Consider the following 230686-nt stretch of genomic DNA (forward strand, 5'->3'; position numbering starts at 1 on the left):
GAAGCTGGGCGTGGAGGTGGCCTACCTCGGGCCGGGTTCGTTGGTGCCCAAATACGGCCCGGCCACCATCCGCCGCTTCACCAACTACGACGAGGCTATGGCCTGGGGACCCGATTTCGTGTACCTGCTGCGGGTGCAGATGGAGCGCCAGGACGTGCAGTTTTTCCCGAGCCTGCGCGAGTACCACCGCATCTACGGCATCACCAACACCCGCCTGGAGGACATCCGCCAGCGGGGCCTCTACATCATGCATCCCGGCCCCGTCAACCGGGGCGTGGAGCTCTGCGACGCCGTGATGGACTATGAGCGCAGCCTCATCAACAACCAGGCAGAAAACGGCATTGCCGTGCGCATGGCCGTGCTCAACTGGCTCACGCCCGGCGGCGACCTGCCCAAGCGCGAACCGGCGTACGCCAGCCGGTCCGGGGCTGCCCCGGCGCTGGTAATGCCCTGAGCGCCGCCCGCGTTTTTTATCTTCTGCTAACCGCATTTCCTTCTCCCACCTTGCCCGCTAACAGCCCTTCTCTCCCCATGATTCTGCTTCAAAACACCCGCATCGCCTCCGAAAACTCCCCCGTGCTTGTTGAAGGCGATGTGCTGATTGTCGAAGGAGTCATCCAGCAAATCGGCCCCGGCCTGGCCGTGCCGGAGGGTGCCCGCGTCATCGACGCCCGCGGCCGCATTCTGATGCCGGCCATGTTTGATGCCCACGTGCACTTCCGCGCTCCGGGCTTCGAGAACAAGGAAACCATCACCACGGGCAGCGAGGCGGCCATCAACGGCGGCGTGACCGGCGTGGTGATGATGCCCAACACCCGCCCGGCCATCGACTCGTCGGCGGTGGTGTCTACGGTGCTGGAAAGCGCCAAGCGCAAGTCCCGGATTCCGGTGTATACCTCCGGCTGCGTCACCAAAGACCGCGAAGGCAAGGAGCTGGCCGAAATCGACGGCATGCGCCTGCTCGGGGTGACGATGCTCACCGACGACGGCGACACCACCGGCGACCCGGCCGTGCTGCTGCGGGCCATGCAGTATGCCACCGAGTTCGGCATGTTCTTCGCCAGCCACTGCGAGGTGCCGGAGCTGGCCGGGCCGCGCGCCATCAACGAAGGCGTGATGAGCTACCGGCTGGGCATCAAAGGCTCGCCGGCCTGCGCCGAGGAAATCATCATCGACCGCGACATCCGGCTGGCCCGGGCGGCAGGGGCGCACGTGCACATCCAGCACGTGTCCAGCAAGATGGGCATGGAAACCATTAAGTGGTGGAAGTCGCGCGGCGACGTGAAGGTAACGGCCGAGGTAGCCCCGCACCACCTGCTGTTCACCGAGGAGCACATCGGCGACTACGACACCAACTACAAGATGAACCCGCCGCTGCGCACCCAGGCCGACTGCGACGCGCTGCTGGAAGGGCTCAAGGAAGGCGTATTCGACCTCATTGCCACCGACCACGCCCCGCACACGCCCTTCGAAAAAGCCCAGGACTTCATCAGCGCCCCCAACGGCATCACCGGCCTGGAAACGGCCCTGGTGTCGCTCTACCACTTCTTCGTGCGGCCCGAGAAATTCGGCTGGGACCTAGTGGTGAAGCGGTACTCCGCGGAGCCCCGCCGCCTGATGGGCCTGCCAGTGCCCACCATCGAAGTGGGCCAGCCGGCCGAGTGCCTGCTGTTCGACACCGAAGCCGAAACCACTTTCACCAAGGAGTTCATGAAGTCCAAATCCCAGAACACGCCCTTCATCAACCAGACGCTGCAAGGCCGGGTAGATGTGGTGATTCTGGGCACGGAAATACTGCTGGAGCGGGAAGCCACGGTGGCCGTCGGCTAGTTGAAACACAGAACGTCATACTGAGCGCAGCCGAAGCATCTCTACCGCTTCGTTGAGCTTAACCAGGTCGTGTCTGAAAACTCCAAAACGGTCATGCTGAGCTTGCCGAAGCATCTCTACCTCATACCAACTCACTTGTTGAGAACGAAGCGGTAGAGATGCTTCGATAAGCGGACGCCAGATGAGGCATGACAACCAAGTAACCTCTATGAGTAACACCCTTCCTTCTTCCGATACTCCCGCCTCCGACAAATCCTTGGTGGGTGTGGTGATGGGCTCCAGCAGCGACTGGGAAACCATGAAACACGCCGTGCAGATTCTCACGCAGTTTGGCGTAGCCCACGAGGCCCGCGTGGTGTCGGCCCACCGCATGCCCGACGACCTGTTTGCCTACGCCGAGCAGGCCGAGCCGCGGGGCCTGCAGGCCATCATTGCCGGCGCGGGTGGCGCGGCCCATCTGCCGGGCATGCTGGCCGCCAAAACCACCGTGCCCGTGCTGGGCGTGCCCGTGGCCAGCCGCCACCTGCAGGGCGTCGATTCGCTGCACAGCATCGTGCAGATGCCGAAAGGAATTCCCGTGGCCACGTTTGCCATCGGCGAGGCCGGGGCCGCCAACGCGGCGCTGTTTGCCGTGAGCCAGCTGGCCCTGCACGATGCCCGCTTGGCCGCCAAACTCCACACCTTCCGGGCTGAGCAAACCGCAGCCGCCCGGGCCATGACGCTGCCAGTATGAGTATGAGCAAGGCTCCTGACATGACCCCCGTTTTCCCCGGCAGCACCGACGCCGCCGGCCGGCCGGCCACGCTGGGCGTGCTGGGCGGCGGCCAGCTGGGCCGCATGCTGGTGCACGCCGCTCAGCGCCTGGGCTACCGCACCGCCGTGCTGGAGCCCGACCCGCAAAGCCCCGCCGGGCTGGTGAGCCACCACCACATTCAGACCAGCTACGACGACCCGACCGGGCTGGCACAACTGGCTGACCTGTGCCAGGCCATCACCACCGAGTTTGAAAACGTGCCCGCCGCGGTGCTGCACACGCTGGCCCAGGCCCGCCCCGTGGCTCCGGCCGCGGCCGCCGTAGCCATTGCCCAGGACCGTATCGAGGAAAAAGCGCACTTCGCGGCCTGCGCCGCCGTGTCGGGGGTGACGTGCGCGCCCTACGCCGTGCTGGAGACGGAAGCCCAGCTGCAGGCCGTGCAAAACGAGCGGCCCGACCTGCTGCCCGGCATCCTGAAAACGGCGCGCCTGGGCTACGACGGTAAGGGCCAGATCCGGGTGAAAACCGCGGAGGAGTTGGCCGCCGCCTGGGCGGAGCTGGGCAGCGTGGCTTGCGTGCTGGAAAAGATGCTGCCACTCACGGCCGAGTGCTCGGTGCTGGTGGCGCGCGGCTGGGACGGGCAGGTAGTGAGCTTTGCGCCCCAGCGCAACATGCACGTGGCCGGCATTCTGGCCGTGACGCACGCCTACGAAGGCGCATTGCCGCCGGCATTGGCCGAGCAGGCCCGCGCCGCCGCCGTGGCCATTGCCGGGCACATCGGCTACGTGGGGGTGCTGTGCGTGGAGTTTTTTGTGGTAGCCGATGGCAGTGAGCACGGCGGCCTGGTGGTAAACGAAATGGCCCCGCGTCCCCACAACAGCGGCCACTACACCATAGATGCCTGCGACGCCTCGCAGTTCGACCTGCAGGTGCGCACCATGGCGGGCCTGCCCTTGCTGCCGCCCCGCCAGCACTCCCCGGCCATCATGCTCAACCTGCTCGGCGACGTGTGGCTGGACACCCAGGACCAGCAGCAGGAGCCCGACTGGACTGCCGTGCTGGCGCTGCCGGGCACGCACCTGCACCTCTACGGCAAGCAGCAGGCCCGCGCCGGCCGCAAAATGGGCCACCTGACCATCACTGGCCCGACGGTGGACGGCGTCCGAACCGTGGCGCGCCAGGCGGCGGCGCTGCTGGGCCTGCCGGGCCAGGACGACATCTAGCTACCGTTTAGGTCAGCAAAATTTTCAATAAACGAACAGTCAGGCTTCGGCAAGCTCACCCTGACGTTCTGCCTACGTTCCTACATCATGACGCAAACAGTAAAACTCATCCTCGAAGACGGCACCGAAATCGAGGGCCAGTCGTTCGGCGCCTTCACCTCGGCCGCCGGCGAAGTGGTGTTCAGCACGGCCATGACCGGCTACCCCGAAAACCTCACCGACCCGTCGTTCGCCGGCCAGATTCTGGTGCTTACCTACCCCATGGTGGGCAACTACGGCGTGCCCGGCGAGGAGCTGTATGAGTCGATTTCGAAGATTTTCGAGTCCGACAAAATTCACATTGCCGGGCTGGTAGTGAACTACTACTCCGAGGAGCACAGCCACTGGAACGCCGCCAAAAGCCTCGGCGATTGGCTGAAGGAGTACAACATCCCCGGCATCTTCGGCGTCGATACCCGCATGCTCACCAAGAAGTTGCGCGAGAAAGGCGCCCTGCTGGGCAAAATCGTGGCTGAAACCGACGTGCCTCTGCACGACCCCAACCTCGACAACCTAGTGGCGCAGGTGAGCCCGGCCGGCGTGCAGCACTACGGCCACGGCCAACACAAAATCGTGCTCGTGGACTGCGGCACCAAAACCAACATCATCCGCTGCTTTCTGGAGCGCGACGTGGAGCTGATTCGGGTGCCCTGGGACTACGATTTCACGACCCTCAATTACGATGGCCTGTTCCTGAGCAACGGCCCCGGCGACCCCAAAATGTGCGAAGCCACCATTCAGCACCTCCAGAAAGCCCTGCAACAGGACAAGCCGATTTTCGGCATCTGCCTGGGCAGCCAACTCATGGGCCTGGCGGCGGGCGGCGACACCTTCAAGCTAAAATACGGCCACCGCAGCCACAACCAGCCCGTGAAGCTCACCGGCACCCAGCGCTGCTACATCACCAGCCAAAACCACGGCTTCGCGGTGGATACCGAAACCCTGCCCGCCGAGTGGGATATGCTGTTCGAAAACCTGAACGACGGCACCTGCGAAGGCATCAAGCACAAAACCAAGCCCTTCTTCTCCACCCAGTTTCACCCCGAAGCCGCCGGCGGCCCGCAGGACACGGAGTTTCTGTTTGATGACTTTTTGAAAGCGGTAGGGGAGTATAAGGCTGCTAAATAAATATGCGCTTCCTCAAAGTTCGTCCACTGTATTGTTCGCTATTAGTCTCTCTTATAACTATAGTGAATGGCTGTAAACAGGAAACGAAATTTGACAGGCATCAGTGGTCCTATAGAGGCGATATAGGAAGTTTCCCGCACCGTGAGCGAATGGTTGATGATTTAGTTAAACACCATCAACTAAAGGGACTTACTTACGCGCAACTTCTTGATTCGCTGGGTGAGCCTTCAAACTATGGTGAGCCTGAAGGCACACTTCGGTACTTAATCGTCGAAGATTTCGAATCAGATATCGACCCTGTACATGGCAAAACACTCGACCTGACACTGGGACCAGATTCAGTTATAACCTCTTATAAAATATCGGAGTGGTAGCAGAATTGAATCACGTCTACTCAACCTAAACAAAGAGAATGTTGGCGCTTGCGCCTTAACTGCACGAAATGAACAAACCCAACAAAGTTCTCATCCTTGGTTCCGGCGCCCTCAAAATTGGCGAAGCCGGGGAGTTCGATTATTCCGGCTCGCAGGCCCTCAAGGCGCTGAAGGAGGAAGGCATCCGCACCATCCTCATCAACCCCAACATTGCCACCGTGCAGACGTCGGACAACATTGCCGACGACGTATACTTCCTGCCCGTGACGCCCTACTTCGTGGAGGAAGTCATCAAAAAAGAGCAGCCCGATGGCATTCTGGTGGCCTTTGGCGGCCAAACGGCGCTGAACTGCGCCGTGGCCCTGTACCGCGCCGGCGTGTTCGAGAAGTATAACGTGAAGGTGCTGGGCACGCCTGTGCAGAGCATCATCGACACCGAGGACCGGGACATCTTCAAGGAGAAGCTGGAGCAGATTGGCGTGCTCTCGGCCCGCAGCGTGGCCGTGACGACGATGGACGACGCGCTGGCGGCGGCCGAGAAAATCGGCTTCCCCATCATCGTGCGGGCGGCGTTTGCGCTGGGCGGCCTAGGCAGCGGCTTCGCCAACAATATGGACGAGCTGCGGGCCCTGGCCCAGAAATCCTTCACCACTTCCGACCAGATTCTGGTGGAAGAATCGCTGAAGGGCTGGAAAGAAGTGGAGTACGAAGTGGTGCGCGATGCCTATGATAACTGCATCACGGTCTGTAACATGGAGAACTTCGACCCCATCGGCATCCACACCGGCGAGAGTATCGTGGTGGCCCCGTCGCAGACGCTGAGCAACCGCGAGTACCACAAGCTGCGCAGCATCGGCATCAAGACCATTCGCCACCTGGGCATCGTAGGCGAGTGCAACATTCAGTACGCCCTCGACCCCGTTTCGGAGGATTACCGCGTGATTGAGGTGAATGCGCGCCTCTCCCGCTCCTCGGCGCTGGCCTCGAAAGCCACGGGCTACCCGCTGGCCTTCGTGGCTGCCAAGCTGAGCCTGGGCTACTCGCTGGCCGAGCTGAAAAACAGCGTGACGCAGACCACCTCGGCCTTCTTCGAGCCGGCCCTCGACTACGTGGTGGTGAAACTGCCGCGCTGGGACCTGGGCAAGTTCGCGGGTGTTAACCGCCAGATTGGCAGCGCTATGAAGAGCGTGGGCGAGGTGATGGCCATCGGTAAATCCTTCGAGGAAGCCATCCAGAAAGGCCTGCGGATGCTGGACACCGGCAAGCGCGGCTTCGTGGCCAACCGCCCCGAGGACGAGCTGAATAACGCCGCCATCGACCAGCTCCTAAGCGAGCCGAACGAGGAGCGCATCTTCGCCATCAACAGCGCTTTCGAGGCTGGCTATACGCTGGAGCAGGTGCACGAGCTGACCAAGATTGACCACTGGTTTTTGCAGCGTTTGCACACTATTTTCGAGCTGGGCAATCAGCTCGCCGCTGGCCGTAGCGCGGGCGTGAATGGGCTGGAAACCAACCTGCTGCGCGACGTGAAAAAGGCTGGTTTCTCCGACCAGCAGATTGCCGTGAAGCTGCTGGGCGAAGGCGACGCCACGCACGGCACCAAAGCCGACGAGCTGCTGGTGCGGGCCCGCCGCAAGGCCTTGGGCGTGCTGCCCGTGGTGAAGCAGATTGACACGCTGGCGGCCGAATTCCCGGCCAAAACCAACTACCTCTACACCACTTACCACGGCACCGAAAACGACCTGACGCGCGAAACCGAGAAGTCGGTGGTGGTGCTGGGCTCGGGTGTGTACCGCATCGGCTCGTCGGTGGAGTTTGACTGGTGCGGCGTGCAGGCCGTGCAAACGGCATCGGCCGAGGGCTACAAAACCATCATCATCAACTACAACCCCGAAACCGTATCGACCGACTACGACGTGTCGGACCGGCTGTATTTCGAGGAGCTTAGCTTCGAACGGGTGATGGACATCTTGGACTTTGAGCAGCCCGGCGGCGTGATTCTAAGCACCGGCGGCCAGATTCCCAACAACCTCGCCACCCGCCTGGCCGATGCCCACGCGCCCATTCTGGGCACCGCGCCGGCCCGTATCGACGAGGCTGAGAACCGCCACAAGTTCTCCAGCATCATGGACGAGCTGGGCATCGGCCAGCCGCGCTGGAAGGAGCTGACCTCGCTGGCTGCGATGCAGGAATTCGTGCGCGAAGTCGGTTTTCCGGTGCTCATCCGGCCGAGCTACGTGCTGTCGGGCGCGGCCATGAACGTGGTGTCCAACAACTTCGAGCTGGAAGAATTCCTGAAAACGGCCGTCGAGGTGAGCGCCGAATACCCGGTGGTGGTATCCGAGTTCATCCAGGAAGCCAAGGAAATCGAGCTAGATGCGGTGGCCGACCACGGCGACATCGTGAGCTACGCCATTTCCGAGCACGTGGAGTTTGCCGGCGTGCACTCTGGCGACGCCACCATGTACTACCCGCCCCAACGGGTGTACGTGGGCACCATCCGCAAGCTGAAAATCATCGCCGAGAAGATTGCCAAGCGCTACGAAATCAGCGGCCCGTTCAACATTCAGTTCCTGGAAAAAAATGGTGAAATCCGGGTGATTGAATGCAACATCCGCGCCTCGCGCAGCTACCCGTTCGTGTCGAAAATATCGGGCAACAACCTCATCAAAAAGGCTACCCAGGTGCTGCTCGGCAAACACGTAGAACGCGACGAAAGCGAGCGGGTGTACGACCTGCCCTTCGTGGGCGTGAAGGCCCCGCAGTTCTCCTTCACCCGCCTGCCCGGCGCCGACCCGGTGCTGCGCGTGGACATGGTGAGCACCGGCGAAGTCGGCTGCCTGGGCGACACCGCCGAGGAAGCGCTACTGAAATCGATGCTGAGCGTGGGCTACAAAATCCCGCAGAAATCGGTACTGATTTCCGGCGGCCCCATCATCTCCAAAGTGGCCCTACTCGCGCCCGCCGCGCTGCTCATCAAAAAGGGCTACACCGTGTACGCCACGCAGGGCACGCACCGCTTCTTCGCCGAAAACGGCATCCCGAGCAGCCTCCTCTTCTGGCCAGATGAGCTGCAGGAGCCCAACGTGCTGACCTACCTGAAGGAAAAGAAAATCGACCTAGTCATCAACATCCCCAAAAACCTGTCGAAAGGCGAGCTGGATAACGACTACAAAATCCGCCGCACGTCCGTGGATTTCGGCGTCGGTTTGCTGACGAATGCGCGGCTGGCGAAGGCGTTTATTCAGGCTTTCTGCTCGCTGGAAATGAAGGATTTGAAGATTAAGAGCTGGAACGAGTATAAGGCGATGTAGCGCGAAGCTCCTGCTTCGCGTATCGTTGCAGTATGGACTCAAGAAACATCTACATTTCAAGCCAACATAAATTAAACGGCCTCACATGGTCCGACTTGATTTATGTTGGCTTGAATCATGAAAAGGCGGATGAATACAGAGCGGATAAAGTAGCTGAATACGCTCATGCACTGTTTGATGAGTCGGAAATCCATGTTGTTTTAGGACGTCACGACTCACATTTAGCGCTGCTGGATGACGCATTGAGAAACGTGAGCACATGGCTAAAAACGACTGATGTGTTGCTTTGCAACAAGTCTTTTTCCAAGGCGATGAAGCTCTATAAAATCGGCGTCATGGATTACGGCAAAAAGTTGCTTTAACTCGTTTTTGATATGGGCCACAAAAATGTCTGTTTCAATTGCTGCAATGCCTTTAATGTGCCTTATGAAGGTATTCGCGCAATAGTTTGCAATACATGCGGTGTCCCAATGATTCAATTACCGCACAGATTTCGACCACCCAAAAAGAGTGAAGCTGCTAAATGGGAAACTGTGAAATTCCTGATTGAGAATGGGTTTCCATATCAACACGTTTATCATCGGGACGAGACGCAAAACCATTACAATCGGGTCGAATACCCTGAGAGTATGAGAGAAGCAGCGGAATTTATTGTCAAGTATAAATCTCAGGCAAAGAAGCCTACAAAATGAAAAACTTCACCTCTTTCGCCGATGCAGGCGACTATAAAGCCCTGTTGCAGCAGGCCCTCGACATCAAGGCCAACCCCTACGGCTACCAGCACATCGGGCGCAACAAAACCGTCGGCCTCATATTCTTCAACCCCAGCCTACGCACCCGGCTCAGTTCGGTGAAGGCGGCCTACAACCTGGGCGCGCAAGCTTGGGTGCTCAACGCTGGGGCCGACTCCTGGACCCTGGAAATGGCCGACGGGGCCGTAATGAATGGCGGCACCCAGGAGCACATCAAAGACGCCATTGCGGTGATGAGCCAGTACTGCGACGTGCTGGGCGTGCGCACTTTCCCCACCCTCAAGGACAAGGCTGAGGACTATGGCGAGGTCGTGTTCAACAAGATTCTGCAGTACGCCACCGTACCCGTCATCAGCCTGGAAAGCGCCACCCTGCACCCGCTACAGAGCTTCGCCGACCTGATTACGGTGGCCGAAACCAAGCGGAAAGAGCGCGTGAAAGTAGTGCTCACCTGGGCTCCGCACGTGCGCGCCCTGCCCCAGTGCGTGCCCAACTCGTTCTGCGACTGGTTCTCGGAAATCGACTGGGTTGACTTCGTCATCACCCACCCCGAGGGCTACGAGTTGGACCCCAAATTCACCAAAGGCGCCCGCATCGAATACGACCAGAAGAAGGCCCTGGAAGGCGCCGACTACGTGCAGGCCAAAAACTGGAGCAGCTACCAGCAGTACGGCCAGGTGCTGGGCAACGACCCTGCCTGGATGCTCACCCCCGAGCACATGGCCCTCACCGACAGCGCCAAATTTCTGCATTGCCTGCCCGTGCGCCGCAACGTGGAAGTGTCCGACGCCGTGCTCGATGCGCCTGGCTCGCTCATCATCCAAGAAGCCGGCAACCGCACCATTTCCATGCAAACTGTGCTGCACGAGCTGCTGAAGTAATGGCAAGCAAGAGAAGTGAATTTTATATAGATTTTTATGTATATTAACAGGCTGGCTGGTTGGTGCCTGCCTGCGCTTCACTTAACTGCCTAGCCATGAAAATGCCAGCTGTCTGCGTCCTGTTGCTACTGCTAGCCGGGGCTGCCTTCGCGCAAACGGTGCCTCCTCCGCCAAGCCCACCCGCCACGCCGGTGCTCACAGACTCAGTGCGCAAGCCAACACCGCCCGATGCTACCATGCAGCAGGGAACCATGGCTTCGCCGGCCCCGGCTGAGCCGCAACCAACTAAAGTGAAGGAGAAGCGCAAACGCACCCGGATGCGCACCACCCCCAACTTTCCGGAATAGATTAACCTGATTGCCAGCCACCAGAAAGACCGGGCTACTCTGCGGGGCAGCCCGGCCTTTCTGGTAGAGGTACCGGCTGAATACGGCTGCCCGAGCCGGTGCCAAACGCGTATGGCTGGGCGTTTGGTGGGTTGAATCAGATGGTTTTTTTTTGCTGGTCAGCTTGGGCGCAAGATGCTGGCTGCATGGCTGTACTGCGGCATTTGAGGTAGCGGTGAGCCGGCGGCGCCAGGGGCAATGTTCAGCTCAAGCTGAACCATGAGAAGCAAAGTTGCGTTAGAGGCTATTCAAAAGACAGCCAAGCGGCTGACTTAAGTAGTTCACCTTCAACTTGATTTACATGAAAAAGCTACTTGCTATTGCCGCCGTGCTCGTAACCGGTATGTCTGCTGCCAACGCCCAGACCACCAACACCACCACCACGACCACGGTGCCGACTCAACAGAGCACGACCACCACGATGCCGGATCCGGCGAACGGAACCATTAACTCCACGACCACTACGGTGCCGGCTACCACCACCACCGTTGAAACGCAGTCCAGCACCAGCGTAAGCCCATCGGCTACCACCATCCCGGCGGATGCCAAGGTAAAAGACAAGAAGAAGAAGCGGAAAGTGAAAACCGATTCCAACTAAGCAGACCGGATAATTCCCGCGTTCTTGCCTGAGCCCGGCTGCATTTAGTGCGGCCGGGCTTTCTTTTTGTTTGCCGATGGCCGTTGCCGTTCGCACCTTTAGCCAGCCAAAACCGGCCCTTATGAACGACCCGGAAATCCGCGCCCTGCTGTACCCACTGCTGCCGGGTGGCGTGTACATTGATGAGCTGCCCACCGGCACCACCCGCGCCGACGTCGTGCACATCACGCCGGACTTTCTGCATGGCTACGAGGTGAAAGGCGACGCCGACACGCTGCAGCGCGTGCCCAATCAGTTGCGCTGCTACGCTGAGGTGTATGATTTCGTGACGTTTGTGGTGACGGAAAAGCACCTGCCCAAGCTGCTGCCGCTGCTGCCCGACTGGGTGGGCGTGCTGGTGGTGGTAGGGGAGGAGCTGCGCCCGCACCGCGCCGCCCGCTACAATGCCACCGTAGAGCCCGCGCCGCTGGCCAGCCTGCTGCTGCTGGAAGAGGTGAAGCAGTTTCTGCTGGCCCGCGGCCTGCACGGCGTGAGCAGCCTGCGCCGGGCGGAGGTGCTGCATTTTCTGCGCACCACGCAGCTGGTTCCGCTGTCCAGCCTGGCCCGCTACGTGCGCGAGCGGCTGATGGCGCGCCTACCCGAGCGCATGGCCGCCCGCGCCGAGCGCAAGGAGGAACGGCAGCGGCTGGCCGGACTGCGCAAGCGGCGCCAGGCCCGCAAAGCTGCCCGCAAGAAAGCCCGACCCGCGCCGGCCGCCACCAAACCTGCCAAAAAGGCCCCCAAGTCTAAAGGCTGAGCGTGAGCTGCTTGCCGATGAAATCTTCCGGCGTTTCGAGGTTGGACAGCGAAACTCCCAGAAGCCGCACGCCTTTGGGCAGCGGCTGGCAGCCCTGCACCAGCTCCTGGCTGATCTGAGCCAGAGCGGCCATACTGGCCAGCGGCGCCGGCAGTGTTCGGCTGCGCGTAATCTGCTGGAAGTCGGCGTACTTGACCTTGAGTGTGAGCGTGCGGCCCAGCAAGCCGGTGCGCTGGCAGTAGTCCCACACCGAATCCAGGCAGGGCTGCAGGCCTTCGAGTAGCTCTTGCAGCTTGTGCAGGTCCTCGGCGAAGGTGGTTTCGGAGCCTACCGACTTGCGCACCCGGTCGGGCACGACGGGGCGGTGGTCTTGGGCCCGGGCAATGAGGTAGTAGTGCCCGCCGGCCTTGCCAAAGTGCTGGCGTAGAAACGCCTCCGACTGCTGCCTCAGGTCCAGCCCGCTGAAGATGCCCAGCTGATTGAGCCGCGCCGCCGTGGCCGGCCCGATGCCGTGAAACTCGCCCACCCGCAGCTGCGCCACAAACGCCAGCCCCTGCTCGGGCCGAATCACGAACTGACCGTTGGGCTTGCGGTGGTCGGAGGCCAGCTTCGCCAGAAACTTGTTGTAGCTGACGCCCGCCGAGGCCGTCAGCTGGGTCTGGCGCAGGATTTCGGCCCGGATTTCGCGCGCCACCTGTGTAGCCAGCGCAATGCCTTTCAGGTTCTCGGTGACGTCGAGGTAGGCTTCATCCAACGAAAGCGGCTCGATGAGCGGCGTGTATTCGGCAAAAATGGCCCGAATCTGCCGCGACACTTCCTTGTACACCTCGAAGCGCGGCTTCACGAACACCAGCTCCGGGCACTTGCGCAGCGCCGTGCTGGAGGGCATGGCCGAGCGCACCCCAAACTGCCGGGCCTCGTAACTCGCCGCCGCCACCACGCCCCGGGCCCGCGAGCCACCCACGGCCACGGGCTTGCCGCGCAGCGCCGGGTTGTCGCGCTGCTCCACGGAAGCGTAAAACGCGTCCATGTCGAGGTGAATGATTTTGCGGTTTTCGGACGAGGTGTCCACGGCTGATACCTTACGGCTTGGTCTTAAAATACATGGTGCCCGGGCGCAATTGTCGCTGTAGAGGTTCCAGTTTCATGGTACGGCGGCGCTCGTCCAGCTTGTCGAACTCCGCTGTCGGCAACAACGAGTCTACGGTTTCGCCGGAAGGGCGCACTACCCGGGCCGACTGCGTGCCATACTGCTGAGGCTGCCCTTGATTGAGCAATGCCCGGTCAAGGTAAGTGGCGTAATCGGCGGCCGGCAGCCCTTTGGCTTTATAAAGGGCCTCTACGCAGGGCAAATACCGCAGCTGTACGGAATCCGGAGCATGCTGGAGCAATAGAAAAGCAGTTCCGGCTGCTTCGGCACCGGCCTGGGTTAGTGCGGGCCAGCCGTGGCGGCGCTCCAGCTGCTGAAAGGCCGCCAGCCGCGCAGCATCCTGCCGCAGCAGCCAGCGGTTGGCCGTATCCGCTGCGGTTGAGTTGAATCCATGTTGCCGGAACACTGCAAAAATAGCCTGGCGGTCTTGCCAGTCAGCGGCGCTGAGCGAGTCGAGTGTGGCCGCAAGAGCCGGAGACGCCAAACGGGCTGCGTGCCGGGTCGGCCGGGTGCAGGCCGCCAGCAGCAGGGTTATAACAAGCAAGCGGGCAGTCATGGGGAAAACATAAAAATCGGCTCGGTTTATCTGAAGTAGCGGCTAAACTTAGGAGCCGCTGGTTGTGCGCGTCAGTCCTGCACCGGCTCCAGCGGTACCGGCTGCGGCGCGGCTTTCGGCTTGCGGCTCACCAGGAACACGCCCCCGAAAATCAGCAGCGCCTGCCAGGCCCGGTCCCAGGTCAGCACGTCTTTGCCCAGGCTCACGGCAATGAGTACGGCCAGAGCCGGCTGCAGGTAGATGTAGGCGCCCAGCAGGGCAGGGGAGGCGTATTTCAGGGCCCAGTTGTTGAGCAGGTAGGCCAGAATCGTGAGGCAAATCACCATGTAGGCAATGGCGGCCCAGATGCTGGCTGGGAAGCTGGCGTAGTCGGGCTGCTGCACCTGCTGCCAGCCGGCCGGCACCGCCAGGAAGGCGCCCACCAGAAAGATGCGCGCCAGCACCGTGAACGGGTGGTACTTGCGCATCAGCGGCATCACCAGCACTAGATACACCCCAAATGCGGTGGCGTTGAGCAGAATGTAGACGTTGCCCAACAGCCCGTCCTGCCCGCCGGCCGCCACCGGGCCTTTGCTCAGGATAATGCTGGCCGCGCCGGCGCCCGCCAGAGCTATGCCCGCCAGTCGGGGCAGCGTCAGCCGCTCGCCTAGCAGCACCGCCGAGGCCAGCACCGTCACGACCGGTGCAATGGTCTGGATGAGCGAGGCGTTGATGGGCGAGGTCAGGTTGAGGCCCGAGAAGAACAGCAGCTGGTTCAGCCCGATGCCCAGGATGCCGCACGCCACGGCTCGCAGCTGGTCGGCGCGGCCGGTGATGCGGTCCTGCGGCGCCACCAGCCGGCTCAGGATGCCGAAAAACACCGTCGCGCCCACCACGCGCAGCAGCACCAGCCCAAACGGGCCCATGTACTGCGGCATCACATCCTTGGAAATACTGTAGTTGGCGGCGTAGATCAGCGCCACCACAAAGAGGGCCGAGTGGACCTTAGCGGAATTTTTCATTGGGGCGAATGTAGCGTAAGCTTTAGCTTGCGCCGTAACCCATACGTACTAGGGCAAACCCACGGCCACGCCGTTTCATCTCCTTCCGGCGCAAGCTGAAGCTTACGCCCCCCTCTACTATGTCCACCGGTTCCCTTTTCGATTCTGACCCCACGCCGGCCTTTATTCCGCCGGCTGCGGCCAACGCGCCGTTGGCCGAGCGCCGCCGCCCCCGCACGCTTGAGGAATATGCCGGGCAGCAGCACCTCATCGGGCCCGAGGGCGTGCTGCGTCGCTACCTCAATGCCGGCCGCCTGCCCAGCCTGATTCTGTGGGGCCCGCCTGGCGTGGGTAAAACCACCCTGGCCAACCTGCTGGCGCAGGAGTTGGGCAAGCCGTTTGCCTCGCTCAGCGCCGTGAATGCCGGCGTGAAAGACGTGCGCGAGGTGATAGAGCGCGCCCGCAAGCAGCGCGGTACGGTGCTGTTTATTGATGAAATCCACCGCTTCAGCAAAAGCCAGCAGGACGCCCTGCTGGGTGCCGTAGAGCAGGGCATCGTCACGCTCATCGGGGCCACCACCGAAAACCCCTCGTTTGAGGTGATTCCGGCCGTGCTGAGCCGGGCGCAGGTGTACGTGTTGGAGCCCCTGAGCAAGGAAGTGCTGACCGGCCTGGTCGATAAGGCCCTGGCCGAGGACGCGCAGCTGCAGCAGCGCAAGGTGCGGATGCAGGAGTACGGCGCGCTGCTCACCATCTCGGGTGGTGATGCGCGCAAGCTGCTCAACCTGCTGGAAATTGTGGTGGAAGCCAGCCGCCCCGACCCCCAAACCGGCGAAGTCGTCATCACCGACGAGGGCGTGCAGCAGCTGGCCCAGCAGCACCTCGCCCGCTACGACAAAGGCGGCGAAATGCACTACGACGTCATTTCGGCCTTCATCAAGAGCATCCGCGGCTCCGACCCTAACGCCGCGCTCTACTACCTGGCCGTGATGCTGGAAGGCGGCGAGGATGCCAAGTTCATTGCCCGCCGCCTGCTCATCCTGGCTTCTGAAGACGTGGGCCTGGCCAACCCCAACGCCCTGATTCTGGCCCAGAGCTGCTTCCAGGCCATTGCCGTGATTGGCATGCCCGAGGGTGACATTATCCTGGGGCAGACCGTGGTGTACCTCGCCACCTCGCCCAAGAGCAATGCCAGCTACAAGGCCATCCGGGAGGCGCGGGCGCTGGTGCGGCAGCAGGGCGTGCAGCCGGTGCCCATTCCGCTGCGCAACGCGCCCACCAAACTCATGAAAGACCTCGGCTACGGCGGCCAGTACCAGTACTCGCACGACTACCCCGGCAATTTTGCCTATCAGGAGTTCTTGCCCGAGGCCCTCAGCGGCACCGTGTTCTACCACCCCGGCCACAACCCCGCCGAAGCCAAAGCCCAAGAGCGCCTGCGCCAGCTCTGGGGCGAGAAATACGGCTATTAATCACAGATTTTGCAGATTTTTCGCTGATTACGCAGATGTAGGATCGATATAGAACAGCCCTAATCTGGCGGCTTTTACATCAATCCTACATCTGCGTAATCAGCGAAAAATCTGCAAAATCTGTGATTTAAAAGCCACCAATCCAAGCCACACAGGCAGCCGAATCAATATCTTGCCGTCTGGTTGTTATATCGAAAGCAAAACGCTGTGTGCGCCGTCTGCATCTGCGTAATCAGCGAAAAATCTGCAAAACCTGTGATTCATGAGACAATTCTTTAAGTACGTGCTGGCCACGCTCACCGGCCTGTTCGTGTTCGGGGTGCTGGGCTTTGTGCTGCTGATCGGCTTCGTGGCCGCGCTGGCCTCGTCCGACACCGAAGTAACCGTGGCCAGCGACTCGGTGCTGGAGCTCAAGCTCGACAAGCCGATTGCCGAGCGCGAAAGCCGCACCTCGTTCGGCTCCATCGTCAGCTCCCAGGCCGATAACATCGGCCTCGACAACCTGAAAGCCACCCTGCGCCGCGCCAAAAACGACTCCGACATCAAGGGCATTTTCCTGAATGTAGAGCTGGTGCAGGCCGGCATGGCTTCGCTGGAGGAAGTGCGCGACGCGCTGCTGGACTTCAAGAAGTCGGGCAAGTTTGTGGTGGCCTACGCCGATGCGCAGTCGGAGAAGAGCTACTACCTCACGTCCGTCGCCGACCGCATCTACCTCAATCCGCAGGGCACGCTGGAGTTCAACGGCCTCAGCTCCGAGACGATGTACTACAAAAACCTGTTCGAGAAGGCCGGCATTCAGCCCCAGATCTTCCGGGTGGGCTCGTTTAAGAGCGCCGTGGAGCCGTTTTTCCGCGAAAACATGTCGGATTCGGCCCGCCTGCAGACTTCGTCGTTCCTGAACTCCATCAACGACTTCATGCTGGGCCACATTGCCACGGCCCGCAAAATCGCGCCCCAGCGCCTGAAAACCATCAGCGACTCGATGCTGGTGCACAACGCCGACGACGCCAAGCGCCTCGGCCTCGTTACCAACCTCGGCTACTACGACCAGGCCCTCGACTACATGAAGGGCAAGCTGGGCGTGGAGAAAGACGAGAAGCTGAGCCTCGTAAGCCTCACCGACTATAGTAAGGCCGACGACGAGGAAAGCAGCAGCGGCAGCAGCCGGATTGCCGTTATCTACGCCGAGGGTGACATCGTGACCGGAAAGGGCGGCAGTAGCAGCATCGGCAGCACCCGCTTCGCCGAGGCTATCCGCAAAGCCCGTCTCGACGACAAGGTGAAGGCCGTGGTGCTGCGCGTGAACTCGCCCGGCGGCTCATCGCTGGCTTCCGACATTATCTACCGCGAAGTGCTGCTCACCAAGAAGGTGAAGCCGATTATCTGCTCGATGTCGGATGTGGCGGCTTCGGGCGGCTACTTCATTGCCATGGGCTGCGACACCATTGTGGCCCACCCGAATACCATCACCGGCAGCATCGGCGTATTCGGCGTGCTGCCTAACATTCAGCCTCTGCTGCGCGACAAGCTGGGCGTGACGACGGACCGCGTTACAACGGGCAAATTCTCGGATTTCCCCACCATCACGCGCCCGCTCACGGCCTTCGAGCAGAGCCAGTTCCAGAACGAAATCAACCGCATTTACGCCGACTTCACCACAAAAGCCGCCCAGGGCCGCAACATGCCCGTGGAGCGGCTGCGCGGCTATGCTTCCGGCCGCGTATGGTCGGGCTCCGAAGCCAAGGCCCGCGGCCTCGTTGACGTGCTCGGCTCCATGGACGACGCGCTGCGTATTGCGGCCCGCCGCGCCAAGCTCAAGGAAGGCGACTACACGCTGCAGGCGCTGCCACGCCAGAAGTCGTTCATGGAAAACATCTTCAGCGGCATCAACGAGGAAGTGCGCATGAGCCTGGTAAAGCAGGAAATGGGCCCGCTGTTTCCGGTGTACGAGCAGTACAAGAAACTCTCGGAAATGAAAGGCGCCCAGGCGCGCATGCCGTTTGAGCTGAATATCCAGTAACCCTGTTGACCGTCATGCAGAGCGGAGCGAAGCATCTCGCCAGTGTAGTAATTCTACCACACTGGCGAGATGCTTCGCTCCGCTCTGCATGACGGTCTTTTTTACATACGACATACCCACAATGCAACACCTCCACGAAGCCGCCAACCATATCCGCCCGCTGCTGCAGGGCTTTGAGCCCGAGTTCGGCATCATCCTCGGCACTGGTCTGGGCGCGCTGGTCAAGGACCTGACCATTCACCACACCATCCCGTACGCCAGCATCCCGAACTTTCCGGTTTCGACGGTGGAAAGCCACTCCGGCAACCTGCTGGCCGCCGAGCTGGGCGGCCGTAAGGTGCTGGTGATGCAGGGCCGCTTTCACTTCTACGAAGGCTACACCATGGAGCAGGTGGTGCTGCCCGTGCGCGTGATGAAGATGCTGGGCATCCGGAAGCTGTTCGTGAGCAACGCCGCCGGCGGTCTGCACCCCGACATGAACTACTCGGACCTGATGCTCATCGACGACCACATCAACCTGCAGCCTAGCAACCCGCTCATCGGCAAAAACCTCGACGAGCTAGGCGCCCGCTTCCCCGACATGCTGGAGCCCTACGATGCCCGCCTGCTGCGCCAGGCTGAGGAAGCGGCCCGCAGCCTCGGCTTCGCTGATAAGGTGCGGCGCGGCGTGTACGTGAGCGTACCCGGCCCCATGCTGGAAACGCCCGCCGAGTACCGCTACTTGCGCACCATCGGGGCCGATGCGGTGGGCATGAGCACCGTGCCCGAGGTGATTGCTGCCGTGCACATGGGTTTGCCGGTGCTGGCCATCAGCGTCATCACCGACCTGTGCTCGCCGGGCAAGCTCAAGCGGGTGGAAATAGCCGACATCCTGCGCGTAGCCGCCGACGCCGAGCCCCGCCTCACGGCGCTGCTACAGGCCGTCATCGCGCAGCAGGACTAACGCGTATGTAGCACAGGCTTCAGCCTGTGCCCGCTGGCGCCCGGAACTGCCATAAGGGCAACAAAAAACGGCCGCTGCATGATGCAGCGGCCGTTTTTGTGTCGTAGGGTCGGGCAGCGTTAAGGCTGGGCGGAGAAGGTATACACTTCCTGTTGATTGTTCTTGTTGAGCGCGCCGTACTGCAGGCCGGTTTCGGAGATGCTGACGAGGTTGTACTGGTGGTCGTCGCCTTTTTGGTCGGTGAAGTGCAGGATGGTGTTGCCGCTCATCAGCATCCAAGTGCCGGCGTAGGTGGTGCCGTTCACGAACTGGTTTTCGGTGTAGGTGCCATCGGTACGGAACGTGAGGCTAAACCGGTCTTTGATGGCCGTGCCGGTGCTGGTGACCTGGTTGTTTTCCCGGATTTCATCGAGGCGCCAGCTGCCGGTTGTGAGGGTTTTGATGGGGTCGAAGGAGGGCGTGGGGTCGTCTTCCTGGCAGCTGCTAAAGGCAAAGCTGAGTACGGCCAGTAAGCAGATCAGTCGGGTAATGTAAGGTAAGCGCATCGGGCAAGGAATGGATAGAAGTGGAAGGATATAACGTAGAGTAAGTCTGGCTCAGGAACGTTGTATGCCGACGAATTTTTATTGCCGCCGTGCGCCGGCCGCTACGGAATAATAATCTGCTTCCGGTCATAGCTGAGTACCGTGAACACGCCCACGCCGCCCTGCACCGTGCTTTTGATGGCCGAGGGCTGCGCAAACGGGTTGCCGTTGGCGTTGCGCGCATCGTTCACCGACTGCCGGAACAGGAAGTAAGGCCGGTCGAGGTGGTAGAGCGTGACCAGCAGTGTGTCGCCAGGATCGAAGCGGTAGCTGGTACCGAGCGTGTACGTTTTGCCGTCGTTGAGGCGGTCTTCCACGTCATAGTCGATTTCCGGCTCCCGGGAGATACTGTCGCGGTGAATCTGCAGGCGGTAGTAGTCGCCCAGGCCGGCCGGGTCGCGGAAGTTGGTGAGGACGTAAGCCTCGCGGCGGGCGGGCGGCAGGTCGTTGAACTTGTATTCCAGCGAGTCGATGGGCACGCGCGTGGGCACGGTGGCCGTGCCGGTGAGGCGGCGGCCCTTGGTGTCGACCACTTCCAGGCTGAACACGTCGCCGGGGCGGGCCACTAGTGGCCGCCGGCCCATGTGGGTGTAGCCTTTACCGGTTACGGGGTCGACGCCTGGGAAGAAGCGCATCACCTCTACCTGCCCGTTGGCCAGGGTAAGGCGCACGGTCACGTCAGCGGGCAGCACAGGCTCGGGGCTGGCCAGGTAGGGCACGGTTTCTGTCACGGTGAGGCGCGGAATCTGGCCGTCTTCGAGGTAGCACTCGGCCACCAGCTGGGCTGGAATGGCAGGCAGCTCCACGTCGATATCCTTCTGCAGGTCGCAGGAGGCCGTGAGCCCGGCCAGCGCCAGCAAACCGGCGGTGGTGCGCAAAGCGGATAAGCGGTTCATAATACCAAGCATAAGCGAAGAGCGAAGAAGAACAGGAGCGAGCGGCAAAGCGGCAGCAGCAGCGAAGCAACTCAGCCCAAAACGAGCCGCCTACAAAATCCGTGCAATCCGAAAAATCCGGTTGAATCCGTGATTAGAACTTGAAGTTGTAGGTGACGGCCGGAATGGTTGGGAACAGCGACACCTGCCGGGCGCGGTAGCTGGTAACTGGCGTGTTGTCGCCACCGGCCCGCACCTGGTCGAAGTACACGAAATAGGGGTTGCGGCGGTTGTAGGCATTGTAGACGCTGAATGTCAGGTCGGATTCCGGCACCCAGCGGTTGGGCTTCAGCTTCCACACCACCCCCAAATCCAGGCGGTTATAGGGCGCGAGGCGGTAGGTGTTGCGGTCGGGGTACACCGGCACCGCCGACAGGTCGCCGCCGAAGATGTCCTGCACGGCAAAGCGGGCGGCGGGCAGGGTGGTGGCGTTGCCGGTGGTGTACACAAACGAGCCGGTGAGGTTGAGGCGCTCTGTGAGCTGGTGCAGCACCACCACCGTCAGGTTGTGGCGGCGGTCGTAGCTGGGGTAGAACACGCGGCCCTCGTTGATACCGGTGGTGCCGCGCTGGGGCAGAAACTGGCGCTTGCTCCAGCTGAGCGTATAGCCAATCCAGCCGGTGGTGCGGCCGGTTTTCTTTTCCAGGTACAGCTCGTTGCCGTAGGCCCAGCCCTTGCCGAACAGGAACTCCGAGTCCAGGTCGGGGTTCACGAACAGCTGGGCGCCGTCCTTGAAATCCACCTGGTTCTGCGCCCACTTGTAGTACACCTCGTTGGTGAGTAGGTATTTGCCGCTTCCAAGAAGGAAGCTCACGCCGCCGGCCACCTGCTGGGCCCGCTGCGGCTTCACCGATAGCCTTGACGGGTACCAGATATCCGTTGGCAGCGTGGCGCCGGAGTTCGTGACGAGGTGCACGTACTGGTACATCAGGGCGTAGCTGGCCTTGAGCGAGGTTTTGGGCGTAAGTGAGTAGCGCGCCGACCCACGCGGCTCCAGCCCGCCGTAGCTGTTGGAGCCGCTCTGGAAACCGCTCAGGCGCAGGCCGTATTCCAGCTGCAGCTTGTCGGTGGCCTTGAAGTTGTCGGAGGCGTAGAGGCCGCCTTCCAGGCCGCGGTAGGCCACGTCGGAGCCGATGCTCAGGCGCCCATCTGAAGAGCCGGCCTGTAAGCGGCCCACCCCGAAGCGGTGATTGATGAGCTGGGCCCCAAACTTGAAAGCGTGCCGGTCGTTGGGCGTGTAGTCGAGGTCGGAGCGCAGGGCCAGGTCCCGGATGTCGGAGGCCAGGTTGAAGCTGAACTGGTCGAGCTTGTTGGTGACGTCGTACTTGTAGTTGGTGTAGGAGGCGGTGGTATTCAGAAACAGGCGTTTATTGAACACATGGCTCCAGCGGGCGGCGCCCAGCGTGTTGCCCCAGCTGAAGTTGAAGTCAAAACCGCCCTGCGAGCCGAACCCGAAGACGTCGCGCCCCAGGTAGCCGCTCAGAAACACCTGGTCTTTGTCGCCGAGCGTGTAGTTGGCCTTGGCGTTGAAATCGTAGAAGTAGTAATCGGGAATGGGGTTGAAGTCGGGATTGTCTTCGCTGGCTTTGTTGATCTGGCGCGTGAAAACGTCGAAGTACGTGCGCCGCCCCGAGAGCAGAAACGAGCCTTTGTCTTTCACAATCGGTCCTTCCACAGTTAAGCGCGACGAAATCAGGCCAATGCCGCCGCTCGTGACGGTTTTCTGCTTGTTGCCCTCACGCATCTTCACGTCAATCACCGACGACAGGCGCCCGCCATACTGCGCCGGGAAGCCGCCTTTGTACAGATCCACGCTCTGCACGGCATCGGGGTTGAATACCGAAAACAGCCCGAACAAGTGAGCCGGGTTGTACACTACGGCATCGTCGACGAGCACCAGGTTCTGGTCGGAGGAGCCGCCGCGCACGAACAGGCCGGAAGTGCCTTCGCCGCCGTTTTGCACGCCAGGCTTGAGCTGCAGGGTTTTCAAAAGGTCCACTTCCCCAAATAAGGCGGGCAGCAGCTTGGCCTCGGCGGCCGTGAGGCGCTCCACGCTCATCTGGGTGGTTTGCAGCTTCTGCTCCAGCGTGCCCGAGCCTTCCACCACCACCTCGCCCAGCGTGTTGCTGCTCTCGGCCAGCGTGAACGAGAGGCGCTGGGCGCGCGTCAGGTTTAGGTCGCGGGTCTGGCTCTGGTAGCCGATGAAGGAGATGACCAGCTGATGCCGGCCTGCTGGCAACAGGAATGAGTAGAAGCCGGTGGAATCGGCCGTGGCACCGGAAGCCAGGGCCGGCACGGCTACCGAAGCGCCCGGCAGCGGGCCGCGGCTGGCGTCGCGGATGTAGCCGCTAAGCCGGTACCGCTCCTGGGCCTGCGCCGCCGAACTGCCCGCCACGCTCCACAACCATAGTATTCCAATCAGATATGAAAAGTAGCGCATAGGTGAAAAGCAGGACGGAGGCAGCAAAGGTACGCGCCCCGCACTGCCCAACACCGGGCCCTACCAGATGGTTTGTCGGCGGGCTTCCCCTCACCCGCTTAGGATGCGCCTAACTTAGAAAAGGTTGTACGGCCTGCGTCAGCTGGCCAGCCGGCACGGCACCAGCCTGCCGCCACACCGGCTGGCCCTTATGAAATAGAATCAGCGTGGGGATGCTCTGCACGCGGAACTGCTGGGCCGCGGCGGGGTTGCGGTCTACATCAATCTTGATGACTTTGAGCTTGCCCTGGTGCTGCTGCGCTACCTGCTCCAGCACGGGGGCCATAGTTTTGCACGGGCCGCACCAGTCGGCGTAAAAATCTACCAGCACGGGCATGCCGGGGCTGTTTATGAGCTCGGAGAATGATTTCTTAGGCATGAGGAAAAGACGGAAAGTAAATGGGAAGCGGCAACTGCTGCCAACGCTCTGATACGTAATCCGGCGTCCGGTGGCAAACCTCAGCCATAAAAAAGGCCCGCAGCCGAAGCTGCGGGCCTTTACGCACAGTAGCCTGCCGGGCGGCTAAGGCTTTTTCTGCTCGATTACGGACACGTCGTTGGCAGTTTCAGGCAGCGAGAACTTGCCACCCACCACTTTCTTGCCACCCACTTGGCATTCCCAGCTGTAGCGCCCGGGCAGGGCCCGCGCCGCCTCGCCGGTCTGGGTTTTGAAATAGTCGGGCTCCGAGGGCTCGGAAGGGAAGATAACATCGACGCCATTCTGGCCACCTGCCACCTGCTTCACCAAAATGTATTCTTTGCCGGTGGTCTGGTTGGTCACTACGAACTTGGCCGTGTAGCCTCCCAATTGCCCAAACTTGTCCATGACGCCCAGCTTAAGGTAGGGGTCAGTGGATACCATCCAGGTCTGGGCATGCGCCTCGGAAGGAGCCAGGCACCACAGCGCCACCAGCAGGCCCGCCCCCCGCAGCAGCGACGACAGATGATGGAAAGGAGAGGAAGTAGAAATGCGCATGGGCAACAAGGTAAAAGTGAAGTGTATCAAAGGAAGATGCCAAAAGGGAAAAAAACGAGAATACAGCCTTCTGACTGTCTGTATCCCAATCAAATATAGAAGTATTTCGACACGTGCTGTATGACCAAATTTTATTTTTCAGAGTTTTTTTATCTCTGCTGTCTTCGGAAACCGGTCCTGGTTTTTGGCGGTTTCACAGCTGTCTATGTCCCGTCGTCGTCGCCAAGTTGCTCCCCTTCCGTTGCCAGGCCCGCGTGCTGAGGCTGTTGAAACCCGCTGCGGACTTTGCGAGCGGGAAGTGCAGCACACCTCGCGCCATCATCTGGTGCCGCGCGAGGAAGGAGGCCGCCACGGCCCCACCGTACCGCTCTGCCAGCCGTGCCACAGCACCGTCCATCTGCTGCTCGACAACCGCGAGCTGGCCCGCCGCTACTGCACTATCGAGCTGCTGCAAGGCGCCGAGGAGCTGCAGAAGTACCTGCACTGGGTGCGCCGCAGCAAAGTGGAGCGCATCCGCAACCGGCGGGGCAGGAGGTGATTTTTGGGATGGGGGTGATGGGGTAATGAGGGGATGGGATGATGAGGTGGAACGTCATTCCGAGCTTGCGAGGAATCTCGCGTGCTGACGTTGAGGGCGTGTCCGGCGTTTGTGGATAGGCCAGCTTACTCATGCAGCCGCTATGCATTATCGGGGGGTGAGCAGCCCGTTTCACGTCCCAACGTGGCTAGGCGTGTAGATTTGCCCCACAACGTCAGCACGCGAGATTCCTCGCAAGCTCGGAATGACGGTCTTCCTTTACCTGTCACCTCATCACCTCATCCCCTCATCACCTCATCCCCTCATCACTATTTTGCATCCCCGATACTTCGTTCCGTTTCAGCAGCTGCGGCAGCAGCCGACCATTGTAGTGGACAGCACCGGGCTGGGGGCGTCCCTCACGCTGGCGCACTGGCGCGGCGCGGCCACGCCCGAGCCCCTGCGCGACGACACCAGCGCCGGCTCGGTGCTTCGGGCCCTGCGCCAGCCTCACACGCCCGGGCTGGCCGCCGCCGCCGTCACGGCCAATCATTTTGACGTGGATGGCTTTGTGGGCGTCTGGGCGCTGCTGAACCCGGAGCTGGCGCTGCAGCACGAGGAATTATTGCGCCTGGTGGCTACGCTGGGCGATTTTCGGGAGCTGGACTGGCAGCACCCGCAGGCGCACCACGCCCTGCAGCTGGTATGCTGGCTGAATGCTGAGGAGAAAGCCCGGTTCTATGAGCCGTTTGGCGCCCCGGCCCGCCGCCGCCGCGAAGATGAGGCTTCGGCCGAGAAGTTTGCATGGTTTCTGCCCCGTTTCGCGGCCGTGCTGCACAACCCGGCCCCGTACCGGGCCGTCTGGGAGCCGGAATACCAGCGGGTGCTGCAGGCCGTAGCCGTGCTGCACAGCGCCGCCACCACCGTGCGCCGCTACCCGCAAATCGGGCTGACGGTGGTGCACACGCCGGAGCCGCTGCCGTACTACGCCCTGTTCAGCGCCAGCCGTGGCACTGATATGGTGCTGAGCCTCTACGACGGCCAGCGCTACGAATTCGAGTACAAATACACCACCTGGATCGACCTGGAAAGCCGCCCGACGCTGCCGCGCCTGCCCCTGGATGCCCTAGCGGCCCGCCTCAATGCGCTGGAAGCCACCCCGCGCCGCTGGACCCATGACGGCATCACCGACACCGGCCCGCTATTGCGCCTGAGCGGCAAAGGCCTCACCAAGCCCCAGCGCTACGCCGACCCCGACCAGCGCCCGATTTATGCTTCGTCTATTCCTGCCGAAGAACTGGAGCAGGAAGTAGTACGGTTTTTCGAGGCCGGCTACGCCGATATCGAACCCCGGCGGTACTGGAGTTGGGCGGAGATAAGGGCGGTAAAATAGCCAACTGTCATTCCGAGCGGAGCGAGGAATCTGGGATTATGTCGCTGAACGGCATTTCTCGGATTCCTCACTCGACCCGGGATGACAGGCTACAATGCTCCATTGAACCCCACGACCTGCAGGGAGCTGATGCCGCCGGCCCCTTTCCGCACGCTGATCTGGGTGCTGACGCGCTCCTGCAGGGCCTCCACGTGCGAGATGATGCCGATGGTTTTGCCGGTGCCCTGCAGCATTTCCAGCGCCGAAAGCGCAATGTCCAGCGTGTCGGGGTCGAGGGTGCCGAAGCCTTCGTCAATGAACAGCGTGTCGATCTGGGTTTTGCGGCCGGCCAGCTCCGAGAGGCCCAGCGCCAGCGCCAGACTCACCAGAAAACTTTCCCCACCCGACAGCGAATTCATGGTGCGCACCGCGCCGGCCTGGTACTCGTCCTGGATGAGCAGGTCGAGGTGCTGGTCGGGGTTGCGCAGGATGCGGTAGCGGTCGGAGAAGCGGTGCAGGTGGCGGTTGGCCAGGTCCACGAGGCGGGCCAGGGTAAGGCCCTGGGCAAACTCGCTGAACTTCTTGCCGTCGGCCGAGCCAATCAGCTCGGCCAGCTGCCGCCAGCGGCGCGCTTCCTGCTGCTGGGTTTCCAGCTGGGCGGCCAGCGTGGCGTGGCGCTCCTGGCCGGCGCGGTGGCTGCCCAGGCGCTCCTGGCGCTGGCCCAGTTGCTGATTGAGCGTAGCCAACTGCTGGCTGCTGGTTTCCAGGTGATGGTTCAGAGCGTCTAGCGGCTCGATGGTGAGGGCACGGGCTTCTTCCTGCTGCAACTGCTGCTCGGTTTCCAGCAGGGTGCGGGCGGCCAAAGCCACTTCCTGATCGTGGCGGCTGAGCTGCGCCTGCAGGGTGGCCGCTTCAGATTCGGGCAAAAGCAGGGCCGGCAGGGTGGCCGGGTCGGGGGAGAGGCCGGCGGCCTGCAGGGCCTGCGTGAGGGCCGCCGTGCTGGCGGCGTGAGCCTGCTGCTGCTGCCGGGTGTCGTGGGTGAGCTGCTGCAGGCGGGCCGCCGCCACGGTGGCGGCCGTGTCGTGCTGCTGAAACTGCTGCTCGGCCTGCTGGCGCTGGGTTTCGGTGGTGCGCACAGCCTGCTCCAGGCGCTGGCGCACGGCGGCAAGGTCGGCATCGGGCAGTAGGGCGTGGCGCTGCTGCTGCCGGGCCTGCATAGCGGCGTTCTGGTCCAGCAAGGCCTGCTTGCGGGCGCTCAGCCAAGCCTGCAGCTCCTGCCGGGCAGCCTCCGAGGTGTCGGCTTCCACGCTCACGCCACTCAGCTCCTGCCGCGACTGGGCCAGCTGCTGCTTTGTCGTTTCAAACTCGCTGATGCGTTGGCGGGCTTGCTCCATCAGAGCGCGGCCGTTCTCGTCGGCAAACGGCAGCCCGAAGCTCTGTGCCTGGCTTACCACCATGTCGCGGGCGGCGGGCATGCGCTCTTCGGCATCTTGGAGCTCCTTTTCCAGCTGCGCTACGGCCTGGGCGTAGTCATGGTGCTGGCGCTGAGCAGCCTCCTGGTGGGTGTGGGCCTGCTGCACCTGCTGCTCGGCGGTGGCGCACTGCTGCTGCAGATGCTTGAGCTGTTGCAGCAGTTGCTTGATGGTTTCGGCGGCTTCCTTCTCGGCCGTTTCGGGGAGTAGCTGAATGGTAGCTGAGGTGCCAGGAGCCGTTTCGGGCACTGCCTGCTCCAGCATCGTGACGTAGGTGTTAAGGCGGTTGAAGCGGGTGCCCAGGGCCCGCACGCGCTGGCTGAGCTCTTCTTCCCGCTGCCGCTCCCGCTGAAATGAGTCTTCGCTCACGCCCAGCACGCCCGCCAGATACGGGTGCTCCAGGGAACCGCACACCGGGCAGGGCTGGCCAGCTTCCAGCAGCTGGCGGGTGTCGGTGTGCGACAGGATGAGCTGCTGCATGTGCAGGCTGCGGCGCAAATCGTCCCAATGCTGCTGCTCACGCTCCTGTTGCTGGTGAAGCGCCTGCACGTGGTGGCGCAGCTGTAGCAGCCAGTTGTGGCAGGCGGTGGCGGTAGAGTGGTACTGCGTTGCCGAGGCGGCCAACTGGCCGCGGGCCGCCTCAGCAGCCTGCTGATGCGTGGCCGCCTGCGTGGCCGCCTGCCCAGCCCGCAGCCGGGCTTCGTGCAGGCGCTGGCGTAGCTGGCCCAGCTCCGCCTTGAGGTATTCCCAGTGCTGCAGGTTAGCGGAAAGTTCAGGCAGGCCATTGGCCAGCTCACCAACGGTAGCGTGCAGCAGCAGCCATTTGTCGAGGTCCCGGACTTGCTCCTGCAGCAAGCGCGCCCTTGTGCCAGCCTGCTCGGCTGCTGCTTTCAGACGTTTGCACTGCTCGTTTTGAGCTTCATACTCGGTTTTGCCCTGTCCCAACAGGCGGCGTGCTTCCGCTATCTGGTGGTCCAGTAGCTCGGCTTCGCGCAGCTTAGGGTCCTGCTCGGAGCGGAGGTGGGTGGCCTGATCGTAGGCGAGGCGGGCGGCAGTGCGGGTGGCTTCGGCGGTGGCGCGGCGCAGCTCCAGCTGCGGCAGCTGCGTCTGGAGCTGCTGGGTTTCCTGGTGCAGGCGGCCGAGTTGGGCTTCCAACTGGCGCAATAGGGCGTAGTCGGTGGCGAAGGGCGCGGCTTGCTGATGCAGGGCCAGGCGCTGGCGCAGCGGGGCCAGCGTTTCGGCCTGCCCATTTAGCTGGTGCTGGCGCTGCTGGGTGGCCAGCACGCTGCGGTGCAGCTCCTGCAGCCGCAGGTGCCACTGCCGCGCCTCGCGCAGCTGCTCCTGGGCGGCGGTGGCGGTGGCCAGCTGCTGGGTGAGCTCCTGCGCTTCGCCTTCCAGAAACGCCACTTCCTCCGCCGATAGCAGCGTGACGCCCGCCAGCCCGGCGCGCAGCTGCTCTACCTGCTGGGTTTCCTGCTTGGCCCGCTCGAAGGCCGCCCGCGAGATGTCGGAGTACTTTTTGGTGTCGGTGATTTTCTCCAGCAGCTGAGCCCGCTCGCCGGCCGGCGCCTTCAGAAAGCGGGTGAAGTCGCCTTGGGCCAGCAGTACCGAGCGCAGAAACTGCTTGTATTCCAGGCCGCTCAGCTCGGCTACGCGCACGGGTACCTGCCGCTTCATTTCCTCGATGAGGGGCCAGGTTTCGGTGCCGTCGTCGGCCGTTTTTCGCTCGCTCAGCTCCATGCTGGGGGGCTGCAGATTGCCTTCGGGCCGCTTGCGGGCCCGGTACTGGCCCCACTTGGAGCGGTAGTGCTGGCCGTTCACCTCAAACTCCACTTCGGCCCAGCTCTCGCCGGTGCCGTGGCTCATCACGTGCTCGGGGCCGGTGGCCTCGTGGCGCGGCACCTGCCCGTAGAGGGCCAGCGTAATGGCGTCGAGGATGGTGGTTTTGCCCGCGCCGGTCGGCCCGGTGATGGCAAACAAGCCCGCGTCCGAGAGGGGCGTCTGGCTGAAATCTACGGTATGCTCGCCGCGCAGGGAGTTGAGGTTGAAGAAACGGACGCGGAGGATTTTCATGAGAAAGCAAAGCCAGGGCCGGCACGGTAGTTCACCAAGCCCAATTAGCCGGCAAGATACGGCTTGCAGGCCAGGGTAGGGCCTGAATGTTGGTTGCTTTCCGTTTGTGCAAGCACCGCCGACACACGTTATTTGAACCTCCACCCAGCCTCAGACTCACATGGCCAAAAAGCAGGAAGACCTCAAAAACGAAGCAGTCAGGAAGTATGCTTTCCTGCAGGAAATGACGGAGGATACCTATTTCCCCAAACAGCTGGTAGACAAGGGTAAAGCGGTTTTGGTGGCGCTGTGCTTTTCCATCGAACAGCAGCAACCCAAGGAGCTGGATGAACTATACGAACTGACCCACGCGGCCACCGACAAATTCAACGATCTGCAGGAGGCATTCGAGGAGGCGGATAGTGAGATAGAGACGGGGGCAAGAGAATGTATTGCAGCGGATTTCGACTTCATCGCAAAGGCGTACGGCTTCGCTGAGGCGGATCTGGAAGAGCTGATTGCTACCAGAGAATGGTAGCGCCCTTAAGCTGCGTCCACCTGCGTCTGCCCGGAGCGAAACATGCGGGCCTAGTGAATCGGAAGCTTTCTGCTTTTTCACGAACTCACTGCCTTCCCCAAAGCCGATGAACCGTCTACCGCTTGCCATGTTGCTTTTGCTGCTTGCTGGGGCCTGTGCGCCGGTGCGTCCCGTTTCGGCCGTCGCTACATCGGCTTACGCGCCGGTTTCGCCGGAGCTCTACGCCACCATTGCCCGGCAGGACAGCCTCCTGTTCGCGGCGTTCAACCGCCACGACCTCGCGCAGCTGCAAACCTACTTCGCCGAAGACTTGGAGTTCTATCACGACAAAGGCGGCCTGGCTGATTTCCAGCAATCCATGGAGGGCTTCCGGCGCCTGTTCGAGCAAAACAAAACCACCGGCCTGAACCGCCAGCTGATGCCCGGCACCCTGGAAGTGTATCCCATCAACGGCTATGGCGCCGTAGAAACCTACCAGCACCGGTTCTGCCACGTCGAAAACGGCAAGGACGACTGTGGCACGTTCAAGAACATGATGGTGTGGCGCCTGAATGAGGGGCGGTGGCAGGTGACGCGGGTAGTGAGCTACAACCACTAAGGCGCCCGGCCGCACGCCTGCCAGTGCACCTGCCCGGCACGGCCGCGCGGCCGCAATCAGCCACAAAAAAGCCCCACTCCGAAGCCAATGGCAATCCAGAGTGGGGCTTTTCTGTATAGGCAGCAGGCTGCTTACAGATTCGGATTGAAGCTGGGGGCGCTGACGCCCTTCTTTTTGTTGCGGTTGTAGAGGTACGCCGCGCCGGCGGCCAGCAGCGCGCCGGTAGCCAGCTTGCGGCCAACGCCACCCGACCGGGCAACATTGCCATACGTGTCGGAAGTGGGGTGCACGGCTTTTCTGCTGCCGAACAGGCCTGCTAGCAGGCCACCTAATGTACCGCTGGGGCGGTCAGAACCGAAGATGCTCATGAGTCACAGGAAAATGAGTGGAGGCTGTATAACGCAAGCCAGCGGCCGGCGGTTGCTCCTTGCCATCGTATTCACATACTCTCCAGCAGCTCATCAAAGGTGCGCAGCAGCTCGGCGCGGCCGGCTTCGGGCTCGGCGGCGAGGCGCTGGCCGAACACTTCGCGCTCCGTGAAGTCATGCAGGCTGGGCGTGAGGGGTTCGTCGGTGTCGGTGTCGTCAGGGCCGAGGGCGCGGAGCTTGATCAGACGCAGGTGGCGGCGGGCCAGCACCTCCAGTTGCTGGCGGTCCAGGGTCTGAATAACCTGCAGCAGCGCGTCGGCCACTTCCAGCTGCGTAAGCTCTGAGTGGATCTGCACATCGGCCCAGGCCGGGAGCAGGTAGCCGGCGTTGTCGTAGGTGGTGAGGCCCTGCGTGACTTCCTCCAGTGTGCCGTGGAAGCGCACCAGCCGCCGGGCGCCCGGCACCAGCAACGGCTGCAGACCCGCCAGCTTGCCCCCAGCAAAATCCAGCAGCAGCACTTCCTTCGGATGATCCAGCTCGGAAAACGACAACGCAATTGGGGAGCCCGAGTAGCGGATATGCTCCCGCCCGCCCACGCGCTGCGGCCGGTGCAGGTGGCCCAGCGCCACGTAGTCGAACACGGCAGGGAAGTGGTCGGCCGTCACCTGGCCCAGGTTGCCGACGTGGATGGTGCGCTCGGAGTCGGAGGGGGCGGCGCCGGCGGCGTAGAGGTGGCCGGTAGCCAGCACGGGCAGGCCCAGGTCTTTAAGCTGCCACACTTTCTCTACTTCGGCGAGGCGGGCGTAGTGGTCGGCAATGCCTTGTTTGATGCGGGCTTCGCGCTCTTCGGCGGTTTCGCCGGGCACCGAGAGGCGCACATCCCGGTCGCGCAGGAAAGGCACGGCGCACACCACCAGGCCGGGCTGGCCGGCGGCGTCATCCAGCACCAGCACTTGGTCGTCGAAGCAGTCGGGCACGCAGCCGACTACGTGCACACGCAGGTGGCGCAGCAGCCGGGCCGGGGCGTTGAGCGTAGCCGGCGAATCGTGGTTGCCGCCCACCACCACAATGTCGCGGCAGCCGGTGTCGCGGATGTTGAGCAGAAAGGAGTAGTACAGCTCCAGGGCCTGATTGGAAGGCGAGCCGGTATCAAAAATGTCGCCGGCAATCACCAGCACTTCCACCTGCTGCTCCCGGATGGTCGTCACCAGCCAGTTCAGGAAGTGGCGGTGCTCGTCGGTGCGCTCGTGGCCCTGGATGAAGCGCTGGCCCAAGTGCCAGTCGGCGGTGTGTAGTACGCGCATATATCGAAGTCCCACAACAAAGTAGTGGCCATAAAACGCAAAGGCCCGCGGAGGTCGTTCCCCCTGCGAGCCTCTGCGTTTTGTTGCCGCTACTCTATTGCGGGAGAAATTTAGTGAACTGCCTGAGGCTGAAATGACGTAATAGCCTCCCCCAGATCATATACCGTAGTTCCGGGCAGAGCCGCCTGCACGATGCTGGAGCCGGCCGCCGAGCGGTAGCCGCCAGCGCAGTGCACCAGCACGGGCTTATCGGTTGGGATTTCTTGGGCCCGCTCGCGCAGCTCGGGCAGCGGAATCACTAGGGCATTGTCGAAAACGGGCTGCTGGGCTTCGGTGCGGTTGCGGATATCCACGATGGTGAAGTCCTGAGGCTGCTGGCGTACTTGCTCAACCTTCACGGCCGGCGAAGTAGCCGGCATCTCACGTGGCGTCAGAATAGCGCCACGCACGTTGCCTTCATAACCGATTTTGGCGGTTTTGCGGATCACGGTGTCCAGCGCAATCTGCGAATCGGCCAGCAGGTAGAACGGCTCCTGCGGCCCGATGATGGAGCCCAGCCAGGTTTCAAACTTGCCGCCGTCCATCAGGTTGATGGCGCCGGGCAGGTGGCCGGCCCGGAACTCGGCGGCGGGCCGGGTGTCAATCAGCAAAACGCCCGGCTCCAGCTCGGCATCCGGAAACAGCCGCGGCACAGCCCGCACGCTGTCCTCGAAGGGCAGCGCGCCCAAGCGGTTGAGCACCACGTCGTGCCCGAAGTACTTGGGCATGAACGGCTGGTCTTCAAGCAGCACTTTGATAAACTCGGCCTCCGACATCGGCTGCAGGGCGTAGTTGGTTTTCACCTCCTTGCCGATGGTGCTGTCGAGGTCGGTGCTGGTGGTTTTGCCGCACAGCGAGCCGGGGCCGTGCGCCGGGTAGACCTTGGTGGTGGCGGGCAGGGTCATGAGTTTCTCGCGGGTGCTGTGGTAGAGCTGGGCCGCCAGGGCCTCGCGGCTGTGGCCGCCCACCAGGTCAGACTCGCGCAGGTCGGGGCGGCCTACGTCGCCCACAAACAGGGTGTCGCCGGTGAATACGGCACGGGTCTGGGCCAGCTCGTCCATGAGCAGCACGCTGATGGAGTCAGGCGAGTGGCCGGGGGTGTTGAGGGCGTGCAGCTCCATGGTGCCCAGCGTAATCCGGTCACCATCGTCGAAGGTTTCGTGCGGATACGTGGCCTTCACCAGCTTGCTTACATAGATAGTGGCGCCGGTTTCCTGGGAGATTTCCAGGTGGCTGCTCACGAAGTCGGCGTGGGGGTGGGTTTCAATAACGGCCACGATCTGGGCGTCGTGCTCGTCGGCGAAATCGTAGTAGGGCTGCGGGTCGCGGGCCGGGTCGATGATGGCTACCTGGCGGCCGCTGCGGATGGCGTAGCTGGCGTGGGCCAGGCCTTTGTCGTAGAACTGCTGAATTTGTACCGAGCCGGTACTACTGGGCAGAGGACTCATGGGGTGGAGGATGTGGTGGAGCCGCCACGAAGGCGTACTTCTTCAAATATATCACCCGAAGGTAAGTGGAACAAGCAGAAGCCGGCCGGGGCCGCCGCTGGCGGCGGGCGTTTTCGGGGCCGAAAGCCAGCCGGGCGGGCATTCGGCCAGTACAAAAAAATCCCCGGCCGGTGTGGGTCGGGGATTTTTGAGCGGTTTACCAGCGGCTTAGCTTTTTTGCTTGGTGCGGCCTTCCTTGCGCTTTTCCTGGCGGTCTTCGCGCATTTGGCTGTACTTGGCGTATTGCTCGGCCGTGAACACGCCTTTCAACTGGGCATCGTATTTTTCCTGCACGGCTTTCAGCTCCTGGCCGGCTCCTTTGCGGTTGTCAGCGGAGGCGTATTTGCCGCGCAGGGCCTGCAGCTCTTGGTTTTCGGCCAGGGCAATGGTCTGCACTTTGGCGCTCTGCTCGGCGGAAAGGGCCAGTTGCTGGGTGAGGCGCTTGGTTTGCATTTCGGCCCGCTGCTCGGGCGTGCGGGCGGCGTCCTGCATGCGGCCCGCGCCCATGCGGGAGGTGGGAGCGGGAGTGGTTTGGGCGGAAGCAGCGCTGGCCGACAGGGCAACGGCGGCAAGCAGAACAAGCATCTTTTTCATGGCAGTGAAGTCTATGTGGGCGGTTACGGCCGGTTAGAGTGGCGGCGGGCGCCGGAGTTTAATCCGGCCCCTGCCGCGCCTGCTAATCGGGAGTTGCTAGCTTACCAAGCACAGAATCGCCTATATTCGGGGCCTCGCAACGGCTTGCAGGCCGTTGGTATCATGGTTACACCTCTACACTTTCCTCTCTCTCCAAACCTGTATGGCAAATATTTTCGCCAAAAAACCGCTGGCCCAGCTGCTGGGCGAGGCTAATTCCACCGGGCACGGCACGCTGAAGCGCACGCTGGGCGCCGGCAACCTGGTGGCCCTGGGCGTGGGTGCCATCATCGGCGCCGGCCTGTTTGTGCGCACGGCCGCCGCCGCTGCTCAGGCCTCTGGTCCGGGCGTGACGCTGGCCTTCATCGTGGCCGCCATCGGCTGCGTATTTGCCGGCCTCTGCTACGCCGAGTTTGCCGCCATGATTCCGATTGCCGGCTCGGCCTACACCTACGCCTACACCACCATGGGCGAGTTTGTGGCCTGGATTATCGGCTGGGCCCTGATCATGGAATACGCCCTCGGGGCCGCCACCGTGAGTATTGCCTGGAGTGAATACCTCAATAAGCTGCTGGAAGTCTTTGGCACCAGTATACCGTACAACCTAAGCCACTCGCCCTTCGAAAGCGCGGTAGTTGACGGCGTAATGCAGCACGGCATCATCAACCTGCCGGCGCTGCTGGTGATTGTGGCTCTGTCGCTGCTGCTCATCAAAGGCACCCAGGAGTCGGCCATGTTCAACGCCATTGTGGTGTTCCTGAAAGTGGCTATCGTGCTGGTATTCATTGCGGTGGGCTGGCAGTTTATCAACCCCGCCAACCACTCGCCGTACCTGATTCCCGACAATGCCGAGCCTGTGAAAAACGCAGCCGGCGTGGTAGTACGCGAGTACACTGCTTGGAACAAGCATGGCTGGGGTGGCGTGCTGGGTGGCGCGGCCATCGTGTTCTTCGCCTTCATCGGGTTTGATGCCGTGAGCACCGCGGCCCAGGAAGCCAAGAATCCTAAGCGCGACATGCCCATCGGTATCCTCGGCTCGCTGGCCGTGTGCACCGTGCTCTACATCCTGTTCGGCCACGTGCTGACGGGCGTTGCCAACTGGCGCGAATTTGCCGACCCGGCCCTTGGCGGCGAGGCTTCCGTAACCTACGCCATCAAGGCCCACATGCCCGGCTACGAGTGGCTGAGCACGGCCGTGACGGTGGCTATTCTGCTGGGTTTCTCGTCCGTAATTCTGGTGATGTTGATGGGCCAGAGCCGCGTGTTCTTCTCGATGGCTAAGGATGGCCTGATGCCCAAAGCATTTTCCGAGCTGCACCCGCGCTTCGGTACGCCTTACAAATCCAACATTGCGCTGCTGATCTTCGTGGGTGGTTTTGCGGCCTTCGTACCCGGCTCCCTAGCCGGCGACCTGACCTCGTTCGGTACGCTGCTGGCCTTCGTGCTGGTATCGGCCGGCATCTGGATCATGCGCCGCTCCGACCCCGCGCAGCACCGTCCGTTCCGGGCGCCGCTTTCGTCGCCGTCGTTCCCGCTGGTGCCCGTGATGGGTGTGCTGGTGTGCACGAGCATGATTCTGGCCCTCGACTCGTTCACGCTGAAAGTGGCGTTGGGCTGGATGATCCTCGGCTTCATCGTGTACTTCCTCTACGGCAAGCGCAACTCCATGCTGCAGAAAGGCATTGTGGTAATGCCAACTGAAATGGACGAGCAAGCCTTCATCGAGCCTGACAAAGACAACCGCTAACCTTGCGCTTGTAAACTAAAAAAGCCTGCCCGGATGTGCATCCGGGCAGGCTTTTTTTATGCTCTTCGCTTATCTGAAGCGCCTATTTCTTGTCGGCTGCCGAGGCCGCTTTTACCTCGCTTTGCAGCTTGAGCACCCGGTCGCCGTTGTCCTGCACGATAACTAAAGCTGGATTTTCCGGCGTGCCATTGCGGGTTATTTCGGCGCCCTTCAACTTGCGCGTGACGCTTTCCTTGTGGGTTTCCTCGATTTTGCCGGTGGCCGTACCGGTGCCGTATTTCCAGGTGACAGTGGTGCCTTTACGCATAATGGGAGAGGGGCAGAAGTGAGAACAGGAAGCAGGCGCCCCGCCGCAGCGGGCGGGCCTGTTGCAGGAGTGTACTGCGGAGCGAAGACAGATGTTGCCGGCCGGGTCCGGCTTTTAATCGCGAAAGTTGTATATATGCCTGTTAGTTTGATGCTTGCAGGGTGGGCCGCCTGAGCTGATGGCCGTTGCGTTGGTCGGGTTGCCGCTGCCGGGCCCCGCTGCCAGCACTGCCGCCCTGGCCCTGGCTTTTGCCATCTGCCCGGCCCGCCGCGGCAGATGGTTTCATCACGGTACGCTCGTCCACGATGCTATGCGCGAATCCTTAGTCGTTATCTGGCTTTTGTGCAGCACTGCCGTGGGCAGCCTGGCGGCCCGGCAGCCCAGCGCCCGCGCCGACAGCCTGCAGCGCCTGCTAGCCACCACGCCCCCCGACACCACGCGGGTACACCTGCTGATGCTGCTGGCCTGGGACCGGACCGACGACGACCCGCTGGCCGCCGTGCGCTACGGCCGCCAGTGCCTGCGCCTGGCCCGGCAGCTTGGGTTCAAAACCGGAGAATGCCGGGCGCTGCTTATGCTGGGCTGGGCCTTTCTGCGCAGCGGCAACTACCCCACGGCCGTGCAGACGCAGCTGCAGGCGCGGCGTCTGGCCGAGGCAATTCCATACGCGGGCGGCATCATCCACGCGGATAATGCGCTGGGCTACGCCTACGCCGAACAGGGCCGGTACCCGTCGGCGCTGCGTTACTACTTCCGGGCCATTGCCTTGGCCCGGCAGCGCCATGACCACGTACTGCTTACCCCGATTCTGGGCAACGTGGGGCAGGCCTACCTGGAGCAGGGCCGGCTGGATTCGGCGTGGCATTACACTTGGGAAGGCTACCGCTACGACCTGCGCTACCACGACCAGCACAGCGAAATCGGCGACCTGTCGCTGCTGGGCGACATTGCGGCGCGGCGTGGGCAGCAGCTGGAGGCCCGGCGCTACTACCTGCGCTCCATTGCCCGGTCGGTGGGAATGCCGGTGTCGTACGCGCTGTGCCGCTCCTATCTGGGGCTGGCCCGGCTGGCGCAGGTGCAGCAGCCCCACCAGATGCTGGCCTACGCCCGGCAGGCGCTGCTGGCCAGTGAGCAGGGGCGCTACGCCAAAGGCGTGTTCGAGGCCAGCGGCTACCTGGCCCAGATGATGGCCGCCCGCGGCGACAGCGCCCAGGCCTACCGGTATCTGGCAATGGCGGCCGGCACCCGCGATAGTCTGTTCAGCCACAGCCGGCAGGTGCAGATTCAGGCCCTGGATTTCAGCGAATATCTGCGGCAGCAGACCCTAGCCGAGCAAAGCCGCCAAGCCACGGCGGCCCGCCGGCAGTACTGGGGGCGGGTGGCGCTGCTGCTGCTGGCGGGCAGTATCGGGGGAATTTATCTGCTGCTGAACCGGCGCCGGCTGCAGCAGCAGGTGGCGTTTGCGCAGGAGCGCCAGCAGCTGGAGCGGCGGCGGGCAGAGGAAGTGCTGGCCGCCGAAGAGCGGGAGCGAAGACGCATCGGCGCCGACCTGCACGATGGGCTGGGCCAGCTGCTGAGCGTGGTGAAGCTCAACCTGGGCGCCCTGCGCAACGAGCTGGAACCCAGCCTCCGGAAAAGCCAGCGGCAGCAGTTTGGGGCGGCGCTGGATGTGGTGGACGAGTCGGTGCGGGAGGTGCGCGGCATCTCGCACAACCTCGCGCCCTACGTGCTCATCAAGCGCGGCCTGGCCGAAGCCGTGCGCAGCTTCCTTGACAAAATCGGCTGTGCCAGCCGCCTCCATATCGAGTTTGAAGCGCTGGGCCTAGAAGAGCGGCTCGACCCGGCCGTAGAGCTAGTGGTGTTTCGGGTGGTGCAGGAGCTGGTGCAGAACATCCTCAAGCACGCCCAGGCTACCACCCTGTCGGTGCAGCTGCTGCGCCAGCCGCACCGCCTGACGGTGCTGGTGGAAGACAACGGCGTGGGCTTTTGCCCAACCAGCCTGGCGGGCCAGCCGAATGCCGGTATCGGCCTGCGCAATATCGAGTCCCGCGTGGCGTACCTATCGGGCACGGTACATATCGACTCCCGACCCGGCCGAGGCACCAGCACCACGGTGGAAATACCGCTGGGCCCGGCAGGTGCCGCCGGACGCGGGCAGGCGCGGCCGGACAGGTTGAAAACGTAGTCTGATTCCCGTATCTTCCTTGATTACGGTGCTTTACCTGCCGGCTCAGGCACCACTGCCGATAAACCCGTTCGGCGGCAGGTCTGCTGCAATCTGCTCCTATGAACGACTCCCTGCTTTCCCCCGCCCGTACGCATGTGCTGCTGGCCGACGACCATCCGCTGGTGATTGAAGGCATCAAGATGCTGCTGCGGCAGGAGCATGATATCCGGGTAGTGGCCCAGGCAACCACCGGTGCCGAGGCCCTGCGCTGCCTGCACAGCCACCCCGAGGTAAGCGTGGCCATCGTAGACCTGAACATGCCCAACATGAGCGGCGTGGAGCTTACCCGCCAGATTCACCGCCAGCGCCCCGATGTGCGGGTGCTGGCCCTGAGCATGTTCTACGATCATGCCTCCGTGACGGAGGTGCTGGAGGCCGGCGGGGCGGGGTATCTGCTGAAGAATACCAGCAAAGCCGAGCTGAGCGAGGCCATTCGGGTGGTGGCGGCCGGCAACACCTTTTTCAGCCCGGAGGTGGGGGCCATGCTGCTGCAGAACATGCAGGCATCTGCCAAAAAGCGCGCTACCGCCGCCGCCGGCCAGCCGGTGGAGCTCACCAGCCGCGAGAAAGAAGTGCTGCAGCTCGTGGCCCGCGAGTTTTCCAACGCTCACATTGCCGAGCAGCTCTTTATCAGTGAGCGAACCGTGGAAACCCACCGCAGAAATATCCTGGCCAAAACCAACTGCAAGTCGGTGGTGGGGCTGATCCAGTATGCGCTGCGCCACCGGCTGATCAGTTAGCGCCCCTGGTTTTTTCGGGCATGGTAGGAGGCGCAAGGTGATGTAAAGGCTGCATAAAGCATATCCGAAATCGGGAGGGAGGCCGGTTGGCAGCGCGTAAAGTGCATGAATTGAGCTGTATGGGACTTTGTTAAGTCCGTGCCAGCACGTAGCCACGCCTACGTGCTGGCACGGAGAATAATATACGGGAGAGTCGGTATTTATACTTATTTGATAAAAAATTTACCTTAGCATCATTCAATCGAATGATAATATCTTTACATTTGAAACGATGATCAGAAAAAGCGTCTGCTGCGTCTGATCGGTTGCTTTCCCTCCGCTCAAACCTCTCTGCACCACGAAAACAAACTTTACACCATGGCTTCAAAAATCCTCTCCTTCATCTGTCACGTCCCCGGCATGATGCCCGGGATTTACCCATCTACTTCTATGCCCGCCACACCAAAGCCCGAGCGCAAAGCCGAACAGAAGCCCCAGAGCAGCGGCCATTTTACCGCCATTTATGAGAACGACCGGTTCGTTCGCTTCAAGTATATCCACAACGCTCAGTAGTCGCTCCGGGCCAGCGCCCGTAGCTTGATTGAGATGCGCCGCACTCCTGCTGAAGGGGGGCGGCGCGCTGCTTTTCGGCGGCCGCAGGGTTTTGCCCTAACTTGCGGGCCCTACCTTCCGTTCTGTTGCCCATGATTCAGCTGTCGTTCCGTTTCTCTCTGGTTGCTTTCTTGATTTCATGGCTGTGCGCTGGCCCGCTTCAGGCCCAGTACGCCGAAACCGCCCCCGAGGAAAACGCCTGGTACGGCATTGTGGCCCGCAGCAGCGGCCGCTCGCTCGATGTCAGCAAAGGCTCGCAGGACCCCGGCGCCGCGGTGGTGCAGTGGGAGTTCACCCATCCCAACAGCCAGCAATGGCGCTTTGTGCGGGTGGCGGCCGGCAGCGACTACTACCGCATCGAGGCGCGCCACAGCGGCAAGTGCCTGACCGTAGACAAGCCCGACGAAAACGCGCCGCTGGTGCAGCGGCCGTGGTCGGGCAGCTTCTACCAGCAGTGGAAGCTGGTGCCCGGCGGCCCCATTGGCAGCGTGCAGCTGGTGGTGCGCGGCAACGAGAAGTGCGCCGCCATTGCCAATTCCGACAAGTTCAACGGCACACCAGTGGTGGTGCAGCGCCCCCAAAACCGCGCTACGCAGCAATGGCGGCTGTTCAAGCTGCGCCTCAACGTGGATGCCTCGCAGCCTGGCTACGGCACTCCCGAGCCGGTGGCGGCCCTGAACACGCCCGGCAACGAACTGCACCCGGTGCTGGCCCCGGATGGCAGCGCGCTGTACTTCACCCGCACCCGCTTCGCCGGCAACACCGAGGGCAACACCGAGTCGGGCGACGCCTGGGTGAGTGCCTCCGCCGACCAGGGCCGCACCTGGGGCCCGGCCACCCGCCTCGACGCCCTCAATACGCCCCAGCACAACGGCGTGATGGCCGTGATGGGGCCGCAGGGCAGCCGGCTGCTGGTGCGTGGCACGTATGAGCGCGACAACAGCTTCCGCGACGAAAGCGCCTCAACAGTGGCGCGTAGCTTGGGCAAGGGCAGCCGGCCGGCTCCGCTGGAAATAGCCAACTACTACACCACCGGCCCGGCCACGTCGTTTTTTATGACGCCCGATGAGAAGGTGCTGCTGCTCTCGCTGGAGCGCAGCGACTCGCAGGGCGCCAACGACCTGTACGTCAGCCAGCCCGCCGCCGACGGCATCTGGAGTGAGCCGCGCAGCCTAGGCAGCGCCATCAACTCGCCGGGCTTCGAGTTTGCGCCCTGGCTGGCGCCCGATGGCAAAACGCTTTACTTCAGCTCCTACGGCCACGCTGGTTTCGGCAGCTCCGATATTTTCGTGAGCACCCGCCTCGACGACTCCTGGACGCGCTGGAGCGAGCCGCGTAACCTCGGCACGCCGCTCAACGGGCCCGGCTTCGACGCCTACTTCTCGCTCACGGCCGACGGCAAGCAGGCGTACTACGCCTCGGCCCGCACGCCCAACGGCCCCGCCGACCTCTACCGCACTGCCGCCGGCGTGCCCCCCACAGCCGCGCCTGCCGACTCTACGGCGCCGGCAGTGGCCGTGACGCCGCCCGCTGCCGCGCCGCGCACCCTGCTGACCGGCCGCGTGCTCAACGCCAAAACCCGCGAGCTGCTGGCTGCCGAAGTGAAAGTCATCCGGCTCGACAACGACATTGCCTTCAACGCCACCGGCCGCAGCGCGGCGGGCAGCGGCGCGTTTCAGCTGACGTTGCCAGCGGGCCGCTACCGGGTGGCGGCCACCAGCCCCGGCTTCCTCACGGCCACCGACACGGTACGCATGACTGGCTCGCGCACCATTGATCTGCTGCTGGTGCCGGCCGCCGTGGGCTCCAGCCTGGAGCTGCCCACGTTGATTTTCGCCCAGGGCAAGTACACCATGCTGCCGGCCTCCTACGCCGAGCTCAACCGCCTGGCCCGCACCCTGGCCGACAACCCCACCGTGAACATCCGTCTGGAAGGCCACACCGACAACCAGGGCAACGCCGACCTCAACCAGAAGCTCTCCGAAGACCGGGTGGCTGAGGTGCGCCGCTACCTCATCACGCGCGGCGTGCCCGAGCGCCGCCTCAGCGTGGTAGGCTACGGCGGCAGCAAGCCCCGCGCCAGCAACGACAAAGAAGAAACCCGCCGCCTCAACCGCCGCGTAGAATTCACGATTGTGAAGTAAGCTGGATGAGTGGAGTGATGGGTTGGTGGGTTTTCAAGTAGCCGAACAACTGAACATTCGTTATCCGACCACAATCCGCCATCCACCACATGCGCGCTACCATTCTTCGCCAGCTTGATCTGCCTAATCTGCCGTCCGCGTCGGGGGTGGAAATAGTGGGCGGTACGGTGTACGTTATCGGCGACGACTCGCCTTTGCTGTATCAGTTTGAGGCGGCGGAGCTGCAGCCCGGCCAGCACATCACGTTGTTCGATACGGCGCACTTCAGCACCGGGCGTATTGCCAAAACCCTCAAGCCCGACCTGGAGTGCCTGACGGCCCTGACCGACCCGCGCACCCATGAAACGGGGCTGCTAGCCTTTGGCTCGGGCGCTACCTCGGCGCGGGAAGGCGGTTTCTGGGTGCCGCTGGCAGACCAGCAGGCAGCCAGCACGGTGTATCCGGTGAGTATGGCCGGCCTGTATGCACGGCTGCGGGAGCTGCTGCCAGCGGGCGTCACGCTCAACCTGGAGGCGGCGGCGGCCAGCGCCACGGAGCTGCTGCTGTTTCAGCGTACGGTGGGGTCGGCGGCCGGCAACCTGCTGTTCCGGCTACCGCTAGCGGCCGTGCTCGATTACCTGCACCACCGCACTGCCCAGGTGCCGCCCGTGCAGGCCACCCACGTAGCGCTGCCAACTATTGAGGGACTGCCGGCCGGCTTTTCCGGCGGCACATTCCTCGAAGAGCTGCTGTTCGTGACGGCTTCGGTGGAAGACACCCAGGATGCCGTGCTGGATGGCACCGTGCTGGGCAGCTTCGTGGGGGTGCTGGATGCGCGGCACCCGGGCACCAAACCCGCCACGTTTGTGCAGCTGGCGCTGCCCGACGGCCAGCCTTACCGGGGCAAGGTGGAAAGCGTAGCCGTACGCCGCCGCTCCGGTCCCGGCCGCTACGAGCTGCTGCTCGTCACCGACGACGACCAGGGCGGCTCCACGGCCGTCATCGTGGACTTTCAGGCCTGAAAAAGTAGGACTTTTGGGGAGGAGAAAGAAGACGGTAATTTATCTGACGGATAGTGCTTTGGCGGGAATTTGCAGGGGGGGGATGGTGTTGAAATTCAGTGCTGTTTTTCGCCTGAAATTTCTCTTCGATGATTGTCTTCAACACCTGTTTTCTGTACCCAGTGAGTGCCGTGCAGCTGCAGGAGCAGCAGGGGATTCTGCCCCGGGAGTTTCTGCAGAGCATTGAGCTGCTGCGGCCCTTTCTGGAAAAGGAAAAAGCCTACGGCGACGTGTGCGCCACCACCGTAACCTCGCCTCTGGGCCGCAACCTGCTGGTGTACTACCGCAAATCGTACTCTTCCGACAGCGGTTTCGTGGTCGAGATTCTGGACGCGGAGGTAGTACAGCCGCTGGCCCAGGTGGCGTAAACGCCCGTCTTTTTACAAATGTCATCCTGAGTGAAGCGAAGGACCTCGTCACGCCTGTATAACTGCCGCAAACAGTTGTTCAAGCGTGGTAAGGTCCTTTGCTTCACTCAGGATGACGGTTGCTTTTGGGCTGATTCAGGACCCGCGCTTCCAGATGAAGCCGTCCAGCACGTAGTGCGTGGCCTGGGGCAGGGCCAGCAGCGGCACCAGCAGCGTGAGGCCCCAGGCGTCGGATACGGTCGGCAGCTGCTGAAACCACCCGAACACGCCGGCATGCTCGCGCCACACCAGCCCGTCCCAGAGGCCCTCTTCCAGTAGCGCCAGCCCAGCCAGCACGCCCAGAAACAGGGCCACGCCGTAGCGCCCGTGCCACCAGGCCCGCGCCGCCGGAGCCGTAGTGGGCGCCGGCTCACTGGCCGCCCACACCAGCGCCAGGTACGGAATGCCGTGCGCCACCACGTTGAGTAGGGTAAAGGTCAGGTCGCCGTTGAAGAGCACGATGCCGACGTACCATGATGCGGCCGTGCCGAGCAACAGCAGGTTGCGGGGCCAGTTGACGACACTCGAGCGGCGCCACAGCCACAGCTCTTTGATGGCGTAAGCAGTCAGCAGGGCCAGGTACAGGCCGGTCAGCAGCTGGCGGCCGGCTGGCCAGTCGGCTTGCACGAAGTCGCCGGGCACGAACCAGTTGAAGTGGCGCCCCGGCGCCAGGTGCCACCACAGCAGCGGGTAGAGCGTGGCAGCGTAAATCAGCACCGTGTCGAGGTGGCGGGCGAGGGGCGGGGCGGGCTCGTGGCGGGCATAGAGGCGCAGGAAGCCGTACTGCTGGCGCACGAAGTGAAACACGGCCGCGTAGGCCAGCACCCGCCAGAACCACAGCGCGCCGCCCAGCCCGTACAAGGCCACGCCGGCCGCGTAACAACCTAGCGGCACCGTCCACAGCAGCGTGCGGAACCGCTGCCGCCGCGCCCAATCGAAATAGGTACGAAACAGGGTGCTGTACACGTGCGCCACATCTACCAGCACCACCAGCGCCACCCAGGCCCACACTGGCATCTGGGTGGTGGTGCGGGCCGTGGTGGGCAGGGCCGCCACGGCCGCCAGCGCCAGAAACGGCGGCCCCAGAATCCAGAGTCCATCAAACGCCGCAGAGCGAATCCAGGGCTGGCGGCGGGGCGCAACGGCAGGCGGTGACAGTACGGGCATGATGGCAGAAAACCAGAAGGTGGCCGAAAATACGGCTTTTTGAACAGGCTGGTGGGTAGAAATCGGCGTGCCTAACTGGCCGCCAGCACCTCCCCGGCAGCGCGCAGCCCCTGGTAGAAGCCTTCCTCGAAGATGGACATGCCACTGAGGTCAGTGTGGGCGAAAAACAGCTTATGCTGCCAGGGCTGCGCGGCCGCCGGCCGGGCCACACCCCACACGAACCCGGGCGTGGGCGCCACCATGCCGTGGCCCCACACCCACACGTCGGCGCGCTGCACTAAAGGCGTGAGGCCGGGATGGGCGGTTTCCAGCTCGGTGAGGGCGCGGCGCACCCATTCGTCATAGCTGGTTTGGTAGGCCTGGCGGCGGGCCGCAATGGGGTCAGCGGCGGGCAGCGGCAGATACCAGGTGAGCACCAGCAGCTCGGCTCCGGGCTGGCGCAGCTCCTGGTGGCGGGCACTTACGTAGCCCACCGAAGCGGTGCCGTAGAGCACGTTGTCCCAGCTTAGCGGCTGGCCGGGGCCTTGCGGCAGCTCCGTCACGGTCAGGTTCACGACCACCCACGGCGCCCGGTGGCAGGGCAGGGCGCGGTGCGCGGCGGCGGGCAGCGTGGTCAGCAGCCGCTCGGTGATGAACAGCGGCGTGGCTATGATGACGCGGCGCGCCTGCACGCGGGTGCTGCGGTGCTGCACCACGTCGTAGCAATCCACGGCCAAACCCTCAGCGGTGTCGTGCAAAGCGTAGGCGACGGTGTTGGGCAGGATGGGGGAGGTGGCCTGGCGGCGCAGCTGCTCGGCCAGGAAGCCGTTGCCCTCGGGCCAGGTCAGCACGTCGGCGGCGGTGGCGTTGTGGGCGCGGCCCTTGCGCGCCGCAAAGTAGTGCAGCCCCGCCCACGCCGACACCTGGGCCGTGGTGGCGCCGTAGTCGTCCTGGCAGCTGTAGTTGAGGTACCAGCGCAGGTGCGGGCTGCTGAAGCCCTGTGCGTCCAGGTAGGCGTCAAACGGCTGCTCGTCGAGGCGCTGAAACTGCGGGTCCTGGGAGCATTCCTGCACCGGAATCCGAAAGGCGTCGCGCCCATCCTGCCCCACAGCTTTGCGCAACTCCTCAATCAGCTGGAAGAAGCGGGTAATCTGCTGCTTTTCCTCGGCGGGCACGCCCAGCTCCGGCACCAGGCCGTTTTGCCATTGACCGCGCAGGTACAGGCGTTCCTCGGGGTCGTGGCAGAGGTGGTACTCGTTGTAGATGGGCAGGCCCGAGGCTGGGTGCGTGCCGGTGATGACGCTGGCTTCCTGCAGAAACCCCAGCAGCGCGTGGTTGCGCGGGTCGGGCACGGGCAGGTAGTGGGCGCCCCAGGGGTAGGCGGCGCTGGCGTTGCGGCCGGCGCGGGAGTTGCCGCCGGGCGCTTCATCCAGCTCCACCAGCAGCACCTGCTCGGGGCGCAAGCCTTGGCGCTGCAGCTCGCGCCGGGCCGCCAGACCGGCAATGCCGCCGCCCACAATCAGCACATCCACGGTCTGGGTGCGGGTGGGCGCGGGCAGGCGGGCGGAGTCGCGCAGGAGGTGGCCGGTGGCGTGGTTGGCGCCGTGCAGACTGCCCCGGATGTGGCTGCGCCCGGTGCCCGGCGCGCAGGAGTGCAGCCCCGCCAGCGGCGCCAGCAGCAGCCCCGCCCCACTCAGCGCGGCCCGTTGCAGAAAGTGTCGGCGGGAAGACATTTTTTAGTGCTTGGTGCTTAGTTGTTAGTGCTTAGGGAATAGGCACGGTGTAGAGACGCAATATTTCGCGTCTCGTCGTTGCTGAGGTTGGCCGTTCTACGCCGTCGTTGCTGATTGCTGGCCGTTGTATGCCGCCGTTCAACGACGAGACTCCAACTATTGCCTCTCTACACCGTGCCTAAGCCCCAGGCCCTAAACCCTAAAAATTCAATGCGTGTACGGCCCCCAGTCTTCCTCAAAATAGCGGACCAGGGCCTGGTTGTTGAGCTGATTGATATCGGTGGGGACTTCGGCCATGTCGGGTGGGAAGTCCAGCATCTGGCGGATGGTGACGGGCGTGACGTAGCGCAGGCCGCGCGGCAGCGGACCGGCGTCGGGGCGCCAGTGGGCGTTTTCGCCCGCCAGTACGTAGCCCCATTCGCCAAAGGAAGGCACGTAGCAATGGTAGGGCGTGGTGTGGAAGCCGGCCGCCTGCAGCGTGTGCGCAATGCACCAGAAAGACTGCCGCGCCACGTAGGGCGAGGTGCTTTGCACCACCAGCTTACCGCCCGGCGCCAGCAGCCGGTGCAACTCCTGGTAGAACGCCGCCGAGTACAGCTTGCCGATGGAGTAGTTGGCCGGGTCCGGGAAGTCGATGATCAGGCAGTCGTAGCGGGTGGTGTCCTGGCGCACCCACTGGTAGGCGTCGCCGTTGATGACTTCCACCCGGGGGCTGAAAAAGGCGCGCTTGTTCAGGGCCGTCAGCAGCTGATTCTGCTTGAATAGCTGAGTCATGCCCGCGTCCAGGTCCACGAGGCGGATTTTCAGCTGCGGGTACTTGAGCAGCTCGCGCACCGCCAGGCCGTCGCCGCCGCCCAGCACCAGCACGCGGCGCGCCTTGGGCAGGGCTTGCATGGCGGGGTGCACCAGGGCCTCGTGGTAGCGGTACTCGTCCTGGGAGCTGAACTGCAGGTTGCCGTTCAGAAACAGGCGCAGCTCGCGCTGGTTTTTGGTGAGTACGATGCGCTGATACTGCGTGCTTTTGGCGTAAATCACTTGGTCCTGAAAGGCCAGGGTTTCGGTGTAGCGCTGGATGCGGCCGGCGTAGGCGAACGTGACGGCCAGCGCCAGCAGCGCCACGCCCATCAGGGCGGCGAAGCCGCGGCGGTAGGGGCGGGTTTCGGGGAAGCGGTACAGCGCCACGGCCGCCACCACCACGTTCAGCGTGCCAAACAGCAGCGACGTGCGCATCAGCCCCAGCTGCGGCACCAGCACCAATGGGAAAATCAATGAGGCCAGCAGCGCCCCGATGTAGTCGACGGTGAACACGCGCGACACTAGGTCCTTGAACTCGTAGCGGTTTTCCAGAATCCGCATCAGCAGCGGAATTTCCAGCCCCACCAGAATGCCCGTGAGGCCCACCAGCGCGTACAGAATCAGCCGGAACGAGGCTACGTATTCGAACAGCACGAACAGCAGCGGCGCCGAAAAGCCGCCCACCAGCCCCACCAGAATTTCCAGCTGGATAAACCACTTCAGCAGCGGCCCGCCCAGGTACCTCGACAGCCACGAGCCTACGCCCATCGAAAACAGGTAGGCCCCGATGATGGTGGAAAACTGCGTGACCGAGTCGCCGAGCAGGTACGAGGCCAGCGTGCCCGCAATCAACTCGTAAATCAGCCCGCAGGTGGCAATGACGAACACCGAGCCCAGCAACAGCACCGACTGCGCCTCCTGCCGCGCCGTGCCGCGCCGCACCGGTCCGGGCGCTTCGGCGGTGGCGTTACCCATGAATGGCCGAGCTGATAATCAACGCCACGGCAATCATAAACGCCGCGCCCAGAATGGCCAGGGCCGTGTTGTGCTCCTCCACAATCTCCTTCCAGAGCATGCGGGGCGAGAGTTTTTCGATGACAACGAACGACAGCACCAGAATCAGAATGCCCAGCACCGAATAGATGACGGAGGCAATGATAAGCTTGAAGTTGAGGTATTCCATGAATCTAGGTGATTTTTGGTGATGAGGTGATGAGGTGAATGGGGATGAGGTGACACATGCTAGGGGAGTGGTATGGGGGGATGAGGTGACACGTGGTAGGCAGAGTCTGTGCGACTTTGAGTGGGGTGCTGTGACGACGCCGGTGAAAAAATGATAGCCCGGCTGATTGGCTCCGCAGACGAGCCCAACTCTGCACAGCCCTGTCACCCCATCACCTCATCCCCATTCACCCCATCACCTCATCCCAATTCACCTCATCACCTAATTACTTATGATAAAATCGGGCGTGGCCGCCGCGGGAGCTGGTGGTGCGGCTGCCTTCGGGATTTTCGTTGTCGTCGCCGAGCAGGCGCACGCCGTTGAGGCCGGCCCACAGAAACACGCCGTAAATCAGCAGCGCCACCACCGCGTAGTAGCGGATGGCCGATAGGGAGCGGAGAAAGTCCATAGGAAGCGGGCGTTAGGAGTTGTCGGTGGGGCCGTAGTCGCTGTTTTGCCAGCGGGTGGCGTCGTGGGAGTGGCGCCGCCAGTACTGCACGGCCGGGTACAGCGCCAGCAGCAGCAGCGCCAGTATCCCGTTGGATTGCAGCGGTGTGTGCTGGCTGGCCGTGAGGCGCAGCGGCAAATCCATGCCGTTTTCCGTGACGGGGTAGAGCGTGAGGTGGTAGCGGCCCGACGGGATGCCCGCCAGCGTGGCTTCCTGGTCGGTGTCGCCTTCGCGCCAGGTTTCGCCTTGCTCCACGCCGGTGTAGAACTCCAGGTTTTTGGTGAATTCGTAGCTCTGGCCGGTGCGCTCGTTTACCAGCGTCACGGGCACTTCCAGCCACTGGTTGTAGAGCGTTGTGGAGGCCAGCTCGAACTGCAGCGCCGCCGGCCCCGTCACCTCAAACGGCTTCGACACCAACACCGTGTTGCTGCCCGCGGCCATGGCCTCGGAGGCCGCCGGGCTCACCTCGCCGCCTGGCGACGCCCGGCCCGTGGAAAACTCCTCGCGCAGCAGCTGCTTTTCGGGTTTGATGAACAGCAGCGCCAGCTGCGTAAGTACCACCAGCAGCATCATCAGCAAGCTGAAAGTGCGCAGCGTCGGCCAGGTAGTCTGGCCCGGCGCGGGTTGCACAGCGCCCACGCCACTGCGGTACGGCAATGAGTCGCGCGGCACGCCGAAAGCCGTGGCTACTTCGCCGGGTTCCAGATGTTCGCCCTTGTACCATTTTGCCGGGCCTTTGCCAGGTTCTTTCTCCCGTACCAGCATCCGAGGCGGCGCAATGTATTCGGTGATGGTCAGATGCGCATCGTCGCGAAAGTCCCAGTCGAACTCACCGGCCGCGTACAATACTCTCGGCTGATAGCTGTTGTAGATGTGGTAGTCGTCCTCCACCTCATCAATGTACGCGCCGCGGCCGGTAGCGTGGCCGATGACCCGGTAGTCGCGGCCGGCGGGCTCCAGCAGCAGCCAGTGACCCTCGTACACGGCCAGCTGGCAGTAAGCGCCCGTTTGCTCGTGGCGCAGCATATACTCCTGCCACTGGTAGGCGGCGTGTTTTTCGCGGCGCAGTTGGAAGCCCAGCACCCGGTAGGGCTGGCCCCGCAAGGTGCCTACCGTGCCCAGTGGCAGCATAATGGGCAGCGTGGAGTCGCCTTGAAACTTCCCCAGAATCAGAGGTTTTGCGGCGCGGTCGTCGGCCTCGAAATAGGTGTGGCACTCCGGGCACACGAAAAAGGCGCTGTTGAGCTGGTCGAAGTAGGGCACGCTGTGCTGGCAGCGCGGGCACGGCAGCTGGGCCGGCGCGACAGGGGCGGTAGTGGTTTCGCTCATCGGCGCACTTCCGTTTTGGTGAGTTCGGTGCCCTCGAAGAACGAGAGTGTGGCGGCGTATAGCTGCCGGGCGCGGTCGGCGTTGTCGCGCTGGTAGTTGCTTAGAAACACGTCGAAGGTGGCGCGGCCGTGCTCGGGCCAGGTGTGGATGCTCAGGTGCGACTCGGTGAGGGCCAGCACGGCCGTAAACGAGCTATTCGGGAACCGGTGGTAGGCGGCGCCCACCTCCTGCAAGCCCAGCGCCGCCACCTGCGCCTCGAAGAAGCGGCGGCAGGCGTCCATATCGGTGAGAGGGCCGGCGGCGGCCGCAAAGGTGGCCAGCACGTGCAGGCCCGGGGAATAGTCAGACATAGAGTATAATGCGGCCAGGATGGCCGAGTGCCCCGCGTGGCGGCGCCCGGCTACGGGCAATATTACACAGTTGGCCCTGAACCGCCCAAGGCCCGCGCCGTATTTGTGGAGCGTTGCCAGTAGCGCGAAGCTTTTGCTTCGCGCATCGTTGGAGTATTCGCGCATAGTTGGCGTAACTGAGCAAGTACACATTGCCCAAGTAAGCTGGGCTGTTCAACGACCCGCGACGCAAACGCTTTGCGCTCCACTACCTTTCGGCCCTCAAACTCCTCCACCCATCCCAATACCCACTTTTTATGCAGCAGAACTTCCGGCTTGAGCACGACTTTCTGGGCGAGCGTGAAATTCCCGCCACCGCCTACTACGGCATCCAGACGCTGCGGGCCCTCGAAAACTTCTACATCACGGGCATTCCGCTGAAAGTGGAGCCGCTGTTTGTGCAGGCGCTGGCCTTCGTGAAAAAAGCCGCCGCTCTCACCAACCGCGACTTGGGCGTGCTGCCCGCGCCCATTGCTGACGCCATTGCCCAGGCCTGCGACCGGGTAGCCACCGGCGAGTTCGACGGCGAGTTCCTGACTGACATGATTCAGGGCGGGGCCGGCACTTCCGTGAACATGAACGCCAACGAGGTGATTGCCAACGTGGCGCTGGAAATCATGGGCCACGAGAAAGGCCAGTACGAGTTCTGCCACCCCAACAACCACGTCAACTGCTCGCAAAGCACCAACGACGCCTACCCCACGGCCTTTCGTATTGCGCTCAGCAACAAGCTGGTGGGCTACAGCGCCGTGCTCGGGGAGCTGGCCGAAGCCTTTGCCGCCAAAGGCACCGAGTTCCGCGACATCCTCAAAATGGGCCGCACCCAACTCCAAGACGCCGTGCCGATGAGCATGGGCGACGAGTTCCGGGCCTTCGCCACCAACCTGCGCGAGGAGCTGCTGCGCATCGAAGACTCGCGCCGCCTGATTTCGGAAATCAACATGGGCGCCACCGCCATCGGCACCCGCGTGAATGCCCCGGAAGGCTACGCCGAGCTGGTGACGGAGCACCTGCGCACCATCACCGGCCTCGACCTGAGCCTGGCCGGCGACTTGATTGAAGCCACCTACGATACCGGCGCCTACGTGCAGCTCTCGGGCGTGCTGAAGCGCACGGCCGTGAAGCTGAGCAAGATCTGCAACGATTTGCGCCTGCTGTCCTCGGGCCCGCGCTGCGGCATCAACGAAATCAATTTGCCGGCGCTGCAGCCCGGCTCCAGCATCATGCCCGGCAAAGTGAACCCCGTGGTGCCCGAGGTGGTGAACCAGACGGCGTTCTACGTCATCGGGGCCGACCTCACGGTGACCATGGCCGCCGAGGCCGGCCAGCTGCAACTCAACGTCATGGAGCCGGTTATCAGCTTCGCGCTCTTCACCAGCATCAGCTACATGACCAACGCCTGCCGCACCCTGCGCGAGAAGTGCGTGGTGGGCATCACGGCCAACAAGGAGCACGCCGAAAGCCTCGTGCGCAACAGCATCGGCATCGTCACGCAGCTCAACCCCGTGCTGGGCTACGAGGCTTCGGCCGAAATTGCCAAAGAGGCCCTCAAAACCGGCAAATCCGTCTACGATATTGCCGTTACGGAGCGCCAGCTGCTCACGCAGGAGAAGTGGGACGAAATCTTCACCTTCGAAAACCTGATCCGGCCGGGCTTCATTCGCTAGCCCGGGTTGCGGAGGTCTGCCGGTCCGGCGGCTTTTCCAGTCGTCGGACCGGCCGCGGGGTGTCTTAAAAGTCGATTGAAGCTCCTTGACCGTCATGCTGAGCTTGTCGAAGCATCTCTACCGCTTCGTTGCAGCGCCATTTACCAACGTCAGCACGCGAGATTCTTTGCGCTGCTCGGAATGACGTACCAACGAAGCGGTAGAGATGCTTCGGCAGGCTCAGCATGACGTTCTGGAGTTTCCAGACACAGTAATGGTTTTCTCTCTCTCGCCAATTCGTTTCTGATGGCTGCTTCCATTTCCTCCACAAACCCTGCTGCCTCCGCCGGCCAGCCGGAACCGGTTCGCGTGACCGACTTTGGCCGCACGGCGGAAGGCGCCACGGCCCAGCTCTACACGCTCCGCAATGCGCACGGCCTGCAGGTGAGCATCACGAATTACGGCGGCACCATCACGCAGCTGCTCGTACCCGACAGGGCCGGGCAGCTGAGCGACGTGGTGCTGGGGTTCGACAGTCTGGCCGGCTACCAGAGCCCGGCGTACCGCAAGGCCGGCCCGTATTTCGGCGCGCTGATCGGGCGCTACGCCAACCGCATTGCCGGCGGCCGGTTTCAGCTCAACGGCCAGCAGTATACGCTGGCCACCAACAACAACGGCAACGCCCTGCACGGCGGCCTCCGCGGCTTCGACAAGGTGCTGTGGCAGGCCGAGCCCGGCAGCAGCCCCGCCGGCCCGACGCTGCGCCTGACCTACCTGAGCCCCAACGGCGAGGAAGGCTACCCTGGCAATTTGCGCGTAACGGTGACCTACACGCTCACCCACGACAACGCCCTGCAGCTCGACTACACCGCCATCACCGACCAGGCCACGCCCGTCAACCTCACCAACCACACCTATTTCAATCTGGCGCTGGGGCGTAATGCGGACGTGCTGAACCACGAAGTGCAGTTAGCGGCTGACCGTTACACGGTGGTGAATGACAGCCAGATTCCGACCGGCGAGCAGCGCCCGGTGGCCGGTACGCCCTTCGACTTCACCGCACCCCAGGCCATCGGCAGCCGGATTGCGCAGGTGCCCGGCGGCTACGACCACAACTGGGTGTTGCGCCAGCCCGCCGGCCTGCACCCGGCAGCTTCCGTGTACGAGCCCACCACCGGCCGCACGCTGGAGGTAACCACCAGCCAGCCCGGCGTGCAGTTCTACACCGCCAATTTTCTGGATGGCTCTCTGACCGGCAAAGCCGGCATTACCTACGGCCAGCACGCCGGCCTGTGCCTGGAAACCCAGCATTTCCCCGATTCGCCCAACCAGCCCACGTTCCCGAACACCATCCTGGAGCCGGGCCAGACGTTTTCCGCCACCACCGTCTACCGCTTTGGCGTGCGCTCTAAATAAAACAGGCACCCGCTACGGCCGTACCGACGACTCGCGGGGCAGCAGCTGGGGCGGCAGCACCACGCGGCGGGGCTGATGCTCGACGGTGCCTACTTCCAGAATCTCCAGAAACAGCCGCACCGCTTCCTGGCCCATTTGCTCGCAGCGCTGGTCTACGGAAGTCAGGCGAGGCTCGGTGAAGGAGGTGAAGATTTCGTTGCTGAAGCCGGCCAGCAGCATATCCTGCGGCACTTGCAGGCCATGCGCCTTAAGCGTTTGCAGCGCCCCGACCAGAGAAAAGTCGCTGGCCGAGAACAGGCCGTCGGGGCGCTGGGCGGGCGGCAAAGCCAGCAGCTGGGCCATGCCGGCGGTGCCGTCGGCCAGCTTCATGTCGGAGGTGATGACGAGGGCGTCGTCTTCGGGCAGGCCGTAGGTGTTCAGGGCTGCCAGGTAGCCCAGGCGGCGGTTGCGGTAGATGTTCAGGTGCTGGGGGCCGGCAAAGTGGGCAATGCGGCGGCAGCCCTGCTCGATGAGGTGCGTGGTGGCCTGGTAGGCGCCCTGGTAGTCGTCGAGCACCACGGCGTTGACGTTGGGTGTTTCCAGCATCCTATCGAAAAACACCAGCGGAATGCCGCGCTTACGGACTTTTTCGAAGTGGCGCGTGTCGTGGGTGGTGCGCGACAACGACACCAGAATGCCCTCCACCTGCGCGTTGATCAGCGTGTCTATGTTGCTCTTTTCCTGCTCTACTTCCTCGTTCGACTGGCAGATCATCACCCGGAAGCCGGCCTTGCTGGCCACCGTTTCGATGCCGTGCACCACCGACGCGAAGAACGTGCCCTCAATGTGCGGCACCAGCACGCCCAGCAGCTTGCTGCGCCCGGTGCGCAGGCTGGCCGCCAAGTGGTTGGGGTGGTAGTTGAACTGCTCCGCCAGCTCCTGCACCCGCTGCCGGGTGGCCGCGCTGATGGTGGTGTGGTTGTTGAGCGCCCGCGAAACAGTGGAGGGCGACAAGTTCAGCGCCTTGGCCAGATCGGCAATAGAAGCGCGGTGGTTCTGCACGGCAAGCGAGGGAAAGGGAAGAGAATTAAAGATTAAAAATGAAGAATTAAAAATAAACCGGCGGCCGGGCAAGTAGCGCGAACCTGTAGCGCGAAGCCTTTGCTTCGCGTTTTGTTGCGAAAATAGCTTCCGGTTTCCGGCCACGAAGAGCTGTAGCGCGAAGCCTTTGCTTCGCGTTTCGCTGCCCGATGCTGCGTTGCTCAACGAAACGCGAAGCAAAGGCTTCGCGCTACTTAGCTACCAGAACTTCACGTACAGGGCCGAAATCAGCAGCAGGATTACGGTGATGAGGGCCAGCTGCCGCGGCGCCACCCGGAACATGCCTTTCTCCAGGTGCAGGGCCTTGGGGTTCACGGCCGGGCCGGTCAGGCTGATGAGCGCCATCAGGGCCACGGTCAGGAAAAACGACCAGCCCATGCTCACCAGAAACGGCACTTCCAGCATGCCTTTGGCATTGCGGAAAGCGGTGTAGAAGATGGTTTCGGCGCCCAGCAGGCGCGGAGCCAGGTCGTTGAAGAACAGCGAGAAGCCGAAGCCGCCCAGCATGCCCGCCACGGCCGCCGTAGCGGTGGTGCGCTTCCAGAACATACCCAGCAGAAACACCGCCACGATGCCGGGCGAAATGTAGCCGGTGTACTTCTGCACGAACGTGAAGCCGCCGTTGCCGCCCACGCCCAGCAAATCTTCCCAGGTGAAGCTGATGGCCAGCAGCATGGCCAGCAGCACCGTCAGGCGGCCCACCCACACCAGCTTCGCCTCCGTGGCCTGCGGGTTGAGGTAGCGGCGGTAGATGTCGAGGGTGAAGATGGTGGAAATGGAGTTGGCTTTGCCGGCCAGCGAGGCCACAATGGCCGCTGTGAGGGCCGCCAGCGAAAGTCCCTTCAACCCATTCGGCAGGAAGGTGAGGATGGCCGAGTAGGCGTTGTCGGGATTCACGCCGGCCCCGCCGGCGCTCATTTCGGCCTGCAGGCTGCCGTTCTGGTGCAGCACGTAGGCCGCAATGCCGGGCAGCACCACCACCAGCGGCATAATCAGCTTCAGTAGGGCCGCGAACAGGATGCCGGTGCGGGCCGTGTTGAGGTTGGCACCCAACGCCCGCTGCGTGATGTACTGGTTGCAGCCCCAGTAGTTGAGGTTGGCCACCCACTGGCCGCCGGCGTACATCACCAAACCCGGCAGCGCCAAGTACTTGCTCACGTATTCCTGCGACGAGTTGGGCGTGGGCTTGGCGAAAATCATGTGAAAATGGTCGTCGGCGGAGTGCAGCAACGTCTGGAAGCCGGCAATGGCGCTGTGGCCCAGCCCGAACTTCTCGCTCACCAGCGTGAGAGCCAGGTAGCTGGTGGCCAGGCCGCCGAGCAGCAGCACCGCCACCTGAATCACGTCGGTGTAGCCCACCACCTTCATGCCGCCCAGCGTGATGATGAGCGCAAACACGGCCAGCCCCACCAGAATCAGGTGGAAGCTGCCGCCGTCGGCGCTACCCACCAGGTTGTTGATGGCCAGGGCTCCGAGGTAGAGAATCACGGTCAGGTTCACGGCCACGTACAGAAACAGCCAGAAGATGCTCATAATCAGGCTGAGCGTGGCGTTGTAGCGCTGCTCCAGAAACTGCGGCATCGTGTAGATTTTCTGCCGCAGGTAAATCGGCATAAAGAACACGGCCACGAACAGCAGCACAATGGCTGCCACCCACTCGTAGGCCGCCACCGCCAGCCCCTGCGTGAAGCCCGCCCCGGAAGTGCCGATAAACTGCTCGGCTGAGATGTTGGAGGCAATCATGCTGGCCCCGATGGCCCACCACGTCAGCGAGCCTTCGGCCAGGAAGTAGTCCTTGGAATCCAGCTCCTTGCTTTGCTTGCGCTTGTAGATATAATACCCGTAGCCCGACACCCCCAGCAGGTAGAACAGGAACACTAGAAGGTCGAAAGTTGTCAGGCCGTTGCGCATCAGAGAGGAAGGGTGGGAAACAGGGGAGGGGAGAAGGGAAGCAGAGCAGGGACAGCGCAGTTTGCGCTACGCTGCGGGACGGTACTAGTGCTAAGTAACAGAATTAGCGGCAGCTGCCTTGTAGTGCACTTCCGGCTGGGCCCGCAGCTGCTCGGCGGCCCATTCCGGCGTGATGTCGCGCTGGGCGTTGGCCAGCAGCTCGTAGCCCACCATAAACTTGCGCACCGTGGCCGAGCGCAGCAGCGGCGGGAAGAAGTGCATGTGCAGGTGCCACTCGGGGTACGCCGGGCCATCGGTGGGCCGCTGGTGCAAGCCGGCCGAGTACGGAAACGAGGTCTGGAACAGGTTGTCGTAGCGGATGGTGAGGCGCTGGAGGGCGTCGGCGAAGGCGTCTTTCTCGGCTTCGCTGAGCTGGGTGAGGTCCTGCACGGCGCGGCGCGGCAGTAGCAGCGCCTCGAAGGGCCAGCTGGCCCAGAACGGCACCAGCGCCACCCAGTGCGCGTTTTCCAGCACCACGCGGCTTTGCTCGGCCAGCTCCAGGGCCAGGTAGTCGGCGAGCAGCGTGCGGCCGTGCTCCTGGAAATAGGCCAGCTGCTGGCGGCTCTCCTTGGCCGGCTCGCCGGGCACGGTGCGCTGCGCCCATATCTGGCCGTGCGGGTGCGGGTTCGAGCAGCCCATCACGGCGCCCTTGTTCTCGAAAATCTGCACGTAGCCGATATCGGGGCGGGCGGCCAGCTCCCGGAACTGCTCGGTCCAGACGTCCACCACGCGGCGCAGGTCGGCTACCGGCATTTCGGGCAGCGTCAGGTCGTGGCGGGGCGAAAAGCAGATGACACGGCCCAGGCCACTCTCGGCCTCGGCCCGCAGCAGTCCGCCTTGGTTGAGCGAACCAGCCGGCGCATCCTCGCGCAGGGCCGCAAAGTCGTTGTCGAACACGAAGGTGCCGCGGTAGTCGGGGTTCTGGTCGCCGTTCACGCGGCCGTTGCCGGGGCAGAGGTAGCAGGTCGGGTCGTGGGCGGGGCGACTAGCCGTGTCGGGCGCTTCCTGCTGGCCCTGCCAGGGCCGTAGCGCCCGGTGCGGCGACACCAGCAGCCACTCCCCGTTCAGCGGATTATAGCGTCGGTGCGGCTGCTGGGCCAGGTCGAAAGTAGCGGGTGAGGACATGGTAGCGGGGTAGAGCGGGTGTCGGAGAGGTTTGAGAAAATTTCAGAACGTCATGCTGAGCTTGCCGAAGCATCTCTACCGCTTCGTTGCAACAGTATTCAGGCGAAGCGGTAGAGATGCTTCGGCAAGCTCAGCATGACGTTCTTCTTTCATCCTTACAGCACTGAAACCCCGCCGACTATAGTGGTCTGGTAGGTTTCGAGCGGGCGGCCCAGGTGCTGTTGAAACGCGGCGCTGGTGGCGGCAATGAAGCCCGGCACGGCCGCGGCTGGCACCAGGTTGATAGTGCAGCCCCCGAAGCCGCCGCCCATCATGCGCGCGCCCAGCACGGCGGGCTGGCCCTGGGCCAGCTCCACCAGCAAGTCCAGCTCGGGGCAGCTCACCTGGTAGTCGTCGCGCAGGCCGGCGTGCGAGGCGTACATCTGTTGCCCGAAAGCGGCCATGTTGCCGGCCGCCAGGTGCTGGCCGGCTGTTTCCACACGCTGGTTTTCTTCCACCACGTAGCGGCAGCGGCGGTACACCACCTCGCCCAGCTCGGTCTGGTGTTGAGTTAGCTGCGCCAGCGTGGCATCGCGCAGACTGCGTACCTGCGGGTAGTAGCGGTTGAGCACGGCCACGCCCTGCCCGCACTCCTGGCGGCGCGTGTTGTACTCGGAGCTGGCCAGGCTGTGCTTCACGCCCGAGTTGCAGAGCACCAGGTGGTAAGCCGCCGAATCGAAGGGAAAATACTGGTACTCCAATGAGCGGCAATCCAGGCGCACCACCTGGCCCGCCTGCCCGAATAAGCTGGCGAACTGGTCCATGACACCGCACTGCACGCCGGCAAACTCGTGCTCGGCCTGCTGGGCAAGGCGGGCCAGCTCCAGCCGGCTAAGCTCTAGGTGCAGCAGCTCGTTGAGGGCGAAAGCCAGGCCGCATTCCACGGCGGCGGAAGAAGAGAGGCCCGCGCCCATCGGCACGTTGCCCCCGAACACGCAGTCGAATCCGGGCACCGCCACGCCGCGCCGTTGCAGCTGGGCCACTACGCCCAGCAGGTAGTTGGCCCAGAGCGTAGCGCCGGGCTGTAGCGGCGCCGCGCCTAGCGGCAGCTCGCAGGCTTCAGCTTTGTCCAGGGAGAACAGCCGCGCCGAATTAAGCCCGTTGAGGGCCACCGCAAACACGATTTCCTTATCGATAGCCGCCGGCAGCACGAAGCCTTCGTTGTAATCGGTGTGCTCCCCAATGAGGTTCACCCGCCCCGGTGCCCTGACCAGCAATGGGTTAGTGCCGTAGCGGTGCTGAAAGGATGCAAGAACGCGCTGTGCCAACATAGCAGGGTCTAGTAATGAATCTGGGAGGTAACAGATGACTGCAAATCTATGCAATCGATTGCAAAAGCAAAACCGTTCTGCTGTAACGCGTGGAATTTCTTGTCGTATTTGCTCTGTTTAGCCTGCCTGAGTATTCGTGTGAGAGCCCCGGATAGCTCTTGCTATCTGGAATCCATAGAGGCCATAACAATCAGCCCGCTGTAGGTATAGAATGTTCATGAAACCAGTCGGTTGACCCGGGTTTAGAACAGTAAAAACTAGTTCTAAAAAGCTAGTCCCCTCCTTGGAAAGGAGGGGTTAGGGGTGGTTGATTCGTTGAACATCCACTAGGAATTAGCTTTAGTGAACGTTCTGGCGCAAGGTCAACCACCCCTAGCCCCTCCTTTCCAAGGAGGGGAACTAGCTTTCTAACTCTAGCGCTTGTTCTCCGCAACCTTGGTAATCAGTATGTATGCATTTGAAAAAAAGTTAGATGTGAGAAGCCGTGAAAGGTCGTGTTGGGATTATGGCTGGCGTTTCTATCTTTATGCAATCGTTTGCAAAATCGGTTTCATACTGCTTCTGCCTACTTTTCCTACCAATCCCGCTCCTGCATGTCCCGTGTTCTTTGTCGTATTCTTGGCCTGACCGCGCTGGTGGCCAGCGCGTGGTCCGCTGCCGCGCAAACTCCTGCCGCCACCCCGCTGCCTGCCGGCGACGTGGTGGTGGACAGCCGCGGCGTGATGCGCTGGCAGCAGAATAAGCAGGAAGTGGCCTTGTTCGGGGTGAACTACACGGCCCCGTTTGCCCACGCCTACCGGGCCCATCAGGCGGTGGGGGCCAACCTCGAAAAGGCCATCGAGCAGGATGTGTACCATCTCTCGCGCCTGGGCGTGGATGCGTTCCGGGTGCACGTCTGGGACGTGGAAATCACCGATACGCTGGGCAATCTGCAGGCCAACGAGCACCTGCGCCTGTTCGATTACCTGGTGGCCCAGCTCAAGCAGCGCGGCATCAAGCTGGTGCTCACGCCCATTGCCTACTGGAACAACGGCTACCCGGAGCGCGACTCGGGCACTGGCTTTTCCAGCATCTATTCCAAGCTGCAGGCCTACCGCAACCCACGCGCCATCCAAGCCCAGGAAAACTACCTGACCCAGTTCCTCAACCACCGCAACCCCTACACCCAGCAGCTCTACCGCGACGACCCCGACATCATCGCCTACGAGGTTTGCAACGAGCCCAAATACCAGGCGCCGGCCGCCGAGGTGACGGCCTTTGCCAACCGCATGGTGGCCGCCATGCGCGCCACCGGCTACCGCAAGCCCATCTTCTATAACATTGCCGAGAACCCGGAGTTGAGCGAAGCCATCCTGGAGGCCAACGTGGAGGGCCTCACGTTTCAGTGGTACCCGGCCGGGCTGGTGAGCGGCCACACGCTGCGCGGCAACCTGCTGCCCCACGTCGACCAGTACCCGATTCCGTTCCGCGCCGACGCCCGGTTTCAGCGCCGCGCCAAGCTGATTTACGAGTTTGAGTCGGCCGATATTATCCAGCCGGTGATGTACCCGTTTATGGCTCGCAGCTTTCGCGAAGCCGGGTTTCAGTGGGCCACGCAGTTTGCCTACGACCCGCTGGCCATTGCCCACGCCAACACCGAGTACCAGACCCACTACCTCAACCTGGCCTACACGCCCGGCAAGGCCATCAGCCTGCTCATTGCGGGCAAGGTATTCCGCCAGACGCGGCGGGAGCAGCCGTTTCAGCGCTACCCCGCCGATTCTACGTTCGGTGCGTTTCGGGTGAGCTACCGCGAAGGGTTGAGCGAGATGAACACCGACGAGGAGTTTTATTACACCACTTCCACCCAAACCCGTGCCCGGCGCCCGGCGCGGCTGCGCCACCTGGCCGGCGTGGGCAGCTCGCCGCTGGTGCAGTATGGCGGTACCGGCGCGTACTTCCTCGACCGGCTGGCCCCGGGCGTGTGGCGGCTGGAGGTGCTGCCCGACGCGGTAGCCATCCGCGACCCGTTCGAGACGGCCTCGCTGCAGAAAACCGTCACCCAGATCTTGTGGAACGACCAGCCGCTGCGCCTCATGCTGCCGGAGCTGGGCGAGGCGTTCAGCCTGCGCGGCCTCAACGCCGGCAACACCGCGCAGTTCCAAGCCACGGCGGGTCGCCTGACCGTGCGGCCGGGCGTGTACCTGGTAGCGGCGGCCGGCAAAAACACTGCCGCCTGGACGCCGGACTCACGGCTGGGCCCGCTACGGCTGGGCGAGTTTGCGGCACCCGCCCCCACAGCCCTCGGGCCGCAGGTACGGCACACGCCCGTGCCCCAGGCCACAGCTGGCCGGCCCCTCACCATCCGGGCCACGCTCACGGGCCTCACGCCCGCCGACAGCGTGTTTCTGGTGGCCCAGCACTACTACGGGCGCACCGTGCGGCTACCCATGCAGCGGCCCGCCTACGCCACCGTGGAAGCCACCGTGCCGGCCGAGCTGACCTACGCCGGCCAGCTTCGCTACTGGATTGAGCTGCGGCAGAACGGCCGCCCGCGCACTTTCCCGGGCAACGTCAGCGGTGCGCCGCGCGACTGGGACTACTTTGCGCGGGAGCGGTGGGAGGTGGCGCTGGTGGGACCCAAAGCCCCGCTCGACCTGTTCCGGGCCGCCACCGACCAGGACCGGGTGGAAGCCCGCGCCCTGGCCCGCAACGCCTGGACCGACTACGTCACCACCGAGGCCACCGGCGCCCTGGCGCTGCGTTTCGTGCAAAGCAACCAGCCCGCCGCACCGGCCGCCGTTGCGGCTGGCCCGGCTGCCAGCCTGCGCGTGTACTTCGCCGACAAGCTGCTGGGTCGCCCGACTGACGTGGCAGGCTTCCGGGAAGTGGTGGTGCGCGCCCGCGCCAGCCAGCCGGTGGGCGCGCAGCTGGTGCTGGCCACCAAAGATGCCGCAGCGTTTGTGGCCCCGCTGGCCCTCAGCACCGAAATGCAGGAAGTCCGGGTGCCGCTCAGCGCCTTCCGGGCCGGGCCGCTGTTGCTGAGTCCGCGGCCATACCCGGGCTTTCTGCCGCTGCAGTTCCAGTCGGCCGCCGCTGCTACGCCCCTGAAACTGGCTGATGCGGAAGTGCTGCAGCTGCTACTCGACGCCGTTCCGGCCGGCGGCAGCGCTCCGGCGTACGTGGACATCGAGTCGGTGCAGCTGCGGTAGCAGCCGGCCTAGTTTGCGTGGGCTTGCTAGAGCAAGCGTAGCTTGGAACTGCATACGGCAGCTTCGGCCGGCACGGGCGCTGTAAGCTGCTGGTAGCGCACCAAGGCTTCGAGGCAGAAGGACGTAGTCAGTTCTTCCGAACCCCAGCCCAACAGGCGTTTGGGGCCGCCGTAGTAGAGCAGCCAGCGGGGCCACTCGCCATGCTCGCCCTGGGTTTGCTGAATGTAGCGCACGGCCGGAGCCAGCTCGGCCGGGTAGCTGCCTAGGTTCAGCAGGCTGCACACGGCCCAGGCGGTATCGGCCAGGGTTTCGCCCAGACGGCCGTCGGGTTTGGCCTGGGCCAGAATCCGGTCGATGATGGGCTGGCGTATGGGCTCCAGCTGCGTGATACCGATGTGGTAGCAGCGCGTGAACGAGTAGTACACGAAAAATGGGTCGAGGTACCACAGGTCGCAGGTGCCTTCCTGCTTTTGGGCAATGATGCGCAGCAGGAAGGCAATAACTGGCTGCGTCTCGGGAATGTCGCCCAGGTAATACAGCGCGTTGGCGTTGACCACACCGTCCACGTCGTTACGGCTGGCTTCCACCCCGCGCCAGAACAGCAGGCTTTTCACCGGGTGCAGCAGCTCGCGGGCCGCCACCCGCCAGAAGGTGCGGTTGGGCACCCAGCGCAGGCGCAGCAGAAACCAAGAGTAAAACAGCCCCTCGTGGTTGCGGTTGGCCAAAATCAGCGGCACGTTGGTTGGTACCGGGCAGGCAACGCCCCGCGCCCGCAGCACCGCCGACACGCAGGCCGTGTCGTCGATGTCGAGCGGGCAGAGGTGGCGCAGGTGGTGCAGGTTGGTAAAATGATTCCACAGGCCGCCGTGGTTCATCTGATTGCGCATAAACTCGGTGGCCTGGCTCAGCATTTCATCTGCCAGGGCGCTTTGCTTCTCGGCGTGCAGCAGGCAATGCGCCACCAGGGCCGTGGGAAACACGGCGCTGTCGGCGTAGCGCCAGCCCTGCATGGGCAGCTCGAGGGCGCAATACACGGCAAACTGCCCGTCGGCCAGCTGGCGCCGGTGCAGATAGGTCAGAGCCCGCTCAATAGCCGGGTTGAGGTCGGAGGGCGCGGAAGCGACGGGGGCCAAGGGAAGCGGTTCGGGTTGCATGATACGGCAGGAAGAACTAAGAAAGCGGAGACGGATATCAGGCACGATAGATAAGAAAAGCAGCTTAGCCGGTAGGCGGGCGAAACAGGGGGCTAAGGCGTTTTGAACTTCTGCCAGAAGTATTGTGCTCTACAAATACAGGGCGCAATCTTACGTATTATTTTAGGAAGAATTAAAGTGATCGTGTCGAGTTGTGGCCGATAATTGTAAATTATTTCTTTACTTTGTACAAAGTAAAGAGCTGCGGCTTATCGGCGACGATCCGTCATTCTTATCTTAGCTACAATTTAGTATAATGGCACGAGTACAAGCTCCGGCTGCCTTGGGTTTCAGTGGTCAGTTAGCTGAAATAGCTCGGGTGCAGGATTGGTGGAGTTGCAAATTTTCGCCGGTTCTGGCTACGTTTTACGCTTCTGCCTGCCTGGCCGGCATAACGGTGTGGCCTTTGCTGCCTAAGCTGCTGCTGCTGCTGCTGAGTCTCACGGTGGGCGCCACCTACGTCAGCGTCATCAACGACTGGACCGACCAGGCCGACGACCAAGCCGGCGGCAAATATAACCGGGTGGCCAACAAGCCCACCGTTTTCCCGATGGCGCTGCTGGTGCTCTGCCTGGGCACGGGCCTGGTGCTGGGCGTGTATTTCTGGCACACCAGCCCACTCAGTGGCATGCTGTACCTGGGCTCGTGGGTGGCGTTTTCCTGTTATTCCCTGCCCCCCATCCGGCTGAAAAAGCGGGGCCTGGCCGGGGTTCTGTCCGATGCCTCGGGCTCCCACCTGTTTCCCCAGCTGCTCACCGTCTCCCTGGTTTCGGCCTGGACCAGCCATCCGCTGCCGGGCCTGTGGTATGCTGCCGTGGGCGTGTGGGCCCTGGCCTGTGGCATCCGCAACATCTTGCTGCACCAGCTCGACGACGTGGAGGCCGATGCGCAGGCCGGCGTCAGTACCTGGGTAAGCTTGCGCGGCGCCCGGTTTGCCCAGCGTTTCGGGCAATACGTGGTGTTTCCAATTGAAGTGCTGGCCTTTGGCACCATGCTGGTGCTGAGCCAGCAGATCTGGCCGGTGCTGCTGCTGGGTGTGTATGCCGCCATGGAAGCCTTTAAGTGGCGCCTCTGGAGCAGTCCGCCCCGGGTGCTCCAGCCCAATTCCCGCATCCTGCTGGGCGAGTACTACGAGGTGTTCTACCCCCTGGCCTTCGTGCTGGTCCTGAGCCTGCGCCACCCCATCGATGGGTGGGTGCTAGCCTTGCACCTGTTGCTATTCGGTCTGCGCTTCTGGCAAACCGTGTACCTCTTTGGCTGGGCCGGCTCGCTGGTTGTCCGCAAAGTAATGAGCCGCCTGGCCTAGCTGGCGCTAACGGCCACCAGATTCAGCAGTTTCTGGGCCAGCAGCCGCGGAGCATCTGTCGGCACGGTGGCCCGGGCCTGCCGGGCAGCCTCGGCCCCGAGACGCGGCCAAGCTGCCTGAGCTGCCCAGGCCCGCTCCAGGGCTTCATCGAGGGCCGACACGGTAGCGGCGGCGGCCAGAAACCCGGTTACTTCGTCGGTCAGCAGCTCGGCGATGCCGCCGGCATCGGCCGCAATAGTGGGCCGCCCCGACAGCATGGCCTCGACCAAAGCCAGGGGCAGGCCCTCGTGGCGTGAGGGCAATATCAGCGCGTGGTGGCTGCGCCAGATGCCCGCCACGTCGGAGGTATGGCCGCCGAAGCTCACCTTATCCTGCAAGCCCAGAAAGGCAATCATCTCCTGAATAGCGGCCTCATCCGGGCCATCTCCATACAGGGTAACGTGCACGGCCCGTTGCCGCCACTTCGGCTGCGCCAGGACCTGCAAAAGCAGGTCCTGGCCTTTGTCGGGCACGTGCAGGCGGGCCACGCACGCCAGCTGCACCACCTCGGCAGCAGTAGGAGGGGGCCACGCCAGTTCTCCCGCGAAGGGTACGTTGTAGGGGTTCCAGACCACCTCCGCCTCCGGCAGCCGCATACCCAGCTGCAGCTCCGTCAGCTCCAGGTTGTGGCGCGACACGAAGTAGCACCGCTGGGCCAGCCGGTAAATTTCCTGCACCAAGCCCCGCTCCAGGTCGGGGGGCAGAAAAAAGTCAATGGCTTTCTGCGACAACAGCACGTAGGGCAGGCCCATGCTGCGGCACACGTCGGCCAGCACAAACCCGTCGTAGTTGGAGCCCTGCGAAATAACGGTGAGCTGGGGCTCCAGGGCGCGCAGGCCCCGCTTGAGCAGCTGCTGGCTGATTTTGCGCCAGGTATACTGTCGGCGGTAGGGCAGCAGCCGGTTGGTAATGCGCTTGCGTAGCGTCACGGCCGGGGTAAGGTCGGTAATGGGGCAGCCGGCCGCGCGCAGGGCTACCAGGCGAGGGTGGTTGGCATTCACATTGGTTTTGAAGGCCCGCACCGTGTGCCCTGCCTGGGCCAGCAGCAGCGCCGTGCCGGACCACAGTTCTTCACTGCCTCCCCATTCGCCGGAGCAGGAACTGACAAACGCAATACGGAGGGACGAAGCAGCAACGGTGGCTGTGACGACGGAATGGGTCACGAAATGGGTAGGCACACGGATGTAAACAAGAAAGCAGGATAACAGACTAGCTCCTCCTGCCGCCAAAAAGCAAAAATCAAGAGGCTATATCCTTCAAATATACGGCTACCCAACGGAAGCGGGAAATGGTTTATGCTGTTTCAGCCCGCTACTGCGTTTGGTGGCCGTTACGCACCCTGTAAGAGTGTATACTAACCCATCAGTGGTAGTACTGATGGTTTGTAGCAGCCAGTTCAGCAATAATACCCCCTGCACCTCGCCCGAAAGCTGCCTTCTTCACAGGTTCATTTTTGCTCGTACGACGACTGCCTAGCAGTGACCTCACGCATTCATTGCACAAGCCAGAGGCGCTAGAGCAGCTGGATATGCTGTAAGTAAGGGTAGTCATCATCTGAGCGACAACAGTACTCCGCTCGAGAAGGCCCATAAGTTGCTGGGCAACCTCGGTCCGACCATGATGGCACTGCTGCACTGCCCGCACATCTCGTCACGGTGGTAAACAAAGGTGAGGTGGTCTAGGCTGTGTCTGAAAATGGGTGTTCCGTATCTTAGAAGCTGTTTAAGTTAGCTTGGTGAGTCGTCGGATGTTGGCTAGGTATAGCCAAGCGTTGGCGTGCTGGGTTTTTCGTTCGTAGTCTTTGGCCAAACGGCGGTTGGTACCGGCCCAAGCAATGCTGCGTTCCACGACCCAGCGCTTGGCGTGGATAAAAAAGCGGCCTTTATCGGCCACTACGCCCATCGGCACCTGTGCCTGCAGGCCTCGGCCCGCCAAGTGCTGGCGGAAGCGGCGGCCAAAGCCGCCGTCCACGAACACGGTCTGCAGCCGGTCAAGCAACTCGCTGCCCAGCGCCAGTGCGTCCCAGAGGCGGGCGGCGCTGGCTCCATCGTGGCAGTGGGCCGCCATGACGCAGCAAGTAAGCAGGTTGCCCAGCGTGTCGACCAGAAAGAAGCGCTTGCGGCCCTTGATGCGTTTGCCCGCGTCGTAGCCCACTTGGCAGGTGCTGGTGGCCGTGTTCTTCACGCTTTGACTGTCGAGGATGGCCGCCCTGGGCTGGGCATTTTTTTTACCCGCTCGCGGGCTTCCAGCGTCAAACAACCACTCACTCGCTGCCAAGTGCCATCGGCAGTCCACTTACTGAAATAATAGTACACCGTAGGCCAGGGAGGGAAGTCTGCCGGCACGTCGCGCCACACACAACCGTTTTTGAGCACGTAGAAGATGCCATCTACCACCGCACGCAGCGGCCACTTACTCGTGCGCTGCACCACGGATAAGGGCGCTAGCTTCGTCCACTGACGCTCCGTCAAGTCTGAACTATACCGCTTCTGCTGCATCCAGCAAAGCTAATCCCGGCTGATTAACTTAAACAGCTTCTGAGGCAGGCTTCGAGCGGAGCGGCATTACCATCTTCAACCAAGCTGGCAAGATGCGCGACCTCACGGCCATCGTGGCTGATCTGAGCACCAAAACGGCGGGTATGAATGACAAGCAGCGCCAGGCATTCCTGTCCGGGTTGGGGCTGGATGCGCAGGCCGCCGCCTTTTCGGTGCTGGCGCAGAACAGTGGCCAGCTCAACGAGTTCACGAAGGCCACTACCAACAGCACGGGCGAGATGGATCAGGCGTTGAAGAACAGCGCCAACATGTCGGATCGTATTGCGGGCTTCATGAACAGGATGAAGGCCGTCATGCTCAGCCTGGGTTACCGGCTGCTGCCTTACGTCAACTATGGGCTGGATGTACTGGATGCCGGCTTTACGTGGGTAGGCGAGAACCTGAACGGCATCAAGGCTATTGCGGAGGGCTTGGGCGCAGGCATTGCCGTGATACTGGCCAGCATGGCTGCTCAGGTTATCTGGACTGGCGTGGGTCGCTAGCATGGTGGCCAGCGTGGGCGCCACTTTCCTACTGGAATATGCCCTGCTAGCCATCCGCACTGCCATTTTCAACATTCCCATAGTGGGCTGGATTGCCGCGGCTATTGCCGGCTTTGTGGCGCTGTATCAAAGCTCCTCGACTTTCCGGGCTGTGCTGGCGGGTATTGGTAGCGTGCTGCTTTCCCTCTGGGACTCTATCAAGCTGTTGGGGCTGGCCATAGCCAACATCTTCAACCCGGCAGCCTTCGCGGCCAACATGGCCCGGTTCGTTGTGGCAGTTCGCAACCTCGACATCAAAGGCAGCTTTAACAAGGGCTACGACGATTCGATGGCCGCCAGTAAGGCAGCGGAGGCGACTGGTGGCCCGAAGAAGTCGGTGCTGTCGCCATTCAACGCGCCGCCACCGGCGCCCGGTGGTGGTGGCTCTGGCGGTGGCAAGCTGAAGGGCGGGCTGAAGGCCGTGACGGACGGCGGCCGTCAGGTGCGCAATGTGATGGTAACCATCAACGGCGGCCTGGTGAAGGATGTGAAAATCATTACGAGCACCAACCAGGCCAGCAAAGCTGAGCTGGAAGACTTCATTAAGGAAACTCTCATCCGGGCCGTGAGTGGCGCGGAGCAAGCCCTACAGTAATGGCCGAACGCAATCCTCTCGACTTATACCGCAAGCATTTTGGCTTTGTGGGCCTGCCATGTCCTGGCACTCGGGCAGAGCAGGCGCGGGTGGATATTCTCCGGTCGGCGGATATCCAGAAGCGCGACGCAGCTACTATTGCCCGGCAGAGCGCCGCCCCGGCTCACTACCTGGGCACGCCCATTTTCATGCCTGTGACGCTGGACGGGTTCACGCTGCCGTTTGAGCCGCTGGTGGAAATCAGCGTGAGCAAGAGCATCGTGCGGACGCCACTGGCCGGCTACGACGGCACCGTGAAGGAGAACATGGGCCTGGACGATTACGCCATTGCCATCCGGGGCGTGGTGCTGAATGAAGACAGCGACGATTACCCGGAGACGCAGGTGCTCCAGCTGCGCAACCTGTTCAAGAAAAAGCAAAGCCTGGACATCGTGTGCCCGCTGTTGGGCCTGTTCAACATCACCCGGATTGCGCTGGAAAACCTGCGTTTGCCAGCGGAGGAAGGCGTTTTGCACTACCAGCCTTACAAGTTTACCGGCTACAGCGACTTCGATGCGGAGCTACTGTTGCGGGATGATCTGGAAAAACTACTCCCTACCAATGTACTCGTTCAACGCTAGAGTCACCATCGGCCAGTTCGATGCCAGCCTGGCGCTGTCGGAGTTCGAGGCCACCAGCTCGTGGAAGAGCATCGGCGACAGCGCCACGCTGAAGCTGGGCGGTCTGCGCACGCGCCTGGAGAAGTAGATCACAACCGGTATGCGGGTGAAAGTGGAAATGGGCTGCGACGGCCAGTATTTCCCGGAGTTTGAGGGCTACGTCGCGGAAGTGATGCCCAACGTGCCCTTCAGCCTGCGTCTGGAGGATGCCGCCTACCAGCTGAAGCATGAAACCGTGAATAAGGCCTGGAAGAGCATCAGCCTGAAGGAAGTGCTGCGCTACCTCTACGACGGCCCCGTGAGCCTGAGCGTGCCCGACGTGACGCTGGCGCCGTTCCGGCTGGACCGCGTGAGCAAGTACAAGGCGCTGGAAAAGCTGAAGGAGGAGTTTGGCCTGACTATCTATTTCCGGGGTGCCACGCTGTTTGCGGGCCTGGCCTATACTGATAAGCAGGCAAAGGACGTGGTGCTCTACCGCCTCACGGGCGACGCGGCCCGCCAGTTGCCGCCCAACGTGGTGGAAGCCGACCTGACCTATAAGCGCCGCGATGGGGGTGCGTGCCATCAGTATCCTGCGCAGCAACACACGTCTGGAGGCCAAAGTAGGCGATGAAGACGGCGACCAGACCACGATGCACTTCTACAACGTGACTTCGGAAGCAGCGCTGAAGAAGATGGCTACCGAAAAGCTGGGCCTGATGAAGTTCGAGGGCTACCGTGGCAGCCTTACCACGTTCGGGCTGCCGCGAGTAGAGCATGGCATGGCATGGCATGGCATGGCTGCGCAGCTGCGTGATCCGCTTTACCCGGATCCGGGGTACTCGCAGCTACTTTCGGAAAGCTCCTAACTTCTTGATTTACTATCCATTAACTCCGCGTTTCAGAGTAGGTAGTAACGTCTTGGTGACAGCACTAAGTTTTACTCGTTTTCGCCCATCAGTTTCACGTCGTAGCGGGCCGCCACGTCCAGCTGCAGGTTGCGCAGCTGCTGCGAGTCCTGGGCCAGCATTTCCATCAGCACCAGCATCCGGTCGTACGCCTCGTCCCGGTTGGCCGGGATGCTGCGCGTGAGCAGCGCCTGCACGTGCCAGATTTCCCGCACATCCTTCTGCGGCAGCACAAACGGGTCGTAGTAGCGGTTATCCGAGAGCAGTTCCAGCGGCTCGTTTTTCTTCACCGGCCCGCGCAACCGCTTCACCGTCACCAGCTCGTCGGTAATCACCACGTACACGTGCTTGGGCTGAATCAAATCCAGCCGCTCCGTAATAGTGGCAATAACCAGGTCGCCCTGGTTGATGATCGGCTGCATGCTGTCCCCGGCCACCTCGAAGGCCCGCACCGTGCGGCCCTTGTAGCCTGGCACGCTGATGGTATCCAGCGGTGCGGAGGCTTCCTGGCCCTGGGCCCGCGCCAGCATATAGCCGCCCTGCGCCTTGATGCCCCACACGCTGATAAGCTCCTCGCCGCTGGCGTCCACGGCCACGGCGTAGGGGATGCCCGGATAAGCTGCCGCCGGCGCTGCCGGCTCGTCCCGTACCATCGGCCCGTCCCCGCGCATCAGCCACTCGGCGCTCAGCTCCGGAAACTGGTTGAGGATGTCCATTAAAGTTTCGTAGCCGGGCTTCGACTTATTCTGGACTAGTTTGTACAACTTTTGGGGACCCTCGTAGCCCAGTTTCGCCGCCAGACTATAGGCGGAAAGGCTATAATGCTGCAAAATAGCGCTGATACGGTCCCCGACTTGCATTTCTTGTGCCACTATTTTTGCTGTTTTGGTGTAGACTTTTGTTGTGTAAATCAAGTTTGTTCGCCAGGTTTGTACGACTAAGGTCTAAACAAAGATACAAAACAGCAAACAAAATAGAATAATTGGCAAAGAAGATTTCGGAGCTGCGGGCCACCTTGCCCAAGCGCAACGACTACGCCCGCCGCACGGTCGAGTATCTGGCCGCCCGGGGGCAGGAGTTTTCCAAGCAGCAGGTCTACAACGTGCTCAGCGGCCGCTACCACAACGCCGACGTGGCCTTTATCTGCGTGGTGGAAGAGGAGCGCAAGCGCATTGCCGACCTGGAGAAGCGCGTCACCAAAGTCACCGCCGCCTAGCCATGCAGCACGCCATCCTGGTTTCCGAACAAGAGTGGCAGCAGCTGCTCTCCGACGTGCAGGCTCTGAAAGCTGCCACCCCCGCGCCACCCCCGCCCGCGCCCGACCGCATCCTCACGGTCCGGGAAGCCGCCGCCTTCCTGCGCCTCACCCCCGAAGGCCTGCGCAAAGCCCGCCGCAAGGGCCGCGTGCAGGGCGTGCGCATCAACGAGAAGTTCTGGTGCTTCTGCCTCTCCGAGCTCGTGCGCTACCTGCGCCGCTACCACCGCCTGCCCCTGGAAGGGGAGGAGGCAGCGGCGCTGCTGATCCCAGCTGCCTAATCGTCTTCATCGTCTACCCGCGCCGGCGCTTATCGGCCACTGCGGGCTGCTGCTACCCGATGCCAATCTATTCTGCTATGTCCCAGCTACTGCCAGTTGTCGGCCCCGACAACCCCGCGCTTCAGTCCCTTATCACCGTGCAGAAGGCCAAAATCAAGGAAGGCCAGCTTACCTGCGAGTTTACCGAGCAGCGCACCGCCGACGCGCCACCCCGTGCCTTCGCCCTGACTTGCCACGAGCCCGTCCACCCTGACCTGCTGCACTGCCTCACTCGCCTGGTGCCCCACCTCTGCCTGCTCACCGAGCAGCTGCTGGAAACGCCTGATTTCTGGCCCGACGAGGCCGAGGAGCTGCCCGCGCTGTTTCGTCTCTTCACCGTCACGGGCTTCTCGCTCAGTAAGGCCGGCGCCGGCATCACCCTCATCGGCCGCCGCGAGCTGGCCGGCGGCAAAGTGCTCAACCTCACCAGCCCCCACGTGGCCTTCGACGACGAAACCCCCGGCGCCTATTCCTACGCCGGCCTGCTCGAAACCGCCGCGCATCAAACCATAGTCGAAGTCGAAGCTGCCCTGCGCGGCAAGTGCGCCCCCGACCGCCAGCTGCTTCTAAGCTTTTAGCTGATAGCTCCTGGTTTTTGAACGACGCTAACGGCTAACAGCCAATAGCTAACAGCTCACCTCGATGAAACTTCCAGCTATCCAATTTTACCCCGGCGACTGGCACAAAGACCAGGGCGTACAGGCCCTGGACCTCGCGCAGCGTGGGGCTTGGTTCAAGCTGCTGCTGATGATGCACGACTCGGACGAGCGCGGCGTCCATTGGGCCGACTTGGAGATGCTGGCCTGCCAAGTGCGCCGCCAGCGCTACTGTCGCGACCTGCTCTACCGCGGCACGCCCGAGCTGACCCACACCGCCGTGCACATCGAAACCGGCATTGCGGTAAAGGTGCGCCCCGACCTGCTCGTGCGCAGCCGCGCCGGCCGCCGCCTCACCCTCATAGACTTCAAAACCACCAGCTGCCCCGACCGAGCCCGGTTCCTAGCCACCATCGAGCAGTACGACTACGACCGCCAGGCCGCCTTCTACTGCGACGTCCTTCAGGCCGACCGCTTCCTCATCATCGGGGTGCAGAAAAAGGCCCCCCACGAGCTTTGGGTGGTGGAGGTAAGCGCCGATGCCGCCCTCATGGAGCAGGGCCGCAAAAAGTATCAGCGCCTGCTGCGGGCCTATGCTCAACAAGATCAAGGCTTAGCGGTAAAATCGCCAACACCGGTTGCCACACCTGCTCGTCTTGTTCCTGTTACTACGATGCTTGCTTACAGTCCATGATTACCTTGCATCTGGCTGTAGTAGTTAGTATTGCTAGTGACAACCGTGTGCTTGTATCAGCAACTCATTCTGCTCAGTTGCTTGATATGTATTGGTCCTGATTGGTAGCACTAGTTGTGATTCACTTATTTTGCTCAATCTGTATACTACCGTTTTATTGCTTCTCGCTGTACTATGGATCATAATGATTTGATGATCACGGCATCAATTATTGATAGCATCGCCGGACTCTATGCAGGACGGCAGCAGAAGCGGAACCATTCCTTAGCTGAGCTTATTCCTGCAATTGCTAGTAATAAGGCCGTTAGCCGCGAGCAGAACCGGTTGAAAAGCCATGATTTGAATGTATTCCGTTTCTTCAATCCAGGCGAAACTACCCATAGCCGGCTGCTTGCTTATTTTCTTGATCCGCGTGCCTCTCATGGACAAGGCCCTCTTTTCTTGGTGGAATTTCTTCGTTTGCTGAAAATTAGCCAGCCAGACAGTGCATCGGCTTCTCCTTGGATTGTAACCGCAGAAATAGGTAGGGTCGATGTGCTCATCAAGAGGATGTTTCCTCACACTGTAGTTGTGATTGAAAATAAATCCAACTATGCTTACGATCAGCCCAACCAGCTGTATAGATATTGGTATCAGGAAATCTATCGAAAGCAATTAGAGCGACATGCACCATCATACGATTTGATAAACCCATCAAAAAACCATTACCGGATTGTGTATCTGTCTCCGGAGTCATGGAAGCAAGCAGATAAACAGTCCGTAAGTAAGCCGAGCAACTTGAGCGCTGAACTGCCCGAAACAGTGCCAGAGAACATCATTGAGCATCACTTATTCAAGGATCTTGTGACTGAATGGCTGAAAAACTCTTTAGCGCTTATCGCTCCTGACAATCATCGCCTGCGAGAGTTTACCGAGCAGTATATTCAATTCTGGCATTCAAACTAAGCTGTCATGCAGACCGAAGAAATAAACCAGGCCGTTCAACTATTCGACACTCCCGAAAAGTGGAGTGCGTTTCTTGCGCTAGCGGATCAGAAGGAGGTGCTAAGACAGGCAATGTACCGCACGGCCTTCGTACGAATCAGTAGCCATTTTCTCAAGGACCACCAAGTGGAAGGCTGGAGCTTCAAGCCGCTTGATTCTAGCGAGTTGGCCATGGTCTGGTATCTCACTCAATACGGCGAATTTTCTATTTGCTTGGTGATGGCTTGGAAGGGGGAATTTGTATTGGAAGTAAGGGGTGGCGACCGAAACTACAAGGTTGACGAGGCTGCCAGATTGTTAGCAGACTCTAGATTCAACACGCTGTTGTCATGTTTTGAGCGAATTGACAAAGGGGTAGAGCGAGAGTATCTGGCGCGGGAGAAATTCAACTTCAGCTTCGGCAGCCCATCAGATACCCGATTTGGTCCATTTCGCCTTGCATGGTATGCTCAGTTTGAAACTGAGAAGTTGCTTGAGCAAATAATTACCAAAGTGTCTCGTTTTCAGACCCCGGAGATGACTGCTTTATTAGGTGATTTCAACCGAATGGCACGTAAGTAAACCTAGCCAATTGCACACTATATAAGTGCCCTATGATTGGAATTGTGGGCATCGGGCCGGCTGCCCGCCCGCACCGCCGGCGCCACCTTTCTCATGTAATCTTTGGGCCGAATTGTAGATAGGCCTATCTGGAAACGCCGGGGCCAACGAGCTAACCGCATTATGAACCACTCCCCAAACCAAGCAGTGTTAACAGTCTCGCAGCTGGAAAGAGTCAGTCCAGATGCGCGGTAATAATGGCGCTACTGAACTACAAGCCGTCGGGTTTCGGGCGAATGACCTGGTAGTTGCACAGTTAGCAGATACATCCCCGCCGCGAGATTTCCGATGGGCACGGCACCACGTACACCGGTGCGGTGCCAGAGCTGCTGTCCTGTTAGAGTGCGGAGCTGCACAGTAGCTGCTTGCGGGATTTGCAGCGTGATGGTGCCGTTGGAAGCCACCGGGTTAGGCCAGAAGGTCAACGAATTGAGGGGCGCAGCTGGCAAAGTGCCAGCTAACGGCGCCCCACCTTCATTGAAGCTAATCACCCAATCGGAAGTAGACAAATACCTGTAGCCACAGCCCGCAAAATCCAGGTCACCATCACCATCCAGGTCACCCAGCTCAGCCCAGTATATATCGTTGCGCAGCAAGTTGTTCGGGAGAGTAGTGCTGAAGTCGGCTGGGCCTGAGTTCAGACCCACCGACGTAGTGGTAACAATGTCTACGTCGGTGTCACCATCTAAGTCCCCCACGGCAATGGGGTAGCCAGGCAAGACGCTGGAAACGGCATTGAATATGCCTTGGCCATTGTTGGTGTGTACCCTAGTGTATCCAACTGAGCTATACGCAGCCACGTCGATGTCCCCATCGCCGTCCATATCACGGGCCATGATGTTGTCTGTACCGCTTACGATAGCAGTAGGTAGGCTTGCGGCCATGTTGCCCGCCCCATCATTAAGGCTAATCATATACCGCCCGCTTGCGGCGTCAGAATATAGAGCGTCCAGGTCGCCATCATTGTCAACGTCCGTGAGAAGCATTCCTCGGATGTCAGTGCGGGCAAAACGGCCACTCCCGTTAAAATTGCCGCGGCCGTCGTTCAATCGAGGGCCGCCGGCCGCTACAACATCCACAAACCCATCACCATTCAGGTCGCCAACCGCGTGCACTCGCGCGTTCACGTAGAGATTGTCAATGATGCCCTGCTCTGTGAAAGTGCCACGCCCGTCGTTCAGCCATACTGATTGGGCCGCTGTATTTACTCCTTGAGTACCTTTACGGTAGGCCCCGCCCACAAAGTCCAAGTCCCCGTCGTTATCCACGTCCCGCAGCCAGAATTGCTCAGCTCGCACGTCACTTCCTAGTAAGGGAACCGGTGCTGCAAAGCGCCCATTGCCCTCGTTGCGCCGCAGGCTCAAAATGGGAGGCAGACTTGGATAATAAACCGGATTGATGTCGTCGCTCAGAGAGGTCAGAATGTCCAGGTCTTGGTCCCCGTCAATGTCAGCCAAGCGGATACAATAAACAAAGTGGGGAGGAATAGTAAGAAACTGCCTGCCGGCAAAGCGTCCCGATCCACCCGTAGAGGCGGCAACAAATTGCCACACGTAGGGCTGGGCCAATGGTATACCGGCCGCACTCATCGTACCAACTGGTAGCGTAGCGGACACCAGTTCGCCAGGAGCATATGCGGCGGCAGGTACAAAGCCAAGGGTGTTGCCGCTGGTGCTGGCGGTGCCGGAGATCAGGCCGCGGCTCTGGCTGCCCGACACACGCAATGCACCGGCTGCCGCTGGTTGCATAGAGGTACTGAGCGTGGCAGTCACCGGGGCTGTCCGCATGGCCACCCGGTGGGCCGCCGGAGTGGTAGTTTGCACGGCATAAGGGGCAACAGGGGCCGGGCCATTTCGCAGCACTTGAATGGCGGCTTGGTCGGTATCGAAAACAGTGGTCATCAGGTCCATGTCACCGTCGGAGTCCACATCGGCTGCCACCAACACCTCAGAACGGTAGGTCTGCAGCTGAAAAGCCTGCTCCTGATCGGAGCCTGCCGTAAAGTTGCCCGTTCCGTTATTCAGCAGGGTGGCAATACGGCTATCATAGGCGTACACAACATCCACATCAGCATCTCCATCCACATCGGCGACTGTCATGCCCTTTACATAACCAGTAGCCTGCAGAGGGGTGCTGCTAAATGTTAGGTTCTGCCGGTTCTGCCACAGCCGAAAGCGCTGTTGAGTGACACCGCCAGTCGATTCATCATGAGTAGTGAGTATATCTAGGTAGCCATCCGCATTAAGGTCGGCGAGTTGCAAATGCCGGGCCCGGGCCGACGGCGTCCAACTAGAGCCTAGCCGGAAGCTGCCAGCCCCGCCGTTTAGGTAGGTGTAAAGCATGCCGCCATCCGCGCCCACTGCATCCAGGTCACCATCGTTATCCAGGTCGCCAAGCTGCAGCAGGGTGAGACAGGCTACAGAGCCTAAAATCCTGCTGGAACCAGTGAATTGTCCATTGCTGTTCAGATACATGGCCAGCCGGCAACTTCCCGAAGTCGTTGCTCCAGCGTGCACCAGATCCAAGTCACCGTCCGCGTCCATGTCGGCCGGAATCAAGTTGTCACCGGCGGCACTGCTTGCTTGGATATGCTCTGCAGTGAATGTGCCGTTGCCTTGGTTACGTAACACAGATAGATAAGGCATGGTGGTAGAGCCCACCTGCCGGTCGCCTGTAGTCATCACATCCAAATCGCCATCATTATCCACGTCTGCACTGACAAGGGTTCTGGCAACGTAGGGAATAATTATGTCGGCTACGGGTCTATAGCGAATGGAACCATCATTGAAGCGCATACTCACCCGGCTTGTGTAGTCGCCGTTGATGCTGCGCGTGGCTAGTATATCTGGCGTGCCGTTACCGTCCAGGTCGGCTGTGACCAGAAGCTCGGGCGGACCCTGCCAGGCCAGGCGGGCGGCGGGGGTAAGCAGCCCCGTACCCCCGGTGGCCTCAGCCCGCAGCGGCCATACCTGATCAGGACCCGGCATGGTCAGCTGGTTGGTGCCGCGTACGGAGTCGCGGCGCAATGTTACCCACACCTGTTCCCCGGCCAGCAGGGGCGTCGTAGGCCGAAAGGTGAGTTGTGCACCCGAAACCGTGGCCGTGCCTACCTTCATCCCTCCACGCTGCGTACTGTACATGCCGATGCTGCTGCTGGACCGCGCAGCCAAAGGCCTATCAAATGTTACCTGCACGGTGCCCGCGCGGGGTACTATGGCATTACGGGCAGGGGTGAGCAACTGCACGGTGGGCTGGGCCACCAGGGAGGTAGCCCACAGGCACCCATTAAGCGTAAGCAAGACAGATCGTATAAGTTGTGTCATATAAAAAGAGAATAGATTCAGCCAAATATAGACAATCGTTACAGGCAATTCTATTTAGCTGATGATGGCACGCAGGTAGCGCATTTGGCACAATACAAAACACGCCGGCTCTACGAGGCGGCGTTTTCTGGGACTATATACCTGAATAGACCTGTCTGTATAGCGTAACAGGCCAACCTCACCCAAATGAAATTGACCTGTTGCATCGGTTAACAGCGCGACCGGATACAGAGCGGGCCAGGCCTCAGCATGGTCTGGCCGTAGATCAGCATACAATCCGCTTTCAGGCAGCAAAAAGGCCAGCCCCCGCAATTAGTGGAAACCGGCCTTGTGTTCACCCTGCACTAGGTGTCGCTACAGGGTCTGCTCCGTATCTGAAACCGACTCCAGTTGTGGCTCTAGCTGCTTCTCTGCTACGGGTGACGGTGATTTCACCACCGCCTGCAGTACCGGTGGGTCTACCACCACGGGCGGCGTGGCTACCAGCTCCCCAAACAGCGGATCAGCTGGCAGGGGCTGCCCGCCGTTACCATCTGGAATCTGGTTGAACAACACGACTTCTTCCCCAGGGGTACTTTGCGCCAGGGTGCCGGTCAACTGCGCCGACGTCACCAGCTGCTGCAGGTCGTGCACAAGTAGTGTCTGCGTGCTCACGTCCACGTTGTAGAGCTGGTTCAGCGCGTTCATCTGCGCGGCCGCGCTGCTGCCCAGCGTGAGGGCGTCGGCCAGCAGCTGCGCGTAGCGCCGGGCTTTGCGGTCTGCTTTCGCCCGCAGGCTGATAGCGCGCTTCATGCGCCGCTTGTATTGGGTTTGATACGCCGTCAGAGGCATGAGAAAAGGTGTTACAGAGTTGAAAAATAAAGCGGCCGGCCGTTGCCAGCCGGCCGCTTCTCCTATGCTGCGGCGCCTCTACGCCACGTACTCAATGGCCAGCGGGTTGGTGCTGTTGTTGTTGAGCGGGTAGTTTTTGCCGTTCACCTGCTGGTAGAAGTTGATGCCTACCACCCCCACCACCAGCGAAGCGGCGGCCGGCACGGCCGCGAAGCTGGCCACCACCTGCTGGTTGGCCAGCGGAGCAGTGTTGATGGGCAGCACCCCCAGCGGAGCCGCCACGCGGGCCCCCGAGAAGGTCATCGTCTCCATGTCCAGCTCGGCCGCGGCAAACACCACCTCGAAGTGGGTGGCGCCCTGCGGCGCGGCAATGTCCGAGACGGGGTTCAGCGCCGGGATGCTCAGCGTCACGTCCGCGCCGTTGCCCGTCACCTCAAACGGGAAGTACATCGTCTGCCCGATGCCGGCCCCGGCGTTGAAGTTGAAGCCCAGCAGCGGGGCCGAATTGGCCGCGTCGAACACGCGCTGTCCCCGGTCGTTGGTGTCGTCCAGTGCGATAACCTCGCGCATCACCTTGGTCAGGCGGGCCGCCACCTGACTGTCGCTGGCCGCCGAAATGGCTACCCGCAGCGCGTCGCGCAGCAGCTTGCTGTACTTGGCCGCTAGGCCAAATTCGTTGGCGTTTTCGCGGGTGCGCTCCATGCTGGGTTTGTTGGCGAAAGCCGCTTTGTTGCTCGCCGGCTTTTGCGCCACCGAACCGTCTTTGCGGAACACCAACCCGCCCACCGTGCCGCGCAACCCCAGAATTCCGGTTTGTTGTGCCATCGTTGTAAGAAGGGTTAGGGTGAAAAAAAGTTGCTCACCAGATCCGCGCAGCAGGTATATCGGCGCTGGTGTACACCAAAGTTGTGCAACTATTTTTGCTAATATTCGCTTGCTGCCCCAATTAACCCCGCATACCCCACTATACTTCCATGCCGCGCATCTGCCTCTATCCGAAAGACGTAGCCACCCTCACCGGCCGCAGCTACGACGCGGCCAAGCGCCTGCTGCGCCGCGCCCGCCAGGCCGCCGGCAAACCGCAAGGCGCCCTGGTCACCGTGCAGGACTTCTGCGCTTACACTGGCCTCGACACTGTTGAAGTGTCCGCTGCATTGAATAGGAAATAAGTCCAGCTCCAGCCACCTCCGTCCGTACTCGAAGGTCGCTCGTAGCATAGTAGGGCTACGCACGGCTGAGTCGCCGGTCGTTAAGAGGCTCAGGTGTACTGCCTGGCTGCGTTACACCAGCTCACCAATGGCTTTTTTCAGCGTGGCAGTGGCTTTCCAATGGCGCAAATTGGGTTGTGCAGCCTCTGCTGGCAGTCGGCCGCTACGGCTGGCCAGCTCGGCATACAGTTCAACCAGCTTCTTGGTATTGCGCAGTGGCGCGACGGGTAGTTCAGGCAACAGGGCATCCAACACTTGCTGTAGCGCGTCGTCCGTGGCGGCATCAATGGCGCGGGCTTGCTGCAGGTTGTCGGCCAGGCGCTGCACGGGAACAAACTCGTTGGCCAGGAAGCGGCCCAGCGTTGTGCCCAGGGTGGCGGGCACCAGCCGACCCGTAGCGCAGGCCGCCAGCAATACTTCCAGGGCCAGGGCCCGGCACGCCGGGACTTTGTGCATCAGCCCCAGTGCCAGCAGCAGGGTGGTAGGTTCCGTGAAGGCCGGGCCGGGGGCCAGCAGCTCCTGCAAGGCGGCCTGCACTACGTCCCGTTCCAAAGATTCCAAACCATCGGCCCAGGCGGCGGTACGGACTACGTGCCAGTGCAGGGGCGCTGGGTTGTGCGGCACTAGGCTGGCCACGAACCGGTAGTCAAGGGGCAGCACCCAGCCAGCGTGCTGCATGGCCGCGAAGCGGGCGTGCTGCGAATACAGCAGCAACGGCGACGGGGGTGTCTGGCTGGTGTACTTGCTCGGAAACTGCAGCACCGTGTACTGATGCGTGACCGTGGGCTTGCCCGGCTTCCACTGCTCCACCCAGGTGTTGGTTTTCACCTCGAAGTGCCACCCGGGTGCCCAGGGACGAACAACGCCGATGTAATCCGTCGGCACCACTGCCGTCAACTCCTCAAACATGCCTTCGGGCTGGCGGGTGCGGGCGGCCACGGCCCACAGCCAGGGCCAGGCGTCAGCCAGGGAAGAAGAAATGGCGTTGCCCGGCAGCAGCTGGCTTAGGCGCGTGGTCAGATGTTTGAGCACGGAGGGCTTGTGCTTCGGCTGCAGAGGCAATGGCTGCATGGCCGGGGCCAGCAGCCATTGCAGCAGCGCACGCAGCTCGGCGCTTTGCAGCCGGGGCAGTTGAGTCAGGGCAGCTTGCGCATCGGCTGCGTCGGCGTAGGCGGTGCGGGCCAGGGCTACGACCAAGTCCGCCGGGTCCGGCTCGGTGTGCGCCGCCTCGTAGGTCAGGAGTCTATCCACCAGGGTGGTAGGCGCCAACCAGTGCGGGGCGTGCGAGGGCGTGCTGAGCAGGGGCAGGCCCGAGCGGGCGCGCAAGTGGTGTTCCGCCGCTACGAAGCGGCGCTGCTGCACCAGCACCAGCGGGTCGGAGGCATCCTGGTCGTGGCGCACGTTCACCTTCTCCACGCGCGCCACAATGAAGCCCTGGGCCCAGCTCAGCAGCAGGGCTTCGACCAGACCGCGGTGCCCGCTCAGGCCGTTGCTGGCAATAATGGCCGCGGTCTGCTCATCCACTTTGCCTTTCAGGGACGGCCGCACCTGCACCAGGTAGGGCAGCAGCTGCTGGCCGTAGTCTTGCGGGTACCGGGGCTGCAGCCGCCGCAGGCCATCGACCCAGCGCTCCAAAGCCAGCACGTCGTTATAGCGCAGCACCTGCCCGGTCAGAAACAGCAGTTCGTGCCAGTCGGCGACGGGTGCCACCGCGTTGGCGGCTGACAAATCGGGCACAAACGCGGCGTGCGGCGCGTAGGCGACGGCCTCGGTGGGCTGAGGCGCAGCGGCCGGGCTGAGCCACCCCACCAATTGCTGGCGGGTTTCCGCGGTCAGCAGGTCGGCGTACAAGCCGAGCGAGTCCGTCAAGTCCGTGGCTTGCTCGGGAGTGAGCAGCGGCTGCTTGGCTTGCAGAATAGCTACAAGGAGCTTGCCGGCTTTGGCCTGCACCGCGGAATCTGGGCTGGCCAGGGCGGCCACGGCCAGCCGGCCCAGGTCCGGCGCCAGGGAGGGAGCCCGCTTGAGCAGCTTCTCGAAGCTGCCCAGCAGTGTGCGCTGCGCCGTTTTGAGGTCCTGCCGCGTCACGAGCAACTCCGCGTACACCAGCAGCGGCGCCGGCTCGAACTCGGGGTGCAGCCAGAGCGCCTTTAGCTGATCCAGGGCGAAGTTGACCACCTGCGGTTGCGCGTGGGCCAGCAATTCCACTAGCTCCTGCTGCCGGGCCAGGCGTTCTTCCGCGGTGGGCTGCAGGGCCAGAAACAGGTTCTTGAACCAGGTCAGCAGCGGCCGGCGAAAGTCCCGCCGCATAGCTGCCAGGGTGCGCGTGAGTAGGTCGGCCCGGTCCAGGCGACCCGCCGCCACCAGGTGCTGCAGTACGTCGAGCCACCGCACGTACTGCTGGGCCACGTCCGTGTAGGCCAGGGAAGAATCCACGGAGGTGTCGTAGTCGAAGAAAGCCAGCAGGTCCCGGCGGAAGGTGTCGGCAGACTCTTCGCACTCGCGCAGCAGCTTTTCCCCGGAGTGCGGCACGGGCTGCTTTTCGCGGCGGTGGTAGCTCTGCTCGGTAAGCCAGTTCGCCAGCGTGCGGGCAAAGAACGCCGGCTCGTAGGCCACGAGCTGCCGGGCTTCCAGCTCCCGCAGTAGCCGGTAGTCGGGCAGGCCCCACGGGCCGCCCTGGCCCTGGCGCTCCAGCCATTCAGCCAACCAATTAGGCCGGGCATGCTCGGCCACGGTGAAGAAATACGCTTCGTTGGCGGCCCGAACAGCACTTTCGCCCCAGTGAATGCCCAGGCGTTCGTTCAGTCCCGTCATCTCCTTGCGCGTGTACGTCGCCACCCCCGCCAGTTGAAGCATGACCAGCTGGGGCTCTGTGCCGGTACGCCCCCACGTGGATATCCCCAGCTGCCGAATCTCGGTTAGCTCCCGGCGCAGGGCCTTGGTTTTGGCGCGAACGGCCACCACGTCTTTCTTGTCGAGGGCCAACAGAAAAGGTACGAGCTGGTCGGCATTCTGGCGGCGGATAATCAGTTCGAACGTATCGACAGAGGACATCAGCTAAGATAATCGGTAGAAGAAAGGAGTAAGTAAGTAGGAGTAATCCTCGCCCGAGAAGCCCCGCCCCCGCGCACGTCCCCGGCGCTGGCCACCCGCGCAAAATTGGGGCGCGCATCGCGCCAGGAGTTGCGCAGGCGTCCCCAGAAAAAGCAGAAGGTGTCAGTCTTGACCTCATCGGCGAATGCGGAAAGCAGGAGGGCGTTGCCGTCCGGACGCTGCTCCAGGGCCGAGGGTCGGGCGTATGTATAAGCGAAATCAGACATGAACGCGGCAACGAATCAATCAGGCTACCAAGCTACCAAATTGCCCTGGCTCCGCCGCGCTTGGGTGAAACCCGCCCGCGGCCATGCTGAATGATTACCAAATATTCCTTAAAAAGCACACTTTGTCGCAGTGAATGATTAGCAATGAATAGATGGCCTACACATTAAATTCCAGCCAGGATAAAGGCAGGACAAAGGCACCACCAACCCAGGTTGGTGTATATAAAAAAGCCCGGGGCGGGGTAGTCCCCGACCGGGCTTTTCCAGGTAGGCAGCCGCTATATTAAGCTGCTGTCAGCACCGAGCAGACAGTGCCATCGGGGGCTGCCTGGTTGCTGGTAGTCGCAGGTCCATCCCAGGCGGCCCGCATGGCCTGGTGCTGCAGTTCCTCTACCACCTGGGCGTACTTCATGGTGTTCTGAATCTTGGCGTGGCCCATCACCCGCTGCAGTACGGCCACCGGCATGCCACGCAACAGGCTTTGGACGGCAAACGTGTGCCGGGCCGTGTGCATGGTCACCAGCTCATGCAGCGGCACGGCCCCTTTCACCACCCGGCCGCCGGCCGTACTCACCACTTCCACCAGCCGGTTTAGCCCCGCCAGCTGCGTTATTTTCTTCAAGTAGCGGTTCATGGGCTGGTTGGCCAGTACCGGCAGTAGCCTGGCACCTTCCCCGTGCGTTCCGCCGCGGCGTAGCGGTCCAGGATTTCGGCCGCCAGCCGGCTCAGGTAGATGCTCACCGTGGCCCGCGTCTTGGTTTGCACCAGCCGCAGCACCCGGTCCCCGTCGCCGTTGGCGCCCAGGGCGTGCAGGTTGCCCCCGTGCAAAGCTGCTACGTCGGAATAGCGCAGGCCGGTGTAGCAGCAAAACAAGAATACGTCCCGCGCCGGCTCCAGCGTCTGCGGCAGCTGCACGGCCGACAGGTCGGCCAGGTCGGCCCCGGTCAGGTAGGTTTTGGCCTGGTCAGCGTAGCGCACTTCCACGCGCTTGAGTTCCAGTCCCAGTGTTTGCTTGCGCTCGTCCTGGGTGTGCCGCAGGAAGGTCTTCACGTCCTTGAGCACCGTGTAGATGCCGTTAGGGCCCAGCCCGCAGGTGGTGCGCAGATACTTCACGAAATCGTCGTGTACGGCCCCGTCGTAGTCGGCCACGCTGATTTTGCGGCGCCGGCCCGTGGCCAGAAACGCTGCCAGGTGGTTGCGGGCCGTGCCGTAATGCCGCAGCGTGTGGAAGGCGTAGCCCCGCCCGCGCAGCACCTCGATAAAGGCCGTCATGGCCTCCGCCATGCTCAGCTCCGGCTTGACGGCCGCCGGGTTTATCACTTCCCGTAGCAGCGCCAGGGTAGGAGGGGTGCCCGCCGTACGCAGGTCGCGGTAGCGCTTTTGCACCCGCTCCGCCATGGCCTCGAGCACGTTGTTGGCCTCTTCCGCCCCGGCTTTTCCCTTCCGGAACCGCTGCTTGTCGGCGTTCCATTCCTTAGGCTGGCACTTTTCGCGGGTGAAGCAGCGCAGCCGCAGCCCCTCAAATATGGCATCGATGAATACCGGAACCAGCCCGTTTTTGTCGGTTTTGTCTTCCCGGAGGACGAATTTGACGGTCATTTTTGGTGACAGATTTGGTGACACAATTGCGGCCGCAAATGGGTGCAAAACCAAAAAGCCCCGGACGCAAAAAGGCCCTAAAAACTGCTTTTGCGTAGTGCGAAGCAGGTTTTAGGGCCTTCCGTCAGTAATTCCTAGTACCCGGAGCCGGGGTCGAACCGGCACATCTTTCGATATCGGTGTTTGAGACCGACGCGTCTACCGATTCCGCCATCCGGGCGTTTCACGCCGAACCTGTCGGTAGATCAGGAACGGGTGGCAAACTTAGCCAGACTTTCTTGAATGCGCAACAGATAGCGCTTTTTGAGGTAGTAGGTGCGAACCTGGCTCAGGGCCTGCGGGCGGGCGTCAGCGGGTAGCATGGCATAGCCGGCCAGGACGGGCTCGATGCCGGTTTTCAGGGTGTGAGTGAGGTGGTTAACGTCGGTTTGCAGCTGGCCGACCAAGGCTGGATCCGAGTCGAATTCCAACTCCATCAGCTGTTCGTTTAGCTCCATTACTTCCATTAAAAAATCGGCCGGCAGATCCTGCTTTCCCTCTTCCAGCAACCCGTGTTGCTGCAGAATATAAGCCATCCGGCGGTCGGCGTCGGAAAGCGTGCGGTAGGCGTTGGTGTTGAGCGTGGCCAGGGTCAGGATTTCCTGCTGATGCTCCGGGCTGGCCGTGGCGTGGAAATCGGGGTGGTATTGGCGGCTTAGCGCGTAGTATTTGCTTTTGATGGCCTTCTCGTCCGGCTGAAATGACTCCGGCAGTTCGTAAAAGGCAAAGTAATCGGTGGCGGGCATACGATAGGGGAGGAAAAGAGCACCGGTATAGCCGGGTGTCATCTTGTACGTGGGTTTGAGAGAAATCAAGCCCCGCAAGCAGGAAAATGTTACTGTACGCTGTCGGCTGCCTGCTGGTCTGGCGTGGCCGGTGTTACCGAAAAGGTCAGCGGCGGCGCTGCGAACAGTGCCTTGGTGGCCGGCCAGACCTGCCCGAACAACGCCGACCGGCGATAGGCATTCAGGGCGTCGGCGGAGTCCCAGTGGCTGTGGGTGCAGTATACGTGCGGCTGGTCGGCATCCTGCCAGAGCTCCAAGAAGCGGCAGCCCGGCATGCTTCTGATCTGGTTTTCCGAGGCCTCAAACAGCTGCAAAAACTCAGGCACCCGCTCCGGGGCAAACGTCATGCGCACAATGCGAATCAACATACAGACGGCTGGCGAAAGGGGAAGTAATTATCTATTTATTACTTAACATAATAAATAGATGGATTAAGAAACGTGTTTTCAAGGCTCCTGGCCGTTATGCAGGCAGTCGGGCTAGCTGTCCAGCGCGAACCGAACGTCGACCTGCGAGTCGAAGTGCAGGCCCAGCAGCTCCGACGCGTTGCCCTGGTTGATGCCGATGCACAGCTGGTCTTGGCTGTTGAAGATGCAGACGGCTTCGCCCGGGTCGGCATCCTGAAAATGCCGCGCAATGCTGCGCACGGTTTCGCGGGCGAAGTGGATGGCGCAGGGCCGGTCGCGGCCGATGACTTCCACCGCCGACCGGGTGATGTTGGTGATGAGGTTGCCGTAGTGATCCACATGCACCACGTGGCCCGTGATGCGGTGGTCCTGCAGCCGCACTTGGCGGTTGAGCAAGGAGTAGAGGTCGGTGGTGAGCGGGCCCAAACCCTGCAGCGCCCCGCCCTGGGCCAGGTGCACGGCGGCCGGAGCCAGCAGGTCGCGGGTGGGGGAGGCGGTGGGGGCTGCTGCCGGGGCCAGCGAGACCAGCTCGTCGGGCTGGCCGTCGCAGAGCAGCGCGAGCAGGCCGTTGTCGGCCGCCACGAAGTAGTGGCCTTGGAAGCGGGCCGCGTGCCAGGCCGCCCGGGGCGCGCCCAGGTCGTTTACGCCCACCAGGTGCACCGTGCCGGCCGGGAAATCACGAAACACGGCTTGGAGAACGTGTTGGGCGTGCGCGATGTTGAAGGGTTCGATGGCGTGCGTGATGTCGAGCACCGGCACGGTGGGTGCCAGCTGCAGAATCCGCGCTTTCACTGCCGCTACGTAATGGTCGCGGTAGCCAAAGTCAGACAGAAACGTAATCAACCCCATTGCCGTAAATCCTGCGTTCTTCGTACTATTGCTTAGGTGCCTCAAGGGCGGCAAAAGTAGGCTATTTAGCTGAACTGCCCCCTTTCCAGCGGGTACCTTTTTCCTAACTCCCTAGCTACAAAACCCCCACAGATTGGTCGAGAAAGTCATCACGCTCGAAAACGTGTCCCTGATTGATTTCCTGGGACCCGACAACCAGAATATCCGCCAGCTTGCGGCGGCCTTTCCGGGCAGCAAAATCATTTCACGCGGCAACGAGATTAAGATTCAGGGCCAGACACTGGTAATCAGCCGCATCAACGACATTCTGTCGGCCCTGATTGAGCACTACCATCAATACGGCCAGATCAGCGAGAAAACGGTTTCCCAATACCTGTCGTCGGCTGACGAAGATCAGCAGGACCGCATTTTGGCGGCTTCGCCCGACGTTATCCTGTTCGGCGATAAGGGCGGCGTCATCAAGGCCAAAACTGCCAACCAGCAGCGCCTCGTTGACGCCGTGCTGAAGCATGACCTGGTGTTTGCGCTGGGGCCGGCCGGTACCGGCAAAACCTATATTTCGGTGGCGCTGGCCGTGCGGGCGCTCAAAAACAAGGAGGTGAAGCGCATCATCATCTCGAGGCCCGTGGTGGAGGCCGGCGAAAGCCTCGGTTTCCTGCCCGGCGACATGAAGGAGAAGGTCGACCCCTACCTGCGCCCCATCTACGACGCGCTGGAAGACATGCTGCCGGCCGAGAAGCTGAAGCTGTACCTGGAAAACAAGACCATCGAAATTGCCCCGCTGGCCTACATGCGCGGCCGGACGCTCAACAACGCGTTTGTGCTGCTCGACGAAGCCCAGAACACCACGCCTTCGCAGTTGAAGATGTTTCTGACGCGGATGGGCCCTTCGGCCAAGGTGATGGTGAACGGCGACCGGAGCCAGATCGACCTGCCCACCAAGGTGAAGTCGGGCCTGATGCAGGCGCTGGATATTCTGCGCGACGTGCCGGGCATCGGCTTCGTGGAGATGAGCGCCGAGGACGTGGTGCGCCACCGCCTGGTGAAGCAGATTGTGCTGGCCTACGACAAGTTCGACGTGGACACCCAGCAGGAGCAAGCCAACCAGGCCAACCGCCCCATCCGGCAGGCGCAGCCCTACCGCCGCCCTGGCGGGCCTAGCTCCACCTCCTCCGACCCCAGCCGCCACCCCGACGCCCGCCGCGAGGACGACGGCATGGCAGCCCTGCCCGTCAACCACGAGCAATAGCGGCCGGCCTCGGCAGATTATCAGGATTGATTCTGCCGGTTTGTGTTGGTTCCTTATAGAAACGGCAGCCCTTGTGGGCTGCCGTTTTTGTTTGGGCGTTAAGCCGGCAATGGGCTGTGTTGGCTACTTTCGCCGCTACCTCATTTCCTCAGAGCAGAAAAGCTTCTTTTTTCACCAGACCGCAAGAACATGGAAACTGCACGTGTACACCGAGTTACTTCTGCCCCCGACCTGGCGGCGGCGCTGGCAGTCCGGCACACGGTATTTGTGCTGGGCCAGAACGTGCCGGCCACGCTGGAGCAGGACGCCCACGACCACACCGACGCCACCCACTACCTGGCCGTAGCGGCCGACGGCACGCCCTGCGGCGCCGCCCGCTGGCGCCCCACCGACAACGGCGTGAAGCTGGAGCGCTTCGCTGTGCTTGCCGACTACCGCAACCAGCAGGCCGGCGCTGCGCTGCTACGGCAGGTGCTGCTGGACGTAGACGCCGCCCACCCCACCGCCACCGTGTATTTGAACGCCCAGCTGCCGGCCGTGCGCTTCTACGAGCGGCACGGCTTCCGGGCGGAGGGGCCGCAGTTTGAGGAAGGCGGCCTGCAGCACTACAAGATGGTCTGGGAGCGCCCGGCCTAGACTAGTAGAGGCGGAACAGGCGCTGAAAACGGGCTGCATTGCGCCTGAAAGGGTGAGGGTGGACCTATGGCTTAGTAGCTGGTTTTCTGATATATTGGCTATTGAATACCACTATATTATGTGCTGCTATGTTTCACTGGGCTTCCTATGCGTTTGTGCGCCTGACGTTGGCGCTCATGGCTGGTATCCTCACATACTTATATGTCGGTGAACAGCTGCCCACGCTGGTATGGCCGCTGGCGGCGCTGGTGGGGCTGTTCCTGATCATCCAGGCGCGCGTGTGGCGCCACCCCGACCCCGCCGTGGCAGACAAGGCCGGCCTGCTGGCTTTGGCGGCGGTGTACGTAGCCGGGGCTGCCTTCATGCAGCAGGCCACCGAGTCGCGCCGGCCTGACCACCTGTACCGCTTCGGGGCGGATATCGAGTTTTATCGGGCCGTGGTGGACGACTACACGGTGGTGCGGCCGGCCACGTACGCTACTACTGTGCGGGTGTCGGCGGTGCGGGTAGGAGGGAAGTGGCAGCCGGCGGTAGGCGGCATCCGGGTTTCCGTTCCCCGCGATTCGGGCGTGGCCGCGCCGCAATACGGCGACGTGTGGCTGGTGCGCGGCGCGCCCGCACCCAGCAAAGCTCCGCTCAACCCCGGCGAGTTCGACTACCGCCGCTACCTACAGTACCACCAGGTTTATCACCAGCAGTTCATCCACCCCGACCAATACCAGCGCATCGGCATCGCGCCGCCCAGCGTGCTGAAGGCCGCCGCCATGCGGGCCGCCCGCGTGCTCGATGGCGTGTTTCGGCAATACGTGCACGCCAAACGAGAGTATGCGCTGGCGTCGGCGCTGGTGCTGGGCATCAAGGACGACGTGGACCAGCAAACCCGGCAGGCCTACGCCAACACCGGCACCACCCATATTATGGCCGTGTCGGGGCTGCAGGTGGGGCTGCTGTTCGGGGCCGTGTCGTGGTTGCTGGGGTGGCTGCCGGGCCGGCGCGGGCCGTTGTTTCGGCTTCTCACGGCCCTGCTTGGACTGGCCGTCATCTGGAGCTACGCCTTCCTGACGGGGCTGTCGGCGTCGGTGCTGCGGGCCGCGGTGATGTTCACGTTCATCATTGTGGCGCGGGCCTCACAGCGGCAGGCCAACATGTTCAACACGCTGGCCGTGGCGGCTTTCTGCCTGCTCTGCTACGACCCCTATCTGCTCTGTGACGTCGGGTTTCAGCTGTCCTTTCTGGCCGTTATCAGCATCGTGTACCTGCAGCCCCGCATTGCCGGCTGGTTTGATGTGAAGAACTATTTCCTGGAAAAGCAGCGGCCCTGGCAGCCAAATCTGGTGCAAATGCTCTGGAAAGGAAGCAGCAATTTCCTTGATGGGGTCTGGCAGGCCACAGCGCTGTCTTTGGCGGCGCAGGTGGCCACGTTTCCGCTGGGGCTATTCTATTTCCACCAGTTTCCGCTCAGCTTTCTGCTCTCCAACCTAGTGGCCGTGCCTATTTCCAGCATAGCCGTGTACGTGGGGCTGGGGCTGCTGGCCCTCAAGGGCGTGGTGGCGGGCTTGGCGCTGCTGCTGCCCGACTTGGCTGCTCTGCTGAATTACGGGCCCATTGCGGTGGCCTGGGTGTTTGAAAAGCTGATCTGGCTGTTCAACGAGTACATCTTCTGGATTGGGCGAACCATGCCGGGTGCCCTTATTTCCGAAATTCACGTTACGGCGCCGCAGGCCTGGCTGGTGTTCGGCATCATCCTGGCGCTGCTGGCCTTTTTCCAGCTGAAGAAGCTGGCGTGGCTGGGGCTGGCCTGCCTGCTGACGGGCATCTTTGCCGGCAGCCGCGTGTGGGCCGCCCACCGTCTCGCCCCCGACGAGCGCCTGATCGTCTACAGCATTCCGCGGCGGTCAGTGCTGGGCTTCTGGCAGGGCGCGGCCGCCCACATCGTCAGCGTCGACTCGCTGCCGCTCACCGAAACCGAGCGCACCTACCGCATCGTGCCGGGTATTATCCAGCGCGAAGCCCGCTCTGTGCGCTACCACACCCGCTGGCGCGAGTCGCCGGTGCCGGCCACGCCCGATATAGCTGCCCGGCCCGGGCTGGTGCTGGCCGTGTGGCGCGGCGTGCGGGTGGCGCTCGTGAGCGGGCCGCTAGCCGGCGCCCACCAGCCGGTGGCGGCGCACGTGGTGGTGCTACGCCGCAATGCCCGGGTGTGGCCCGAGGACCTAGCGGCCGTTTTCGGCCGGGGCGCCATAATCGTGTTCGATTCTTCCTGCAAATCCTGGTACGTGGAATCTATGCGGGAAAAGCTGCAACCTACTGGTTGGCAGCTACATGATGTGGCTATGCAGGGCGCATTTGTCTGGCAGGTGGGGGCCACTGACGCGCTAAACCGCTAGCTCGACGAAACTTGCTTGCCCCATAGCCCGCTATATAGTTTACTTACCGCATCAATTTTGTTAGGTTTGGCTGGTTCCGATCTGACGATGCCGATTTGGTGGTGCCCGGCCGCTCTGCTGCGCAGAGCCAGTCCCGTGCTGCTGCTCACCGTTGCAACCCCCTGATATCCTATGGACAACATGGCCACGCAAGAGTTGGAGGCCCTGCGCTTCATCCGCTATGAGGCGGCTGATGCCATTGGCTACATCACCCTCAACCGCCCCGATAAACGCAATGCCCTCAGCGCCGACATGGTGACGGAGCTGAAGCTGGCTTTCGAGTTTGCCGAAGAAGACGACGCCTGCAAAGTGGTAGTGCTGCGCGCCGAAGGCCCGGCCTTCTGCGCCGGCGCCGACCTGGCCTACATCCAGGAACTGCAGGGCTTCGGCTACACCGATAACTTGGCCGACTCTACGCACCTGATGCAGCTGTTTCACCAGGTTTACACCCTCAAAAAAGTGGTGATTGCGCAGGTACAGGGCCACGCGCTGGCTGGCGGCTGCGGCCTCGTCACGGTCTGCGACTTTGCGTTCAGCGTGCCCGAGGCCCGTTTCGGCTACACCGAGGTGAAAATCGGGTTTCTGCCGGCCATCGTGAGCGTGTTTTTGCTGCGCAAAGTAGGAGAGGCCCGCACCAAGCAGCTGCTGCTCACCGGCGACGTGCTGCCCGCTTCCCGGGCCCTGGAACTGGGGTTGCTCACCAGCGTGGTGGAACCGGCCGAGCTGGCCGCCCACGTCTACGCCTTCGCCCGCCGTTTGTGCGTCGAGAACTCCACCCAGAGCATGGAAATCACCAAAGAGATGCTGGCCCGCCTGCCCGAAATGCCGCTGGAGGACAGCCTGCGCTATGCCGCCCAGCTCAACGCCGAGGCCCGCGGCTCGGTTGACTGCCGCCGGGGCATCGCGGCTTTCCTGGCCAAGGAAAAGATTAGCTGGGACAATTAATTTTCTCCCGCTCAGCAAAAGAACGTCATGCCCCGCCGCACTTCCTGCCGGGCATGACGTTCTTTTTTTGCAATATTACCGTGCCTGATACAGGCTTCTCAAACCTTCTCCGCTAAACAGTGGTTTTCCCCGCATGACGACGCTGGCAGCCTTCGCCATTTCGGCAACTACTTTTCTGGGCATGGAATTCGTTGCCTGGTTTATGCACCGTTTCGTGCTGCACGGGCCGTTGTGGTTTCTGCACCGCTCGCACCACGTGCGGCACCCGCACCGCTTCGAGCGCAACGACTTTTTCTTTCTGTTCTACGGCTCGCTGTCGGCGCTGCTGATCATCTACGGGGCGCCCGACAAGGACTGGCGCTTCTGGGTGGGCGTGGGCATTGCCGCCTACGGCACGCTCTACTTCTTCGTGCACGATGTGCTGATCCACGGCCGCATGCGCTTCTGGCGCAAGTCGCGCAACACCTATCTGCGGGCCCTGAATATGGCTCACAAGATGCACCATAAGGCCATCACCCGCGACGGATCCGAGGAATTTGGGCTGCTGTGGGTATCGCCGAAATACTTTGAGCTGGCCTTGCGCCGGCCCGCGCCCACCCGCACCCTGCGGACCCGGGCCGCATCCACCCCACAAGAAAAAGAAGGAGGCCGTTAGCAGTGGGACATTTTTCCATCAGTGATCTGGAGCAGCTCTCCGGGATTAAGGCACACACCATCCGCATCTGGGAGCAGCGCTACGGCATTCTGCGGCCCGTGCGCACCGCCACCAACATCCGCACCTACTGCGACGACGACCTGCGCCGCCTGTTGAACGTGGCCACGCTGTGCGGCCGCGGTTACCGCATTTCCAAAGTAGCCCAGCTCAGCGAGCAGGAGATGGAGAAGGCTGTTATGGCCTGCAACGACGACTCCAACAACTACTGCCAGCAGGTACATGCCCTGATGGCCGCCATGCTGGCCATGGACGAGGTGCAACTCAACTATCTGCTTAACAGCTCCATCCGGCGGATGGGCTTCGAGCAGGCGGTGCTGAACGTGGTGTATCCGTTTCTGCAGCGTATTGGGGTGATGTGGCAGGCCGGTAGCGTGAACCCGGCCCATGAGCACCTGGTTACGCACTTGCTGCGTCAGAAACTGATGGCCGCCACCGACGCACTGCCGGCCGTAAACGCGGCCAGCGTGCGCCGTTGGGTGTTGTTTCTGCCCGAAGGCGAAATGCACGAGCTGGCGCTGCTGTTCATGAACTTCGCCCTGCGCGCCCGGGGCCACCATGTGCTATATCTGGGCCAGAACCTGCCCATCGACGGCCTGCTAGAAGTATGCCAGGCCTACCAGCCGCATTCGGTCTGCACGGTGCTCACGGCCGTGCCCGACCGCGACCAGCTGCAGGGGTTTGTGGACGAGCTGCGCCACGTGTGCGGCAGCGCCACGGTACTGCTCTACGGGCCCGTAGCCCAGACTGAGCCGCTGCAGCTGCCGCCACATATGATCCGGCTGCAGCTCATGACCGACTTTCTGGCCTTCGCCGACCAGATGCAGGAAGCCATGGCCGAGCCGGCGTAACAAAAAAATAACCTGCGCGCCGTTAAACAGAATAATCGGTGTACGTACATCTAAATGCCTGTTTTAGGGGCATTTGGCTGGTAAAACCGGGCTGAAACTGATCGGCAAAACGAAGCCTGAAGCACAACAGTGCCGAATCTTGTTCAGATAAATACAGCCTGATAATCAGTATGTTCGTAAGGGATGGTTGGCGTCGCAAGGACGCGGCAGGAGGATAAAAAAAATAGTTGTGCGTCATGCATCCGAGTTCCGGATTAGCGCGTATATTTGTTTAACTTTTTGCCACGAAAAGCTAAACAGCATGACCTCACTGGAATTCACCAACCAAGTACAGAAGATTTCCTATTCGCTGAAGCCCGTGGCGATGAACCTGACCCGCGACGCCGATGATGCCAAAGACCTGGTGCAGGAAACTTTGCTCAAAGCGCTGCTCAACAAGGACAAGTTCAAGGCTGGCACCAACCTCAAGGCATGGTTGTACACCATCATGCGCAACACGTTTATCAACAACTACAATAAGATAACGAAGCGCAACAGCAACATTGATTCCACCGAGTACTTCCAGTACTTCAACACCGACGAAAACTACATCACCCACAACGGAGCAACCTCCGACTTCGTAGTAACCGATATCAACCAGGCCATTGCCGGGCTGTCGGCCGACTACCGGACGCCGTTCATGATGTACTACATCGGCTACAAGTACCTGGAAATTGCGGAAAAGCTGCAAATCCCGATTGGAACCGTCAAAAACCGCATTCACATTGCCCGCAAGGAGCTCAAGGATGCGTTGAAGGTATACGCCCCCGGCGTGTAGGGAATAGGGAGAGAGTATACCCCGCCCCGGGCGTATCACGGGCCGCGAATGACGCCACTGGGCGCTGTTCGCGGCCCGTTTGTTTGGGGGCCGGGCCTTCCGTGCGAACATAATTTGGGGGATTTTGGGGTCAGCCGGCAAACCTATGCCCGGGCTGGCGGTATGCATCAGGACGGTAGGTTTGCGGCCGGGTAGGCTGGAGTCCCAACCCAAATAGTCACCTTTGCGCATCCGCTACCGCGAAATCCTGTTTCATTTGCCCCAATCTCCGCTTTGTGAGTAAACACGTTCTGGTTATCGGCTCCGGCTTTGCGGGCCTCTCGGCGGCTACTTCGCTGGCGCAACGCGGCTACCGCGTCACTATTCTGGAAAAGAACGAAGGCCCCGGCGGCCGGGCCCGTGTGTTCCGCACCCAGGGCTTCACCTTCGATATGGGCCCGAGCTGGTACTGGATGCCCGATATCTTCGAGCAGTACTTCGCCCGCTTCGGCAAAAAAGTAAGCGACTACTACAACCTGGTGCGGCTGGACCCCTCGTATCAGGTGATTTTCAAAGGCCCCGAGGCCGTGGACATTCCGGCGGCCATGAGCGAGCTGCGGCAGCTGTTTGAGCGCTACGAGCCCGGCAGCGCCGCCCGCCTCGACGAGTTTCTGCGGCAGGCGGCCTACAAGTACAAGGTGGGCATCGGCAAGTTCGTGCACATGCCGGGCCGCTCTCTGCTGGAGTTTGCTGATCCGCGCCTGCTGGTGGACGCTGTACGGCTGGATCTGCTGCAGAGCATGCACAAGCACGTGCGCAAGTTCTTCAAGGACCCGCGCCTGCTGGAGCTGGTGGAGTTCCCTATTCTGTTTCTGGGCGCCACCTCCGAAAACACGCCGGCCCTCTACTCGCTCATGAACTACGCCGACCTGGCGCTGGGCACCTGGTATCCGATGGGGGGCATGCACAAGATTGTGGAGGGTATGGTAGCGCTGGCTCAGGAGCAGGGCGTGACGCTGCACTACAACCAGGAAGTGCAGCAGATAGTGGTGGAAAACGGCCGCGCCACCGGCGTGCAGACCGCCAGCGGCTTCCATGCCGCCGATGTGGTGGTGGCTGGCGCCGACTACCACCACGCCGAGCAGCACCTGCTGGCTCCCGAGTGGCGCCACTACGACGAGGCCTACTGGGACAAGCGCACCATGGCGCCGTCGTCGTTGCTGTTCTACCTGGGCGTGAACCGGCGCATCGAGAAGCTGCGCCATCACAACCTGTTCTTCGACGAAGACTTCAGCCTCCACGCCGAGGAAATCTACGAAAACCCCAAGTGGCCCAGCCGGCCGCTGTTCTACGCCTCCGCGCCCAGCCTCACCGACCCCAGCGTGGCGCCCGAAGGCTGCGAAAACCTGTTCCTGCTGATTCCGGTAGCGCCCGACCTACCCGACCCTGAGGCCACGCGCGAGCATTACTACCACCTCATCATGGACCGGTTGGAGCGCCACTGCGGCCACAGCATCCGCGACGCGGTAGTGTACAAGCGCAGCTTCGCCCACCAGGATTTCCAGCAGGACTACCACAGCTACAAGGGTAACGCCTACGGTTTGGCCAACACCCTGCGCCAGACGGCCATCCTCAAACCCTCGCTGAAGAGCAATAAGGTAGGTAACCTGTATTTTACGGGCCAGCTGACCGTGCCCGGCCCCGGCGTGCCGCCCTCGCTCATCTCGGGGCAGGTAGTGGCCGGCGAAGTGGAGAAGGAGAACAAGTAATTAATAATTAAGAATTAAGAATTGGTAACACACAGAATGAACTCCCTTCGGCCTCAAATCCGGCTGTACGAGCCAATTCTTCATTACTAATTCTTAATTATTAATTCAAAAAATAATGGACCACATTGCCCTTTTCACGGAAACCAGCCGGGCGTGCAGCAAGCTGATTACGCAGCGCTATAGCACGTCCTTCACGCTGGGCATTCGCACGCTTGATGCGCGGTTTCACCTGCCCGTGTACGCCGTGTATGGCTTCGTGCGCTGGGCCGACGAAATCGTGGACACGTTTCACGCCCACGACAAGGCGGCGCTGTTCGCCGATTTCAAGCGCCAGACCTACGAGGCCCTTGAAATCGGGCTGAGTCTGAACCCCGTGCTGCACGCCTTCCAGGACGTGGTGCGGGCCTACGGCATCGACCGGGAGTTTATCGACGCGTTTCTGTACAGCATGGAAATGGACCTCGACGACCGGGCCTACAACCAGTCGCTGTACCAGAAATACATCTACGGCTCGGCCGAGGTGGTAGGGCTGATGTGTCTGCGCATCTTCTGCCAGGGCAATGAAGCCCAGTTTCAGCAGCTGCGCGAGCCGGCCCGGCGCCTGGGCTCGGCGTTCCAGAAGGTGAATTTCCTGCGTGACATCCGCTCCGATTATGAGGAGCGGGGCCGCGTGTATTTCCCCGGCGTGCAGTACGAGCGGTTCACCGACGAGGTGAAGCGCGAAATCGAAGCCGACATCCGGGCCGACTTCGACGCGGCGTATGCGGGCATCGTGCAGCTGCCCCGCTCGGCGCGGCTGGGCGTATACTTGGCCTATGTGTACTATCTGAAGCTGTTCCATAAAATCCGGCAGCTGCCTGCGGCACGAATTTTGGGTGAGCGGGTGCGCGTGCCCGACAACACCAAGCTGCTTTTGCTGATGGGTTCGTACTTTCGCTACCGCCTCCGGGCCATCTAGTCACGAACCTGCCGCCGCGTGAAGCTTCTGCTGCCCTTTCTTCTTACTCTCCTTCTGACTGTTACTTCTTTCGTGTCCGACGCTACTCCATATTCCCTGCCCAATCTGCGCCGCCAATACCAGGAAGCCGCCACCAGCAAAGATGCCGGCGAGAAATTCCACAAGCTGATGAGCGCCTACACCCAGCGCGACGCCGTGGTGCTGGCCTACAAGGCGGCCGCTGAAGCCATCCGGGCCCGCGACGCCTCGATGTTCAACAAGCTGACCTACGTGCAGAACGCCACCAAGCAGTTTGATGAGGCCGTGAAGCTGGACGCCGACAACGCCGAGGTGCGGTTTCTGCGCCTGAGCGTGGAAAGCAACCTGCCCTCGTTTCTGGGCTTGAGCACCCACGTCGACGAAGACCGCCAGTTTCTGGTGCAAACCCTTCTCCAGCACCCCAAGTCTGGCCTCGATACTGAATCGTTTGGGCTGGTGCGCGACTTTTTGGTGGAGCGCGGCCATGTGTCGGGCCCCGATGCTGAGAAGCTCGGCCGGATCAGCTCTTAGTAAATGCTTGACTGACTGTGGAAAGCGAAGTGCCTTGGTGGCGCTTCGCTTTTTTTGTGGCCTGCTCTGCCGCCCGAAAAGTGCCGTGCTATGGGCGCCGCTCAGTTGGGCGTGAGTGCCGGCAGGGGCCATGGCGCGCCAAAGATGTGCGCAGCTTCTGAAACAAGAGAGGGGAGAAGCCGGTACGCTACTGTCGTGTTGAATTTCGTAACTTTTGCAGCCTCCGTTAGCAATCCAATAACCTTATGCCTGCTTCGGCGGTTACTTCGTCAGCTATGCCGCACCACCTGAGCGTCCGTATCGACCCCAATTCCGGCTTTTGCTTCGGCGTGATCTATGCCATTCAAATGGCGGAAGACTTGCTCGATGAGCAGGGGTATTTGTATTGCCTCGGCGATATTGTGCACAACGATGAAGAAGTGCAGCGCCTGGAAAAGCGCGGCCTGCGCATCATCGACTACGAGCAGTTTGAGGCCCTGCGCGACGAGGCCGTGCTGATTCGGGCCCATGGCGAGCCGCCTAGCACCTATCAGATGGCCCTGCACAACAATCTCACCCTCATCGACGCCTCGTGCCCGGTGGTGCTGAAGCTGCAGAACCGCATCAAAACGTCCTACGACAAGAAGGACCAGATCTTTATCTACGGCAAGCACGGCCACGCCGAGGTGCGCGGGCTGCTGGGCCAGACCAGCGGCAACGCCGTGGTGTTTGAGAGCCTCGACGAGCTGCTGAGCCACGAGCTGCCCGCCAACATCACGCTCTACAGCCAGACCACCAAAAGCACCGACTCCTTCTACCGCATCAAGGGCGAACTGGAAGGCCGCGGCTACCAGGTGAATGCCAACGACACCATCTGCCGGCAGGTGAGCAACCGCGACAAGGACCTGCGCCGGTTCGCGGCCCAGTTCGACCAGATTGTGTTCGTGTCGGGCACCAAAAGCTCCAACGGCAAGGTGCTCTACCACGTCTGCAAGGAAACCAACGAGCACACGCACTTCATCTCCAGCACCGATGAGCTGCGGGCCGATTGGTTCCGGCCGGGGCAGTCGGTGGGTATCTGCGGGGCCACCAGCACCCCCATGTGGCTGATGGAGCAGGTTCGCGACGCCCTGCTGGCGCTCTGACAGCCGGCCGGTAGTTCGCTAGTCGGTGAATTTTTTATGTCTGCCGGGCTGTTTGCCAGATCAGGTAGCTTTGCTCATATGCCCGCCAGTATCTCCCCGCCACTTATTGCCACTCCTGCTTCAGCCACTCCCCGGCGCGTGAAACCCGCTCCATTGGGCAGCAAGGGTGTTTGGGTGGCGCTGGGCATCCTGCTGTGCTGGGGCAGCCTGCTGACGTTTCTGCTGGCATTTTACCGCCCCAACTGGGCTACGCCGTGGCCGTATCTGCTGGCGCTGCTGCAGATGCATCTGTACACGGGCCTGTTCATCACGGCGCACGATGCTATGCACGGCGTGGTAAGCGCCAACAAGCGCCTCAACAACGCGCTGGGTACCCTGGCTGCCGGCCTGTTTGCCTACAACTGGTTTCCGCGGATGCTGCCTAAGCACCACGAACACCACCGCCACGTAGCCACCCCCGACGACCCCGACTACCACGACGGGCAGCACCCCGGCTTCCTGCCCTGGTTTGCGCGCTTCGCCTGGAACTACGTAACCGTATGGCAGGTGCTGCTGATGGCCGCCACCTACAACGTGCTGAAGCTGTTCTTCCCGCAGGCCAATGTTATTGCCTTCTGGATGATACCGGCTGTGCTGGCTACGTTGCAGCTGTTCTTTTTCGGCACCTACCTGCCGCACCGGGGCGAGCACGCCCCCGACAACGTGCATAAGTCGCGCAGCCAGTTTCGCCATCACCTGTGGGCATTCGTGAGCTGCTATTTTTTCGGGTATCACTACGAGCACCACGACCAGCCCTATCTGCCGTGGTGGCGGCTCTGGCGCACCAAGCACGCGTAAGGCCAAACCTCGCCCGCACTTGTGCAACGTTCCCGCGTTGCCTGCGTTTTTAACGAAAAGATAACGCAAGCTGCAGAGCAGCAGGCTAAAAGCGCGCTGCCAACAAAGAAGAAGGGTTTACAAAAGGCACTAGGGGGAGGTGGCTGCTGTTATACAGCGAAAATAGGGCAGGCCTCTTCAGCATGGCTGAAGAGGTTTTAATATATGGTATTGCATATATGTATACCTTGCCCGCAATGCTTCGCATCTACTGACTGGTAGTGATACTCGTTTCAACCTCCCTGAGCATCCATGCCATTTCACTGCTCACGTACGTTTCCTGCCGTTTGGTGGCCGCTACTGGGGCTCGTGCTGTGGCTGGCGGCCACTGTGCAAACCGTGGCCCAGCCGGGCGCTGTGCCCCGCCGCAACGCAGCGGCGGCAGCCACGCAGCATCTGCGCCGGAGCGAGCAGTTGCTGCCGCTGAACCCGGCTGCGGCGCTGCTGCAAGGCGAGCAGGCGCTGCACCTGGCCGCCGTGGGTGGTCCGCCGGCGGCAGTAGGTAGTGCCTATCTGGCGATGGGCGCGGCCTACCAGGCCCAGCGGCAGTATGATGCGGCGTTGCGCCATTTTGTGCGGGCGTTGCGCCTGTATCAGCAGTTGCACGACGAGTCCGGCCGGGCGCGGGCGCTGCGGATGCTGGGGCGGGCCCAGTACCTGCAGGGCGATACCGGCCAGGCCTACGATACCTACAAGCAGGCCCTCGCCATCACGCTGGCTTTGCGCGACCCGCGCAGCGTGGCGCAGGTCTATGGCAACCTGGGGGAGCTGCTGGGAGCCGGCGGCCAGTGGCAGCGCGCCCTGCGCAGCCACGAGCAGGCCTATTCCGAGTGGCAGCAGGCCGGCAACCTGCCCGGCCAGGCCCAAGCCCTGAACGCCATCGGGCTGGCCCACCATCAGCTGCGCCAGTATAGCCGGTCGCTGTATTACCTGCGGCTTTCGCTGCAGCAGGCCCGGCAGCTGGGCGACAGTACCAGCATCGGGGAGGCGTTGGCCAGCACGGGCCGTGTGTATCAGGATGTGGGCAACTATGAAGTGGCCATGGGTTTTTACACCCAGGCCATCAGCCAGCTGCCGCATTACACGCCCCCGGCCAGGCGGGCGGCCGCGCTGCAGGCGCTGGCCCTCGTGCAGGACTCCATGGCTAACCGGCCCGCCGCTATCCGGGCGCTCCGGCAGGCGCTGCCGCTGGCCCGGCAGGCGGGCTCCCAGATTCAGGTGAGTACGCTGTATCAGAAGCTGGCCGATCTGTATCAGCGGGAAAACAACTACCCGCTGGCTTTGGCAGCGCAGCGCCGCTATTCCGATTTGCAGGACAGCGTATTTGCCGAGCGCCGCTCAGCCCAGATAGCGGAGCTGCAGACGCGCTACGAAACCGAGAAAAAAGGGCGGGAGATTCAGCTTCTGCTCAAAAACCGGCAGATTCAGGACGCCAATCTGCACCGCCAGAAGCTGCTGCGCAACACCATGGCCGTGGGTGCCCTGCTGCTGCTGCTGACGGTGGCCGCTCTGTACCGGGGGCGCCGCGAGCAGGCCCGCGTCAACCGGCTGCTGCAGCGGAAAAACCGGGCTATCAACCGGCAGAAACAGGAGCTGAGTCACCTCAACCGCACCAAAGACACGCTGTTCTCTATTATTTCGCACGACCTGCGTAGTCCGCTCAGTTCGCTGTACTCCATGCTCACGCTGCAGACTATCGGCAATCTGCCGCCTGAACGGATGGCAGCGCATACCCAGCGGCTCAGCCGCACGCTCGACGTGACGCTGCGTCTGCTCGATAACCTGCTCAACTGGTCGGCCGCGCAGATGCAAGGCGACAAAGTGCGTCCCGAGAAAGTGGTGCTGCAGACGGCGGTTGAGGAAGCTCTGGCGCTGCTGGCCGGTGATGCCGAGCGCAAGAACATTGAGCTGCGCACCCAACTCCCCGCGCACTGCCTGGTAAGTGCCGACGTGAATATGCTGCGGCTGGTGCTGCGCAATCTGGTGGGCAACGCCATAAAATTCACGCCGGCCGAGGGCAACGTCACTATTTCTGCGCGCCTCCGGGAAGCGGGCGTGTGGGAAATAGCCGTTGCGGATACCGGGGTGGGCATTGCCGTGCCCGATCAGGCGCGCCTGTTTGGCGAAGACGGCCTGCATTCCACGCTGGGCACGGCCCACGAGAAAGGCACCGGGCTGGGGCTGCGCCTGTGCAAGGAGTTTGTGGAGCGCAACGGCGGGCGCATCAGCTTCGAGTCGGTGCTGGGGCAGGGTACTACCTTCTGGTTTACGCTGCCCGCCGCGCCCGAGGCACCGGGGCCGCCCGCGCCGGCGGTACCGGCTATTGCTGCTGCCGCCGGATAAGCGTGCGGTTCACTACCCGTTCCGTCACCCGCTCGCGGTAGGTCTGGCCCAGTGGCAGCGCGTGCCCGCCCACCCGCACCTCCAGGTTGCTGATCGACTCAATCTGCCCGGAATTGACCAAGTAGGAGCGGTGCGTGCGGATAAACATGCCGGCCGGCAGTTGCTCTTCCAGGTTTTTCAGGTTGACCAGCGTCAGGTGCGTGCGGCCGTCGGCGGTGTTGATCTTGGTGAAATCCTTGAGGGCCTCGATGTACAGGACGTCACGGTAGTGGAGGCGCACAAACTGGGCATCGGTGCGGATAAAAAACGAGCCCCAGCCCGACAGGGCATCCTGCTTGGGGTCGTTTTCCGGCGAATTGGCCCGCAGAATACCCGCCACTTTATTGACGGCTTTCAGGAAACGGTCCAGGGAAATGGGCTTCAGCAGAAAGTCAATCACGTCGAGGTTGAACCCTTCCATGGCGTACTGCGGATGGGCCGTCATGAGCACTACCAGCGGCGGGTGGTGCAAGGAGCGCACCAAGTCCAGGCCACTCAGATGGGGCATCGTAACGTCGGAAAAGAGCACCTGCACGTCGTTGGTGAGCAAGTAGCGGTGGGCCTCCAGTGGGTCCGTGAACGTGGCTTTCACGTCCAGAATGTCCGTCATAGCCACGTAGGCCTGCAACAGGTCCAGTACCAGCGGATCGTCGTCAAGCAGCAGGCAGGTAATCTTCATGGAGTAGCAGAAAGGGGCAGGTGACCGGGTCAATATAAAGAGTTTCGAAGGGAAATAGGCAATTCTCTATAAGAAGAAATCAATCTTAACGGCAAATATTACCATATACGTCTACTTTTTGACCTCATTGCTCTACTTTAAAGACTTATAGTCAAGTGCTTCAGCTAACTTATAGAGTAGTCAGAATTTTGAATATTCGACAGCCATCGAGTGGAGTCTGTTTGAGTTTCATGGTTTACTGACTGTCGTTTGCCGCGCTCTGTTCCTGCCTGCACACCTGTCCTCTCTGCTATGAATCCGGCTTACCTACCTGTTGCCGCGCTACCCCCGGTTGTGCTGGGCGTCGCGCTTACGATTGGCTTACATCAGGGGCTGCGCCGGTCGCTGCACACGGCGTTTGGCCTGAAAACCCGGGCCATCAACCTGCGCATCGACCCGAGCATGGACCTGATATTTCTGTGCGAAGTTACACTGCCCGGCACATTGGCCTGCCTGGCCGCCCTCACGCGGCCCGGCATTACGGCCGTAACCCTGCGGCAGGCGCACCTGGAGTGGCAGCCCGATCCGGCCCATCCGATCGGACGCGGCACCTCCACGCTGGCGGCGCTGGAAAGCGGCAGCTGCTTTCTCACGGCCAACACGCGCAAGATTCCTATTGCCTCGTTCTCGGCTGCCGACGTGCACCCGACCCGTGTGAACATGGAGCTGCAGGGCCGGCCCAATCTGCTGGAATATCTGCGCTCCGACTGGTTTACGCTGGAAATATCCGGCACCAACCGGCGGCGTCTGACTCGGCCCTTAGGCTTCAGTGCGGTGCTGGAATTCGACCTGCAGATGAACCCAGAGCTGGCGGGTATGTAGGCCGGCTGCACTCAGCAAAAAGCCTCTCCGCAGAGCTGCAGAGAGGCTTTTTGCTGATTACTCGCCGCCGGTGTGCACGGCGTTGGTTTTCTTGCAGCAGTCGGGCAGCCGGTCGTAGGCGCGGGCCTCGGCGGGCTGGCTGTCGGCGTCGTAGCCGGTTTTCTGCACGGCCGAGCGGAGGGCAGCCGGGGTGGTTTTGTCGGGGCGGTAGCTGACGGTGAGCACTTGGCTAGGTACGTCGAGCACGGCGGCCTGCACGCCTTTTTCGTAGGCCATGGCCTTTTCGAGGCGCGTTTTGCACATGTCGCACACGGCCGAGGTTTTCAGCTTCACCTGTTCCGTGCCGGGGCCTTTGGCTTTGGCGGGGACGGCCGTCTGAGCCTGGGTGCTGAAAGAAACGAGGCTGATAGCCGAAAGCAGAAGGAATTTCAGAGAGTTCATCATCAGGAAAGCAAAGCTGACAGGCAGCGGGAAAACAAGGGAACTGCGGACCTCCTAACAAATACGCCGCCAGAAGTGTGCCGCTGGATTGAAGATGCCCGGTTAATCGAGCCGGAAACGCAGGCCGGCGTAGGTGAGGCGGCCATAGGTGGGGCCCCAGACCATGGCGGCGTCAAAGGCCGGGCTGAACGGTGCCGCCGCCCCGTCGATGGGGTTGGGCTGGCGGTAGTTGGTGAGATTTTCGATGCCGGCGTACACTTCAAAGCGCTTGAAGGCCCGGGTCACCTGCGTGTTGAGCAGGGCAAAACGGGGCGCGTATGGCAGCTGCATCTCGTCGGTGCCGTGCTGGTGGCCCGGCTCGCTGGGGTTGTAGGCCAGCGGGCGGCGGCCGTAGAGCTGCACCGTCAGGTCGGCGCGCCACTTGTCGAAAGCCGTGGCGTAGCCCACGTTGAAAAACACGCGGTGCGGCACCGTGAGCGGCCGGGGCAGCAGCTCGCCGCCGTAGGTGGTCTGCACATCCAGGTACTTGTAGGCGGCTTTGGCCGTGAGGCCCTTTACCGGCTCCACCTGTACTTCGGTCTGGAAGCTGCGCGAGAAGGAGCGGGCCCCGGGCGCCAGGTTGTCGATGAGCAGCAGATTGGGCGAGCTGTACATATCGGACACTACCTGGTTCTGGAACTCGGTGTGGTAGTAGTCGGCCACGAAAGTGGCGGGGCGGCTGGCCACCGTGAAATACTGCGTGAAGCTGCCGCCCACGTTCCAGGCCTTTTCGGGCCGCAGGTTGGGCGCAATCAGGAATTCGCGTGAACTGAGCAAGGCGCCGCTGTTTTCAGCAATGGGGTTGGCCACCCGGAAGCCCGTGCCGGCCGCCAGCCGCAGCACCGTGTTTTTGGTGGCGTCGTACTTCACGTTGAGGCGGGGCGTGAGCTGCCAGCCGTAAAGGTTGTGTCGGTCGAGGCGCAGGCCGCCCACCAGCGTGAGGTTATGGCTGTTCTGGTAAGTGTACTCGGCGAAGGCGCCGGGCACGTTTTCCAAGCGGTTGCGGTGCTCCCGGGCGTAGCGCTGCTCGGGCGTGTCGGTGGCGTAGGCGACGCCCTGGCTGAAAAACTCCCGGTAGTCGTCGTGCAGGTAGCTCAGGCCGAGGCGGTAGGTGTGGGCCGTGGTGCCCAGCACGCTCTGAAACAGCAGCGTGGCCAGGCCGGTGCGCTGGGTGCCGTCGTACTGGCGGAGGGTGCGCTGGGTGCTGGTTGGGGTCAGGACGCGGCCGTAGGAGTAGTCGGAGTTGAAGTCATGCGACGTGCCGCTCAACAGCAAACCCAGGCTCTGGTAGGGCCGGCCGGGCCAGGTGTAGGAGGTTTTGGCGTAGCCGGTGTAGCGGGTGGTGCGGGCCGTGAAGCCGTAGTCGCGCTGGTAGGCGTCGGCGTTTTCCGGCCGGAAAGCCAGCTGCCCGCCTTCCCGGGTTTCGCGCAGCGCGCCCAGGCCCACTTCACTAACTAAGCCTTTACCCGACAGATATTTCCACTTGTTGAATACATTGTACTGCGTGGCCAGCGGCAGGTCCATGAATCCGTCGTTGTTGCGGTCGACGCGGCGGCCTAGGTGGTCGGTGTGGAGCAGGAATGTGGTGCTGACCTTCTTGCTCAAAGGCGAAGCCAGATTCAGGTTAAGGTCGAATTTGCCCAGGTCGTTGGCGTAGGCGTTGAACAGCAGCCGCTCGGCCTTATCGGGTTCCTTGAGGCGGATATTGACCTGGCCGGCAATGCTTTCGTAGCCGTTCACCACCGAGCCCATGCCTTTGATGATGTCGATGCTCTCAATCCAAGTGCCGGAGAGGTAGCCCAAGCGGTAGGGCGTGGCTAGGCCGCGCAGGGCCGGCAGGTTGTCAACGGTCAGCAGTGAATAGGCGCCATCCAGCCCCAGCAGCTGAATCTGCTTGGCCCCCGACACGGCGTCGGTGGTGGAAACCTCCACGGCGGCGTTGGTTTCGAAGCTTTCGGCCAGGTTGCAGCACGCCGACTTGGTCAGGTCGCGGCTGGTTATCACCTGGGTGTTGGTGGGCGTGAGGGCCGAGTAGGCCACCGCGCGGCCTTCCACTTTCACTTCGCCCAGCTCGGTGCCGGGCTTGAGCGCCACGCGCACGTAGGGCGTGCCGGTGGCGGCTACGGCCACCGTATCGGCGCGGTAGCCGAGGGCGTTGATGATGAGGCGGCTGGCCTCGGCGCGGGCCGGGCGGGCCAGCGAAAACTGGCCGGTGGCGTTAGTAGTGGCGGCGTCGGTGGTGCCGAGCCAGCGCACCACGGCGCCGGGCAGCGGGGTGGCGGCGGCGGCATCCGTCACCTGGCCCCGCACCGGAGCAATTACATCGGCAGACGATTGGGCCGTGGCCGTGGCGGCCGCGCTCAGCACCAGGCCAAGCGCAGCCGTCAGGGAAGGCGCAGAAACAAGATTCATACAGTCAGGAAGTTAGCATTCATTCAGAAGAAAGCAGCCGGTGCAGCATCACACGGCGGTTTCAGCCGGCCTGAAACAGACCAGCCCGAACGAAATGCTAGACGACCAGCACCTGAATGAACGTCAGCAGTTGCCGGCCCGCCCGGGGCGGCGGCGAGCTGTCGGAGGCGTGCCAGGCGGCGGCACGAGCCACCAGCGGGGCCGGGGGCAGCGTGGGCCAGGCGGTGGCCGGAAACCAGTCGGCCGCCAAGGGTGGCGGCAGCAGCTTCGCCCAGGCCAGCTCGGGTGCGGGCACGTCCAGCTTGTGCAGGTGGGCCTGGAAGTCGCAGCAGGCACTCGTCAGCTGCGCTTTCGTGGAATGATGCGTGGCCTCCTGAGTGGGCTCCGGGGCCGGGCAGCGGTGCTTGGGCGTGCTGAACACCACCGCCGTGGTGCGGTAGCCACTCTGCCGGCAGGTATGCTGCAGCACCGCCATGCCCACCGAGGCGGTGAGCACCAGCAGCGCCAGAAGCGCACTGAATAGCCGGTGGGAGAGAGGACGCTGCATAACTCCTGCAAAGATACGCAACCCGGGCCGGGGTTGCAGGTGCAGAATGCGGTGGGCCATTGTGCAAAACCCGGCCATTGGCAGGCCAAGCTTTCGGCAACCGTTAGCAGTAGCGCCCCACTCTGCCATTATGTCAAGCGTTCCGGAGAGGCGATTTGCGGCGGGACCTAACCGGCTTAGTAATGCGCTAAATATGCGTTTTACTGCGTTTAAACGCGGTTTTCGGGGAGTGGTAGAAAATGGTAAATAGTGGTTGCCTTTTCTGAGGCATTGCGTACTTTTGCTATCATCCCTCACCTGTGCCCACCAATCATGCACCTGCTCTCTGGCGAATACGACTGCAAGCTGGACCCGAAAGGGCGGCTGGTGCTGCCGGCCAAGGTGAAGGGCAGCCTGCCGGAGGCGTCCGGCAACCAGTTGGTGCTGGTGCGGGGCTTCGAGCCCTGCCTGGTGCTCTACCCGCGGGAAGCGTGGCGCGTGATTCACGACAAGGTGATGGCGCTCGACGAGTTCAACGAGGAGTACCGGCAGTTTCAGCGCAACTTCTTCCGGGGCATGACCGAGGTGGAGCTAGATAGCATCGGGCGGTTTATGCTGCCGGGGTCTATGCGGCGCTACGCCGGCCTGGAGAAGGAAGCCATCATCGTGGGCCTCGGCAACCGCTGCGAAATCTGGGACACCACCCGCTACGACGAATACCTCATAAAGGACCAGCAGAGCTTCTCGAAGCTGGCCCAGAAATTTCTTACCACCGAAACCGGGCCTGGCGGCTCCCTGGCCGCATGAGCGAAACCCCAGCAAACGACTACCTGAACGACACGGCCTACCACCGGCCCGTAATGCTGCGCGAGTGCCTGGAGGCGCTGGAGCTGCGCTCCGAGGGCCGCTACGTCGACGTGACCTTCGGGGGCGGCGGCCACTCGGCCCGGATTCTGGAGCACCTGAGCGGCGCCGGCCACCTCTATAGCTTCGACCAGGACGCCGACGCTGAGCGCGAGGCCGCCAAGCTGGCCCGGCCGCAGTTCACGTTCATCCGCAGCAACTTCCGCGACCTGCACCAGGAGCTGCAGCGCCACGGCGCCCTGCCCGTGGATGGGCTGCTGGCCGACCTGGGCGTGTCGTCGCACCAGTTTGATACGCCGGAGCGTGGCTTCAGCACCCGCTTCGACGGGCCGCTGGACATGCGCATGAACGCCGAGGACGGCCCTACGGCCGCCGATATCATCAACGAGTACCCGGAAGCCGACCTGCACCGCATCTTCGGCATGTACGGCGAGGTGACCAACGCCCGCACCCTGGCCCAAACCGTGGCCTCGGCGCGGCGCGGCCAGACCATCAGCACCATTGCCGGCCTGAAAAAGGCCATTGCCAGCTGCACGCCGCGCGGCAAGGAAAACAAGTACCTGGCCCAGGTATTTCAGGCGTTGCGCATCGAGGCCAACGACGAAATGAAGGCCCTGCAGGAAATGCTGGAGCAAACGGCGCAGGTGCTGCGCCCTGGCGGCCGGCTGGTGGTGATGAGCTACCACTCGCTGGAAGACCGGCTGGTGAAGAACTTCCTGGCCAAGGGCAAGTTCTTCGGCGAAGCGGAAAAAGACCTGTTCGGCAACACCAACACCCCGTTCGAGGTCCTGACCCGCAAGCCGATTGAGGCCTCCGAGCAGGAGGTAGCCACGAACAGCCGCGCCCGTTCGGCCAAGCTGCGCATCGGTATCAAAAGTGAGGAGCGAAGTCGGTAGCACACTACGCGACACTGCGTCACCCACTGCGAAACACTGCGAGAAATCACCTTTGACCTTCCCCACGCCCCGTGGCCATTAATACCATAAAACCCGCCGCCAGCCAGCCCCGCGCCAACGTGCCCCGCCACGTGGAGCCGGAGCCTGTGCCCACGCCGGAGCCCGCTTCCGCGCGGCCAGCGGAGCCTGCCCCGCGCGCCCCAAAGGCCGCCAAGGCTCCGCGGCCGGCGGCGCCCCGCAACTCCTGGAGCGTGTTTTCGCTGCTGGAGCGCCTCACGCGCATGGATGGCCTGTTTCGGGAAGGGCTGCCGGTGCGCTACCTGCCGCACGTGCTATTCGTGATGCTGCTGATTCTGATTTACATCGGCAACACGCACTACGCCACCCGCATGAACCGCAGCATCCAGCGCCTGAAGATTGAGGCCGAAGATCTGCGCGCCGACTACACGACCCTGAAATCGGACTACATGGAAGCTAGCAAGCAAAGCGAGGTGGCCCGCAAAGTGGCCGCCTACGGGCTGGTGGAAAGCTCCTCGCCGCCGTTCCGCATTGAAGTGCCCGCCGGCCGCCTCGACGAGGCTGCCCTGGACCTGGTACCCGTGCTGACGGCCGATTCGCTGGCGGCGCGCACCCTGCGCGACTCGCTGCGCCGCGCCGGCCCCGTTGGGCCGATTGACTCGATGTCCATTGAGGTAGGGGCGCCGCCCGTACCCATCGGGACGGATGCCACCGGGGAGCCGGCCATGCCGGAACCCACCACGCCTCGCCGCCGCTAACTGCCCTATGAAAGGAAGCGTTAAAAAATCCATCGTTACCCGCGTACGGCTGGCGTTTTTGGGCGTCTGCCTGTTTTCGTGCGCGGTGGTCTGGAAGATTTCCAACATCCAATTCAAGGAAGGCGAAAAGTGGCGCGCCCTGGAGCAGGAGCGCCGCGTGGTGTACCAGCCCGTGTTTGCCACCCGCGGCACCATCCTCGCCGACGACGGCAAAAGCATCATGGCCACCTCGCTGCCCTTCTTCCGGGTAGCCTGGGACCCGAGCGTGGTAGACCGCCAGCTGTTCGACCAAAAGGTGGACTCGCTGGCGATTCAGTTGGCGCACTTCTTCGGCGACCGGAGCGTATCGGAGTACAAGCGCAAGCTCAAGAACGCCCGGCTGGCCAAGCCGTCGGTGCGCTACATCCGGCTGAACTCGCGCCAGATCAACTACCAGGAGAAAAAGGAGCTGGCCAACTGGCCCATCTTCCGGGAAGGTAAAAACAAGGGCGGTGTCATCTTCGAGAAGGTGGACAAGCGCTTCCGGCCGTTTGGCGGGCTGGCGCAGCGCACCATCGGCTTCGTGAACGAAGACAAGAACGGCGCGGGCCTGGAGTTCACCTTCAACCGCCACCTGGCCGGCAAAGACGGCGAGGCCCTGTTTGAGCGCCTGCCCGGCGGCAACAAGCCCATCTACGACGGCACCGAGGTGAAGCCGATTCCGGGCTACGACGTGCAGACCACGCTCGACATCAACCTGCAGGATGTGGCCGAAAACGCCCTCTACAAGTCGTTGGTGGACAACAACGCCCAGTACGGCTGCGTGATTCTGATGGAAGTGGCCACCGGCGAAATCAAGGCCGTGGCCAACCTGGGCAAGGTGGCCGAGGGCGTGTACCGCGAGGACTACAACTACGCCATTGCCGACCAGGGCCGCACCGAGCCGGGCTCCACGTTCAAGCTGGCCTCCATGATGGCTCTGTTCGAGGAAAACCCCGAACTCAGCCTCGACGACATCGTGGATACCGGCAACGGCCGCATGTATATTGGCGGGGCCGTGAAGACGGACTCGCACGGCTACGGCAAGATTACGGTGAAGCAGGTGTTTGAGAAGTCCAGCAACATCGGGGTGGCCGTGCTTGTGGACCGGCAGTTCAGCAAGCAGCCCCAGCGCTACGCCGAACACCTCAAGCGCTTCGGGCTGCACAAGCCGCTGGGCTTCCAGATGGCCGGTGAGGCGCGCCCCTACGTGAAAGACCCCCAGGACCGCAGCTGGAGCCGCACTTCGCTCACCACCATGAGCATCGGCTACGAGCTGAAACTGGCCCCCTTGCAGACGCTGGCCTTCTATAACGCCGTGGCCAACAACGGCGTGAAGGTGCAGCCCATGATTGTGCGCGAAATCCGGCAGGCCGATAAGGTGCTGGAGCGGTTTGAGCCCACGGTGCTGAACCCCAAAATCTGCTCCGACGAGACGCTGGCCAAGATGAAGGCCATGATGGAAGGCGTGGTGACCGAAGGCACGGCCCGCGGCATCCGCAGCGAAGATTTCACGATGGCCGGCAAAACCGGCACCGCCTGGAAATTCAAGAATGGCGCCTATACCAAGGTGTATTCCACCAGCTTCTGCGGCTATTTTCCGGCCGAAAAGCCCAAGTACAGCTGCATCGTGGTGGTGGACTCGCCCAAGAAGGGCCGCATCTACGGCGCCGACGTGGCCGCCCCGGTGTTCCGCGAGGTGGCCGACAAAGCCATGGCCCGCGACGCTGCCAGCCAGCGCCCCTTGCTGGCCCGGGCCGCTTCGCTGCAGAAAGCCAAGCTGCCCTACGCCCCGGCCGGCATGCAGGACGAGCTGCGGCTGGTGTGTGAGCAGATCGGGGTGAAAAGCGAAGGCGCCGCCCCCGACGAGGACTGGGTGCGCACCCCGCTGGCCGCTGACAGCAACGCCGAAACCCTTGCCCTGCAGCCGCTGGCCGTGAAGCCCGGCCGGGTGCCCAACGTCACGGGCCTGACCTTGCGCGACGCGCTGTTTCTGCTGGAAAACCGGGGGCTGCGCGTGCGCACCCAGGGCACGGGCCGCGTGAAGGCGCAGTCGGTGGCGGCGGGCACGATGGCGCGGCGCGGCACGGTGGTGGTGCTGGCCATGGAGCCCATCGGGCAACGCTCGGCCGGTCCTGCGCCAGTAGCGGCCCCGGCCCCCAGCCAGCTAGCTGAAAACAAGCTGCTCACGCCCATCGACACCGACCTCGACGCCAAAGCCCGGGCCTTGGCTGCCAAAGCCAAGGCTCGCCTGACCGGCACCATGCCAGCCACGGCCGCCCCCGCCCGCAAAAAGCCCGACCCCAAACCCACGGCGCAGCAGCCCGCTGCCACCAAGCCGCCCAAGAGCTAGCACGCCCCAGCGCCTTCTGCGCCTTCCTCTGCGCCCTCTGCGGGCTAAAACTGACCGAACAACCTTGTCTACCCCGAAAGAAATAACGCCCCCGCTTTTCGCCTTGCTCGCCGACGTCACCGTGACGGCGCAGCACGGCCCCACCGACGTGCCCGTGCAGCAGCTCACGCTGGACTCGCGGCAGGCGGCGCCCGGCGCCGTGTTCTTCGCGCTGCGCGGTGCCGCCACCGATGGGCACCAGTTTATTGAAAAGGCCGTGGCGCAGGGCGTGGCCGCAGTGGTGTGCGAAGTGCTGCCCGCCGAGCTGAACCCGGCCACTGCCTACGTGCAGGTGCCCGACTCGGCCGAGGCCATGGCCCACATGGCGGCCGCCTTCTACGGCCACCCGTCGCGCAGCCTTACCCTGATTGGCGTAACCGGCACCAACGGCAAAACCACCTGCGCCACGCTGCTGCACAAGCTGCTGCGCGAGCTGGGCTACCACACCGGCCTGCTGAGCACCGTGCAGAACCAGATTGACGAGCAGGTGATTCCGGCCACCCACACCACGCCCGACGCCATCCGGCTCAACGAGCTGCTGGCCCGCATGGTGGAAGCCGGCTGCACCCACGCCTGCATGGAAGTAAGCAGCCACGCCGTGGTGCAGCACCGCACCACGGCGCTGCGCTTCGCCGGCGGCATCTTCACCAACCTCACCCACGACCACCTCGACTACCACGGCACGTTCGACAACTACCTGAAAGCCAAGAAGGGCTTTTTCGATAGCCTGCCCAAAACGGCCTTCGCCCTCACCAACGCCGACGACAAACGCGGCATGGTGATGCTGCAGAACACCGCCGCCCGCCGCGAAACCTACTCGCTGCGCAGCGCCGCTACGTTCCGGGCCAAGCTGATTGAAAACGCCGTGCACGGCCTGCACCTCGAAATCGACGGGCACGATGCGCAGTTCCGGCTGATTGGGGTGTTCAATGCCTACAACCTGCTGGCCGTGTATGGCGCGGCTGTGCTGCTGGGCGAGGAGCCGCTGGAAGTGCTGACGGTGTTATCTGGTTTGCTGTCGGCGCCGGGCCGCTTCGAGACTATTGTATCGGGCAAAACCCGCGTGACGGGCATCGTGGACTACGCCCATACGCCCGACGCGCTGGAAAACGTGCTCCAGACCATTGCCGACATCCGCCAGCCCACCCAACAGGTAATTACGGTGGTAGGCTGCGGCGGCAACCGCGACGGCGCCAAGCGCCCCATCATGGCGCACCTGGCCTGCCAGGCCTCCGATAGGGTGGTGCTGACTTCCGACAACCCGCGCTTCGAGGACCCCAACGATATTCTGGCCCAGATGCAGGCCGGCGTGAAAGTGCAGGACCAGGCCAAAGTCCTCACCATCCCCGACCGGCGCGAGGCCATCAAAACCGCCGTCACGCTGGCCGGACCCAACGACATTGTGCTGGTAGCCGGCAAAGGCCACGAAACCTATCAGGAAGTGAAAGGCGTGAAAGCCGATTTCGACGATAAGAAGGTATTGCAGGAGATGTTTGAGCTGCTTGGGAAGTAACTCTCTGTCATTGCGAGCGGAGCGAAGCAATCCTTCCTCTCATGGCAGACACTTTCCTTATAGATAAACCCTCCGGCAGTAGTGTAGTAACCAAAAGCCGGAAAGCTTTCTGCTCAGGGTTGCTTAGCGCTTAAAGAGAAAGGATTACTTCGCTCCGCTCGCAATGACACTACACCAAAATCAACACAAACGCAACGCTTGCCGAACCCCGAAAAACTGGAACCTTTGCAGCTTGCCTCCCTTCTGACCGCAACCTGCTGACCTCGCGCCCATGCTGTATTACCTGTTCAACTACTTATATAAAGTGCATCACGTGCCCGGCACGGGCGTGATGCAGTACAGCTCGTTTCGCGCGGCCCTGTCCATTGTCACCTCGCTCATCATTGCCCAGTACTTCGGGGCGCCGCTGATCCGGCTGCTGCAGCGCCAGCAGATCGGGGAGAGCATCCGCGACCTGGGCTTGCAGGGCCAGATGGAGAAGAAGGGCACGCCTACCATGGGCGGCCTGATTATCCTGCTGGCCATTCTGGTGCCGGTGCTGCTGTTTGCCAAGCTCGACAACATCTACATCGTGCTCATGATTCTGAGCACCGTCTGGCTGGGGCTGATTGGCTTCGTCGATGACTACATCAAGGTGGTGAAGAAGGACAAGGAAGGTTTGGCCGGCCGCTTCAAGATTATGGGGCAGGTGGGGCTGGGCCTCACGGTGGGCTGGGTGCTGTTCTTCTCCAACGACGTGACCGTGCGCCAGTACCTGCTGGCCAACGGCCAGGCCTCCGCCGTAGACGCCAGCACCATCTACCAGGATGTGAAACTGATGATTACGACGGTGCCGTTCCTGAAGAACAACGAGCTTAACTACGGCGACCTGTTCGCCACGGCCGGCGACTTCTTCAACGAGTACTACGCCTTCTTCTACATCCCCATCGTCATCCTCATCATCACGGCCGTCAGCAACGGCGCCAACATTACCGACGGCCTCGACGGGCTGGCGGCGGGCACGTCGGCCATCATCGGCACCACGCTGGCCATCTTCGCCTTCGTGAGCGGCAATGCCTTGCTAGCTGACTACCTAGATATTATGTTCATTCCGAACTCCGGGGAGCTGGTGATTTTCTGCGCGGCCTTCGTGGGGGCCTGCGTGGGCTTTTTGTGGTACAATAGCTACCCGGCGCAAGTGTTCATGGGCGACACCGGCTCGCTGGCCATCGGCGGCATTATTGCCGTGCTGGCCATCATCGTGCGTAAAGAGCTCTTGATTCCGGTGCTGTGCGGAGTGTTTCTGATTGAAAACCTGTCGGTTATGCTGCAGGTGAGCTGGTTTAAGTACACCAAGCGCAAGTACGGCGAAGGGCGCCGGCTGCTGCGCATGTCGCCGCTGCACCACCACTACCAGAAGCTCGGCTACCACGAATCCAAAATCGTGTCGCGGTTCTGGATTGTGGGGATTATGCTGGCGGTCTTGACTTTGGTTACTCTCAAATTGCGCTAATGCTGAATGGTACTGAGTAATGCGTATTGAGTGGTTGGTATAGTAGGAGTTAGCGTCCTAATTCCTTGCTGCCTGACACTAAACACAGTACTCACTACTAAGTACCCAATACTCAATACTGAAAGAATGCACTACGTCATCTTAGGAGCTGCGGAAAGTGGGGTAGGGGCGGCGCTGTTGGCGCAGGCCAAAGGCCACACCGTATTCGTGTCCGACCAAAGCCCGATTCAGCCTGTATATAAGGAGAAGCTGCACGCGGCCGGCATTCCGTTCGAGGAAGGCCAGCACACCATGGCCGAGGTGATGAAGGCCGACGAGGTAGTGAAAAGCCCTGGCATCCCGGAGAAGGCGCCGGTTATCAAGGCGCTGCGGGAGAAGGGTACGCCCATTATTTCGGAGATTGAGCTGGCCGGGCGCCACACCAAGGCCCGGTGCATCTGCATCACGGGCACCAACGGCAAAACCACCACCACGCTGCTCACCTACCACCTGCTGAAGGAAGCAGGCTACAAGGTGGGCCTGGCCGGCAACGTAGGCTTCTCGCTGGCCGAACAGGTGATTGAAGATCAGCACGAGTACTACGTGGTAGAGCTGAGCAGCTTTCAGCTGGATGACACCTACGACTTCCAGCCCTGGATTTCGGTGCTGCTCAACATCACGCCCGACCACCTGGACCGCTACGAGTACTCGCTGGAGAAGTACGCCCAAGCCAAGCTGCGCATCGTGCGCAACCAGGACAGCAGCAACTACTTCGTTTACAACGCCGACGACGAGACCATCCAGCGCCACTTCAAGGCGGCGCTGCGGCCCGTCAACCAGCTGCCCTTTAGCCTGCACCACCGCCCCGACTACCAGCTGGGCGCTTACTATATCGACGAAACCGACATCTGCGTGGATATGCAGCCGGGCTACTTCAGCAAGACGGAGAAGCTCAGCATTGCGGCCTCGCCGCTCATCGGGCAGCACAACCGCCAGAACATGCTGGCGGCCGTGCTCTGTGCCCGCCTAGCCGGGTTGGAAAAGCCGCAGATTGAAGCCAGCCTCGGCACCTTCCACAACGCCGACCACCGCCTGCAGCCCGTGGGCGAAGTCCAGGGCGTGCGCTTCATCAACGACTCCAAAGCCACCAACGTGGAAGCCGCCTGGTACGCTCTCGATGGCATCCGGCAGCCCATCGTCTGGATTGCGGGCGGCACCGACAAGGGCAACGACTACACCACGCTGGTGCCGCTGGCCGGCTCGCGCGTGAAGGCCCTCATCTGCCTCGGGGCCGACAACGAGAAGCTGCGCGAAGCCTTCGGCGACGTGGTGCCGCACCTCGAAGAAACCCGCAGCGTGGACACGGCCGTGCGCCGCGCCGCCGCCCTGGCCGAAGCCGGCGACGTGGTGCTGCTCTCGCCGGCCTGCGCCAGCTTCGACCTGTTCAAAAACTACGAGGACCGCGGCCGCCAGTTTGCCGCCGCCGTGGCCCGTTACGCCGACGACCTCACCCGGGAAGAAGCCAACGAGTAACGGCCGCGCCCCACGCGTCCCAATACATCACTCCCCCAACCCACCATCATGGACATCATCAAAAACTGGCTGCGGCAGAACCTGAAGGGCGACCCGGTGCTCTGGGGCATCGTGATTCTGTTTTCGCTGATTAGTATGGCCGTGGTGTACTCGGCCACGGGCACGCTGGCGTATAAGAACGAACTGCGCGGCCGGGCGGGGTCGTCGGAGATGATTCTGTTCAAGCACACCAGCCTGATTTTCGCGGGCCTGGCCTTGATGTGGTTGGCCCACCGCATCGACTACCGCAACTACTCGCGCCTGTCGCTGTACGCGCTGCTGGCCTCGGTGCCGCTGCTGCTGTTCACGTTCTTCATGGGCGGCACCACCCTTAATGACGCCTCCCGCTGGCTGACCATCCCGGTCATCAACCAGACCTTCCAGCCCTCTGACTTAGCCAAATTGGCTTTGATTGCCCACGTGGCGTCTATGCTAAGCCGGCGGCAACAAAACGTTCATGATTTCAAGACTACGCTGCTGCCTGTGATGCTCTGGGTGGGTTTGATTTGCGGTATCATCATCTTGAGTAATGCTTCCACGGCATTGTTATTATTTGGCACTTGCCTGCTGCTAATGTTCATTGGCCGCGTGCCTCTCAAGCAGATGGCCGTAATGGTGGCTATTGGGTTAGTGGTAGGCGTTGTAGGGTTAGCCTCAGGAGAGCGGTACCATACATTTGTGTCGCGCATCGAGAACTTCACCGACAAGAGCAAGCCGGTGCCGTTTCAGCTGGAGCACTCCTACATTGCCATTGCCACGGGCGGCGTCACGGGCAAAGGCCCCGGCAACAGCACCGAGCGCAACATCCTGCCCCACCCGTACTCCGACTTCATCTACGCCGTCATTATCGAGGAATATGGCCTTGTGGGCGGCGTGGCCGTGCTGTTTCTGTACTTGGCCTTCCTCTATCGAGGGCTGCTGACGGTGGTGAACAGTCACGGCGCGTTTGGGGGGCTGCTTTCGGCGGGGCTGAGTTTCAGCTTAGTCTTGCAGGCCATGGTGAATATGGGCGTGGCCGTGGGGCTGGGCCCGATTACCGGCTTGCCGCTGCCCCTGCTGAGCATGGGTGGCACCTCGCTCATCTTCACTGGCATCAGCGTCGGTATTATCCTGAGCGTAAGCCGTGGCGAGCGGGAAATCCGCCCCGTAGTCGGCGAGCCCGCCGACACCGTGCGGATTCCGCGCAAAACAGCCTACGCTTAGTGCCTGGTGCCTGGTGCTCAGTGCATAGGCCGTTCAAGTGAAGTATCGCTCATGAACGACCTATGCACTGAGCACCAGGCGCTAAGCACTAACAAATAAGCACTAACAAAATGAAATTCATCATCAGCGGCGGCGGCACCGGGGGCCACATCTTCCCGGCAGTGGCCATTGCCAACGAGCTGCGCCGCCGCCTGCCCGACGCCGAAATCCTGTTTGTGGGCGCCAACGGCCGCATGGAGATGACGCGCGTGCCGGAAGCCGGCTACAAAATCGTGGGCCTCGACATCAGCGGCCTGCAGCGCCGCCTCACGCCCGAAAACCTGATGTTTCCCATCAAGGTGATGCGCGCCGTGCGCAAAGCCGGCAAGCTCATCGAGCAGTTCCGGCCCGATGCCGTGGTGGGCGTGGGCGGCTACGCTTCGGCGCCGGTGCTGCTGGCGGCCACCTCGCGCGGCATCCCCAGCCTGATTCAGGAGCAGAACTCCTACGCCGGCCTCGTGAACAAGCTGCTGGCCAAGCGGGTCGATAAAATCTGCGTGGCTTACGACGGCATGGACAAGTTCTTCCCCGCCGACCGCCTCGTGCTCACCGGCAACCCGGTCCGCACTGAAATAGCCACCGGCAACCGCGCCGAGGCTCTGGCTTTCTTCGGGCTCGACGCCAGCCGGCCGGTGCTGCTCGTGATTGGGGGCAGCCTGGGGGCCCGCACGCTCAACCAGGCCACCGCCGCCGCGCTGCCGCGCCTGCAGGCCGCCGGCGTGCAACTGCTCTGGCAAACCGGCAAAGTCTACTACCCGCAGGCCCGGGAGCAGGCCGCGCCATACACTGCCACCGGCCAGCACGCGCTGGAGTTCGTGCAGCGCATGGACCTGGGCTACGCCGCCGCCGACGTGGTGGTCAGCCGGGCCGGAGCGCTGTCGGTGTCGGAACTGTGCCTCACGGGCAAGCCCAGCATCCTGGTGCCCTCGCCCAACGTGGCCGAAGACCACCAGACCAAAAACGCCATGGCCCTGGTGCGCAAAGATGCCGCCCTGCTCGTCCCCGATACCGAAGCTGCCACCCGCCTCTACGACGAGGCGCTGGCGCTACTGCAGAACTCCACGCAACAGCAGCAGCTGAGCGCCAACGTGCTCCAGCTCGCCCGCCCGGCCGCCACCACCACCATCGTGGATGAGCTGCTGAAGCTGGTAAAGCAGTAGTAACTACAGCCCGTCCGTCATGCTGAGCCTGTCGAAGCATCCCTACCGCTTCGTTGCAGTGCCAATTGGTTAGCCAGCAGTAGAGATGCTTCGGCAAGCTCAGCATGACGGTCAACGATTCACTCCATCACCTCATTACCCCATCACTTCACACGTGAAACAGCTCGTCTACTTCCTTGGCATTGGCGGCATCGGTATGTCGGCGCTGGCCCGCTGGTTTCAGGCCAACGGCCACCAAGTGTCGGGCTACGACAAAACCCGCACGCCCCTGACCGACGCGCTGGAGGCCGAAGGCATTGCCGTGCATTTCGAGGATGCCGTAAACCAGATTCCGCTTGAAGTGCGCCAGAACCCCGGCAACACGCTCGTAGTCCTGACCCCGGCCATTCCAAAAGACCACCAGGAGTGGGCCTGGCTGCGCGAAAACGGCTTCGATATCCGCAAGCGTAGCCAGGTGCTGGGCGTGCTCACGCAGGGCCACCGCACTATTGCCGTGGCCGGCACCCACGGCAAAACCACCAGCAGCAGCATGGTGGCGCACTTGCTGCACCATGCCGGCGTGCCCAGTGCGGCCTTCCTGGGCGGCATCAGCGTGAACCTGGGCTCCAACCTGCTGCTGCCGCCCGCCGGCCACCCCGATGCGCCGGTAGTAGTAGAAGCCGACGAGTACGACCGCAGCTTCCTGACGCTACATCCCACCATTGCCATCGTCACAAGCACCGACGCCGACCACCTCGACATCTACGGCGACAAAGAGTCGCTGGTGGAGTCGTTCCGGCAGTTTGTGGGCCAGATTCAGCCCGGCGGCACCCTGCTCATCAACCACACCGCCGACCCCAGCGTGGCCGCCGCCGCCCCGGCCGGCGTGCGGGTGATTCGCTACGGTTTGTCGCAGGAGCAGGGGCCGGAACTGTACGCTACGGGCATCACGGCTCAGGGCCACGAGTTCCATTTCGACCTGCACGGGCCGCTGGGCACCGTGGCCGGCCTCACGCTGGCCGTGCCGGGCTTTCACAACGTGGAGAATATGCTGGCCGCCGCCGCCGTGGCCCAGCTGGAAGGCGTGGCGCCACAGGCCCTGCAGGCGGCCGTGGCGGCCTACCGGGGCGTAAAGCGCCGCTTCGAGTTCATCCTGACGGCCGGCACGCCCGCCGCGCCTCAGGTGTATCTTGATGATTATGCCCACCACCCACGCGAAATCGAAGCGTTCCTGCGTTCTGTGCGGGCGCTGTATCCGGGCCGCCGACTCCGCGTCATCTTCCAGCCCCACCTGTTCTCCCGCACCCGCGACTTCGCGCCGGGCTTCGCCGAAAGCCTGAGTTTGGCCGATGAAGTGGTGCTGATGGATATCTACCCGGCCCGGGAGCTGCCCATGCCCGGTGTTACGTCCGAATTGATTTTGTCCCAAATAACCGCGCCCAAAAAATCGTTGCAGACCCGCAACGAAATTCTGGCAAATGCCGAAACAGGCACGGATTTCGACGTGCTGGCCACCGTCGGTGCCGGCGACATCGATCAGTTGGTACCGCGTTTAAAGAATATTTTACATCTTCGTTGGCATGGAACTCAAGCGTAAGGTCAATAACGTGCTGTTTGCTACCGGCTGCCTCGTGCTGCTGGGCGGGCTGGCCGTGTTTGCCGGCGTGCGCCAGGCCAGCCGCCCCGTGGGCCAGGTGATTGTGACCATCGGCAACGAGTTCAACAACTTCTTCATCAGCGAGCGGGAAGTAACGGCCCTGCTCACCCGCGACGGCCGGCAGCGCCTGGAGGGCGCCACCCCCGACGAACTCAACCTGCCGGCTCTGGAGGCCCGCCTGAAGGCGCACAGCTTCGTGAAGGACGCTCAGGTGTACCGCGACTTGGCCGGCAACCTGCACGCCGACGTGCGCCAGAACCGCCCCATCGCGCGCCTCGTGCACGCCGACACCCGCCAGGACTGCTACCTCGACGCCGACGGCCACAAGCTGCCGCTGTCGTCGCTGTTTACGGCGCGGGTGGTGCCGGTGGCGCGGCCGGGCGGCCAGCCGCTGTCGGCCGGCTTTTTTCAGGATTCCACCGGCCGGCGCTACCTGGAGCTGCTGCGCTACATCGACGAGCATTCGTTCTGGCGGGCCCAGGTAGCCGAGGTATTCATTGCCCCCAACGGCAAGGTTTCCTTTACCCAGCAAATAGGAGACCAGCAGGTAGAATTTGGTTTTCCTGAGAATATTTCGGAGAAATTTGCGAAACTGATGGTATTTTACCGACAAATACCCCCGGCCCTGGGCTGGGACACGTACCACCGCGTCAACATCGAATTCAAAGACCAGATAATCTGTGAGTGAGATTTTCTTACTCTGTTAGCTTGAAAAGGCTATTTTTGCCTTTCTACACCTGCTCTCCACCGCACCTCTCTGCCAGCTTTCCCCGACATCCTCCCCATGCAGCACGATAAGATTGTAGTCGGCCTCGACATTGGAACCACCAAAATCTGCGCCCTAGTGGGCCGCAAAAACGAATTTGGCAAGCTCGAAATCTTGGGCATGGGCAAAGCCGTGTCGGAGGGTGTCGTGCGCGGTATCGTGTCCAACATCGACAAAACCGTAGACGCTATCAAGCGGGCCATCCGGCAGGCCGAAGAGCAGTCCGGTATTAACATTGGCGTGGTGAACGTGGGCATTGCCGGCCAGCACATCAAGAGCTTGCAGCACAACGGCAGCATCACGCGTGCCTCGGCCGACAATGAAATCACGCAGGAAGATGTGGAACGCCTCACCGGCGACATGTACCGCCTCGTGACGCCGCCCGGCTCGCAGATCATCCACGTGATGCCCCAGGACTACAAAGTCGACTACGAGGAAGGCATCATGGACCCTGTGGGCATGTCGGGCGTGCGGCTGGAAGGCAACTTCCACATCATCACGGCCCAGAGCACGGCCATCAACAACATTAACAAGTGCGTCACGAAGGCCGGCCTCGAAATCGACAACCTGATTCTGGAGCCGCTGGCTTCGAGCATGTCGGTGCTGTCGGATGAGGAGAAGGAAGCCGGTGTGGCCCTGATTGACATCGGGGGCGGCACTACCGACCTGGCTATTTTCAAGGACGGCATCATCCGCCACGCGGCGGTGCTGCCGTTCGGTGGCAACATCGTGACCAGCGACATCAAGCTGGGCTGCCAGGTGATGCAGAACCAGGCAGAGCAGCTGAAGGTGAAGTTCGGCAAAGCCATTGCCGAGGAAGCTTCCGACTACGAAATCGTGAGCATCCCCGGCCTGCGCGACCGGGCACCCAAGGAAATCAGCCTTAAGAATCTGGCCTACATCATCGAGGCCCGGATGGAGGAAATCATCGAGCTGGTGTATGCTGAAATCCAGCGCACCGGCCACGCCGACAAGCTGGCGGCCGGCATCGTGCTGACCGGCGGCGGCTCGCAGCTCCAGAACCTGGTACAACTCACGGAGTACGTTACGGGCCTCGACACCCGCATCGGCTACCCCAACGAGCACCTGGGCAAGAGCAAGATCGAAGCCGTGAAGTCGCCGATGTACGCCACCACGGTGGGCCTCGTGCTGACCGGCTACCGCTCGCTCGATGAGCGCCTGAACCGCAACTACGAGCAGCAAGAGGAAATTCGTCCGGCGGCCGTGCCTTACTACCAGGCCGCCGCGCCGACTCCCGCCCCGCAGCCCGTGGCCAAAGCAGAGCCGCAGAAACCTGCTGAACCCAAGAAGCCATCTGGTGCCAGCAAGTTCCTGTCGGACATCATCAGCCGCACCAAAGGCCTGCTCATCGACGATTTCGACGATAAGCAGTACTAAAGGTGTTAAATGGTTGAATTGCTAAATGGTTGTCGATGAACGACCAACAATTTAACCATGCAACCATTTAGCCATTCACTTCATGAATTATAAATTCGACATCCCGGCGCAGTCCAAGTCCATCATCAAGGTGATTGGCGTGGGTGGGGGCGGCTCCAACGCCGTGAACCACATGTTCAGCCAGGGCATCAAGGACGTGGAATTCGTCATTTGCAACACCGACAAGCAGGCGCTGGCATCCTCCACGGTGCCCAACCGCCTGCAAATCGGGCTGGACCTGACGGAAGGCCTCGGCGCCGGCGCCAACCCCGAGCGGGGTAAGCAGGCGGCCATCGAGAGCCGCGAGCAGATTCGGGAGCTTCTCAGCAACGGCACCAAAATGGTGTTTATCACGGCCGGTATGGGCGGTGGTACGGGCACCGGTGCGGCGCCGGTTATTGCCAAGGTGGCCAAGGAGCTGGGCATCCTCACGGTGGGGATAGTGACGGCTCCGTTCATGTTCGAGGGTAAAAAGAAGCGCCAGCAGGCCGAGCACGGCATCAAGGAGCTCAGCGAGAACTGCGACACCGTACTAGTGATTCTTAACGATAAGCTGCGCGAGATTTACGGCAACCTGCCCATCCGCTCGGCCTTCGCCAAAGCCGATAACGTGCTGAGCACGGCCGCCAAGTCCATTGCCGAAATCATCACGGTGACGGCCGACGTGAACGTGGACTTCGAGGACGTGAAAACGGTGATGAAGGACAGTGGCGCCGCCGTAATGGGCAGCAGCATCACGGAAGGCGAAAACCGCGCCCGCCGTGCGGCCGAGGAAGCCCTGGCTTCGCCGCTGCTCAACAACACCGACATTCACGGTGCCCAGCGCATCCTGCTCAGCATCATGTCCGGCGACCAGGCCGAGCTGGAAATGGACGAGCTGACCGAAATTACGGAGTGCATCCAAGACAAAGCGGGCCAGAACGCCGAGGTGATTTTTGGCCACGGCATCGACGCCACGCTGGGCCAGAGCATCCGCGTGACGGTAATTGCCACGGGCTTTGCCCGCGAGGCGCACACCATCACGGCGGTGCCGGTGCGGGAAGAGGAGCCGGCGTTGCCGCAGCCCGAGCCACAGCTGAACGTGTTCAACAAGGAGCCGCTGGACGTGTCGTCGGCCCCGGTGGTGCCGTCCTTCACCAGTTCTCCGCAGTCGGTTGCGGCCACGCCCGAGCCGGTAAAATTCGATCTGGAAACGTCGCCGTACACGGGGCAGGTGCCGCCGGTGGCCGCGCCTTCGTCGCCGGCTCCCGAGCCGGTGGTGTACCAGGCTACCCAGCCCGCGCCGCCTATTGCCGGCCGCCCCGCCATCGACGCCCGCGCCGATGAGCGCCGCCGCCGCCTGCAGGAACTCAGCAATGGTCTCACCAACGACGCCATCAAGGACCAGCTGGAAACGCCGGCCTACCTGCGCCGCCAAGTGAAGCTGGAAAACGTGACGCCCTCTTCGGAGCGCAACATCAGCCGCTTCAACCTTTCCGACGACAACGAGCTGCTGGGCGATAACCGCTTCCTGCACGACAACGTCGACTAACGAAACGCTAGCACAAGCAGAACGGCCCGCTGAGATATTCTCAGCGGGCCGTTCTGCTTGGTAGGGGCGCTACCGGCGCGGGGCCGACAGCGGTACGGAGTCGAGCCGGGTGCTGTCGGCTGTGGGGGAGTAGCGCGGAGCGGCAGGCTCCCGGTCGGGGCTGAGCTGGTTGTGCGAGGCCACCGAGCAGGCTCCCAGCAGCAACGCCAGCCCGGCGCCCAGCAGCGCGCCGCCAAACGGCCGAGTCAGGATTTTGCGGCCATCATTGCGGGGGAAGAAGAAAGGCTTCAAAATGGATTGGAAAAGCGCGGATTCTGGATGAACGTAGAATCAGTGAGCGTTTTGAGAAAGGCTACGAGCTGGCGCTTCTCGGTGGCGGTAAGGTCGAGTTTGGTGCCGCCGTTGGTGTTGGACAGCAGCAGAATGGGGTCGACGTTGGGGCTGTTGGTGAGGATGTGCTCGTTGTAGTGGTCGACTACTTCTTCCAGCGTCCGGAACCGGCCGTCGTGCATGTAAGGTGCCGTCAGGGCAATGTTGCGTAGGGTGGGCACACGGAAGCGGCCCCGGTCAGCGTTCTGGCCGGTCACGTTGAAGCGGCCCTGGTCGGTGAAGGTCAGGTCGAGGCCGTTGTTGAAGTACTGGGTGGTGCCAAGGCGGCTGGCCGTGAACAGGAAGTTGTTGCCGTTGTGGCAATGGTCGCAGGAGCCGCCACGGGCCGTGGCAATGCCGCCTTCGCCCGGGTGATTGAAGAACAGCACGCGGCCGGCCCGCTCATCAACACTCAGCACGGCCTGCCCCAAGAGCGACTTTTCGTAGCGCGAATTCGACGAAATCAGGGTGCGCTCGAACTGCGCCAGCGCCTTGAGCACGTTGGCTTCGGTGATGGTAGCCGAGCCGAACGCCTGCGCAAACAGGGGCGGGTAGAGGCTGGTTTGCTGCAGCTTGCTCACGCCCACGGCCAGCGACTGGTGCAGCTCCACCGGGTTTTCGATGGGCGTGCGGGCCTGGGCTTCGAGGGTAGTGGCCGAGCCGTCCCAGTTCAGGTTGGGCTCCCAGAGCAGGTTCACCAGCGACATGGTGTTGCGTGGGTGCGGAATGCCGTCGACGCCAATGGCACGGGTGCGCCCATCGGTGAAGGCCTTGCTTTGCTGGTGGCAGCTTCCGCACGACATGGTGTTGGTGCTGGAAAGCCGGGTTTCGTAGAACAGCTTACGGCCCAACTCAATGCCTTCCACGGTGAGGGGGTTGTCGGCGGGCAGCGTCACGCTTTGAGGCAGCTGCGAGGGCAGCACCAGCGTGTAGGGCGTAGCCGGGGCCGACGGCGGACTGGGCGGCGCCGGATCGTCCGGGTCTTTACCGCAGGCTGCAGCCAACAGCAACAAACCGAACAGCGGCAAACAGAAGCGCAGGCGGGTAGTCATCGGCAATGGGCAGAAAGCGAGGAAGAAGAGGTTCAAGATACGGAATATGCCTTCAACGTATCCGCCGGCCTGTTTCGTTTCCCGGCGCCGGCCGCGTGGCGTCGGCGGGAGTGTCTGCGCGCAGTTTGCGTACTTTGGGGCCGCCTACCGCAGTGGAGGCGTGTTTTAGCTGACATGATTATCCAGCCCCGAGCGCTGTTGCGCGAATATAGTTTGCTGCTGCTGTTCAGTTTCCGCTGGGTGCTGCTGAGCGCCATCGTGGGGGGACTGGCCGGTACGGCGTCGGCAGGCTTTCTGGTGGCGCTCGACTTCGTGACCAACTGGCGCGAACTGCATCCGTGGGTTATTGCGCTGCTGCCGGTCGGCGGCCTGCTGGTGGGGCTGCTCTACCACTACTGGGGTAAAAGCGTGGAAGGCGGCAACAACCTGCTGCTCGATGAAATCAACCAGCCCGCCCAGCTCGTGCCGCTGCGCATGGTGCCGCTGGTGCTGGTGGGCACGCTGCTCACGCACCTGTTTGGCGGCTCGGCGGGCCGCGAGGGTACGGCCGTGCAAATGGGCGGCGCCCTCGCCGACCAGCTCAGCTGCTGGCCGCGCCTGATCCGGCGGCGGGAGCGGCGGTTTCTGCTGCTGGCCGGGCTGAGCGCCGGCTTCGCCTCGGTGTTCGGGACGCCGCTGGCCGGGGCGGTATTTGGGCTGGAAGTGGTGGTGCTGGGCCGCCTGCGTTACGATGCGCTGCTGCCCGCCTTCCTGGCCGCCGCCGCCGCCGACTACGTGACGCGGGCCTGGGGCGTGGGGCACACGGCGTATCCGCTGCTGGCAGTGCCTGCCTTGGCGCCGTTGCCGCTGCTGAGTGCGGCCGCCGCCGGGGTGGCGTTCGGGCTGGCCGGGCGTTTGTTTGCGGGCGCTACGCACGTCGTATCGGACTTCTACAAGCGCACGATTGCTTGGCCGCCGCTGCGGCCGGTGGTGGGCGGGGCCGTGGTGGCGCTGCTGCTGTGGGCGGCGGGCACCACGCGCTACAGCGGGCTGGGCGTGCCCACCATCGTGCAGGCGTTTCAGGAGCCGCTCCCGGTCTACGTTTTCGCCCTGAAAATCCTGTTTACCGCCCTCACGCTGGGGGCTGCGTTCAAAGGGGGCGAAGTGACGCCGCTGTTTTTCGTGGGTGCCACGCTGGGCAACGCCCTGGCGCTGGTGCTGCCGCTGCCCATGCCGCTGCTGGCTGGCCTGGGTTTCGCGGCGGTGTTTGCCGGAGCCGCTAATACGCCCCTGGCCTGCACGCTGCTGGCCATGGAGCTGTTCGGGCACGAGTGCGGCCTCTATGCCGGGCTGGCCTGCGTGGTGAGCTACCTGTTCTCGGGGCACCGCGGCATCTACGGCGCGCAGGTGGTCGGCCAGGCCAAGCACGGCCTCTGGCAGCGCCAGCAAGGCCGTCGCCTGCGGGATTTGCTGTAATTGGTGATGAAGTGATGGGGGGATGAGGTGAAACGTCATGCAGAGGCGTGGACGGAACAGCTTGCGTGGGCCTCACCCCCCGGCCCCCTCTCCCGTGGAGAGGGGGAGCCGGACGATTTTTCTCAGGCGACAGTGTTTTTTGGGATTAGCACGCTAGCGAGATTCCTCGCAAGCTCTGCATGACGTTCTTTCTTTACCTGTCACCTCATCACCTCATCACCTCATCACCAATCCACCAAAACTCATCACTTCAACAGATACTTGGTTTGCTTGAGGCTGTAGCCGACGGCCAGCACCAGGCGGCCGGCGCTGGTGGGGTGGTCGGTGGGGGCGGTGTAGACGGGGAGCTGCACGCTGGCATTCAGCGACAGGTTTTTGTAGTACACATCCAGGCCGGGGCCCAGCAGGGCGTTGTGCATGGCGTGCTCGCCGGTGAGGCGGCCCTCGAACATTTCGCCCTTGGTTTTCTCGTAGAACAGCTGCGCCGACGGGTATAGCTGCCAGTTTTCGCCGAGCGGTACCCGGTAGAAGAGGTTGGCGAAAGCAGCTACACCGGGGGCCAGGCTTTCCTGAAACCGGTTGCTGACTCCGCGGCGGTAGCTGGAGTTAAGGCTGAGGCCGAAGCTGCGGTAGCTGCCGATATAGTTGGCGTACACGAATCCGTCGGTGGTGCCGGTGCCGGGTTGCGTGAGGGTGGGGTAGCGCCGGCCGGCGGGGCTGCTACGGCGGAAGCTGCCGGTGGGCAGTTTCAGGCCGCCACCCACAATCAGGCGGCTCTGCACGCCGGCCGTTTCGATGTTGCGCAGCAGGTGGTAGCCCGCGAAAACCGTCACGTCGCCGAGGCCGCTGAGGTTAAGCTGCCGGCCGTTGATCTGCGACGTGTTCATCACGTAGGGCACGAAGGCGTTCAGCTCCAAGCGCTTGGCCAGGAAGTACTTGCCGCGCATCTCCACCACCCGAAAGGCCTCAAAATCTGTGGGGTCGCCTTTATGGGAGTGAGTGTAGTCGTTGTCGGCGCCGTTGAGGGGGCGGGCCAGCAAGGGGCGGGCGCCGTTTGGGAAGAACTGCGGGTCTTGGCCCAGGGCTTGGTAGCCGTTGAAGATGCGGTAGCGGTGCATCAGCGAGAAGCTGCTCTGGTTGTCGTAGGGCGTGATGCCCATAAAGCAGCCGCAGATGTCGCAGGCCAGCATGGTCCGAGCCGGCAGGAGCACCAGCAGCAGTAGTATCTTTTTCATTGGAAATTTCAGAAGGAAAGGAGCCGACCCGCGCCTGATCCGGCCGATGTATGGCCGTCGTGTCGGGTGGCAACATAGGAGCATCAGGCCGCATAGAAATCGGCCTGATGCCTGCCTGTCAGGAGCTGGCAGCCGGGGGCTACTGCTCGGAAAGCTGCGGATTACGCAGAAACTCTTCGTCGGAAAGGGTGGCCAGAAACGCCAGCAGCTGGGTGCGCTCCGCAGAGGTGAGCGGAATTCCCGGCGCCTGGCCCGGCCGTCGCAGCTGCGCGTCCAGCGTGGCCGATTCCGTCATGCCGTGGTCGTAGTGGTCGAGCACCTCGCTGAGCGTGGCAAAGCGGCCATCGTGCATGTAGGGCGCGGTGTGCAGCACGTTGCGCAGGCTCGGCACCTTGAACCGGCCCACATCAATGCTGCGCCCGGTGATGTGCGCCCGCCCCGAATCGGCGGTAAAGCGGCTGTCGAGCCCGTTGTTGCGAAACGACTCGTCGGTGAACAGCTCGCCGGCGTGGCAGCTGCCGCACTTCTGGCGCAGTACGGCCAGGCCGCCTAGTTCCTGCTCACTGAGGGTACCACCAGCTTCCTGCCGCACGTGGCGGTCGTAGCGGGAGTTAGCCGAAGTGAGAGCCGCCGTGAATTGCGCCAGCGCCCGCAGAAACTGGTAGGAATCAATGGCGCCGCTGCCGCCAAACACCTGCGCAAACCGGCGCCGGTAGCTGGCATCGGCGTTCAGCTTGCGCAGCACATTTTCCAGCGTTTCGTCCATCTCCACGGGGTTGGTGATGGGGGCCAGCGGCAGGGTTTCAATGTTGCTCGGGCCGCCGTCCCAGAAGAAATTGGGCTTCCAGCGCAGATTCTGCAGAGCCGGCGCGTTGCGCGTACCCAGCCGATTGTCTACGCCGTGGCTGAGTGTGTGCCCGGCGTGGGCAAACGCCACGAACTGCTGGTGGCAGCTGCCGCACGACACGTCGCCCGTGCGCGACAGGCGCGGGTCGTAGAACAGGCTACGGCCCAGCTCAAAAGCGGCGCGGGTGGGCGGGTTTTTCTCCGGCCCATACACCGGCACGGGGAAGTTGCCCGGCACCTGGGTGCCGGGCACTTCGCCTATGGGGGCCACATCGGCATCGGGCTGGCAGCCACTGGCTGACAGCATCACCAGTAGGCCGTAGCAGATCTGTAGCGGCTTCTTCATGGAAGCAAGCACCGGGACCGGCTAGTTGCCGTGGATATGGTCGACGGTGAACATGCCCGCCGCCTGGTTATTGGCGACCAGCACCGAGCCGGGGCCTCCCATGCTGTTGCTGAGCGTGGCAAACCGGATGGTGTTGGGGCCCGAGAACATCTTCAGCACGTTGGCCTTGAGGTGTACCTCCGGCGTGCGCCCGTCGCGGATCTGGATGGTGGCCCCGTTCAACGTAGGCGAAACCGTCCGGATGGTGTTGTTAGGGCTTTTGAAGCCGCCAATGTGAAACACGATGGCACCGTTGCTGGCCTGCGGCGAGCGGCCTTCCAGCTTGGTGTAGATGTAGCCCGAGTTCCAGCTCCAGAACATGTCGCCGGGAGCCAGCGCGCCAGTCTGCACGCCGGATACGTTGCGGGCGCTGTCTACCCCAATCGTGAACGTGAGGCCGGTATAGTCGCCGGTGGGGATGTTGGGGATAGAGAAGGTTTTGGACGCCGGCAGCGCCTCATCAATGAGGTAGTAGCTCTCAGGCTGCACGAATTCCGTGCCGTCGGCCTTCTTGAGCTTGATGTTGGAAATGTAGTAGCGGAAGGTGCTGACCGTGAACTGGTCACCGGCGGGCGTCTGGTAGGGCGTGGCGCTGTTGAGCTGCAGGGCCGACGTGCCCACTACGTTTTCAAACTCCAGGCTCATCTTGCCCAGACTCGGCACGTCGTCGTCCTTGTCACAGGAGGAAAGCGAGGTAGTGGCGGCAAAAAGGGACAGGCACAGCGTGGTGTATTTCAGAAATTTCATCTTTCAGGGCGTAAATCAGGGATAAGCAAACGACGTAGCCGCTACTCAGCCAGCGGCTGGTAGTGTGCTACAAACGAACGAAGCCCAGAAACAAGGCTTCGCTAAGTCGAAAATCAGGCCCTGAAAGCCGGAGGATGAAACACGCCGTGAACCGGCGAAAACGCATACTGCGCCGCGGCCGACGGGGCGTACTGCCGCGCCGAAAGGGGCACCCGCACGGGTGTGGACACCCGCAACTGGAAAGGCACCACCACCTCGTACTTCACTTTGGCAAAGCCGGCGCCGGGCGCTTTGCTTTCCGTATCGGAAGCTTTGCGCAGCTGCTTGGCCAGATGGCATTTGCCGTTACACTTCAGCTGAGGCTTGTCCTTGTTGACGCAGAACAACTCCGTGATGCGCGCCTTATGCACCTGATAGTCCACGACGATGACCTCCCGACTGAATGTCTGGAGGAGCATCAAAGCAGCCAGGAAAAAAGCCAGGAAGCGCGTCATAGCAAGGGAAAAACCCGCAGTACGGAGCAAATGTACGCGCCGTAGTCTTAATTACCGCCCGCTACGCTCCGCGTATCCTAGCTGGCGACCAGCTGGGCCACTTGCTCCCGCAACAGTTGCGTGTAGAACTCATTGGTGAGCTGACCTTCGTCGGTGAGGTGCTGGTCGATGAAGGGCAGGCGCACACGGGCCGGCACCACGGTAGTGTTGAGGTACATGAGCACGTCGGTGAGGTGGCTCAGAGCCAGCAGACCGCCTTGCGCCCCGGTGCCCAGGCCCACCAGCGCGGCCTTCTTGCCCCGGATACCGCCTTTGTAGGGCAGGCCGTCAATAAACGTCTTGAGCACGCCTGGAAACGAGCAGTTGTACTCCGGCACCACAAACACCAGCTTATCCGCGGCCTCAGCCTGAACGGCGAGGCGATTGAAGGCGTCGTGCCGGCCGGTGTTGTGGTAGAGCGCCGACACGCTGACGTCGGCGGGCAGCTCTACCAGGTCCAGAATCTGGTGCTCAGCGTGCAGCTCACTCAGCAGACCGGCGTAGAGGTTAGCAATGCGGCGGGCGCGGGAATCGGGGCGGTTGGTACCGACAATGATGGTAATCATCAGAGCTATAAAGAAGGAGAGAAAACAACGGAGCCGCCAAGCCGCAACGGAAAAGGATATCCGCCTGCCGGCTCAGCAAAGCGTCAACAAAAAAGCGAAACGGCCTGCCGTTTCGCTTTTTTGTTGACGCTGATACTACTAACCGTAAACCTTACGCGAGGTTATTGGAAGTTGCTTTAGCAGCCAGGAATTCGCGGTTCAGGATGGCAATGTTTTCCAGCGAAATGCCCACCGGGCACTCGGCCGCGCACGAGCCGATGTTGGTGCAGGCACCAAAACCTTCCTTGTCCATCTGCGCCACCATGTTTTCCACGCGGGTTTTGCGCTCTACGTGGCCCTGCGGCAGCAGCGCCAGCTGGCTCACCTTCGCCGAAACGAACAGCATGGCCGAGGCATTCTTGCATGAGGCCACGCAGGCGCCGCAGCCAATGCAGGTAGCGGCTTCGAAAGCGCGGTCAGCAATTTCCTTGGGAATCGGAATTTCGTTGCCGTCGGGGGCGCCGCCGGTGTTCACGCTCACGTAGCCGCCCGCCTGAATGATCCGGTCGAAGGCCGAGCGGTCCACGCTCAGGTCGCGGTTTACGGGGAAGGCATTGGCGCGCCAGGGCTCGATGGTGATGGTGTCACCGTCGGAGAACTTGCGCATGTGCAGCTGGCAGGTGGTGGTGCCGGTTTCGGGGCCGTGGGCGCGGCCGTTGATGAACAGGTTACACGAGCCACAGATGCCTTCGCGGCAGTCGTGGTCGAAGGCTACCGGCTCGTCACCTTTGCGCAGCAGGTCTTCGTTGAGCACGTCCAGCATCTCCAGGAAAGACATTTCGGGCGAAATGTCTTTTACCTGGTAATCCACAATCGCGCCGGCTGCGGTACGGCTTTTCTGCCGCCACACTTTCAGCGTGAGGTTCATTGGTTTGGCGTTGGGGTTACTTCCGGCCATTGTATTTCGAGAGTATTGGGTAGTGAGAATGTAGTAGGGGAGGGGCTAATAGTACTGAGCGGGTTTGGTGCCCACTCAGTACCACATACTCACTACTACTTGTAGCTCCGCTGCGTGAGCTTCACGTTTTCGAACGTCAGTTCTTCCTTGTTCAGGATTTCCGGCTGGTTGTCGCCGACGTACTGCCAGGCGGCTACATAGGCGTAATTGTCGTCGTCGCGCTTGGCTTCGCCTTCTTCGGTAGCGTACTCCTCGCGGAAGTGGCCGCCGCAGCTTTCGTTGCGGTTCAGGGCGTCGTCCATCATCAGCTCACCCAGCTCCAGGAAGTCGGCTACGCGGCCGGCTTTCTCCAGGGCCTGGTTGAGCTCGGTTTCGGTGCCGGTCAGCTTCAGGTCGCTCCAGAACTCCTTGCGCAGCTTCTGAATCTCGGCTTTAGCGTAGGTGAGACCCTCGGCATTGCGAGCCATGCCGCAGTACTCCCACATCAGGTGGCCCAGGTGCTTGTGGAAGTCGTCGGGCGTGCGGGTGCCGTTGATGCTCATCAGCTTCTGCACACGGGCCCGAACCTCAGCCTCGGCCTGTTTGAAGGCAGGGTGCTCGGTCGTAACGGGTTTGGGCGGCGTGGAAGCCAGGTAATCACCAATGGTGTACGGGATTACGAAGTAGCCATCAGCCAAGCCCTGCATCAGCGCCGAGGCCCCAAGGCGGTTGGCGCCGTGGTCAGAGAAGTTACACTCACCCGTGGCGTACAGGCCGGGGATGGTGGTTTGCAGGTTGTAGTCCACCCACAGGCCGCCCATGGTGTAGTGTACGGCCGGGTAGATGCGCATCGGCTGCTTGTAAGGGTCCTCGTCGGTGATTTTCTCGTACATGGCAAACAGGTTGCCGTACTTCTGGCTCACTGCTTCGGCACCGGTCCGCTTGATGATGTCAGCAAAGTCGAGGTACACGGCTAGACCGGTTGTACCTACGCCACGGCCTTCGTCGCACATCTGCTTGGCGTTGCGCGAGGCTACGTCACGGGGTACGAGGTTACCGAAAGCGGGGTATTTGCGCTCCAGGAAGTAGTCCCGGTCGTCTTCGGCAATGTCAGAAGCTTTGATTTCGCCTTTGCGCAGGCGCTCAGCCATCTCCACCGTCTTGGGCACCCACACGCGGCCGTCGTTACGCAGCGACTCCGACATCAGCGTCAGCTTCGATTGGTAGTCGCCGGAAACCGGGATACAGGTCGGGTGAATCTGGGTGAAGCAGGGGTTGGCGAAGTAGGCACCGCGCTTGTGGGCGCGCCACGCGGCCGTGGCATTGCAGTACATGGCGTTGGTGCTCAGGTAGAACACGTTGCCGTAGCCACCCGTAGCCAGCACCACGGCGTGGGCCGAATGCTGCTCGATTTCGCCGGTAATCAGGTTGCGCGTGATGATACCGCGGGCCTGACCATCAACTACTACCACATCCAGCATTTCGGAACGGGTGTACATCTTTACCTTGCCATAGGCAATCTGGCGCGAGAGGGCAGAATAAGCACCCAGCAGCAACTGCTGTCCGGTCTGGCCGCGGGCGTAGAACGTCCGGCTTACCTGGGCACCGCCAAAGGAGCGGTTGGCCAGCAGCCCGCCGTACTCACGGGCGAAGGGCACGCCCTGGGCTACGCACTGGTCGATGATGTTCACCGACACCTGCGCCAGCCGGTACACGTTGGCTTCGCGGGCACGGTAGTCACCGCCTTTGATGGTATCGTAGAACAGGCGGAACACGGAGTCGCCGTCGTTCTGGTAGTTTTTGGCAGCGTTGATACCACCCTGCGCAGCAATGGAGTGCGCGCGGCGGGGCGAGTCGTGGTAGGTGAAGGCCTTCACGTTGTAGCCCAGCTCAGCCAGCGAAGCCGCGGCAGCGCCACCAGCCAGGCCGGTGCCCACTACGATTACGTCGTACTTGCGCTTGTTGGCGGGGTTGACGAGCTTGACGTTGAACTTATGCTTTTCCCACTTCTCGGCTAAGGGACCTTCGGGAATTTTGGACTCCGGAAACATAGGCGTGCTGGGGTGGAGTTAGTTGAAAAAGTAGAAGTAAATCGGCATAGCGGCAAAACCGGCGCAGACGACAACAGAAAAGACGATGCCCAGCAGCTTGATGGCGGGCGTGTATTTGCGGTGGGTGAGGCCCAGGGTCTGGAAGGCGCTCTGGAAGCCGTGCAACAAGTGGTAGAGCAGGGCTACCTGCGCCAGCACGTACAGGGCCACGTACAGCGGGTTGTGGAAGGCATCCACCACCAGCGCGTAGGCGTTTTCGTTGCCCTGTGAGTCTTTCAGCGGCTCGCCGAAGCGCAGCGTGCCAAAGAAGTTGTAGAGGTGCACAATCAGGAAGAACAGTACGATGCTGCCCAGCACGGCCATGCTGCGGGCATGCCAAGGGCTGTTCTGCTCGATGCGGTTGGCAACGTAGTTGCTGCCGCGGGCGGCTTTGTTTTTGAGGGCCAGCGTCAGGCCTTCATAGATGTGAAAGCCAAAGCCCGCCACCAGCCCGATTTCCAGGATCCGGATGATGGTGTTGTGGCTCATAAACTCGGAGTAGGCATTGAATGCCAGACCACCGTCGTTTTTGAATAATTGGAAGTTGCCGGCTAAGTGTACTACCAGAAAAGAGCACAAAAACAGGCCGGTGGCGGCCATAACGATTTTGCGGCCGATGCTGCTGGAAAACGTGTTACTAATCCAACTCATAGGAGCGAGAAAAAGGGTTTGGTGGGGTCGGTGAATCAGCCAAAGGTACGGGCCGACCCGCTAGGAAACAATCCAAATAAAGTCTCCACATTAGGCGTTACCTTCCGTGAATCTATCCGCCCGGAATGCCGTTACACTAACCGGCGGATAGGTTTCGGGTGATTAACCTGCCGGGCAGGATTTTTGTTGGACAACCTGTACGATTTTCCCGGTGTCTTTCCCGGTGTTCCTGAACCGGGCTTTTGTTTTCTTCTTAGCGCGCACCTCTATGCATTCTTCCTTACTATTCTGGCTGGCACGGCGTGGGTCGTTGCTGGCATTACTAATCGGCATCCTGATGTGGGCTGCCCCTCAAGCGCAAGCCTCTCACCTGCGGGCCGGCGACATCCAGGCTAAGATTGATACCACCGTTGGGCCCGGCTTCAATCCCAATCGGGTGTTCTTCAAGATGATTCTCTTTCAGAAGACGCCCGGTTTGAATGGCGCTCCGGATGAGGATTTCGTCACGATATATTTTGGCGACTGCAACGCCCCTCAGAGAGTTCAGCGTCAATCAGTGGCAGTTGTAAATAGCGAAACCAACCGCAACGTGTATGTTTTTGAGCATACTTACAATGCTGTGGGAACGTACACCGTACACTATATAGGGGAAAACCGCAACAGAGCTGTGCTCAACATGGCTAACTCAGACCAGCAGAGCTTTTATATCTCTACCACATTCACGCTTGATCCGGGCTTAGGCCGCAACCGTTCGGCTATTCTTACTAGACCATCAATAGATAATGCAGCAGTAGGGCAGGTTTTCCTGCATAATCCATCAGCATTCGACCCGGATGGCGATTCACTAGCATTTGTGTTGCGCGCAAGCCAGCAGGTACCAGGTGGTAATACTGGACCTACTGGGCCTTGCTTTGTACCCATGCCGATTAATTCCACAGGTTACGTATTGCCCAACCAATTGATAGGTGCCAGTAATGGCGCACAGGTACCGTACAGTGACCCGCCCAGTGGAAACCCAAATAGTGTGGATGGGGCTGCTTCCATTTTTCAGCAAAACCCGGTTACAGGTACCATCATCTGGAACTCGCCGGGCACGGTGGGGGAGTACAACATTGCTTTTGAAGTGCAGGAATGGCGCCGCACGCAGTTTGGCCGGCGGCGGATTGGTACCGTCATCCGCGACATGCAGATCAACGTGAAGGGTACTACCAATCAGCGCCCCATTCTGACCATTCCGCCGGATATCTGCGTGGTGGCAGGCACGCTGGTTACGGGCAACGTAACGGCCACCGACGCCGACCGCAACCCGGTGCGGATAACGGCCAACAGCGGCATTCTGCCGCCGGCCACGTTCACGCAGACCTCGTTCGGCCCGCCTACGGCCGCCGGCACATTCCGCTGGACACCTGACTGCAACAATATTGCCGCGCAGCCTACCCGCGTGAGCTTCACGGCCGAAGACCAGCCCACCGGCAACAACCCGGTACTGATTGACCAGCGCGTCTGGAACATCACGGTTATCGGGCCGGCTCCGCAGAACCTGCAGGCTAGCAGGCTAGGCAACAACACGGTGCTTACCTGGGACAGATACACCTGTCAGCGGCCGGGGGCCAAAATTCTGATCTTCCGCCGCGAAAATCCTGGGCCTTCCTTCTCAGATCCCTGTATAACCGGCATCCCGGCCTCGGCAGGCTATACGCTGATCGAAACGCTGACGTACCCGACGCCGCCGGCCACCGGCGACCTGCTTTCGTACGTGGATACCAACAATGGGCTGGGGCTGCAACGCGGCAAAACGTATTGCTACCGCATCTATGTGGAGTTTCCGCTGCCGGCCGGCGGCAAGAGCCTGGCTTCGGAAGAGGCCTGCGTGAGCTTTGCGGGCCGCTCAGCGGTGTTTACCAACGTCACGGTGGATGCTACCTCCACTACGGCCGGGCGCATCACGGTGAAATGGACCCGTCCCGGCCCGATCAATACCTTCAATGCGCCGCTAGTGTACCGGTTGCTGCGCGCCAACGGCCAGAGCAGCACGGCCACGTTCACGGAAATTGCCCGCATCGTAGACCGCCCCAACGACACGGTGTACGTGGATAACAACCTCGACACGCAGAATCGGGCCTACATCTACCGGCTGGAGTTCATCAGCAACACCACCAATCAGCCCGGCTCCGGCGTCGTGACGGAAACCGCCACGGCCGCTTCGAGCGTGCGTGTGGATGGCACGCCTGATCCGCAAAACAACCGTATTGCGCTGCGCTGGACATACAATGTGCCGTGGGACAACAGCCGCCGGCCGGCCACCATCTTCCGCCGCGACCCGGGCGCGGGCAGCCAGTTTGTGCAGATTGCCACCGTAACGGGCACGACCACCGGCGGCACCTACGTCGACCAGGGCACCACTGCTCGGCCGCTGGTGAAGGGCCAGACCTACTGCTATTACGTTTCGACGAACGGCACCTACAGCAACCCGGCCATCATCGACCCGCTCATTAACCTGAGCCAGCAGCAGTGCGTAGCCCTGCGGGCTATTCCGTGCCCACCGGTGCTGAGCATCAAGCGGCCCAACTGCGACAGCCTGGCCACGCGCCTGTTCGATCTGCCGGCAACGCCTGCTTCCGGCCCGATTTATACCAACGTGCTGAGCTGGACGCTGGGGGCTACGCCGCCCGATTGCAGCCGGGCCATTGCCTCGTATAACATCTACTACGCCCCCAACCGTACCGACTCGTTGACTTTCCTGACCTCGGTGCCCGGCAACCAGATGAGCTATCTGCACCGCAACCTCACCTCGGAAGCCGGCTGCTATGCCGTGCAGGCTGTGGATTCCAGCGGCACCCGCAGCGTGCGCAGCAATGTGGAGTGCAAAGACGACTGCCAACTGTTCCTGCTGCCCAACGTGTTTACGCCCAACGGCGACGGCCTCAATGATACGTTCCGGCCCAAGGTGTTCACGCCCATTCGTCGTACCAGCTTCCGGGTGTTCAACCGCTGGGGCGTGAAAATTTACGAGAGCGACAAGGAGCCGCTGATTAAGTGGAACGGCGGCAGCCGCGCCGAGGGCAACTCCAACTCGACGGTGGTGGAAGGCGTTTACTTCTACCAAGCTGACGTGGAATTTGGCGACGTTAATAACACCAAGCGCACCTACAAAGGGTGGGTGGAAATCAGCCGCTAAACACCACGGATTAGCACGGATTTTAGCGGATTACACGGATTCCGTGGACGATTGCCGGGCGCCTCTTTGGGGCGCCCGGTTTTTTGTGGGGTATGGCCGGCGGGCGGTGCATGGGGCTATGCTGGCGTCAGAAGACATTTTTGTGCAGCTTGCAGCTGATTTTTCTCTCACCCGCCCGGAAAAGCAGACCCGGACAGACAGGCCCCGCCAGACACCCGCTGCGCTGCGGGCGCCGTCCACGAAATCCGTGTAATCCGCTAAAATCCGTGCTAATCCGTGATCCTTTGAAAGCAGTAATTTTCCCCGGCCAGGGCAGCCAGTTCAGCGGCATGGGCCGCGACCTGTACGAGCAGCACCCCGAGGCCAAGCGCCTCATGGACCAGGCCAACGACATTCTGGGCTTCTTGCTCACCGACGTCATGTTCTCGGGTTCCGAGGAGGACCTGCGCCGCACTGATGTTACCCAGCCGGCCATTTTCCTGCACTCGGTAGCCTTAGCAGCCGTGCTGCCCGATTTCCGGCCCGATATGGTGGCCGGTCACTCGCTGGGCGAGTTTTCGGCGCTGGTAGCGGCCAAGGTGCTGCGCTTTGAGGATGCCCTGCGGCTGGTGGCCAAGCGCGCCCAGGCCATGCAGGCCGCCTGCCAGGAGCAGCCCGGCACCATGGCTGCCATCTTGGCCCTCGACGACGACACCACGGCCCGCATCTGCCAGGAAATCACCGACGGTGGTAACGTGGTAGTAGCGGCCAACTACAACTGCCCCGGTCAGCTGGTGGTATCCGGCTCGCAGCGCGGCATCGAGCTGGCCTGCGAGCAGCTGAAGGCCGCCGGAGCCAAGCGCGCCCTGCCGTTGCCGGTGGGCGGCGCGTTCCACTCGCCGCTGATGAAATCGGCGGAAACGGCGCTGGCCGAAGCCATTGCCCAGACCACCTTCTCGGCTGGCATCTGCCCCGTGTATCAGAACGTGGACGCCGCCCCACACACCGACCCCAACGAAATCCGCGAAAACCTAGTGCGCCAGCTCACCGCCCCGGTTCGCTGGACCCAAAGCGTACAGCGTATGGTGCAGGATGGCGCTACGGAGTTTGTGGAGTGCGGCCCCGGCAAAGTGCTGCAGGGTTTGGTGAAGAAAATTGCCCCCGAAGCCATTGTCAGCTCGGCTACCCTCTAAACAGGGTTGATTCACCGCTCACGAAAAAGGCCCGCTGACAGTGTCAGCGGGCCTTTTTCGTGGCTATGCTGGCTGCACCGGCAGCGTGTCGGGGCAGGTTGCCAGGAGTTGGGTGATGGTGCGATGCAGGACCGGATGTAACAGATGCGGGGCCAACTCGGCCAACGGCACCAGGGCAAACCGGCGCTCCGGCAGGCGGGGGTGGGGGAGTTGCAGCGTGGGCGTGTCAATTATTGCCGCGTCGTACAGCAGGATGTCCACATCGAGGGTGCGGGCTCCCCAGCGCACCAGCCGCTCCCGGCCGGCCCGTTGCTCGGTAGCTAAGCAGGCGGCCAGCAGCTCCGCGGGGGATAAGGTAGTCAGCAACTGCACAGCCTGGTTTAGGAACGGGGGCTGATCCTCCAGGCCCCAGGCGGCCGTTTCATAGAGGCCCGACGTGGCCTGTGCAGTGCCGGCCGTAGCGTCGAGCTGCGCCACGGCGTCGTGCAGAATGGTGGTCCGGTCGCCGAGGTTGGAGCCGAGCAGGAGGTAGGCAGTGTGCATAGGCATTACAGCACCCGCCGCAAAAACTCCACAGTGGCTTCCGCGGCCTGTTGAGCCTCGACGGGTAGCTCGGCGGCCGTCCAGGGGTGCGCCCCACCAAAGTTGTGGGTTACGCCGGGCAGCACCACCAACTCGGCGGCAGGCTGCCACTCCTTCAGTTGGTGGGCGCGGGCCAGTGGTACGGTTTCGTCCTGGTCGCCGTGGAGCACCAGCAGGGGGCGGCCCTTTAGCTTGCGGCGCAGGCCGTGGCGGATGCTCAGGCGCAGGCGGTGCTGATGGTAGTCTTCCACAATCTGAAAGTACAGCGGCAGCTGCTGGCCGGTGCGGCTGTTTTCCACGTGAAATACGCCCTGCTGCTGCCACTGCTGCATGAGGGCTTCGGGCCAACCGGGGTTCACGTCGCTGATGGCGGCCCAGCTCACCACGGCCCGTACCCGCGGGTCTTCGGCCGTTTTCAGCAGCACCAGGCCGCCGCCCCGGCTGTGGCCGATGAGGGCTAGCCGCGACAAATCCATTTCCGTGGCCGGAATACCCGATTGGCCGGGCGTGTGCAGGCAGTCGAGCAGGGCCCCGATGTCGTCCAGCTCTAGGCTGAAATTGTTCTGGCCGAAGGCTTCTAGGTCTTCTAGGTCGCCGGTGCCGCCTACTACCACGCCGTTGTGCGAGAGGTTCAGCTTCACGAACACGAAGCCTTGGCGGGCAAACCAATCGGCCAGCACGTTGAAGTGGCCCCAGTCCTTGAACCCCTTGAAGCCATGCACGAACACCACCACAGGCTTGGGCTGCCCGTCGGCCACGAAGCGGGCATCGGCCGCGAAGGGGCGGCTGTGGCGGGAGCAGGAAAGCAGAAAATCGACGGTTACCATACGTACGGAGCAAAAAACCAGGAAAAAACCGCCGGGGCTAGAGCAGCGCCAGCGTTACGGCAAACACCAGCAGCCGGTACACAAACTGCAGCAGCACCAGAAAGCCGCCAATCAGCCCGGCCGTCAGCAGCAGGGCCGGGAGGCGGGGCAGGTGGTAGGCGCGGCGCAGCAGGGGCAGGGCCCAGGCCCCGAGTATGAGCGCCAGCAGCCCGGTGCTGAGCGTATCGCGCTGCTCGTAGCTCAGCGACACGTGCCCCAGATCAAGCAGTCCGAACACCAGCACGGCCGGCAGCAGTAGCAGCAGGGAGCTGAGCAGAAACTGGCTGAGCAGGTGGGTTGCCACCACCACGTGCTCCAGAAAGTAGTGTCGCCGCCGCCAGAGCAGCCCTGTGAGCACCAGCGCCAGCAGCGGAATAAACACGAACAGCAGCGACTTGGACAAGCCCTCGGACAAGTGGTTGAACTCGGGCGTCAGGGCGGCCACGGTGGTGTGGTGGGCGGCGGCGTGGGCCGCCAGGCGGGCCTGGGCCCAACTGCCGTACCAATTGTGGAGGTGAAAGCGCAGCGGCGAGCTGAAAATAAGCATGCCCACGCGCTCGGCCACGAAGAAGTACAGCACGTTGGCAATCAGAAACAGCTGCAGAGGCTTGGGCCAGGCCACCCGCCGGCCGGCCAGCACATCGGCCGTCATGCGGCCGGGCCGGTACAACAGGGCCCACAAGCCCTTAACCACCTTTACATCAAAGTGCGTGAACGTGTCGACGGCGTTTTCCAGGTAATGGCCTAGGGCGTAGTCGCGTCGGTCGAGCCGCTTTTCGCCGCAACGGTGGCAGTAGGGGCCCTGGAGCGGCGCGGTGCAGCTGGCACAGGCCGCCAGCTGCGCATCGGGAGCAGTGGTAACGGACATAACGAAGGATAGCAGGATGCCCGGCGAAGGTACAGGGATTTTCAGCACGCCCGAATGGGGGCGGGCCCTGCTGCCGTACCAGGCCACACCTTCGGCAGAAAGCAACCGATTTTCCGCGTACTTTCGCAGCGCCCAACTCATTCGCATGACCATAACGCTGGACCAAATACAGGCGCCCATTGCCGCCGAAATGGTGGAATTTGAACAGAAATTCCGCGCGTCCATGCAGACCAAGCAATTGCTGCTGGACAAGATTATGGGCTATATCGTGAAGCGCAAGGGCAAGCAGATCCGGCCCATGTTCGTGTTCTTCACGGCCAAAATCAGCGGCGGCGACCCGCTGCCCGAAGCCTCGTTCCGGGGCGCGGCCCTCATTGAGCTGCTGCACACGGCCACGCTGGTGCACGACGACGTGGTGGACGAGAGCAACTACCGGCGCGGCTTTTTCAGCATCAACGCCCTCTGGAAAAACAAGATTGCCGTGCTTGTCGGCGACTACCTGCTGAGCAAGGGGTTGCTGCTGAGCCTGGAAAACGACGACTACGAGCTGCTCAAAATCGTGAGCAACGCCGTGAAGGAGCTGAGCGAAGGCGAGCTGCTGCAAATTGAAAAGGCCCGCCGCCTCGATATTACGGAGGACGTGTACTTCGACATCATCCGCCAGAAAACGGCCTCGCTTATTGCTTCCTGCTGCGCCGTGGGGGCTGCCTCAGCCGGCGCAGATAAGGAAACCATTGAGCGCGCCCGGCTTTTCGGCGAAAAGGTAGGCATGGCCTTCCAGATCAAAGACGACCTGTTCGACTTCGGCACGGCCGAAATCGGCAAGCCCGTGGGCATTGATATCAAGGAAAAGAAGATGACGCTGCCGCTCATCTACGCCCTGCAGCAGGCCGACTGGCTGACCAAGCGCAAGGTGATTTACAACGTGAAAAACAACGACGGCCGCAAAGACCGGGTGCAGGCCGTCATCGACTTTGTGCAGAAATCCGGCGGCCTCGACTACGCCATCAAGGTGATGGAGCGCTACCGCGACGAGGCGCTGGCCGTGCTGCACACCTTCCCGGCCTCGGCCTCCCGTACCTCGCTGGAGCAGCTCATCAACTACACCATCGAGCGGAATCACTGATTAAAGCGGATTGTCCGGATTTATCGGATTTCGTGGACGACTTGTGTACACTCTTTAGCTTGTGCTGTGCATTGTCTGACGCTATAACCAACCATGCTGTAACGACAAGAGGCTTGCCACATGGCAAGCCTCTTCTGCTTGTATTCAGTATGCTACACCATTAGTCGACTTGTAGCACAAGCTGAAGCATATGCTACAAGTCGTCCACGAAATCCGATAAATCCGGACAATCCGCTTTAATCAGTGATTCAGTTGGTAGGCTACACTGCCGGGGGCTACTTCCGAGACGTCGAATTTTACGCCGTCGAAGGTGCTTTTTACGGTGATTTCGTGGGTCATGTCGCAGCCGGGGCACTTCACTTCCTCTTTCTCATACTGGCCGTCATCCTCCATAGAATTGGCCAGCAGATCGGGGGCGGGTACGCCGAGCGAGTCAGTGAAGACCTCAGTATGGCACTTGTTGCACTCGAACTTCAGGCCTACGGTGTGGCCCTGCAGGTCGGCGAGGGGGGCCAGGGCATCGGGTTTCTGTTGAATCCACATAAGGGGAATTGGTTTGGTTGTTGGAGAAGGAACGGAGGCGGGCCGGGGCCCGGGTAGCTGTACGCGGGAAGCCTAGTGCCGGGTTGTATCCGGGCCCCGGATTGCGGGCGGGCCTCGTATCTTCCGGAAGATAAACCGCCGATTTGCGCCCGTTTCCGATGCTGCTCCCCGACGCAACCCCCGCCCTGGCCCCGCTGCCCCGCGTGCCCCGCTGGCGCACTCTGCTGGGCTCCCTGGCCATGGCCCGCCAGCCCATCCGCAACCTCGACCGGGCCCTGGCCCACCACGGCGACACGGTGGGCCTGCACCTGGGCGGCGTGCGACCCTGCATCGTCACCCGCGACCCGGCCCTGGCCCAGCATATCCTGCAGAAAAACCACCGCCGCTACCTCAAGTCCGACCTCACGCACGGCCTGATCCGGTACCTGGGCCGCGGCCTGCTCACCAATGAAGGCACCGACTGGCTCCGGCAGCGCCGCCTGATTCAGCCCGGCTTCCACCGGCAGCGGCTGGCCGCCCTCACGCGCCTCATGCAGGTTGCCGCCGAGGAGTGGAGCCAGGAGTTGCGCGCCCGGCTGGCGGCGGCCGGCGGCCGGCTTACCGTGGATATCCACGCCGAAATGACCCGGGTGGCGTTCCACATCATCGCGCAGGCCACCTTCGGCACCAGCATGACCGATGCCGAGCGCAACCGCCTGTCGGATATCCTGACCCGCATTCAGGCCTTCTATGTGCGCACCATCCGGCAGCCATACCTGCGGCCCTGGTTCACGGCGCGCGGCACGTTCCGCCAGCACGATGCCCTCAGCCAGGAGCTGCGCGAGCTGGTGCGCGGCTACATCCGCCGGCGCCAGGCAGCGCCGGGTACCGCGCCAGCCCCCGACGACCTGCTGCAAATGCTGCTGGATGCCCGCTACGAGGACACCGGGGAAGGCATGAGCGAGGAACAGCTGCTGGACGAGGCCAATATCCTGCTGCTGGCCGGCCACGAAACCAGCGCCAACGCCCTAAGCTGGATGCTGTACCTGCTGGCCCGCCACCCGGAGGCTGCCGCGCAGGTGCGGCAGGAGCGGGCCGCCGCCGGCCTCGCTCAGCGCCCACCCGAATTCGCGGAGCTAACGCAGCTACCGTACTCGATGCAGGTGGTGCAGGAAACCATGCGCCTGTACCCGCCCGCCTGGATTCTGGACCGCGTGGCGCTGGAAGACGACGAGTTTCGGGGCCTGCCCATTCCGAAAGGCACGCTGTTTTCCATCTACATCCACGGCATCCACCGCCATCCGGGGCTGTGGCCGGAGCCTGATGCCTTCCGGCCCGAGCGGTTTGCGCCCGGCCAAGAGCCGCCCATTCCGGCCTATGCCTACCTGCCCTTCGGGGGCGGGCCCCGGCTGTGCGTGGGCAGCCATTTTGCCCTCACCGAAATTCAGCTGGTACTGCTGGAAGCTCTGCGCCACTTCACGTTTGCGCCCGTTTCGGAGGCGCCCGCCGGCACCGATCCGCTGATTACTTTGCGTCCCAAGGGGCCGCTGTGGCTGGCCGTCACCAGCGCCTGAGCCCCGTTCTGCCCATTTTATTCCAGCTGCCGCCATGACGCCGCCCCTGCTTAGTCTGCTCGACATGCCCGCCGTGACAGTGCCCCGCCTCGAAACGCCCGACCTGCTGTTGCGCGGCCCGCTGCCTACCGACCTGCCGGAGTTCACGGCCCTCTCCAACGACCCGGCGTTTTACCGGTTTCTGGGCAACAAGCCCCAGACCGAGGAGGAAGTGTGGCGGCGGATGCTGGGTCAGCTGGGGCACTGGGCCATGTTCGGCTACGGGGCGTGGTCCATCGAGGAAAAAGCCACCGGCCAGTACTGCGGCTCTGTGGGCTTCTTCGACTTCCAGCGCGACCTGACGCCTTCGCTCAAGGGCACCCTGGAGGCCGGCTGGACCATTGCCCCGCGCCTGCACGGCCGCGGCTACGCCAGCCAGGCCGTGCAGGCCGCCCTGGCCTGGATTGAGCCCCGTTTCCCCCAGGCCCGCCTCACCTGCATCATTGACCCCAACAACGTGGCCTCCCTGGCCGTAGCCCGCAAGTTCCACTTCCACGAATTCGCCCGCGCCACCTACCACGGCGAGTCTATCGTGCTGCTAGAAAGGCGCACGGATTTTTCCGGATAGAAACGGATTTATCAAATTTCGTGGATGATTGATCTTCATGTAAAACGAAAGAGGCTCGCCAATTGGCGAGCCTCTTTCGTTTTGGAGTGCGGTGCAAACAAGCGAATCAGCGCCTTCCACAAAATCCGTGAAATCTGCCTCAATCCGGAAAAATCCGTGAGCTTATTCCGCCAGCAGCTGGTCGATGGTTTTGTTGAATTCGGCCACTTCCTGCTCGTAGTATTTGCCGGTGCCGGGGCCCGAGTAGCCGGTGTGAATCTTGCGTACCTCGCCTTTCTTATCCAGGAAAATGGTGGTCGGGAAAGCCAGCACCTTTTGCAGTTGCGGCAACGACTGGCTGGCAGCGTCCTTATTCGCCTCGCCGGCCACGGCAATATCGTAGCCGATGTTCATGCGCTCCTTCATCTTCAGTAGCTTCCGGGTGGCCACGGCCTGGTCGGTGGTGCGCTCGTAGCCCAGCCCGATGATTTCCACGCCGCGGCTTTTGTTCTTCTCGTACCAGGGGGCTAGGAAGTTGGTTTCGTCCATGCAGTTGGGGCACCACGAGCCCAGTACCTGCAGCACTACCACTTTGCCTTTGTACTTGGCGTCGGAAGGGGAGATGCTGGCCCCTTCGATGATGCTCGGGAACTTGAAGTCGAGCTTTTTCTGGCCGGGTTTCATGCCGGTCAGGGCGTTGGCGTCGGGCAGCTTGGCATTGGGGTCGAGCACGGCGGTCCAGGTTTCGTGGCCCGATTTGCCGGAGTAGAAGTCACCGCTGATGCTGTTGATGTTGCCGGGCTTGGCCAGCTTGCCATCAAACAGGAAGCCGTGGCTACCATCGAAGGTAGACAGCAGGATATGCTCGCCGTCGGCCTTGGTTACCAGGTTGCCGGCCAGGTAGCGGTAGTCGCCGGTGGTGGTCAGAAACGTGCCGGTCAACTGGGTGGGATTCAGCGAATCCTGGGTAATGATGCCTACGGCCGGCGTGGTTTCGCCGTCGCTGCCCTTGAATTCTGTGCGGAACGTGCCGCCCTTCTTCAGGTCGCCGAAAACGGACGTGTTTTTGGCCGTGCCCGTGAACAGCGCTTCGTCAGCTCCAGCCTTGGTGGCCGCAAACGCCACCCGGTAGGGCTCCTTGCCGTCGTACTTCACCCAAGTGCCCTTGAGCTTGTCGGCCCCATCGGCGCGTACCACCAGCGCGGCATCGAACACGCCCAGCCGAATGGTGGTGGAGTCGCCGGCCGCGCTGATTTCATCGAGTTTCAGGCGCTCCTCGCCGTTGCGCAGCGTAACGGTGGGCTTGCCGCCGTCGGTGTTTACATCAAACAGAAAGGGTATTTCCTGGCCCTGGGCCGAGAGCACGCCGCGCCAGGTGCCGGCCGACAGGGCCGAAGCAGCGGCGGCGCTGCCGGCCTCGGTAGCGGCCTGATTTTCAGAAGTGGAGGAATTGGGCTGGCAGGCCGCGGCGGCCAGCGCGAGTCCGGCCCCGAGTACTGCCTTGCGGATGTCAATGGCAACGGGCATACAAAAGAGGGTTAAGGTGATTCGGGGCTAAACTACGGCAGGCCCGAATTAGTTTACTGAGCAATGGCCGCGAATGTAGCCCAACTTTCGGCAGGCCCCGGCTGGAATCATTCTAAATGCCGCCCGCCCACAGCTTCCGGCCACCGAAAAGTTGGGCTGCGCAACGACCTGTACCTATATTTGCGTACCTGTCTTTGATAGGCACGTTCTCTCCACTTTTTCCCTTTTGAATTATGGCGTTTGACTTAGAGATGATCAAGGCTGTGTACGCTGGCATGGGCTCCCGCATCGAGGCCGCCCGTACCGCCGTTGGCCGCCCGCTTACCCTGACCGAAAAAATCCTGTACGCTCACCTGTACGGCGGCACTGTTTCGCAGGCGTTTGAGCGGGGCGTATCCTACGTCGATTTCGCCCCCGACCGTGTGGCCATGCAGGATGCCACCGCCCAGATGGCGCTGCTCCAGTTCATGCAGGCCGGCAAGCCCCAGGCCGCCGTGCCCAGCACCGTGCACTGCGACCACCTGATTCAGGCCAAAGAAGGCGCTACCGAAGACTTGGCCATCGCCAACTCCGAAAACAAGGAGGTATACGACTTCCTGGCTTCGGTTTCCAATAAATACGGCATCGGCTTCTGGAAGCCCGGCGCTGGTATCATTCACCAGGTAGTGCTCGAAAACTACGCCTTCCCCGGCGGCATGATGATCGGCACCGACTCGCACACGCCTAACGCGGGTGGCCTCGGCATGATTGCCATCGGCGTAGGCGGTGCCGATGCCGTGGACGTAATGGCCGGCATGGCCTGGGAGCTGAAGTTCCCGAAAGTAATCGGCGTGAAGCTGACCGGCAAAATGAACGGCTGGACTTCGGCCAAAGACGTAATCCTGAAAGTAGCGGGTATCCTGACCGTAAAAGGCGGCACCGGCGCTATCGTGGAGTACTTCGGCGAAGGCGCCAACAGCCTCTCGGCCACCGGCAAAGGCACCATCTGCAACATGGGCGCCGAAATCGGAGCCACCACCTCGGTGTTCAGCTACGATGAGAAGATGGGCGACTACCTGCGCTCCACCGAGCGCGCCGACATTGCTGACCTCGCCGCCGGCGTGGCCCAGCACCTGCGCGCCGACGACGAAGTGTACGCCAACCCCGAAGCTTTCTACGACCGTCTCATCGAAATCAACCTCGACGAGCTGGAGCCCTACGTGAACGGCCCGTTCACGCCGGACGCCGCCTGGCCGATTTCGCAGTTCGCTGCCGCCGTAAAAGAGCACGGCTGGCCCGAGAAGCTGGAAGTGGGCCTGATTGGCTCGTGCACCAACTCCTCGTATGAGGACATCACCCGCGCCGCCAGCATTGCCGGCCAGGCCGTAAGCAAAGGCCTGACGGTTAACGCCGAATTCACCGTAACGCCCGGCTCGGAGCTGGTGCGCTACACCGTGGAGCGCGACGGTTTGCTCGACACTTTCGCCCAGATGGGCGGCGTGGTGCTGGCCAACGCCTGCGGTCCGTGCATCGGCCAGTGGGCCCGCCACACCGACGACCCCAAGCGCCGCAACTCCATCATCACGAGCTTCAACCGCAACTTTGCCAAGCGCAACGACGGCAACCCGAACACCCACGCTTTCGTGGCTTCGCCTGAAATCGTGACGGCCTTCGCCATTGCCGGCGACCTGACCTTCAACCCCCTCACCGACACGCTGACCACCAAAGACGGCCAGCAGGTGAAGTTCGACGAGCCCCGGGGCATTGAGTTGCCGCCCGCTGGTTTCGCCGTGGAAGATGCCGGTTTCCAGGCACCCGCCGCCGATGGCTCGGGCGTTGAGGTGCTGGTAGCGCCGACGTCGGATCGTCTGCAGCTGCTCGACCCCTTCAAGGCATGGGAAGGCACCGACCTGAAAGGGTTGCGTCTGCTCATCAAGGCCCAAGGCAAGTGCACCACCGACCATATTTCGATGGCCGGCCCGTGGCTGAAATACCGCGGCCACCTGGACAACATCTCCAACAATATGCTCATCGGCGCCATCAACTCCTTCAACGGCGAAGCCAACGCTGTGAAAGATGGCCTGACGCAGGGCACGCCTTACTCGCCGGTGCCGGCAGTAGCGCGCAACTACAAAGCCCAGGGCATCGGGTCGATTGTGGTAGGCGACGAGAACTACGGCGAAGGCAGCTCGCGTGAGCACGCCGCCATGGAGCCCCGCCACCTGGGCGTGCGCGCCATCTTGGTGAAGAGCTTCGCCCGAATTCACGAAACCAACCTCAAGAAGCAGGGCATGCTGGCCCTCACCTTCGCCAACAAGGCCGACTACGACCTGGTGGAAGAGGACGACACGTTCGACATCCTCGGCCTGACGGAGTTTGCCCCCGGCAAGCCCCTGCAGATCCGTCTGCACCACGCCGACGGCGACACCGACCTCATCACGGTGAACCATACCTACAATGAAGGCCAGATTGAGTGGTTCAAAGCCGGCTCGGCCCTGAACCTGATCCGTCTGAAGGAGTCGGGCGAAGCCCAGCTGTCGCAGAAGTAATTCCGGCTTCGGCCTGCATGTGAAAACGGCCGCTTCCCACAAGGGAGGCGGCCGTTTTTTTGTGCCTTATCAGAATGGAACTGCGCCGTAAACCGGCTGAATCAATGCTGAAATGTGGTACTCGTAAAGTCTGAATATCTGACTAAAAACAGCTGAAGAGAGATTTTAGAGCATATTTTAGAATATACCCGAAGTCCTGAAAACGCAATAATTCGGGTGCAGGGGAGAAGGGCGGTGCGCTATACTTGTCGCAGCATATCAGTCCGGAAGACTGGTAGCAATCCTCACCGCCATACGCCCCCACCATGCTTCGCCCTGCCTCCCGTCTGCCACTTGCCCTGAAAGTGCTCTTCACCGCCTTCCTGGCCGTGATGGTGCCGGTGTACTGGTACAACTACGGCCCCAGCAACTTCCTGTACTTCTGCGACATATCGTTGCTGCTCTGCCTGATCAGCGTATGGACCGAGAAGGCCCTGCCGGCGTCGATGGCGGCGGTGGGCATTCTGCTGCCGCAGGTGCTCTGGTGCGCCGACTTCGTGGGCGAGCTGCTGGGCGTCCGGCTGCTGGGCATGACCTCATATATGTTCGATGAAAACCGGAGCCTGTTTCTGCGCGGCCTCTCGTTCTTCCATGGCTGGCTGCCGTTTCTACTGGTGTACCTGGTGCGCCGCCTCGGCTACGACCGGCGCGCCCTCTGGGCCTGGACGGGCGTGGCCTGGGCGCTGTGCCTGGTAGCGTACTTCCTGCTGCCGCCCGCCGGCGCCATCATGTCGGACCCAAAGATTCCAGTAAATATTAACTACGTGTTCGGCTTCAATGATGCCGCCCCGCAAACCTGGCTGCCGGCCCCGGTATACTTAGTCTGCTGGATGCTGGCGCTGCTGGTAGTCGCCTATCTGCCCACGCACTTCGTGCTGCGCCGCTGGAGTGTCCGCCGCCCAGCTCAGCCGGCTCCGCTGCAGCTGGTTGTGGCCGGAATGCAGGAGGTGAGGTAAGGCGTGGTTAGTTTAGTCCGGAACATGTATTAACACCTTGAAACTGCAATGGTAAAGGCTATAAAGCAGTTTACTAAAAACGGCCGCCTGCCCGGAGAGGAGCTGCGGCCATTTTTATTTGAATAAACTTTGAAATACAAAGTACTTTAAAGTATGTTTGTTCGACCCGAGTAACTAGGCAGTTGCCTGATGTGGTGTGGGCGTTACGTTTACTGAATCTTATGCGTAATCTATTGCATCCGAAATGGTTGTTGCTGGTCAATACCGTGGCCATTGTTGTACTGGTGCTTCTGAGCTATGGGCAGTTCAATGTTATCCAAAGCCTACTGCCAACCAGTAGTGTGCAGACCTGGGCGTGCCTGGGGGGCGGCCTGGCAGGGCTGGCCGCCAGCACGCTGATGTATGCGCTGTGGCAGCTGAGGCGCAGACAGGAGGTCAGCACGCTATACTGTGTGCTGACGCTGGCGGGCTATGCGGCCTTCATCTGTCTGAGCGTGAGCTTGGCGGATGAGCTGGTGCCCCGGGCCGTGCCGCGCTGGATGGTGCCCACCGACCCGCTGGTGTACCTCATCACGTTTCTGATGCCCACGCTGGCCCACGCCGGTTATGCCTTGGTAATGCGCCTGACGCCCGCTGACCGTGAGTATTCCGTCCTGATTAATGTGCTGCTGGCTCTGGCGGTGCCGGGCGTGTGGTTCGTGCTGATTATGCTGCCGGGCGGCTTCCTGCTGGAAAACATTCTGCCTGCCTGGCTTAGTGGCGGGCTTATGGTGACGGGGCTGGTGGTGGGCACCATCGGATTTCTGTTTTACGTGGTGCGGGTGGTGTACATTCTGGAACTGCGGCGGGGCGGCTACGGCCGCGAATTCAGCCTGCTCTGGAAGGTGCTGCTGGGAACTGTGTTGCCGGTGCTGGGCTTGTTGGTGAACAACGGGCTGTTCTGGGGAGGTTTCGGTAGTGCGGAGGCGGGCATATTTGGCAATTTCACCAGTCAGTGGTTTTATGGGCTGGCCGTATTGAATGGGCTGCTGCTGTGTCTGCCGGCCAGTTCCAACCGGTGGCTGCACCTACTGCTGCTGTTTGGGCGCAGTGTGCTGCTGAGTTACACGTTCTACTTTTTTCTGGTGTTTCTGCCGTTCCTGCCGCTGTCGTTGCTAGCCGTCATTATCATTGGAACCGGTTTTCTGATGCTCACACCACTAGTGCTGCTGCTGGTGCACGTACGCGAGTTGGCTGCCGACTGGAAACTGCTGCGGCCGGTGTTTTCGGGGCGAGTACTGCTGCTGGTATTACTGGGCGGAATAGGTGCGTTGCCGCTACTCATCACGGCCCGTTATCTGTTCGACCAATACACTCTACACCAGGCCCTTGATTACCGCTACGCCCCCGATTACCGCCGCCGGTATGATTTGGATGAGTCGGCCCTGGCCCGCACGCTGGCGGTAGTGAAGCAGCATAAAGACCGCACCAACCGGGGCGACGTCATGTTTGGCTCACATGTGCCGTACTTATCGTTGTACTTCAATTGGCTGGTGTTGGATAACCTTACACTATCGGATACCAAAATTGCGGATCTGGAACAGGTGTTCCTGGGCGCGCTGTCAGAGGATACGGAACCGACAGCCCGGCCTTTTGCTACACCAACACCCGCCGCCCCGGCCATCACTCAAGTAACCACGAAGAGCACCTATGATGTCCGCCATCAATCTTGGGTGAGCCAAGTAGAGCTGCGCGTGGCAAACACCGATACCACCCTACGCGACGGTGAGTACACCACGCTACTGAACCTGCCTGCCGGCTGCTGGATAGGCGACTACTACCTAGACATGAAAGGCCGGCGGGAGCATGGCATTCTGGCTGAGAAAAAGGCTGCCGCCTGGGTGTATGCCCAGATTCTGAGCGAAACCCAAGTGCGGGACCCAGGCCTGCTGACCTACCAGAACGACCACCAACTGAGTTTGCGCGTGTATCCGGTGGTCGGCCGCACCTCCCGCGTAACCGGGTTTCAACTGTTGCATAAGGAGCCGGTTGTTCTAACGCTGGATGGTCGCGCACTTCGTCTGGGGCAGGCACCCGAAGTGCCGGCCGTAACAGCCCCAGTACTGGCTTCGGACGGGGAGGTAGCATACGTGAGCGGCGCGGCTAAGCAGCGCCTGCCGCTGGTGCAGCGCCGGCCGTACTACCATTTTCTGCTCGATGTGTCGGCCCGTCAGCAGCAGCATCGTCAGGTGTATGCCCGCCACTTGGAGCAGCAGTTTGGGCCCAAGGTGCTGCGCGATACGTCCACGCGCTTTACGCTGGTAGATGCCTACGTTACTCAGGTACCAGCCGGAGCCGACTGGCAGCAGCAGCTTACCGGACACCAGAGTCGGGGCGGATTCTACCTGGAAGGCGCTTTGCGTCAGCTGCTGGTACAGGCCCACCGACGGCCCCGCGCCACCTACCCGATTCCGGTAGTAGTAACTGAAACGCTGACTACGGCCGTGCTGGGTTCCGACCTAGCCGAATTGCAGGCTGCGTATCCGGAATCGGACCGGTTTTACGTACTAGATGCCAACCAGCAGCTAACCGCGCATGCGTTGCGGCAGAATTCCCACAAGCCCCTTACGGATTCCTCTGCAACGTCGCTGCCCACAACCACCCGCCCGAAAGTGCGCGCCTGGCCCTCGGCTATCCGGCCGCTGGCCTACCTCGCCGATAATGGCACGGCCGAAGTAGTGCTGGCGCATCCGGCGGCCCCAATGCGGCCGGCGCTGGCGGCCGGTGGACGCTGGCAGACGGGCTTGCAGCTACACGGCTACCAGCAGTGGCAGGCGTTCCATCCCGAAGCCACCGACGAGCAGCGCGTACCGTTTGTACAAGCCAGCTTCCGGGCCGGCATCCTGACACCCTTCACGGCTTACCTTGCCCTTGAAAACCAGGCCCAGAAAGCGGCGTTGCAACGAAAGCAGGAGCAGGTTCTCAGCGGTAAGGCAGCTCTAGATGTAGATGAAGGCGAATCGAATCAGCCGACAGCCGTGCCGCTAGATGACTACCTCGGGCTGCTGGTGGTGGCGGCAATAGGCTTGGCCGCGTGGCACCTGCTGCGGCGGCACCCGGTGTAGTATTGGGCCAACAACTAAGCCGCCGCCTGCTCCGCCCGCGCCTCCCTGGGCTTCTGCACCAGATAGTAGTACAGCAGAATCAGGAGGCCCGTCAGGAATGGCAGCAGCGCCAGGTGCTTGCCCGTGACGTTGCCCCACACCCGTACCGTATCGAATTCCAGAAACTCGCTGACCATCCAATAGGAGTTGGCTGAAATCCAAAACACGATGGCCAGGTTGTGGGCCAGCTCGGCGGCAATGTGGCGGGTGCGCCAGGTGATGACGAGGGCAATGGTCAGGGTCGGGAAAATCATGCTGATGCCCAGTGGTTTCCAGAGCATACACCAGCCGATATCCTTGAGCAGCCAAAACAGGATGTGCAGGTTTTCCATGCGCCGGTACGGGGCCGGAATGGTGTAGAGTTGGTCGTCGGAGGTGGGCATAGCGCGGGTATAAGCACCAAATATAGCCCCGGAACGGCTTTCTTTGTGCGCTTTCGTATGAGGGGCATTGCCCTTCTTTCCTCACTCTGTCCCTCGTTGCCACATGCCCGTTACGCTGAAGAAAATAGCCAAAGGAGCCGCCTACGCCGGCGGCAGTATACTCGGCATTCTGGTGCTGTATGGGGTGGCCGCTGTAGGGCTGTCGGCTGTGCCGGTAGGCGAGCGGGGCCGCCCCGCCTCCGGCGGCGTGGAAGTGTACATTCTCTCCAACGGCGTGCACACTGACATTGTGGTGCCCGTGCGCAGCCCGCAGATCGACTGGACCCGGCAGATCCGCTACGCTGATACGCCCGCCGCCGACCCAAGCATGCAGTTCGTGGGCTTCGGCTGGGGCGACAAGGGCTTCTACCTCGACACGCCCACTTGGGCCGAGCTCAAGCCCAGCACCGCCTTCAAGGCCATGTTCTGGCTGAGTGAGTCAGCCATCCACGCCACGTTTCACCACCGCCCCACTGAGGGCAAAGACTGCGTCCGGCTCTACCTGTCGGAGGCGCAGTATGCTCAGCTGATTGACTTCATTCAGCAGAGCTTCGACTACGATGCGCAGGGCCACGTGGAGCATATTGCGGGCCATAGCTACGGCCAGTACGACGCGTTTTACGAAGCCAAGCGCACCTACAACCTGTTCTACACCTGCAACAGCTGGGCCAACGAGGCACTCAAAGCTGCCGGCCAGCGCGCCGCCTTCTGGACGCCCTTCGATGCCGGTATTTTCTGGCACTACCGGGAGCGAGGTACGGCTGGTGGTGATAAGTAGAAGTCTGTTTAACAGTGGGTTAGAGAGGGGTAGTGGGAAAATATTCTGCGCCGCCTATCCTTCAGAGCCGATAAACGTATACTTGGACCATGATAACCTACGACGAAATCTTCGAGAATAACCGCCAGTGGGTGGAATCCAGCACGGCCACCAACGCCGACTTCCTCAAGCACCTGGCCTCCGACCAGAAGCCCGACTATCTCTACATCGGCTGCTCCGACTCGCGCGTGACGGCCGAAGACCTGATGGGTGTGGCTCCCGGGGAGGTGTTTGTGCACCGCAACGTGGCCAATCTGGTCATCAACATCGACCTCAATGCAACGTCGGTGATTGAGTATGCCGTAGCCCATCTGGGCGTGAAGCACATTGTGGTGTGCGGACATTACGGCTGCGGCGGCGTGAAGGCAGCCATGCAGCCCCAGGATCTGGGCATCATGAACCCCTGGCTGCGCAACATTCGCGACGTGTACCGCCTGCACCACGCCGAGCTCGATAAAATCGAGGATACTACCGCCCGCTACGACCGGCTGGTAGAGCTGAACGTGCAGGAGCAGTGCGTCAACGTCATCAAAATGGCTGTGGTACAGCAGGCCTATCTGAAGCAGGGCTACCCCACGGTACACGGCTGGGTATTCGACCTGAAAACCGGCCTGCTCAAAGATCTGAACTTGGACTTCGAGCACATCCTGCACGACATTCAGGAAATCTACAACCTCGGCGACCAAGTGCTGTTCGGCGAAGGCAAAGTAACCCCCGCTATTGAAATCGGGCGAGAAGCCAAGACAGAAGCACAGCGTTAACACTGTTGTCACGCAGGGCGTTGGTATTAGTAGTGTTGGTGCAGTAGCGCGAACTTTTTAGTTCGCGCCCCCACGCCATTAACGCCATGCCAGCGGCACGGAGACGCGAACTGCAAAGTTCGCGCTAATGCCGTTACGCACTGAAAAGAATTAAGCCCGGCTTTTCCGCTACCTGTAAGCGGAAAGGCCGGGCTTTGTGGTGAGAAGGAAGGCGGCTTAATTCAGCCACACCTGGGCCACGGTTTCGAAACGGTGGCGGGCAAATGCTCCGTACGGGCGCTCAGCGTAGAAGCCCAGCACGTGTACCTGCGGCTGGCCGGTGCGGGCGTTGCGCCGCATCTGCACAGGATACACGCGGCCGGCTTCAGGCCAGTCGCCTACGTGGTCGGTGGGGCGGCGCGAGGCGTCTACACAGCGGGCATAGAGCTGCACGGGAGGCGAAACGGGAAGCTTAACTTTCGACATATCCAAAGATAAGCATATTTCCTGTTTTCCAAAAAAATTAGTCTTCTATTTTACGGGTGTAAATGGGCGATTAAAGCCTTTTTAATTGAATTTTAACCTATTTAGCGTTATGCTGGAGGCGGCATTTCAGTGTGCGGGTTGGTGGCTAAGCACCGTGCTTTTGACGGATTTTTGCTAATTTAGTTAGTGGTCTTAATCGCGTTGTGAAACCGGCCGCCAGCGTGCTGCTGAAGCCGCTAGGGCTGCACCAGCAGCTGCCGGGTCAGCTGGCCCGCGGCACCCTGCACGCGCACTACATACACGCCCGCCGGCAGGCCGCCAGCATCCAGCTCAGTGGTAGTGCCGCTGAAACTGAACTGCCGGACCAGCTGGCCCAGCGGATTGAATAGCTGGGCGTGGTGGCCGCCAAAGCTGGCCGGAACTTCGAGGCGTATCCGTCCGGTCGTCGGGTTAGGGTAGAGCTGCCAGGCACCGGCGGCCAGCGCCGGCCGGACGGGCAGCAGCTGGTTGTAGCGGGTCTGAGCGGCATCGGCGGCGGCCTGCAACTGCGCCAGCGTGGGGGCGGCCAGTACCGCAAACGCCACCACGGCCGAGTCGGCGGGGGCGAGGCGGGGCAGGGCGGCGCCCAGAACGTGCGCTATGTCGGTGCCGGTGGGCAGGCCGGTGCTGCGCTGGCGGGTGCCGCTGCTGAGCGCGAGGTACTTCTCGGCGCGGCTGAAGCCGTTGGACAACTGCACTGGACTGCCGGCCGGCGCATTCACGTCGATGGCGTAGGTGGTGGCGGTGCCCCCGCGCAGCCACTTCAGGCCCACGTATACGTCGGGGCTACCGGCATCGTAGGCGTAGCTTAGGCGCCGCACCGAGTCCCAGGCCACTACGTTGCGGGCGTACTCCGGCGCCACGTCCCAGTCCATGAACAGGCCGGCGTACAGCGGCTTCAACGTGTCGGGTGTGACATTGCGGAGCTGATACTCCAGCACCACGTAGTCGCGGTGCGGGGCCTGGGCCCAAGCGTAGCCGCGCTGGCGTATCTGCATGCCCACGGTGCGGTTGCGGGTGGCCGAAGGCAAAGAATCCTGTAGGACATTGCCGGCTTCCTGGTCGGCGCGCAGTGGCTGGCGTCGCAGGGCGGCCTGGTTCAGGCGGAAGAAGTCGGCGTCGGCTACGTTGCGCTCATTGCGGAGGCGGCTGGAAACCCGGGTGGGGCTGGTGGCCAGCAGCAGGCCCCCCTCGTAGAGCAACGGCGCGCTGCCCCGGTACGTCACCCCTTCGCCCAGGTCAGACCCAATACCGTCGTAGCCAAGGCTGCCCCGGCTGGTGAGCGTAAGGGCCAGGTCGCCGGCATTGAGCACCACGTAGTCGGGGCTGAGCTGCACTGTGCTGTATTGGTCTTCCTGATAGCCGGTGGCCGCATCCTCGAAATGATAGCGCAGCACGGCGCGGGTATTGAGCGGTACTGCCGCCGCCACCGTCAGCCGAAACGGGGCGGCCGTATTGGCGGTGCGGGCCAGCGTGGCCAGCGCCCCGGCTGCAAACGTGCCCTGCCGCACGGTCAGGTAAGGCGAAAGGGACGTAATGGTGAGGGTCAGGTTCTGGACGGGCAGCAGCAGATTCTGCATTTCCACAACCAGCCGTATGGTATCGGCGGGTTGGTAGGCGCTTTTGATGGGGCTGAACACGCGCTGGGTGAGGCGCATGGCGCGCTGGTCGTTGGCGCGTACGGCCCGCAGCATGTTCAGGCGGCCGGTGCCCAGCTTGCCGATGTAGGCGGCGTTGCCGGGCAGGGCGTCAATGTTGTCAGTGGTGCGGCGCAGCTGGGCGCGCACCTGGGCGGCGGTGAGCTGCGGAAAGCGGGCCCGCACCAGCCCGGCTGCACCCGCCACCAATGGCGCCGAAAACGACGAGCCCGTGGCCGGAATGTAGTCGGTGTCGGTGTCGCCCCATACAGTCAGGATGTTGTCGCCGGGCGCTACCAGATCGAGGCGGCGGCTGTAGGTGGCGTAGCCCGACTTGACATCGGTGCGGTTGGAGGCGCCCACCGACAGCACGTGCTCATAGGAGGCCGGGTAGAAGTCCAGCTCGGCGTTGGTGTTGCCGGCCGAGGCCACCACTACGGCGTCGCGGTTGACGGCCGCGTAGGTAATGGCGTCCTGCTCGAACTGCGAGCGGCCCCCGGCGGCCCCCCAGCTCATGTTGATGACCTTGCAGCCGTGGTCGGCGGCGTACACGATGGCCTCGAAGCCCGCGAAGCTGCCCCCGGGCGTGCTGGGGTAAATTTTCAGGGGCAGAAAGCGGCAGTTGAAGCCGGCGCCGGCCACGCCGCGGCCGTTATCGGGACGGGCGGCGGCGGCCCCGGCCGAGTGCACGCCGTGCCGCGGCTGCTGGTAAGAGTCAGACGAGGGGTTGTTGTCGTTGTCGGCTAGGTCCCAGCCGCGGTAGTTGTCTATGTAGCCGTCGTTGTCGTTATCGAGGCCGTCGGGTGGGTCCTGGCGGTTGCGCTGCCACTGGCCGTTGAGGTCTTCGTGCGAAAGCCGGAAACCGGTGTCGGTGATGCCGATGAGCACGCTGGAGTCGCCCTTGGTCACGTCCCAGGCCTGGTAGGCGCGGATGTTGCGCAGGTGATATTGGCCGCTGGCGTTGGTGGAGTCAGCCAGGGGGTCGTTGGGCTGGTAGAGGGGCGCGCGGTAGTAGAGTGGCTCCACGTACGCCAAGGCACCGGTCTGGCGCAGGGCCAGCTGGGCCTTGGGCAGCACGGTGGTGGCCGGCAGCCACACCTGATAGATCAGGCGCAGGTCTACGGCCTCGGGGTTCTTGGGGTCGGGTGGCAGCGCGTTCGGAAACTTCTGCACCAGGCGCAACGCCCCGAGGCGGCGCAAAGTAGCTTCCAGCTGCGGTACGGCCACGCGGCCGGGCTGCGCCTGGGCCCGGTATTCGGGCTTCAACTTGAACACCAACAGCCCGGGCTGAGCTACCGCCTCCGGGCTAGCCGTGGCAGAAATGGCGCCGGCAGTTTGCGCATGCGCGGCCGGGGCTCCCAGCAGCAGAGCCAGTAAAGGATAAAACCGTAAAAATGAGGGCATACGTGAGGGAAAAGTCAGCGTACAACAGATAAAGGCATTAACGAAGCTGCGCGGCCTTCGGATGTGCGGCAACAGCGCGCCGGCAGATACCTGGGCCCTGTAAATCTACAGTTTTCGGGAGGCACTACCGCAGCGCTTATACTGCATTTTCGACCAACGGCCCGAAATCTGCCATCAATGCCATGTGGGTGGAGTGGCTACGGGCTTTTCATGCTTTAGTGCAACTATGCCATGGCCTGAAACATTTGCCATGGCAGCAACTTAGATTTGGCAGCGGCAGGACTACAGAATAGTGAGCCATGCGTATTCAGCAGCTTAGCTGATCAGCATATTTCTACGATTGCCTGAATGCTCATGTCTGAATGCTCAGCACTGCTGTCCTGCTACTGAAAGATTGGCGCCGTAAAACCAGCAAGGCCCTGCCGTGTGGTACGGCAGGGCCTTGTTGGCAGAGAAGTAATAGCGGGAGCTTACCAGCCTACTTTACTGTACTTGTACTTTTTGGGCGCTTTCACGGTTTCGTACTGCGTGGGCTTCCGGGGCGAGAGGTCGATGCCTAAATCAATAGGGTTGCGCTCTTTGCGGAAGCGGGCCTTATTGTTGCCGCGGCGCTCAGACTTGACCTTAACCGTGCCGTAGCCGCGCGGATTGGCGTTTTGGGCGGTGCGGTCCTGCGCGCAGGAGCCGAGGCCGATAAGGGTGGCAAGGGCAAGTATGGGAAAAAGTGCTTTCATGGCAGTAGACGAGGTAAATGGTACTTCTCCGTGTACTAACGTCATCTGCAAAAAGATACAGTTTCCCTGTATTATGCTATAGGCTAAGTAGTTCGCGAAACCGCACCGACTGCTGCCGCGATACTTCCACCTCCGGGCCGCCCCGCAGCCGGATCTTGAGGGTGCTGCTGAACCAGGGTTCGATGCCTTCAATCCATTTCAGGTTGATGATCTGCTGGCGGTTGGCCCGGAAGAACACGCGCGGGTCGAGGCGCTGCTCCAGGTGCTGCAGGGTGCGCGGAATCAGGGGCCGGTGCTGCTCGAAGTAGATCTGGGTGTAGCTGCCGTTGATTTCAAACAGCCGGATATCAGCCAGCCGCACAAACCAGCACCGCTCGCCATCCTTCACAAATACTTGGTCGTGCTCGGTGAGTAGGGTGGCGGCCGGCTCGGGGGCGGTGGTGGCCGGGGCGGGCAGGGTGGGAGCATCGGTCGGAGGCAGCAGCTTAGTGCGGGCTTTTTCCAGGGCGGCGGCCAGGCGGTGCTCCTGCACCGGCTTGAGCAGATAGTCCAAGGCATTTACCTCAAAAGCCCGCAGCGCGTACTCGTCGTAGGCGGTGGTGAAGACGACGTGCGGGGCGGTTTCCAGCGAGGCCAGCAGCTCGAAGCCGGTTTCGCCGGGCATGTGGATGTCGAGCAGCAGCAGGTCGGGGCGCAACTCCTGCAGGCGGGTGCGGGCCTCGGCGGCGTGGCGGGCTTCGCCTACCACAGTCACATCGGGGAAGGCCTGCAGCAGGTGGCGCAGTTCGGTGCGGGCCAGCCGCGAGTCGTCAACGAGCAGAACGTTCACAGTGATGGAGTGATGAGGTAATGGGGTGACAGGTGATGGGTGAATGGGGGGGGCTCGGAGCTAGTGGAAAGTGGCCGGGGCCTCGGCTCGCACCGGCAGGCGCAGGTGAGCTACCACGGTGTCGGGCTCGGTGGGGTGGTTGTCGATGTCGAGGTGGGCGGCGGGGCCGAAGAGCAGAGCCAGCCGCTCGCGGGCGTTGCGCACGCCCACGCCCTCGTGGCCGGGCTGCGGCTGGTAGCGGCCCGTGTTGCGGATGCTCACGTGCAGCTGCCCGGCGCCGTCGAGCTGGGCCGTGAGCTGGATGCTGCCGCCCTCGGGCCGCGGGGCCAGGCCGTGCTTGATGGCGTTTTCGACGAGCAGCTGCAGCGTCATGGGCGGAATGAGTACCTGCTCGGCTGCCGGATCCACGTCGAGGGTGTAGGTTAGGCGCTCCTCCAGCTGCAGGGCTTCCAGCTGCAGGTAGTGCTCCACAATCTCCAGCTCGCGGCCCAGCGGCACCTGCTCGGCCGCGCTGAGCTGAATGGAGTAGCGCAGCAGGTCGGAGAGGTGGGTCATCATGGTGCGGGCGCGGGTGGGGTCTTCCATCACCAGCGCCCGGATGTTGTTGAGGCCGTTGAACAGGAAGTGCGGGTTGATCTGGGCCTTGAGGGTACGCATCTCGGCTTCCCGCACGGCCGCCGCCAGCCGCCACTTGTCCACTTCGGCTTGCTTGTAGCGGTGGAAAAAGTGCCAGCCGAAATAGAAGCCGGCCCAGAGCCACAGCATGAAGTTGACGTTGAGCGAGTAGCCCATAAACTGCGCCCAGCCGTGCGGCCGCCCATCGGCACTAGGTTTCACCACCCAGATCAGCAGCGCCCAGATGATAACCTGGCTCAGCACCGACAGCAGCGCATTGGTCACCAGCAGGCGCCCCAGCAGCGGCAGGGGCGGCAGCAGCTCCCAGCCGTTGGCCCGGATATGGTAGCGCAAAGCGTGCGACAACCCCATCACGGGCAGCACAATGGCCGTGGTAATCAGCACCAACTCGCCGGAAAACCGCCCGAAGACCGAGAACAGCACCACGTTGAACACAAAGTACAGGCTCCAGCCCAGCAGCTGCAGGCGCCAGTACAGCCGGCTCGGAGCCGGGGCGGAGGCGTAGGAAAACGTAGTCATGGGAGTGTCTGCCTAAGCTGCCGACAGCTCCGGCAGGGAAAGCGCCGCCTGTTTGCTGTGCCGGTAAGCAGGCACCAGCAGAGCCCCCAGCACCAGCAGAGCCCCGGTGATGAAAAGCGGAATCAGGTACAGCGCAGACGTGGCCAGCTGCAGCCCCAGCACCAGGCAGCCCACCGGAATAATGCCGGCCATGATGGCATAGGGCCGGGCGCTGTACAGCCAGGCATACGGGAAGAAATGCGCCCCCGTGATGATGCCATAGGTCATGATAAAGTGCTGCGGATAGCGGGTATAGATGAAAATCAGAAAGGGGAAGTAAAACAGCTGCGCGAAGTTCAGCCACAATCCCAGCGGCTGCAGCGGGTTGTGGGGCAGCACCCAGGTGGTGCGAAACACCTTCGACAGCAGCCAAGCCAGCGGTAAGGTAAGCGCGCCCATGAAGAAGGTGATGAAGCCTTTGGTGCTGACACCGTAAGGCAGCAGCCACACCGCCGTAATGCCGGCCCATACCACGCTGGCGGCTACAATAAAGTCGAGGCCGTTTTTGGCTTTCACGGAGAGCTCCAGCTTCAAAGCAGTAAATTCCTGGGCGGATAGCATGGACAGGTAGGGGAAAAAGGGTTGGGAAGAGATAGAAGGAAAGAGGCAGCAGATGGTAGGAGCCGGGTGGCGGCAGGACGTTTACTTTTTAGCCACGTAATGCTGCTGCAAAAAAGCGTCGGTTTGCTGAAAAAACCACTGAGTATCGTCGTACATCAGGAAATGGCGGCCGGCTTCCGACATTTCGATGCGGTGCTGGGGCAGGCGGGCGTACTGCTGCTCGAATACGGCGCGGGTGCTTTCCTTAGTGGAGCCGTAGGGCTTGTAGGCCGCCCAGGCACCCAGCACCAGCACCGGCTGCTGCACGCGGGCAATGTCCTGGCGCAGGTCGGTCGTGAACAGGTCGTACATGGCCTGGGCCACGGTGGCGGGGTTGGAGGCTACGCTCCAGCGGGCTGTCTGGGTGATGCGGGCGGTGTCCTGCATCATGGTGGCGCTCATCTGGCGGGCGGCGGCCATCGTCATCTGGCCGGCGGCCATTTGCTTGCGCATGCCTTCGGCCATGGGCCGGGCGCCTTCCACGGTCTGGGCGGGGTTCTGCACGGCCGCCAGGAATGGCAGCGAATCCACAATCACCAGCGGGCCCACGGCCTCGGGCTGGGTGGTGCTCAGCCACAGGCCCATAAAGCCGCCCAGGCTGTGGCCCACCACCACGGGCTTGGTCAGCTGCTGGGTTTTGATGTAGGCCAGCAGCTGGTCGCGCACGTTCTGCAGCAGCTTGTCGGTGGAAGCCGGGGCCGCGTTGCCGCCAAAGCCGGCCAGGCTGATGATGTGGCACTGGTACTGGCGCTGGTAGCGGGCCACGGTTTCGTCCCAGACGGCGCCGGGGCAGGTGAGGCCCGGAATCAGCAGCATGGGCCGGCCTTTGCCCACCACCCGTACCGTGAAGTTGGGGTGGGCGGCGGGGTTGTCGGCGGCGGCGCTGGCGGCGGCTACGGCCGGCGTGGCGGCTACGGCCGTTTCAGGGGCGGTGGAAGCGGCCAGCAGCAGGGCGAGGCAGATAGGGCGGAGGCGGGCGGTCAGGTTCATAGCGAAGTAGGAAAGGAAGGTTGGAGGTTGATTTCTGCTTCAAACCTAGCCGCGCTTTCAGCCTGCTGAAACCACTTTTCAGCGAACGGTAAATCCGGCGGCTGAACTGCGGGTTTTGCCGATTGAATGGCAGCCCGATTCTGCCCCGGCCGGCCGCGCCGTTCGGCCCGCACCTCCGCAACGGCGGCACGCGGCAACCGGCTGGACGCCTGCGGCGTCGGACCGGGGCCGGAGTTTGCGCGCACAAAAAAGACCTGCTGATGGGCAGGTCTTTTTCCTTCTTATTCGGGCGTTGTGCGTTCTGCGGCCAGCGCCTGAGCGGTTGTTTGGGTTAGTGGTGAAAGGTGTAGAGACGCAATACTTTGCGTCTCGTCGTTGCTGATGTTGTTCAAACGGCGTGGTTCCGGTCGTTCAGCGACGAGACGCAAAGTATGACGTCTCTACAGCAGCTTCTAGATGATGTTGCGCAGGTCCTGGCGCAGGTTTTCGATGCCCTGCCAGATTTCATCCCAGGCGCTGCGGTCGGAGCTGGATGGGGCGGCGTGGCCTTCCGGCGTGGTGGGGGCGGTGCCGAGGCGCTCCTGCAGCTTGTGGCGCTTGGCTTCGAGGCTGGCAATGTGCTCGTGGTAGGTGTGGGGCGCGCCGGCCGTGGTGGCGTGGGCGCGGTTGCGCAGCGTCTGGATTTTGCTTTCCAGCTCCGTGAGAGCCTGCCGGAGCGAGGCGTCGGACAGGTTCTGCGGGGGGCGTACGTGTTCGGGGGAGGGCAGCGTCGACATAGCAATAGCAGTGAAGTGAGCAGGAAGATTCTTCTCAAGATACAGCTTTCGGCCCCGAAAGGATACAGCCCATGTTACCAACATAAGCGCAACGCAAGCATAATACTGGCGTTACCGGGGCGCCTGGGCCGCGACCTAGCTTTGCGCACATTTCACTATATGCTCAGCTGCTTATGCTTCGTCTTGCTACGCTTGTGCTTCTGCTCCTGATGCCCCGCCTGCTGGCCGCCCAAACCGCCGCCACTGCCGCCCTCACCGATTCCGATACCAGCCTCGCCGGCCCGGCCACGTCGGCCAGCCCCGCCGCCCCGGCCGCGCCGCTGCTCTACCACGCCGCCGACGAAATGCCGGCCTTTCCCGGTGGCGCGCCGGCGTTTCAGCAGTTTCTGCGCCAGAAGCTGCGCTACCCGGAGGAGGCGCTGCGGCGCAATCTGTCGGGCAAGGTGCACGTCAGCTTCGTGGTGGATGAGCAGGGCCACATCCTCGACCCCAAAGTGGTGCGCGGCTTAGGCAGCGGCCTCGACGAGGAAGCCCTGCGCCTGGTGCGCATCATGCCCTGGTGGACGCCCGGCCGCGTAGCCGGCCAGCCCGTGCGCGTGGCCTACACCCTGCCCATCGTGTTCCGGGCGTTGGAGTAGGGGTGAGGCGCCCCGTCAGGCTGATGATGACAGGCTCATTTTTAATTCTCAATTTTTAATTGCCACCGGCACGCCCAGCTCCCGGGCCAGGGGCGCGGCGGCGGAGGCGTAGAGCAGCGCCAGCACCTCGTTGAGGGCCGGCTCCAGTTCCGTGAGGTAGTCGGGGTGGAGCTTGGTGGTCTGGCGCAGCACCTCGTGGGTGCGGCGCGCCAAATGCTGCAGCAGCGGCTGGGTGGGGCCGTGCAGGCGCGCCACGGCCTCGGGCTGGTGGCGCAGCACGTTGCCCAACAGCCGCAGCGTCAGCTCAATCTCGCCGAAAGTGTCCCCCGTGATTTTGGCATGATATGCCAGGCGGGCCTGCAGCTGGCGCACAATGTGGAGCAGGTCGTTGGGGGTTTGGTGGTAGCCGCGCACGGGGTCGTCTACCTGAGTGCGCAGGCGCTGGCGGCGGGTTTCCAGGGCGTCGGCATCGTCGTCGAGTTCCAGCAGGCGGTAGGTCAGCTGCTCTACCAGCACGGCATCCTGGGCTACGAGGCGCGTGAGAAGCTGGTCTTTCTCCTTCTGGGGCAGCGCCAGCAGGGCTTTGCGGAGGTCGGGCGGGAGGGCAGGCATGGGCGTAAAACTAGCTGTCATCCCGCGCGCGCGGCGCAGGATGACAGAACAACATCAAACCGGACAACCAAAAATTCAGCCGCGCTTCTTCTGCTTCGGTGCGGCCTTGCCGCTGCCGGCGTAGGCAATGCGGTAAATCACGCCGTTGTCGTCGTCGGATACCAGCAGCGCGCCGTCGGCCGCCTGCACGATGGCGCAGGGCCGCCCGAACTGCGACTTGTCGTTTTCCACCAGCCAACCCGTGGCAAAGTCCTCGAACTGCTGGGGCTGGCCCTGTTCGTTGAAGCGCACCCGCACGATTTTGTAGCCCGAGGGCTGGGCGCGGTTCCAGGAGCCGTGCATGGTCACGAAGGCGCTGTTCTGGTAGTCGGCGGGCAGCTGCTGGCTGCGGTTGAACACCAGTCCCAGCGGCGCCGAGTGGGCCTTGTAGAGAAGCAGCGGGCGCACGGCCTTGGCATCAAACTGCTCATACGACTCGCCGCTCTTGGGCTTGTTGGCCGGGTAGGGCTTGCCGTCGGCGATGATGGACGGCCAGCCGTAGTTGGCGCCCTGCTTGAGCTGGTTGAACTCTTCCTGCTGGTCTTCGTCGCCGAGCCAGTCGATGCCGTGGTCCATGCCGAACAAGGCTTTCGTAGTCGGGTGCCAGTCGAAGCCGATGGTGTTGCGCAGGCCCGTGGCGAAGATGCGGCGGCCCGAGCCATCGGTGTTCACTTGCAGCAGGGTGGCGCTTTCGGGGTTGTCTTCGTCGCAGGCGTTGCAGGTGCTGCCCACCGAGAGGTAGAGCTGGCCGTCGGGCCCGAACTGCAGGGTGCGGTTGGCGTGCTGGCCGGCGTCGGGCAGGTCGGAGTAGAGCGTTTTCAGCTCGCCTAGCGTGCCGTCGGGCTTCACGTCGGCCACATACAGCTCGCGCACGGCGGCCATGTATAGCTTGCCGTCCCGGAGGGCGAGGCCGTGCAGGTGGGGCTTCTGGGCCACCTGCTGCGTGAGTTCCACTTTGCCGTCTTTGTTGGCGTCGCGCAGCAAGGTCACGGTGCCTTTCACGCGGTTGCTCACGTACAGGTCGCCGTTGGGGGCCTGGGCCAGCATGCGCGGCGCGTCGAGGCCCTCGGCGTATTTGCTGACCGTGAAGCCGGCCGGCACTTTCAGCGAGGCCACCCGCTCGGGCGTGGCCGGCAGCTTCTTGGGCAGGTAGATGTTGCCCGTCATCTGAAACGGCGTGGCCTCGGGCGGTACGTTCTGGGCCGTGGCGGAACTGAGGCCGGCAAAAAGGGCCGTAGCGAGCAGGAGTGGGGCTTTGGTCATGGAAAGTCGAAAGAAAGGATTGCCCCTGTTCAACTCCCATTCACGTGCCGGGGTTACAGCCGTCTTTCACCCCAGCCGCCAGCGCTGCCCCAGCCGCACGGCAGACAGCAGCGTCAGCAGCAGCAACAGCAGCGTGGAGTTGCGCCAGTCGGGAGTTGCTAAGTCAGCGAAGCTAGCGGAAGTGGGTTGTGGACGCCAAGCTGCCATGTTATCGGACGTGCCGCAACTCATCATTGGGATGGTTGATTTGGTTGTATCAGCTACAGTTGGCACGTCGGTGAAGGCGTATAGGGTATTCGGTAAACGATAGATGTCGAGCCAATACTGCTTTATATCCCGGCTTTGCAGCTGGTCAAGTGCGAAAATCAAGCTTTTGTAAGTCGCTGACGGTTCAAAAACAAGCTTCATTCCCATTCGGTACGTGGTGTCTCGTTCCAGATAATTGGCCGCTACTTGGGTTTGCTGATAGCTGAAATAGTCCTGCCACAGATTACCAGTAAAACGGATGTTTTGCCAAGGGCGGAAGGCGGCTAGTTCATAGGAGGAAAAGTATGGGGGCCAGAGTGGACGCGGGGGACTGAATGAGTCGAAAGCGCCAGGAAACTTAGGCCCGAGCATCGTGAGCTGAGTAACATAACCTTGCGGTTTGTTGAATCCGCTCATCTGCGGCAGCGCCACACAGCCCAGCCACAGCAGCCACGCCAAGGCCAGCAAACCCGGCGGGAACAGCAGTGGCCGGCGGTGGCGGCGGGGCAGGTGGAGGTTAATGGGTAGCATAGGATGAATACTAGCGGATTGATAACCAGTAGCAGCCAATAGCGCCCTGGGGCGGCACTGGCAGAGGGGAATATACGCGGATTCTGCGGCCCGCAAACCAAGACGCCCGGCCTTTCCCGCTGAGGGAAAAGCCGGGCGTCCGGACAAGTGGTGCAGGAAAGGTTATTCCTTCACCAAGCGCTTGGCATACTGCCGGCCGTCGGTGCCGCGCACCAGCACGATGTAGGTGCCTCGGGCCGCGTTGGGCAGCACCAGCGGGCTGATGTCGCCGCCGGCCATGGTCTGGGTCAGCACGATGCGGCCCACGTTGTACAGCACCCGCACCTCATAAGAGCCGGCGGGCAGCAAGCTCAGGTCCAGCTTCGTGGTCTGGGTGAGGGTCGTGGGGTTCGGGTACAGCGAGATGCCGGCAGGCTCCGCTTTGCCGTCGAAGCGCACGATCTGTACCGGCGAGTAGGTGGCCGTGCCATCAAGGTCCACTTGGCGCAGGCGGTAGTACAGCAGCTTGCCGACCCGCTTGCCGGCTTCGGCATCGAGGTAGGAGTAAGCCGTAGCGCTGGCGGTGGTGCCCTGGCCGTTCACGCGGGCAATCCGCTCAAACGCCCGGCCATCGGTGCTGCGTTGCACCTCGAAGTACTGGTTGTTCAGCTCGGAAGCCGTGCGCCAGGTCAGCTGCGCATCTACGGCCCGCACCGCTTTAGCCTGGAAGCTCACCAGCGTCACGGGCAGCGGACGGTTGTCGATAGGCATGGAGTAGGTAGCGGTGTTGTTGCTGCCCGCGCCGCTGTCGTCGGTGGCGGTGTAGGTGAAGGTGGCCGTGCCCACGTAGTTGGCCACGGGGTCGAAGAACAACTGGCTAGCCTGCGAGGCCGGAATCACCTGGCCCGGAATAACGGGCGTGCTGTTCAGGTACAGGATGCCGGCGGCGCTGGCGGGCAGCGTCTGCACCACAAACGACTCCAGCGGCGGGCCGGCCGTAACCGTGGCGCTCAGCGGCGGAATGCTGATGGACGGAGCCGTGTTGCTGATCGGGCCCGAGTTTACGTCGTTGGCGACCAGGCCCACGGCGCAGGTGCCCAGGTATAGGTCGTCGAGCCCGAAGTCGTTGCCGCCGGTGGCTTTGTTCACGTCGCGAATCTCGAACACGGCCGTAGTGCTGCCGCCCGAAAACCACAGGTCGGAGATGCGCGTGTAGCCTGTCGTGCCGTCCAGGGTGGTCACCGTCGAAGTGGACTTGCCGTTGATTACGAAGCCCAGCTGGGCCGGACTCTGCGGGTTCACGCTGTTGGCGAAGGCCGAGAAGCTATAGTAGGTGTTGGGGCGTACCGTCACGGTTTGCTGATACACCACCGACAGGTTCTGCGAGCCGTTCACAATCATGAAGTTGTCGCTGGTGCCGTTGCGGCCGTTGCCCACGAAACTTGGGTGCAGGGCTGCCGCATCGGGCCCAATAGAATACAGGGCTTCCGGCACCAGCTCATTGTTGACGCTCGGATTGTCGGCCACGTAGCCGTAATTCGACGTGAAGCCCGTGTTGCCGTTGCTGAAGCTGGGATTGGCCAGCAGGTTGGTACCCGTACCGATGGCGCACACCTGGCTGGCATCGTACACGTTCAGGCGCACGGTAGACACGTTGGAGAACTCCGGCGAAGCGCCTGGTACCCGCACCCGGTACGTAAACACATCGGGGCCGAGGTAGCCGGCGGTGGGCGTGTAGCTATAGCTACCGTTGGCATTCAGCACCAGTGTACCCCGCGTTACGTTGCCCACCAGCTGCACCTCGAAGCCGCTGTTGGCCAGGTTGGCTGGGTTGGCATCGTTGAGGATGATGTTGCCGGACTTGGTGGAGCCGCCCGGTACCTCGTTGCTGTCGTCGTTGGTCACGAAGATGTTGCCGGCCACTATGGTCACGTTCAGCGTCGCCTGGTCGGCGGCGGTGTTGGAACCCTGGCTGGTGCTGGTGCCCACGGTGCTCAGCAGCGAGTTGGCACCCTGCGTGGTGGGCACCGTGAAGCTGAACGTGTACGTGTTGGTGGTGCCGCTGTTAAGTACGGGCACGGTCTGGAAGCTGATGGTGTTGGTGGCGGCGCTGTAAGAAGCGCCGGCCGGCAGGGCCGCCTGCTGGGCACCCGTCATGCTGGACCCGGTGGGCAGGCGCACGGTCTGCGTCACCTGATTGGCTGCCTGCGGGCCGTTATTGGTAAAGGTTACGGTGAAGGTGCCCGACGACAGCCCGGCGCCCAGCGTAGTGGGGCCGCTCAGGGCGGTCGTCACGTCGGCCACCGGGCCCACTACCGGAATGGTGTAGGTAGCGGGCTGGTTGGAGGCAATACCGGCGTTGTTGACCGCCGAAAACGTAAACGTGGCGTTGCCCGCGAAGGAAGGCTCGGGGTCGAAGAGCAGGTTGGCGGCCTCCGTGGCCGTCAGGAGCTGGCCCGCTGCCACCGGCGTGGTGCCCACGTACAGAATGCCGCTGGCCGCCGAAGGCAGGGTGTTCACCACGTAGCCCGTAACCGAGCCGCCCGCGTTGGGGTCGGAGCCGGCCAGGGGCTGGATGGCGGTGGAGGCGTTGGTGCTCGGCATAGCCGGCGAGTTGGTCACGGCCGTGGCCACGGGCGGCAGCGCGCTGGGCCCGGCGCACAGGGCGCTGTTGGGCACAATACGGCGGCTGATGCCCGCGCCGGCCGTGCTGCTGTATTCCAACGTGAGCGTGTTGCCGCCGGTCTGCTCGCCAAAGTACACCAGCACGTTGTGCAGCCCGGCCGAGAGGGTCACGGTGGCCTGCACCATCACGGGGCCGTGCGCACCACCGTTGTTGATGGTCACGTTGCCGAGGGTCGGGGCAAACACGGCCCCGTCCACCCACAGGTACGAGGCGTCGTCGGAAGTCAGGTAGAACGTGTACGCGCCGGCCGTCGGGATGAAGATGCTGCCCCGGTGGCGGCTGGAAAACTGGTTGGGGTCGGTGCCGGTGCCCGAGGCAGGCGGAATGATGTTGCCCCAGCCATCAACTGCCGTGGTGCTGCTGTTGGTGTAGCTCAGCTGCGGATCGATGCGGGTGAGGCCGGGCGTGGTGGTGCCGAAAAAGCCCAGGTTGTCGGCAAAGTAGCCGGCGTAGTAGTCCGACGAAAGGCCGCTGGCCGACGCTCCGCCCCCATAGGCCGGGCCGCAGCCTGCCGGTGCCGCCGGGGCCACCAGCGGAATGGTGTAGGTGGCCGAGTTGGCGCTGAAGTTGCCGTTGCTGTCGGTGGCCGTATAGGCAAACGTGAGGTTCTCGGTGGTGCGGCTGGCGGGCAGGTAATACAGCTGTCTGGCCTGCGCCGGCGTCAGCACCTGGCCGGCGGTGGCTACAAAGCCCGTCGAGCTGCCAACGCGCAGCGTGCCGGTGGCGGGTACGGTGGTGAGCCGGTACGAGGCCACTGTGGCTCCGGACGGCCCCGTGATGGTGGCGCTCAGCGGGCTGATCAGGGTGGCGTTGATGGTGGCGCTGGTGCTGATGCTGGCCGTGGTGACGTCGTTGGCCGTGAGCTGCGGATTGGCTGCCGGAGCCAGCAGCGACATATCGTCGAGGCCAAAGTCATTGCCGCCGGCGTTCAGCTCCAGGTTGCGCAGCCGGATGATCAGCTGGGTGCTGGCGCCGGGATTCACCGTCACCGTGTTCAGCTGCCACACGCCGCCGTCGTTGGGGTTGGTGAACACCGGGCCCACGTCGGTGCTGTTGGCCGACACCTGAATCCGGGCCTTGTTGGTGCCGATGGCGTTCAGCAGCCAGAACGAGAACTGGTACGACTGGTTGGCCGTCAGGCCCGCCACCGTCTGCTGCCAGATGACGCGACCGGCCGTGGTGGCGCCGTCCACAATCATGTAGTTGCCGGTGCCCGTGGTATGGTCGCCGAAGCTGGTGGGAAACGCGGTGTTGAACGCCCGGTTATCCGTGCCGACCGTGTAAGTGCCCTGGGTGGAGTTGCCGTTCGGCGCCGTGAACGTGTAGTCCGAGGTGAATCCCGCGTTGCCGTTGGTGAAATTCGGGTTGGCCAGCCGGTTTTGCGCCGCTGCTGGAGCGGCCGCAAAGAGCAGCACTGCCAACAGCGTCCAGACAAGATGACGTAGGGGTTGAAGCATAGGAAAGGAATGAAGTGGAAAGGCCTATGGTTGGAAATTTTATAAATTCTGCAATGAATAAGCGCTCTGGCTTATGCTGATGGGCTTGGCCTTTGCGGTTTTTTTAGCCGTTCTGGCCACACCCGGGGGCTACTGGTAGTCAGTAAATAGATAATTCCATAGAAGCAAATAAAGAAGGAAATTATCAGAACCAAGCGAATATCAAATCATTAGGTGAATATTTAACGGGACCTGGTACTGTGTTGGGAAAGTGTTGCCGTGCGCTGGGTGTATAACAATGCATGAGAAAGGAATAATCATATAATGATCCTTTCGGAGGGCCTGCCGCCCACCCGGTTCTGCCCGGGACGGCGCCGTGAGGTAAGCGCGCGGCCCGCCGTAGCTTTGGGGCGGCAAGAGCACGTCTGCGAAGGCGGCGCCCCCAACCTTGCGGCGGGCTCCGTCGTTCGGCCTAGCAACCTGTTCCAGATTTGTAATGTCCTACCGCTACGCCGCGCCGCTGCTGCTGCTGCCTGTTTCCGCCTTTGCCCAAACCGCCGCGCCCGATACCACCCGGGCCGTGGCTCTGCCCGAAGCCACCGTCACGGGCTACGGCCAGCAGCTGCCGCTGCGCCGCACCGCCGCCGCCGTGGGCGTACTCAGCGCCGCCGATTTCGACCGGTTCGGGCAGCAGGCCCTCACTCAGGCCGTGAACACGCTGCCCGGCGTGCGGCTGGAGGAGCGCGCCACCGCCAGCTACCGCCTCAGCGTGCGGGGAAGCACGCTCCGCTCGCCGTTCGGGGTGCGCAACGTCAAGCTCTACTACGAAGGCCTGCCGTTCACCGACGCCAGTGGTAGCACCCCGCTCAACCTCCTCGACCCCGCCCAGATTGGCAGCCTCGAAGTGCTGAAAGGCCCCGCCGCCAGCGTGTATGGGGCTGGCACCGGCGGCGCCATCCTGCTGCGCAACCGCCGCCCCGAAGCCGGCTCGGCCCGCGCCCAGGTGGGCTTCACGGCCGGCAGCTTCGGGCTGCGACGCTACACTGCTACCGCCGAAAGCGGCACCACCACCGGCTACGTGCGCGCCCAATACGCCCGCCAGACCCTTGACGGCTACCGCCAGCAAAGCGCCCTGCGCCGCGACGTGCTGGCCCTTGACGGCGAATTTCAGCCCTCGGCCCGCCAGACCGTGGCCCTGCATGGCCTCTACTCCGACATCAACTACCAGCTGCCCGGCGGCCTCACCCGCGCCCAGTTCCAAGCCGACCCCCGGCAGGCGCGGCCCAGTACGGCCACCGCGCCCGGCACCGTGGCCCAGCGCGCCTACTACGCCTCGCGCACCCTGCTGCTGGGCGGCACCCACGAGTTCCGGTTCACGCCGCGCCTGAGTTCGGTAGCCACGCTCTACGGCACCGGTAGCGTCATCCGCACGCCGTTTCTGGTGGATTTTGAGCGCAACACGCGCTTGGAAACCGGCACCCGGGTGGCGCTGCGCTACCAAAGCCGCCTGGCCGGCCGGGTGCTACGCCTGCAGGGTGGGGCCGAGGCCCAGGCCGGCTTCCTGAGCGGCCGCAGCTACCAGAACCGCGCCGGCCAGACCGGCCCGCTGCGCTACGACGACGAAATCAAGTCCGGCACCGGCTTCGTGTTTGGGCAGGCCGACTATGAGCTGCCGGCCGGTTTTCTGCTGACTGCCGGCGCCAGCTACAGCCGTCTGCGCTACGACGTGCGCCGCCTGCTCGATGCCACCCGCCCCGGCACGCCCACCAGCTACGCCGTGCAGCGCGACTTCCGGCCGGTGGTGTCGCCGCGGGTGGCGCTGCTCAAGGAGTTGACGCCGCAGATTTCCGTGTACGGCAGTGTCAGCCGCGGCTTCTCGCCGCCTACTACTGAGGAAATCCGCCCCTCCGATGGCAGCCTTAACACCGATCTGCAGGCCGAGCGCGGCACCAGCTACGAGGTAGGCACCCGCGGCACGCTGCTGAACCAGCGCCTCAAGTTCGACGTGGCCGCCTACGACTTCCGCCTGCGCCAGACCATCACCACCTTCACCACCGACCAGGGCACCAGCCTGTTCCGCAACGCCGGCACCACCCGCCAGCGCGGCTTGGAAGTAGCCCTGAGCGGCTGGTTGTGGGAGCAGAAAGCTTCAAGCCGTAAGCTGCAAGCCGCAAATGCCGCTGTACAAACCGGCCTGCGCGCCTTTGCCACCTACGCCTACAACCACTACCGCTTCGGCAGTTACGAAAGCGGCGGCCAGGATTTCAGCGGCAACCGGCTCACCGGCACCGCCCCGCACACGCTCACCGCCGGCCTCGATTTCTCGCAGCAGTTCGGCTTCTACCTCAGCCCCACCGTCAGCCACCAAGCCCGCATCTTCCTCAACGACGCCAACACCGAAGCCGCGCCTGGCTACTGGGTATTCGGCGCCCGCGGTGGCTGGCGGCGCACGCTCGGCCGCCTGGAGCTGGACGTATTCGGTGGCCTCGACAACGCCACCAACCGCCGCTACAGCCTCGGTAACGACCTCAACGCCTTCGGCGGCCGCTACTTCCAGCCCGCGCCCACCCGCAATGGCTACGGCGGCGTGCTGCTGGGCTGGAAGCTGTAAGCTGAACGCTGTCATTGCGAGCGGAGCGAAGCAATCCTTCCTCTCCTTGCTCTGAACTACCCTTATCACGAAGCCCTCCGGCAGTAGTGTAGTACACTAACGCCGGAGGGCTTTGCTGTAAGGAGATTGTCTGCCACGAGAGGAAGGATTGCTTCGCTCTGCTCGCAATGACAGTTTCCGCTTACACCTTCACTCGCTTACCGGTGCGGGCGGCTTCGTAGATGGCCATCACGAGACGGATGTCTTTCAGGCCTTCCTCGCCGGGCGTTTTGGGAGTCTTGTTTTGCAGCACGCACTCGGCCATGTGGTCGAGCTCGGCGGCGAACTGGTTGCCTTCCTTGATCTTAGGCTGACGCTTTCCGTCTTTGTCGCCGATGGTCATGTGGTGCTCGTAGTAGTCGGTGGCGGGGTCGAGGTCCAGCCAGGCTTTGTCGCCGAAGGCCCGGAACCGCTTCACCTCCTGAATGCTGTAGGAGCTAGTGCACGAAGCCAGCACGCCGCTGGGGAAGCGCAGCGTGAAGTGGATGGTGTCCTCCACCTCCTTGAAGCGCGGGTCCGACTTGTCGCTGAACTCCTGGGCCGTGACTTCCACGGGCTCCTCACCGGTGAGGTAGCGGGTGGCGTTCAGGGAGTAGATGCCGATGTCCATGAGCGAGCCGCCGCCGGCCAGCTTCTTCTGCACGCGCCAGGCTTCGGCGGGCTCTTCGGTGGGCTTCACGCTGCGGCCGTGGTCGGCCGTAATCTGACGCAGCTTGCCTAGCTCACCCTTTTTGATGCGGGCAATGGCGTCCAGGTTGAACGGCTCGAACTGGGCGCGGTAGGCAATCATCAGCTTTTTGCCGGCCTTTTCGCAGGCCTCAATCATCTTCTGGCAGTCGGCCACGGAGGTAGCCATGGGCTTCTCGCAGAGCACATGTTTGCCGGCTTTGGCCGCCCGAATCGTGTACTCGGTGTGCAGGCCGGGCGGCAGCACGATGTACACCACATCCACAGCCGGGTTGTCCTTGATGGAATCGAAGTTGTCGTAGCTGTAGACATTCTTTTCCTCGACGCCGTACTCGCGGGCCAGCTTGCGGGCCTTGTCGGGCGAGCCGCTCACGAGGGCCGTGATGCGGGCGTGCTTGCACTCCTTGAAAGCGGGCATCATCTGCTGCTGGGCAAACTTGCCGAGGCCCACAATAGCGAAGCCGAGCTTTTGTTGATCGTCGTATTGCATAGCGGAAGGGGAGGTGGCCAGAGCGGCCGTGGGGCCGGCCACGGCAGTAGCCGCGGCGGTCAGGCCAAACTGGCGCAGAAACTGCCGGCGCGAGTCGGTGGGGCTGGATGAAGACATAAAGTGGGGACTTGGGATGAACCTACCCTTTCCCCAACGGCCCGCAGCCGCTGGGCGTTACGTCTGGCCTGCCATTAATCGGTCCGGCCGCCGCTGCCGGCTACTCAGTGGCGGGCAGCAGCAGCACCGGCACGGTGCTGTGCAGCACCACCTGTGCCGACACGCTGCGGTTGAAAATCTGCCCCAGAAAGCTGCGCCGCCGAGCCACCACCACCAAAAGGTCGGCGCTGGTTTCGGTGGCGGCCTGCAAAATTCCGCCCGCAGGCTGCAGGTGCCGCACGCCGTGCGTATCGATATGGGGCAGGTCGGTGCCGAGGCCGCTGTGCAGCACGCTGGCCAGGGCCATGCGGCAGTCGTCGCTGTCTTCGGGCTCGGCTACGTGGGTTACTGTGAGGGCCGGGTGCACCCGCTGCAGCAGCTTCTGGGTGGAGGCAATGATGGAGGGCGCCAACCGGAAGGGCTGGCCATCGGCGGCCAGGGTGAGCCGGGCCGGCGGCACGGCGGCCGTGGCCTGGCCGGGCACTACCAGCAGCGGCACCTGGGTGGCGCGCAGCAGCGTGAGCGAGGTGCTGGCTACCAGCTCGTCGGGGGTGGCGTCGGTGTTGGGCTTGCCCAGGATAACCAGCACGGCACGGTGGCGGCTCACGGCCTCTTCCACGCCGTCGGCCACGCTTTCCACGGCGGTTTCCACCACAATAGGCACCCGTACGGTGGCAGCCCGCTCGGCCAGGGCCGCGGCTACTTCACCCTCACTCATGTGCCTGATCTTGCCGGTAAAAGCGTCGGGGTCGAGCAGCGACTCGCGGCGGATGTGCAGCAGCACCAGCGAGGCCCCCAGCGGGGCGGCCAGGGCGGCGGCATAGGCCAGGGCATGGTCGGCGTCGGGCGTGAAATCGGTGAGGACAAGCAGAGCGGACATAAGATGGGGTGGGTTAGGAGAGTAGACGGAGGATATGCTGCTTATGCGTAGCGGCCCGGCAGAAGGTTGCACCCGGGGCCAGGGCGGGCCGCGTCCGGTGGGCTGCTACTGGCGGAGGTGGCGCAACAGCACACGAAAAAGGCCTTCCACAAAACGCGGAAGGCCTTTCTGCAACGCCGGGAAGATGGAGTCCTAGCGGTTATTGTCGTCGATGGGGTTGTTGAAGCCCGGGTTCATCAGCTCGTCGGTCATGCTGGAGTTATCGGGGTCGGGGCCGGTGGTGGGGCTATCGGTGGGCTCGCCGGCGGTGGCGTCGTCGAGCATAGCTGAAGTATCAAGGGTGCCTTCTTCGTCGCGCTTGTAGCCGTAGAGCTCTTCGCGGTGCTTGCGCTGCTCATCAGAAAGGTTGGCGCCGGCTTTCGGATCGAGGGCGTCGGCGGGGTTCTGGTTTTCGGGAGTGGCCATGGGGCTGGATGCGGAATGAATGAAATGAGCCGGAAACCTACTTGCCGGGTACGCCTTTACCGCCGTCCTGGCGCAGGGCGCTGAATTCGTCGGGGTTGTCGTTGCTGCCGTCGTTGGACACTGTGCGGCCGTCGTTGCCCTCCTGCTCGGCCGGGGCGGTGGTTTTGTTGGCTGGCTCAGCCGTGGCCCAGTTGCGGGTGCCGCCGCCATAGCGCGGGTCGTCTTTGGCCCAGCCTTCGCGCTGGTCTTCGTATTCAGCTTCTTTCACGTCGCGCACGCCCTCGGGGTCGAGGTTCTGGGGCACGCTGCCGCGCTGCTCAGGCTCCACGTAGGAGGGGGCTGCTACGCCGCCCGGGTTGGTACCGGCGGGGTGCGAGGCCAGTTGCTCGGGCGTAGGAGTTGGGGCTTCGGCGTGGCCGAACTCGCCGTACTGGGGCGTATTGCTGGCCGTGTTGGGGGTGGCGTTTTCGTTTTGGTCGGAAGGGTGGGTGCTCATGGGAGTAGCGGAACTTAAGGTGAAGGGAGAGGCAGCCGGAAGGCTTGCCGTGTTGCATACGCAGGCAGGCCCGGTTGTGGTTAGGGTGGAAACTAAAAAATCCTGGCCTGCCTGCTTCGCGTAGTGCTGTGGAGGCCGGCTGCCACGGCAGCCCCCGCATTTTCATCGTCCATTTCTTCCGCACGTATGTCTGTCCGCATCGAACACCACCCGCAAGACCAGGAATTTATTGCCAACACCGGCGGCCATACCGGCGAGCTTGCCTATAGCACGCCCGAGGAAGGCGTCATCGACTTCATTCACACCTTTGTTGATGAAGCGCTACGCGGCCAGGGCGTGGGCGAAACGCTGGCCCGCGCCGGCCTAGACTACGCCCGTCAGCACCAGCTACGGGTGCGCACCAGCTGCAAGTTCATGGCCGCCTTCGTGCGCCAGCACCCCGAGTTTCAGGATTTGTTGGAAGCCAAAGCGTAGCTGCCAGAGCTGCTTTCAGACCACAAAAAAGCCCCGGCTTCCGTCAGGAAACCGGGGCTTTTTGAGTTGAGGCTGGCAGCAGTTTAGTGCTTCACAGCTACGCGGCTGGTGTAGCGCACGCCGTCTACCACCACCCGCACGGAGTAGAGGCCAGCGGGCAGGTTCTGCACGTCAATCAGGGTAGCATCGGCCCCGCTGATGGTGCGCTCCTGGAGCAGCACCTGCTGGCCCAGCGCGTTGTAGAGGCGAATGTCGGCGGCGTGGCGGCCGCGCAGGCCGGCTACCTGCACTTGCACGGCCGTGGCGGCCGGGTTGGGGTACACGGCCAGGCCGGTGTTCAGCGGCGCGTTTTTCACCGTCGAGTTGACGATGCAGGCCGTGCTGGTGTGGCTGCCGACGTTGGTGTATACGTCGGTGCCGAGGGCCTGCCAGGTGCTGGCGCCCACGCTCCAGCGGGTTTCGCCGCGGGCCACGGTGGGCTTGCGCACCAGCGTGTTGTCGGTGGTGGAGCCGCCCCCCGGAATGGTCCAGGTGGTGCCGGGGTCTACGCCAATCACGCCAATAACGTCCAGCGTGTCGGTGCCGTCGAACAAAGCCAGGGCGTCGTCGCCGTTGAAGAAGCACACGGCCGACTGCAGGTCCGTCTGGCCGAGAACTACCGTGGAAACCACGCCGGTGTTAGCCACCACGTACACGTCGCCGGGGGCAATGGTGCCGCTCAGAGCCTGGGTGGCCGTGGGCGTGCTCGAGCCGTTGGCAAACAGTTCCAGGCGAATGCCGGTCAGGCTGATAGGCGCGCTGGTGGGGTTGTAGATTTCCACCGCCTTGCTGTTGCTGGCGGCGCCTTCCACGTACTCCGAGAAGTAGAGGTCGGTGCAGGGCGAGCCGGCCGGGGCCTGGTCGTCGTTGAGGATGGTGAGCGTGTGGGTAGTGGGGGCAACAACGAGCACGGCCGCGTTGCTGGGCGTACCCAGGCGCAGGCGCACCGTTTCGTTGGGCTCGGGTGCCACGTCGCCGTTCACGGTCAGGGTCACGGCCTGAGTGCTCTGGCCGGCGGCAAAGGTGAGGGTGCTGGTGGTGAGGGTGAAGTCAGCGGCATCGGCCGTGGTGCCGGCCGTTTCTACTGATACAGGGATTGTGATGCCGCCTGCCGGAATGCTGGCCGCCGTTACGTTTACCGAGTAGGTAGTGGTGCCGCTGTTGCCCTCCGTGAGGCTGGCCGCAGCCGAAGCAAAGCGTACCGAAGGCGGCGTACCGTCGTCGTTGGTGATGGTAAGCTCCTGCGAAGCCGGGCCGCCGATGGCCGCGCCGGTAGCAGCGTTCCGCAGCGCCAGTACCACGGTTTCGTCGGCTTCAGCCTGGGTGTCACCGTTTACGGTTACCGTCACGGTCTGGCTGGTCTGGCCGGCCGCGAAGGTCAGGGTCTGGGGCGAGGTGAAGGTGAAGTCCTGGCCGCTGGTGGCGGTGGAGTTGGCGGCGTCAAACGCTACCTGTACCGTGAGGGCCGAGGTAGGCGCGGGCGTCACGTTCACGGTAGCCGTGAAGGTGGTGGTGCCGCTGTTGCCTTCCACGATGCTGCCGGTAGCGGAAGCAAACGAGAAGGTAGGCACTACCTGGAAGCCATAGGCGCGGGCCACGAGGTCGGGGAAAGCAATGTAGGGGTTGAAGTTGCCCTGGCTTTTGGCCACCCGGCGGTTCCGCTCCCGCTCGCGGGCGTCTACCGGGTCGGCCAGGTGCCACTGGTAGAGCGTGTTCAGGTCGGCCAGTGCCGTGATGACGTCCTTGCCCGGGTCGAAATTCTGGCCCTGGTGCATGGTGTAGAAGTAGAACGCCGCGCGGGCCAGGTTGCCCTTGTGGTCTTCGCGGGGCTCAAACTGCGAGTTGGTGTCCTCGCTGTACTCCTCGATGTTGCTGGTCGGGACGGTAGCCTGGCTGGTGGCGCCGCGCATCCACTTGGTGGTCTGGTTGTCTGGAATCTCGGCAAACGGGTCAGAACCGCGGTCCGAGTTCCACTGAATAAACGTTGGGAACAGGTGGTGGATGTCGGAGCGCATGCGCACTACCTCGTTGAACCACGACTGCGGAATGCTGTGCTCACAGTTGATACCGCTCACCACGCCCGGGTTGGTGCTGGCCGAGTCGATGCGCACCGTTTCCTGATAGCCAGAGTACACGCACGTTACGCGGCCCTGGAAGTTATCAACGTAGTTGTACATCTTGCCGCGGGCGGTATTGTAGCTAAGCTCGGTGCGCTTGCCGTCGTACCAGTTCTGGCGCAGCCAGTCTTTCAGGGCCTGGCCCTGCAGGGAGGTAGGCGGAGCAGGCGGTAAAGTTTGCGCTGAAGCCACGACGCTGCCTAGGGTCAGCGCCGCGCCCAGCAAACGGGCGAAAAAGTGTTTCATGCTGGCAAAAAAGGTAAGAAAACGTCTGCTAAGGTCGGGAATTTATAGCAATGGCTGCGTGGTTAAATTGTTACCTGCCTAGTAGTTGCCGTCCGCTGGGGTCGCAGGTGCATAAAAAAAGACCTGCTCCGTCGGGAGCAGGTCTTTCAGTGAAGCAGACAGGCCGCCTACAGGGCAGCACCGACCTTACTTGGTGGGCATCAGCACCGTGTCGATTACGTGCGTGATGCCGTTGCTCGATACCACGTTCGGAATGGTTACGTTAGCCATGCCGCCTTTGGCGTCATGAATCATCACGGTGTTGCCGCTGCGGTGCACGGTCAGGTTTTCGCCTTCCACGGTGGTCAGGGTCTGGCCGTCCTTCAGGTCGGCAGCCATCAGGCGGCCGGGCACTACGTGGTAGGTGAGGATGGTGGTGAGCTTAGTCTTGTTTTCGGGCATCACCAGCGTGTTTACGGTGCCGGCGGGCAGCTTATCGAAAGCGGCGTTGGTGGGGGCGAAGACCGTGAACGGACCGGTGCCTTTCAGCGTCTCCACGAGGCCGCCGGCCTTCACGGCAGCTACCAGCGTGGTGTGGTCGGCCGAGCCTACGGCGTTGTCGACGATGTCCTTATCGGGCGTCATCATGGCGCCGCCTACCATCACCCCACCCGAGGTGGAAGCGCCCATGCTGCCGGAGCTCATGGAGGCATCGCCGCTCATCTTCATTTCTTTCATGTCCTTGCCTTTGCGGGGCTTGGTGGTGGCTTTCATCTTTGAGCCATCGGCGGCTTCGCCTTTTACCTTCATCTTGCCATCGTCGGCCACCTTGGTTTTGGTGGTCATCTCGGCGTCTTTGGTTTTGGTCTTCTCGTCGTCCGACTTAGTCTTGGTGGTCTGGGCGGCGGCGGTAGAGGAAAGGCCAACGTTTACGGCCAGAGCCAGCGTGGCTACGGAAAGGAATTGCTTGAACATGGTGTGAGAATATAGTGAGTGAGGGGAATTCGGATTTGGGCCTTATACGGGCTATAGCCGGGAATAGATATAGCCGGAGCTATAAGTGCCCTCAGGTGCCTGTAAGCAGGATTCAGGCAGCCGGAAACAGAACACTAGGGTCGTTGTGGGCGGGCGAGTTTACGAGGGTGCTCACTACGTACTCCTGCATCTGGTCGGCGGGGTAGGGCAGCAGCAGACTTTGATGGGCGGCCGGGCCCAGGCCGTCGTCCAGCCAGGCCAGCTCCGCCTCACGCCCTGGCAGAATCACGGGCATGCGGCTGTGGATGCGGGCCATCAGGGCGTTAGGCTCGGTCGTGACGATGGTGAAGGTGGGCAGCACCTCGCCGCTGGCGCGGTCCAGCCACTCATCCCAGAGGCCGGCGAAGGCGTAGGGCTGCTTGTTCTGCAGCAGGATGCGGTGCGGCGTTTTGGGGCCTTTGCTGCCGCCAGTCTGCTGCCACTCATAGAAGCTGTCGGCCAGCACCAGGCAGCGCCGCCGCTGCAGCAGTTGCCGGAACGAGGGCTTCTCGGCCAGCGTTTCGGCGCGGGCGTTGATGGGCTGCGGGCCGGTAGTACGGTCTTTCACCCAGGCCGGCACCAGCCCCCACTGAAACAGCTGCACCCGCCCCGGCTCTGTATTCGTGACGACGGGTAGGCGCTGCGAGGGCGCGGCGTTGTAGTTGGGCACAAGGTCGGCGGGCACGGCCACCTCGAAGCGCTCCGCAATGGCCGGAGCTGGGGTAATGAAGGTATAGCGGCCGCACATAATCAGGAGAGGGAAAGTCAGGAAACGGTTTCCTCTGCAAACGGCCCACCCGCCGCGGAGTTGGCCCGGCGGCGGCATTTTATACAAGCAAATGGCCCCGCGAACTGCCAGTCAGGCGTCGCGGGGCCATTTTACAGATGGCAACAGGAGGAGGTAGGCTAGTTTACCACCATCGTCATGATGGAGTGGGCGGGGCTGTTGGCGCTGGCGCCCTGGCCCTGCATCCAAAGCTGGAAATCCTGCGCTTTGTCGCTGTTGTTCATCACCACCACGGCCACTTTGCCGTCGGGATTGAGAAAAGCCGTGGTGCTGAGATGGTCGCGGTTGGAGGAGCTGATGATGCGCCGCGCACCGGGCTTGATGAACTTGGAGAAGTGGCCAATGTAGTAGTAGGCGTTGGTGTAAATCAGCTTGCCGGTGCGCGTATCGCCGATGATGGGCGAGAAGCAGAAGTTCTGCACGTGGTTGGGGCCGCCGGTTTGGTCGAGCAGCACGTTCCAATCGGTCCAGCCCACGGTGCCGCTGTTGAAGTCGTTGATCATGGAGTGGCCGTACCGCTCGCCTAGGGCCCAGTCGTTCACCTTATCGAAGCTGAATTTCTCCACGCAGCCTTCCGTGAAAATCAGGTTGGTGTTGGGGTAGGCCTCGTGCACGCGGCGCAAGTTGTCGAAGAGCATGCTGCTGCCAGTCCAGGTTTCGTACCAGTGGTAGCCGATGCCCCACACGTACTGCGCAGCCTTGGGGTCGTCGAGGATGGTGCTGGCGCGCTGGTAGATCTGGTCGCGGTTGTGGTCCCAGGCAATTAGCTTCCGGTCGCCAAGGCCGCCTTTCTTCAGCGTCGGGCCGAGGTAGTCCCGGATGAAGTCGCGCTCCTCCTCGGCCGAGAAGATGCAAGACTCCCACTTCTGCTTGGCCATGGGCTCGTTCTGCACGCTCAGCCCCCAGATCGGAATGCCCTGGCGCTCATACTCCTTGATGAACTTCACGTAGTAGTCGGCCCAGGTCTGGCGGTACTGGGGCAGCAGCTTGCCGCCGCGCAGCATGTCGTTGCTGTCCTTCATCCAGGCGGGCGGGCTCCAGGGGCTCACGTACATCGTGAGCTTGCCGCCGGCTGCCGCCTGGGCCTGCTTGATGAATGGAATGCGGTACTGCTCGTCGTGCTTCACGCTGAACGTCTTCAGCTGCTCGTCTTTGTCGGCCACGTAGGTGTAGGGCCCGCTGGAGAAGTCGGAGCTGTGGATGCTCGTGCGGGCCAGCGTGTAGCCGATGCCGGCCGTGGGGCTGTAGTAGGCCTGCATGAACTCTTGCTGGGTGGCCTTGGGCAGCTTGGCGTAGGTTTCGGCGGCGGCATCCGTAAGGGCCCCGCCAATGCCCAGCATGGTCTGGAACGTCTTGCCGGGGTCCACGAAGATGCAGACCTGCGTTTCCAGCGGCTGGCCCACCGGCTGTAGCGTCAGGGTGTTGCCAGCCGAGATCCGCAGCTCGGTGTTGGCAGCGGTGGTAAACACCTGGGCCTTTTTGCCAACGGCCGAATACGGCTGAGAATTGCCGGCGTTTTTGGCGGCTTTCTGGGCTACGGCGCTGCCGGTGCACAAGGCAGCCAGCAGCAAGGAAGGAAGGAGGGTTTTGCGCATAAGAAATTAGGCGGCGGGTGGCCCGCCAGGGCCGCTGGCGTAGAGGCGGCAGCGGAAATGAAAAAGTCTAGAGAGTGGCGCCGTAGGCTACCACACGTAGGTACCCACAGCGCCGGCCGGCAGCGTGGTGCTGGCTGCCTTGCCGCGGTACTGAATGTCGAAGGCCTGGCTGGTGCCGCTGGTGTTCTGCACAATCAGCACTTTCTGGCCGTTCGGTGCCTTGAAGGCCACGTTGGTGAGGCCGCCGGGGGTAGTTGAGCCAATGCGCACCGAGCCGGGCCGCACAAACTTAGCCGCGTGCGCCACCGTGTAGTAGGCCGTGTTGCGCGAAACCGTGTTGCCGTTGATGGTGAGGGCGCCCAGGCAGGTGCTGCAGCCGCCGTTGGTGTGCGGACCGTAGTTTTGGTCGGCGGCCAGGTTCCATTCCAGCACGTTGCGGCTCCAGTTGAGCGTGCCCCCGATAATCAGGTTGTTGATGTGCCAGGTGAAGTCGGCGGCGAAGTTGCCGGGGCCGCCCACCCACTGCTCCGTGAAGTACACGCTCTTAGCCGGGTAGGCGTTGTGCACCTGGCTCATGGCGTTGATGTTGCCGGCGTACAGATGGAACGCCGAGCCATCGACGTAGCGGCTCACCTGCGGATCGGCCAGGATGGCGAGCGGGTAGTCGGTACGGTCGGTATTGTGGTCGTAGAGGATGATTTTGGTGGTCAGCCCGGCCGCCTGCAGCGCCGGGCCCAGGTTGTTTTTGATGAAGGCAGCTTGCTCCGCAGCCGTCATCAGCATGCTGGGGTTGTTGTAGGGATTCAGGGGCTCGTTCTGGATGGTAATGGCATCGAGGCGCACGCCCTCGGCCTGCATCTGCTGCAGGTATTTCACGAAGTAGCGGGCGTACACGTCGTAGAACTCGGGCTTCAGGGAGCCGCCCACGAAGCTGCCGTTGGTTTTCATCCAGGTGGGCGCCGTCCAGGGCGAGCCCAGGATTTTCAGGTCGGGGTTGATCTGCAGAATCTCGCGCAGCACGGGCAGCAGGTCGGCGCGCTCGGGCTCTAGGCTGAAGCGGGCCAGCGTGGGGTCAGTCTGGCCGCCGGGCAGGTCGTTGTAGGTGAACTCGCGGCTGCTCAGGTCCGAAGCCCCGATGCTGATGCGCAAATAGCTCACGCCAATGCTGCCGGCATCGGTGCCGAACAGCTCCCGCAGCAGCGTGGTGCGGTTCGCGGCGGGCAGCTGGTTGAGCAGCTGGGCGCTGCCGCCCGTGAGCGTGTACCCGAAGCCGTCGATGCCCTGAAACGTCTGGGTGGTGTCCACCACAATGGTCGGATTCTGCCCCACCGGTGCCAGGAAATTCAGCGCCAGCGTGCTTTTCTGGAACAGCGCCGACTGGTCGGTAGTCGTCAGCCACAGCGCCACTTGCGACGGGCCCGCCGTGGGCGGCGGCGTCACGGGTGGCGTTGGGGGCGTGGCCGGGTCCGGCGAATCGGTACCGCAGTTGCTCAGGCCCAGCAGCAGCGCGCCGGCCAGAATGCAGATCAGGCTATGTTTCATAGGGGAGTGGCTAGTATTGAGTAGGTGGTATTAGGTATTGAATAGTTAGTCGGGAACAAGCCGCTTAGCAGCGACGGGTATGTAGTAATCAGCGCAGACAGAAGCAGAGCCGCATAGCGGCGGCAGAAATTCTGACAGACCAGCCGCCGCTACGCGGCTGTTTTCTGCTCTCTGCCAACTACTCAATACCAACTAATCAATACTACTTACCACACGTAGGTGCCCACGGCGCCGGGGGCCAGGGTGGAGGCAAATGTGCGGCCGCCGTGGCGCACGCTGAATGTTTGGGCGGTGGGGTTGTCGTTCTGCACAATCAGCACCCGGTCGCCGTTGGGCGCCTTGAAGGCCACGTTGGCCAGCTTGCCGGTTACCGTGGAGGCTATGCGCACCGAACCGGGCCGTACAAACTTGCTGGCATGCGCAATGATGTAGTAAGCATCTTCGCGGCTGACGGTGTTGCCGTCCAGGGTGAGGGCGCCGCGGCACTCGGTGCAGCCGCCGGGCGTGTGCGGGTTCTGCTGCGGATCGGCGGCCAGGTTCCATTCCAGCACCGTGCGGGCCCAGTTGCGCGTGCCCCCGATAATGAGGGTGCGCACGTGCCAGGGCAGGTTTTCGGAGAAGTTGCTCTTCGAGCCCACCCACTGCTCGGTGAAGTACAGGTTCTTGTCGGGGTGGGCGTCGTGCACCTGGCTTAGGGCCTCAATGGGGCCGGCGTAGAGGTGAAACGCCGAGCCGTCCACGTACTGCTTGGCCTCGGGGTCGTTGAGGATGGTAATCGGGTAGTCGGGCCGGTCGGCATTGTGGTCGTAGACGATGATTTTGGTATCCAGCTTCGCCGCCTTGAACGTGGGGCCGAGGTGCTTCTTCACGAACTCGGCCTGCTGCTCGGCCAGCATCAGCAGGCTGGGGTTGTTGCCGGGGTGCAAAGGCTCGTTCTGAATGGTGATGGCGTCAATCCGCACGCCTTCGGCCTTCATCTGCTGCACGTACTTCACGAAGTAACGGGCGTAGGCGTCGTAAAACTCGGGCTTGAGTGAGCCGCCTTTGGAGTTGTTTTTGGTTTTCATCCAGGTCGGCGGCGACCAGGGCGAGCCGAGCAGCTTGATGGCCGGGTTGATGGCCAGAATCTCCTTCAGGATGGGCAGCAGGTGGGTTCGGTCGGGGGCCAAGCTGAACTTGGCGAGGGTAGGGTCAGTCTGGCCGGCGGGCAGGTCGTCGTAGCTGAAAACCTGGGCATCGAGGTCGGAAGCCCCGATGCTCAAGCGTAAGTAGCTGACGCCAATAGCGTTGCCGGTGGTGCCGAACAGCTCCTGCAGCAAAGCAGCGCGTTTGGGTGCATCCATGCGGTGCAGCAGCTCGGCGCTGCCACCCGTCAGGCAGTACCCGAAGCCGTCAATCGGCTGGAAGGTCTGGCTGTCATCGACTTCAATAACAGAGCCCGTAGCCGGGCTGGCGCTCCAGGTGGGCGCCGGCTGCAGCTGAAACAAGGCCGATTTATCGGGATTGGTGAGCCAGAACGCGGCCGAACGGTTGGTGCTGGCCGGGGCCTGAGCGGTGCCGGCCTGGGGTGGCCGCTGGCAGCCCGCGCCGAGGCCCAGGAGCAGCAGCAGCGAAAAGCCGGTAGATCGGAAAGTGGAAATCATAGCAAGTCGGAAAAGCAGAAAAGGGCAGGAATGGTAGCCAGGTTCGGCAGCCGTAGCCGCCAGCCCAGGCCCCGAGGGCCGATTCCGAGGTGTCCCCCCACGAAACCGGCCCTGGTTCCTGTTGGCCGGAAATGCGCCGGACCGCGCAGCTTGTCCCGGGGCGTTGCAGCGCCCCGAGTACAGGACGCTACCGCTGCCTTCCGCCGAAAATTGAAGCCATACCAGGGTCGTTCAGCAGATTCAACCAGGCTCCTTTTTTCGTCGGCATGACAGCGGCAGCCCTGCTGTTAGTACCCCGGGTTCTGGGTTACGTTGGGGTTGGTGTTGGTTTCCTGCTGCGGAATGGGCAGCAACAGGTAGTTCACGTCGCGGCGGGTCAGCTTTTCCTGGATGGCGTCGAGGGCATCCTTGGGGTGGTTGACGCCGGCCTGCGCGGCTTCGTGGCGAGTGTAGCGCAGCAGGTCAAACCACCGCTCGCCCTCGAAGGCCAGCTCCAAACGGCGCTGCCGGTCGATTTCGTTGCGCAGCGTGGCCTGGCTGGCGGCTTCCGGCGAGGCGGCCGTGAGGGCCGCCAGCCCGGCGCGGGTCCGGACCTGGTTGAGGGGCGGCAGCGCAGCAGCCGTCTGGCCCTGCTCGTTGGCGGCTTCGGCCTGCATCAGCAGCACATCGGCGTAGCGGATGACGTAGGTGTTGTCGGGTGAGTTGAAGCTGTTGGGGTTGCCGGGCCACTTGTACACGAAAGCGCCGTCGTCGTTGCCGGTGCCGGGGCCGCCGTCCACGTAGCTCACATGGTCGCGGCCGCCCGTCACGTTGCCGAGGTAGGCCCAGCGCAGGTCGGTGCGGCGCTGCTGCGGATTGTTAGGAGCGTAGGTGGTGGTGTCGGCGCCGTTGGGGCCGCCACCCAGCAGCTCGGGCGTGGGGATGTTGAACTTCGGAAACGAGAAGGTAGCAGGCGGCGCGGGCAAAGCCACGTCGGGGAAGATGTTGCCGCCATCGTCAGCGCCCGCAAACTGCACCTCAAACACCGACTCGCGGCGGTTGTTGGCGGGGTATAGGCCTTTTGGGGTGGCCTCAAGAGTGTAAAAGCCGCTGGCTACCACCTGAGCGGCGGCGGTGCCGGCCGCGGCCCAGTTGCGCTGCGTGAGCTGCACGCGGGCCAGCAGGCCGTTCACCGAGCCGCGGGTGGCCCGGGTGCGGCTCGTGGCGTCGCCGACCGGAGCCAGCTGGGCGGCCTGCGTGAGGTCGTCCACAATCTGGGCGTAGATCTGGTCGGCGCTGGCGCGGCTTAGGTTCAGCACGGCCGGGTCGCCGGTTTCGGTGGGCTCCAGGCGCAGCGGCACGCCGCCGTAGAGGCGCACCAGGTTGAAGTAGTGCAGGGCGCGCAGAAAGCGGGCCTCGCCCAGAATCTGGTTGCGGCGGGCTTCCGGCATCGTGATGGTCGGCACGTACTTCAGCACGGCGTTGGCCCGGTTGATACCGATGTAGGCGGCCGTGTAGATGGTGCGCACCTGCTTGGTGGTGGGGCGCCACGTGAAGCGGTCCAGGTCGGTCACGTCGCCGTTGGTGCTGCTGGCGTTGTCGGTGGGCATTTCGCCCATGGCAATCAAATCCAGGCCGTAGTTGCCTTCCTGCTGCAGGGCGTCGTAGGCGGCCGAAATGCCGGCCTCGGCGTCGTCGGCGTTCTGGAAAAAGTTGACGGGCGTGATGCTGGGCAGCGGCTCCTTGTCGAGAATGTCGCAGCTGGTCGTAACCAGCAGGGCCGCCAGAATGGGATAGAGTATCTTTTTCATGGGTGGGAGTCGGTTAGAAAGTGGCGTTCAGACCTACCGTGTAGGTGCGGGCCTGCGGATACACGCCCAGGTCGCGGCCGAAGCCAGTGCTAGAGAAGGGGTCGGCGCTTACTTCGGGGTCGTAGCCGGAGTAGTCGGTCCAGGTGAGCAGGTTCTGGCCCGTCACGTAGACGCGCACACCGCTGATGCCGGATTTCTGTAGCACGCTCTGCGGCAGGCCATACGCCAGCGTCAGGTTCTTGAGGCGCACATACGAGCCGTCCTCGATGAAGCGGCTGGACACCTGGTTGTTGCCGGCCGGGTCGCCGAACACGGCGCGGGGCACGTCGGTATTGGTGTTGGTTGGAGTCCAGCGGTTCAGCACGCGGGTGGTCTGGTTAAGGGCCTGGCTCATGCCTTCAGTGGTGCGGCGGTTTTCGTTGTAGATGTCGTTGCCGAATGAGCCCTGGAAGAACACGCTCAGCTCCAAGCCCTTAAACGAGAAGGTATTCGTGACGCCCGCAATGGAGTTGGGGTTGGCATTCCCAATCACCGTGCGGTCCTGGTCGTTGATGCGGCCGTCGCCGTTCAGGTCCACAAACCGCTGGTCGCCAGCGCGGGCGTTGGGGTTTTGGGCGCGGGCCTCGGCGTCAGTCTGGAAGATGCCGTCGGCTTTCAGGCCGTAGAAAGTGCCCAGCGGCGAGCCGTTGCGCACAATGTTGTAGTCGTTGATGATCTGGCGGCCGCTCTCCTGGCCCTGCTCGTTGCGCACGGTTCCGATGTTGATGACCTTGCCGCGGTTGAGCGTGAAGTTCAAGTTGGTGCTCCAGGCGAAGCCGTTGTCCTCGGCGCGCACGTTCACCGTGTTCAAGCCCAGCTCCAGGCCCTTATTTTCCACTTCGCCCAAGTTCTGGATGATGTTGAGCGTCTGGGCGCCGGTGCTCAGCGGCAGCGGCACTTCAAACAGCAGGTCGGTGCTGCGCTTGCGGTACAAGTCGGCGTTAAAGGTCAGACGGTCTTCCAGCAAGCTCAGGTCGAGGCCCAGGTTGGTTTGCTTGGTTACCTCCCAGCTCACGTCGGCGTTGCCGATGCGCTCCGGCGCGATACCGCCCGAAATGCTGCCGTTGCCCTGGTAGCCGAAGCCCGAGCCGTAGGTGGAGAAGCGCACGTAGTCGCCGATTTCCTGGTTGCCGTTTTCACCGTAGGACGCGCGCAGCTTCAGGCTGCTGATGGCGTCGGTCTGCGGGAAGAAGCTTTCCTTGCTGATGTTCCAGCCCGCGCTGACGGCCGGGAAGTAGCCGAAGCGTTTGTTTTTGGCAAAGCGGCTGGAGCCGTCAGCCCGGAAGCTCACGGTGGCCAGGTACCGGTCGTCGTAGTTGTAGATGGCGCGCCCGAACGCGCTCAGCAGCGCCCACTCCGACTCGAAGCTGCTCACCGAGCGGTTGGCGGTGCCGGCAAACAGGTAGGGCACGGCGTTGGACGGGAAGCCCGTGGCGCGGGCATTGGACGTGAACCGGTTGGACGCCTGCACCGACTGGCCGGCCAGCAGCGTCAGGCGGCTTTTCTCGCCCAGCGTGAGGTTGTAGGTCAGCGTGTTTTCGTTCAGCCAAATCACCTGCTGGTCGGTGCCGGTGCGGGCCTGGCCGAGCGTAGCCGGGTCGGGCGTGCTGGTCTGGCGGTTGCCGGGGTACTCGCGGGTCACGTACTCATTCTCCACCTGCGAGCGGAAATCAATGCCCAGCGACGAGCGGAACTGCAGGTTATCGAGGATATCCAGCTCGCTGTAGATGTTGCCGATGGCCTGGTAGATGAGGGCCTTGTTGCGGGTTTCCAGCAGGTTGCCCACGGGGTTGTCGAAGCTGCTGTTGAAGGGGTTGGTGGCGTAGGTGCCGTCGGCGTTGCGTACGGGCAGCGTCGGAATCTGGGTGATGGTGCCCAGCACCGTGCCGCCGTTGCCGGAGCCGCGCTCCGAGCGCACCGAGCCGTTGTTGTTGGTGCGGCTCAGATTAAGGTTGGTGCCTATACGGAACCGCTTGCTCACTTCCTGATCCAGGTTGATGCGGAAGCTAAACCGGTCGAAGCCGGAGTTACGGAAGATACCGTCCTGCTTGAAGTAGCCGCCGCTCACATAATAGCGGGTTTTGTCGGAGCCGCCGCTCACGTTGAGCTGGTAGTTCTGGATGGCGGCTGTGCGGTACACCTCGTCCTGCCAGTCAGTGTTGGCGGGCAGGTTGTTGAGGTCGGGGTAGGCGGCGGTGCGGCCGCCGTTGATTAGGGCCTCGTTGTAGTATTCGGCAAACTGGCGGGCGTTGAGCACGTCCAGCTTTTTGCGCAGCTGCTGCTGGCCGTAGTACATGCTGAGGCCCACCTGCGCCTTGCCGGCCTTGCCACGCTTGGTCGTGATAACTACCACACCGTTGGAAGCGCGCACGCCGTAAATAGCGGCTGCCGCGCCATCCTTCAGCACGTCGATGCTTTCGATGTCGCTGGGGTTGAGGGCGTTCAGCGGGTTCGGCGACTGGTTGCTCAAGCCGCCCAGCTCCCGGTTGTAAGTCGGCAGCACCGGCACGCCGTCAATCACATACAGCGGGCTGTTCGATAAGCTCACCGACGAGTTGCCCCGAATCCGGACGTTGATGCCCGCGCCGGGCGCGCCGCTCGGCGAGGTCACCTGCACACCAGGCGTCTGGCCCTGCAGCGCCTGGTCGAAGCCGGCTACCGTCTGCCGCTCAATCTGCCGCGCCCCCACCGACGAAACGGCCGTGGTCAACTCCTGACGGGTCTGGGTGCCGTAGCCTACCACTACCACTTCGTTGAGGGCCTGGGTGTTTTCGGCCAGGGTGGCGGCGGCCACCTGCGTGGTCTGGCCATCTACCACCGTAATCGGCAGGCGCACCGTGGTGAAGCCAATCGAGGAAATAACCAGCGTGTGCGGGCCGGCCGGCACGTTCGGGATGGTGTAGTTGCCGTTGGCGTCGGTGGCGCTACCCAGGGTAGTGCCTTCCACCACCACCGTCACGCCGGGCAGAGCCTCGCCCTTGGCATCCACCACCCGCCCCGAAACGGGACCGTTGAAGGCGGCAGTCAGGTCTTTGCCGGCCGTAGGGGCCGGTAGGGTGGGAGCGTAGGCCAGCGCCGCGCCCGGCTGGGCGGCGGCCAAGCCCGTGAGCAGCAAGCTGCCCACGGCCGGCGTCAGCAGCAGGCGCCGGAAGGGCCGGTTGCCCTGCGGAGATTGTAAAGGGAACGACATGAGAAAGTGGGTTAGGTGAGACGAAGTAGTGGAAGAGCAGAAGCGGCGCCCGCAGCTGATGCTAGTTGGCAGCCGTTGCGGGCCGGGTTAGCCGGTAAGGTCCAGAATGGCGGTTTCCGAAAGCGGCGCGGCGCCGCGGTGCGTGGCCACCAGCGCGGCCGCCGCGCAGGCCCGCCGCAAACTGGCGGCAGGAGAGGCCGTGGGCCAGTCGGCCAGCAGCGCGGCTAGGAAGGCGTCGCTGCTGCCCAGCGTGTCCTGCACAGCCACCGCAAAGCCAGGCTGCTCCACCAAGTGGCCGCCGTGCCAGAGGGCGGCGCCGGCCGCGCCCCGGGTGAGGCACACGGCCTGCAGCCCGAAGTGCGCCGCCAGCCACGGCAGCGCCGTAGCCGGGGTAGCGGGCTGGCCCAGCCAGCCCATTATTTCGGTGAGTTCTGGCTCGTTGAGCTTCACCAGATCGGCCTGGCGGAGCAGGTACTGCACTACCGAGCGGGTGTAGTGCGGGGCGCGCAGGTTCACGTCGAACACCTTGTAGGGCGCCACCTGCAGCAGGCGGTACAGCGTTTCGCGGGTGGCCAGGCTGCGGGCCGCCACCGAGCCGTACACCAGCATGCGGGCGCCGGTCACGGTGTCGCGCAGCTCGTCGGTGTGCTGGAGGTAGTCCCAGGCCACGGGCTCCACCACTTTGTAGGTGGTGCGGCCGTGGCGCAGCGTCACTTTCACCACGCCCGTCAGGTGGGTCTGGCTGCGCTGAATCAGCTCCTGGCCCAGACCCTGCGCGGCCAGCTGCTCCAGCAAATCCGTGCCCAGCTCGTCGTCGCCGACGCGGCTGATGAGCTGCACCGGTTGCCCCAGCTGCCGCAGGTGCCGCGCCACGTTGAACGGCGCGCCGCCGGGCTGGCGGCCATCGGGCAGCATGTCCCAAAGGAACTCGCCGAGGCAGACAATGGGAACAGATGGGTTCATGGACGCAGGACGATTTCAACAAAAGTCGTCTGCTGCTACCTCGAAGTCTTGCTGATTTATTTCAAAATCCGAACATAGGATAAATATGTGTTATATATCTAATTATTAGATATTTAAAAATATAAAAACCGAACCTGTTACGGGTTCGGTTTCGTTTTTAGCACACGACTTTCGGGATTATATCAGTGGTGCGGGGTGATGTGCAGAGCCCGAAACTCGGAAGGCGAAATCTGGTAGCGCCCCTTGAAGCTGGTGGAGAAATAGGAGGGCGAAGAGAAGCCTAGCTCATAAGCCACAGTGGCGATGCTGAGGGCATCATCAAGCAGCAGCTCGCGAGCTTTGGTGAGGCGCAGGTTCTGGATGAAGTCGGTGACGCCGGTGCCCAGCACGGCCTTCACTTTGCGGTAGAGCTGCATGCGCGAAATGCCCAGGCTGCGGGCAATGTCTTCCACGCTCAAGTCGGTGCGGGTGAGGTGCGCTTCCACGATGGCCGTAAGGTCGGCCAGGAATTTCTGGTCGGGGTTGGTGGCCACCGTGGCCGTATCCACGGACAGCTCGCGCCGGAAATGCTCGCGCTGGCGGGCGCGGTTGGCCAGCAGGGTCCGCACGCTTTCCAGCAGGAAGGTGGGGTTGAAGGGCTTGGTGAGGTAGAGGTCGGCGCCGGCCTGCACGCCTTCCACCTGCTGCTCGGGGGCGCTGCGGGCCGTGAGCAGCACCACCGGAATGTGGCTGGTGCGCCAGTCGGCCCGCAGCTGGGTCACCACTTCCAAGCCGCTCAGGCCGGGCATCATCACGTCGCACACAATCAGGTCCGGAATCAGGTCGGTGGCCATGCGGAAGCCGGTGTGGCCGTCGGTGGCGCTTTGCACCCGGAAATCGGTGCGCAGCCGCCGCGCCAGAAAGTCGTTGACTTCGGCGTTGTCTTCAATCACCAACACCAGTGTCTCGCTGCCGCCGTCGGCTGGGGCGGCCGTGGTGGCTTCCAGCTCGGGGCTGAAGGTGGCGGCAATGGCCTCGGGCTCATCGAGCAGGAAGCTGGCGGTGGGCGCCTCGCTGGTAGAGCACAAGGCTTCGGGCAGCTCGCGGGGCAGCGCCACCACAAAGGTGCTGCCCTGGCCCGCCTGGCTACTGAACGTGAGCTGGCCCTGGTGCAGGCGCACGAGGCCCTGGGCCAGCGCCAGCCCCATGCCCGAGCCCTTGGCCACGGCGCCCTGGTCGCCCTGGTAAAACCACTCGAAAATGTGGGCCTGGTCCTGGTCGCTGATGCCGCGGCCCGTGTCGGCGATGCTCACGCGCAATCCCTGGCCGTCGGGGCTGGCCTGCAGGCTGATGGTGATGCGGCCCTGCTCGGGCGTGAACTTCAAGGCGTTGGAGAGCAGGTTGAAGAATACCTTGTCGAGGATGTTGCCATCAAACCAGGCCAGCAGCTCGGGCTCGGCGGCCAGAAATCGCAGCTGCACGCCGCGCAACCGGGCCGGCTTCTCGAAGGCATCCACGATTTCGCGCACAAAGGCCACGAGGTTGCCGTAGGTGGCGCGCACGGCCATCTTTCCCACCTCTATTTTGCGGAAATCCAGCAGCTGGTTCACGAGCTGCAGCAGCCGCTGGGTGTTGCGGCGCACCAGGGCTAGGTCCTGGTGCTGGGCGGCGGTGAGGTCGGGCGTGCTGGTGAGCAGCTCTTCCACGGGCCCCAGAATCAGGGTGAGCGGGGTGCGCAGCTCGTGCGAGAAGTTGGTGAAGAAGCGCAGCTTGGCCTCGGTGTCGGCGCGCGACTGCTCGGCCAGGGCCTCCAGCTGGTTGCGCTGCAGCCGGATTTCCTCGTTCTGCTGCTGCAGCTGTTGGTTGATTTTGTCGTTTTCGGCATTGCGCAGCGCCAGCTGCCGGTTGATCTGCCGGTTTTTGCGGGCCGAATGCCAGGCCAGCGCGCCCAGTAATAAGGCTCCCAGCAGCGTCGTCAGAAGGCCGTAGAGGATGGTTTGCTGGCTGGCATAAGTGGCGCGCAGGCGTTGCAGCAGGCCCTGCTGCCGCTCGATGTCGTGCTGCTGGCTGGCCATCTTGTCGGTCTGCTGCTGCAAAGTCAGCACGTTCGTGGAGTCGATGACAATGGTGCCGAGCGTGTTTTCCTTGTCGTAGGGCTGCTTGTTGAGGATTTTCAGGGCCGTGCGCATGGCGTCTTCACCGCCCGGGGAGTACAGGATGCTCGCATCAAGGATGCCGCGCTGCACCAGGTCAATGCCTTCACCCTTGCCCACCAGCCCATCCACACCAATGATGCGCACCTTGCCAGCCAGCCTGAGCTGCTGGCACACTTCGTAGGCCCCGCGGCCCATGGCGTCGTTGTGGGCGAAAATCAGCGCCACGTTGGGGTGGGCTCGTAGCGCTGCCAGCAGCGCCGGCTTCAGGGTCTTTTCCTGCCAGTTGCCGTTCACCTGGGCCACCACCCGCAGCCCAGGAAAGACTTTCAGGCCCTCGGCAAAGCCCTGGTGGCGTTCCGAAGTGGCCGAGGAGCCGGGCGTCCCCAGAATCTCAACGACTTCACCCTGCGGCCGGCCCAGCAGGCGGGCGCCGTAGCGGGCGGCCGTCTGGCCTACTTCCAGGTTGTCGCCGCCCACGTAGGCGGTGTAGCGCTGTGAGGCGGTGCGGCGGTCAAGCAGCAGCACCGGAATGCCCTGGGCGTAGGCTTCCTCTACGGCCGGCGTTACGGGGCCGGCTTCATACGGCGACACAATCAGCAGATCGAGGCCGCCCTGTACCAGCTTGCGGATCTGCTGCTGCTGCAGGTCGCTGTTGTCGTGGGCGTCGGTAGTGCGCAGCTGCACTTCGGGGTGGAAGCTCAGCTCCCGGTTGATGCCGTTGAGCATGGCCTCGCGCCATGGCCCCGACGTGCTGCACTGCGAAAAGCCGATGCGGTAGGCCGGCGTTTTGGCCGGCTCCGCGCAGCCCGCCAGCAGCGCCCCGGCCAGCAGGCACAGCAGCAGTTGAAGCTCCCGAAAGAGTTCTGCTTTTCTCAAGTAACAACGGGCCCTGCCAGGGGTGGGAACTGGCCCTGCCTAATCAAATATACCGGATTCTTCTGCACCCTGCCAAGAATATAGCCACGTTCGCATACGCCCACCCGGCCCCAGACCCGCCAAGCTGAACCATGGCTCCTAAGGATTTCAGGGCTGCAACGCAGGCGGCTGGCTGCGGGAAATAATGCGCTGCAGATCCTGCAGGTTGCCGTAGTCGGGCCGGATGAAGCCTAGCTCGGGGTTGTCCAGGTCGCGAATCGACTGAATGGTCAGCACAGAAATCACCACGAACAGAATGGGCACGAAGTAGTGGCGGGTTTCCTGGGCGCTGTTGGTGAAGCCCACCAGAATGCCAATGGCCCACGACGAGACAAACAGCAGCGACAGAATGGAATAGGGCGTGCCCTCCCGGTAGGAATAGTGCAGCCGAAACGTGTTGGAATCGAGCTTGTTGAAGGCCGGCAACAGCCGCCGCACCCTATCGGCGCGGGCCGGGGAGGTGCGCCCGGCGGCACTGAGCTGCTGCCAGAATTGGTGGTCGAGGCGCTCCAGGCGGCGGATGTGGGCGGGGTCGTGGGGGCGGCGGGGGCGATGCTCGTTGAGCTCCAGCTGCAGCAGCTGCAATAGGAACTGCTGCACGGCGGCGCGCTCTGGGGCCGGCAGCAGTTGGCTTTCGCGGTAGAGCTCGGCAATGGCATCCGAAGTCTGGTGAATGAGGCCAGTGCGCTCCTTAAGCGAGTTGTTGGACGAGAGCAGCGTGAACGACAGCAGCAAGCCGAACACCGTAATCAGCGCGCTTTCGATGCCCGAGGGCTTCCAGATGCGCTGGCGGCGGCGGTAGTAGACCTCGGCAAACAGGTAGCCCACCGCCACGGCCAGCAGCAACGACGCCGGGTAGGCCAGCACAAACCACAAAACCTCGAACGTACTGTACCGCATGCTGCCAGGTTAACACGTTTTCTATTCAGCCGGCCACACCCCGCAGGTGCAACAGCCCCTTCAAGAAACGAAAAAGCCCCGGTTCCAGCGCAGGACCAGGGCATTTCGTGGGAGGGCATTCAGCTACATCTTCTCAGGGTTCTGATTGTGCCAGGCTTTGAACGCTGCAATTTCCTTTTGCTGGGTGGCTATCATCTGCCGGGCCAGAACCTTGAGCTGCGCGTCCTGGCCGTGGGCCACCTCGGCCTGGGCCATGTCCACGGCACTCTGGTGATGCACGGTCATCAGCATGTTGAAGTTCATGTCGGGGTCGGCCACCGGCTGGGGCATGTTGCGCATCATGCCGCTCATGGAAGCCGCCATTTTGCTGGCGAATGGGTCTGTGGCCTGCTTTGGGTTGTAGTTGGTGGGGGCGTCGGCGAGGCGGGTGGCAGCAGCTTCCAGCGCCGTAATTTCCTGCTGCTGGCCGGCCTTGATTTCTTCGGCCAGCTGCCGCATGGTCGCGTCTTTGCCGTCGCGCAGCTCCAAGTCGGCCATCACCACGGCGCCCTTGTGGTGCGCCAGCATGTGGCGGGCGAAGTCGTAGTCGGTGTTGCCGCGCATGGGCACCGCGTGCATCTGCTGCATCATCTCGTTCATGGCCGTGAGCTGCGGTGAGGCGGCGCTGTTGGTGTCGTGGGCCATGGCCGAGTGGTCCATGCCGGCCATATCGTGGGCGGCCGGAGCAGAATCGGCGGTGGTGGGAGTCTTGGCGTCGGGGTTGCAGCTGGCCAGCAGGCTTGCGCAAAGTAGGGCCAGGGGGAAAGAAGACTTTTTCATGGAAGAAGACGTAAGGGAGAAAAGGCTGGCAGCCGGCAAAAGGCTAGCGCCGGAAGCGCAACGTGTGCTGCACCTATTTACGCAGCTTCGGATACGGCCGATACGCAGGACGCTATAGGCAGCGGGCCAAGCCGACCGGAAAACGGCCTCCAGACCAAACTGAGGCCGATTGCCGGTCCGGGCAAGGGGGAATTATGCAACTATTCGGTTGGATTCCGTACGGTCCCGGACCTTCCTGCAGTGTTCCTTTGTAAGTGCATTGCCGCCTTATGGCCGGGCCCAACCCCGGCCGGCGTTACGCGTGCCCAACCCTATGGAACCCGATCTTAAAACCGAAACCCTCGACATCGAAGGCATGACCTGCGCTTCGTGCGCCTCCTTCGTAGAGAAGTCTTTGGCCCGCACGCCCGGCGTGCAGCGGGCCGTCGTGAATTTCGCCACCGAAAAAGCCACCATCGACTACCTGCCCGCCGAGGCTAGCCCGGCCTCCCTGAAGCAGGCCGTGGTGCAGGCCGGCTACGGCGTGGTGGAGCGCGCGCCCGACACCAGTGCCGCCGACCGGCAACTGGAGCTCGACCAGCAGAAAGCTCTGGCCTACCAGCACCTGCAGCGCCGCTTCTGGGTGGCGGCCAGGCTGGCGCTCGTTATCATGCCCCTGAGCATGCTCATGCTGTGGCCCGCAGCCATGCAGCGTCTCAACATGCAATGGCTCAACTACGGCCTGCTGCTGCTCACGCTGCCCGTGCTGCTCTACAGCGGCCGCGAGTTCTACACCGCCGCCTGGAATGGCTTCCGGCATCGCGCCGCCAACATGGACACGCTCATTGCCGTGGGCACCGGCGCGGCCTTCCTTTACAGCCTGGCCGCCACGCTGCTGCCAGGCTTTTTCCGGCAGCGCGGCATCATGCCCGAAGTCTACTACGATACCACGGCCACCATCATTGCCCTGATTCTGCTGGGCAAGGTGCTGGAGCTGCGGGCCAAAATCCACACCTCGGCTGCCATTCGGGCGCTGATGGGGCTGCAGGCGAAAACCGCCCGCCTCGTGCGGCCCGGCGGCCAGGAAGTGGACGTGCCCATCGAGCAGGTGCGCCCCGGCGACCTGGTGCTGGTACGGCCCGGCGAGAAAGTCGCCACCGACGGCATCCTCGAAGACGGCCACTCGGCCGTGGAGGAAGCCATGCTCACCGGCGAAAGCCTGCCGGTGGAAAAGCGGCCCGGCGACCCGGTGTTCGGGGCCACGCTCAACAAAACCGGCTCCTTCCGCTTCCGCGTCACCAAAACCGGCGCCGACACCATGCTGGCCCGCATCGTGCAGCTGGTGGAAGACGCCCAGGGCAGCCGCGCCCCCATCCAGCGCCTCGCCGATAAAGTCAGCGCCATTTTCGTGCCCACGGTGGTCGTCATTGCCATCCTCACCTTCGTGCTTTGGTTTGATTTGGCCCCTATCGAAACCCGGCTGCCGCTGGCGCTGGTCAACTTTGTGGCCGTGCTCATTATTGCCTGCCCGTGCGCGCTGGGACTGGCCACACCCACGGCAATCATGGTAGGCACCGGCAAAGGCGCCGAGCACGGCGTGCTCATCCGCAACGCCGAAGCCCTGGAAAAGGCCTACCAAGTAACCACCGTGCTGCTCGACAAAACCGGCACCATCACCCGCGGCGAGCCGACCGTCACGGATTTCGTGCCCGCTGCCGGCCAGGATGCCGCCCGCTTGCTACCGTTGGTGGCCGCCGTAGAGCGGCAGAGTGAGCACCCGCTGGCCGCCGCCGTGGTGCGCTACGCCGACAGCCAGCAGGCCGCTGCGCTGCCGGCCAGCGGCTTCAAAGCTGTTGAAGGGAAGGGCGCCCAGGCCACCATAAACGGTCAGCTGTTGCTCGTCGGGAATGCCCGGCTGCTGGCCGAGGCCGGTATCAGCTTGCCGCCCGCCGTGCTTCAGCAGGCCGAAGTGCTGCTGGCCCAGGCCAAAACCGTGCTCTACGTGGCCGTGGCCGGCGAGGCCGCCGGCCTTATCGGCGTGGCCGACACCGTGCGCGACACTTCCGCCGCGGCCATCCGGCAGCTGCAGCGCATGGGCCTGGAAGTGGTGATGATGACCGGCGACAACCCGCAGGTGGCCGCCCAGATAGCCCGGCAGGTGGGCATCACGCGCTTTTTTGCCGAGGTGCTGCCTCAGGACAAGGCCGCCAGAGTGCAAACCCTGCAGGCAGAAGGCTGCACGGTGGCTATGGTCGGCGACGGTATCAACGATGCGCCCGCGCTGGCCCGCGCCGACGTGGGGCTGGCCATGGGCGGCGGCACCGATGTGGCAATGGAAGCAGCCGGCATCACCCTCATGCGCTCCGACCTCCAAGGCGTGGTAACGGCCCTGCAGCTCTCACGCCAGACGATGCGCATCATCCGCCAGAACCTGTTTTTTGCGTTCTTCTACAACGCGCTGGGTATTCCTGTGGCCGCCGGGCTGCTGTACCCGGTTTTCGGGTGGCTGCTGTCGCCGATGCTGGCGGCCGGGGCTATGGCCCTGAGCTCGGTATCGGTACTGACCAACTCGTTGCGCCTGCGCGGCTTCAATCCCTCCAAATTCTAACCCCGCATGGATACCGCAGAAATCATCGTAACGCTGAGCGGCGCGGCCCTGATTGGGTTCGTGGTCTGGTATTTCTTTCTGGCCGCACGCACGCCGGCCGCCGCACCTGCGCCCGACACCACCACAAGCCCGGAAACCCCGCCACGCTCTGCGCTTGAGCCAGGGCGCGACTAACTTGTTTTACCAGCAGCCGGATAAAAATGAAAAAAGCCCCTTAGCAGGGCGCTAAGGGGCTTTTAGTGGTCGCGCCAGGAATCGAACCTGGATCAAGAGCTTCGGAGACTCCTATACTATCCGTTGTACTACGCGACCCGGTTAGGAGGCGCAAAACTAGAGAGAAAATGCGGCCGCGCAAAACAATACAGGCCATTTTCTGCAAAATCATGTTCAGCCTTACTACAACCTTCCGGACGGTAAAGCAGTTAGCCTAACCACACAACCCGAACTTATTTACTGTATGGCTTCCACTGAAAAAAAGAACCTGTATACCGCCGACGCCACCGCAGTAGGCGGCCGTAGCGGCCACGTCCGCTCCGCCACTGGCATCATCGACCTGGATATGTCGGTGCCGGAAGGGCTGGGCGGCAAGAAAAACGCCACCAACCCCGAAGAGCTATTCGCGGCCGGCTACTCGTCGTGCTTCCAGCAGGCGCTGCTCGTTATTGCCCAGCGCGCCGGCGACAAGCTCGACCCGCAAACCGAGGTAAAATGCTCGGTGACCCTGTTTCAGGAAGGCGAAGGCTACGGCCTGTCGGCCGTGCTCGACGTCGACCTGAAATCGTTTGACCAGCAGAAAACTGTGGAAATGGTGCGCCAGGCCCACAAAATCTGCCCGTACTCAGTAGGCACTCGCGGCAACATGGAAGTGGAACTGCGCGTGAAAGGCGAAGCCCTGCCCGTAGAAGCTGACGAGAATGCCGGCGTAGCCGCCAAAGGCTAACCGCAGCTTTCAATAGCCCAACGAAAAAGGCCCGTCCGGATATCCGGACGGGCCTTTTTTATGCTAAACAGTTGTTTTGGAGAGACTAGATGCCTTGGGCAACCAGCACTTCCTTCACGCGCTCAGCGGCATCCTTCAGCAGCACGGCCGAGTACACTTTCAGGCCGCTTTCGTCGATGATGCGGGCGCCTTCTTCGGCGTTGGTGCCCTGCAGACGCACGATGATCGGCACTTTAATGTCGCCGATGTTTTTGTAGGCTTCCACCACGCCATTCGCCACCCGGTCGCAGCGTACGATGCCACCGAAGATGTTGATGAGGATGGCTTTCACGTTCGGATCCTTCAGGATGATGCGGAAACCGGCTTCTACGGTCTGGGCGTTGGCTCCACCCCCTACGTCGAGGAAGTTGGCCGGCTCGCCGCCGCTCAGCTTGATGATGTCCATGGTGGCCATGGCCAGGCCGGCGCCGTTCACCATGCAGCCCACGTTGCCGTCGAGCTTCACGTAGTTCAGGTGCGAGGCCGAAGCTTCCACTTCCAGCGGATCTTCCTCGTTGGTGTCGCGCAGCTCTACGAAATCCTTGTGGCGGTAGAGGGCGTTTTCGTCGAGGGTTACTTTGGCGTCAACGGCCAGAATCTTGTCGTCCGAGGTTTTCAGGACGGGGTTGATTTCGAACATGGCCGAGTCCGTCTCGTCGTAGGCCTTGTACAGCGCCTGCACGAACTTTACCATCTCCTTCTGCGCTGCGCCGGTCAGGCCCAGGTTGAAGGCAATCTTAGCGGCCTGGAACGGACGCAGACCCACGCGCGGGTCGATATGCTCGCGGTGGATTTTCTCGGGGTGCGCCTCTGCTACCTCCTCGATGTCCATACCGCCTTCGGTGGTGTAGATGATGACGTTTTTGCCGGTGGCACGGTCCAGCAGCACGCTCATATAGTATTCCTTGGTTTCCGAAGCGCCGGGGTAGTACACGTCCTGGGCAATCAGCACCTTGTGCACCTTGCGGCCTTCGGCGCCGGTTTGCTTGGTTACGAGCTGCATGCCGATGATCTGGCCGGCAATTTCTTTCACCTGCTCCAGGTTTTTGGCGAGTTTCACCCCACCGCCTTTGCCACGGCCGCCCGCATGAATCTGGGCTTTGATAACGTACCAGCTCGTGCCGGTTTCTTCAGTCAGCTTCTTGGCCGCTTCTACCGCCTGCTCGGCAGTGTCGGCCGTGATGCCTTCCTGCACGCGCACGCCGTAGCGCTTCAGAATTTCTTTGCCCTGATACTCGTGAATGTTCATAAAGGTCGGTTAAAGAGAAGTTCGGGGTGGGTTACTGAGCGCGAAAGTAGGCAATTATAGGCTGAACCGCGCTGTCATTGCGAGCGGAGCGAAGCAATCTTTCCTCTATTTGCTTGAAGCTTTCCTTTCCGATAACCTCTCCGACGCCGGATTAGCAACCTGTTGCCGGAGGGCTTTGCTGTAAGGATAATGTCTGCGACGAGAGGAAGGGTTGCTTCGTCGTGCCTCCTCGCAATGACATTTACCTGCCATACCACTGCGCCATTACCTGCTCGGCGGGTTTGTGCTGGGGGGTGAAGTCGAGGTGGCGGTGGGCGGGGCCGTTGAGCTGCAGGCCGGGGTACCACTTCCAGATAAAGATGCCCCGAAACCAGGGCTGCGGCCAGAACGTCTCGAACATGGCCTCGTAACACACGCGCTGGGTGGTTTCGTCGGGGGTGGCGGGCAGGGCATTGCGGTCGGGCCACACCCAGGGCTGGATGGCCGCGTCGGGCGTGGTTTTGTAGCCGGCTTCGGTGAACAGCACGGGCTTGCCGTAGCGCTTCTGCACGGAGGCAATGCGGGCCAGCGGCTCGCGCCAGGCCTTGAGCAGGGCAGCTTTGGCGGGGCGCTCGGAGGTGCTGAGCGGGAAGTAGGCCTGCACCCCGATGTAGTCCAGCGCGTCCCAGAACTTCACCTGCTCGAACTCGCCGCTCCAGTTGGCGGCGTATGTGAGCGGGCCGTGGTACACCTGCCGCACCCGCCCGATGAGGGCGCGCCACTCGGTTTCGTGGCCCACGGTTTTCTCCAGCTCCGTCCCGATGCAGAGCGCCTCCATGCCGTTGGCCTCGGCCAGCTCGGCGTAGTGCACGATAAACGTGGTGTAGGCGGCAAACCACGTCTGCCAGTCGGCTTCGTTGGTCATGCTGATGTCGCCGGGCCAGGTGCCGCCGGGGCCGCGCAGCCACAGGTGCGGCTTGAGCAGCGTGTGGATGCCGCGCTGCCGGGCCTGTTGGGCGGTGCGCACGAGGCCCCGGTCACTTTCGCCCCAATAGTGGCGGCTGCCGGCGCCGGTGTGCATCCGGATTTCGGGCGAGGCAGCACCAGCCTGCCAGCCAAACGGCGTCTGGGCTATCCAGTTGACGTGGGCCCGCACCAGCGGCTCCAGGTCCTGGCTGGCTACTGAGTCGGCCCCCACCCAGTTGACGCCCTTGAGGCGGTCTTCCGGCCGGGCAGGCATGGCGCTGGCAACTGCCGAGCGGCTGGGGCTAGCTGGCAAATGCGGGTCTGCTGGTTGGGCAGAGCGCCGGGCTAGGCCCAAAGCTGCAAGCAGGGCCAACGCCGCCAGCCCCAGCCAAAGCCACGACCAGCGGGGGGAAGAAGGAAAAACAGCCATAGCCATAAGGAGGTGCGTCAGCGTATAGGGCTCAAATTGCAGAAATCCGCTTGCATCTGCGGCGGGCCGGTGGGGCCGGCCAGCGGCATGTACGGCAGGCGGGCCGGCCGCAAGCCGGTGTAATCTGCGCGGCAAACTGTAGATTTGTTTTTCGTACTCCGGCTCACTTTACCTGGTTCCGTTTTGCTGCAAGCCATCAACGTTCGTAAGAAATACAATACGCTGGAAGTCCTCAAGGGCATCGACCTGACTATTGAAAAGGCCGAAATCGTGTCCATTGTGGGGTCTTCGGGGGCTGGCAAGAGCACGCTGCTGCACATTCTGGGCACGCTCGACAACCCCGACTCCGGCGAAATCCTCTTCGACGGCCAGTCGGTCAGCTCGCTGCGGCGGTCGGAGCTGGCGCGGTTCCGCAACCGCCACATCGGCTTCATCTTCCAGTTTCACAACCTGCTGCCCGAGTTTACGGCCCTCGAAAACGTGTGTCTGCCAGCCTATCTGGCCGGCCGCTCCGAGAAGGAAACCCGCGTGCGGGCCCGCGAATTGCTTGGGATGCTGAACCTGGAGCGCCGAGCCGACCACAAGCCCTCGGAAATGAGCGGTGGCGAGCAGCAGCGCACGGCCGTGGCCCGCGCCCTCATCAACTCCCCCGAAATCATCTTCGCCGACGAGCCCAGCGGCAACCTCGACTCGCAGAACGCCCAGGAGCTGCACCAGATTTTCTTTTTGCTGCGCAAGGAGTTGGGCCAGACCTTCGTCATCGTGACGCACAACGACCAGCTGGCGGAAATGGCCGACCGCAAAATCACCATGAAGGACGGCTACATCTGGGAAGGCCAGAACTAGCTGGCCGCACATCTCCGGCACGTTTCGGCGCCTCTTCCTGCTGCAGGGAGAGGCGCTGTTGCGTTTGGGCTGGAGGGCCTGCGGAACCCCGGCGCGGTGGCAGGCGTTGAAGCTACCAGAACCCTCTACGACGCCGCGGGCTTTGGCCCCGGCTCAGGTCATGCGTCCGACCCGCCCCGGACCATGCAGCCCAACCCCTTGCCCCGTCACCGGAACGGAGCAAGGGGTTTGTTTTTGCCTAGCCAAGCTGCTGCGGAAGCAGCAAAACCGGGTGAAAAACTGGCCGGGAAAGACCAAAAATATTAGTTGACTAACCTTGTTGGAAATATTGTTTGTAAGTTGTTGGATATCAAGGGTAAAAATTGATAAAAATTCTGTCAATTTTTGCACCTTTGCTAAGGCTGGGGCGTTACATATCCAGAACACACAACGGTATTACAGGACATCAAAACGACAGACGCCATGAGCGAAGCAACCAAGACCATCAAAGAGCCGGTTCGCAAGACCAAAGTAGAGAGCTTTGACATCTCGCGCTCCGACGAGACGCTGCACTTGGCGACTGACTTGGCCAAGTTCATCAAGGAAAACAAGCTCACGACCACCGTGCAGGGCAAGGAGTTCGTGAACGTGGAAGGCTGGCAGTATGCCGGCTCGCGCCTGGGCATCGTGCCCATCGTCGACCACGTGATTAACGTGTCCACGGACCAGGAAATTAAGTACCAGGCCAAGGTGACGCTGTTCGACATGAAGTCGGGCCACACGGTAGGGGCGGGCTTCGCCATCTGCTCCAATAAAGAGCAGGGCAAGAAGTTCTACCAGGAGTTTGCCATTATGAGCATGGCCCAGACCCGGGCCATCGGCAAGGCTTACCGCAACATCCTGGCCTGGATTATCCGCGCCGCCGGCTACGAGCCCACGCCGGCCGAGGAAATGGACTACGGCGGAAACTCGCCTGCTGCCGCGCAGCCCGCTATGGCTGTGGTGCCGGCTTCGGCGCCGGCCGTTGTATCTGCTGAAGCTCCGGCCCCCATGAAAGCTGTAGCCGCCGACGCGCCTGCTGCTGAGGTTTCGGCTCCGGCCTACGCTTCGGCATCGCAGAAAGAGGAAATCATCCGGTTGCTGAACCATCCGGTCATCTCGCGCCCCGAGAAAACCAAGATGCTGCTCAACATCAACCGCCTCGATGAGGAGCGCGCCACCCAGGCCATTGCCAAGCTCCGCAAGGCCATTGAGGACCGTGAGAACGGCCAGGCCGCTGCCGCCTAAATACACCCCACTACATATATCGAAAGCCCGGTGCCGCTTGGTGCCGGGCTTTTTTTGTGCCCGGCGAAGCGGCGCTTCGCATTACTTTTGCGCCATGCCCGAGCACGCCACCGACGATATTCTGCACGTACTGCGCCAACACTGGGGCCATGCGGCGTTCCGGCCGCTGCAGGAAGACATTATCCGGTCGGTGCTGGCGGGGCAGGATACGCTGGCGCTGCTGCCTACCGGCGGCGGCAAAAGCATCTGCTTCCAGGTGCCGGCGTTGGCCCGGCCGGGGCTGTGCGTGGTGGTGTCGCCGCTGATTGCGCTGATGAAGGACCAGGTGGAAAACCTGCGCAAGCGCGGCATCAAGGCCGAGGCGGTGTTTTCGGGCATGAGCCACCAGGAAATCGACCAGACCCTGGACAACTGCGTGTACGGGCCGGTGAAGTTTCTGTACGTGAGCCCCGAGCGGCTGCAGACCGACATGTTCCGGGCCCGGGTGGGCCGCATGAAGGTGAGTCTGCTGGCCATCGACGAGGCCCACTGCCTGTCGCAGTGGGGCTACGATTTCCGGCCGCCGTATCTGCAGATTGCGGCGCTGCGTGAGCTGCTGCCCGGTGTGCCGTGCATTGCCCTCACGGCCACGGCCACCGAGCAGGTGAAGCTGGATATCGTGGAAAAGCTGCTGTTCCGGCTCGGCCACCGCGTGTTTCAGCAGAGCTTTGCCCGTCCCAACCTGTCGTATTCGGCGCTGGCTACCGAGGACAAGCTGCGCCGGCTGCTGGAAGTGGTGCGGGGCGTGGGGGCCGGCAAAACCAGTATCGTGTACGCCCGCACCCGCCGCCAGACCGAAGACACGGCCGCCTACCTGCAGCAGCAGGGCGTGCGCGCCGCCGTCTACCACGCCGGCCTGCCCAGTGACCAGCGCACCCGCACCCAGCAGGACTGGATGCAGAACCGCATCCACTGCATCGTAGCTACCAACGCCTTCGGGATGGGCATCGACAAGCCCGACGTGCGGCTGGTGGTACACCTGGAGGCGCCCGACAACCTGGAGGCCTACTACCAGGAAGCCGGCCGCGCCGGCCGCGACGAGAAATACGCCTTTGCCGTGCTGCTGCAGGGCCCCAACGATGCCGCCGAGCTGCGCCGCCGCACCCAGCAGGCCTACCCGCCGCTGGACACCGTGCGCCGCGTGTACCAGGCGCTGGCTAACTTCTCGCGCACGGCCGTAGGCGGCGGCGAGCTGGTAGCCTTCGACTTCGACATTCAGCACTTCGCCGAAACCTACCGCATCAAGGCCCTCGACGCCCACAACAGCCTCCGCACCCTGGCCCGGGAAGGCTTTGTGCAGCTGAACGAGGCCGTGAACACGCCTGCCCGGGTCCACATCCCCATCGACCACCAGGACCTGTACCGGTTTCAGGTGGCCAACGCCCAGCACGACCAGCTCATCAAGAGTCTGCTGCGCTTCAACGGCGGGGAGCTGTTCAGCGGGTTTCAGCGGATTTCGGAAAACAGCCTGGCGCAGCACCTCAAGCTTAGCGTGGTGGACGTGCGCAAAACGCTGGTATTCCTGCACCGCTCGGGCATTATTCAGTACCAGCCGCGGCAGGAGTCGCCGCAGGCCCTGTTCACTACCCCGCGCTTCGATGCCGACAAGCTGCCGCTAGACCAGAAGCGCCTGACGCAGGCCCGCGACCTGGCCCTGCACAAAACCGAGGCTGTGGTGCGCTACGCCGCCGGAGGACGCTGCCGCCAGCAGCTGCTACTAGAGTATTTCGGCGAGCTGGACGCGCCGCCCTGCCGCGTCTGCGACTTCTGCCTGGCCGAGAAGAAAGCACGCCAGGCGCCCGCCTCGTCCGCCGACCTGCGCCAGCAGCTGCTCAATCTGCTCAAAGCCACGCCCCAAACGCCCCGCGAAATCCTCGCGCAGTTCGCGCCCGGCCAAGCCACGGCCGTCACGGAGCAGCTGCGGGAGCTGGTGGAGCTGGGCGAGCTGGCGTACGCGCCGGATGGGCGGCTGGGGTAGGAATTTATTGGCGCCTTACAGGAATGGCTCCGGTCCGGCGGCTTTTTTCAGCCGTCGGGCCGGTTGCCGATTGAACGACATAGGGTGCACAGTAGTAAGCAACGTCAGCTTACAGCGACCGGTCCGACGGCTGAAAAAAGCCGCCGGACCGGAGCCGATGCACTGTGCTAACACCCAAAAAGCCGCCCCGGCCGCGCCTGAAACAGGCACAGCCGGGGCGGCTTTTCTTGAGGAAGCTCGAAGTTATTTCTTCAGCAGTTTCAGCAGCTCCTCAGCGGCCGGCTCCGACGAGGCGGGGTTTTGGCCGGTAATCAGGTTGCCGGCTTTCACTACGTAAGGAGCCCAGTCGGCGCCTTTGGAGTAGTCGCCGCCGTTCTGCTTCAGCATGTCTTCCACCAGGAAAGGCACCACGTTGGTCAGCTGCACGGCTTCTTCCTCGGTATTTGTGAAGCCCGCTACCGATTTGCCTTTCACCAGCGGCTCGCCGTTGGCGTCTTTCACGTGGCGCAGCACGCCGGGGGCGTGGCATACGGCCGCTACCGGTTTGCCGGCGGCGTAGAAGTTCTCAATCAGCTCGATGGACTTTTTGTCCTCGGCCAAATCCCACAGCGGGCCGTGGCCGCCGGGGTAGAACACGGCGTCGAAATCAGCAGCGTTTACCGTGTCCAGCTTCACGGTGCTGGCCAGGGCCTGCTGGGCGTCGGTGTCGGCTTTGAAGCGCTTGGTGGCGTCGGTCTGGGCGCTGGGGTCGTCGCTCTTAGGGTCGAGGGGCGGCTGGCCACCGGCCGGCGAGGCCAGGGTGAGCGTGGCGCCGGCATCCTTGAACACGTAGTAGGGAGCGGCAAATTCTTCCAGCCAGAAGCCGGTTTTATGTCCTGTGTCGCCCAACTGGTCGTGGGACGTCAATACCATCAGAATGTTCATGGTTGTGGGAAAAAGGGGTGAAAAACGGGTGTTGAACGGCCGTAGCGCGAACTGTGTAGTTCGCGCCATTGCGCCGTTTGGGCGGCTGTCGTTCGGGGGCGCGAACTACACAGTTCGCGCTACTGCTTTTACTTGCCCTGGACGGGCAGCAGGCGGTAGAAAGATGTTTTGCGCTCGGCCAGCAGCGGCACTATCCGGCCCAGCACGAGGTCCTGGAAATGGGGCGCGGCGCGGTGCGCAATCTGGGCTTCCTGGTTGGCGTACTGCTCATACACGAAGAAGCGCCCGGGCTCGTCGGCCGACTCGTGGGCAATGTAGAGCAGGTTGCCGGGCTCGTGCTGGCGCACGGCGGCGGCAGCTTGCATCAGCAGGTCGCGCACGGTGTCGATGTGCTCGGTGGGCACCAGCCACTCGGCGGCCACGCAATAGATTTCAGCTTGGTTTGCCATGAAAAGCGGGAGTTGAAAGGAGGAAAAAAGCTAGGCTACATTCACGATGGCCTTGCCGGTGTTGTCGCCCTGAAACAAGCCCAGGAACGCCGCCGGAATCTGGTCGAAGCCGTCGGTGATGGTTTCCTCGAACTTCAGCTTGCCCTGGCCATACCACTCCGTGAGCTTGGCCACGCCTTCGGGCCACTGCGGCAGGTAGTCGCTCACGATGAAGCCCTGCAGCTTGGTGCTGGTTTTGAGCAGCTTGCCCTCGGGGCGCAGGCCTACGGGTGCTTCGGTGGTGTTGTAGGTGGAAATCTGGCCGCAGAGCGCAATACGAGCGTGCTTGTTCAGCAGGTCGTACACGGCGTCGGTGATGGGGCCGCCCACGTTGTCGAAGTAGCAGTCGACGCCATTGGGGGCGGCGGCGGCCAGGGCTTCGGCAATGTTGGCGGTTTTGTAGTTGATGGCTTCATCGAAGCCCAGCTCTTTCAGGTAGGCCACTTTCTCGTCGGAGCCGGCGGTGCCAATCACGCGGCAGCCCTGGATTTTGGCCAGCTGGCCTACCACCATGCCCACCGCGCCGGCCGCGCCCGATACCACTACCGTTTCGCCCGCTTTGGGCTGGCAGATATCGAGCAGCCCGAAGTAGGCCGTGAGGCCGGGCATGCCCAGCAGCCCCAGGAAGTAGCTCACCGGCGCCTTGTCGGTCGGAATCCGGTTCAGGCTTTTGCCGTCCGCAACGCTGTGCTGCTGCCAGGGCAGGTTGCCCACCACTACGCTGCCCACGGGCAGCGCGTCGGACTGGCTTTCCACTACCTCGGCCACCACGCCACCCGCAATCGGCTGGCCCACCTCAAACGGCGCCACATACGACTTGGCGGCGCTCATCCGGCCGCGCATGTACGGGTCAACCGACACGTAGCGGGTTTTCAGCAGCACCTGGCCGGCCGCCAGCGGCGGCAGCTCCAGCGTTTCAAATCGGAACTGTTCGGCGGTCGGCGTGCCCTGGGGGCGGCTGGCCAGCACAATGGCTTGGGTTTTCATAGCGTGGGGAAAAAGGGCGAGGGAAAAATTAACCGTCATCCCGAGGTTGCTCAGGATGACGGTTATACTGCAGACCAGGAAGCTGGTTACGCGGCTTCGGTGGTGGTGGTCAGGTTCACCTCGATGTTGCCGCGGGTAGCGCGCGAGTAGGGGCAGATGCCGTGGGCGGCCTGCACCAGCTCTTCGGCCTGGGCCTGCTCTACGCCGGGGATGTTGATGTGCAGATCGGCCGAAATGCCGTAGCCGCCGTCTTCCGCCTGGCCGAAACCAATCAGGGCTTCCACCGTCACGCCGTCGAGCTTCACCTTGGCCTGGCGGGCGGCTACGCCCAGCGCACCCTCGAAGCACGAGGCATAGGCGGCGGCAAACAGCTGCTCGGGGTTGGTGGAGTTCGGCTTGCCGGGGCCGCCCATTTCCTTGGGCGTGCTCAGCGGAATGTTGATTACCTCATCTTTGGACGTAACCTGGCCGTCGCGGCCACCTTTAGCTTTTGCCTGTGCGGTGAAGACTTTGTTGATTTTCATCGGGTAAGAAATGAAGGGAAGAGAAAAAAAAGCCGGCCCGGACTCAGGACAGCCGAATGAGTAGTTGTTGAAGCTGGGTGCGCAGGGCCTCAAACTCGGCGGGCGACATGCCCAGCCTGGCGAATAGGGCCTCCGGAACGTGGCAGGCGCGCTGCTGCAGCTCGCGGCCGGCCGGCAGCAGGCCAATGATGACGGAACGCTCGTCGCGCGGGTCGCGGCGGCGGCTCACCCACTGCTTCTGCTCCAGCCGCTTGAGCAGCGGCGTGAGTGTGCCCGAGTCGAGCAGCAGGTTGTCGCCCAGTGCCTTCACGGTCAGCTCGCCATGCTCCCAGAGCAGCAGCAGCACTAGGTATTGCGGATAGGTAAGGTCCAGCTCCTGCAGATAGGGCTGGTAGGCCTTGGTCAACATCCTGGAAACCGCATAGATCGGGAAGCACAGCTGGCTTTCCAGTTTCAGCAGCGTTTCGTCGGAAGGAAGGGAGGGATTGTCGCTCATGGGTTTCGGAATAGTAAACTGGCTGTGGTTGTGTAATGTTTAGTTGTGCGCAATTAATTATTGCGCTTTGTGACAAGTGTCTGATAGACAGGCATAAAAAAAGAGTCGTTTCCCCAAACGAGGAAACGACTCCAATAGATACAGCCGAAAAAGCTACGCCTGCTGGTAGGCCTGGAAGCCGCCGAGCAGGTTGCGAACCTGCATAAAGCCCTGCTGGGTGAGGTACGCTTTGGCCGAGGTGGAGCGGCCGCCGCTTTTGCAGTGCACAATGATTTCCTGGTCTTTGAGGTCTTCCAGCTCTTCCAGCTTCTGGGGCAGCGTGTTAAGCGGGATATTCTGGCTGCCTTCGATGCGGCCTTCCTCGTTTTCCCAGGGCTCGCGCACGTCAATAATGGTAGGTTTTTCGCCAGCGGCCTGGCGTTGTTTTAGCTCGGCAGGAGTTATATCGGCCATAGGGCTATGTGAAGGGTTGTGGAAGGAAAATTGTGGAGCGTAAAGGTGGCAAAACTCCACATAAGTACCACGCAAAAAGGGCCCGCAGATTATCTATTTGTTCAGTATCAGGCGCTTGCTCACGATCAGGCCATCGGCCAGTGTCAGCTGCACCAGGTAGAGGCCGGCGGGCAGCGTGCCTAGCTCCAGCAGGGGCTGGCCGTGCTGGCTGGCGGGCTGCTGCCAGGCGACGCGGCCCAGCGCATCGAGCACCTGGGCGCGGGCGTAGCGGCCCTGCACCCGCACCTGCCCCTGCGTGGCGGGGTTGGGGTAGAGGCTGTACGAGTCGGCCACCGACGCCGGGGCGCTGCTGAGCACCGTGTTGGTCATCACCGGGCGCAGCATCAGGGCCCAGCCCTCATACTGCGGCGGCACATCCGGCGAAACCGTGGGCCTCGGCTCCCACACGTTGCGGGTGAACTGCCAGAAGGCATTCGTGGGCGGCACATTGTTGAGGTCAATATTGATACCAAGCGGCGTGGTGATGAGGCCGTGGCCGTAGCCGGCATAAAACCGCCCGCTCACCGGCACCGGCGCCGCAAATGCAACTTCCATAAACGTCTGCCCCGCCGGCAGCGAGGCCGGAATCTGCACACTCTGCGTGGCCTTGGGCTGGCGCGTGGGCGCACCATTGGCCGGGTCGGCGTCCCACACGTTCACCGTGATGGTGCGGCCCGCCGCACTCGGATACGCCGGCGAAATGCGGATGCTGCGTACCTGGTCGGGCTTGTTGAGGTCGAACTGCAGGGCGTAGTAGCTCTGATTGAGGGTAGAAGGCGGCACACTCACGAAGGCTTCGGCCGTGCCATCGTCGTAAGCGAAATAGTCGCTCAGCTCGGTCACGCGCGAGATGGTATCGTTGGGCATGGTGCGCGGGTCGGTGTTGGCTTCGTTGGTGATGAGCGTGAGCCGGTGCCGCACCGTTTTGGCCGCCGCCGACACCGGCAGCGGGCTGCTGCGCAGGTCGCCCTCAATCCGAAACTGAAACTGAGGGCTGCTCAGCGAAACGAAATCGGTAGTGCGGAACAGCGCCGACGGGCCGCTGGGCAGCACGTCCAGCTGACCCACCCAGCGGCCGGGCACCGGAAAGCCGCTGTCGGAGAGGTTGTTGATGGTGGTGAACGTGGCTGGGTTTAGTAGCGCGGTCGGGTTGGGGGCGGCGTTGAACTGCCCCACTGGCATGGCCGTGCCGCGGGCCAGCAAGCTGCTCAGCGGGCGGCTGGTAGCCACGTCCTGGTACAGTGAGTCGGCGCGCACCCGCACCGGGGCCAGCTTCACGTAGTCGATGCTCCAGGAGTCGTCGTTGTTGGCCAGGCTGCCCTTGGCCCGAAACCGGAACTGGAAGCTGCCGTGCAGAAACCGCGCCTGATCAATGGCCACAAACTTGCGCCGGAAGGCTTCGCGCGTGCCGTCGCTGCGGCGCGTCCAGACCGGCACCCACAGGCCGTTCTGGTCTTTGAACTCCAGCTGCAGCTGCACCGCGGCCGTGCCGGAGTTGGCCGACGGCCGCCGGAAAATGTTGCCCGCCTGCCAGTAAAAGCCCAGATACAGCCGGTCGGTGGCGGTGCGGCCGCTCAGGTCGATGGGCTGCGACACCAGCGAGTCGATGTCGCTGTAGCCGCTGCCGTAGGGGCGGCCGTTGGCCTGCTGCCCGTCGAAGGTGGCCACGCCGCGGGTGGGCGGCGCCAGCGGAAACCGGTTGTTGACGAGCACCCCGCCGCCGGGCAGCCAGTTCGTCGCTTTGGGCGTGCCTTCCTGGGGCGTCGTGAAGTCGTCGAAGAAGGGCAGCGTCAGGGCCTGCCCGCGCTGGGCGGTGGCGGGCCGTGCGGCCGGCGCCGTGCGGCCCGGGTCGGTGCCCAGCGAGTGCAGCTCCTGCGCCACCGTGGCCAGGGGCAGCACACCCAGAATCGATAAGACAGAAACGCGTAGAACTTTGGAATACATCATCGAAAGCAAGTTAGGATATGGGCTTGAAACGCGCCGGCACCGCTTAAAATTTCAATCACAGATTTTGCAGATTGAAAAAGGATGTCGCGGATTCAGGCGGCAGAGATATGCGCCTGCTGGTGGCAGTACAAAGCAAAAGAGCCGCGCAACAGCGCGGCTCTTTCGGGGAAAATCAATCTGTGAAATCAGCCTTAAATCTGCAAAATCTGTGATTCTAGTTCACCGGTTTCACGGGCTCGTCGCCGGCCACCCAGATGTCGACCAGCTGGCCCATGCGGATGGTGGCGTCGGGGGCGGCCACGGGGCGCTGCTTCACTACGGTGCCGTCGGTTTCGCCGTCCTGAGCGGGCTGGTAGAACACCTCACCTAGCTGCAGGCCCTGGCCGATGAGCAGGGTGGTGGCTTCGTCGGCGGGCATGTTGATGAGGTTGGGCACCGGGAATTCCTGGTTGCCGAGGCCGTCGCCCACTTCCAGGTCTACTTTGGTGCCTTTGGCAATGGCCGCGCCGGGCGCAATGTCTTTGCCGCCCACCAGCTGCCGCAGCACGGCGTTCTGCTGGATGTTAGGCACCAGCTTGATCTGGCCCACCACCAGGTCGTAGCTGCTCAGAATCATCTGGGCGTTTTTCACCGAGCCATCCGTCAGCTTGGGCATCTTGATGACGGGCGGGTTCTTCATGGCCACCGTGATGTAGATCTTGCGGTCTTCCTTCACCTTCTCGCCGGGGGCGGGGTCCTGGTTGAGCACCGTGAACGGGCGCGTGCCGGGGTTGTAGGAGCTGTCATCGACGTAGAAGCGCAGGTTGCGCTCGTCGAGGTAGTCCTCCAGATCGGCCTGGTTCATGCCCGTGATTTTGGGCACCACAATGGTTTCGCCGTGGTTGGTGGTGAGGGGCAGGTACACGAAGAAGAACCCGAACACCAGCGCCGCCGTGGCCAGGCCAATCACCAGCAGGTGCTTCACCAGATCAAGCGGCGTATCAGATTTGAAAAAAGACATTGGAAGGAGAGAGGTGAGAGTCGGGGCTAAAACTAGGGGTTTGGAAGCTAAAGCTAGTGTTATAATTGCCCTCCTTGTTCAAATAGGTGGTGGCCGCAGGCCAAGGTGGTTCCATCGTTGAAAGATAATCTAGCCCTAGTATTCTAGCTCTAGTAAACCACCCCGGCCTGCGGCCACCCCTCCTTAAATAAGGAGGGGAATTAGATTCTAGTTTCTGACGGCCAGCTTCTCACTGCGCTGCTTGCCGAACTCCAGGATCTGGTCGATGAACTGGTAGGGCGTGTAGCCGGCCAGCGCGGTCTGGTGGAAGATGCAGGTGGCGGGCGTCATACCGGGCAAGGAGTTCACCTCGATGATGAGCACTTCCACCGCCCCGTTGTCGCGCACGCGCACAAACGCATCGATGCGGGCGTAGCCCTGGATGTTCAGGATTTCGGCCACGCGGCGCAGCTCCTGCTTCACTTCCTCCGAGATGCGCTGGCGCTCTGCAGCGTCCGGCGCGTAGCGGGCCGGGGTGATGTTCTGGCCTTCGCCGGCCAGAAACTTCTCTTCCAGGCTCAGCACCTCGCCGGTCGCCAGAGCCTCCGAGGCTTCAAATACCTCAATCTGCAGCTCGCCCTCGGGACCGTAGTGCGTGAGCAGGCCGCCGGTTACTTCCAGGAAGTGGGCCGCGCCGTCGCGTGAAATCAGGGTTTCCACCAGGAAGGCGTCCTTCTGCGGGAATTCCTCCTTGAAGCCCAGGCTGAGCGTGGTAGCATCGGCCGGCATCAGGTCTTCCTGGTCGCGGAAGATCAGGCGGGTGAAGGCCTCCAGCTCCGGCCGGGACTTGATTTTCTTCACGGCCGAGGAGCAGCCGTCGTCGGCGGGCTTGGCGATGAATGGGTAGGGGAACTGCGTTTCCAGGCTCCGGTAGAAGCTTTCGGCGTCGGCGGCCCACTCCAGGCGGCTGGCCATGCGGTGCTCGGCCACGCGCAGCCCGGCTTCGCGCAGGCGGCGGTTGGTTTCAAACTTGTTGATCGTGACTGAGGAGCTATCCACGCCCGAGCCGTTGTAGGGCAGCCCGAACTTCTCCAGCTCGCGCTGCAGGGCGCCGTCCTCGCCGGGGCGGCCGTGCAGGGCAATAAACACCTCGTCCACCATGTCGGCCAGCTCCTCGAACGACACGCGGCGCGGCTGGGCCGTGAGCTGCCCCGCAAAGGTGCGGGTGATGGCCTGGGCTTCCTGCCGGATGCGCTCCAGAATGGGGTGCAGGCCGTGGCCGGCCTCCATGTGCTCCACTTTCTCCCGGATGTCGTCGGCGTTGTCCTTGAGCATCACATTGATGGGCAGCACGTAGAGGCGGAACTCGTCGCTGTTGCCGGTCAGGAACACGGGCACTGGCTCGTACTTCACCGAGGAGCTGAGCTTCTCAAAGATGTTGCGGCCGCTTTCCACCGAAATGTGCCGCTCCGACGAGTAACCGCCCATAATCACGGCCACTTTCGTGCGGGTGCGCACCTCGCTGGCCCGGGCTGCCACCGCTGCGTCCAGCTGGCGCAGCTGTGCTTCCAGCTTGGTTGGGGCCATCCCGCTACGGCGCCGCGCCGCCAGGGAAGTCCGAATGATGTACGTCAGAAACTGGCTCGGATTGAGGCCAATTTCAGCGGCTTGATGGAAGAAGAACGAGGCCGGCAGCATCCCCGATGTTGTATTCGGGTCGTTGAGGAAGATAGTGCCGTCAGCCTGAATGAAGCCGTCGAGACGGGCATATACCTGAAAGCCGAACGTGCTAAACATCGTCTGGGCTTGCTGCCGGATGCGCTGAATATCAGCTTCCGGCAAGTCAATTGGCGTCACTTTGCGCGCCAAGCCCGGCAGATACTTCGAGCGGTAGTCGAACATTTCGTCGCCCTTCACAATCTCCGTTGGAGGCAGAGCAAGCGGTTCGCCCCGCTCATTCTCCACTACAATGCAGCTGAACTCGCGGCCGGCCACAAAGCTTTCCACCAACACCTGCGTTTCGCCGGTGGTGCTGCGCAGGTGAACTACATCGGCTTGCGGAAAGTGCTCGTTTAGGAAAGTGAGCAGTTCCTGCGGGTGCTCCAGCACCGGCATCACATAGTCGGAGCTGATGGCTCCGAAGCCTGCTTGGGCAGCATGCGCTGCAACGGGCAACCCAATGCCTTCCCGGATATCAGCCACCTGTCGCACCCAGGCCAAGCGAGCCGGCTCGTCCAGCGCGGCCCATTCCTCCCGCGTGATGGTGTGCTGAAACAAGGCCCGCTCAATAGCTTTGGCAAAAGCGGCCGGGTCTTCTTCTTTCAGAATGCTGATGCCCAAGCTACTGCCTTGGCGCGGGGCCTTGATAACCAGCGGCAGCCCAAGTTCCTCTACCAAGCCTCGTAGATACTTAGGGTGAGTGGCATTCAGAGCCCACGACTCTTCCAACACCCGAAACTTCGGGGTCGGTAGATTCAGTGCTTTGAGTAACTTTTTCTGCGCAATCTTATCAATGCCGAACGCCGAGGGCAGAATGCCGGAGCCGGAATACGGAATGCCGTACCATTCCAGCAGGCCCTGAATGGCGCCGTCTTCGCCGCCCGGGCCATGCAGGGCCAGGAAGGCGAAGTCCATCAGCTCGCGCAGCTCCTGGGGCTGCACGCGGCGGCCCACCTCCGCGATGATGCGGTCCTGCTCATCCAGGCTCAGGTGGCCGAGGCTTTCCAGGTACACCTGCCACGGTAGCTCGGTGCGCGGCAGCGTCGATACCGGCGGGTAGAAGTCGCGGATGGTGCCTTTATAGATGAAGTGCCAGTCGAGCAGAATGAAGTTTCCGCTGCTGTCCACAAACACGGGGACGGCCTCAAAGAGGGCCTTGTCGAGGTTGTCGTATACGGTGCGGCCGCCCGCAAAGCTGATTTCCCGCTCACGCGACGGGCCGCCGAAGAAGATGCCGATTTTCATAGGTAGCGCAAAGGTACGGGGATGTAGCATAAGCTTTAGCTTGTGCCCTAAACCGCCCCAACAGAAAAAAGCAGTCAGCGCTGGCCGGCGGTTTTCCGTACACTCCCAGCACGGCACAAGCTAAAGCTTATGCTACATTCGCGCCGTCATCCAACCAACCCGCTTATGCAAACCCTCGATCAGTACAACTTCGCCGGCAAGCGCGCCGTGGTGCGCGTAGACTTTAACGTGCCGCTCGATAAGAGCTTCGCCATCACCGACGATACCCGCATCCGGGCCGCTACGCCGACTATCAAGAAAATCCTGGCCGATGGGGGCTCGGTGGTGCTGCTCTCGCACCTGGGCCGGCCCAAAGGTGGCCCCGAGGACAAGTTTTCGCTGAAGCACATTGTGGCCCGCCTGGGCGAGGAGTACGGCACCGAGGTGCAGTTTGCCACCGATGCGCTGCAGGCCCAAGCCCAGGCCGACGCCTTACAGCCCGGCCAGATTCTGCTGGTGGAAAACGTGCGTTTCTACCCCGAGGAAGAGAAAGGCGACGACGCGTTTGCCGAAAAGCTGGCCCCGCTCGGCAACGTGTACGTGAACGACGCCTTCGGGGCGGCTCACCGCAAGCACGCTTCCACAGCCGTCATTGCCAGCCACTTCGCGCCTGCTGACCGCGTGGCCGGCTACCTGCTGCAGAGTGAGCTCGACAACGCCAAAAAGGTGCTGGAGCACGCCGAGCGCCCGTTCACGGCCATCATGGGCGGCGCCAAAATCTCCGACAAAATTCAGCTGATTGAGAAGCTGCTCGACAAGGTCGACAACCTGCTCATCGGGGGCGGCATGGCCTATACGTTTGCCAAAGCCCAGGGCGGCCACATCGGCAGCTCGCTGCTGGAAGCCGACAAGATGGACCTGGCCCTGCGTCTCATCGAGCAGGCCAAAGCCAAAGGCGTGAACCTGGTGCTGCCCACCGACAGCCTCATTGCCGACAAATTCGCCAACGACGCTCAAACCAAAGTGGCTGCCAACAGCGAAATTCCGGACGGCTGGATGGGCCTCGACCTGGGCCCGGAGTCCAGCAAGGCGTTTGCGGAGGTGGTGCGCCAGTCCAAAACCATCCTCTGGAACGGCCCGATGGGCGTGTTCGAAATGCCCAGCTTCGCCAAAGGCACCCAGGCCGTAGCCCAGGCCATTGCCGACGCCACCGAAGCCGGCGCCTTCAGCCTCATCGGCGGCGGCGACTCGGCCGCGGCCGTCAACCAGATGGGCTTCTCCGACAAGGTGAGCTACATCAGCACCGGCGGCGGCGCGCTGCTGGAGTACATGGAAGGCAAGGAGCTGCCCGGCGTAGCGGCGCTAGAAGGCCGGTAAGTATTTGGTAGCAATTATTTAGTGCTGAGAAGTCAGTGCTTAGTATTAGCAAGGAAAAGGGCCTTTCTTTTCGGCAATGTGCCGAAGAGAAAGGCCCTTTTTGCGTGCGTCGGCAGCCACAGGCTACTTCATACTTACTACTAAATACTAATTCACGTAGGGCGTTTCCAGGTCCTGGCCCATGCTGCGCATGGTGTCGAGCGAGAGGCGGCCGGTGAGGCGAGTGGCGCTGGTGCGGGCCTCGGCATCGGTGAGGACTTCCAGGTTGCGCAGCCACTGCAGGCGGTGCAGCTGGATTTCGATGGGGCCGAGCGGGTTCACCTGGCCGTACTCGTGGCGCAAGTAGCTTTTGGTGCGGCGGTCCAGGGCTTCGGCAAAGCCCTGCAGGGCGGCCTGCTCAGACGAACGGTCGGCGAAGATGATGCTGGAGCGGGACGTGAGGAGCACAAACTCGCGCCACCGGTGCTGCCAGCCATACCAAGCGTACACCAGCAGCGGGCCGCCGAGGCCCAAGGCCCAGAGCCAGAAATCGACGACAAACGAGGCCTCCTGGCGGTGGTCGAGCGTGAAGGTGAACAGGCACCAGCCCACAATGGCCAGCAGGCTGAGCAGTTTTTTGTGCGGCACGAAGTTGCGGCGCTCCACCCGCACGGGCAGAATTTCCTCGTAGGGCAGCTCCACTTCCAGCACGGCCCGCCCGCCCGCTTCGCGCTGGCAGATGTAAAGGCCATGCTGGCGCAAAGCCACCAGGGTGCTGCCGGCCCACAACCGGCGTTGTTCAAGAAGCATGGAATAGTAAAACGACGGGCGAAACTGCCCCGAAAAACAAACAGGAAATCAGGCCACTCAGATAAAGGCGAACGGGCTGGGCGAGAAACACAGCACAAAAATAGCCAGCATCAACCAGCCCAGCACCTTGCGCCCGCCGGAAAGCGGCGTTTCGTCGGGCGCCGGCGGGTGGAACACGCCCATCAGGCGGCTCAGCAGCAGCCCGAACCCCAGCCAGCCCGGATTGCCCAAGATGCCCGGCACCGCCACCGTGCAGGCCAACTGCACCGCCCACACGCCCACCGCCAGCAGCAGCGCCTGCCAGAGCCGCGGCACCACCGGCCGCAGCACTACACACAGGTAGGCAAAGTACGGCGCGCCCCAGTACAGCCACGTCTGGCCGGACGTGCTACTGGAAAACAGCCCTAGCCCGGCGTAGAACACAAACCCCACAAACAGCACCCCCGACAGCCGGTTGAAGCGCCGGAAGCCCAGCAACCCGTACAGAATGTGCCCGCCATCGAGCTGGCCGATGGGCAGCAGGTTGAGCGCCGTGAAGAACAGCGCCAGCGCGCCGGCCAGTAGCACCGGGTAGTGCGTCAGCTCGTTGGGGTGCGGCAGCCGGGCAGGGTCGGCAAACAGGTATTCGAGGCCCTGATACAGCAGCGGCTTGGCCAGCGTGATGCCTTGGCCTGCACTATATACATAGCGAGCATACTCAGAGCCATACTTAGCGTATTGCGGGTGAATCTGGAAGATATAGTCAGCGGGCGGCAGGTGCGTGAAGCCGTAAATCAGCACCGGCACCGCCAGCAGAAACCCCGCCAGCGGCCCGGCCAGCCCGATATCAAAAAACTCCTTGCGCGAAAATATCCGGTCCTTGACCCGAATGACGGCCCCGAACGTGCCGATGGTGCTGAACATGCCCGTGAAGAAAGGAATGTAATAGGGCAGCGTGGCCCGCACCCGGTGGTGCCGTGCCGTGAAGTAGTGGCCAAACTCGTGCACCGTCAGCACTCCCAGAAACGGCACCGAAAACCACAGGCCCTGCCGGATTTCGGCGGCCGTCAGGCCCGTGCCTTCAAAGGTGAATTTGCCGGTCATCCACTCGGCGCCAGCCAGGGTGGTGGTCAGCAGCGTCAGTAGGAACAGGCCCAGGTGCAGCGCATAGCGCCGCCAGCGCGGCGGTTCTGGTTTTTCAGCATATCCGTCCGGCCAGGGCTCGTCCGGTTCAGACGGCGGCAGGTCAGGGCTGGCCGCGTCAGGAAAGGGGAGGAGCGGCGGAGGGTTGTCGGTTGGATAAGGCACTAAGGGCAGCAGGTAGGGCGTCGGAGAGCGTGAGGGGCGGGGCCAGAAACAGCGTGTGCAGGCCCAGGCGTTGGGCCGTTTCGATGTGTTGAAAACTGTCCTCGATGAAAAGAGTTTCCTCGGCCTTCCAGTTCATCTCGCGCAGCGCGTGCCGGAAAATTTCCTCGCCCGGCTTGCGCAACCCCACGTGCTGCGAGTAGAACACCCGGTCGAGGCAGTCGGCAATGCCGTGCTCGAAGCCGTACTGCGCGCGCAGCACTTGGTTGATTTGGTCGATGTGAATCTGGTTGGTGTTGGACAGCAGCGCCGTCTGGTGGCCCTTGGCCCGCAGCTCCGCAATCAGAGCCAGCCGCTCGGCCGGCACATCCAGCAGCATGGCGTTCCAGGCGGCGTCCAGCTCCTCATCGGTGGCCTCCAGCTCGTAGGTGGCGCGCAGGCCGTCCCGGAACTGCGCCGGCGTCAGGCGGCCCGTTTCCATCTGGTCGAACAGCTCGGCCTGCGCCGCCTGCGTAAACTCGATGGTGCTGCCGTGCCGGTGCAGGCGGCCCATGGCCGCCAGGGTGCGCTGGTAGTCGATGTTGATGATGACGCCCCCAAAATCGAAGAGCAGGTTGGGCAGTTGATGTGGCATAAGGCTGACTATCTGAGGCTGGGCACCGGAACAACGCTTTTCCTGCCCGGTGTAATTGCAAATCCGCCCGCAAAAGTCGAAGTTTGCACGGCTGAAACCAACCATCCCGTGGGCGGTAAAGGCAAGGGCCTATAGCTCAATCGGTTAGAGCAACTGACTCATAATCAGTAGGTCACTGGTTCGATTCCAGTTGGGCCCACCAAATCCCGCTTTACGGCAACGTAGAGCGGGATTTTTGTTTTTCTGCCTACTGTTCTGCCAGTATTTCTTAGTGGAGACTCCCAAAACGGCCTGCGCGCTTCTGCCCGGCGCTGGCAGAAGCCCGGAAGCTTGGAGCACTAGCAGTATGTTAGATGGCACCTCAGGCCGCAGCGGCGGGCAATGTGCCTTTATCTTAAGAATGGATTAATTTATCTATAACCGGATATCCTGCACCAACCTTTTCCGCAAAAGGAGAGTTGAATAGCGCGTCGCGCTGCCGACAAGCCTGCCCACCACCAACCCTTTTTAGCTGACCTCATCATGCTGGATATCCACCACGACAAAACCAACACCGATTCCTTTAAAATGGAGGGCAAATGCCCCTTCGGCGGCGACCGTATCGGCGGCGTGGAAGGCACCCCGCCCACGCTCTCCGACTGGTACCCCAACCGCCTGAAGGTGGAGTTGCTGCACCAGAACGGCCCCCAGGCCAACCCCCTGGGCGAGGACTTCAATTACGCCGAAGCCTTCAACTCCATCAACCTGGAGGAGCTGAAAAACGAAATCAAGAGCTTCCTGACGACTTCGGTGGACTGGTGGCCCTCCGACTACAATAACTACGGCCCGCAGATGATCCGCATGGCCTGGCACTCGGCCGGTACCTACCGCATTGCCGACGGCCGCGGCGGGGCCGGCGAGGCCCTGCAGCGCTTCGCCCCCATCAACAGCTGGTGGGACAACGGCAACACCGACAAGTCGCGCCGTCTCATTTGGCCTATCAAGCAGAAGTATGGCAGCTCCCTCTCCTGGGCCGACCTGATCGTGCTGACCGGCAACTGCGCCCTCGAAATCATGGGCTTCCCGACCTACGGCTTTGCCGGCGGCCGCCAGGATGCCTGGGAGGCTGACAACGCCACCTACTGGGGCCCCGAGGTAGTGCACGATATGTCCAAGGCCAAGTCGCCCGACGAGATGGTGAGCCGCGACAAGCGTTGGCGCGGCCGCAACGGCAACGCCGATTACGACCTCGAAAATCCGCTGGCCGCCTCGCACCAGGCCCTCATTTACGTGAACCCTGAAGGTCCCTATGCCAACGGCGACCCGCTGGGTTCGGCCCACGACATCCGCGTGACCTTCACGCGCATGGCCATGAACAACGAGGAAACCGTGGCCCTGATTGCCGGCGGCCACGCCTTCGGCAAGAGCCACGGCATGGTGCCGGCCGCCAAAATTGGTGTGGCCCCCGAAATTGCGCCTATGGAAGCCATGGGCCTGGGCTGGCACAACCCCCAGGGCAAGGGCAACGCCGAAGACACGATGACCAACGGCATCGAAGGCAGCTGGACGCCCAATCCTATGCAGTGGGACAACGACTACCTCACCAACCTGTTCAAGTTCGACTGGGAGCAGACCAAGAGCCCGGCCGGTGCGCTGCAGTGGACCCCGGTGGACAAAAACGCCCCCAAAACGCCCGACGCGCACATCGAAGGTCAGATGAACGACCTGATGATGATGACCACCGACATTGCCCTGAAGGTGGATCCCGAGTACCGCGCCGTGTGTGAGAAATTCCTTAACGATTTCGACGCCTTTACGCAGGCCTTCTCGAAAGCTTGGTACAAGCTGACCCACCGCGACATGGGCCCGCGTGAACGTTACCTCGGCCCCGAGAAGCGCAACGAAAACGACCTGCTGTGGCAGGATCCCATCCCGCTGGCCGACTACACCATCATCGACGCAGCGGACGTGGCGGAGCTGAAGAAGGCCATTCTGGCCACCGATATTTCCGTGTCGGACCTCGTGTTTACGGCCTTCTCGTCGGCCGTGACGCACCGCCAGAGCGACAAGCGTGGCGGCGCCAACGGCGCCCGCCTGGCCCTGGCCCCGCAGAAAGACTGGGAAATCAACCGCCGTACGGTGCCTGTAGTAGCCGCCCTGCAGAAGGTAATGGCCGATTTCAACGGCACGGATAAGGACAGCAAAGGTGGCAAGCAGGTTTCGCTGGCCGACCTCATCGTGCTGGGCGGCTGCGCGGCCCTCGAAAAAGCTGCCGCCGACGCTGGCGTGCCCACCGAAGTGCCCTTCACCCCGGGCCGCCGCGACACCACCCAGGAGCTCACCGACATCGAGATGTTCACCTGGCTGAAGCCGGTGGCCGACGGCTTCCGCAACTTCCTCGACAACGACTTCAACCAGCTTGCCAAGCATGTGGCCCCCGAGGAGATGTTCCTCGACAAGGCCCAGTTGCTCTCGCTCACCTCGCCCGAGTGGGTAGCCCTGACGGGCGGTCTGCGCGCCATGAACGCCAACTACGACAATTCGAAGCACGGCATTTTCACTGACCGCGAAGGCGTGCTCACCAACGACTTCTTCAACGTGCTCACCAGCACGGATTACGAGTGGAAGAAGTCGGACTCGCGCGGTATGACCTTCTGGCTGAAAGACCGCACCTCGGGTGAGAACCGCTACTCGGCCACCCGCGCCGACCTGGTGTTTGGCTCGAACAGCCAGCTGCGCGCCGTAGCCGAAGTGTACGCCGGCAAAGACGGCCACCAGCGCTTCGTGAAGGCCTTCGTGAAGGCCTGGGACAAAGTGATGATGCTGGACCGCTACGACGTGAAAGTAGCCGCCCGCTAACCGCCCGCCCCGGCCGTAAGGCTAGTAGGCAACTTCATAGGGGAAAAGCTCCACATCGGGGTTTTTCCCCTATTTGTTTGTGGAAGCGGCCGGCTGCGAAGTCAGCGCGGTTTAGGTGCTACAGTCCCCTGTAGAGATGCGACACTTCGCGTCTCCTCGTTGCTGACGTTGTGCAGGCTGTGGGGCTGGTCGTTCAGCGCCGAGACGCGACGTGTCGCGTCTCTACAGTTGATGTGCCGTTTCGGGGAGCATGGCAGCCTACCATCCACCGATTCAAGCTAAACCAGCTGGGCTACGACCACGTCTACGCCCATGTACGGGCCGCTAACGTTGCGCGTGAGCCAGTCAACAATTCAACCATTCAACAATAGCTCAAACCTGATGAAATTCTCCCTTCTGCTCACGGCCGCGCTGGCCGTTTTCGCCTTGCAGGCCTCCGCCCAGACGGCCGCTCCGGCCGCCGCACCCCGCGCCACTCCCGACCAGATTGCCACTAAGCAAGGCCCGCTCATGGTGCAGCCCATCACCCACGCCAGTCTGGTGCTGACCTGGAACGGCAAAACCATCTACGTGGACCCCTCCGGCGGAGCTGAAGCCTACGCCGGCCTGGCCGCGCCCGACGTGGTGCTCATCACCGACATCCACGGCGACCACATGGATGCCAAAACCCTGGCCGCCCTGCCCATCAGCAAAGCCCTGCTGCTGGCCCCCAAAGCCGTGGCCGAGCAGCTGCCGGCCGAGTATCGGACGCAGGTCCGCATCCTCAAAAATGGCCAGCGCCTCGACACGCTGGGTATGCGCGTATCGGCCATTCCGATGTACAACCTACCCGAAACGGCCGACTCCCGCCACCCCAAAGGCCGCGGCAACGGCTACATCCTAAGCCTGGGCGGCAAAACCGTGTACCTCTCCGGCGACACCGAGGATATTGCCGAGATGCGCGCCCTCAAGAACATCGACGTGGCCTTCGTGTGCATGAACCTGCCCTACACTATGGATGTGAACCAGGCCGCCCAGGGCGTGCTGGCCTTCAAGCCCGGCATCGTGTATCCCTACCACTACCGCGGCCAGAACGGCCTGAGCGACGTGGCCAGCTTCCAGAAGCAAGTGCAGGCCAAGAACAAGAAAATTGACGTGCGCCTGCGCAACTGGTACCCGACGGCGCAGTAACGCCGGGAACTTGTCTTCACCTGAAAGCCCCTGTAGGGTGGTGCTCTGCTAATGAGTGCCACCCTACAGGGGCTTTTTGTGCGCTGTATACTTTCCGCGCAAGGCTTACGCTGCTTTCCTCGCCACCGATTCTGCCTATATGCTGCAACCTAGGCGAGCTATTGGTAAAAACTAGAGAAACCGGCGTTGGAAGTCCTGTTTTGGGAAAATTTAGGAATCATTCGGAGATATTATTATCCACTTGTAAAATAAAATTATATAAATTATTGATTTAAGAATAAATATTGTTTATTTGTTATGTCATTGATCTGAATGCTAGCTCACCATCCCACCTGTTGTCCGCGCCTTCTCTCTTACTCAGCAGTCTACATGGAACGCTACAGACACTACACAGACGCCTCCCGCGTCACTCTGTTGTTGGTCGATGTGCTCCTTATTTTTGGAGCCTTTCGGCTGGCTGGCCGTATCACCTTGGGCCACTGGGCCTTTAGTGGATACTATCCGTTTTTCTTCATCATCTTCGGGCTGCTCTGGTGGATTCTGTCGAGCCAGTATGCCAACATCTACCGGGTCGACCGGCTGATTACGTACCCGGAGAAGCTGCTGCACCTGATCCGTACGTTTCTGCTGCATGCCGCGCTGGTGCTGTTGGTGGTGGCGGCCGGCGGGATGCACTGGCCCCCGGTGGAGTATCTGTTTTCGGTGTACAGCCTCGCGATGGTAGGGGTTGTGTCGGGCCGGTTTCTGCTGACGTTCCTGTACCGCTCGTATCACCGGCATTTTGCGCGGGCCAACAGCCGCTTCGTTATCATCGGGGCCGGCGACAGCGGCCAGGAGCTGTACCGGTTTCTGGCCTCGCACGATCCTATCGGCAACGAGTTCATGGGCTTCTTCTCCGACGAGGCGCTGCCCACGGAGTTCCGGGGCTTGGTGCGTGGCCGCCTGGCCGATCTGAAAGCCTACTGCCTGCGCGAGCAGATCAACGACATATACTTTGCGCTGCCGCTCGACCGGCGCCAGCTCATTGAGGACCTCTCGCGCTTCGCCGACGACAATTTCCTTTCCTTCCGTATCGTGCCCGACTTCCGCGGCACCATGCGCAAAGACGTCAACGTGTATTTCTACGACCATCTGCCCATCCTGACCATCCGGCACGAGCCGCTGGGCATGCGCACCAATCAGGTAGTGAAGCGGGTGTTTGATATCGTGTTTTCGGGGCTGGTTATCTGTACCATCTTCCCGATCATCATGCCCATCCTGGCCTTGCTGATCAAGCTGGACTCGCCGGGGCCGGTGTTCTTCCGGCAGATGCGCCCGGGCAAGCGCAACCAGCTGTTTCCGTGCTACAAGCTGCGCACCATGCAGGCCAGCCACGGCCGCCCCGAGCTGCAGGCCACCAAGCACGACGTGCGCGTAACGAGGGTGGGCCAGTATCTGCGCAAGTATAATCTGGATGAGCTGCCGCAGTTTTTCAACGTGCTGCTGGGGCACATGTCGGTGGTAGGGCCGCGGCCCAATATGGTGTCGCAGCTCGAGGAGTATAGCAAGCATATCCGCACCTACCACATGCGCCACGCCGTTACCCCGGGCATTACTGGCTACGCGCAGGTAAACGGCTACCGCGGCGAAACCCGCGAAGCCGGCACCATGGAAAAACGGGTGGAATATGACCTGAAGTACGTGGAAAACTGGTCGTTTGGGATGGATATGAAAATTATCGGGCAGACTGTCTGGAACATGGTGCGGGGCGAGAAAAACGCCTATTAAAAGGCGTAATGGCTGCAGGAGTAAGTGGTTGGTAGCAGGGAGTTGTCTGGCAGAATAGCCCGCCATTTAACCATTGAACAATTCAACCATTCAATCCCTATGCTACCCAAGCGCTACGTCCTCGACTCCCGGATTTCCACCGGCTCCACTGCCCATTTCGTGGACGCTATCCTGCAGCTGGGAGCGGCCCGGTGCTCGGCCTACGTGTGTTTTGCAAACGTGCACATGGTGGTGGAGTCGCAGCGCGACCCGGAGTTTCGGCAGGTGCTCAACCAGGCCACCATTGCCGCGCCCGATGGCAGCCCGGTAGCCGCCGCAGTAGGTTGGTTCAACACCGGCCAGCGGCAGGCCCGCATTGCCGGTATGGATTTGCTGCCGGCTTTGCTCACCGAAGCCGCCCGGCGGCAGCAGTCGGTGTACTTCTACGGTACTACGCCGCGCGTACTGGAGGCCATGGTGGCCCGCGCCCGGCAGGAACTGCCCAACCTGCAGATTGTAGGAGCCTACGCGCCGCCGTTCCGGCCGCTCACGCCCGAAGAAGACGCAGCCGAAACCGCCGCCATCAACGCCGCCGACCCCGATCTGCTGTTCGTAGCCCTCGGCTGTCCCAAGCAGGAAAACTGGATGGCGGCCCACCGCGGCCGAATCCGGGCCTGCATGCTGGGCGTGGGGCAGGCTTTCCCGGTGTATGCCGGGCTGGAGCGCCGCCTGCCCCAGTGGGCCCGGCGGCTGTGGCTGGAATGGGCTTACCGACTCTGGCTGGAGCCCCGGCGTTTGTGGCGGCGGTATCTGGTCACCAACTCCCGCTTTCTGTATCTGGTAGCCCGCCGCCTGGTAGCGCTGAGCGTGGGCCGGCCTACGCCCGCAATCTATAGCGAGTAACTGCCTGGGGTTCCACTGTCGCCCGCTGCGTCACAGGTTCCTTTTCCACAGGGTTCCTTGCCTTGGAATGCGGATGATTGTGTATTATAATTAATTTTTATTGTTATTTTATTGAAATAATTCATAAAAAATATTGACAATATTATAAATATATATACCTTTCACTACCTGGTATATTCATGAGCGGCTATGCTTGTGTGTATCGGTTGATGGAAGTTCTTTCTGCTCTTTTTCTCTCGGACTATCACCTGTCTCTTAACCTGTTGCAGTCATGAAAGCGGTAATTCTGGCGGGAGGCTACGGCACCCGCATCAGCGAAGAAAGCGGGGTGCGCCCGAAGCCCATGGTGGAAATAGGTGGAAAACCTATTCTGTGGCACATTATGAAGATCTACGCGCATCATGGCATCCGCGACTTCGTGATCTGCTGCGGCTACAAGGGCCACATGATCAAGCAGTACTTCTCCGACTACTTCCTGCACAACGCCGACGTGACGTTTCGGATGGACCGCAACGAAATGCAGGTGCACCGCAACAACACCGAGCCCTGGAACGTGACGTTGGTGGATACCGGCCAGGAAACCATGACCGGCGGCCGCCTGCGCCGGGTGCGCGAGTACCTCGACGACAGCACGTTCTGCCTCACTTACGGCGACGGGGTAGGGGACGTGGACATCAGCGCGGCGGTGCGCTACCACCAGGAGCAGGGCGTGCTGGCCACGCTCACGGCCGTCCGGCAGCCGGGGCGCTTTGGCGTCTTCAACCTGCACGACAGCGCCGACCGAATCGAGAGCTTTACGGAGAAGCCTGAAGGCGGCGAAACGCCGTGGATCAATGGCGGCTTCTTTGTGCTGGAGCCCGGCGTGCTGGACTACATCGACGACGACAGCACGATGTGGGAAAAGGCGCCTATGGAGCGCCTGGCCCGCGAGAACCGGCTGGCCGCCTTCCGCCACACCGGGTTCTGGCAGCCCATGGACACGCTCCGCGACCGGAACATGCTGGAAGAACTCTGGCAGAAAAACGAGGCCAAGTGGAAAGTCTGGGACAATGCCGCGCCACCCGTGCCGGCGCCCGACCCCGTGCTGGCCGAAATAATGGCCGCCCCGGTGCAGGCCCCGCAGGGCCAGCGCGTGGCCGCGGCCACCATAATGCCCGCCAGCTAACCGCTGCCTACCTCCAATTCCCACCGTCTGCCCGCCGTCGGCTCCTACTCTACAGGGGCTGAAAGGGCTGCTCCTGGCCTCTTGAACGCTCTTTTCTGCTCTATTTCTCTTCCTCTGCACCTTCTGCAATGAACCGCATCCTCATCACCGGCAACATGGGCTACGTAGGGCCCGGCGTGGTACAGCACCTGCGCCGCCAGTTTCCCCAGGCGGAGCTGATTGGCTACGACATGGGTTTTTTTGCGCACTGCCTGACCGGCGCCACCCGGCTGCCGGAGTCGCGGCTGGACCGCCAGCTGTTTGGCGACGTGCGCGAGCTGCCTGCGGAGGTGCTGCAGGGCGTGGATGCCATTGTGCACCTGGCCGCCATCAGCAACGACCCCATGGGCCAGACCTACGAGGACGTCACCATGCAGGTAAACCACGAGGCCGGCATCCGGCTGGCGCGGCGGGCCAA

At 62.4% G+C, this 230686-nt stretch carries 196 protein-coding genes, 3 tRNA genes and 1 pseudogene (2 of these 200 cut by a window edge); 97 read left to right on the plus strand and 103 right to left on the minus strand.

The features are described from left to right. From O9Z63_RS02780 to O9Z63_RS02830, 11 genes are all read left to right on the plus strand, one after another. On the plus strand, window positions 1-454 hold the 3' end of the coding sequence (locus O9Z63_RS02780) for an aspartate carbamoyltransferase catalytic subunit (protein WP_270127762.1). It extends 530 nt beyond the left edge of the window; 454 of the gene's 984 nt are visible here — the last part of the coding sequence; its start codon lies off the left edge, out of view; it ends in the stop codon at window positions 452-454. Window positions 455-531: 77 nt separating this feature from the next. Then, complete coding sequence (locus O9Z63_RS02785) at window positions 532-1830, plus strand: dihydroorotase (protein WP_270127763.1); 1299 nt, start codon at window positions 532-534, stop codon at window positions 1828-1830. Between the two features lie 208 nt (window positions 1831-2038). Then, window positions 2039-2563: a 5-(carboxyamino)imidazole ribonucleotide mutase gene (gene purE, locus O9Z63_RS02790; protein ID WP_270127764.1), complete on the plus strand. Its 525-nt coding sequence runs from the start codon at window positions 2039-2041 to the stop codon at window positions 2561-2563. A 2-nt stretch (window positions 2564-2565) separates the two neighbouring features. Continuing rightward, the gene (locus O9Z63_RS02795) at window positions 2566-3807 is read left to right on the plus strand and encodes a 5-(carboxyamino)imidazole ribonucleotide synthase (protein WP_270127765.1); all 1242 of its coding nucleotides are present in this window, start codon (window positions 2566-2568) and stop codon (window positions 3805-3807) included. A gap of 87 nt (window positions 3808-3894) precedes the next feature. Continuing rightward, the gene (carA, locus tag O9Z63_RS02800; protein WP_270127766.1) at window positions 3895-4974 is read left to right on the plus strand and encodes a glutamine-hydrolyzing carbamoyl-phosphate synthase small subunit; all 1080 of its coding nucleotides are present in this window, start codon (window positions 3895-3897) and stop codon (window positions 4972-4974) included. Window positions 4975-5416: 442 nt separating this feature from the next. Further along, the gene (gene carB, locus O9Z63_RS02805) at window positions 5417-8662 is read left to right on the plus strand and encodes a carbamoyl-phosphate synthase (glutamine-hydrolyzing) large subunit (protein ID WP_270127767.1); all 3246 of its coding nucleotides are present in this window, start codon (window positions 5417-5419) and stop codon (window positions 8660-8662) included. Between the two features lie 32 nt (window positions 8663-8694). Next, window positions 8695-9024 (plus strand): hypothetical protein, encoded by a 330-nt coding sequence (locus O9Z63_RS02810; RefSeq protein ID WP_270127768.1) that lies wholly within the window; start codon window positions 8695-8697, stop codon window positions 9022-9024. Between the two features lie 326 nt (window positions 9025-9350). Further along, a complete protein-coding gene (locus O9Z63_RS02815; protein ID WP_270127769.1) occupies window positions 9351-10295 on the plus strand; it encodes a Rossmann-fold NAD(P)-binding domain-containing protein in 945 nt (314 codons plus the stop codon). 95 nt (window positions 10296-10390) lie between these two features. Next, window positions 10391-10642 (plus strand): hypothetical protein, encoded by a 252-nt coding sequence (locus O9Z63_RS02820; RefSeq protein ID WP_270127770.1) that lies wholly within the window; start codon window positions 10391-10393, stop codon window positions 10640-10642. 340 nt (window positions 10643-10982) lie between these two features. After that, window positions 10983-11279 (plus strand): hypothetical protein, encoded by a 297-nt coding sequence (locus O9Z63_RS02825; protein WP_270127771.1) that lies wholly within the window; start codon window positions 10983-10985, stop codon window positions 11277-11279. Window positions 11280-11400: 121 nt separating this feature from the next. Further along, entirely contained in the window at window positions 11401-12075 is a 675-nt protein-coding gene (locus O9Z63_RS02830) for a sce7726 family protein (RefSeq protein WP_270127772.1), read from the plus strand. Here O9Z63_RS02830 and dinB read toward each other — a convergent pair. From dinB to O9Z63_RS02845, 3 genes are all read right to left on the minus strand, one after another. Further along, a complete protein-coding gene (gene dinB / locus O9Z63_RS02835; RefSeq protein ID WP_270127773.1) occupies window positions 12065-13147 on the minus strand; it encodes a DNA polymerase IV in 1083 nt (360 codons plus the stop codon). The genes O9Z63_RS02830 and dinB overlap by 11 nt on opposite strands. 10 nt (window positions 13148-13157) lie before the next feature. After that, a complete protein-coding gene (locus O9Z63_RS02840) occupies window positions 13158-13769 on the minus strand; it encodes a DUF6624 domain-containing protein (protein ID WP_270127774.1) in 612 nt (203 codons plus the stop codon). An 83-nt stretch (window positions 13770-13852) separates the two neighbouring features. Next, entirely contained in the window at window positions 13853-14782 is a 930-nt protein-coding gene (locus O9Z63_RS02845) for a DMT family transporter (RefSeq protein WP_270127775.1), read from the minus strand. Between the two features lie 119 nt (window positions 14783-14901). Between O9Z63_RS02845 and O9Z63_RS02850 the strand changes: the two genes are divergently transcribed. The 3 genes from O9Z63_RS02850 (at window position 14902) to O9Z63_RS02860 (ending at window position 19196) form a co-directional block, all read left to right on the plus strand. Then, window positions 14902-16233, plus strand: coding sequence for a replication-associated recombination protein A (locus tag O9Z63_RS02850; RefSeq protein ID WP_270127776.1), 1332 nt, complete (start codon window positions 14902-14904; stop codon window positions 16231-16233). Between the two features lie 262 nt (window positions 16234-16495). Further along, entirely contained in the window at window positions 16496-18253 is a 1758-nt protein-coding gene (sppA, locus tag O9Z63_RS02855) for a signal peptide peptidase SppA (RefSeq protein WP_270127777.1), read from the plus strand. Window positions 18254-18374: 121 nt separating this feature from the next. Beyond that, window positions 18375-19196, plus strand: a complete 822-nt coding sequence (locus O9Z63_RS02860) for a purine-nucleoside phosphorylase (RefSeq protein ID WP_270127778.1) — start codon at window positions 18375-18377, stop codon at window positions 19194-19196. Between the two features lie 119 nt (window positions 19197-19315). On the opposite strand, the gene O9Z63_RS02865 is transcribed toward O9Z63_RS02860, so the two are convergent. The 5 genes from O9Z63_RS02865 to O9Z63_RS02885 form a co-directional block, all read right to left on the minus strand. Then, window positions 19316-19741 (minus strand): hypothetical protein, encoded by a 426-nt coding sequence (locus O9Z63_RS02865; protein WP_270127779.1) that lies wholly within the window; start codon window positions 19739-19741, stop codon window positions 19316-19318. Between the two features lie 101 nt (window positions 19742-19842). After that, window positions 19843-20676, minus strand: a complete 834-nt coding sequence (locus O9Z63_RS02870; protein WP_270127780.1) for a DUF4249 domain-containing protein — start codon at window positions 20674-20676, stop codon at window positions 19843-19845. Between the two features lie 133 nt (window positions 20677-20809). Further along, window positions 20810-23155 carry a TonB-dependent receptor gene (locus O9Z63_RS02875; protein ID WP_270127781.1) on the minus strand — a complete coding sequence of 782 codons (2346 nt, stop codon included), beginning with the start codon at window positions 23153-23155 and terminating at the stop codon, window positions 20810-20812. Window positions 23156-23264: 109 nt separating this feature from the next. After that, entirely contained in the window at window positions 23265-23573 is a 309-nt protein-coding gene (gene trxA / locus O9Z63_RS02880) for a thioredoxin (RefSeq protein ID WP_044013549.1), read from the minus strand. 144 nt (window positions 23574-23717) lie between these two features. Then, entirely contained in the window at window positions 23718-24170 is a 453-nt protein-coding gene (locus O9Z63_RS02885) for a hypothetical protein (protein ID WP_270127782.1), read from the minus strand. Between the two features lie 205 nt (window positions 24171-24375). Between O9Z63_RS02885 and O9Z63_RS02890 the strand changes: the two genes are divergently transcribed. Then, window positions 24376-24708, plus strand: coding sequence for an HNH endonuclease family protein (locus O9Z63_RS02890; RefSeq protein ID WP_270127783.1), 333 nt, complete (start codon window positions 24376-24378; stop codon window positions 24706-24708). Window positions 24709-25021: 313 nt separating this feature from the next. Next, window positions 25022-26080 carry a DUF6687 family protein gene (locus tag O9Z63_RS02895; RefSeq protein ID WP_270127784.1) on the plus strand — a complete coding sequence of 353 codons (1059 nt, stop codon included), beginning with the start codon at window positions 25022-25024 and terminating at the stop codon, window positions 26078-26080. Between the two features lie 89 nt (window positions 26081-26169). Here O9Z63_RS02895 and O9Z63_RS02900 read toward each other — a convergent pair whose 3' ends face one another. Continuing rightward, the gene (locus tag O9Z63_RS02900; protein ID WP_270127785.1) at window positions 26170-29604 is read right to left on the minus strand and encodes an AAA family ATPase; all 3435 of its coding nucleotides are present in this window, start codon (window positions 29602-29604) and stop codon (window positions 26170-26172) included. Between the two features lie 160 nt (window positions 29605-29764). Here O9Z63_RS02900 and O9Z63_RS02905 point away from each other — a divergent pair, with 160 nt between their 5' ends. Continuing rightward, window positions 29765-30121, plus strand: coding sequence for a DUF5713 family protein (locus O9Z63_RS02905; protein WP_270127786.1), 357 nt, complete (start codon window positions 29765-29767; stop codon window positions 30119-30121). A gap of 127 nt (window positions 30122-30248) precedes the next feature. Beyond that, the gene (locus O9Z63_RS02910) at window positions 30249-30719 is read left to right on the plus strand and encodes a nuclear transport factor 2 family protein (RefSeq protein ID WP_270127787.1); all 471 of its coding nucleotides are present in this window, start codon (window positions 30249-30251) and stop codon (window positions 30717-30719) included. 131 nt (window positions 30720-30850) lie between these two features. Here O9Z63_RS02910 and O9Z63_RS02915 read toward each other — a convergent pair whose 3' ends face one another. The 4 genes from O9Z63_RS02915 to O9Z63_RS02930 form a co-directional block, all read right to left on the minus strand. Beyond that, complete coding sequence (locus O9Z63_RS02915) at window positions 30851-31087, minus strand: hypothetical protein (RefSeq protein WP_270127789.1); 237 nt, start codon at window positions 31085-31087, stop codon at window positions 30851-30853. A gap of 71 nt (window positions 31088-31158) precedes the next feature. Continuing rightward, a complete protein-coding gene (gene sbcD, locus O9Z63_RS02920; protein WP_270127790.1) occupies window positions 31159-32391 on the minus strand; it encodes an exonuclease subunit SbcD in 1233 nt (410 codons plus the stop codon). Window positions 32392-32501: 110 nt separating this feature from the next. Next, window positions 32502-33878, minus strand: coding sequence for an MBL fold metallo-hydrolase (locus tag O9Z63_RS02925; RefSeq protein ID WP_270127791.1), 1377 nt, complete (start codon window positions 33876-33878; stop codon window positions 32502-32504). A gap of 207 nt (window positions 33879-34085) precedes the next feature. After that, window positions 34086-34502, minus strand: a complete 417-nt coding sequence (locus O9Z63_RS02930) for a hypothetical protein (RefSeq protein WP_270127793.1) — start codon at window positions 34500-34502, stop codon at window positions 34086-34088. A 211-nt stretch (window positions 34503-34713) separates the two neighbouring features. Between O9Z63_RS02930 and O9Z63_RS02935 the strand changes: the two genes are divergently transcribed. Continuing rightward, the gene (locus O9Z63_RS02935) at window positions 34714-36297 is read left to right on the plus strand and encodes an amino acid permease (RefSeq protein ID WP_270127794.1); all 1584 of its coding nucleotides are present in this window, start codon (window positions 34714-34716) and stop codon (window positions 36295-36297) included. 82 nt (window positions 36298-36379) lie between these two features. On the opposite strand, the gene O9Z63_RS02940 is transcribed toward O9Z63_RS02935, so the two are convergent. Further along, window positions 36380-36604: a hypervirulence associated TUDOR domain-containing protein gene (locus tag O9Z63_RS02940; protein ID WP_270127796.1), complete on the minus strand. Its 225-nt coding sequence runs from the start codon at window positions 36602-36604 to the stop codon at window positions 36380-36382. Window positions 36605-36914: 310 nt separating this feature from the next. On the opposite strand from O9Z63_RS02940, the gene O9Z63_RS02945 reads away from it, so the two are divergent. The 6 genes from O9Z63_RS02945 to O9Z63_RS02970 all read left to right on the plus strand — a co-directional run bounded on the left by O9Z63_RS02945 (window position 36915) and on the right by O9Z63_RS02970 (window position 43714). Further along, a complete protein-coding gene (locus tag O9Z63_RS02945) occupies window positions 36915-38789 on the plus strand; it encodes a tetratricopeptide repeat protein (protein WP_270127797.1) in 1875 nt (624 codons plus the stop codon). 101 nt (window positions 38790-38890) lie between these two features. Then, window positions 38891-39571: a response regulator transcription factor gene (locus tag O9Z63_RS02950; RefSeq protein ID WP_270127798.1), complete on the plus strand. Its 681-nt coding sequence runs from the start codon at window positions 38891-38893 to the stop codon at window positions 39569-39571. A 357-nt stretch (window positions 39572-39928) separates the two neighbouring features. Further along, window positions 39929-40123, plus strand: a complete 195-nt coding sequence (locus O9Z63_RS02955) for a hypothetical protein (RefSeq protein ID WP_270127799.1) — start codon at window positions 39929-39931, stop codon at window positions 40121-40123. A 170-nt stretch (window positions 40124-40293) separates the two neighbouring features. Continuing rightward, window positions 40294-42306: an RICIN domain-containing protein gene (locus O9Z63_RS02960; protein WP_270127801.1), complete on the plus strand. Its 2013-nt coding sequence runs from the start codon at window positions 40294-40296 to the stop codon at window positions 42304-42306. An 89-nt stretch (window positions 42307-42395) separates the two neighbouring features. Continuing rightward, entirely contained in the window at window positions 42396-43307 is a 912-nt protein-coding gene (locus tag O9Z63_RS02965) for a DUF6929 family protein (RefSeq protein WP_270127802.1), read from the plus strand. A gap of 128 nt (window positions 43308-43435) precedes the next feature. Further along, entirely contained in the window at window positions 43436-43714 is a 279-nt protein-coding gene (locus O9Z63_RS02970) for a hypothetical protein (protein WP_270127804.1), read from the plus strand. A gap of 135 nt (window positions 43715-43849) precedes the next feature. On the opposite strand, the gene O9Z63_RS02975 is transcribed toward O9Z63_RS02970, so the two are convergent. From O9Z63_RS02975 to O9Z63_RS03005, 7 genes are all read right to left on the minus strand, one after another. Then, complete coding sequence (locus O9Z63_RS02975) at window positions 43850-44920, minus strand: hypothetical protein (RefSeq protein ID WP_270127807.1); 1071 nt, start codon at window positions 44918-44920, stop codon at window positions 43850-43852. 71 nt (window positions 44921-44991) lie between these two features. Continuing rightward, window positions 44992-46632, minus strand: a complete 1641-nt coding sequence (locus O9Z63_RS02980; protein ID WP_270127808.1) for an NAD(P)-binding protein — start codon at window positions 46630-46632, stop codon at window positions 44992-44994. A 207-nt stretch (window positions 46633-46839) separates the two neighbouring features. Beyond that, window positions 46840-48402 carry a polyamine aminopropyltransferase gene (locus O9Z63_RS02985; RefSeq protein ID WP_270127809.1) on the minus strand — a complete coding sequence of 521 codons (1563 nt, stop codon included), beginning with the start codon at window positions 48400-48402 and terminating at the stop codon, window positions 46840-46842. Then, window positions 48395-48610, minus strand: coding sequence for a DUF350 domain-containing protein (locus tag O9Z63_RS02990; protein WP_044013515.1), 216 nt, complete (start codon window positions 48608-48610; stop codon window positions 48395-48397). Before O9Z63_RS02990 ends, O9Z63_RS02985 begins: the two co-directional genes overlap by 8 nt. 265 nt (window positions 48611-48875) lie before the next feature. After that, the gene (locus O9Z63_RS02995) at window positions 48876-49058 is read right to left on the minus strand and encodes a hypothetical protein (protein ID WP_269560269.1); all 183 of its coding nucleotides are present in this window, start codon (window positions 49056-49058) and stop codon (window positions 48876-48878) included. 12 nt (window positions 49059-49070) lie between these two features. Next, on the minus strand, window positions 49071-50426 hold the full coding sequence (locus O9Z63_RS03000) for a DUF4178 domain-containing protein (protein ID WP_270127810.1): 1356 nt from the start codon (window positions 50424-50426) through the stop codon (window positions 49071-49073). Continuing rightward, window positions 50423-50776, minus strand: a complete 354-nt coding sequence (locus O9Z63_RS03005) for an S-adenosylmethionine decarboxylase family protein (protein WP_270127812.1) — start codon at window positions 50774-50776, stop codon at window positions 50423-50425. The genes O9Z63_RS03000 and O9Z63_RS03005 overlap by 4 nt, the downstream gene beginning before the upstream one ends. A 296-nt stretch (window positions 50777-51072) precedes the next feature. On the opposite strand from O9Z63_RS03005, the gene aspA reads away from it, so the two are divergent. Next, the gene (gene aspA / locus O9Z63_RS03010; RefSeq protein ID WP_270127813.1) at window positions 51073-52482 is read left to right on the plus strand and encodes an aspartate ammonia-lyase; all 1410 of its coding nucleotides are present in this window, start codon (window positions 51073-51075) and stop codon (window positions 52480-52482) included. A 285-nt stretch (window positions 52483-52767) separates the two neighbouring features. After that, window positions 52768-53877: an aldose epimerase family protein gene (locus O9Z63_RS03015; protein ID WP_270127814.1), complete on the plus strand. Its 1110-nt coding sequence runs from the start codon at window positions 52768-52770 to the stop codon at window positions 53875-53877. A gap of 12 nt (window positions 53878-53889) precedes the next feature. Here O9Z63_RS03015 and O9Z63_RS03020 read toward each other — a convergent pair whose 3' ends face one another. From O9Z63_RS03020 to galK, 4 genes are all read right to left on the minus strand, one after another. Beyond that, on the minus strand, window positions 53890-54918 hold the full coding sequence (locus tag O9Z63_RS03020; protein WP_270127816.1) for a LacI family DNA-binding transcriptional regulator: 1029 nt from the start codon (window positions 54916-54918) through the stop codon (window positions 53890-53892). Window positions 54919-55155: 237 nt separating this feature from the next. Next, a complete protein-coding gene (locus O9Z63_RS03025; RefSeq protein WP_270127817.1) occupies window positions 55156-56868 on the minus strand; it encodes a sodium:solute symporter family transporter in 1713 nt (570 codons plus the stop codon). Between the two features lie 90 nt (window positions 56869-56958). Beyond that, complete coding sequence (locus O9Z63_RS03030) at window positions 56959-58032, minus strand: UDP-glucose--hexose-1-phosphate uridylyltransferase (RefSeq protein ID WP_270127818.1); 1074 nt, start codon at window positions 58030-58032, stop codon at window positions 56959-56961. Window positions 58033-58187: 155 nt separating this feature from the next. Next, window positions 58188-59342 carry a galactokinase gene (galK, locus tag O9Z63_RS03035; RefSeq protein WP_270127819.1) on the minus strand — a complete coding sequence of 385 codons (1155 nt, stop codon included), beginning with the start codon at window positions 59340-59342 and terminating at the stop codon, window positions 58188-58190. Window positions 59343-59935: 593 nt separating this feature from the next. Between galK and O9Z63_RS03040 the strand changes: the two genes are divergently transcribed. Beyond that, window positions 59936-62533 carry a cellulase family glycosylhydrolase gene (locus tag O9Z63_RS03040; protein ID WP_270127820.1) on the plus strand — a complete coding sequence of 866 codons (2598 nt, stop codon included), beginning with the start codon at window positions 59936-59938 and terminating at the stop codon, window positions 62531-62533. Between the two features lie 26 nt (window positions 62534-62559). On the opposite strand, the gene O9Z63_RS03045 is transcribed toward O9Z63_RS03040, so the two are convergent. Further along, entirely contained in the window at window positions 62560-63687 is a 1128-nt protein-coding gene (locus O9Z63_RS03045) for a prenyltransferase/squalene oxidase repeat-containing protein (RefSeq protein ID WP_270127822.1), read from the minus strand. 295 nt (window positions 63688-63982) lie between these two features. Here O9Z63_RS03045 and O9Z63_RS03050 point away from each other — a divergent pair, with 295 nt between their 5' ends. Next, the gene (locus O9Z63_RS03050) at window positions 63983-65032 is read left to right on the plus strand and encodes a UbiA family prenyltransferase (protein ID WP_270127823.1); all 1050 of its coding nucleotides are present in this window, start codon (window positions 63983-63985) and stop codon (window positions 65030-65032) included. Here the strand turns inward: O9Z63_RS03050 and O9Z63_RS03055 are convergent. The 3 genes from O9Z63_RS03055 to O9Z63_RS21160 form a co-directional block, all read right to left on the minus strand. Beyond that, a complete protein-coding gene (locus O9Z63_RS03055) occupies window positions 65029-66249 on the minus strand; it encodes a glycosyltransferase family 4 protein (RefSeq protein ID WP_270127824.1) in 1221 nt (406 codons plus the stop codon). The genes O9Z63_RS03050 and O9Z63_RS03055 overlap by 4 nt on opposite strands. A 544-nt stretch (window positions 66250-66793) precedes the next feature. Continuing rightward, window positions 66794-67366, minus strand: a complete 573-nt coding sequence (locus tag O9Z63_RS03060) for a transposase (RefSeq protein ID WP_270127825.1) — start codon at window positions 67364-67366, stop codon at window positions 66794-66796. Further along, window positions 67252-67569, minus strand: coding sequence for a transposase (locus tag O9Z63_RS21160; RefSeq protein ID WP_408613559.1), 318 nt, complete (start codon window positions 67567-67569; stop codon window positions 67252-67254). Before O9Z63_RS21160 ends, O9Z63_RS03060 begins: the two co-directional genes overlap by 115 nt. A 62-nt stretch (window positions 67570-67631) precedes the next feature. Between O9Z63_RS21160 and O9Z63_RS03065 the strand changes: the two are divergent. The 6 genes and pseudogenes from O9Z63_RS03065 to O9Z63_RS03090 form a co-directional block, all read left to right on the plus strand. Continuing rightward, window positions 67632-68111 (plus strand): annotated as a pseudogene (locus O9Z63_RS03065) (phage tail tape measure protein); the annotation flags it as partial. A gap of 13 nt (window positions 68112-68124) precedes the next feature. Beyond that, the gene (locus O9Z63_RS03070; protein ID WP_270127826.1) at window positions 68125-68745 is read left to right on the plus strand and encodes a hypothetical protein; all 621 of its coding nucleotides are present in this window, start codon (window positions 68125-68127) and stop codon (window positions 68743-68745) included. Then, window positions 68745-69365 carry a DUF6046 domain-containing protein gene (locus O9Z63_RS03075; protein WP_270127827.1) on the plus strand — a complete coding sequence of 207 codons (621 nt, stop codon included), beginning with the start codon at window positions 68745-68747 and terminating at the stop codon, window positions 69363-69365. Before O9Z63_RS03070 ends, O9Z63_RS03075 begins: the two co-directional genes overlap by 1 nt. Then, a complete protein-coding gene (locus O9Z63_RS03080) occupies window positions 69346-69492 on the plus strand; it encodes a hypothetical protein (protein ID WP_270127828.1) in 147 nt (48 codons plus the stop codon). Before O9Z63_RS03075 ends, O9Z63_RS03080 begins: the two co-directional genes overlap by 20 nt. Window positions 69493-69504: 12 nt before the next feature. Then, window positions 69505-70017 (plus strand): hypothetical protein, encoded by a 513-nt coding sequence (locus tag O9Z63_RS03085; protein WP_270127829.1) that lies wholly within the window; start codon window positions 69505-69507, stop codon window positions 70015-70017. Between the two features lie 19 nt (window positions 70018-70036). Then, entirely contained in the window at window positions 70037-70252 is a 216-nt protein-coding gene (locus O9Z63_RS03090; RefSeq protein ID WP_270127830.1) for a hypothetical protein, read from the plus strand. Between the two features lie 71 nt (window positions 70253-70323). On the opposite strand, the gene O9Z63_RS03095 is transcribed toward O9Z63_RS03090, so the two are convergent. Then, on the minus strand, window positions 70324-71007 hold the full coding sequence (locus O9Z63_RS03095) for a S24 family peptidase (RefSeq protein ID WP_270127831.1): 684 nt from the start codon (window positions 71005-71007) through the stop codon (window positions 70324-70326). Window positions 71008-71273: 266 nt separating this feature from the next. On the opposite strand from O9Z63_RS03095, the gene O9Z63_RS03100 reads away from it, so the two are divergent. The 6 genes from O9Z63_RS03100 (at window position 71274) to O9Z63_RS03125 (ending at window position 74701) form a co-directional block, all read left to right on the plus strand. Then, window positions 71274-71507 (plus strand): hypothetical protein, encoded by a 234-nt coding sequence (locus O9Z63_RS03100; protein WP_270127832.1) that lies wholly within the window; start codon window positions 71274-71276, stop codon window positions 71505-71507. Window positions 71508-71509: 2 nt separating this feature from the next. Next, window positions 71510-71827 carry a helix-turn-helix domain-containing protein gene (locus tag O9Z63_RS03105; RefSeq protein WP_270127833.1) on the plus strand — a complete coding sequence of 106 codons (318 nt, stop codon included), beginning with the start codon at window positions 71510-71512 and terminating at the stop codon, window positions 71825-71827. A 77-nt stretch (window positions 71828-71904) separates the two neighbouring features. Continuing rightward, on the plus strand, window positions 71905-72444 hold the full coding sequence (locus O9Z63_RS03110; RefSeq protein WP_270127834.1) for a hypothetical protein: 540 nt from the start codon (window positions 71905-71907) through the stop codon (window positions 72442-72444). 64 nt (window positions 72445-72508) lie between these two features. Further along, window positions 72509-73156 carry a PD-(D/E)XK nuclease-like domain-containing protein gene (locus O9Z63_RS03115; RefSeq protein WP_270127835.1) on the plus strand — a complete coding sequence of 216 codons (648 nt, stop codon included), beginning with the start codon at window positions 72509-72511 and terminating at the stop codon, window positions 73154-73156. A 174-nt stretch (window positions 73157-73330) separates the two neighbouring features. Next, window positions 73331-74101, plus strand: a complete 771-nt coding sequence (locus O9Z63_RS03120; RefSeq protein ID WP_270127836.1) for a PD-(D/E)XK nuclease family protein — start codon at window positions 73331-73333, stop codon at window positions 74099-74101. A gap of 6 nt (window positions 74102-74107) precedes the next feature. After that, window positions 74108-74701, plus strand: coding sequence for a hypothetical protein (locus O9Z63_RS03125; protein ID WP_270127837.1), 594 nt, complete (start codon window positions 74108-74110; stop codon window positions 74699-74701). A gap of 242 nt (window positions 74702-74943) precedes the next feature. On the opposite strand, the gene O9Z63_RS03130 is transcribed toward O9Z63_RS03125, so the two are convergent. From O9Z63_RS03130 to O9Z63_RS03140, 3 genes are all read right to left on the minus strand, one after another. After that, window positions 74944-78000, minus strand: coding sequence for an FG-GAP-like repeat-containing protein (locus O9Z63_RS03130; protein ID WP_270127838.1), 3057 nt, complete (start codon window positions 77998-78000; stop codon window positions 74944-74946). 417 nt (window positions 78001-78417) lie between these two features. Next, window positions 78418-78855, minus strand: a complete 438-nt coding sequence (locus O9Z63_RS03135) for a hypothetical protein (protein ID WP_270127839.1) — start codon at window positions 78853-78855, stop codon at window positions 78418-78420. 117 nt (window positions 78856-78972) lie between these two features. Then, window positions 78973-79719 (minus strand): hypothetical protein, encoded by a 747-nt coding sequence (locus tag O9Z63_RS03140; RefSeq protein ID WP_270127840.1) that lies wholly within the window; start codon window positions 79717-79719, stop codon window positions 78973-78975. 149 nt (window positions 79720-79868) lie between these two features. Between O9Z63_RS03140 and O9Z63_RS03145 the strand changes: the two genes are divergently transcribed. Then, a complete protein-coding gene (locus O9Z63_RS03145) occupies window positions 79869-80063 on the plus strand; it encodes a hypothetical protein (protein ID WP_044013412.1) in 195 nt (64 codons plus the stop codon). A gap of 111 nt (window positions 80064-80174) precedes the next feature. On the opposite strand, the gene O9Z63_RS03150 is transcribed toward O9Z63_RS03145, so the two are convergent. The 7 genes from O9Z63_RS03150 to O9Z63_RS03180 all read right to left on the minus strand — a co-directional run bounded on the left by O9Z63_RS03150 (window position 80175) and on the right by O9Z63_RS03180 (window position 87098). Then, entirely contained in the window at window positions 80175-83153 is a 2979-nt protein-coding gene (locus tag O9Z63_RS03150) for a DUF6493 family protein (RefSeq protein ID WP_270127841.1), read from the minus strand. Between the two features lie 549 nt (window positions 83154-83702). Next, window positions 83703-84053 carry a tyrosine-type recombinase/integrase gene (locus tag O9Z63_RS03155; protein WP_270127842.1) on the minus strand — a complete coding sequence of 117 codons (351 nt, stop codon included), beginning with the start codon at window positions 84051-84053 and terminating at the stop codon, window positions 83703-83705. Further along, window positions 84050-85018 (minus strand): phage integrase SAM-like domain-containing protein, encoded by a 969-nt coding sequence (locus tag O9Z63_RS03160; protein ID WP_270127843.1) that lies wholly within the window; start codon window positions 85016-85018, stop codon window positions 84050-84052. Before O9Z63_RS03160 ends, O9Z63_RS03155 begins: the two co-directional genes overlap by 4 nt. 138 nt (window positions 85019-85156) lie before the next feature. Beyond that, window positions 85157-85238, minus strand: a tRNA-Leu gene (locus O9Z63_RS03165). A gap of 25 nt (window positions 85239-85263) precedes the next feature. Further along, window positions 85264-85803, minus strand: a complete 540-nt coding sequence (gene hscB, locus O9Z63_RS03170) for a Fe-S protein assembly co-chaperone HscB (RefSeq protein ID WP_270127844.1) — start codon at window positions 85801-85803, stop codon at window positions 85264-85266. An 89-nt stretch (window positions 85804-85892) separates the two neighbouring features. Next, window positions 85893-86210, minus strand: coding sequence for a putative quinol monooxygenase (locus O9Z63_RS03175; RefSeq protein WP_270127845.1), 318 nt, complete (start codon window positions 86208-86210; stop codon window positions 85893-85895). 111 nt (window positions 86211-86321) lie between these two features. Then, window positions 86322-87098 (minus strand): SAM hydrolase/SAM-dependent halogenase family protein, encoded by a 777-nt coding sequence (locus O9Z63_RS03180; protein ID WP_270127846.1) that lies wholly within the window; start codon window positions 87096-87098, stop codon window positions 86322-86324. Between the two features lie 133 nt (window positions 87099-87231). Between O9Z63_RS03180 and O9Z63_RS03185 the strand changes: the two genes are divergently transcribed. The 13 genes from O9Z63_RS03185 (at window position 87232) to O9Z63_RS03245 (ending at window position 102332) form a co-directional block, all read left to right on the plus strand. Further along, the gene (locus tag O9Z63_RS03185; RefSeq protein ID WP_270127847.1) at window positions 87232-88347 is read left to right on the plus strand and encodes a PhoH family protein; all 1116 of its coding nucleotides are present in this window, start codon (window positions 87232-87234) and stop codon (window positions 88345-88347) included. Between the two features lie 189 nt (window positions 88348-88536). Then, the gene (locus O9Z63_RS03190) at window positions 88537-88983 is read left to right on the plus strand and encodes a GNAT family N-acetyltransferase (RefSeq protein WP_270127848.1); all 447 of its coding nucleotides are present in this window, start codon (window positions 88537-88539) and stop codon (window positions 88981-88983) included. 128 nt (window positions 88984-89111) lie between these two features. After that, the gene (locus O9Z63_RS03195) at window positions 89112-91370 is read left to right on the plus strand and encodes a ComEC/Rec2 family competence protein (protein WP_270127849.1); all 2259 of its coding nucleotides are present in this window, start codon (window positions 89112-89114) and stop codon (window positions 91368-91370) included. Between the two features lie 171 nt (window positions 91371-91541). Beyond that, window positions 91542-92354, plus strand: coding sequence for an enoyl-CoA hydratase/isomerase family protein (locus O9Z63_RS03200; protein WP_270127850.1), 813 nt, complete (start codon window positions 91542-91544; stop codon window positions 92352-92354). A 133-nt stretch (window positions 92355-92487) separates the two neighbouring features. Further along, entirely contained in the window at window positions 92488-93009 is a 522-nt protein-coding gene (locus O9Z63_RS03205) for a sterol desaturase family protein (protein WP_270127851.1), read from the plus strand. 2 nt (window positions 93010-93011) lie between these two features. Then, window positions 93012-93917, plus strand: a complete 906-nt coding sequence (locus tag O9Z63_RS03210) for a MerR family transcriptional regulator (protein ID WP_270127852.1) — start codon at window positions 93012-93014, stop codon at window positions 93915-93917. 301 nt (window positions 93918-94218) lie between these two features. After that, window positions 94219-94734 (plus strand): sigma-70 family RNA polymerase sigma factor, encoded by a 516-nt coding sequence (locus O9Z63_RS03215; protein ID WP_044013390.1) that lies wholly within the window; start codon window positions 94219-94221, stop codon window positions 94732-94734. Window positions 94735-95009: 275 nt separating this feature from the next. Beyond that, entirely contained in the window at window positions 95010-96482 is a 1473-nt protein-coding gene (locus O9Z63_RS03220; RefSeq protein ID WP_270127853.1) for a phytoene desaturase family protein, read from the plus strand. Between the two features lie 115 nt (window positions 96483-96597). Then, a complete protein-coding gene (locus O9Z63_RS03225; RefSeq protein WP_270127854.1) occupies window positions 96598-97440 on the plus strand; it encodes a phytoene/squalene synthase family protein in 843 nt (280 codons plus the stop codon). A gap of 72 nt (window positions 97441-97512) precedes the next feature. Next, window positions 97513-97989, plus strand: a complete 477-nt coding sequence (locus tag O9Z63_RS03230; protein WP_270127855.1) for a hypothetical protein — start codon at window positions 97513-97515, stop codon at window positions 97987-97989. A gap of 275 nt (window positions 97990-98264) precedes the next feature. Beyond that, a complete protein-coding gene (locus O9Z63_RS03235) occupies window positions 98265-99113 on the plus strand; it encodes a 4-hydroxy-3-methylbut-2-enyl diphosphate reductase (RefSeq protein ID WP_270127856.1) in 849 nt (282 codons plus the stop codon). Window positions 99114-99191: 78 nt separating this feature from the next. Continuing rightward, the gene (locus O9Z63_RS03240) at window positions 99192-99950 is read left to right on the plus strand and encodes a fatty acid desaturase (protein ID WP_270127858.1); all 759 of its coding nucleotides are present in this window, start codon (window positions 99192-99194) and stop codon (window positions 99948-99950) included. Between the two features lie 348 nt (window positions 99951-100298). Beyond that, complete coding sequence (locus O9Z63_RS03245; RefSeq protein WP_270127859.1) at window positions 100299-102332, plus strand: ATP-binding protein; 2034 nt, start codon at window positions 100299-100301, stop codon at window positions 102330-102332. Here the strand turns inward: O9Z63_RS03245 and O9Z63_RS03250 are convergent. Beyond that, window positions 102310-103050, minus strand: a complete 741-nt coding sequence (locus O9Z63_RS03250; protein WP_270127860.1) for a LytR/AlgR family response regulator transcription factor — start codon at window positions 103048-103050, stop codon at window positions 102310-102312. The two genes, O9Z63_RS03245 and O9Z63_RS03250, sit on opposite strands and share 23 nt — an antisense overlap. Before the next feature lie 291 nt (window positions 103051-103341). Between O9Z63_RS03250 and O9Z63_RS03255 the strand changes: the two genes are divergently transcribed. Beyond that, a complete protein-coding gene (locus O9Z63_RS03255) occupies window positions 103342-103911 on the plus strand; it encodes a hypothetical protein (protein WP_270127862.1) in 570 nt (189 codons plus the stop codon). Between the two features lie 57 nt (window positions 103912-103968). Here the strand turns inward: O9Z63_RS03255 and O9Z63_RS03260 are convergent, their stop codons facing one another. The 3 genes from O9Z63_RS03260 to O9Z63_RS03270 all read right to left on the minus strand — a co-directional run bounded on the left by O9Z63_RS03260 (window position 103969) and on the right by O9Z63_RS03270 (window position 107350). After that, window positions 103969-104355, minus strand: a complete 387-nt coding sequence (locus O9Z63_RS03260; RefSeq protein WP_270127864.1) for a heavy-metal-associated domain-containing protein — start codon at window positions 104353-104355, stop codon at window positions 103969-103971. 99 nt (window positions 104356-104454) lie between these two features. Beyond that, window positions 104455-106803: a TonB-dependent receptor gene (locus O9Z63_RS03265; protein WP_270127866.1), complete on the minus strand. Its 2349-nt coding sequence runs from the start codon at window positions 106801-106803 to the stop codon at window positions 104455-104457. Between the two features lie 97 nt (window positions 106804-106900). Further along, entirely contained in the window at window positions 106901-107350 is a 450-nt protein-coding gene (locus O9Z63_RS03270; RefSeq protein ID WP_270127867.1) for a hypothetical protein, read from the minus strand. A gap of 312 nt (window positions 107351-107662) precedes the next feature. Between O9Z63_RS03270 and mraZ the strand changes: the two genes are divergently transcribed. From mraZ to ftsZ, 13 genes are all read left to right on the plus strand, one after another. Beyond that, the gene (gene mraZ, locus O9Z63_RS03275) at window positions 107663-108136 is read left to right on the plus strand and encodes a division/cell wall cluster transcriptional repressor MraZ (RefSeq protein WP_052381101.1); all 474 of its coding nucleotides are present in this window, start codon (window positions 107663-107665) and stop codon (window positions 108134-108136) included. After that, window positions 108133-109089 carry a 16S rRNA (cytosine(1402)-N(4))-methyltransferase RsmH gene (rsmH, locus tag O9Z63_RS03280; RefSeq protein ID WP_270127868.1) on the plus strand — a complete coding sequence of 319 codons (957 nt, stop codon included), beginning with the start codon at window positions 108133-108135 and terminating at the stop codon, window positions 109087-109089. The genes mraZ and rsmH overlap by 4 nt, the downstream gene beginning before the upstream one ends. A gap of 71 nt (window positions 109090-109160) precedes the next feature. Further along, the gene (locus tag O9Z63_RS03285; protein ID WP_270127869.1) at window positions 109161-109865 is read left to right on the plus strand and encodes an FtsL-like putative cell division protein; all 705 of its coding nucleotides are present in this window, start codon (window positions 109161-109163) and stop codon (window positions 109863-109865) included. A 7-nt stretch (window positions 109866-109872) separates the two neighbouring features. Further along, window positions 109873-112236 carry a penicillin-binding protein gene (locus O9Z63_RS03290; protein WP_270127870.1) on the plus strand — a complete coding sequence of 788 codons (2364 nt, stop codon included), beginning with the start codon at window positions 109873-109875 and terminating at the stop codon, window positions 112234-112236. Between the two features lie 64 nt (window positions 112237-112300). After that, window positions 112301-113788 (plus strand): UDP-N-acetylmuramoyl-L-alanyl-D-glutamate--2,6-diaminopimelate ligase, encoded by a 1488-nt coding sequence (locus tag O9Z63_RS03295; protein WP_408613560.1) that lies wholly within the window; start codon window positions 112301-112303, stop codon window positions 113786-113788. A gap of 271 nt (window positions 113789-114059) precedes the next feature. Then, on the plus strand, window positions 114060-115280 hold the full coding sequence (gene mraY / locus O9Z63_RS03300) for a phospho-N-acetylmuramoyl-pentapeptide-transferase (protein WP_270127871.1): 1221 nt from the start codon (window positions 114060-114062) through the stop codon (window positions 115278-115280). Between the two features lie 126 nt (window positions 115281-115406). Beyond that, window positions 115407-116792 (plus strand): UDP-N-acetylmuramoyl-L-alanine--D-glutamate ligase, encoded by a 1386-nt coding sequence (murD, locus tag O9Z63_RS03305; protein WP_270127872.1) that lies wholly within the window; start codon window positions 115407-115409, stop codon window positions 116790-116792. A 48-nt stretch (window positions 116793-116840) separates the two neighbouring features. After that, window positions 116841-118034, plus strand: coding sequence for an FtsW/RodA/SpoVE family cell cycle protein (locus O9Z63_RS03310; protein WP_270127874.1), 1194 nt, complete (start codon window positions 116841-116843; stop codon window positions 118032-118034). Window positions 118035-118144: 110 nt separating this feature from the next. Next, the gene (gene murG, locus O9Z63_RS03315; RefSeq protein WP_270127875.1) at window positions 118145-119233 is read left to right on the plus strand and encodes an undecaprenyldiphospho-muramoylpentapeptide beta-N-acetylglucosaminyltransferase; all 1089 of its coding nucleotides are present in this window, start codon (window positions 118145-118147) and stop codon (window positions 119231-119233) included. Window positions 119234-119387: 154 nt separating this feature from the next. Beyond that, window positions 119388-120809, plus strand: a complete 1422-nt coding sequence (gene murC, locus O9Z63_RS03320) for a UDP-N-acetylmuramate--L-alanine ligase (RefSeq protein ID WP_270127876.1) — start codon at window positions 119388-119390, stop codon at window positions 120807-120809. Beyond that, window positions 120793-121557, plus strand: a complete 765-nt coding sequence (locus tag O9Z63_RS03325; protein WP_270127877.1) for a cell division protein FtsQ/DivIB — start codon at window positions 120793-120795, stop codon at window positions 121555-121557. Before murC ends, O9Z63_RS03325 begins: the two co-directional genes overlap by 17 nt. A 96-nt stretch (window positions 121558-121653) precedes the next feature. Beyond that, complete coding sequence (gene ftsA, locus O9Z63_RS03330; protein ID WP_269560312.1) at window positions 121654-123033, plus strand: cell division protein FtsA; 1380 nt, start codon at window positions 121654-121656, stop codon at window positions 123031-123033. Window positions 123034-123115: 82 nt separating this feature from the next. After that, window positions 123116-124603 (plus strand): cell division protein FtsZ, encoded by a 1488-nt coding sequence (gene ftsZ, locus O9Z63_RS03335; protein ID WP_270127878.1) that lies wholly within the window; start codon window positions 123116-123118, stop codon window positions 124601-124603. Window positions 124604-124672: 69 nt separating this feature from the next. Here ftsZ and O9Z63_RS03340 read toward each other — a convergent pair whose 3' ends face one another. Further along, window positions 124673-124894 (minus strand): hypothetical protein, encoded by a 222-nt coding sequence (locus O9Z63_RS03340; RefSeq protein ID WP_270127879.1) that lies wholly within the window; start codon window positions 124892-124894, stop codon window positions 124673-124675. Further along, window positions 124891-126024, minus strand: coding sequence for a cytochrome-c peroxidase (locus O9Z63_RS03345; RefSeq protein ID WP_270127880.1), 1134 nt, complete (start codon window positions 126022-126024; stop codon window positions 124891-124893). Before O9Z63_RS03345 ends, O9Z63_RS03340 begins: the two co-directional genes overlap by 4 nt. Before the next feature lie 174 nt (window positions 126025-126198). Here O9Z63_RS03345 and O9Z63_RS03350 point away from each other — a divergent pair, with 174 nt between their 5' ends. Further along, window positions 126199-127479 (plus strand): chloride channel protein, encoded by a 1281-nt coding sequence (locus O9Z63_RS03350; RefSeq protein WP_270127882.1) that lies wholly within the window; start codon window positions 126199-126201, stop codon window positions 127477-127479. Between the two features lie 245 nt (window positions 127480-127724). Here the strand turns inward: O9Z63_RS03350 and O9Z63_RS03355 are convergent, their stop codons facing one another. The 8 genes from O9Z63_RS03355 to O9Z63_RS03390 all read right to left on the minus strand — a co-directional run bounded on the left by O9Z63_RS03355 (window position 127725) and on the right by O9Z63_RS03390 (window position 135448). Then, window positions 127725-128714, minus strand: a complete 990-nt coding sequence (locus O9Z63_RS03355) for a transporter family protein (RefSeq protein ID WP_270127883.1) — start codon at window positions 128712-128714, stop codon at window positions 127725-127727. A gap of 139 nt (window positions 128715-128853) precedes the next feature. After that, window positions 128854-129906 (minus strand): cytochrome c peroxidase, encoded by a 1053-nt coding sequence (locus O9Z63_RS03360; protein ID WP_270127885.1) that lies wholly within the window; start codon window positions 129904-129906, stop codon window positions 128854-128856. A 21-nt stretch (window positions 129907-129927) separates the two neighbouring features. Next, complete coding sequence (locus O9Z63_RS03365) at window positions 129928-130692, minus strand: MbnP family protein (RefSeq protein ID WP_270127886.1); 765 nt, start codon at window positions 130690-130692, stop codon at window positions 129928-129930. 113 nt (window positions 130693-130805) lie between these two features. Beyond that, entirely contained in the window at window positions 130806-131186 is a 381-nt protein-coding gene (locus tag O9Z63_RS03370; RefSeq protein ID WP_270127887.1) for a hypothetical protein, read from the minus strand. A 77-nt stretch (window positions 131187-131263) separates the two neighbouring features. Then, entirely contained in the window at window positions 131264-131791 is a 528-nt protein-coding gene (locus tag O9Z63_RS03375; RefSeq protein WP_270127888.1) for an NADPH-dependent FMN reductase, read from the minus strand. Window positions 131792-131942: 151 nt separating this feature from the next. Then, window positions 131943-132698 carry a succinate dehydrogenase/fumarate reductase iron-sulfur subunit gene (locus O9Z63_RS03380; protein WP_044013348.1) on the minus strand — a complete coding sequence of 252 codons (756 nt, stop codon included), beginning with the start codon at window positions 132696-132698 and terminating at the stop codon, window positions 131943-131945. 125 nt (window positions 132699-132823) lie between these two features. Further along, window positions 132824-134758: a fumarate reductase/succinate dehydrogenase flavoprotein subunit gene (locus O9Z63_RS03385; RefSeq protein WP_270127889.1), complete on the minus strand. Its 1935-nt coding sequence runs from the start codon at window positions 134756-134758 to the stop codon at window positions 132824-132826. Window positions 134759-134776: 18 nt separating this feature from the next. Beyond that, window positions 134777-135448 carry a succinate dehydrogenase cytochrome b subunit gene (locus O9Z63_RS03390; protein WP_270127890.1) on the minus strand — a complete coding sequence of 224 codons (672 nt, stop codon included), beginning with the start codon at window positions 135446-135448 and terminating at the stop codon, window positions 134777-134779. Between the two features lie 1024 nt (window positions 135449-136472). Here O9Z63_RS03390 and O9Z63_RS03395 point away from each other — a divergent pair. Then, window positions 136473-138626 (plus strand): T9SS type B sorting domain-containing protein, encoded by a 2154-nt coding sequence (locus tag O9Z63_RS03395; protein WP_270127891.1) that lies wholly within the window; start codon window positions 136473-136475, stop codon window positions 138624-138626. Between the two features lie 284 nt (window positions 138627-138910). Beyond that, window positions 138911-139798 carry an ACP S-malonyltransferase gene (gene fabD, locus O9Z63_RS03400; protein WP_270127892.1) on the plus strand — a complete coding sequence of 296 codons (888 nt, stop codon included), beginning with the start codon at window positions 138911-138913 and terminating at the stop codon, window positions 139796-139798. A gap of 63 nt (window positions 139799-139861) precedes the next feature. On the opposite strand, the gene folK is transcribed toward fabD, so the two are convergent. From folK to O9Z63_RS03415, 3 genes are read right to left on the minus strand one after another with little or no spacing between them, the layout of a single operon-like run. Further along, complete coding sequence (gene folK / locus O9Z63_RS03405) at window positions 139862-140341, minus strand: 2-amino-4-hydroxy-6-hydroxymethyldihydropteridine diphosphokinase (RefSeq protein ID WP_270127893.1); 480 nt, start codon at window positions 140339-140341, stop codon at window positions 139862-139864. A gap of 5 nt (window positions 140342-140346) precedes the next feature. Further along, window positions 140347-141207 (minus strand): alpha/beta hydrolase family protein, encoded by an 861-nt coding sequence (locus tag O9Z63_RS03410; RefSeq protein WP_270127895.1) that lies wholly within the window; start codon window positions 141205-141207, stop codon window positions 140347-140349. 37 nt (window positions 141208-141244) lie between these two features. Further along, the gene (locus O9Z63_RS03415) at window positions 141245-142114 is read right to left on the minus strand and encodes a DUF3667 domain-containing protein (protein ID WP_270127896.1); all 870 of its coding nucleotides are present in this window, start codon (window positions 142112-142114) and stop codon (window positions 141245-141247) included. 145 nt (window positions 142115-142259) lie between these two features. Here O9Z63_RS03415 and O9Z63_RS03420 point away from each other — a divergent pair, with 145 nt between their 5' ends. After that, the gene (locus tag O9Z63_RS03420; RefSeq protein ID WP_270127897.1) at window positions 142260-143240 is read left to right on the plus strand and encodes a polyprenyl synthetase family protein; all 981 of its coding nucleotides are present in this window, start codon (window positions 142260-142262) and stop codon (window positions 143238-143240) included. Between the two features lie 240 nt (window positions 143241-143480). Here O9Z63_RS03420 and O9Z63_RS03425 read toward each other — a convergent pair whose 3' ends face one another. Further along, entirely contained in the window at window positions 143481-143783 is a 303-nt protein-coding gene (locus tag O9Z63_RS03425) for a hypothetical protein (protein ID WP_270127898.1), read from the minus strand. A gap of 158 nt (window positions 143784-143941) precedes the next feature. On the opposite strand from O9Z63_RS03425, the gene O9Z63_RS03430 reads away from it, so the two are divergent. Further along, window positions 143942-145336 carry a cytochrome P450 gene (locus tag O9Z63_RS03430; protein WP_270127899.1) on the plus strand — a complete coding sequence of 465 codons (1395 nt, stop codon included), beginning with the start codon at window positions 143942-143944 and terminating at the stop codon, window positions 145334-145336. Window positions 145337-145370: 34 nt separating this feature from the next. Continuing rightward, window positions 145371-145943, plus strand: a complete 573-nt coding sequence (locus O9Z63_RS03435; protein ID WP_270127900.1) for a GNAT family N-acetyltransferase — start codon at window positions 145371-145373, stop codon at window positions 145941-145943. Window positions 145944-146105: 162 nt separating this feature from the next. On the opposite strand, the gene O9Z63_RS03440 is transcribed toward O9Z63_RS03435, so the two are convergent. Continuing rightward, complete coding sequence (locus O9Z63_RS03440; protein WP_270127901.1) at window positions 146106-147449, minus strand: TlpA disulfide reductase family protein; 1344 nt, start codon at window positions 147447-147449, stop codon at window positions 146106-146108. 233 nt (window positions 147450-147682) lie between these two features. Here O9Z63_RS03440 and O9Z63_RS03445 point away from each other — a divergent pair, with 233 nt between their 5' ends. The 3 genes from O9Z63_RS03445 to O9Z63_RS03455 all read left to right on the plus strand — a co-directional run bounded on the left by O9Z63_RS03445 (window position 147683) and on the right by O9Z63_RS03455 (window position 154076). Further along, window positions 147683-149977, plus strand: a complete 2295-nt coding sequence (locus O9Z63_RS03445) for an aconitate hydratase (protein WP_044013329.1) — start codon at window positions 147683-147685, stop codon at window positions 149975-149977. 305 nt (window positions 149978-150282) lie between these two features. Next, a complete protein-coding gene (locus O9Z63_RS03450; RefSeq protein ID WP_270127902.1) occupies window positions 150283-150972 on the plus strand; it encodes a membrane-associated protein in 690 nt (229 codons plus the stop codon). Window positions 150973-151193: 221 nt separating this feature from the next. Further along, the gene (locus O9Z63_RS03455; RefSeq protein WP_270127903.1) at window positions 151194-154076 is read left to right on the plus strand and encodes an MSEP-CTERM sorting domain-containing protein; all 2883 of its coding nucleotides are present in this window, start codon (window positions 151194-151196) and stop codon (window positions 154074-154076) included. Window positions 154077-154090: 14 nt separating this feature from the next. Here the strand turns inward: O9Z63_RS03455 and O9Z63_RS03460 are convergent, their stop codons facing one another. Beyond that, window positions 154091-154498, minus strand: coding sequence for a hypothetical protein (locus tag O9Z63_RS03460; protein WP_270127904.1), 408 nt, complete (start codon window positions 154496-154498; stop codon window positions 154091-154093). A 103-nt stretch (window positions 154499-154601) separates the two neighbouring features. On the opposite strand from O9Z63_RS03460, the gene O9Z63_RS03465 reads away from it, so the two are divergent. Both O9Z63_RS03465 and O9Z63_RS03470 read left to right on the plus strand, forming a co-directional pair. Beyond that, complete coding sequence (locus O9Z63_RS03465; protein WP_270127905.1) at window positions 154602-155315, plus strand: TIGR02117 family protein; 714 nt, start codon at window positions 154602-154604, stop codon at window positions 155313-155315. An 89-nt stretch (window positions 155316-155404) separates the two neighbouring features. Continuing rightward, window positions 155405-156115, plus strand: a complete 711-nt coding sequence (locus tag O9Z63_RS03470) for a carbonic anhydrase (RefSeq protein ID WP_270127906.1) — start codon at window positions 155405-155407, stop codon at window positions 156113-156115. A 216-nt stretch (window positions 156116-156331) separates the two neighbouring features. On the opposite strand, the gene O9Z63_RS03475 is transcribed toward O9Z63_RS03470, so the two are convergent. The 8 genes from O9Z63_RS03475 to O9Z63_RS03510 form a co-directional block, all read right to left on the minus strand. Beyond that, window positions 156332-156580 carry a hypothetical protein gene (locus O9Z63_RS03475; RefSeq protein ID WP_270127907.1) on the minus strand — a complete coding sequence of 83 codons (249 nt, stop codon included), beginning with the start codon at window positions 156578-156580 and terminating at the stop codon, window positions 156332-156334. Window positions 156581-156816: 236 nt separating this feature from the next. Continuing rightward, window positions 156817-159660: a S8 family peptidase gene (locus tag O9Z63_RS03480; protein WP_270127908.1), complete on the minus strand. Its 2844-nt coding sequence runs from the start codon at window positions 159658-159660 to the stop codon at window positions 156817-156819. Window positions 159661-160130: 470 nt separating this feature from the next. Beyond that, on the minus strand, window positions 160131-160394 hold the full coding sequence (locus O9Z63_RS03485; RefSeq protein WP_270127909.1) for a hypothetical protein: 264 nt from the start codon (window positions 160392-160394) through the stop codon (window positions 160131-160133). A 76-nt stretch (window positions 160395-160470) separates the two neighbouring features. Then, window positions 160471-161223: a LytR/AlgR family response regulator transcription factor gene (locus tag O9Z63_RS03490; protein ID WP_270127910.1), complete on the minus strand. Its 753-nt coding sequence runs from the start codon at window positions 161221-161223 to the stop codon at window positions 160471-160473. A gap of 60 nt (window positions 161224-161283) precedes the next feature. After that, on the minus strand, window positions 161284-162378 hold the full coding sequence (locus O9Z63_RS03495) for a sensor histidine kinase (RefSeq protein WP_270127911.1): 1095 nt from the start codon (window positions 162376-162378) through the stop codon (window positions 161284-161286). 12 nt (window positions 162379-162390) lie between these two features. Then, window positions 162391-162978: a DUF7010 family protein gene (locus tag O9Z63_RS03500; RefSeq protein WP_270127912.1), complete on the minus strand. Its 588-nt coding sequence runs from the start codon at window positions 162976-162978 to the stop codon at window positions 162391-162393. An 81-nt stretch (window positions 162979-163059) separates the two neighbouring features. Next, entirely contained in the window at window positions 163060-164007 is a 948-nt protein-coding gene (locus O9Z63_RS03505; protein WP_270127914.1) for an alpha/beta fold hydrolase, read from the minus strand. Window positions 164008-164459: 452 nt separating this feature from the next. After that, window positions 164460-164783 carry a hypothetical protein gene (locus O9Z63_RS03510; protein WP_270127916.1) on the minus strand — a complete coding sequence of 108 codons (324 nt, stop codon included), beginning with the start codon at window positions 164781-164783 and terminating at the stop codon, window positions 164460-164462. A 173-nt stretch (window positions 164784-164956) separates the two neighbouring features. Here O9Z63_RS03510 and O9Z63_RS03515 point away from each other — a divergent pair, with 173 nt between their 5' ends. After that, window positions 164957-165421 carry an energy transducer TonB gene (locus O9Z63_RS03515; protein ID WP_270127917.1) on the plus strand — a complete coding sequence of 155 codons (465 nt, stop codon included), beginning with the start codon at window positions 164957-164959 and terminating at the stop codon, window positions 165419-165421. Window positions 165422-165469: 48 nt separating this feature from the next. Here the strand turns inward: O9Z63_RS03515 and O9Z63_RS03520 are convergent, their stop codons facing one another. The 4 genes from O9Z63_RS03520 to O9Z63_RS03535 form a co-directional block, all read right to left on the minus strand. Further along, on the minus strand, window positions 165470-166033 hold the full coding sequence (locus O9Z63_RS03520) for a hypothetical protein (RefSeq protein WP_270127918.1): 564 nt from the start codon (window positions 166031-166033) through the stop codon (window positions 165470-165472). 75 nt (window positions 166034-166108) lie between these two features. Continuing rightward, complete coding sequence (locus O9Z63_RS03525) at window positions 166109-167335, minus strand: PQQ-dependent sugar dehydrogenase (protein ID WP_270127919.1); 1227 nt, start codon at window positions 167333-167335, stop codon at window positions 166109-166111. A 66-nt stretch (window positions 167336-167401) separates the two neighbouring features. Continuing rightward, window positions 167402-168112 (minus strand): hypothetical protein, encoded by a 711-nt coding sequence (locus O9Z63_RS03530; RefSeq protein ID WP_270127921.1) that lies wholly within the window; start codon window positions 168110-168112, stop codon window positions 167402-167404. Between the two features lie 162 nt (window positions 168113-168274). Next, a complete protein-coding gene (locus O9Z63_RS03535; RefSeq protein WP_270127922.1) occupies window positions 168275-172234 on the minus strand; it encodes an Ig-like domain-containing protein in 3960 nt (1319 codons plus the stop codon). A gap of 475 nt (window positions 172235-172709) precedes the next feature. Here O9Z63_RS03535 and O9Z63_RS03540 point away from each other — a divergent pair, with 475 nt between their 5' ends. Beyond that, complete coding sequence (locus tag O9Z63_RS03540) at window positions 172710-174824, plus strand: TonB-dependent receptor family protein (protein ID WP_270127923.1); 2115 nt, start codon at window positions 172710-172712, stop codon at window positions 174822-174824. Window positions 174825-175005: 181 nt separating this feature from the next. Here O9Z63_RS03540 and O9Z63_RS03545 read toward each other — a convergent pair whose 3' ends face one another. The 4 genes from O9Z63_RS03545 to O9Z63_RS03560 all read right to left on the minus strand — a co-directional run bounded on the left by O9Z63_RS03545 (window position 175006) and on the right by O9Z63_RS03560 (window position 178037). Next, window positions 175006-176157, minus strand: coding sequence for a Gfo/Idh/MocA family oxidoreductase (locus tag O9Z63_RS03545; protein ID WP_270127924.1), 1152 nt, complete (start codon window positions 176155-176157; stop codon window positions 175006-175008). A 100-nt stretch (window positions 176158-176257) separates the two neighbouring features. Next, window positions 176258-177076, minus strand: a complete 819-nt coding sequence (locus tag O9Z63_RS03550; RefSeq protein ID WP_270127925.1) for a universal stress protein — start codon at window positions 177074-177076, stop codon at window positions 176258-176260. A 192-nt stretch (window positions 177077-177268) separates the two neighbouring features. After that, complete coding sequence (locus O9Z63_RS03555; RefSeq protein ID WP_270127926.1) at window positions 177269-177541, minus strand: hypothetical protein; 273 nt, start codon at window positions 177539-177541, stop codon at window positions 177269-177271. A 37-nt stretch (window positions 177542-177578) separates the two neighbouring features. Next, on the minus strand, window positions 177579-178037 hold the full coding sequence (locus O9Z63_RS03560) for a hypothetical protein (protein ID WP_270127927.1): 459 nt from the start codon (window positions 178035-178037) through the stop codon (window positions 177579-177581). A gap of 186 nt (window positions 178038-178223) precedes the next feature. Between O9Z63_RS03560 and O9Z63_RS03565 the strand changes: the two genes are divergently transcribed. Beyond that, window positions 178224-178511, plus strand: a complete 288-nt coding sequence (locus O9Z63_RS03565; protein ID WP_270127928.1) for a GNAT family N-acetyltransferase — start codon at window positions 178224-178226, stop codon at window positions 178509-178511. 83 nt (window positions 178512-178594) lie between these two features. Here the strand turns inward: O9Z63_RS03565 and O9Z63_RS03570 are convergent, their stop codons facing one another. The 12 genes from O9Z63_RS03570 to O9Z63_RS03625 all read right to left on the minus strand — a co-directional run bounded on the left by O9Z63_RS03570 (window position 178595) and on the right by O9Z63_RS03625 (window position 198224). Beyond that, complete coding sequence (locus O9Z63_RS03570; RefSeq protein WP_270127929.1) at window positions 178595-180913, minus strand: endonuclease; 2319 nt, start codon at window positions 180911-180913, stop codon at window positions 178595-178597. Window positions 180914-181099: 186 nt separating this feature from the next. Then, window positions 181100-181615: a fasciclin domain-containing protein gene (locus O9Z63_RS03575; RefSeq protein ID WP_052381821.1), complete on the minus strand. Its 516-nt coding sequence runs from the start codon at window positions 181613-181615 to the stop codon at window positions 181100-181102. A gap of 364 nt (window positions 181616-181979) precedes the next feature. Next, on the minus strand, window positions 181980-182654 hold the full coding sequence (locus O9Z63_RS03580) for an SOS response-associated peptidase (protein ID WP_270127930.1): 675 nt from the start codon (window positions 182652-182654) through the stop codon (window positions 181980-181982). 158 nt (window positions 182655-182812) lie between these two features. Beyond that, on the minus strand, window positions 182813-184288 hold the full coding sequence (locus tag O9Z63_RS03585; protein ID WP_270127931.1) for a glycoside hydrolase family 30 protein: 1476 nt from the start codon (window positions 184286-184288) through the stop codon (window positions 182813-182815). An 87-nt stretch (window positions 184289-184375) separates the two neighbouring features. Continuing rightward, complete coding sequence (locus tag O9Z63_RS03590; protein ID WP_270127932.1) at window positions 184376-185830, minus strand: glycoside hydrolase family 30 protein; 1455 nt, start codon at window positions 185828-185830, stop codon at window positions 184376-184378. 206 nt (window positions 185831-186036) lie between these two features. Next, window positions 186037-187473, minus strand: coding sequence for a glycoside hydrolase family 30 protein (locus O9Z63_RS03595; RefSeq protein WP_270127933.1), 1437 nt, complete (start codon window positions 187471-187473; stop codon window positions 186037-186039). 287 nt (window positions 187474-187760) lie between these two features. Beyond that, window positions 187761-189263, minus strand: a complete 1503-nt coding sequence (locus O9Z63_RS03600; protein WP_270127934.1) for a RagB/SusD family nutrient uptake outer membrane protein — start codon at window positions 189261-189263, stop codon at window positions 187761-187763. Between the two features lie 13 nt (window positions 189264-189276). Then, on the minus strand, window positions 189277-192492 hold the full coding sequence (locus O9Z63_RS03605) for a SusC/RagA family TonB-linked outer membrane protein (protein ID WP_270127935.1): 3216 nt from the start codon (window positions 192490-192492) through the stop codon (window positions 189277-189279). Window positions 192493-192579: 87 nt separating this feature from the next. Continuing rightward, window positions 192580-193455 carry a carbohydrate kinase family protein gene (locus O9Z63_RS03610; protein ID WP_270127936.1) on the minus strand — a complete coding sequence of 292 codons (876 nt, stop codon included), beginning with the start codon at window positions 193453-193455 and terminating at the stop codon, window positions 192580-192582. Between the two features lie 182 nt (window positions 193456-193637). Next, a complete protein-coding gene (locus O9Z63_RS03615) occupies window positions 193638-196466 on the minus strand; it encodes a substrate-binding domain-containing protein (RefSeq protein WP_270127937.1) in 2829 nt (942 codons plus the stop codon). 147 nt (window positions 196467-196613) lie between these two features. Then, complete coding sequence (locus O9Z63_RS03620) at window positions 196614-197405, minus strand: bestrophin-like domain (RefSeq protein ID WP_270127938.1); 792 nt, start codon at window positions 197403-197405, stop codon at window positions 196614-196616. A 123-nt stretch (window positions 197406-197528) separates the two neighbouring features. Then, window positions 197529-198224: a DUF305 domain-containing protein gene (locus O9Z63_RS03625; protein WP_270127939.1), complete on the minus strand. Its 696-nt coding sequence runs from the start codon at window positions 198222-198224 to the stop codon at window positions 197529-197531. 313 nt (window positions 198225-198537) lie between these two features. On the opposite strand from O9Z63_RS03625, the gene O9Z63_RS03630 reads away from it, so the two are divergent. Both O9Z63_RS03630 and O9Z63_RS03635 read left to right on the plus strand, forming a co-directional pair. Then, entirely contained in the window at window positions 198538-200811 is a 2274-nt protein-coding gene (locus O9Z63_RS03630) for a heavy metal translocating P-type ATPase (RefSeq protein ID WP_270127940.1), read from the plus strand. 6 nt (window positions 200812-200817) lie between these two features. Next, a complete protein-coding gene (locus tag O9Z63_RS03635; protein WP_270127941.1) occupies window positions 200818-200985 on the plus strand; it encodes a hypothetical protein in 168 nt (55 codons plus the stop codon). Between the two features lie 66 nt (window positions 200986-201051). Here O9Z63_RS03635 and O9Z63_RS03640 read toward each other — a convergent pair. After that, window positions 201052-201123 (minus strand) — tRNA-Arg (locus O9Z63_RS03640). Window positions 201124-201268: 145 nt separating this feature from the next. Here O9Z63_RS03640 and O9Z63_RS03645 point away from each other — a divergent pair. Continuing rightward, window positions 201269-201751, plus strand: coding sequence for an Ohr family peroxiredoxin (locus O9Z63_RS03645; protein WP_190784367.1), 483 nt, complete (start codon window positions 201269-201271; stop codon window positions 201749-201751). A gap of 85 nt (window positions 201752-201836) precedes the next feature. Here the strand turns inward: O9Z63_RS03645 and sucC are convergent, their stop codons facing one another. Next, entirely contained in the window at window positions 201837-203039 is a 1203-nt protein-coding gene (gene sucC, locus O9Z63_RS03650) for an ADP-forming succinate--CoA ligase subunit beta (protein ID WP_270127944.1), read from the minus strand. Between the two features lie 241 nt (window positions 203040-203280). Continuing rightward, window positions 203281-204414 (minus strand): glycoside hydrolase family 113, encoded by a 1134-nt coding sequence (locus O9Z63_RS03655; protein ID WP_270127945.1) that lies wholly within the window; start codon window positions 204412-204414, stop codon window positions 203281-203283. Between the two features lie 183 nt (window positions 204415-204597). On the opposite strand from O9Z63_RS03655, the gene O9Z63_RS03660 reads away from it, so the two are divergent. The 3 genes from O9Z63_RS03660 (at window position 204598) to O9Z63_RS03670 (ending at window position 208543) form a co-directional block, all read left to right on the plus strand. Further along, the gene (locus tag O9Z63_RS03660) at window positions 204598-205260 is read left to right on the plus strand and encodes an ABC transporter ATP-binding protein (RefSeq protein ID WP_044013274.1); all 663 of its coding nucleotides are present in this window, start codon (window positions 204598-204600) and stop codon (window positions 205258-205260) included. A gap of 462 nt (window positions 205261-205722) precedes the next feature. Continuing rightward, window positions 205723-206526: a hypothetical protein gene (locus tag O9Z63_RS03665; RefSeq protein ID WP_270127947.1), complete on the plus strand. Its 804-nt coding sequence runs from the start codon at window positions 205723-205725 to the stop codon at window positions 206524-206526. A gap of 94 nt (window positions 206527-206620) precedes the next feature. Next, complete coding sequence (locus tag O9Z63_RS03670; protein WP_270127948.1) at window positions 206621-208543, plus strand: RecQ family ATP-dependent DNA helicase; 1923 nt, start codon at window positions 206621-206623, stop codon at window positions 208541-208543. Window positions 208544-208786: 243 nt separating this feature from the next. On the opposite strand, the gene O9Z63_RS03675 is transcribed toward O9Z63_RS03670, so the two are convergent. The 9 genes from O9Z63_RS03675 to O9Z63_RS03715 all read right to left on the minus strand — a co-directional run bounded on the left by O9Z63_RS03675 (window position 208787) and on the right by O9Z63_RS03715 (window position 218344). Then, window positions 208787-209467, minus strand: coding sequence for a type 1 glutamine amidotransferase domain-containing protein (locus tag O9Z63_RS03675; RefSeq protein ID WP_044013268.1), 681 nt, complete (start codon window positions 209465-209467; stop codon window positions 208787-208789). A gap of 128 nt (window positions 209468-209595) precedes the next feature. After that, complete coding sequence (locus O9Z63_RS03680; protein WP_270127949.1) at window positions 209596-209916, minus strand: putative quinol monooxygenase; 321 nt, start codon at window positions 209914-209916, stop codon at window positions 209596-209598. A 30-nt stretch (window positions 209917-209946) separates the two neighbouring features. Further along, window positions 209947-210942 (minus strand): NADP-dependent oxidoreductase, encoded by a 996-nt coding sequence (locus O9Z63_RS03685; protein WP_270127950.1) that lies wholly within the window; start codon window positions 210940-210942, stop codon window positions 209947-209949. Between the two features lie 86 nt (window positions 210943-211028). After that, entirely contained in the window at window positions 211029-211466 is a 438-nt protein-coding gene (locus tag O9Z63_RS03690; protein ID WP_044013264.1) for an organic hydroperoxide resistance protein, read from the minus strand. Window positions 211467-211509: 43 nt separating this feature from the next. After that, window positions 211510-211962, minus strand: a complete 453-nt coding sequence (locus O9Z63_RS03695; protein ID WP_270127951.1) for a MarR family winged helix-turn-helix transcriptional regulator — start codon at window positions 211960-211962, stop codon at window positions 211510-211512. 153 nt (window positions 211963-212115) lie between these two features. After that, a complete protein-coding gene (locus O9Z63_RS03700) occupies window positions 212116-212415 on the minus strand; it encodes a rhodanese-like domain-containing protein (protein ID WP_044013262.1) in 300 nt (99 codons plus the stop codon). 93 nt (window positions 212416-212508) lie between these two features. Beyond that, window positions 212509-214401 (minus strand): T9SS type A sorting domain-containing protein, encoded by a 1893-nt coding sequence (locus tag O9Z63_RS03705; protein WP_270127953.1) that lies wholly within the window; start codon window positions 214399-214401, stop codon window positions 212509-212511. Between the two features lie 214 nt (window positions 214402-214615). Beyond that, window positions 214616-215401, minus strand: a complete 786-nt coding sequence (locus O9Z63_RS03710) for a PASTA domain-containing protein (protein WP_270127954.1) — start codon at window positions 215399-215401, stop codon at window positions 214616-214618. A gap of 207 nt (window positions 215402-215608) precedes the next feature. Continuing rightward, a complete protein-coding gene (locus O9Z63_RS03715; RefSeq protein ID WP_270127955.1) occupies window positions 215609-218344 on the minus strand; it encodes a D-alanine--D-alanine ligase family protein in 2736 nt (911 codons plus the stop codon). Between the two features lie 165 nt (window positions 218345-218509). On the opposite strand from O9Z63_RS03715, the gene O9Z63_RS03720 reads away from it, so the two are divergent. Continuing rightward, on the plus strand, window positions 218510-219700 hold the full coding sequence (locus O9Z63_RS03720; protein WP_270127956.1) for a phosphoglycerate kinase: 1191 nt from the start codon (window positions 218510-218512) through the stop codon (window positions 219698-219700). Window positions 219701-219847: 147 nt separating this feature from the next. Here O9Z63_RS03720 and O9Z63_RS03725 read toward each other — a convergent pair whose 3' ends face one another. The 3 genes from O9Z63_RS03725 to O9Z63_RS03735 are packed head-to-tail and all read right to left on the minus strand — an operon-like array spanning window position 219848 to window position 222407. Next, complete coding sequence (locus tag O9Z63_RS03725) at window positions 219848-220489, minus strand: hypothetical protein (RefSeq protein WP_270127957.1); 642 nt, start codon at window positions 220487-220489, stop codon at window positions 219848-219850. Window positions 220490-220546: 57 nt separating this feature from the next. Continuing rightward, window positions 220547-221776, minus strand: a complete 1230-nt coding sequence (locus O9Z63_RS03730; protein ID WP_270127958.1) for a site-2 protease family protein — start codon at window positions 221774-221776, stop codon at window positions 220547-220549. After that, window positions 221730-222407 (minus strand): HAD family hydrolase, encoded by a 678-nt coding sequence (locus O9Z63_RS03735; RefSeq protein WP_270127959.1) that lies wholly within the window; start codon window positions 222405-222407, stop codon window positions 221730-221732. The genes O9Z63_RS03730 and O9Z63_RS03735 overlap by 47 nt, the downstream gene beginning before the upstream one ends. Before the next feature lie 125 nt (window positions 222408-222532). On the opposite strand from O9Z63_RS03735, the gene O9Z63_RS03740 reads away from it, so the two are divergent. The 7 genes from O9Z63_RS03740 to O9Z63_RS03770 form a co-directional block, all read left to right on the plus strand. Next, a tRNA-Ile gene (locus O9Z63_RS03740) sits at window positions 222533-222609 on the plus strand. Window positions 222610-222929: 320 nt separating this feature from the next. After that, entirely contained in the window at window positions 222930-225245 is a 2316-nt protein-coding gene (gene katG, locus O9Z63_RS03745) for a catalase/peroxidase HPI (protein ID WP_270127960.1), read from the plus strand. 381 nt (window positions 225246-225626) lie between these two features. After that, on the plus strand, window positions 225627-226415 hold the full coding sequence (locus tag O9Z63_RS03750; RefSeq protein WP_270127962.1) for an MBL fold metallo-hydrolase: 789 nt from the start codon (window positions 225627-225629) through the stop codon (window positions 226413-226415). A 369-nt stretch (window positions 226416-226784) separates the two neighbouring features. Next, window positions 226785-228182: an exopolysaccharide biosynthesis polyprenyl glycosylphosphotransferase gene (locus O9Z63_RS03755; RefSeq protein ID WP_270127963.1), complete on the plus strand. Its 1398-nt coding sequence runs from the start codon at window positions 226785-226787 to the stop codon at window positions 228180-228182. A gap of 99 nt (window positions 228183-228281) precedes the next feature. Then, window positions 228282-229064: a WecB/TagA/CpsF family glycosyltransferase gene (locus O9Z63_RS03760; protein WP_270127964.1), complete on the plus strand. Its 783-nt coding sequence runs from the start codon at window positions 228282-228284 to the stop codon at window positions 229062-229064. A 271-nt stretch (window positions 229065-229335) separates the two neighbouring features. After that, window positions 229336-230229, plus strand: coding sequence for a glucose-1-phosphate cytidylyltransferase (gene rfbF / locus O9Z63_RS03765; RefSeq protein WP_270127965.1), 894 nt, complete (start codon window positions 229336-229338; stop codon window positions 230227-230229). A gap of 128 nt (window positions 230230-230357) precedes the next feature. Further along, a protein-coding gene (locus O9Z63_RS03770; RefSeq protein WP_270127966.1) for an NAD-dependent epimerase/dehydratase family protein crosses the window boundary here: on the plus strand, window positions 230358-230686 show its beginning. 754 nt of this gene lie beyond the right edge of the window; only the first 329 of its 1083 coding nucleotides appear in the window; it begins with the start codon at window positions 230358-230360; its stop codon lies off the right edge, out of view.

Source organism: Hymenobacter yonginensis (assembly GCF_027625995.1).
Lineage (GTDB): Bacteria > Bacteroidota > Bacteroidia > Cytophagales > Hymenobacteraceae > Hymenobacter > Hymenobacter yonginensis.

What these genes read in the sequence shown, in the direction of transcription:
- O9Z63_RS02785 (WP_270127763.1), top strand. Translation starts at nt 532, where the DNA reads ATGATTCTGCTTCAAAACACCCGCATCGCCTCCGAAAACTCCCCCGTG.
- purE (WP_270127764.1), top strand. Translation starts at nt 2,039, where the DNA reads ATGAGTAACACCCTTCCTTCTTCCGATACTCCCGCCTCCGACAAATCC.
- O9Z63_RS02795 (WP_270127765.1), top strand. Translation starts at nt 2,566, where the DNA reads ATGAGCAAGGCTCCTGACATGACCCCCGTTTTCCCCGGCAGCACCGAC.
- carA (WP_270127766.1), top strand. Translation starts at nt 3,895, where the DNA reads ATGACGCAAACAGTAAAACTCATCCTCGAAGACGGCACCGAAATCGAG.
- carB (WP_270127767.1), top strand. Translation starts at nt 5,417, where the DNA reads ATGAACAAACCCAACAAAGTTCTCATCCTTGGTTCCGGCGCCCTCAAA.
- O9Z63_RS02810 (WP_270127768.1), top strand. Translation starts at nt 8,695, where the DNA reads ATGGACTCAAGAAACATCTACATTTCAAGCCAACATAAATTAAACGGC.
- O9Z63_RS02815 (WP_270127769.1), top strand. Translation starts at nt 9,351, where the DNA reads ATGAAAAACTTCACCTCTTTCGCCGATGCAGGCGACTATAAAGCCCTG.
- O9Z63_RS02820 (WP_270127770.1), top strand. Translation starts at nt 10,391, where the DNA reads ATGAAAATGCCAGCTGTCTGCGTCCTGTTGCTACTGCTAGCCGGGGCT.
- O9Z63_RS02825 (WP_270127771.1), top strand. Translation starts at nt 10,983, where the DNA reads ATGAAAAAGCTACTTGCTATTGCCGCCGTGCTCGTAACCGGTATGTCT.
- O9Z63_RS02830 (WP_270127772.1), top strand. Translation starts at nt 11,401, where the DNA reads ATGAACGACCCGGAAATCCGCGCCCTGCTGTACCCACTGCTGCCGGGT.
- O9Z63_RS02845 (WP_270127775.1), bottom strand. Translation starts at nt 14,782, where the DNA reads ATGAAAAATTCCGCTAAGGTCCACTCGGCCCTCTTTGTGGTGGCGCTG.
- O9Z63_RS02850 (WP_270127776.1), top strand. Translation starts at nt 14,902, where the DNA reads ATGTCCACCGGTTCCCTTTTCGATTCTGACCCCACGCCGGCCTTTATT.
- sppA (WP_270127777.1), top strand. Translation starts at nt 16,496, where the DNA reads ATGAGACAATTCTTTAAGTACGTGCTGGCCACGCTCACCGGCCTGTTC.
- O9Z63_RS02860 (WP_270127778.1), top strand. Translation starts at nt 18,375, where the DNA reads ATGCAACACCTCCACGAAGCCGCCAACCATATCCGCCCGCTGCTGCAG.
- O9Z63_RS02865 (WP_270127779.1), bottom strand. Translation starts at nt 19,741, where the DNA reads ATGCGCTTACCTTACATTACCCGACTGATCTGCTTACTGGCCGTACTC.
- O9Z63_RS02870 (WP_270127780.1), bottom strand. Translation starts at nt 20,676, where the DNA reads ATGAACCGCTTATCCGCTTTGCGCACCACCGCCGGTTTGCTGGCGCTG.
- O9Z63_RS02875 (WP_270127781.1), bottom strand. Translation starts at nt 23,155, where the DNA reads ATGCGCTACTTTTCATATCTGATTGGAATACTATGGTTGTGGAGCGTG.
- trxA (WP_044013549.1), bottom strand. Translation starts at nt 23,573, where the DNA reads ATGCCTAAGAAATCATTCTCCGAGCTCATAAACAGCCCCGGCATGCCC.
- O9Z63_RS02885 (WP_270127782.1), bottom strand. Translation starts at nt 24,170, where the DNA reads ATGCGCATTTCTACTTCCTCTCCTTTCCATCATCTGTCGTCGCTGCTG.
- O9Z63_RS02890 (WP_270127783.1), top strand. Translation starts at nt 24,376, where the DNA reads ATGTCCCGTCGTCGTCGCCAAGTTGCTCCCCTTCCGTTGCCAGGCCCG.
- O9Z63_RS02900 (WP_270127785.1), bottom strand. Translation starts at nt 29,604, where the DNA reads ATGAAAATCCTCCGCGTCCGTTTCTTCAACCTCAACTCCCTGCGCGGC.
- O9Z63_RS02905 (WP_270127786.1), top strand. Translation starts at nt 29,765, where the DNA reads ATGGCCAAAAAGCAGGAAGACCTCAAAAACGAAGCAGTCAGGAAGTAT.
- O9Z63_RS02910 (WP_270127787.1), top strand. Translation starts at nt 30,249, where the DNA reads ATGTTGCTTTTGCTGCTTGCTGGGGCCTGTGCGCCGGTGCGTCCCGTT.
- O9Z63_RS02915 (WP_270127789.1), bottom strand. Translation starts at nt 31,087, where the DNA reads ATGAGCATCTTCGGTTCTGACCGCCCCAGCGGTACATTAGGTGGCCTG.
- sbcD (WP_270127790.1), bottom strand. Translation starts at nt 32,391, where the DNA reads ATGCGCGTACTACACACCGCCGACTGGCACTTGGGCCAGCGCTTCATC.
- O9Z63_RS02925 (WP_270127791.1), bottom strand. Translation starts at nt 33,878, where the DNA reads ATGAGTCCTCTGCCCAGTAGTACCGGCTCGGTACAAATTCAGCAGTTC.
- O9Z63_RS02930 (WP_270127793.1), bottom strand. Translation starts at nt 34,502, where the DNA reads ATGCTTGTTCTGCTTGCCGCCGTTGCCCTGTCGGCCAGCGCTGCTTCC.
- O9Z63_RS02935 (WP_270127794.1), top strand. Translation starts at nt 34,714, where the DNA reads ATGGCAAATATTTTCGCCAAAAAACCGCTGGCCCAGCTGCTGGGCGAG.
- O9Z63_RS02940 (WP_270127796.1), bottom strand. Translation starts at nt 36,604, where the DNA reads ATGCGTAAAGGCACCACTGTCACCTGGAAATACGGCACCGGTACGGCC.
- O9Z63_RS02945 (WP_270127797.1), top strand. Translation starts at nt 36,915, where the DNA reads ATGCGCGAATCCTTAGTCGTTATCTGGCTTTTGTGCAGCACTGCCGTG.
- O9Z63_RS02950 (WP_270127798.1), top strand. Translation starts at nt 38,891, where the DNA reads ATGAACGACTCCCTGCTTTCCCCCGCCCGTACGCATGTGCTGCTGGCC.
- O9Z63_RS02955 (WP_270127799.1), top strand. Translation starts at nt 39,929, where the DNA reads ATGGCTTCAAAAATCCTCTCCTTCATCTGTCACGTCCCCGGCATGATG.
- O9Z63_RS02965 (WP_270127802.1), top strand. Translation starts at nt 42,396, where the DNA reads ATGCGCGCTACCATTCTTCGCCAGCTTGATCTGCCTAATCTGCCGTCC.
- O9Z63_RS02970 (WP_270127804.1), top strand. Translation starts at nt 43,436, where the DNA reads ATGATTGTCTTCAACACCTGTTTTCTGTACCCAGTGAGTGCCGTGCAG.
- O9Z63_RS02975 (WP_270127807.1), bottom strand. Translation starts at nt 44,920, where the DNA reads ATGCCCGTACTGTCACCGCCTGCCGTTGCGCCCCGCCGCCAGCCCTGG.
- O9Z63_RS02980 (WP_270127808.1), bottom strand. Translation starts at nt 46,632, where the DNA reads ATGTCTTCCCGCCGACACTTTCTGCAACGGGCCGCGCTGAGTGGGGCG.
- O9Z63_RS02985 (WP_270127809.1), bottom strand. Translation starts at nt 48,402, where the DNA reads ATGGGTAACGCCACCGCCGAAGCGCCCGGACCGGTGCGGCGCGGCACG.
- O9Z63_RS02990 (WP_044013515.1), bottom strand. Translation starts at nt 48,610, where the DNA reads ATGGAATACCTCAACTTCAAGCTTATCATTGCCTCCGTCATCTATTCG.
- O9Z63_RS02995 (WP_269560269.1), bottom strand. Translation starts at nt 49,058, where the DNA reads ATGGACTTTCTCCGCTCCCTATCGGCCATCCGCTACTACGCGGTGGTG.
- O9Z63_RS03000 (WP_270127810.1), bottom strand. Translation starts at nt 50,426, where the DNA reads ATGAGCGAAACCACTACCGCCCCTGTCGCGCCGGCCCAGCTGCCGTGC.
- O9Z63_RS03005 (WP_270127812.1), bottom strand. Translation starts at nt 50,776, where the DNA reads ATGTCTGACTATTCCCCGGGCCTGCACGTGCTGGCCACCTTTGCGGCC.
- aspA (WP_270127813.1), top strand. Translation starts at nt 51,073, where the DNA reads ATGCAGCAGAACTTCCGGCTTGAGCACGACTTTCTGGGCGAGCGTGAA.
- O9Z63_RS03015 (WP_270127814.1), top strand. Translation starts at nt 52,768, where the DNA reads ATGGCTGCTTCCATTTCCTCCACAAACCCTGCTGCCTCCGCCGGCCAG.
- O9Z63_RS03025 (WP_270127817.1), bottom strand. Translation starts at nt 56,868, where the DNA reads ATGCGCAACGGCCTGACAACTTTCGACCTTCTAGTGTTCCTGTTCTAC.
- O9Z63_RS03030 (WP_270127818.1), bottom strand. Translation starts at nt 58,032, where the DNA reads ATGTCCTCACCCGCTACTTTCGACCTGGCCCAGCAGCCGCACCGACGC.
- galK (WP_270127819.1), bottom strand. Translation starts at nt 59,342, where the DNA reads ATGTTGGCACAGCGCGTTCTTGCATCCTTTCAGCACCGCTACGGCACT.
- O9Z63_RS03040 (WP_270127820.1), top strand. Translation starts at nt 59,936, where the DNA reads ATGTCCCGTGTTCTTTGTCGTATTCTTGGCCTGACCGCGCTGGTGGCC.
- O9Z63_RS03045 (WP_270127822.1), bottom strand. Translation starts at nt 63,687, where the DNA reads ATGCAACCCGAACCGCTTCCCTTGGCCCCCGTCGCTTCCGCGCCCTCC.
- O9Z63_RS03050 (WP_270127823.1), top strand. Translation starts at nt 63,983, where the DNA reads ATGGCACGAGTACAAGCTCCGGCTGCCTTGGGTTTCAGTGGTCAGTTA.
- O9Z63_RS21160 (WP_408613559.1), bottom strand. Translation starts at nt 67,569, where the DNA reads ATGCAGCAGAAGCGGTATAGTTCAGACTTGACGGAGCGTCAGTGGACG.
- O9Z63_RS03075 (WP_270127827.1), top strand. Translation starts at nt 68,745, where the DNA reads ATGGCCGAACGCAATCCTCTCGACTTATACCGCAAGCATTTTGGCTTT.
- O9Z63_RS03080 (WP_270127828.1), top strand. Translation starts at nt 69,346, where the DNA reads ATGTACTCGTTCAACGCTAGAGTCACCATCGGCCAGTTCGATGCCAGC.
- O9Z63_RS03085 (WP_270127829.1), top strand. Translation starts at nt 69,505, where the DNA reads ATGCGGGTGAAAGTGGAAATGGGCTGCGACGGCCAGTATTTCCCGGAG.
- O9Z63_RS03090 (WP_270127830.1), top strand. Translation starts at nt 70,037, where the DNA reads ATGCACTTCTACAACGTGACTTCGGAAGCAGCGCTGAAGAAGATGGCT.
- O9Z63_RS03095 (WP_270127831.1), bottom strand. Translation starts at nt 71,007, where the DNA reads ATGGACATCCTCAACCAGTTTCCGGAGCTGAGCGCCGAGTGGCTGATG.
- O9Z63_RS03105 (WP_270127833.1), top strand. Translation starts at nt 71,510, where the DNA reads ATGCAGCACGCCATCCTGGTTTCCGAACAAGAGTGGCAGCAGCTGCTC.
- O9Z63_RS03110 (WP_270127834.1), top strand. Translation starts at nt 71,905, where the DNA reads ATGTCCCAGCTACTGCCAGTTGTCGGCCCCGACAACCCCGCGCTTCAG.
- O9Z63_RS03115 (WP_270127835.1), top strand. Translation starts at nt 72,509, where the DNA reads ATGAAACTTCCAGCTATCCAATTTTACCCCGGCGACTGGCACAAAGAC.
- O9Z63_RS03120 (WP_270127836.1), top strand. Translation starts at nt 73,331, where the DNA reads ATGGATCATAATGATTTGATGATCACGGCATCAATTATTGATAGCATC.
- O9Z63_RS03125 (WP_270127837.1), top strand. Translation starts at nt 74,108, where the DNA reads ATGCAGACCGAAGAAATAAACCAGGCCGTTCAACTATTCGACACTCCC.
- O9Z63_RS03135 (WP_270127839.1), bottom strand. Translation starts at nt 78,855, where the DNA reads ATGAAGCGCGCTATCAGCCTGCGGGCGAAAGCAGACCGCAAAGCCCGG.
- O9Z63_RS03140 (WP_270127840.1), bottom strand. Translation starts at nt 79,719, where the DNA reads ATGGCACAACAAACCGGAATTCTGGGGTTGCGCGGCACGGTGGGCGGG.
- O9Z63_RS03145 (WP_044013412.1), top strand. Translation starts at nt 79,869, where the DNA reads ATGCCGCGCATCTGCCTCTATCCGAAAGACGTAGCCACCCTCACCGGC.
- O9Z63_RS03150 (WP_270127841.1), bottom strand. Translation starts at nt 83,153, where the DNA reads ATGTCCTCTGTCGATACGTTCGAACTGATTATCCGCCGCCAGAATGCC.
- O9Z63_RS03155 (WP_270127842.1), bottom strand. Translation starts at nt 84,053, where the DNA reads ATGAACCGCTACTTGAAGAAAATAACGCAGCTGGCGGGGCTAAACCGG.
- O9Z63_RS03160 (WP_270127843.1), bottom strand. Translation starts at nt 85,018, where the DNA reads ATGACCGTCAAATTCGTCCTCCGGGAAGACAAAACCGACAAAAACGGG.
- hscB (WP_270127844.1), bottom strand. Translation starts at nt 85,803, where the DNA reads ATGCCCGCCACCGATTACTTTGCCTTTTACGAACTGCCGGAGTCATTT.
- O9Z63_RS03175 (WP_270127845.1), bottom strand. Translation starts at nt 86,210, where the DNA reads ATGTTGATTCGCATTGTGCGCATGACGTTTGCCCCGGAGCGGGTGCCT.
- O9Z63_RS03180 (WP_270127846.1), bottom strand. Translation starts at nt 87,098, where the DNA reads ATGGGGTTGATTACGTTTCTGTCTGACTTTGGCTACCGCGACCATTAC.
- O9Z63_RS03190 (WP_270127848.1), top strand. Translation starts at nt 88,537, where the DNA reads ATGGAAACTGCACGTGTACACCGAGTTACTTCTGCCCCCGACCTGGCG.
- O9Z63_RS03195 (WP_270127849.1), top strand. Translation starts at nt 89,112, where the DNA reads ATGTTTCACTGGGCTTCCTATGCGTTTGTGCGCCTGACGTTGGCGCTC.
- O9Z63_RS03200 (WP_270127850.1), top strand. Translation starts at nt 91,542, where the DNA reads ATGGACAACATGGCCACGCAAGAGTTGGAGGCCCTGCGCTTCATCCGC.
- O9Z63_RS03205 (WP_270127851.1), top strand. Translation starts at nt 92,488, where the DNA reads ATGACGACGCTGGCAGCCTTCGCCATTTCGGCAACTACTTTTCTGGGC.
- O9Z63_RS03215 (WP_044013390.1), top strand. Translation starts at nt 94,219, where the DNA reads ATGACCTCACTGGAATTCACCAACCAAGTACAGAAGATTTCCTATTCG.
- O9Z63_RS03225 (WP_270127854.1), top strand. Translation starts at nt 96,598, where the DNA reads ATGGACCACATTGCCCTTTTCACGGAAACCAGCCGGGCGTGCAGCAAG.
- O9Z63_RS03235 (WP_270127856.1), top strand. Translation starts at nt 98,265, where the DNA reads ATGCCGCACCACCTGAGCGTCCGTATCGACCCCAATTCCGGCTTTTGC.
- O9Z63_RS03240 (WP_270127858.1), top strand. Translation starts at nt 99,192, where the DNA reads ATGCCCGCCAGTATCTCCCCGCCACTTATTGCCACTCCTGCTTCAGCC.
- O9Z63_RS03250 (WP_270127860.1), bottom strand. Translation starts at nt 103,050, where the DNA reads ATGAAGATTACCTGCCTGCTGCTTGACGACGATCCGCTGGTACTGGAC.
- O9Z63_RS03255 (WP_270127862.1), top strand. Translation starts at nt 103,342, where the DNA reads ATGAATCCGGCTTACCTACCTGTTGCCGCGCTACCCCCGGTTGTGCTG.
- O9Z63_RS03260 (WP_270127864.1), bottom strand. Translation starts at nt 104,355, where the DNA reads ATGATGAACTCTCTGAAATTCCTTCTGCTTTCGGCTATCAGCCTCGTT.
- O9Z63_RS03265 (WP_270127866.1), bottom strand. Translation starts at nt 106,803, where the DNA reads ATGAATCTTGTTTCTGCGCCTTCCCTGACGGCTGCGCTTGGCCTGGTG.
- O9Z63_RS03270 (WP_270127867.1), bottom strand. Translation starts at nt 107,350, where the DNA reads ATGCAGCGTCCTCTCTCCCACCGGCTATTCAGTGCGCTTCTGGCGCTG.
- mraZ (WP_052381101.1), top strand. Translation starts at nt 107,663, where the DNA reads ATGCACCTGCTCTCTGGCGAATACGACTGCAAGCTGGACCCGAAAGGG.
- rsmH (WP_270127868.1), top strand. Translation starts at nt 108,133, where the DNA reads ATGAGCGAAACCCCAGCAAACGACTACCTGAACGACACGGCCTACCAC.
- O9Z63_RS03290 (WP_270127870.1), top strand. Translation starts at nt 109,873, where the DNA reads ATGAAAGGAAGCGTTAAAAAATCCATCGTTACCCGCGTACGGCTGGCG.
- mraY (WP_270127871.1), top strand. Translation starts at nt 114,060, where the DNA reads ATGCTGTATTACCTGTTCAACTACTTATATAAAGTGCATCACGTGCCC.
- murD (WP_270127872.1), top strand. Translation starts at nt 115,407, where the DNA reads ATGCACTACGTCATCTTAGGAGCTGCGGAAAGTGGGGTAGGGGCGGCG.
- O9Z63_RS03310 (WP_270127874.1), top strand. Translation starts at nt 116,841, where the DNA reads ATGGACATCATCAAAAACTGGCTGCGGCAGAACCTGAAGGGCGACCCG.
- murG (WP_270127875.1), top strand. Translation starts at nt 118,145, where the DNA reads ATGAAATTCATCATCAGCGGCGGCGGCACCGGGGGCCACATCTTCCCG.
- O9Z63_RS03325 (WP_270127877.1), top strand. Translation starts at nt 120,793, where the DNA reads ATGGAACTCAAGCGTAAGGTCAATAACGTGCTGTTTGCTACCGGCTGC.
- ftsA (WP_269560312.1), top strand. Translation starts at nt 121,654, where the DNA reads ATGCAGCACGATAAGATTGTAGTCGGCCTCGACATTGGAACCACCAAA.
- ftsZ (WP_270127878.1), top strand. Translation starts at nt 123,116, where the DNA reads ATGAATTATAAATTCGACATCCCGGCGCAGTCCAAGTCCATCATCAAG.
- O9Z63_RS03345 (WP_270127880.1), bottom strand. Translation starts at nt 126,024, where the DNA reads ATGACTACCCGCCTGCGCTTCTGTTTGCCGCTGTTCGGTTTGTTGCTG.
- O9Z63_RS03350 (WP_270127882.1), top strand. Translation starts at nt 126,199, where the DNA reads ATGATTATCCAGCCCCGAGCGCTGTTGCGCGAATATAGTTTGCTGCTG.
- O9Z63_RS03355 (WP_270127883.1), bottom strand. Translation starts at nt 128,714, where the DNA reads ATGAAAAAGATACTACTGCTGCTGGTGCTCCTGCCGGCTCGGACCATG.
- O9Z63_RS03360 (WP_270127885.1), bottom strand. Translation starts at nt 129,906, where the DNA reads ATGAAGAAGCCGCTACAGATCTGCTACGGCCTACTGGTGATGCTGTCA.
- O9Z63_RS03365 (WP_270127886.1), bottom strand. Translation starts at nt 130,692, where the DNA reads ATGAAATTTCTGAAATACACCACGCTGTGCCTGTCCCTTTTTGCCGCC.
- O9Z63_RS03370 (WP_270127887.1), bottom strand. Translation starts at nt 131,186, where the DNA reads ATGACGCGCTTCCTGGCTTTTTTCCTGGCTGCTTTGATGCTCCTCCAG.
- O9Z63_RS03375 (WP_270127888.1), bottom strand. Translation starts at nt 131,791, where the DNA reads ATGATTACCATCATTGTCGGTACCAACCGCCCCGATTCCCGCGCCCGC.
- O9Z63_RS03380 (WP_044013348.1), bottom strand. Translation starts at nt 132,698, where the DNA reads ATGAACCTCACGCTGAAAGTGTGGCGGCAGAAAAGCCGTACCGCAGCC.
- O9Z63_RS03385 (WP_270127889.1), bottom strand. Translation starts at nt 134,758, where the DNA reads ATGTTTCCGGAGTCCAAAATTCCCGAAGGTCCCTTAGCCGAGAAGTGG.
- O9Z63_RS03390 (WP_270127890.1), bottom strand. Translation starts at nt 135,448, where the DNA reads ATGAGTTGGATTAGTAACACGTTTTCCAGCAGCATCGGCCGCAAAATC.
- folK (WP_270127893.1), bottom strand. Translation starts at nt 140,341, where the DNA reads ATGCACACTGCCTACCTCCTGCTCGGCTCCAACCTCGGCGACCGGACC.
- O9Z63_RS03410 (WP_270127895.1), bottom strand. Translation starts at nt 141,207, where the DNA reads ATGGTAACCGTCGATTTTCTGCTTTCCTGCTCCCGCCACAGCCGCCCC.
- O9Z63_RS03415 (WP_270127896.1), bottom strand. Translation starts at nt 142,114, where the DNA reads ATGTCCGTTACCACTGCTCCCGATGCGCAGCTGGCGGCCTGTGCCAGC.
- O9Z63_RS03420 (WP_270127897.1), top strand. Translation starts at nt 142,260, where the DNA reads ATGACCATAACGCTGGACCAAATACAGGCGCCCATTGCCGCCGAAATG.
- O9Z63_RS03425 (WP_270127898.1), bottom strand. Translation starts at nt 143,783, where the DNA reads ATGTGGATTCAACAGAAACCCGATGCCCTGGCCCCCCTCGCCGACCTG.
- O9Z63_RS03430 (WP_270127899.1), top strand. Translation starts at nt 143,942, where the DNA reads ATGCTGCTCCCCGACGCAACCCCCGCCCTGGCCCCGCTGCCCCGCGTG.
- O9Z63_RS03435 (WP_270127900.1), top strand. Translation starts at nt 145,371, where the DNA reads ATGACGCCGCCCCTGCTTAGTCTGCTCGACATGCCCGCCGTGACAGTG.
- O9Z63_RS03440 (WP_270127901.1), bottom strand. Translation starts at nt 147,449, where the DNA reads ATGCCCGTTGCCATTGACATCCGCAAGGCAGTACTCGGGGCCGGACTC.
- O9Z63_RS03445 (WP_044013329.1), top strand. Translation starts at nt 147,683, where the DNA reads ATGGCGTTTGACTTAGAGATGATCAAGGCTGTGTACGCTGGCATGGGC.
- O9Z63_RS03450 (WP_270127902.1), top strand. Translation starts at nt 150,283, where the DNA reads ATGCTTCGCCCTGCCTCCCGTCTGCCACTTGCCCTGAAAGTGCTCTTC.
- O9Z63_RS03455 (WP_270127903.1), top strand. Translation starts at nt 151,194, where the DNA reads ATGCGTAATCTATTGCATCCGAAATGGTTGTTGCTGGTCAATACCGTG.
- O9Z63_RS03460 (WP_270127904.1), bottom strand. Translation starts at nt 154,498, where the DNA reads ATGCCCACCTCCGACGACCAACTCTACACCATTCCGGCCCCGTACCGG.
- O9Z63_RS03465 (WP_270127905.1), top strand. Translation starts at nt 154,602, where the DNA reads ATGCCCGTTACGCTGAAGAAAATAGCCAAAGGAGCCGCCTACGCCGGC.
- O9Z63_RS03470 (WP_270127906.1), top strand. Translation starts at nt 155,405, where the DNA reads ATGATAACCTACGACGAAATCTTCGAGAATAACCGCCAGTGGGTGGAA.
- O9Z63_RS03475 (WP_270127907.1), bottom strand. Translation starts at nt 156,580, where the DNA reads ATGTCGAAAGTTAAGCTTCCCGTTTCGCCTCCCGTGCAGCTCTATGCC.
- O9Z63_RS03480 (WP_270127908.1), bottom strand. Translation starts at nt 159,660, where the DNA reads ATGCCCTCATTTTTACGGTTTTATCCTTTACTGGCTCTGCTGCTGGGA.
- O9Z63_RS03485 (WP_270127909.1), bottom strand. Translation starts at nt 160,394, where the DNA reads ATGAAAGCACTTTTTCCCATACTTGCCCTTGCCACCCTTATCGGCCTC.
- O9Z63_RS03495 (WP_270127911.1), bottom strand. Translation starts at nt 162,378, where the DNA reads ATGACTACGTTTTCCTACGCCTCCGCCCCGGCTCCGAGCCGGCTGTAC.
- O9Z63_RS03500 (WP_270127912.1), bottom strand. Translation starts at nt 162,978, where the DNA reads ATGCTATCCGCCCAGGAATTTACTGCTTTGAAGCTGGAGCTCTCCGTG.
- O9Z63_RS03505 (WP_270127914.1), bottom strand. Translation starts at nt 164,007, where the DNA reads ATGAACCTGACCGCCCGCCTCCGCCCTATCTGCCTCGCCCTGCTGCTG.
- O9Z63_RS03510 (WP_270127916.1), bottom strand. Translation starts at nt 164,783, where the DNA reads ATGTCGACGCTGCCCTCCCCCGAACACGTACGCCCCCCGCAGAACCTG.
- O9Z63_RS03515 (WP_270127917.1), top strand. Translation starts at nt 164,957, where the DNA reads ATGCTTCGTCTTGCTACGCTTGTGCTTCTGCTCCTGATGCCCCGCCTG.
- O9Z63_RS03520 (WP_270127918.1), bottom strand. Translation starts at nt 166,033, where the DNA reads ATGCCTGCCCTCCCGCCCGACCTCCGCAAAGCCCTGCTGGCGCTGCCC.
- O9Z63_RS03525 (WP_270127919.1), bottom strand. Translation starts at nt 167,335, where the DNA reads ATGACCAAAGCCCCACTCCTGCTCGCTACGGCCCTTTTTGCCGGCCTC.
- O9Z63_RS03530 (WP_270127921.1), bottom strand. Translation starts at nt 168,112, where the DNA reads ATGCTACCCATTAACCTCCACCTGCCCCGCCGCCACCGCCGGCCACTG.
- O9Z63_RS03535 (WP_270127922.1), bottom strand. Translation starts at nt 172,234, where the DNA reads ATGCTTCAACCCCTACGTCATCTTGTCTGGACGCTGTTGGCAGTGCTG.
- O9Z63_RS03540 (WP_270127923.1), top strand. Translation starts at nt 172,710, where the DNA reads ATGTCCTACCGCTACGCCGCGCCGCTGCTGCTGCTGCCTGTTTCCGCC.
- O9Z63_RS03545 (WP_270127924.1), bottom strand. Translation starts at nt 176,157, where the DNA reads ATGTCTTCATCCAGCCCCACCGACTCGCGCCGGCAGTTTCTGCGCCAG.
- O9Z63_RS03550 (WP_270127925.1), bottom strand. Translation starts at nt 177,076, where the DNA reads ATGTCCGCTCTGCTTGTCCTCACCGATTTCACGCCCGACGCCGACCAT.
- O9Z63_RS03555 (WP_270127926.1), bottom strand. Translation starts at nt 177,541, where the DNA reads ATGGCCACTCCCGAAAACCAGAACCCCGCCGACGCCCTCGATCCGAAA.
- O9Z63_RS03560 (WP_270127927.1), bottom strand. Translation starts at nt 178,037, where the DNA reads ATGAGCACCCACCCTTCCGACCAAAACGAAAACGCCACCCCCAACACG.
- O9Z63_RS03565 (WP_270127928.1), top strand. Translation starts at nt 178,224, where the DNA reads ATGTCTGTCCGCATCGAACACCACCCGCAAGACCAGGAATTTATTGCC.
- O9Z63_RS03570 (WP_270127929.1), bottom strand. Translation starts at nt 180,913, where the DNA reads ATGAAACACTTTTTCGCCCGTTTGCTGGGCGCGGCGCTGACCCTAGGC.
- O9Z63_RS03575 (WP_052381821.1), bottom strand. Translation starts at nt 181,615, where the DNA reads ATGAGCGGCGATGCCTCCATGAGCTCCGGCAGCATGGGCGCTTCCACC.
- O9Z63_RS03580 (WP_270127930.1), bottom strand. Translation starts at nt 182,654, where the DNA reads ATGTGCGGCCGCTATACCTTCATTACCCCAGCTCCGGCCATTGCGGAG.
- O9Z63_RS03585 (WP_270127931.1), bottom strand. Translation starts at nt 184,288, where the DNA reads ATGCGCAAAACCCTCCTTCCTTCCTTGCTGCTGGCTGCCTTGTGCACC.
- O9Z63_RS03590 (WP_270127932.1), bottom strand. Translation starts at nt 185,830, where the DNA reads ATGAAACATAGCCTGATCTGCATTCTGGCCGGCGCGCTGCTGCTGGGC.
- O9Z63_RS03595 (WP_270127933.1), bottom strand. Translation starts at nt 187,473, where the DNA reads ATGATTTCCACTTTCCGATCTACCGGCTTTTCGCTGCTGCTGCTCCTG.
- O9Z63_RS03600 (WP_270127934.1), bottom strand. Translation starts at nt 189,263, where the DNA reads ATGAAAAAGATACTCTATCCCATTCTGGCGGCCCTGCTGGTTACGACC.
- O9Z63_RS03605 (WP_270127935.1), bottom strand. Translation starts at nt 192,492, where the DNA reads ATGTCGTTCCCTTTACAATCTCCGCAGGGCAACCGGCCCTTCCGGCGC.
- O9Z63_RS03610 (WP_270127936.1), bottom strand. Translation starts at nt 193,455, where the DNA reads ATGAACCCATCTGTTCCCATTGTCTGCCTCGGCGAGTTCCTTTGGGAC.
- O9Z63_RS03620 (WP_270127938.1), bottom strand. Translation starts at nt 197,405, where the DNA reads ATGCGGTACAGTACGTTCGAGGTTTTGTGGTTTGTGCTGGCCTACCCG.
- O9Z63_RS03625 (WP_270127939.1), bottom strand. Translation starts at nt 198,224, where the DNA reads ATGAAAAAGTCTTCTTTCCCCCTGGCCCTACTTTGCGCAAGCCTGCTG.
- O9Z63_RS03630 (WP_270127940.1), top strand. Translation starts at nt 198,538, where the DNA reads ATGGAACCCGATCTTAAAACCGAAACCCTCGACATCGAAGGCATGACC.
- O9Z63_RS03635 (WP_270127941.1), top strand. Translation starts at nt 200,818, where the DNA reads ATGGATACCGCAGAAATCATCGTAACGCTGAGCGGCGCGGCCCTGATT.
- O9Z63_RS03645 (WP_190784367.1), top strand. Translation starts at nt 201,269, where the DNA reads ATGGCTTCCACTGAAAAAAAGAACCTGTATACCGCCGACGCCACCGCA.
- sucC (WP_270127944.1), bottom strand. Translation starts at nt 203,039, where the DNA reads ATGAACATTCACGAGTATCAGGGCAAAGAAATTCTGAAGCGCTACGGC.
- O9Z63_RS03655 (WP_270127945.1), bottom strand. Translation starts at nt 204,414, where the DNA reads ATGGCTGTTTTTCCTTCTTCCCCCCGCTGGTCGTGGCTTTGGCTGGGG.
- O9Z63_RS03665 (WP_270127947.1), top strand. Translation starts at nt 205,723, where the DNA reads ATGAGCGAAGCAACCAAGACCATCAAAGAGCCGGTTCGCAAGACCAAA.
- O9Z63_RS03670 (WP_270127948.1), top strand. Translation starts at nt 206,621, where the DNA reads ATGCCCGAGCACGCCACCGACGATATTCTGCACGTACTGCGCCAACAC.
- O9Z63_RS03675 (WP_044013268.1), bottom strand. Translation starts at nt 209,467, where the DNA reads ATGAACATTCTGATGGTATTGACGTCCCACGACCAGTTGGGCGACACA.
- O9Z63_RS03680 (WP_270127949.1), bottom strand. Translation starts at nt 209,916, where the DNA reads ATGGCAAACCAAGCTGAAATCTATTGCGTGGCCGCCGAGTGGCTGGTG.
- O9Z63_RS03685 (WP_270127950.1), bottom strand. Translation starts at nt 210,942, where the DNA reads ATGAAAACCCAAGCCATTGTGCTGGCCAGCCGCCCCCAGGGCACGCCG.
- O9Z63_RS03690 (WP_044013264.1), bottom strand. Translation starts at nt 211,466, where the DNA reads ATGAAAATCAACAAAGTCTTCACCGCACAGGCAAAAGCTAAAGGTGGC.
- O9Z63_RS03695 (WP_270127951.1), bottom strand. Translation starts at nt 211,962, where the DNA reads ATGAGCGACAATCCCTCCCTTCCTTCCGACGAAACGCTGCTGAAACTG.
- O9Z63_RS03700 (WP_044013262.1), bottom strand. Translation starts at nt 212,415, where the DNA reads ATGGCCGATATAACTCCTGCCGAGCTAAAACAACGCCAGGCCGCTGGC.
- O9Z63_RS03705 (WP_270127953.1), bottom strand. Translation starts at nt 214,401, where the DNA reads ATGATGTATTCCAAAGTTCTACGCGTTTCTGTCTTATCGATTCTGGGT.
- O9Z63_RS03710 (WP_270127954.1), bottom strand. Translation starts at nt 215,401, where the DNA reads ATGTCTTTTTTCAAATCTGATACGCCGCTTGATCTGGTGAAGCACCTG.
- O9Z63_RS03715 (WP_270127955.1), bottom strand. Translation starts at nt 218,344, where the DNA reads ATGAAAATCGGCATCTTCTTCGGCGGCCCGTCGCGTGAGCGGGAAATC.
- O9Z63_RS03720 (WP_270127956.1), top strand. Translation starts at nt 218,510, where the DNA reads ATGCAAACCCTCGATCAGTACAACTTCGCCGGCAAGCGCGCCGTGGTG.
- O9Z63_RS03725 (WP_270127957.1), bottom strand. Translation starts at nt 220,489, where the DNA reads ATGCTTCTTGAACAACGCCGGTTGTGGGCCGGCAGCACCCTGGTGGCT.
- O9Z63_RS03735 (WP_270127959.1), bottom strand. Translation starts at nt 222,407, where the DNA reads ATGCCACATCAACTGCCCAACCTGCTCTTCGATTTTGGGGGCGTCATC.
- katG (WP_270127960.1), top strand. Translation starts at nt 222,930, where the DNA reads ATGCTGGATATCCACCACGACAAAACCAACACCGATTCCTTTAAAATG.
- O9Z63_RS03750 (WP_270127962.1), top strand. Translation starts at nt 225,627, where the DNA reads ATGAAATTCTCCCTTCTGCTCACGGCCGCGCTGGCCGTTTTCGCCTTG.
- O9Z63_RS03755 (WP_270127963.1), top strand. Translation starts at nt 226,785, where the DNA reads ATGGAACGCTACAGACACTACACAGACGCCTCCCGCGTCACTCTGTTG.
- O9Z63_RS03760 (WP_270127964.1), top strand. Translation starts at nt 228,282, where the DNA reads ATGCTACCCAAGCGCTACGTCCTCGACTCCCGGATTTCCACCGGCTCC.
- rfbF (WP_270127965.1), top strand. Translation starts at nt 229,336, where the DNA reads ATGAAAGCGGTAATTCTGGCGGGAGGCTACGGCACCCGCATCAGCGAA.